Origin of the sequence: Nocardiopsis mangrovi, from assembly GCF_042653925.1 — a bacterium.
Classification (GTDB): Bacteria; Actinomycetota; Actinomycetes; order Streptosporangiales; family Streptosporangiaceae; genus Nocardiopsis_B; species Nocardiopsis_B mangrovi.
In genome coordinates, this window is record NZ_JBHSFQ010000003.1 from 1 (window position 1) to 230,686 (window position 230,686).

195 protein-coding genes, 3 tRNA genes and 1 pseudogene (1 of these 199 cut by a window edge) are annotated in these 230,686 nt (G+C 73.3%); 94 read left to right on the forward strand and 105 right to left on the reverse strand.

All coding sequences use genetic code 11. The features are described from left to right. The 8 genes from ACFO4E_RS03925 to ACFO4E_RS03960 form a co-directional block, all read right to left on the reverse strand. On the reverse strand, positions 1–1,828 hold a 1,828-nt coding region (locus ACFO4E_RS03925), incomplete at its 3' end, for a type I polyketide synthase (RefSeq protein ID WP_378571626.1). After that, positions 1,825–12,135: a type I polyketide synthase gene (locus ACFO4E_RS03930; RefSeq protein ID WP_378571627.1), complete on the reverse strand. Its 10,311-nt coding sequence runs from the start codon at positions 12,133–12,135 to the stop codon at positions 1,825–1,827. The genes ACFO4E_RS03925 and ACFO4E_RS03930, both read right to left, overlap by 4 nt. A gap of 660 nt (positions 12,136–12,795) precedes the next feature. After that, positions 12,796–14,055, reverse strand: a complete 1,260-nt coding sequence (locus ACFO4E_RS03935) for a styrene monooxygenase/indole monooxygenase family protein (RefSeq protein ID WP_378571628.1) — start codon at positions 14,053–14,055, stop codon at positions 12,796–12,798. A 79-nt stretch (positions 14,056–14,134) separates the two neighbouring features. Further along, a complete protein-coding gene (locus ACFO4E_RS03940; protein WP_378571955.1) occupies positions 14,135–14,692 on the reverse strand; it encodes a GTP-binding protein in 558 nt (185 codons plus the stop codon). Positions 14,693–14,705: 13 nt separating this feature from the next. Then, a complete protein-coding gene (locus ACFO4E_RS03945) occupies positions 14,706–15,065 on the reverse strand; it encodes a DUF742 domain-containing protein (protein ID WP_378571629.1) in 360 nt (119 codons plus the stop codon). 53 nt (positions 15,066–15,118) lie between these two features. Next, a complete protein-coding gene (locus tag ACFO4E_RS03950; protein ID WP_378571630.1) occupies positions 15,119–15,544 on the reverse strand; it encodes a roadblock/LC7 domain-containing protein in 426 nt (141 codons plus the stop codon). A 98-nt stretch (positions 15,545–15,642) separates the two neighbouring features. Continuing rightward, entirely contained in the window at positions 15,643–16,737 is a 1,095-nt protein-coding gene (locus tag ACFO4E_RS03955) for a sensor histidine kinase (protein ID WP_378571631.1), read from the reverse strand. 1,390 nt (positions 16,738–18,127) lie between these two features. After that, positions 18,128–19,174, reverse strand: coding sequence for a LacI family DNA-binding transcriptional regulator (locus tag ACFO4E_RS03960; RefSeq protein WP_378571632.1), 1,047 nt, complete (start codon positions 19,172–19,174; stop codon positions 18,128–18,130). Positions 19,175–19,515: 341 nt separating this feature from the next. Here ACFO4E_RS03960 and ACFO4E_RS03965 point away from each other — a divergent pair, with 341 nt between their 5' ends. The 8 genes from ACFO4E_RS03965 to ACFO4E_RS04000 all read left to right on the forward strand — a co-directional run bounded on the left by ACFO4E_RS03965 (position 19,516) and on the right by ACFO4E_RS04000 (position 30,270). Next, positions 19,516–20,970 (forward strand): sugar ABC transporter ATP-binding protein, encoded by a 1,455-nt coding sequence (locus ACFO4E_RS03965; RefSeq protein ID WP_378571956.1) that lies wholly within the window; start codon positions 19,516–19,518, stop codon positions 20,968–20,970. 277 nt (positions 20,971–21,247) lie between these two features. After that, the gene (locus tag ACFO4E_RS03970; protein ID WP_378571633.1) at positions 21,248–22,285 is read left to right on the forward strand and encodes an ABC transporter permease; all 1,038 of its coding nucleotides are present in this window, start codon (positions 21,248–21,250) and stop codon (positions 22,283–22,285) included. Then, on the forward strand, positions 22,275–23,327 hold the full coding sequence (locus ACFO4E_RS03975; protein WP_378571634.1) for an ABC transporter permease: 1,053 nt from the start codon (positions 22,275–22,277) through the stop codon (positions 23,325–23,327). The genes ACFO4E_RS03970 and ACFO4E_RS03975 overlap by 11 nt, the downstream gene beginning before the upstream one ends. Positions 23,328–23,408: 81 nt before the next feature. Further along, on the forward strand, positions 23,409–24,482 hold the full coding sequence (gene rhaS, locus ACFO4E_RS03980; protein WP_378571635.1) for a rhamnose ABC transporter substrate-binding protein: 1,074 nt from the start codon (positions 23,409–23,411) through the stop codon (positions 24,480–24,482). Positions 24,483–24,539: 57 nt separating this feature from the next. Next, positions 24,540–24,857 carry an L-rhamnose mutarotase gene (locus tag ACFO4E_RS03985; protein ID WP_378571636.1) on the forward strand — a complete coding sequence of 106 codons (318 nt, stop codon included), beginning with the start codon at positions 24,540–24,542 and terminating at the stop codon, positions 24,855–24,857. 190 nt (positions 24,858–25,047) lie between these two features. Then, a complete protein-coding gene (gene rhaI / locus ACFO4E_RS03990; RefSeq protein WP_378571637.1) occupies positions 25,048–26,214 on the forward strand; it encodes an L-rhamnose isomerase in 1,167 nt (388 codons plus the stop codon). 204 nt (positions 26,215–26,418) lie between these two features. Further along, the gene (locus ACFO4E_RS03995; RefSeq protein WP_378571638.1) at positions 26,419–28,470 is read left to right on the forward strand and encodes a bifunctional aldolase/short-chain dehydrogenase; all 2,052 of its coding nucleotides are present in this window, start codon (positions 26,419–26,421) and stop codon (positions 28,468–28,470) included. A gap of 345 nt (positions 28,471–28,815) precedes the next feature. Beyond that, positions 28,816–30,270, forward strand: coding sequence for a rhamnulokinase (locus ACFO4E_RS04000; protein ID WP_378571639.1), 1,455 nt, complete (start codon positions 28,816–28,818; stop codon positions 30,268–30,270). Positions 30,271–30,433: 163 nt separating this feature from the next. Here ACFO4E_RS04000 and ACFO4E_RS04005 read toward each other — a convergent pair whose 3' ends face one another. Beyond that, positions 30,434–31,612, reverse strand: coding sequence for an NAD(P)/FAD-dependent oxidoreductase (locus tag ACFO4E_RS04005; protein ID WP_378571640.1), 1,179 nt, complete (start codon positions 31,610–31,612; stop codon positions 30,434–30,436). A 172-nt stretch (positions 31,613–31,784) separates the two neighbouring features. Beyond that, the gene (locus ACFO4E_RS04010; protein ID WP_378571641.1) at positions 31,785–32,699 is read right to left on the reverse strand and encodes an RNA polymerase sigma-70 factor; all 915 of its coding nucleotides are present in this window, start codon (positions 32,697–32,699) and stop codon (positions 31,785–31,787) included. Between the two features lie 138 nt (positions 32,700–32,837). Between ACFO4E_RS04010 and ACFO4E_RS04015 the strand changes: the two genes are divergently transcribed. Beyond that, entirely contained in the window at positions 32,838–33,317 is a 480-nt protein-coding gene (locus ACFO4E_RS04015) for a hypothetical protein (RefSeq protein WP_378571642.1), read from the forward strand. Between the two features lie 2 nt (positions 33,318–33,319). Next, entirely contained in the window at positions 33,320–33,724 is a 405-nt protein-coding gene (locus tag ACFO4E_RS04020) for a hypothetical protein (RefSeq protein ID WP_378571643.1), read from the forward strand. Between the two features lie 86 nt (positions 33,725–33,810). On the opposite strand, the gene ACFO4E_RS04025 is transcribed toward ACFO4E_RS04020, so the two are convergent. The 3 genes from ACFO4E_RS04025 to manA form a co-directional block, all read right to left on the reverse strand. After that, on the reverse strand, positions 33,811–34,116 hold the full coding sequence (locus ACFO4E_RS04025) for a hypothetical protein (protein WP_378571644.1): 306 nt from the start codon (positions 34,114–34,116) through the stop codon (positions 33,811–33,813). Between the two features lie 300 nt (positions 34,117–34,416). Then, positions 34,417–34,791: an FKBP-type peptidyl-prolyl cis-trans isomerase gene (locus ACFO4E_RS04030; protein ID WP_378571645.1), complete on the reverse strand. Its 375-nt coding sequence runs from the start codon at positions 34,789–34,791 to the stop codon at positions 34,417–34,419. Between the two features lie 148 nt (positions 34,792–34,939). Further along, the gene (gene manA, locus ACFO4E_RS04035; RefSeq protein ID WP_378571646.1) at positions 34,940–36,118 is read right to left on the reverse strand and encodes a mannose-6-phosphate isomerase, class I; all 1,179 of its coding nucleotides are present in this window, start codon (positions 36,116–36,118) and stop codon (positions 34,940–34,942) included. Positions 36,119–36,358: 240 nt separating this feature from the next. Between manA and ACFO4E_RS04040 the strand changes: the two genes are divergently transcribed. Together ACFO4E_RS04040 and ACFO4E_RS04045 are read left to right on the forward strand one after the other, a co-directional pair. Further along, positions 36,359–39,427, forward strand: a complete 3,069-nt coding sequence (locus tag ACFO4E_RS04040) for an alpha-mannosidase (protein ID WP_378571647.1) — start codon at positions 36,359–36,361, stop codon at positions 39,425–39,427. Positions 39,428–39,677: 250 nt separating this feature from the next. Continuing rightward, positions 39,678–41,048, forward strand: coding sequence for a GntP family permease (locus ACFO4E_RS04045; protein ID WP_378571648.1), 1,371 nt, complete (start codon positions 39,678–39,680; stop codon positions 41,046–41,048). Here ACFO4E_RS04045 and ACFO4E_RS04050 read toward each other — a convergent pair. Then, positions 41,032–41,757 carry a FadR/GntR family transcriptional regulator gene (locus ACFO4E_RS04050; protein WP_378571649.1) on the reverse strand — a complete coding sequence of 242 codons (726 nt, stop codon included), beginning with the start codon at positions 41,755–41,757 and terminating at the stop codon, positions 41,032–41,034. The genes ACFO4E_RS04045 and ACFO4E_RS04050 overlap by 17 nt on opposite strands. 149 nt (positions 41,758–41,906) lie before the next feature. On the opposite strand from ACFO4E_RS04050, the gene ACFO4E_RS04055 reads away from it, so the two are divergent. Then, complete coding sequence (locus tag ACFO4E_RS04055; RefSeq protein ID WP_378571650.1) at positions 41,907–42,434, forward strand: gluconokinase; 528 nt, start codon at positions 41,907–41,909, stop codon at positions 42,432–42,434. Between the two features lie 54 nt (positions 42,435–42,488). Here ACFO4E_RS04055 and ACFO4E_RS04060 read toward each other — a convergent pair whose 3' ends face one another. Further along, the gene (locus ACFO4E_RS04060) at positions 42,489–43,238 is read right to left on the reverse strand and encodes an IclR family transcriptional regulator (protein ID WP_378571651.1); all 750 of its coding nucleotides are present in this window, start codon (positions 43,236–43,238) and stop codon (positions 42,489–42,491) included. Positions 43,239–43,586: 348 nt separating this feature from the next. On the opposite strand from ACFO4E_RS04060, the gene ACFO4E_RS04065 reads away from it, so the two are divergent. Further along, positions 43,587–44,087 (forward strand): GNAT family N-acetyltransferase, encoded by a 501-nt coding sequence (locus ACFO4E_RS04065; RefSeq protein ID WP_378571652.1) that lies wholly within the window; start codon positions 43,587–43,589, stop codon positions 44,085–44,087. Between the two features lie 12 nt (positions 44,088–44,099). Here ACFO4E_RS04065 and ACFO4E_RS04070 read toward each other — a convergent pair whose 3' ends face one another. Beyond that, complete coding sequence (locus ACFO4E_RS04070; RefSeq protein ID WP_378571653.1) at positions 44,100–44,660, reverse strand: TetR/AcrR family transcriptional regulator; 561 nt, start codon at positions 44,658–44,660, stop codon at positions 44,100–44,102. 143 nt (positions 44,661–44,803) lie between these two features. On the opposite strand from ACFO4E_RS04070, the gene ACFO4E_RS04075 reads away from it, so the two are divergent. Continuing rightward, positions 44,804–46,381, forward strand: a complete 1,578-nt coding sequence (locus tag ACFO4E_RS04075; RefSeq protein ID WP_378571654.1) for an MFS transporter — start codon at positions 44,804–44,806, stop codon at positions 46,379–46,381. Positions 46,382–46,391: 10 nt separating this feature from the next. On the opposite strand, the gene ACFO4E_RS04080 is transcribed toward ACFO4E_RS04075, so the two are convergent. Then, positions 46,392–47,357 (reverse strand): LysR family transcriptional regulator, encoded by a 966-nt coding sequence (locus ACFO4E_RS04080; protein WP_378571655.1) that lies wholly within the window; start codon positions 47,355–47,357, stop codon positions 46,392–46,394. A 481-nt stretch (positions 47,358–47,838) separates the two neighbouring features. Between ACFO4E_RS04080 and ACFO4E_RS04085 the strand changes: the two genes are divergently transcribed. Continuing rightward, positions 47,839–49,110 carry a pyroglutamyl peptidase gene (locus ACFO4E_RS04085; protein WP_378571656.1) on the forward strand — a complete coding sequence of 424 codons (1,272 nt, stop codon included), beginning with the start codon at positions 47,839–47,841 and terminating at the stop codon, positions 49,108–49,110. A 264-nt stretch (positions 49,111–49,374) separates the two neighbouring features. Here the strand turns inward: ACFO4E_RS04085 and ACFO4E_RS04090 are convergent, their stop codons facing one another. Then, on the reverse strand, positions 49,375–50,085 hold the full coding sequence (locus ACFO4E_RS04090; RefSeq protein WP_378571657.1) for a GntR family transcriptional regulator: 711 nt from the start codon (positions 50,083–50,085) through the stop codon (positions 49,375–49,377). Positions 50,086–50,262: 177 nt separating this feature from the next. Beyond that, complete coding sequence (locus ACFO4E_RS04095) at positions 50,263–50,991, reverse strand: helix-turn-helix domain-containing protein (RefSeq protein ID WP_378571658.1); 729 nt, start codon at positions 50,989–50,991, stop codon at positions 50,263–50,265. Positions 50,992–51,245: 254 nt separating this feature from the next. Here ACFO4E_RS04095 and ACFO4E_RS04100 point away from each other — a divergent pair, with 254 nt between their 5' ends. The 4 genes and pseudogenes from ACFO4E_RS04100 to ACFO4E_RS04115 all read left to right on the forward strand — a co-directional run bounded on the left by ACFO4E_RS04100 (position 51,246) and on the right by ACFO4E_RS04115 (position 52,825). Beyond that, on the forward strand, positions 51,246–51,437 hold the full coding sequence (locus ACFO4E_RS04100) for a DUF4177 domain-containing protein (RefSeq protein WP_378571659.1): 192 nt from the start codon (positions 51,246–51,248) through the stop codon (positions 51,435–51,437). Between the two features lie 37 nt (positions 51,438–51,474). Continuing rightward, entirely contained in the window at positions 51,475–52,455 is a 981-nt protein-coding gene (locus tag ACFO4E_RS04105; protein WP_378571660.1) for a CPBP family intramembrane glutamic endopeptidase, read from the forward strand. Then, positions 52,406–52,516: pseudogene (locus ACFO4E_RS04110) on the forward strand (IS481 family transposase); the annotation flags it as partial. The gene ACFO4E_RS04105 and the pseudogene ACFO4E_RS04110, both read left to right, overlap by 50 nt. Before the next feature lie 30 nt (positions 52,517–52,546). Beyond that, positions 52,547–52,825: a hypothetical protein gene (locus tag ACFO4E_RS04115; protein WP_378571661.1), complete on the forward strand. Its 279-nt coding sequence runs from the start codon at positions 52,547–52,549 to the stop codon at positions 52,823–52,825. A 133-nt stretch (positions 52,826–52,958) separates the two neighbouring features. Here the strand turns inward: ACFO4E_RS04115 and ACFO4E_RS04120 are convergent, their stop codons facing one another. After that, complete coding sequence (locus ACFO4E_RS04120) at positions 52,959–54,155, reverse strand: molybdopterin molybdotransferase MoeA (protein WP_378571662.1); 1,197 nt, start codon at positions 54,153–54,155, stop codon at positions 52,959–52,961. Positions 54,156–54,330: 175 nt separating this feature from the next. Here ACFO4E_RS04120 and ACFO4E_RS04125 point away from each other — a divergent pair. From ACFO4E_RS04125 to ACFO4E_RS04145, 5 genes are all read left to right on the forward strand, one after another. Beyond that, positions 54,331–54,403, forward strand: a tRNA-Gly gene (locus ACFO4E_RS04125). A 41-nt stretch (positions 54,404–54,444) separates the two neighbouring features. Continuing rightward, positions 54,445–54,518: transfer RNA gene (locus tag ACFO4E_RS04130), tRNA-Cys, on the forward strand. An 11-nt stretch (positions 54,519–54,529) separates the two neighbouring features. Next, positions 54,530–54,606: transfer RNA gene (locus ACFO4E_RS04135), tRNA-Val, on the forward strand. 448 nt (positions 54,607–55,054) lie between these two features. After that, the gene (locus ACFO4E_RS04140) at positions 55,055–55,426 is read left to right on the forward strand and encodes a hypothetical protein (protein ID WP_378571663.1); all 372 of its coding nucleotides are present in this window, start codon (positions 55,055–55,057) and stop codon (positions 55,424–55,426) included. Beyond that, the gene (locus ACFO4E_RS04145) at positions 55,426–55,881 is read left to right on the forward strand and encodes a hypothetical protein (RefSeq protein WP_378571664.1); all 456 of its coding nucleotides are present in this window, start codon (positions 55,426–55,428) and stop codon (positions 55,879–55,881) included. Before ACFO4E_RS04140 ends, ACFO4E_RS04145 begins: the two co-directional genes overlap by 1 nt. Before the next feature lie 14 nt (positions 55,882–55,895). Here the strand turns inward: ACFO4E_RS04145 and ACFO4E_RS04150 are convergent, their stop codons facing one another. Continuing rightward, positions 55,896–57,131 (reverse strand): hypothetical protein, encoded by a 1,236-nt coding sequence (locus ACFO4E_RS04150; RefSeq protein ID WP_378571665.1) that lies wholly within the window; start codon positions 57,129–57,131, stop codon positions 55,896–55,898. Positions 57,132–57,520: 389 nt separating this feature from the next. Between ACFO4E_RS04150 and ACFO4E_RS04155 the strand changes: the two genes are divergently transcribed. Both ACFO4E_RS04155 and ACFO4E_RS04160 read left to right on the forward strand, forming a co-directional pair. After that, complete coding sequence (locus ACFO4E_RS04155; RefSeq protein ID WP_378571666.1) at positions 57,521–58,894, forward strand: SWIM zinc finger family protein; 1,374 nt, start codon at positions 57,521–57,523, stop codon at positions 58,892–58,894. A gap of 311 nt (positions 58,895–59,205) precedes the next feature. Beyond that, positions 59,206–61,854, forward strand: coding sequence for a DUF7824 domain-containing protein (locus ACFO4E_RS04160; protein ID WP_378571667.1), 2,649 nt, complete (start codon positions 59,206–59,208; stop codon positions 61,852–61,854). A gap of 187 nt (positions 61,855–62,041) precedes the next feature. On the opposite strand, the gene ACFO4E_RS04165 is transcribed toward ACFO4E_RS04160, so the two are convergent. From ACFO4E_RS04165 to ACFO4E_RS04190, 6 genes are all read right to left on the reverse strand, one after another. After that, positions 62,042–63,595 carry an AMP-binding protein gene (locus ACFO4E_RS04165; protein ID WP_378571668.1) on the reverse strand — a complete coding sequence of 518 codons (1,554 nt, stop codon included), beginning with the start codon at positions 63,593–63,595 and terminating at the stop codon, positions 62,042–62,044. A 295-nt stretch (positions 63,596–63,890) separates the two neighbouring features. After that, a complete protein-coding gene (locus ACFO4E_RS04170; RefSeq protein ID WP_378571669.1) occupies positions 63,891–66,143 on the reverse strand; it encodes a carbohydrate-binding protein in 2,253 nt (750 codons plus the stop codon). Between the two features lie 516 nt (positions 66,144–66,659). Beyond that, positions 66,660–66,950: a hypothetical protein gene (locus tag ACFO4E_RS04175; protein ID WP_378571670.1), complete on the reverse strand. Its 291-nt coding sequence runs from the start codon at positions 66,948–66,950 to the stop codon at positions 66,660–66,662. 130 nt (positions 66,951–67,080) lie between these two features. After that, a complete protein-coding gene (locus ACFO4E_RS04180) occupies positions 67,081–67,818 on the reverse strand; it encodes a response regulator (protein ID WP_378571671.1) in 738 nt (245 codons plus the stop codon). A gap of 252 nt (positions 67,819–68,070) precedes the next feature. Continuing rightward, the gene (gene katG, locus ACFO4E_RS04185) at positions 68,071–70,302 is read right to left on the reverse strand and encodes a catalase/peroxidase HPI (RefSeq protein ID WP_378571672.1); all 2,232 of its coding nucleotides are present in this window, start codon (positions 70,300–70,302) and stop codon (positions 68,071–68,073) included. 35 nt (positions 70,303–70,337) lie between these two features. After that, positions 70,338–70,769, reverse strand: a complete 432-nt coding sequence (locus ACFO4E_RS04190) for a Fur family transcriptional regulator (RefSeq protein ID WP_378571673.1) — start codon at positions 70,767–70,769, stop codon at positions 70,338–70,340. Between the two features lie 142 nt (positions 70,770–70,911). On the opposite strand from ACFO4E_RS04190, the gene ACFO4E_RS04195 reads away from it, so the two are divergent. After that, a complete protein-coding gene (locus tag ACFO4E_RS04195; protein ID WP_378571674.1) occupies positions 70,912–71,385 on the forward strand; it encodes a hypothetical protein in 474 nt (157 codons plus the stop codon). Positions 71,386–71,389: 4 nt separating this feature from the next. Here ACFO4E_RS04195 and ACFO4E_RS04200 read toward each other — a convergent pair whose 3' ends face one another. Genes ACFO4E_RS04200 through ACFO4E_RS04210 form a run of 3 tightly spaced genes read right to left on the reverse strand, consistent with a single transcriptional unit; the run spans position 71,390 to position 74,215 of the window. Then, positions 71,390–72,388 carry a D-alanine--D-alanine ligase family protein gene (locus tag ACFO4E_RS04200; RefSeq protein ID WP_378571675.1) on the reverse strand — a complete coding sequence of 333 codons (999 nt, stop codon included), beginning with the start codon at positions 72,386–72,388 and terminating at the stop codon, positions 71,390–71,392. Continuing rightward, positions 72,375–73,568, reverse strand: coding sequence for an alanine racemase (gene alr / locus ACFO4E_RS04205; protein WP_378571676.1), 1,194 nt, complete (start codon positions 73,566–73,568; stop codon positions 72,375–72,377). Before alr ends, ACFO4E_RS04200 begins: the two co-directional genes overlap by 14 nt. Continuing rightward, positions 73,565–74,215, reverse strand: coding sequence for a M15 family metallopeptidase (locus ACFO4E_RS04210; RefSeq protein ID WP_378571677.1), 651 nt, complete (start codon positions 74,213–74,215; stop codon positions 73,565–73,567). The genes alr and ACFO4E_RS04210 overlap by 4 nt, the downstream gene beginning before the upstream one ends. Before the next feature lie 461 nt (positions 74,216–74,676). Between ACFO4E_RS04210 and ACFO4E_RS04215 the strand changes: the two genes are divergently transcribed. Further along, positions 74,677–75,435: a LuxR C-terminal-related transcriptional regulator gene (locus tag ACFO4E_RS04215; protein WP_378571678.1), complete on the forward strand. Its 759-nt coding sequence runs from the start codon at positions 74,677–74,679 to the stop codon at positions 75,433–75,435. A 53-nt stretch (positions 75,436–75,488) separates the two neighbouring features. On the opposite strand, the gene ACFO4E_RS04220 is transcribed toward ACFO4E_RS04215, so the two are convergent. After that, positions 75,489–76,613 (reverse strand): acyltransferase family protein, encoded by a 1,125-nt coding sequence (locus ACFO4E_RS04220; protein ID WP_378571679.1) that lies wholly within the window; start codon positions 76,611–76,613, stop codon positions 75,489–75,491. Positions 76,614–76,914: 301 nt separating this feature from the next. Next, positions 76,915–77,988 (reverse strand): ArsR/SmtB family transcription factor, encoded by a 1,074-nt coding sequence (locus ACFO4E_RS04225; protein WP_378571680.1) that lies wholly within the window; start codon positions 77,986–77,988, stop codon positions 76,915–76,917. Positions 77,989–78,181: 193 nt separating this feature from the next. Between ACFO4E_RS04225 and ACFO4E_RS04230 the strand changes: the two genes are divergently transcribed. The 8 genes from ACFO4E_RS04230 to ACFO4E_RS04265 all read left to right on the forward strand — a co-directional run bounded on the left by ACFO4E_RS04230 (position 78,182) and on the right by ACFO4E_RS04265 (position 87,093). After that, positions 78,182–79,060, forward strand: coding sequence for an alpha/beta hydrolase family protein (locus tag ACFO4E_RS04230; protein ID WP_378571681.1), 879 nt, complete (start codon positions 78,182–78,184; stop codon positions 79,058–79,060). Next, entirely contained in the window at positions 79,057–80,055 is a 999-nt protein-coding gene (locus ACFO4E_RS04235) for a Bug family tripartite tricarboxylate transporter substrate binding protein (protein ID WP_378571682.1), read from the forward strand. Before ACFO4E_RS04230 ends, ACFO4E_RS04235 begins: the two co-directional genes overlap by 4 nt. Next, the gene (locus ACFO4E_RS04240; RefSeq protein ID WP_378571683.1) at positions 80,052–80,570 is read left to right on the forward strand and encodes a tripartite tricarboxylate transporter TctB family protein; all 519 of its coding nucleotides are present in this window, start codon (positions 80,052–80,054) and stop codon (positions 80,568–80,570) included. The genes ACFO4E_RS04235 and ACFO4E_RS04240 overlap by 4 nt, the downstream gene beginning before the upstream one ends. A gap of 1 nt (position 80,571) precedes the next feature. Next, a complete protein-coding gene (locus tag ACFO4E_RS04245) occupies positions 80,572–82,086 on the forward strand; it encodes a tripartite tricarboxylate transporter permease (RefSeq protein ID WP_378571684.1) in 1,515 nt (504 codons plus the stop codon). A gap of 123 nt (positions 82,087–82,209) precedes the next feature. Then, positions 82,210–84,153, forward strand: a complete 1,944-nt coding sequence (locus tag ACFO4E_RS04250) for a CdaR family protein (RefSeq protein WP_378571685.1) — start codon at positions 82,210–82,212, stop codon at positions 84,151–84,153. A gap of 874 nt (positions 84,154–85,027) precedes the next feature. Continuing rightward, positions 85,028–85,672, forward strand: a complete 645-nt coding sequence (locus ACFO4E_RS04255; protein WP_378571686.1) for a hypothetical protein — start codon at positions 85,028–85,030, stop codon at positions 85,670–85,672. Continuing rightward, entirely contained in the window at positions 85,672–86,007 is a 336-nt protein-coding gene (locus ACFO4E_RS04260) for a transcriptional regulator (protein ID WP_378571687.1), read from the forward strand. The genes ACFO4E_RS04255 and ACFO4E_RS04260 overlap by 1 nt, the downstream gene beginning before the upstream one ends. A 186-nt stretch (positions 86,008–86,193) precedes the next feature. Continuing rightward, the gene (locus ACFO4E_RS04265; RefSeq protein WP_378571688.1) at positions 86,194–87,093 is read left to right on the forward strand and encodes a TIGR03619 family F420-dependent LLM class oxidoreductase; all 900 of its coding nucleotides are present in this window, start codon (positions 86,194–86,196) and stop codon (positions 87,091–87,093) included. Between the two features lie 46 nt (positions 87,094–87,139). On the opposite strand, the gene ACFO4E_RS04270 is transcribed toward ACFO4E_RS04265, so the two are convergent. From ACFO4E_RS04270 to ACFO4E_RS04280, 3 genes are all read right to left on the reverse strand, one after another. Then, on the reverse strand, positions 87,140–87,532 hold the full coding sequence (locus tag ACFO4E_RS04270) for a RidA family protein (RefSeq protein ID WP_378571689.1): 393 nt from the start codon (positions 87,530–87,532) through the stop codon (positions 87,140–87,142). A 97-nt stretch (positions 87,533–87,629) separates the two neighbouring features. Further along, a complete protein-coding gene (gene gcvH / locus ACFO4E_RS04275; RefSeq protein ID WP_378571690.1) occupies positions 87,630–88,022 on the reverse strand; it encodes a glycine cleavage system protein GcvH in 393 nt (130 codons plus the stop codon). Positions 88,023–88,240: 218 nt separating this feature from the next. Continuing rightward, positions 88,241–89,593 (reverse strand): xylulokinase, encoded by a 1,353-nt coding sequence (locus ACFO4E_RS04280; RefSeq protein ID WP_378571691.1) that lies wholly within the window; start codon positions 89,591–89,593, stop codon positions 88,241–88,243. Positions 89,594–90,035: 442 nt separating this feature from the next. Between ACFO4E_RS04280 and ACFO4E_RS04285 the strand changes: the two genes are divergently transcribed. The 6 genes from ACFO4E_RS04285 to ACFO4E_RS04310 all read left to right on the forward strand — a co-directional run bounded on the left by ACFO4E_RS04285 (position 90,036) and on the right by ACFO4E_RS04310 (position 95,555). Continuing rightward, positions 90,036–90,395 carry a hypothetical protein gene (locus ACFO4E_RS04285; protein ID WP_378571692.1) on the forward strand — a complete coding sequence of 120 codons (360 nt, stop codon included), beginning with the start codon at positions 90,036–90,038 and terminating at the stop codon, positions 90,393–90,395. A gap of 268 nt (positions 90,396–90,663) precedes the next feature. After that, positions 90,664–91,179, forward strand: a complete 516-nt coding sequence (locus ACFO4E_RS04290) for a hypothetical protein (RefSeq protein ID WP_378571693.1) — start codon at positions 90,664–90,666, stop codon at positions 91,177–91,179. 76 nt (positions 91,180–91,255) lie between these two features. Next, positions 91,256–92,278: a peptidoglycan-binding domain-containing protein gene (locus tag ACFO4E_RS04295; protein ID WP_378571694.1), complete on the forward strand. Its 1,023-nt coding sequence runs from the start codon at positions 91,256–91,258 to the stop codon at positions 92,276–92,278. After that, complete coding sequence (locus ACFO4E_RS04300) at positions 92,271–93,071, forward strand: ATP-binding cassette domain-containing protein (protein WP_378571695.1); 801 nt, start codon at positions 92,271–92,273, stop codon at positions 93,069–93,071. The genes ACFO4E_RS04295 and ACFO4E_RS04300 overlap by 8 nt, the downstream gene beginning before the upstream one ends. Next, entirely contained in the window at positions 93,071–94,138 is a 1,068-nt protein-coding gene (locus tag ACFO4E_RS04305) for a hypothetical protein (RefSeq protein WP_378571696.1), read from the forward strand. Before ACFO4E_RS04300 ends, ACFO4E_RS04305 begins: the two co-directional genes overlap by 1 nt. Before the next feature lie 379 nt (positions 94,139–94,517). Beyond that, on the forward strand, positions 94,518–95,555 hold the full coding sequence (locus ACFO4E_RS04310) for an aminoglycoside phosphotransferase/kinase family protein (protein ID WP_378571697.1): 1,038 nt from the start codon (positions 94,518–94,520) through the stop codon (positions 95,553–95,555). Between the two features lie 7 nt (positions 95,556–95,562). Here the strand turns inward: ACFO4E_RS04310 and ACFO4E_RS04315 are convergent, their stop codons facing one another. Further along, a complete protein-coding gene (locus ACFO4E_RS04315) occupies positions 95,563–95,862 on the reverse strand; it encodes a hypothetical protein (protein ID WP_378571698.1) in 300 nt (99 codons plus the stop codon). A gap of 705 nt (positions 95,863–96,567) precedes the next feature. Here ACFO4E_RS04315 and ACFO4E_RS04320 point away from each other — a divergent pair. The 4 genes from ACFO4E_RS04320 (at position 96,568) to ACFO4E_RS04335 (ending at position 99,993) form a co-directional block, all read left to right on the forward strand. Then, complete coding sequence (locus tag ACFO4E_RS04320; protein WP_378571699.1) at positions 96,568–97,494, forward strand: ABC transporter ATP-binding protein; 927 nt, start codon at positions 96,568–96,570, stop codon at positions 97,492–97,494. Beyond that, positions 97,491–99,173, forward strand: coding sequence for an ABC transporter permease (locus ACFO4E_RS04325; RefSeq protein WP_378571700.1), 1,683 nt, complete (start codon positions 97,491–97,493; stop codon positions 99,171–99,173). The genes ACFO4E_RS04320 and ACFO4E_RS04325 overlap by 4 nt, the downstream gene beginning before the upstream one ends. A gap of 182 nt (positions 99,174–99,355) precedes the next feature. After that, positions 99,356–99,595, forward strand: a complete 240-nt coding sequence (locus ACFO4E_RS04330; RefSeq protein ID WP_378571701.1) for a hypothetical protein — start codon at positions 99,356–99,358, stop codon at positions 99,593–99,595. Next, entirely contained in the window at positions 99,592–99,993 is a 402-nt protein-coding gene (locus ACFO4E_RS04335; RefSeq protein WP_378571702.1) for a DNA-binding protein, read from the forward strand. The genes ACFO4E_RS04330 and ACFO4E_RS04335 overlap by 4 nt, the downstream gene beginning before the upstream one ends. 311 nt (positions 99,994–100,304) lie before the next feature. Here ACFO4E_RS04335 and ACFO4E_RS04340 read toward each other — a convergent pair whose 3' ends face one another. The 12 genes from ACFO4E_RS04340 to ACFO4E_RS04395 all read right to left on the reverse strand — a co-directional run bounded on the left by ACFO4E_RS04340 (position 100,305) and on the right by ACFO4E_RS04395 (position 113,563). Then, on the reverse strand, positions 100,305–101,231 hold the full coding sequence (locus ACFO4E_RS04340; RefSeq protein WP_378571703.1) for a TIGR03619 family F420-dependent LLM class oxidoreductase: 927 nt from the start codon (positions 101,229–101,231) through the stop codon (positions 100,305–100,307). Between the two features lie 255 nt (positions 101,232–101,486). Beyond that, positions 101,487–102,914: an Nramp family divalent metal transporter gene (locus ACFO4E_RS04345; RefSeq protein WP_378571704.1), complete on the reverse strand. Its 1,428-nt coding sequence runs from the start codon at positions 102,912–102,914 to the stop codon at positions 101,487–101,489. 108 nt (positions 102,915–103,022) lie between these two features. After that, the gene (locus ACFO4E_RS04350) at positions 103,023–104,183 is read right to left on the reverse strand and encodes an enolase C-terminal domain-like protein (RefSeq protein ID WP_378571705.1); all 1,161 of its coding nucleotides are present in this window, start codon (positions 104,181–104,183) and stop codon (positions 103,023–103,025) included. Positions 104,184–104,253: 70 nt separating this feature from the next. Beyond that, entirely contained in the window at positions 104,254–105,204 is a 951-nt protein-coding gene (locus tag ACFO4E_RS04355) for a phosphoglycerate dehydrogenase (RefSeq protein ID WP_378571706.1), read from the reverse strand. Next, the gene (locus ACFO4E_RS04360) at positions 105,201–106,442 is read right to left on the reverse strand and encodes a sialidase family protein (RefSeq protein WP_378571707.1); all 1,242 of its coding nucleotides are present in this window, start codon (positions 106,440–106,442) and stop codon (positions 105,201–105,203) included. Before ACFO4E_RS04360 ends, ACFO4E_RS04355 begins: the two co-directional genes overlap by 4 nt. Then, complete coding sequence (locus tag ACFO4E_RS04365; RefSeq protein WP_378571708.1) at positions 106,439–107,212, reverse strand: HpcH/HpaI aldolase family protein; 774 nt, start codon at positions 107,210–107,212, stop codon at positions 106,439–106,441. The genes ACFO4E_RS04360 and ACFO4E_RS04365 overlap by 4 nt, the downstream gene beginning before the upstream one ends. A 94-nt stretch (positions 107,213–107,306) precedes the next feature. Next, on the reverse strand, positions 107,307–108,311 hold the full coding sequence (locus tag ACFO4E_RS04370; protein ID WP_378571709.1) for an aldo/keto reductase: 1,005 nt from the start codon (positions 108,309–108,311) through the stop codon (positions 107,307–107,309). Then, positions 108,308–109,183 (reverse strand): ATP-binding cassette domain-containing protein, encoded by an 876-nt coding sequence (locus ACFO4E_RS04375; protein WP_378571710.1) that lies wholly within the window; start codon positions 109,181–109,183, stop codon positions 108,308–108,310. The genes ACFO4E_RS04370 and ACFO4E_RS04375 overlap by 4 nt, the downstream gene beginning before the upstream one ends. Beyond that, positions 109,180–110,091 (reverse strand): ABC transporter ATP-binding protein, encoded by a 912-nt coding sequence (locus ACFO4E_RS04380; RefSeq protein WP_378571711.1) that lies wholly within the window; start codon positions 110,089–110,091, stop codon positions 109,180–109,182. Before ACFO4E_RS04380 ends, ACFO4E_RS04375 begins: the two co-directional genes overlap by 4 nt. Then, a complete protein-coding gene (locus tag ACFO4E_RS04385; protein WP_378571712.1) occupies positions 110,088–111,050 on the reverse strand; it encodes an ABC transporter permease in 963 nt (320 codons plus the stop codon). The genes ACFO4E_RS04380 and ACFO4E_RS04385 overlap by 4 nt, the downstream gene beginning before the upstream one ends. Continuing rightward, positions 111,047–111,982: an ABC transporter permease gene (locus ACFO4E_RS04390; RefSeq protein ID WP_378571713.1), complete on the reverse strand. Its 936-nt coding sequence runs from the start codon at positions 111,980–111,982 to the stop codon at positions 111,047–111,049. The genes ACFO4E_RS04385 and ACFO4E_RS04390 overlap by 4 nt, the downstream gene beginning before the upstream one ends. A gap of 3 nt (positions 111,983–111,985) precedes the next feature. Continuing rightward, entirely contained in the window at positions 111,986–113,563 is a 1,578-nt protein-coding gene (locus ACFO4E_RS04395; RefSeq protein WP_378571714.1) for an ABC transporter substrate-binding protein, read from the reverse strand. A 674-nt stretch (positions 113,564–114,237) separates the two neighbouring features. On the opposite strand from ACFO4E_RS04395, the gene ACFO4E_RS04400 reads away from it, so the two are divergent. Continuing rightward, a complete protein-coding gene (locus tag ACFO4E_RS04400) occupies positions 114,238–115,026 on the forward strand; it encodes a DeoR/GlpR family DNA-binding transcription regulator (RefSeq protein ID WP_378571715.1) in 789 nt (262 codons plus the stop codon). Positions 115,027–115,068: 42 nt separating this feature from the next. Here the strand turns inward: ACFO4E_RS04400 and ACFO4E_RS04405 are convergent, their stop codons facing one another. Genes ACFO4E_RS04405 through ACFO4E_RS04415 form a run of 3 tightly spaced genes read right to left on the reverse strand, consistent with a single transcriptional unit; the run spans position 115,069 to position 117,238 of the window. Beyond that, complete coding sequence (locus tag ACFO4E_RS04405; protein ID WP_378571716.1) at positions 115,069–115,866, reverse strand: ABC transporter permease; 798 nt, start codon at positions 115,864–115,866, stop codon at positions 115,069–115,071. Beyond that, positions 115,863–116,876 (reverse strand): ABC transporter ATP-binding protein, encoded by a 1,014-nt coding sequence (locus ACFO4E_RS04410; protein ID WP_378571717.1) that lies wholly within the window; start codon positions 116,874–116,876, stop codon positions 115,863–115,865. Before ACFO4E_RS04410 ends, ACFO4E_RS04405 begins: the two co-directional genes overlap by 4 nt. Beyond that, positions 116,873–117,238, reverse strand: coding sequence for a hypothetical protein (locus ACFO4E_RS04415; protein WP_378571718.1), 366 nt, complete (start codon positions 117,236–117,238; stop codon positions 116,873–116,875). The genes ACFO4E_RS04410 and ACFO4E_RS04415 overlap by 4 nt, the downstream gene beginning before the upstream one ends. 103 nt (positions 117,239–117,341) lie before the next feature. Here ACFO4E_RS04415 and ACFO4E_RS04420 point away from each other — a divergent pair, with 103 nt between their 5' ends. Together ACFO4E_RS04420 and ACFO4E_RS04425 are read left to right on the forward strand one after the other, a co-directional pair. Continuing rightward, entirely contained in the window at positions 117,342–117,743 is a 402-nt protein-coding gene (locus ACFO4E_RS04420) for a GntR family transcriptional regulator (protein WP_378571719.1), read from the forward strand. Between the two features lie 219 nt (positions 117,744–117,962). Then, positions 117,963–119,087 (forward strand): DUF1648 domain-containing protein, encoded by a 1,125-nt coding sequence (locus tag ACFO4E_RS04425; protein WP_378571720.1) that lies wholly within the window; start codon positions 117,963–117,965, stop codon positions 119,085–119,087. A 36-nt stretch (positions 119,088–119,123) separates the two neighbouring features. Here ACFO4E_RS04425 and ACFO4E_RS04430 read toward each other — a convergent pair whose 3' ends face one another. Further along, on the reverse strand, positions 119,124–119,843 hold the full coding sequence (locus tag ACFO4E_RS04430) for a haloacid dehalogenase type II (RefSeq protein ID WP_378571721.1): 720 nt from the start codon (positions 119,841–119,843) through the stop codon (positions 119,124–119,126). A gap of 82 nt (positions 119,844–119,925) precedes the next feature. On the opposite strand from ACFO4E_RS04430, the gene ACFO4E_RS04435 reads away from it, so the two are divergent. Then, positions 119,926–120,465, forward strand: a complete 540-nt coding sequence (locus tag ACFO4E_RS04435) for a CGNR zinc finger domain-containing protein (RefSeq protein ID WP_378571722.1) — start codon at positions 119,926–119,928, stop codon at positions 120,463–120,465. Positions 120,466–120,489: 24 nt separating this feature from the next. Next, positions 120,490–120,876: an NUDIX hydrolase gene (locus tag ACFO4E_RS04440; RefSeq protein ID WP_378571957.1), complete on the forward strand. Its 387-nt coding sequence runs from the start codon at positions 120,490–120,492 to the stop codon at positions 120,874–120,876. A gap of 97 nt (positions 120,877–120,973) precedes the next feature. On the opposite strand, the gene ACFO4E_RS04445 is transcribed toward ACFO4E_RS04440, so the two are convergent. The 3 genes from ACFO4E_RS04445 to ACFO4E_RS04455 form a co-directional block, all read right to left on the reverse strand. Then, positions 120,974–122,110 carry a hypothetical protein gene (locus tag ACFO4E_RS04445; protein WP_378571723.1) on the reverse strand — a complete coding sequence of 379 codons (1,137 nt, stop codon included), beginning with the start codon at positions 122,108–122,110 and terminating at the stop codon, positions 120,974–120,976. Positions 122,111–122,213: 103 nt separating this feature from the next. Then, the gene (locus tag ACFO4E_RS04450; protein WP_378571724.1) at positions 122,214–122,390 is read right to left on the reverse strand and encodes a DUF397 domain-containing protein; all 177 of its coding nucleotides are present in this window, start codon (positions 122,388–122,390) and stop codon (positions 122,214–122,216) included. Continuing rightward, the gene (locus ACFO4E_RS04455) at positions 122,387–123,193 is read right to left on the reverse strand and encodes a helix-turn-helix domain-containing protein (protein WP_378571725.1); all 807 of its coding nucleotides are present in this window, start codon (positions 123,191–123,193) and stop codon (positions 122,387–122,389) included. The genes ACFO4E_RS04450 and ACFO4E_RS04455 overlap by 4 nt, the downstream gene beginning before the upstream one ends. A gap of 300 nt (positions 123,194–123,493) precedes the next feature. Between ACFO4E_RS04455 and ACFO4E_RS04460 the strand changes: the two genes are divergently transcribed. Further along, complete coding sequence (locus ACFO4E_RS04460; protein ID WP_378571726.1) at positions 123,494–123,925, forward strand: ATP-binding protein; 432 nt, start codon at positions 123,494–123,496, stop codon at positions 123,923–123,925. Positions 123,926–124,147: 222 nt separating this feature from the next. Here ACFO4E_RS04460 and ACFO4E_RS04465 read toward each other — a convergent pair whose 3' ends face one another. Next, positions 124,148–124,765 carry an FMN reductase gene (locus tag ACFO4E_RS04465; RefSeq protein WP_378571727.1) on the reverse strand — a complete coding sequence of 206 codons (618 nt, stop codon included), beginning with the start codon at positions 124,763–124,765 and terminating at the stop codon, positions 124,148–124,150. Continuing rightward, on the reverse strand, positions 124,762–125,934 hold the full coding sequence (locus ACFO4E_RS04470; protein ID WP_378571728.1) for an LLM class flavin-dependent oxidoreductase: 1,173 nt from the start codon (positions 125,932–125,934) through the stop codon (positions 124,762–124,764). Before ACFO4E_RS04470 ends, ACFO4E_RS04465 begins: the two co-directional genes overlap by 4 nt. 283 nt (positions 125,935–126,217) lie before the next feature. Here ACFO4E_RS04470 and ACFO4E_RS04475 point away from each other — a divergent pair, with 283 nt between their 5' ends. Next, positions 126,218–126,754 carry an endonuclease/exonuclease/phosphatase family protein gene (locus tag ACFO4E_RS04475; protein ID WP_378571729.1) on the forward strand — a complete coding sequence of 179 codons (537 nt, stop codon included), beginning with the start codon at positions 126,218–126,220 and terminating at the stop codon, positions 126,752–126,754. 581 nt (positions 126,755–127,335) lie between these two features. After that, complete coding sequence (locus ACFO4E_RS04480) at positions 127,336–127,875, forward strand: hypothetical protein (protein ID WP_378571730.1); 540 nt, start codon at positions 127,336–127,338, stop codon at positions 127,873–127,875. Positions 127,876–127,930: 55 nt separating this feature from the next. Here the strand turns inward: ACFO4E_RS04480 and ACFO4E_RS04485 are convergent, their stop codons facing one another. From ACFO4E_RS04485 to ACFO4E_RS04495, 3 genes are all read right to left on the reverse strand, one after another. Continuing rightward, the gene (locus tag ACFO4E_RS04485) at positions 127,931–129,406 is read right to left on the reverse strand and encodes a CitMHS family transporter (protein ID WP_378571731.1); all 1,476 of its coding nucleotides are present in this window, start codon (positions 129,404–129,406) and stop codon (positions 127,931–127,933) included. 367 nt (positions 129,407–129,773) lie between these two features. Continuing rightward, entirely contained in the window at positions 129,774–130,739 is a 966-nt protein-coding gene (locus ACFO4E_RS04490) for an HpcH/HpaI aldolase/citrate lyase family protein (RefSeq protein ID WP_378571732.1), read from the reverse strand. Beyond that, positions 130,723–131,946, reverse strand: coding sequence for a CaiB/BaiF CoA transferase family protein (locus tag ACFO4E_RS04495; protein WP_378571733.1), 1,224 nt, complete (start codon positions 131,944–131,946; stop codon positions 130,723–130,725). Before ACFO4E_RS04495 ends, ACFO4E_RS04490 begins: the two co-directional genes overlap by 17 nt. A gap of 570 nt (positions 131,947–132,516) precedes the next feature. On the opposite strand from ACFO4E_RS04495, the gene ACFO4E_RS04500 reads away from it, so the two are divergent. Continuing rightward, on the forward strand, positions 132,517–133,002 hold the full coding sequence (locus tag ACFO4E_RS04500; RefSeq protein ID WP_378571734.1) for a hypothetical protein: 486 nt from the start codon (positions 132,517–132,519) through the stop codon (positions 133,000–133,002). Between the two features lie 337 nt (positions 133,003–133,339). On the opposite strand, the gene ACFO4E_RS04505 is transcribed toward ACFO4E_RS04500, so the two are convergent. The 6 genes from ACFO4E_RS04505 to ACFO4E_RS04530 all read right to left on the reverse strand — a co-directional run bounded on the left by ACFO4E_RS04505 (position 133,340) and on the right by ACFO4E_RS04530 (position 139,028). Then, positions 133,340–134,269, reverse strand: a complete 930-nt coding sequence (locus tag ACFO4E_RS04505; RefSeq protein ID WP_378571735.1) for a LysR family transcriptional regulator — start codon at positions 134,267–134,269, stop codon at positions 133,340–133,342. Between the two features lie 298 nt (positions 134,270–134,567). After that, on the reverse strand, positions 134,568–134,984 hold the full coding sequence (locus tag ACFO4E_RS04510) for an STAS domain-containing protein (protein WP_378571736.1): 417 nt from the start codon (positions 134,982–134,984) through the stop codon (positions 134,568–134,570). A 241-nt stretch (positions 134,985–135,225) separates the two neighbouring features. Then, positions 135,226–136,149 carry a universal stress protein gene (locus tag ACFO4E_RS04515; protein ID WP_378571737.1) on the reverse strand — a complete coding sequence of 308 codons (924 nt, stop codon included), beginning with the start codon at positions 136,147–136,149 and terminating at the stop codon, positions 135,226–135,228. 181 nt (positions 136,150–136,330) lie between these two features. After that, positions 136,331–137,506: an NAD-dependent formate dehydrogenase gene (locus ACFO4E_RS04520; protein ID WP_378571738.1), complete on the reverse strand. Its 1,176-nt coding sequence runs from the start codon at positions 137,504–137,506 to the stop codon at positions 136,331–136,333. A 151-nt stretch (positions 137,507–137,657) separates the two neighbouring features. Further along, a complete protein-coding gene (locus tag ACFO4E_RS04525) occupies positions 137,658–138,587 on the reverse strand; it encodes a LysR family transcriptional regulator (RefSeq protein ID WP_378571739.1) in 930 nt (309 codons plus the stop codon). A gap of 51 nt (positions 138,588–138,638) precedes the next feature. Beyond that, entirely contained in the window at positions 138,639–139,028 is a 390-nt protein-coding gene (locus tag ACFO4E_RS04530) for a MerR family transcriptional regulator (RefSeq protein ID WP_378571740.1), read from the reverse strand. Between the two features lie 59 nt (positions 139,029–139,087). Between ACFO4E_RS04530 and ACFO4E_RS04535 the strand changes: the two genes are divergently transcribed. Then, positions 139,088–140,071, forward strand: a complete 984-nt coding sequence (locus tag ACFO4E_RS04535) for an NAD(P)-dependent oxidoreductase (RefSeq protein WP_378571741.1) — start codon at positions 139,088–139,090, stop codon at positions 140,069–140,071. 92 nt (positions 140,072–140,163) lie between these two features. On the opposite strand, the gene ACFO4E_RS04540 is transcribed toward ACFO4E_RS04535, so the two are convergent. From ACFO4E_RS04540 to ACFO4E_RS04565, 6 genes are all read right to left on the reverse strand, one after another. Beyond that, the gene (locus ACFO4E_RS04540) at positions 140,164–141,045 is read right to left on the reverse strand and encodes an alpha/beta fold hydrolase (RefSeq protein ID WP_378571742.1); all 882 of its coding nucleotides are present in this window, start codon (positions 141,043–141,045) and stop codon (positions 140,164–140,166) included. After that, positions 141,042–141,719 carry a TetR/AcrR family transcriptional regulator gene (locus tag ACFO4E_RS04545; protein WP_378571743.1) on the reverse strand — a complete coding sequence of 226 codons (678 nt, stop codon included), beginning with the start codon at positions 141,717–141,719 and terminating at the stop codon, positions 141,042–141,044. Before ACFO4E_RS04545 ends, ACFO4E_RS04540 begins: the two co-directional genes overlap by 4 nt. Before the next feature lie 91 nt (positions 141,720–141,810). Next, positions 141,811–142,671, reverse strand: a complete 861-nt coding sequence (locus tag ACFO4E_RS04550) for an amidohydrolase family protein (RefSeq protein WP_378571744.1) — start codon at positions 142,669–142,671, stop codon at positions 141,811–141,813. Beyond that, positions 142,668–142,997, reverse strand: coding sequence for an L-rhamnose mutarotase (locus ACFO4E_RS04555; protein ID WP_378571745.1), 330 nt, complete (start codon positions 142,995–142,997; stop codon positions 142,668–142,670). Before ACFO4E_RS04555 ends, ACFO4E_RS04550 begins: the two co-directional genes overlap by 4 nt. Further along, positions 142,997–144,064: an aldo/keto reductase gene (locus tag ACFO4E_RS04560; protein WP_378571746.1), complete on the reverse strand. Its 1,068-nt coding sequence runs from the start codon at positions 144,062–144,064 to the stop codon at positions 142,997–142,999. The genes ACFO4E_RS04555 and ACFO4E_RS04560 overlap by 1 nt, the downstream gene beginning before the upstream one ends. 49 nt (positions 144,065–144,113) lie before the next feature. Then, on the reverse strand, positions 144,114–145,469 hold the full coding sequence (locus ACFO4E_RS04565; protein ID WP_378571747.1) for an alpha-L-fucosidase: 1,356 nt from the start codon (positions 145,467–145,469) through the stop codon (positions 144,114–144,116). Positions 145,470–145,758: 289 nt separating this feature from the next. Here ACFO4E_RS04565 and ACFO4E_RS04570 point away from each other — a divergent pair, with 289 nt between their 5' ends. From ACFO4E_RS04570 to ACFO4E_RS04595, 6 genes are all read left to right on the forward strand, one after another. Next, positions 145,759–146,625 carry a fumarylacetoacetate hydrolase family protein gene (locus ACFO4E_RS04570; RefSeq protein ID WP_378571748.1) on the forward strand — a complete coding sequence of 289 codons (867 nt, stop codon included), beginning with the start codon at positions 145,759–145,761 and terminating at the stop codon, positions 146,623–146,625. Beyond that, complete coding sequence (locus tag ACFO4E_RS04575) at positions 146,625–147,974, forward strand: L-fuconate dehydratase (RefSeq protein ID WP_378571958.1); 1,350 nt, start codon at positions 146,625–146,627, stop codon at positions 147,972–147,974. Before ACFO4E_RS04570 ends, ACFO4E_RS04575 begins: the two co-directional genes overlap by 1 nt. Continuing rightward, complete coding sequence (locus ACFO4E_RS04580; protein ID WP_378571749.1) at positions 147,974–148,726, forward strand: SDR family NAD(P)-dependent oxidoreductase; 753 nt, start codon at positions 147,974–147,976, stop codon at positions 148,724–148,726. Before ACFO4E_RS04575 ends, ACFO4E_RS04580 begins: the two co-directional genes overlap by 1 nt. 23 nt (positions 148,727–148,749) lie before the next feature. Beyond that, positions 148,750–150,009, forward strand: coding sequence for an ABC transporter substrate-binding protein (locus ACFO4E_RS04585; protein WP_378571750.1), 1,260 nt, complete (start codon positions 148,750–148,752; stop codon positions 150,007–150,009). A gap of 85 nt (positions 150,010–150,094) precedes the next feature. Then, positions 150,095–151,099 carry a carbohydrate ABC transporter permease gene (locus ACFO4E_RS04590; protein WP_378571751.1) on the forward strand — a complete coding sequence of 335 codons (1,005 nt, stop codon included), beginning with the start codon at positions 150,095–150,097 and terminating at the stop codon, positions 151,097–151,099. Then, positions 151,092–151,988, forward strand: a complete 897-nt coding sequence (locus ACFO4E_RS04595; protein WP_378571752.1) for a carbohydrate ABC transporter permease — start codon at positions 151,092–151,094, stop codon at positions 151,986–151,988. Before ACFO4E_RS04590 ends, ACFO4E_RS04595 begins: the two co-directional genes overlap by 8 nt. 11 nt (positions 151,989–151,999) lie before the next feature. Here the strand turns inward: ACFO4E_RS04595 and ACFO4E_RS04600 are convergent, their stop codons facing one another. Beyond that, entirely contained in the window at positions 152,000–152,734 is a 735-nt protein-coding gene (locus ACFO4E_RS04600) for a FadR/GntR family transcriptional regulator (protein ID WP_378571753.1), read from the reverse strand. 275 nt (positions 152,735–153,009) lie between these two features. Between ACFO4E_RS04600 and ACFO4E_RS04605 the strand changes: the two genes are divergently transcribed. Continuing rightward, positions 153,010–153,795, forward strand: coding sequence for a hypothetical protein (locus tag ACFO4E_RS04605; protein ID WP_378571754.1), 786 nt, complete (start codon positions 153,010–153,012; stop codon positions 153,793–153,795). Between the two features lie 248 nt (positions 153,796–154,043). After that, positions 154,044–154,832 carry a class I SAM-dependent methyltransferase gene (locus ACFO4E_RS04610; protein ID WP_378571755.1) on the forward strand — a complete coding sequence of 263 codons (789 nt, stop codon included), beginning with the start codon at positions 154,044–154,046 and terminating at the stop codon, positions 154,830–154,832. On the opposite strand, the gene ACFO4E_RS04615 is transcribed toward ACFO4E_RS04610, so the two are convergent. Beyond that, complete coding sequence (locus tag ACFO4E_RS04615) at positions 154,789–156,153, reverse strand: MFS transporter (protein WP_378571756.1); 1,365 nt, start codon at positions 156,151–156,153, stop codon at positions 154,789–154,791. The genes ACFO4E_RS04610 and ACFO4E_RS04615 overlap by 44 nt on opposite strands. Positions 156,154–156,208: 55 nt before the next feature. Between ACFO4E_RS04615 and ACFO4E_RS04620 the strand changes: the two genes are divergently transcribed. From ACFO4E_RS04620 to ACFO4E_RS04660, 9 genes are all read left to right on the forward strand, one after another. After that, positions 156,209–156,757, forward strand: coding sequence for a CGNR zinc finger domain-containing protein (locus tag ACFO4E_RS04620; RefSeq protein ID WP_378571757.1), 549 nt, complete (start codon positions 156,209–156,211; stop codon positions 156,755–156,757). Between the two features lie 133 nt (positions 156,758–156,890). Beyond that, complete coding sequence (locus ACFO4E_RS04625; RefSeq protein WP_378571758.1) at positions 156,891–157,610, forward strand: PIG-L deacetylase family protein; 720 nt, start codon at positions 156,891–156,893, stop codon at positions 157,608–157,610. Positions 157,611–157,704: 94 nt separating this feature from the next. Continuing rightward, positions 157,705–158,241, forward strand: a complete 537-nt coding sequence (locus ACFO4E_RS04630) for a YbhB/YbcL family Raf kinase inhibitor-like protein (RefSeq protein WP_378571759.1) — start codon at positions 157,705–157,707, stop codon at positions 158,239–158,241. Positions 158,242–158,377: 136 nt separating this feature from the next. Beyond that, positions 158,378–158,998, forward strand: a complete 621-nt coding sequence (locus tag ACFO4E_RS04635; protein ID WP_378571760.1) for an HAD family hydrolase — start codon at positions 158,378–158,380, stop codon at positions 158,996–158,998. Positions 158,999–159,295: 297 nt separating this feature from the next. Beyond that, the gene (locus ACFO4E_RS04640) at positions 159,296–160,297 is read left to right on the forward strand and encodes an ATP-grasp domain-containing protein (RefSeq protein WP_378571959.1); all 1,002 of its coding nucleotides are present in this window, start codon (positions 159,296–159,298) and stop codon (positions 160,295–160,297) included. Positions 160,298–160,347: 50 nt separating this feature from the next. Next, entirely contained in the window at positions 160,348–161,127 is a 780-nt protein-coding gene (locus tag ACFO4E_RS04645) for an inositol monophosphatase family protein (RefSeq protein WP_378571960.1), read from the forward strand. 174 nt (positions 161,128–161,301) lie between these two features. Then, entirely contained in the window at positions 161,302–161,769 is a 468-nt protein-coding gene (locus ACFO4E_RS04650) for a DUF1707 SHOCT-like domain-containing protein (protein ID WP_378571761.1), read from the forward strand. 123 nt (positions 161,770–161,892) lie between these two features. Next, complete coding sequence (locus ACFO4E_RS04655) at positions 161,893–162,315, forward strand: DUF1707 SHOCT-like domain-containing protein (RefSeq protein ID WP_378571961.1); 423 nt, start codon at positions 161,893–161,895, stop codon at positions 162,313–162,315. Positions 162,316–162,349: 34 nt separating this feature from the next. Further along, a complete protein-coding gene (locus tag ACFO4E_RS04660) occupies positions 162,350–162,832 on the forward strand; it encodes a DUF1707 SHOCT-like domain-containing protein (protein ID WP_378571762.1) in 483 nt (160 codons plus the stop codon). Positions 162,833–163,026: 194 nt separating this feature from the next. On the opposite strand, the gene ACFO4E_RS04665 is transcribed toward ACFO4E_RS04660, so the two are convergent. After that, positions 163,027–163,521 (reverse strand): DUF3145 domain-containing protein, encoded by a 495-nt coding sequence (locus ACFO4E_RS04665; protein WP_378571763.1) that lies wholly within the window; start codon positions 163,519–163,521, stop codon positions 163,027–163,029. A gap of 218 nt (positions 163,522–163,739) precedes the next feature. On the opposite strand from ACFO4E_RS04665, the gene ACFO4E_RS04670 reads away from it, so the two are divergent. The 5 genes from ACFO4E_RS04670 to ACFO4E_RS04690 all read left to right on the forward strand — a co-directional run bounded on the left by ACFO4E_RS04670 (position 163,740) and on the right by ACFO4E_RS04690 (position 170,744). After that, positions 163,740–164,315, forward strand: a complete 576-nt coding sequence (locus tag ACFO4E_RS04670) for an RNA polymerase sigma factor (protein ID WP_378571764.1) — start codon at positions 163,740–163,742, stop codon at positions 164,313–164,315. An 11-nt stretch (positions 164,316–164,326) separates the two neighbouring features. Next, the gene (locus ACFO4E_RS04675; protein ID WP_378571765.1) at positions 164,327–164,938 is read left to right on the forward strand and encodes a hypothetical protein; all 612 of its coding nucleotides are present in this window, start codon (positions 164,327–164,329) and stop codon (positions 164,936–164,938) included. A gap of 1,214 nt (positions 164,939–166,152) precedes the next feature. Beyond that, on the forward strand, positions 166,153–169,200 hold the full coding sequence (locus ACFO4E_RS04680) for a CHAT domain-containing protein (protein WP_378571766.1): 3,048 nt from the start codon (positions 166,153–166,155) through the stop codon (positions 169,198–169,200). 473 nt (positions 169,201–169,673) lie between these two features. Continuing rightward, positions 169,674–170,324, forward strand: coding sequence for a GNAT family N-acetyltransferase (locus tag ACFO4E_RS04685; protein ID WP_378571767.1), 651 nt, complete (start codon positions 169,674–169,676; stop codon positions 170,322–170,324). A 75-nt stretch (positions 170,325–170,399) separates the two neighbouring features. Next, on the forward strand, positions 170,400–170,744 hold the full coding sequence (locus ACFO4E_RS04690) for a hypothetical protein (RefSeq protein ID WP_378571768.1): 345 nt from the start codon (positions 170,400–170,402) through the stop codon (positions 170,742–170,744). A gap of 270 nt (positions 170,745–171,014) precedes the next feature. Here the strand turns inward: ACFO4E_RS04690 and ACFO4E_RS04695 are convergent, their stop codons facing one another. The 5 genes from ACFO4E_RS04695 to ACFO4E_RS04715 all read right to left on the reverse strand — a co-directional run bounded on the left by ACFO4E_RS04695 (position 171,015) and on the right by ACFO4E_RS04715 (position 174,917). Further along, a complete protein-coding gene (locus ACFO4E_RS04695) occupies positions 171,015–171,668 on the reverse strand; it encodes an MBL fold metallo-hydrolase (protein ID WP_378571769.1) in 654 nt (217 codons plus the stop codon). A gap of 8 nt (positions 171,669–171,676) precedes the next feature. Continuing rightward, positions 171,677–172,477 (reverse strand): enoyl-CoA hydratase-related protein, encoded by an 801-nt coding sequence (locus ACFO4E_RS04700; protein ID WP_378571770.1) that lies wholly within the window; start codon positions 172,475–172,477, stop codon positions 171,677–171,679. A gap of 85 nt (positions 172,478–172,562) precedes the next feature. Then, positions 172,563–173,027 (reverse strand): peroxiredoxin, encoded by a 465-nt coding sequence (locus ACFO4E_RS04705; protein ID WP_378571771.1) that lies wholly within the window; start codon positions 173,025–173,027, stop codon positions 172,563–172,565. A gap of 41 nt (positions 173,028–173,068) precedes the next feature. Further along, entirely contained in the window at positions 173,069–174,208 is a 1,140-nt protein-coding gene (locus ACFO4E_RS04710; RefSeq protein ID WP_378571772.1) for an alkaline phosphatase family protein, read from the reverse strand. A 133-nt stretch (positions 174,209–174,341) separates the two neighbouring features. Then, the gene (locus tag ACFO4E_RS04715; protein ID WP_378538200.1) at positions 174,342–174,917 is read right to left on the reverse strand and encodes a DUF5998 family protein; all 576 of its coding nucleotides are present in this window, start codon (positions 174,915–174,917) and stop codon (positions 174,342–174,344) included. 545 nt (positions 174,918–175,462) lie between these two features. On the opposite strand from ACFO4E_RS04715, the gene ACFO4E_RS04720 reads away from it, so the two are divergent. Next, a complete protein-coding gene (locus ACFO4E_RS04720) occupies positions 175,463–175,633 on the forward strand; it encodes a hypothetical protein (protein WP_378571773.1) in 171 nt (56 codons plus the stop codon). 46 nt (positions 175,634–175,679) lie between these two features. Here ACFO4E_RS04720 and ACFO4E_RS04725 read toward each other — a convergent pair whose 3' ends face one another. Beyond that, the gene (locus tag ACFO4E_RS04725; RefSeq protein ID WP_378571774.1) at positions 175,680–178,406 is read right to left on the reverse strand and encodes a bifunctional acetate--CoA ligase family protein/GNAT family N-acetyltransferase; all 2,727 of its coding nucleotides are present in this window, start codon (positions 178,404–178,406) and stop codon (positions 175,680–175,682) included. Positions 178,407–178,648: 242 nt separating this feature from the next. Between ACFO4E_RS04725 and ACFO4E_RS04730 the strand changes: the two genes are divergently transcribed. Beyond that, the gene (locus ACFO4E_RS04730; RefSeq protein WP_378571962.1) at positions 178,649–179,542 is read left to right on the forward strand and encodes a carbohydrate kinase family protein; all 894 of its coding nucleotides are present in this window, start codon (positions 178,649–178,651) and stop codon (positions 179,540–179,542) included. Between the two features lie 339 nt (positions 179,543–179,881). Here the strand turns inward: ACFO4E_RS04730 and ACFO4E_RS04735 are convergent, their stop codons facing one another. The 8 genes from ACFO4E_RS04735 to mbhE form a co-directional block, all read right to left on the reverse strand. Continuing rightward, positions 179,882–182,029 carry a RecQ family ATP-dependent DNA helicase gene (locus ACFO4E_RS04735; protein ID WP_378571775.1) on the reverse strand — a complete coding sequence of 716 codons (2,148 nt, stop codon included), beginning with the start codon at positions 182,027–182,029 and terminating at the stop codon, positions 179,882–179,884. Between the two features lie 199 nt (positions 182,030–182,228). Continuing rightward, positions 182,229–182,582, reverse strand: coding sequence for a monovalent cation/H(+) antiporter subunit G (gene mnhG, locus ACFO4E_RS04740; protein ID WP_378571776.1), 354 nt, complete (start codon positions 182,580–182,582; stop codon positions 182,229–182,231). Further along, positions 182,569–182,847, reverse strand: a complete 279-nt coding sequence (locus tag ACFO4E_RS04745; RefSeq protein WP_378571777.1) for an MrpF/PhaF family protein — start codon at positions 182,845–182,847, stop codon at positions 182,569–182,571. Before ACFO4E_RS04745 ends, mnhG begins: the two co-directional genes overlap by 14 nt. Then, on the reverse strand, positions 182,844–183,467 hold the full coding sequence (locus tag ACFO4E_RS04750; RefSeq protein ID WP_378571778.1) for a Na+/H+ antiporter subunit E: 624 nt from the start codon (positions 183,465–183,467) through the stop codon (positions 182,844–182,846). Before ACFO4E_RS04750 ends, ACFO4E_RS04745 begins: the two co-directional genes overlap by 4 nt. A gap of 39 nt (positions 183,468–183,506) precedes the next feature. Next, complete coding sequence (locus ACFO4E_RS04755) at positions 183,507–185,036, reverse strand: Na+/H+ antiporter subunit D (RefSeq protein WP_378571779.1); 1,530 nt, start codon at positions 185,034–185,036, stop codon at positions 183,507–183,509. After that, positions 185,033–185,407 (reverse strand): sodium:proton antiporter, encoded by a 375-nt coding sequence (locus ACFO4E_RS04760; protein WP_378571780.1) that lies wholly within the window; start codon positions 185,405–185,407, stop codon positions 185,033–185,035. The genes ACFO4E_RS04755 and ACFO4E_RS04760 overlap by 4 nt, the downstream gene beginning before the upstream one ends. Further along, positions 185,404–186,000, reverse strand: a complete 597-nt coding sequence (locus ACFO4E_RS04765) for an MnhB domain-containing protein (RefSeq protein ID WP_378571781.1) — start codon at positions 185,998–186,000, stop codon at positions 185,404–185,406. Before ACFO4E_RS04765 ends, ACFO4E_RS04760 begins: the two co-directional genes overlap by 4 nt. Next, positions 185,978–188,389, reverse strand: coding sequence for a hydrogen gas-evolving membrane-bound hydrogenase subunit E (gene mbhE, locus ACFO4E_RS04770; protein WP_378571782.1), 2,412 nt, complete (start codon positions 188,387–188,389; stop codon positions 185,978–185,980). Before mbhE ends, ACFO4E_RS04765 begins: the two co-directional genes overlap by 23 nt. A gap of 534 nt (positions 188,390–188,923) precedes the next feature. Here mbhE and ACFO4E_RS04775 point away from each other — a divergent pair. The 4 genes from ACFO4E_RS04775 to cds1 all read left to right on the forward strand — a co-directional run bounded on the left by ACFO4E_RS04775 (position 188,924) and on the right by cds1 (position 193,614). Continuing rightward, entirely contained in the window at positions 188,924–191,404 is a 2,481-nt protein-coding gene (locus ACFO4E_RS04775) for a DNA gyrase/topoisomerase IV subunit A (RefSeq protein ID WP_378571783.1), read from the forward strand. An 89-nt stretch (positions 191,405–191,493) separates the two neighbouring features. Continuing rightward, complete coding sequence (locus ACFO4E_RS04780; RefSeq protein WP_378571784.1) at positions 191,494–191,997, forward strand: beta-class carbonic anhydrase; 504 nt, start codon at positions 191,494–191,496, stop codon at positions 191,995–191,997. Positions 191,998–192,086: 89 nt separating this feature from the next. Further along, a complete protein-coding gene (locus tag ACFO4E_RS04785) occupies positions 192,087–192,413 on the forward strand; it encodes a tetratricopeptide repeat protein (protein ID WP_378571785.1) in 327 nt (108 codons plus the stop codon). A 70-nt stretch (positions 192,414–192,483) separates the two neighbouring features. Next, positions 192,484–193,614 carry an L-cysteine desulfhydrase Cds1 gene (gene cds1, locus ACFO4E_RS04790; protein ID WP_378571786.1) on the forward strand — a complete coding sequence of 377 codons (1,131 nt, stop codon included), beginning with the start codon at positions 192,484–192,486 and terminating at the stop codon, positions 193,612–193,614. Between the two features lie 21 nt (positions 193,615–193,635). On the opposite strand, the gene ACFO4E_RS04795 is transcribed toward cds1, so the two are convergent. Further along, positions 193,636–194,100, reverse strand: a complete 465-nt coding sequence (locus ACFO4E_RS04795) for an RDD family protein (protein WP_378571787.1) — start codon at positions 194,098–194,100, stop codon at positions 193,636–193,638. Between the two features lie 359 nt (positions 194,101–194,459). Further along, positions 194,460–196,565: a DNA gyrase/topoisomerase IV subunit B gene (locus ACFO4E_RS04800; protein ID WP_378571788.1), complete on the reverse strand. Its 2,106-nt coding sequence runs from the start codon at positions 196,563–196,565 to the stop codon at positions 194,460–194,462. A 574-nt stretch (positions 196,566–197,139) separates the two neighbouring features. Between ACFO4E_RS04800 and ACFO4E_RS04805 the strand changes: the two genes are divergently transcribed. After that, positions 197,140–197,370, forward strand: coding sequence for a DUF7455 domain-containing protein (locus tag ACFO4E_RS04805; RefSeq protein WP_378571789.1), 231 nt, complete (start codon positions 197,140–197,142; stop codon positions 197,368–197,370). 387 nt (positions 197,371–197,757) lie between these two features. Then, the gene (gene yaaA / locus ACFO4E_RS04810) at positions 197,758–198,549 is read left to right on the forward strand and encodes a peroxide stress protein YaaA (RefSeq protein WP_378571790.1); all 792 of its coding nucleotides are present in this window, start codon (positions 197,758–197,760) and stop codon (positions 198,547–198,549) included. Between the two features lie 351 nt (positions 198,550–198,900). Here the strand turns inward: yaaA and ACFO4E_RS04815 are convergent, their stop codons facing one another. Both ACFO4E_RS04815 and ACFO4E_RS04820 read right to left on the reverse strand, forming a co-directional pair. Further along, positions 198,901–200,550, reverse strand: coding sequence for an RNA polymerase sigma factor (locus ACFO4E_RS04815; protein WP_378571963.1), 1,650 nt, complete (start codon positions 200,548–200,550; stop codon positions 198,901–198,903). Positions 200,551–200,904: 354 nt separating this feature from the next. Next, entirely contained in the window at positions 200,905–202,956 is a 2,052-nt protein-coding gene (locus ACFO4E_RS04820) for a SpoIIE family protein phosphatase (protein WP_378571791.1), read from the reverse strand. A 1,018-nt stretch (positions 202,957–203,974) separates the two neighbouring features. On the opposite strand from ACFO4E_RS04820, the gene ACFO4E_RS04825 reads away from it, so the two are divergent. Then, entirely contained in the window at positions 203,975–205,648 is a 1,674-nt protein-coding gene (locus ACFO4E_RS04825) for a hypothetical protein (protein WP_378571964.1), read from the forward strand. Positions 205,649–205,744: 96 nt separating this feature from the next. Here ACFO4E_RS04825 and ACFO4E_RS04830 read toward each other — a convergent pair whose 3' ends face one another. The 3 genes from ACFO4E_RS04830 to ACFO4E_RS04840 form a co-directional block, all read right to left on the reverse strand. Continuing rightward, a complete protein-coding gene (locus ACFO4E_RS04830) occupies positions 205,745–206,473 on the reverse strand; it encodes a nucleotidyltransferase family protein (RefSeq protein WP_378571792.1) in 729 nt (242 codons plus the stop codon). 413 nt (positions 206,474–206,886) lie between these two features. After that, positions 206,887–209,328, reverse strand: a complete 2,442-nt coding sequence (locus ACFO4E_RS04835; protein WP_378571793.1) for an AAA family ATPase — start codon at positions 209,326–209,328, stop codon at positions 206,887–206,889. Between the two features lie 205 nt (positions 209,329–209,533). Beyond that, entirely contained in the window at positions 209,534–210,220 is a 687-nt protein-coding gene (locus ACFO4E_RS04840; protein ID WP_378571794.1) for a ribonuclease HII, read from the reverse strand. Positions 210,221–210,439: 219 nt separating this feature from the next. On the opposite strand from ACFO4E_RS04840, the gene ACFO4E_RS04845 reads away from it, so the two are divergent. The 3 genes from ACFO4E_RS04845 (at position 210,440) to ACFO4E_RS04855 (ending at position 212,020) form a co-directional block, all read left to right on the forward strand. Continuing rightward, positions 210,440–210,958 (forward strand): histidine kinase, encoded by a 519-nt coding sequence (locus ACFO4E_RS04845; protein ID WP_378571795.1) that lies wholly within the window; start codon positions 210,440–210,442, stop codon positions 210,956–210,958. 68 nt (positions 210,959–211,026) lie between these two features. Further along, positions 211,027–211,668, forward strand: coding sequence for a hypothetical protein (locus ACFO4E_RS04850; RefSeq protein WP_378571796.1), 642 nt, complete (start codon positions 211,027–211,029; stop codon positions 211,666–211,668). A 160-nt stretch (positions 211,669–211,828) separates the two neighbouring features. Then, on the forward strand, positions 211,829–212,020 hold the full coding sequence (locus ACFO4E_RS04855) for a hypothetical protein (RefSeq protein ID WP_378571797.1): 192 nt from the start codon (positions 211,829–211,831) through the stop codon (positions 212,018–212,020). A gap of 199 nt (positions 212,021–212,219) precedes the next feature. On the opposite strand, the gene ACFO4E_RS04860 is transcribed toward ACFO4E_RS04855, so the two are convergent. From ACFO4E_RS04860 to ACFO4E_RS04895, 8 genes are all read right to left on the reverse strand, one after another. Further along, positions 212,220–213,671: an SPFH domain-containing protein gene (locus ACFO4E_RS04860; protein WP_378571798.1), complete on the reverse strand. Its 1,452-nt coding sequence runs from the start codon at positions 213,669–213,671 to the stop codon at positions 212,220–212,222. Continuing rightward, the gene (locus ACFO4E_RS04865) at positions 213,668–215,386 is read right to left on the reverse strand and encodes an SPFH domain-containing protein (RefSeq protein ID WP_378571799.1); all 1,719 of its coding nucleotides are present in this window, start codon (positions 215,384–215,386) and stop codon (positions 213,668–213,670) included. The genes ACFO4E_RS04860 and ACFO4E_RS04865 overlap by 4 nt, the downstream gene beginning before the upstream one ends. 389 nt (positions 215,387–215,775) lie before the next feature. Further along, complete coding sequence (locus ACFO4E_RS04870; protein ID WP_378571800.1) at positions 215,776–216,075, reverse strand: hypothetical protein; 300 nt, start codon at positions 216,073–216,075, stop codon at positions 215,776–215,778. Positions 216,076–216,079: 4 nt separating this feature from the next. Next, positions 216,080–216,514 (reverse strand): type II toxin-antitoxin system VapC family toxin, encoded by a 435-nt coding sequence (locus ACFO4E_RS04875; protein WP_378571801.1) that lies wholly within the window; start codon positions 216,512–216,514, stop codon positions 216,080–216,082. Beyond that, positions 216,496–216,810: a hypothetical protein gene (locus ACFO4E_RS04880; RefSeq protein WP_378571802.1), complete on the reverse strand. Its 315-nt coding sequence runs from the start codon at positions 216,808–216,810 to the stop codon at positions 216,496–216,498. The genes ACFO4E_RS04875 and ACFO4E_RS04880 overlap by 19 nt, the downstream gene beginning before the upstream one ends. A gap of 271 nt (positions 216,811–217,081) precedes the next feature. Then, entirely contained in the window at positions 217,082–219,946 is a 2,865-nt protein-coding gene (locus ACFO4E_RS04885) for a vitamin B12-dependent ribonucleotide reductase (protein ID WP_378571803.1), read from the reverse strand. Between the two features lie 105 nt (positions 219,947–220,051). Next, entirely contained in the window at positions 220,052–220,531 is a 480-nt protein-coding gene (gene nrdR / locus ACFO4E_RS04890) for a transcriptional regulator NrdR (protein ID WP_378571804.1), read from the reverse strand. Positions 220,532–220,978: 447 nt separating this feature from the next. Beyond that, on the reverse strand, positions 220,979–221,494 hold the full coding sequence (locus ACFO4E_RS04895; protein ID WP_378571805.1) for a LysM peptidoglycan-binding domain-containing protein: 516 nt from the start codon (positions 221,492–221,494) through the stop codon (positions 220,979–220,981). Positions 221,495–221,756: 262 nt separating this feature from the next. On the opposite strand from ACFO4E_RS04895, the gene lexA reads away from it, so the two are divergent. Both lexA and ACFO4E_RS04905 read left to right on the forward strand, forming a co-directional pair. Further along, a complete protein-coding gene (gene lexA, locus ACFO4E_RS04900; protein WP_378571806.1) occupies positions 221,757–222,527 on the forward strand; it encodes a transcriptional repressor LexA in 771 nt (256 codons plus the stop codon). A gap of 218 nt (positions 222,528–222,745) precedes the next feature. Then, positions 222,746–223,819, forward strand: coding sequence for an alpha/beta hydrolase family protein (locus ACFO4E_RS04905; protein WP_378571807.1), 1,074 nt, complete (start codon positions 222,746–222,748; stop codon positions 223,817–223,819). 30 nt (positions 223,820–223,849) lie between these two features. Here ACFO4E_RS04905 and ACFO4E_RS04910 read toward each other — a convergent pair whose 3' ends face one another. After that, the gene (locus ACFO4E_RS04910) at positions 223,850–226,060 is read right to left on the reverse strand and encodes an MMPL family transporter (RefSeq protein ID WP_378571808.1); all 2,211 of its coding nucleotides are present in this window, start codon (positions 226,058–226,060) and stop codon (positions 223,850–223,852) included. Between the two features lie 304 nt (positions 226,061–226,364). Here ACFO4E_RS04910 and ACFO4E_RS04915 point away from each other — a divergent pair, with 304 nt between their 5' ends. Then, positions 226,365–230,686 carry the 5' portion of an SDR family NAD(P)-dependent oxidoreductase gene (locus ACFO4E_RS04915; RefSeq protein ID WP_378571809.1) on the forward strand. 3,157 nt of this gene lie beyond the right edge of the window, so the window shows 4,322 of its 7,479 coding nt (coding positions 1–4,322); it begins with the start codon at positions 226,365–226,367; its stop codon lies off the right edge, out of view.

A 230,686-nucleotide genomic window follows, 5' to 3' on the forward strand; every position in this document is an offset into this window, starting at 1 on the left:
CGGTATGCGGAGCCAACGCCTCCGCACACGCCTCGATCCCCTCACGAAAGACCGGCGACGCCTCCAACAGCCCCGACGCCATCCCCGCCCACTGCGCCCCCTGCCCCGGAAACACGAACACCGGCCCGCCGCCGGCCGCTTCTCCACGGATCACCCGCGGATGCTCCACACCACCCGCCACCGCACCCAACCCCGCAACAAGACCACCCCCACCCGGCAACACCGCGGCACGATGGGCGAAGTGCGAGCGCGTGGCGCCCAGCGCGCGGGCGATGTCCCGGGGATCCGCGGCGGCGGACCCGGTCTCCACGTGCGCGGCCAGCCGCCGCGCCTGGGCGCGCAGCGCTTCCGCGCTCCGGCCCGATACCGGCCATACGACGGGAGGCGCCGCGAACGCGGGCACGGCCTCCGGACCGCCTGCGGCGGGTGCGGGTGCGGGGCCGGGCGACTGTTCGACGATGACGTGGGCGTTGGTGCCGCTCATCCCGAACGACGAGACACCGGCCCTGCGGGGGCGGCCGGTGTCGGGCCAGGGCAGGGACTCGGTGAGCAGGCCGACCGCGCCCGCCGACCAGTCCACGTGCGGCGAGGGCCGGTCCACGTGCAGGCTGCGCGGCAACCGGCCGTCGTGGAGGGCCATGACCATCTTGATGACCCCGGCCACCCCGGCGGCGGCCTGCGTGTGGCCGATGTTCGACTTCACCGACCCGAGGCGTAATGGGCGGTCGGCCGGCCGGTCCTGCCCGTAGACGGTCAAGAGCGCGCGCGCCTCGATCGGGTCGCCGAGCGTGGTGCCCGTCCCGTGCGCCTCGACCGCGTCGACGTCGCCGGGCTCCAGCCCGGCGTCGGCCAGCGCTTGGCGGATCACCTGTTCCTGGGCCGGCCCGCTCGGCGCGGTCAGCCCGTTGGAGGCACCGTCCTGGTTGACCGCCGTGCCCCGGATCACCGCCAGGATCCGGCGCCCGTTGCGCCGGGCGTCCGACAGCCGCTCCAGCACCAGTACCCCCGCGCCTTCGGCGAACCCCGTGCCGTCGGCGGCGGCCGCGAAGGGCTTGCACCGGCCGTCGGGCGCCAGGCCCCTCAACTGCGCGAACTCGGTGAACACGCCCGGGGCGGTGATGATGGTGGCCCCGCCCGCCAAAGCCAGGCCGCAATCGCCGGCCCGCAGCGACCGGCAGGCCAGGTGGATCGCCACCAGCGACGACGAGCACGCGGTGTCGAGCGCTATGGCCGGACCCTCCAGTCCCAGCGTGTAGGCGACGCGTCCGGCCGCCACACTGGACATGCTCCCGGGCAGCACCGTCCCCTTGAGGTCACCGGTCGCCTCATGCATCCGCACGCCGTACTCCTGGGCGATCACGCCGGTGAACACCCCGGTCCGGCTGCCGCGCAGCGCGCCCGGCACGATCCCCGCCCGCTCCAGCGCCTCCCACGACACCTCCAGCAGCACCCGCTGCTGGGGGTCCATCGCCAGCGCCTCACGCGGACCGATCCCGAAGAAGCCCGCGTCGAACCCGCCCGCGTCGTCCAGGAAGTGGCCCCGCCGCACATACGTGCTCCCGGGGGTCTCGGGGTCGGGGTCGATCAGCCCGTCCAGGTCCCACCCGCGGTCGCCGGGGAAGTCGCCGACGGCGTCGGACTCGTCGGCGACCAGCCGCCAGAGCCCCTCCGGGGAGTCGGCGCCGCCGGGGAAGCGGCAGGCCATCCCCACGACGGCGATCGGCTCGTGCGCGCGGTCGGCGAGCCGCCGGTTGTAGCGGCGCAGCCGCTCGGCCTCCTTCAGCGCCGCGCGCAGCGCGGCCACGAGCCGGGGGTCCTCCGCGGTCATGCGTCTCCTCCGGAGGCTCCGATGTCCGTGGCGGCCACCGCGTCGGCGGGGCGGGCCGGATCGGCCGGGTCGGCACGTGCGTGCCGACCGGTGGGCCCGGCGACCTCGTGCGCGGCGGTTCCGTCCGCGCGGTCGAGCGCCAGGTGGACGAGGTCGTCGATGGTCATCGCGTCGATCGCCCCCGTATCGGTATCGTGCGGCCGGCGCGCCCGCTCCGGCGCGTCCTCCTTGGGCCGGGCGAGTTCCAGCAGTGCGTCCAGCAGTCCGGACGCCTTCAACCGGTCGAGGGGGATGGAGTCGAGCGCCCGCCGGGCGTCGGCCAGACCGGGCCCGGCTCCGCCGGCGGGCGCCGCGGAGCCGGCGCGGGCGCTCGTCGCCCCCGCGGGTGCCGGGGCTCCGCCGGCAGCGGTGCCGCCGGGCAGCAGACCCGCGAGGAGCTCGCGGCTCACCGCCGCGGGTGTCGGGTGGTCGAACAGCAGGGTCGGGGACAGCCGCAGCCCTGTGGCCGCGCTGAGCCTGTTGCGTAACTCGACCGAGGTCAGGGAGTCGAACCCGCCCGCGGAGAACGGCCGGTCCGGATGCACGTGGTCGGGCCCGCCGTGGCCCAGTACCCGTGCCGCCTGCTCGCGCACGAGGTCCAGCAGCATCCGCTCACGCTCGGGCCCGACGAGGGCCGCCAGCCGCCCCGGGAGATCCGTCCGCGCGACATCGGCGGCGGAGACGAGGGAGCGGGCGCGCGCGCCGCCCAGGAGTCCGCTGAGCACGGCCGGGACCTGGCCGGCGGCGGCCGCGGCGTCCAGCCGGAGCGGGACCAGGTGCGGGCGCTGGAGCAGGAGTGCGGTGTCCAGCAGGGCCAGCGCGCGTTCCGTGGACAGCAGGCCGATCCCGCCGCGCGCGAGCCGGTCGCGGTCGGCCGCGGTCATGGCCCCGGTCATGCCGCTGGCCTGTGCCCACAGTCCCCAGGAGAGCGAGGTCGCGGGCAGGCCGCGGGCGTGGCGGTGATGCGCGAGGGCGTCGAGCGCCGTGTTGGCGGCGGCGTAGCCGCCCTGCCCGGCACCGCCCAGGACCCCGACGGCCGAGGAGAACAGGACGAAGGCCGCGACGTCGCGCCCCGCGGTTTCATCGTGCAGGTGCAGTGCCGCATCGAGCTTGGGGCGCAGGACGCGGTCGAGGCGGTCGGTGCTGAGGGACGCGATGGTGGCGTCGTCGAGTACTCCGGCGGCGTGCACCACAGCGGTCAGCGGGTGTTCCGGCGGGACGGTGTCGAGCAGGGACGACAGCGCCTTCGGGTCGGCGATGTCGCACGCCGCCACCTCCACGCGCGCGCCCAGGCGGCCGAGGTCGGCGCGCAGCTCCGCCGCCCCCGGCGCTTCGGCCCCGCGCCGCCCGGTCAGCAGCAGGTGCCGGATGCCGTGCTCTTCGACGAGGTGGCGGGCGACCAGCGAGCCGAGCGTGCCGGTGCCGCCGGTGACCAGGACGGTCCCGGAGGGGTCGGGCGGGCGCGGCACCGTCAGCACGACCTTGCCGGTGTGGCGCGCCTGCTGGAGATGGTGGAACGCCTCGGGCGCGCGGCGGATGTCCCATGCCGTGATCCTGGGCGGTGTCAGCGCGCCCTGCTGGAACAGGGACATCACCGAGGCCAGGGCCGAGCGGATCCGATCGGGGGAGACGCGCGGCAGGTCGACCACCCGGTACCGCAGGCCCGGGTGGGCGGCCTCGACCGCCCCGGGGTCGCGGACGTCGGTCTTGCCCATCTCCACGAACCTCCCTCCGGGGGCCATCGACCGGAGGGACGCGTCGACGAAGGGGCCGGACAGCGCGTCGAGCAGGACGTCGACCCCGCGCCCGTCCGTCGCTCCGCGGAACAGCCGCTCGAAGTCGAGGGTGCGCGACGACGCGATATGGCGGTCGTCGATCCCCATGGCGCGCAGGGTGTCCCACTTGTCGGGGTGGGCGGTGGCGTAGACCTCGGCCCCCAGGTGCCGGGCGAGCTGAACGGCCGCGGTGCCCACGCCGCCGGCGGCGGCGTGGATGAGCACCGTCTCCCCCGGGCGCAGCCCGGCCATGTCCACGAGCGCGAGGTAGGCGGTCAGGAAGACGACGGGCACCGCGGCGGCCTCGGCGAACGTCCACCCCTCGGGGACGCGCACGATCGTCCGCCAATCGGCGACGGCCACCGGCCCGAAGGAGCGGTCGAAGAGCCCCATGACGTGGTCGCCGGGGGCCAGACCGGTCACCCCGGGGCCGGTCTCGATCACCACCCCCGCGCCCTCGCTGCCCATGTCCTTCTCACCCGGGCACATGTCGAGCGCGATCAGGACATCGCGGAAGTTGAGCCCGGCGGCCCGAACGGCGATCCTGACCTCGCCGAAGGCGAGCGGGGCCCCGGCCTCCGGGGCGGGGAGCAGCCTCAGCGCGTCCAGGGTGCCGGGTGCGGCGGTGTCGAGCCGCCACGGACCGCCGCCGTGGCCGGCGGGGACGAGCTCGTCCGCCACCACCCGGGCCAGCCGGGGGACGAGCGCCGATCCGCGGCGCAGCGCGACCTGCGGTTCGCCGCCGAAGGCCGCTCGCACCAGCGTCCGCCGGGATTCGGGGGTGGCATCGGTGTCGATGAGCACATACCGCCCGGGGTGTTCGATCTGCGCGGAGCGCAGGAGCCCCCACACCGGGGACTGGGCGAGTTCCGGGACGCTGTCGCCCGGGGCCGCGGCCACGGCCCCGCTGGTGAGGACCGCCAGCCGCGATTCCCCGAACCGGGGGTCGGCGGTCCACGACCGCACCAGCTCCAGCAGCCGGCCGAGGACCACATGGGCGGCGGCAGCGGTGTCATGGCTCGGCACGAGCGCCCCGCGGCAGTCGACCACCACGAGGCCGGGCGCCGGCGCCCCGGAGTCCACGGCGGAGCGGAGAGCGGACAGGTCGGCATGGACGGGCATGCCGGCGAGCGCGCCGGACGCGGACTCGGGCGGGTGCCGCCGCCCGGCGGCCGGACCGGGGCCGGCGGCCGGCGGGAACCACGTCCGCGCCACCTCCGGCACGGCTGCGGAGACCGGTGCCGCCGCGGGCGGCCGGCCCATGCGGATGGCGGCGCAGACAGGGGTATCGGGCGGGTCGGGCAGTGCGGCGGCGATCCAGTCGACCCCGAAGAGCGCGTCGCCCGTGCGCGCGCGCACGGCGAGGCGGTCCCGTGCGACGGGCTGCGCGACCATCGCGTCCACCGACAGGACCGGGGTCCCGGCGGGATCGGTGGCCTCCACCGCCGTGCCGGCGGCACCGGCCGGCGACCAGCGCACCCTCAGGGCGGTCGCGCCCTCCGCGTGCAGGCGCACCCCGCCCCAGGCGAACGGGAGCCGCACGGTCCCGTCGCGGCCCGCGTCGGAGGCCAGGAGCAGCGGGTGCAGGGCGGCATCGAGCAGGGCGGGGTGCAGGCCGAACGCCGGCGCCGCGGCGCGCTGCCCCTCGGGCAGGGCCACCTCGGCGAAGACCTCGGTCCCGCGCCGCCACGCGGCGCGCAGCCCGCGGAAGGCCGGGCCGTACCCGTATCCCCGGTCGGCGAGGGTGTCATAGGCCGCGTCGACGTCGATCGGCTCGGCGCCGGCCGGCGGCCACTCGGCCATGGGCCGCGCCGGTGGACGCGGTCCCCCGGCCAGGGTGCCCGACGCGTGCCGGAGCCACGGCTCGTGCTCGTCGCCGTCCGGGCGGGCGTGGACGGTGAAGGCGCGCCGCCCCGCGGTGCCGGGCGGCTCCACGACGGCTTGGATCTGCAGCGCTCCCTGCTCGGGCAGGATGAGCGGCGCCTCCACCACGAGTTCGTCGAGGTAGCCGGCGCCCACGCGGTCGCCGGCGCGGGTGGCGAGTTCGACGAGCGCGGTGGCGGGCAGTGTCGCGGTGCCCGCCACCCGGTGATCGGCCAGCCAGGGGTGGGTCCGGTGGGAGAGCCGGGCGGTGAAGACGGTGCCTCCGCCGTCGGCGAGGCGCAGCACGCCGCCCAGCAGCGGATGGTCGGCCGCCGCCACTCCCAGGGATCCGGGATCGCCGGGGGCCGCCGGCCCGGAGAGCCAGTAGTGCTCGTGCTGGAAGGGGTAGACGGGCAGGTCCACGCGTTGGACACCGCATCCGGCGAACGGAACGGCCCAGTCGACGTCCGCGCCCTGCGCGAACGCTTCGGCGGCCGACGCCAGCAGCCGTGCGCGGCCTCCCTCGCCGCGGCGCAGCGACGCCACGGCGGTCCCGGGGGCCCCCGCCTCCTCCAGCAGCCCCTCGATGGCGACCGTGAGCACCGGGTGCGGGCTGACCTCGATGAACAGGTCGTGCCCCGATGCCGCCAGGCAACGGACGCCGTCGGCGAACCGCACCGGGCGGCGCAGGTTGCCGAACCAGTACCCGGCGTCCAGATCCGGGCCGTCGACCGGCGCGCCGGTGACGGTGGAGACGAAGGGGACCGACGGTCGGGTCGGGGCGATGTGCGCGAGCGGGCCGACGATGTCGTCGCGCAGGTGCTCCATGTGCGGCGTGTGCGAGGCGTAGCCGACGTCGATGGCGCGCGCCGCGACCCCTTCGGCGGCGCACTTCGCCACCAGCGCGGCGACCGTGCCCGGGGCCCCCGCGACGACGGTGGCCGCGGGGCCGTTGTAGGCGGCGATGTGCAGGCCGCCGGGCAGGTCGCGCAGGAGCCGTTCGACGGCGCCGGCCGGCAGCGGTACCGATGCCATCGCCCCGGGCCCGGCACGGTCGCGGACCGCCCTGCTGCGCAGCGCCACCACGGCGGCGGCGTCCGCCACCGACAGCGCGCCGGCGACGACCGCCGCGGCGGCCTCGCCTTGGGAGTGGCCGATCACCGCGGCCGGCTCGACGCCGAGCGCGCGCCACTCGCGGGCCAGCGCGACCATGACCGCCCACAGCAGCGGCTGGACGACGTCCACCCGCTGCGCGGACGGAGCGTCGCCGCCGCCCCGGACCACGTCCATGAGCGACCAGCCGGTGTGGGGCTCCAGCGCATCGGCGCACTCCGCCATGGCCGCGCGGAACACCGGGGACGCGCCGGCCAGCTCGGCGGCCATTCCCGTCCACTGCGCGCCCTGGCCGGGGAAGACGAACACCGGGGCGCGGCGCGCCGGCGCGCGGGCGCCCTCCGGCCGGTCCGGCCGCGATGTGACGACCCCGGCCGCCGGAACCCCGCGCGCCAGGGCGTCGAGGCCGTCGAGGAACCCGGCGCGGTCGCGCGCCACGACGACGGCACGGTGCTCCAGAGCCGACCGCGACACCGCGAGCGCGTGGCCGATGTCGGCGTTCCCGACCGCGGGGCCGCGGCGGACCGCGTCGCGCAGCCGGGCGGCCTGTTCTCGCAGCGCGGCGGCGCTGCGCGCCGAGAGCGCCCAGGGCAGCACGCGATCTCCGCCCTCGGGGGCGGCGCCTTCCGCCGGGGCGGGGGCGGGCGCCCGCGGCGCGCCCGCCCGGGCCGGACCGGCCGCGCCCGGCACCGTCCGGTCCGCTGGGGGCGCCGCGCCGGATCGATCGGCCTCCGGTGCCTCCTCGATGACGACGTGGGCGTTGGTGCCGCTGATCCCGAACGACGACACCCCCGCGCGGCGCGGCCGGTCCCCCTTCGGCCAGGGCGTCCCCTCGCGCAGCAGCTCAACGGACCCGCCCGACCAGTCGACGTGGGGCGTGGGCTCATCGATGTGCAGGGTCGCCGGGAGCAGGTCGTGGCGCAGGGCCTGGACCATCTTGATGACCCCGCCCACGCCCGCCGCCGCCTGCGCGTGCCCGATGTTGGACTTCAGCGACCCCAGCCGGAGCGGGCGGCCCGCGTCGCGTCCGCGCCCGTAGGCGGCGATCAGAGCCGTGGCCTCGATCGGGTCCCCCAGCGCCGTGCCCGTGCCGTGCGCCTCGACCGCGTCGACGTCGGCCGCCGCGAGCCCCGCGCCGGCGAGCGCCTGGCGGATCACCTTCTCCTGGGAGGGGCCGTTGGGGGCGGTGAGGCCGTTCGACGCGCCGTCCTGGTTGACGGCACTGCCGCGGAGCACCGCCAGGACCCGGCGCCCGTTGCGCCGGGCGTCCGACAACCGCTCCAGCACGAGGACGCCCGCGCCCTCCGCCCACGCCGTGCCGTCGGCTCCGGCGGCGAAGGGCTTGCACCGGCCGTCGGGGGCCAGCCCGCGCTGCCGCGAGAACTCGGTGAACATGCCGGGATGGGCCATGACGGCGACGCCGCCGGCGAGGGCGAGCGCGCACTCGCCGCCGCGCAGCGCCTGAGCGGCCAGGTGCACCGCGACCAGCGATGACGAGCACGCGGTGTCGACCGTGACCGCGGGCCCCTCCAGCCCGAGCGTGTAGGCCACCCGGCCGGACAGCACCCCGCCGGTACCCCCGGTGAGCAGGAAGCCTTCGACCTCGCCGGTCGCCTCGTGCGGGCGGGGGCCGTAGCCGTGGTTCATGGCCCCGGTGTAGACCCCGGTGCGGCTGCCGCGCAGCGACGCCGGGCCGATCCCGGCCCGCTCGACCGCCTCCCAGGAGACCTCCAGGAGCTGGCGCTGCTGGGGGTCCATCGCCAGGGCCTCGCGCGGACTGATCCCGAAGAACGCCGCGTCGAACCCGCCCGCGTCGTCGAGGAAGCCCCCGAGGCGGACACGGCTGCGCCCCGGGCGGTCGGCGCCGGATCCCACGAGGTCGTCCAGGTTCCACCCCCGGTCCTCGGGGAACGCCGTGATGGCGTCGCCGCCCTCGGCGACCAGCCGCCACAGGTCCTCGGGGGACCGCACCCCGCCGGGGTAGCGGCAGGCCATGCCGACGATCGCGATGGGCTCGCCCGTCGGCGCGTGCGCCCCGGCGGGGGTGTCGGCGGGCCCGGCTCCCATGAGGAGTTCGCAGAGGTGCCGGGCGAGCGCGGCGGGCGTGGGGTGGTCGAAGACCACCGTCGGCGGCAGGTCGACGCCGCCCGATGCGCGGAGCCGCTCCCGCAGGTCGACCGCCGACAGCGAATCGAAGCCCAGGTCCTTGAAGGTGCGCTCGGGGTCGACGGCGTCGGCGGAGCCGTGCCCGGCGATGGCGGCGGCCTCGGCCCGCACCCACTGGGTGGCCCGGCGGATCCGGCTTCCCGCGTCGAGCGCGGCGAGGCCGGCGAGCGGTTCCGGCCGCTCGCCGCCGTCGCGGGCGGGGGCGGGGGCGCGGCCGGGGACCGGCACGGCTCCGACCGGGTCGGCCGATGCGGCCGGAGCCCCCGCGGGCCGCGCCGCGACGTGATCGGTGAACCAGTAGCGCCGCCGCTGCCAGGCGTAGGTGGGGAGCCGGACGCGCCGGGCGCCGCTTCCCGCGAAGAACGCCGGCCAGTCCACGGCCGCACCGGCCGCGTGCAGCCGGCCGAGGGCCCTGACCAGCGCTTCGGGCCCGCTTCGCCTGGTGTCCTGGGTGGCCACGGCCGTGGCGGCCGCCCCCGGGGGCAGCGCCCCGCGGACCATGGCGCTCAGCACGCCGTCGGGCGAGACCTCGACGAAGGCGCGTGCCCCTGCCGCGTGCAGCGCGTTCACCCCGCGCGCGAAGCGCACGGGCGCGCGCACGTGGCGCACCCAGTGGTCGGCGGTGAGAAGCCCGGTGGAGGCGGGGCCGCCGGTCACGTTCGACACGACGGGGATGGCGGGCGGGTGGAACGCGCACCGCTCGGCGGCGGCGCGGAACTCCGGGAGCATGGGGTCCATCAGCGGGGAGTGGCAGGCGGCTCCGACCCGCAGCCGCCGGACCCGCACGCCGCGCGCGGCGAAGTGCGCGGCCACCCGGTCGACGGCGCCGGCGGCGCCGGAGACCACCGTGGCCTCGGGCCCGTTCACCGCGGCAACGCCCAGCCGGTCCGTGTCGTCCCCGATCGCGGACACGACGTCGGCTTCCGGTGCGTTGACGGCGGCCATCGCCCCGCCCGCCGGAAGTCCGTCCATGAGCCGGGCGCGCGCGCAGACCAGGGCCGCGGCGTCCGGGAGTGAGAACGCCCCGGCGACGTGCGCGGCCGTCAGCTCCCCGATGGAGTGGCCCGCCACCGCCACCGGCCGGACTCCCCACGCGCCGAGCTGACGGGCCAGGGCGACACCGAAGGCGAACAGCGCGGGCTGGGTGAACAGCGTCCGGTCGAGCGCCTCGGCGTCGCCGAACATGGTGTCGCGCAGGGAGCGGCCCAGGTGCGGGTCGAGATGGGCGCATGCCTCGTCGAGCGCCTGCGCGAACACGGGGAAGGCGGCGTACAGGTCGCGGCCCATCCCCACGCGCTGCGCCCCCTGCCCGGCGAAGAGGAAGGCCGCGGGCACCGGGGGGTCGCCGGGAGCATGCGTACCGCGGACGACGCGGGGATCGGGGACGCCCGCGTCGACGGAGTCCAGGCCGCGCACCAGGCGGTCGCGCCCGGCGCCGATCACCACCGCGCGGTGACGCAGCGCGGACCGGCCGGTGGCCAGGGAGAAGGCGATGTCGGTACTCGCGTCCGCGGGGTGGGCCGCGGCGTGCTCCCGCAGGTGTCTGGCCTGGGCCCGCAGCGCCTCGTCGGTCTCCCCGGAGACGATCCACGGCACGGGGCAGGGGCCCGGCGGCGGCTCGGGGGCGGCGGGCCCGGCCGGTGACACGCCTTCGGCACGTTCCGGCCGGGCGCCGCCGGGCGCCGCCGGGGAACGGCCGGCCTCGTCTCCCGCGGGTGCCGGTCCCCTGTGCCGCAGCTCCGCCACGCGCGCCTGCTCGGACCCGGTGGAGGGGGCGGGCGGGCGGACCGCGGGCCGCGCGCCCGATGGCCGCGTGGGGGCGGCGCTCATCTCGGCCGCACCGGACGGGCGGTCCCCGGCCGCGCCCGCGTCCTTCGCGGGGGCCGCCGCCATGGGCACGGCGCCCGGCGCGTGCGGGTGGTGCCCGGTCCGGGGGGTGGGCACCGCCGGCGCCGCGGCTCCGGGCGGAGCCGGGTCCGCCCCGCGTTCCGGCGGCGCGCCGGCGGGCCCCGGTCCCCCATGGGCGGCGTCCGGCGGTCGGCGGGCGGTCCCGGGATGTTCGGGCGGAGGAGAGGGGCGGGTGCCGGCCGAGGGCGGTTCGCCCAGGACCATATGGCAGTTGGTCCCGCCCATCCCGAAGGCGCTCACCCCGGCGAGCAGCGGGCGGTCCGGAGCGGGCCAGGCGTCCAGTGAGGTCTGCACCCGCAGGCGCAGCCGCTCCAGGTCGATGCGGGGGTGGGCCGCCGCGAAGTTGAGGCTGGGCGGCAGGGCGCGGTTCCGGATGCTCAGCGCGGCCTTGATCAGCCCCGCGATCCCCGCGGCGCCTTCCAGGTGGCCGATGTTGGTCTTGGCCGAACCCACGGCCAGGGGGTGCTGGGCCCGGCGCGACGCGCCCAGCACCGCGCCCAGGGCGGCGGCCTCGACCGGGTCGCCCACAGGTGTGCCGGTGCCGTGCAGTTCGACGTACTGGGCGTCGGCCGGATCGGCGGCGGCGTTGCGCCAGGCGCGGCGCAGGACGGCCGCCTGCGCCACCGCGCTGGGGACGGTCAGTCCGTCGGTGGCGCCGTCGTTGTTCACCGCGCTGCCGCGTATGACGCAGAGCACGTCGTCGCCGTCGGCGACGGCCGCGTCCAGCGGCTTGAGCACGACCACGCCGCCGCCTTCGCCGCGCACGTAGCCGTTGGCGCGGGCGTCGAACGTATAGCAGCGACCGTCGGGGGACAGCGCACCGAACTCGGCCATGCCGATGCCGCTCTCGGCGGCCAGGATCAGGCTCACCGCGCCGGCCAGAGCGACGCGCGACTCCCCCGTGCGCAGGCTTTCGCACGCCATGTGCACGGCGACCAGGCCGGACGCCTGGCCGGCGTCAACGGCGACGCTGGGCCCGCACACCCCCAGCACGTAGGACAGGCGGTTGGCGATCGCCCCCCGGTGCAGCCCGGTGGCCGTGTGGCGGGTGATGGCCGCCGGGCCGCGCCGGTGGATCAGCGCGGCGTAGTCGTCGGCCATGGCCCCCACGAACACGCCGGTCGCGGTGCCGCTCAGCGCCGCGGGGACCGTTCCGGAGTCCTCCAGCGCCTCCCAGCCCAGCTCCAGCATGAGGCGCTGCTGGGGGTCCATCGCCGCCGCTTCGCGGGGGGCGATGCCGAAGAACCCGGCGTCGAACGCGTCGACGCGGTCGAGGAACCCGCCCCGGCGCGGCCCGCCGGCGGCCCGGCGGAGGTCGCCGCGGTCGTCCGGGACCTCGCCGACGGCGCTGGCGCCGTCGGCCAGCAGCCGCCAGAAGGCTCCGGGGCCGGCCGCGCCCGGGAAGCGGCAGGCCATCCCGATGACGGCGATCGCCGCCTCCATCGTGGAAACGTCGTCGTCAGCCGCCGAACACGGACCGCTCGGCACCGTTCCACCCCGTTTCACCATCACTGACCGCCCAATTCGCGGCGCGGCGGCGGGTGTCCCGCTCACCGGCCGCCCACGCTGTTCGCACGGTTCACCCCCATCGAAATGTCCGACACGCCGTTTTTGGTAGCGTTTCAGGAAAATCGACGGCCATATGTGCCACTGACTTCCGCACCGTAGGTCCGTTATGCCGCGAGACCGACCCCCGCGCCGAAGAAGGGGGTGATTGATGGTTTTCTACGGCCGGAAAGACGCTGACCGGCGAAAACCGGCCGGCGTGGTGATACGGACGGCCTGGGTCGGCCACCACGTGCTGCCCGCACGGCACACCTCCGAGGTCCGGGGAGGAGCAATCGTCCGGAAGAAATGCCGGGAACCGCGCGCGCCGCCAACCGCGGGGTGCCGCATACCCTCCGCTGTCCACCTGAAAAGTCCACGGGGCAGCCTAACGTCCGCGCATAAGCACCGGCAATATGCAAGCTCCCCTTTGGGAGTGCAGATAATAGTCCCCGTGGCCTTACCTGATATCACTGGTGCCCATGGGGCACGAGTGGCGAACGACCCGGAAGCCTCAAGGGCGGCATCCGGGTCGCACGACAAAGCGTTTATTTCTGGCTAGCCCGATCGTCGATTATGGGCCGCCGTAACTTCGGCAAGATAGGCGCGCGCTCCCTCGGGATCGAACAGCCAGTCGGCATATGCGGGAGGATTGTTCCAGCCCTGGATCCACCGGTCGCCGATCTCGGGATACGTCCCGGCCGCCCCCAGGATCTCGTTCATGTGCGGCGGCTGTTCGATCTCCCAATACGACGAGATCGCCTCCGCCCACTGCTCGGCGACCTGCCCGTAGCTCCAGAAGCGATCGAACATGCTGGTCATGAACTCTTCATCGAAGGGGCGGTCGCCCCGCTGGAGGATGGACTCCAGGTAGCTCTTGGCGCACCGCGTGGAGTTGTTCCAGCCCTGCCCGGCGAAGGGGTCCGACGTGATCACCACATCGGCGATGCCGAGCACCCGTCCGCCCGACGGCAGCACCCCGACGGGCTTGCGCACCTGCGGGTTCAGCGATTCGATGAGGCGGCTGTTGCCGTCGACCAGCTCGGCCTTGTGCACGCGCTCGTAGTAGTGCGGCACATGCTTGCGCAGCAGGTCCTGCATGCGCCGCCACTGCTCCGCGGGGCCGGGCCGGTCGCGCCAGCTGTCCATGGGGCCGTCGTGCTTGCCCACGAGGAACAGGGAGTGGCACGGACCCTCCGCGGTCAGGATCGGGAAGAACCAGATCATCCCCGCGTCCTCGACCGCCCCGACCCACCCGACTGATTCCGCCTCCCCCGGATCGGGTTCCACATCGTAGATGTGCGCCTGGGCCAGCACGCGGTGCCGGGCGCTGCTGAAGCGGCTCTGGTCGGTGTCGAAGAGGGCGCCCAGCTCGCCGTGCCCCACGGCGACGACGATGAGGTCGAACATCCTGGAGAAGTAGTCGAGGTCGCTGAGGGTCACGCCGTGGATGACGACCTTGCCGCCGCAGTCCTCGAAGTACTCCAGCCAGTCCGCCATCTTCACCCGCCGGTCGACGGAGACCGCGTAGCCGTCGAACCGGCCGCCGACCTCCACCGGATCGGGCATCCCCGACGGATAGACGTGCAGTTTGCACTTCTCGATCTGGGGAGCCTGCGCGCTCCAGAAGTCCAGGTGGAGCTCGCGCTCGTACTCCAGCACGGTCGGGTAGGTGAGCTGCGTGATCGACGGCCGGCCGGTACGGATCTCGGTCGAGGTCTGACCGGTGATCACGGTGACGTCGTACCCGTGGCCGAGGAGACCGTGGGCGAGGTGGAGCCCCGATTGGCCGGCGCCGACGATGAGGATCTTACGCATCCTGAATGTACTTTCCCGGGATCGGTCTGATGAGGAGGTGTCCCTCCGGTGCGGAAGGGGTGCCGGCCGGCATGGGGGCTCAGCCGACGGGGGTGGCGGCCGCGTTGGTGGCCAGCGCGTAGCGGAGCAGCGTCTTGAGCACCATCCCGCCCGAGGACCGGTCGCGGGCGTCGAAGTCGATGATGGGGACGTCGTCGCTGACCTCCAGCGCCTCGCGCACCTGGTCGACCGAGTACTCCAGCCGGCCGTCGAACTTGTTGAGCGCGACGATGTAGGGGATGCGGCGGTTCGTCTCGAAGTAGTCGACCGCGTCGAAGCTCTCGGCGAGGCGGCGGCAGTCGACCACCACGACCGCGCCCACGGCTCCGCGCACGAGGTCGTCCCACATGAACCAGAACCGGGCCTGGCCGGGCGTGCCGAACATGTACATGATCAGCTGCCGGTCGACGGTGATGCGCCCGAAGTCCATGGCGACCGTGGTCGTCACCTTCCGGGGCGTGGCCGAGGTGTCGTCGTAGTCCACGCTCGCCTCGGTCATCACCGCCTCGGTGGTCACGGCGGGGATCTCCGACACCGAACTGACGAGCGTGGTCTTCCCGGCGCCGAAGCCCCCCGCGATGACGATCTTGGTCGACATCTTGGTCTGGATGTCATTGGAAAAGTCGTTCGAGACCACGAAGCGCCCTTTCGAGAACCTGATTTTCCGACGGGCTGTTGCCCGTGATGGTGGGGTGGATGTAGACGAGGCCGAGTTCCGCGAGGTCGCTCAGGAGGACCTGGGCGACCCCGAGCGGGATCTTCAATTCGGCCGCGACCTCGGCGACGGAACGCGTCTCCCGGCACAGCAGATAGATGTTCTGCGATTCGGGCATGAGATTCGCCGGCGGATCATTGCTGGGATCCGCGGTCGAAACGAGCGTCTGCACCATGAGCGGATGACGCGACCTGGTCCTGCCCCCCGTGAAGGTGTAGGGGCGGATGCGCGTACTCCTTCGCCTGCGGTAGCTCATAACTGTGGCAACCTCTTCATGATTCAGGTCCAGCCGTTCCTGGCACCGCCGACTCAGTTTCCGATCACTTCGCGCAGCTCGGAACGCAGCTGCGGCGTGAGCGCGTGGCCGACGTTCTCCACGAGGCGCGTCATCTGGTAGGCGACGATCTTCATGTCCGCCGCCGGGGAGCTGAGCACCGCCAGGCAGGAGCCGTCACTGATCGACATCACGAACAGGTGCCCGCCCTGCATGCGGACGATGAGCTGCTCGCAGGTCCCCTTCGCGAACAGGTTCGCGCCGCCGACGGCGAGGCTGTGCAGCCCGCTGGCGATGGCCGCGAGTTGTTCGGCGTTCTCCTCCGGGAAGTCGCGCGATGAGGTGAGCAGCAGCCCGTCGGAGGAGACCACGATGGCGTGCTCGACCCCGTGCACCTCACCGACGAAATTGGAGATGAGCCAGGTGAAATTCTCCGCGTTGGCGCTCAACTGGTCGTTCATGGCTGTCCCTGCCTCTTGACTGCTGTTTAGGGGTCGTATGCGTGCGCGGCCGGCGGGCCGCGCGGTGGGGCGCGATCGTGCTGTGCGGGGCCATCGCGCTAGTCGTTCGTTTCGGTGGCGGCGCGCTCGCCCTCCATGAAGCCGCCGAGGTCGTCGCGGATCCGCTCGGCCCGCGCGCCGGGCGTCTCGGCGGGACGCGGCGTGAACCCGTGCTGGACCGGGGCCGCGGCCGCTCGCGCGGGGGCGTCGGAGCGGCCGGCGCTGCGGCGGGGCAGGCCCGCCGCCGTGAGTCCCGACCCGCCGCCGGTGCGCCCGGGGCCGCGGGAACCCGCGGGGGCGGGCGGCGCGATCTGCGCGCGCGGGTGCGGGGTGACCGTGGGCATGGAGCGGGTCGGCCGCTGCTCGGGGGCCTCGGGACGCGGACCGAACGCGGTGAGCAGGCGTTCGGGGATGACGCTGTAGGCGCTGGTCCCCCGGAAGGAGCGTCCTTCGAGCTGTACGCGCAGCCCGTGCCGGTGGGCGATGCGGCTGGCGACGTACAGGCCCATGTGCCGCATGACGCGCTCGTCGAGAACGGGGGTACCGCTGAGGCGGGTGTTGAGGTCGGCGAGCTGGTCGGCCGGGATGCCGATCCCCTCGTCCTCGACGGTGATCAGCAGGCCGCCCTCGGCGCGGGTCTGGCCGCTGATGACCACCTGGGCGTGGTCGGGCGAATGCGTGGTGGCGTTGTCGAGCAGTTCGGCCAGCAGGTGGCTGATGTCGTCGGCCGCGGCGCCCGCGACGAAGATCTCGGGCAGCCGGCCGATGTGCACCCGGCTGTAGTCGCGGATCTCGGAGGTGGCGGCGCGCGCGACGTCGAGCAGGGGGACCGGCTCGATGTTGGGGTCGCTGCCCTCCTGGTCGGCGAGGACCAGCAGGTTCTCTCCGTTGCGGCGCATCCGGGTGGCGAGGTTGTCGATCTCGAACAGCTTGTCGAGCAGTTCGGGGTCCTCGGCGATGTCCTCCAGCTTCTCCACGATCGCCAGGAGGGAGTCGACCAGGGCGAGGTCGCGCATGGCCAGCCCCGCCAGGGCGTCGGTGAGCAGCTTGGACTCGCGGGCCCGGGCGCCGGACGGCGGGGCGCCGGCGGGCGGCCCGGCGGGCACCGCCCCGGCCTGCCAGGACTGCGTCGGCGGCCGGTGGGCCGGGGGCATGGGTGTGGTGGGCGGGCCCGCGTACGGCCCGGTGGAGGGCGCGGCGGGTCGTGCCGGCGGGGCGGTCGGCTGTACCGGTACCTGTGCGCGCACGGCGGCCTGCGGCGGCCGGTGCGTCGGGGCAGGGGGCTGCTCCGGGCCCGGGGGCCGGGCCGACGGCGCGGGGGCCGGCGCGGGCGGCGCCCACGGCGACTCGCGCGGTGCCCGGCGCAGCCCGCACCAGGACAGGAACCTGCGGAACCGTCCGCCGCGCCCGGACTCCGGCGCGCCCGTCATCTGCGCGCGGGGATGGCCATCGCTACCTGGCGGTGAGGGCGCCTGTGCCACAACACGCCTCCTCGTTTCGGGTGGGGGTGGACAACGACAGTGGCCCTGGGGCGCACCGGTCGATCGGCACGCCGGTTCACACATGGGCCACACGGGACGCCCGCGTCCGATGCTCCGGGCGTCGCCGACATGACATGGAGAGCTTCCGGATTCGCCTTGCCGTGGGGTGTTCGCTGTCGTTTCACCGGATCATGCGGTTCATCCGGAAAATGCGGCACACCCCAAAGAAAGTGCTCCTCCGATCGCCTGAGATATTCGCACGGACAACGCACTGTTTTCAGTGGAACCGTTAATGATCGACCGATTCAACCGCGAGCCTAGCAAAGGAGGTCCGCGACATCAGGCGCTTCGAGAGATCCACCATCGAAACGCATGACCAGGTACGACGCGTTCGGATGCGAGGTAACGCAGACATCGACCGCTATGTCGGAATATGATCCATTGTCACTCGTCCGCGTTCGATGTGAGATTTGATGAAGGTGGTGAATTCGCCGGAGGAGGGAGAAAACCCCCGCGGCGGACGGCGACCGCCCGGACTCCATTTCCGCCGCGTTCTTCGAGGCAGGGACCGCCGCGCCCGGCCCCGCGGCGGGCGTCCGGCCCCGGGGCCCCGGGGCGCGCGCCGGCGGCGGGCCCGGCACAGGGGAAGTGGCCGCCGGGGGGACCCGGCGGCCCGGCGGCCGCGTCGCGCACGGGGCGCCCCGGCGGTGCGATCCGCCCGGTGGCGCATCGGGTTGCGCGGGAGAAATCGATGCAATTGCGCAAATGCACATGCATAAGATGCCTTTGCGGGACACCGCCGGCGGGACGGCGCTCCCGACCGCGTCCGCGCACCGCGGCCGGGCCTCCCCGGCGCTCCGACCTGGGCCGGAGTCGCCAGCGGTCGGCGCGGTCGCCGCAACCTCAGGAGAGGTCCGGAGTCCTGTGGGGTCGTCGCCCGCCGGAGTCCGAGCTCGCCATTCCGCGTGACCGCTCCCGATACGCCGGCTCGGAGAGGACCTGGGACACCGGCCGGCGCCGCCCGCCCGTCAGGCTCTCGGTGGCGTCCCGCCCGAGCGGGACGTCACTCGCGCAGGGCGGCGGTGGAACCGCGGACGATCAGTTCGGGCGCGAAGCGCATCTGCTCGTGGCGGTGGCCGGTGTCGTGGAGCTCCGAGAGCAGGAGCCGCATGGCGGCCCGGCCCAGCTCGTACTTGGGCTGGGCGACCGTGGTGAGGCCGGGGTGGACGAGCGCGGAGAACCCGACGTCGTCGTAGCCGACGACGGACAGGTCCGCGGGCGCGCCGAGCCCGCGCTCTCCCAGGCCCTTCAGCACGCCGAGCGCGAGTTGGTCGTTGGCGCAGAACACCGCCTGGGGGCGCCGGCGGGGTCCGCCCGCGAGGACCTCCTCGACCGCCTTCTCCCCCGCTTCGGCGGTGAGCTGCGGGGTCCGCACGACGCGCACGGCGTCGTCGGGGTCGATGCCGGACTCGGCCAGGGCGGCGCGCAGCCCGGCCAGGCGGGTGCGGCACTGCTCCAGCCCCTCGGGCCCGCTGAGGTAGGTGATCCGCTCATGCCCCAGGTTGATCAGGTGCCGGCCGGCGGCCGCCCCGCCGGCGTGGTTGTCGACCGCCACGCTGCACCCGGTCTCGGCGCCGACGTCGCCGCGGTCGAGCAGCACCCAGGGCACCCCCTGCTTGCGCAGCCACAGCAGGTCGGCGGTGTCGCCGTCGACCGGCATGACCACGGCCCCCGCGGCGCGCTGCTCGGCGAGCAGGCGCAGGGAGCGCTGCTGGCGCTGCTGCTGTTCGGCGGAGTTGAGCAGGACGACCGCCAGGCCCTCGCCGGCCGCCACGTCCTCGACGCCGCGGGCGACCTCCGTGAAGAAGGGGTTGGTGATGTCCAGGACGAGCAGGCCCACGGAGTCGCTGCGGCCCGAGCGCAGGCTGCGGCCGGAGGAGTTGCGCACGTAGTCGAGGTCGCGGATGGCGTCTTCGACCCGGGCCCGCGTGGCGTCGGCGACCCGCTCCGGGCGGTTGAGGACGTTGGAGACCGTCCCGGGGGAGACGCCGGCGCGGGCCGCGACGTCGTTGATGCCGACGGGCCGGCGGACGCCTTCTGTCGAGGACAACGCTGCTTCTCCGAGGGCTCGGTGGATCTGGGCGCTCATGTTCACAGGTCGATTAAAACGTGTCAACGGCCGGAACGCACGCCGGAGTCGCACGTCAGGCCGGAGGGACCCGAAGTACGACCATACGCGACGGTCGAGACACCCATGGTGACGAACGGGCGATATCGCCCCGACCCCCTTGACGCTCGTCGTGTGACCCACCTAACGTCCTCCTCAATTGAAACGTTTTTCCACCGCGTTCGCGACGTGCGTGGCACCCGAGCGAAGGAGGAGCCGTGACCGCCCACCCGCCGACGGCACCTCCGCCCCTCTCCCTGATCGGCGTGGCGAAATCCTTCGGGATGGTCGCCGCCCTCCAGGGCGTCTCACTGGAGCTGCGCGCGGGCGAGATCCACGCGCTCTGCGGTGAGAACGGGGCGGGGAAGTCCACGCTGGTGAAAACGATCGCCGGGGTGCACCGCCCCGACCAGGGGCACGTCGAGGTCGACGGGAGGCCCGCCGTCTTCACCGCCCCCGCCGATGCCCGGCGCGCGGGCGTCGCCGTCATCTACCAGGAGCCGACGCTCTTCCCCGATCTGACGGTGGCCGAGAACATCTTCATGGGCCGCCAGCCGCTGGCGCGGGGGCGGCGGATCGACCGCGCGGCCATGCACGCGGCCACCGACCGGATCTTCGCCCGGCTGGGCGTGCGCATCGCCCCCGACCGGCCCGCCCGCGGCCTGTCCATCGCCGATCAGCAGCTCGTGGAGATCGCCAAGGCGATGTCCCTCGACGCGCGCGTGCTGGTCATGGACGAGCCCACGGCGGCGCTGTCGGGGGTCGAGGTGGAGCGGCTGTTCTCCGTCTCACGCTCGCTGCGCGACGACGGAGCGGCGGTGCTGTTCATCTCGCACCGCTTCGACGAGGTGTTCGCCCTGTGCGACCGCGTCACGGTGATGCGGGACGGCCGGCACATCTCGACCGACCCGGTCGCCGGGCTGACCGTGAACGCCGTGGTCCGCCGGATGGTCGGCCGCGACGTCGGCACCCTCTACCCCAAGCAGGACACCGAGCGCGGCGCGCCCGTTCTGGAGGTGGCCGGGCTGACCCGGCGCGGGGTGTTCGCCGATGTCTCCTTCACCGTGCACGCCGGCGAGATCGTCGCGCTCGCCGGGCTGGTGGGCGCCGGGCGCAGCGAGGTGGTGCGCGCCGTATTCGGCGTCGACCGCTACGACTCCGGGGCGGTGCGCGTGGCCGGCCGCCCGTTGGCACCCGGGCGGCCCGCCGCCGCCATGGCCGCCGGCGTCGCGCTGGTGCCCGAGGACCGCCGCCAGCAGGGGCTCGTCATGGAGGCGTCGATCGAGCGCAACGCCACCCTGACCCGGCGGTGGCGGCTGAGCCGGTTCGGGCTGCTGCGCCGCGGCGCCGAGGAGCGGGCGACGCGGGTCTGGGCCGAGCGGCTGAGCCTGCGGTCGGGGCGGTTCACCGATCCCGTCTCCACGCTCTCGGGCGGCAACCAGCAGAAGGTGGTCCTGGCGAAGTGGCTGGCCACCGAGCCGCGGGTGCTCATCGTCGACGAGCCGACCCGGGGCATCGACGTCGGGACCAAGGCCGAGGTGCACCGGCTGCTGTCGGAGCTGGCCGGGCAGGGGCTGGCGGTCGTCATGGTCTCCAGCGAGCTGCCGGAGGTCCTGGGCATGGCCGATCGCGTCCTGGTCATGCACGAGGGGCGGATCACCGCCGGGCTCTCCCGGGCCGAGGCGACCGAGGAGTCCGTCATGTACGCGGCGACGGGACAGAAGGAGGCCGCTGTCTGATGCTCGGGCCAGACCACGGACCGGGGCGGTACCGCCCCCGGTTCCCGCAGTGGCCGGCGCCGCCGGCCCGCCACCGGCGCACCGGACCGCCCGCGTCCGCGAACGGCGGGCGGCGGCCTACGCGGCCCGCCGCCGGCACCCCCGCCGGCACGGAGCCGCGCGGCACCGGCACACCGCTGGAACGCGCACGGTGCCGGCCACAGGCGGGACCGCGAGCGGCGGGGCCCTCCGCGGCACACGTCCGCGGCCGCGCGGCGGGCCGGGACGGAGGCCGGCGATGAGCGCCCCCGCTGCGCCGCCCACCGGACGGCACGGTGCCGGCGCCCCCGCCGCCGGGCGGCGGTTCCGGCAGGTCCGCGAGCTGGGGATCCTGCTGGCCCTGGTGCTGCTGGTGGCGGCCACCACGGCGTACAACCCCAACTTCCTGTCCGGGCAGAACATCCGCGACCTCCTGCTGGGCGCGACCCTGCTGACCATCCTCGCGGTGGGCCAGTCGATGGTCCTCATCACCCGCAACGTCGACCTGTCGGTGGGGTCGGTCCTGGGGCTGTCGGCGTTCGCCGTGGGCACGCTGTTCGTGTCCTTCCCCGGGCTGCCGCTGCCGGTGGTCGCGCTCGCCGGGGTGCTCATCGGCACCGTGTGCGGCGTGGTCAACGGCGTACTGGTCGCCGCCGCCCGCGTCCCGGCGCTGGTGGTCACGCTGGGCACGCTCTACATGTTCCGCGGGATCGGCTACTGGTGGGCGTCGGGCCGGCAGGTCAACGCCGCCGACATGCCCGCCGCGTTCCTGGGACTGGGCCGGACGACGGTGCTCGGCATCCCCGTTCCGGCGCTGATCGCGCTGGCCGTCGTGCTGGCCGCGGGCTGGTACCTGGGCTCCTACCGCAGTGGGCGCGAACTCTACGCCGTCGGATCCGAGCCGAGCGCCGCCCGGCTCAGCGGCATCCCCGTGGACCGGCGGGTCTTCCTGCCCTTCGTCGTCAACGGCTCCCTCGCCGGGCTCGCCGGGGTGCTCTACGCCGCCCGGTTCGGCACGCTCGACGCCACCGTGGGCACGGGCCTGGAGCTGGAGGTCGTGGCCGCCGCCGTCGTGGGCGGGGTGGCCATCTTCGGCGGCAGCGGCACCGTGTACGGCGCGGCACTGGGCGCCCTGCTGCTCACCACCATCGGCGCTGCGCTGCCGATGCTGCGGATCGACTCGTTCTGGCAGCAGGCGGTGGTTGGCCTGCTCATCCTCGTCGCGATCGGACTGGACCGGCTCCTGGCGGTGCGCGCCGCCCGCCGGCTCCGGGGAGGTGGTTCCCATGGCGCCTGACATCGGCGCGCCCGCCGCCGGCACCGCTCCCTCCGGGCCGCGCCGGCCGGGCGCCCTGCCGGGCCTGCGCCGGGCCCTCGCCACCCGCGAGACCTCGGTCATCGGAGCACTGCTGGTGTCGGTGCTGGCCGCTTCCCTCGTCGTCGAGGGCTTCGCGAGCGGCCGCAACGGCGGCTTCCTCGTGCTGGACATCGCCTGCATCGCGCTGATCGCGCTGCCGATGACGCTGGTCGTCATCACCGGCGAGATCGACCTGAGCGTGGCCAGCACCCTCGGGCTGACCAGCGCGGTCATGGGGCAGCTGTGGGTGATGGGGCTGCCGCTGGAGACCATCGTGCCGCTGTGCCTGGTGCTGGGCGCCGTGCTGGGCGCCGTCAACGGGCTGCTGGTGACCGTGGTGGGGCTGCCCTCGCTGGCGGTCACCATCGGCACCATGGCGATGTACCGGGGGCTGGCCTACGTCGTCCTGGGCGACCGGGCGGTCGCCGATTTCCCGTTCTCCTGGACCGGCGGGGCCACGGCCCGGCTGCCCGGGACCGACATCCCGTGGGTCGCGCTGCTGATCGCGGGACTGGCCGTCGTGTTCGGCGTGGTGCTGCACGCCACCCCGGTGGGGCGCGCCCTGTACGCCATCGGCAGCAACGACGAGGCCAGCCGGTTCTCGGGGATCTCGGTGCGCGCCACCAAGATCTGGCTGTTCACCGCGTCGGGCACCGTCGCGGCGCTGGCCGGGGTGTTCTGGACGCTCCAGTACGGCAGCGCGCGGGCCGACAACGCCGCGGGCCTGGAGCTGTCGGTCGTGGCCGCGGTGCTGCTCGGCGGGGTGTCGATCTTCGGCGGCAGCGGCACGCTGCTCGGCGTGGTGGGGGGCGTGCTGCTGCTGGGCACGGTCCGCAACGCCCTCCAGCTGGCCGATGTGTCCTCCGATGTCCTGTCCATCGTCACCGGACTGCTGCTGGTGGTCTCGGTGGTCCTGCCCAATACCCTCGCGCGGATCCGCGAGCGGCGGCGCAGACCCGGCGCACCGCCGGGTCGGGGCTGAGAGGGCCCGCACCCCTCGGTCCGCACCCCTCCGATGCACCGCCCGTCCCCCGCCCCCTGCACGAACACGAGGTGAGCCCCCATGTTGCGAACCCGGATCAGATACGGCGTGACCGCCGCGGCCGTCGTCGGCGTGATGCTGGCGAGCGCCGCCTGCGGCGGCACCACCCGCGGCGACGCCGATGAGCCCGGCGGCCAGGGCGCCGCCGGCGAGGCCGACCCCGGCGCGGAGATCCCCGACGGCCTGGCCATCAGCTTCCTGCCCAAGCAGCTCAACAACCCCTACATGACCTACGCCAACAGCGGTGGCGAGGAGGCGGTGGCGGAGCTGGGCGGGGAGTACAAGGAGGTCGGCCCCTCCGAGGCGTCTGCGTCGTCGCAGGTCAGCTATGTCAACACGCTCAGCCAGCAGGGCAGCGACGTCATCGTGATCGCGGCCAACGACCCCAACGCGGTGTGCGGTGCCCTGAACCAGGCCCGCCAGGCGGGCGCGGCGGTCGTGGCCTACGACTCCGACACCGCCCCCGACTGCCGCGACATCTTCATCAACCAGGCGACGGCGGAGGACATCGCGGCCGTCCAGATCGAGATGATCGCCGAGCAGATCGGCGGCGAGGGCGAGATCGCGTTCCTGTCGGCCACCCCCAACGCCACCAACCAGAACACCTGGCTGGAGCTGATGGACGAGGAGCTCCAGAAGGAGGAGTACGCCGGCATCGAGGTCGTCGACACGGTCTACGGCAACGACGAGGACCAGAAGTCCTTCAACGAGATGCAGGCGCTGTTGCAGAGCCACCCGGATCTGGCGGGCGTGGTGTCGCCGACGACCGTCGGCATCGCCGCCGCGGCGCGCTACCTGAGCGCCTCGGACTACAAGGGCGAGGTGGCGCTCACGGGCCTGGGCACGCCCAACCAGATGAGCGAGTACGTCGAGGACGGCACGGTCGAGGAGTTCGCGCTGTGGGACCCCAAGGACCTGGGGTACCTGGCCGCCCACGCCGGTGCCGCGCTGGCGGCCGGGCGGATCACCGGGGCAGAAGGCGAGACCTTCGAGGCCGGGCGCCTGGGCGAGTACACGGTCGGGGCGGACGGCGAGGTCGTGCTCGGCCCGCCGACGGTGTTCGACGCCGACAATGTCGCGGACTACGACTTCTGACCCCTCCCGCGGGCGGCCGGAGGCCGCCCGCGGGGCGTTCACGAGAGGACGGGTGGCATGCAGCGCGTCTGCTTCCTGCTGAAGGTCCGCGAGGACCGGCTCGCGGAGTACCGCGAGCGGCACGCCGCGGTGTGGCCGGACATGCTGGCCGCGCTGAGCGGGGCCGGGTGGCGCAACTACTCGCTGTTCTGCCGCCCCGACGGCCTGCTGGTGGGCTACCTGGAGACCGACGACTTCGCCGCGGCGCAGGAGGCCATGGCGCGGACGGAGGCCAATGCCCGCTGGCAGGCCGAGATGGCTCCGTTCTTCGAGGGGCTGGACGGCCGGCCGGACGAGGGCATGGTGCCGCTCACCGAGGTCTTCCATCTGGCGTAGGGGCGCGTTCGCGATGAATCGATTCACCTGCCGCCCGCCCCCTGCGGTCCGGCCGCCGCTCCAGCGGGCGGCCGGCCCCGGACGGCCCGGGGCCCCTCCCGCGGCCCGCGGGACGCCGCTCCGGCACGCCCGGGCACCCTGACCGGCCCGTTCCTCCCCTCCGAGACCGCGATGTTCGAAGGAGTCCCCCATGACCGACCTCGGCGCCGTCGCTTCAGCGCTCCGCCAGCAGGCCATCGAGCTCCCGTCCTGGGCGTTCGGCAACAGCGGCACACGCTTCAAGGTGTTCGCCCGCGCCGGAGTCCCCCGCACGCCGCAGGAGAAGATCGCCGATGCCGCGCAGGTGCACCGCCACACCGGCATCGCGCCCAGCGTGGCGCTGCACATCCCGTGGGACACCGTGGACGACTACGCGGCGCTCGCCGCCCACGCCCGCGACCTGGGTGTGCGGGTGGGGGCGATCAACTCCAACGTCTTCCAGGACGACGACTACATGCTCGGGAGTGTCACCCATCCCGACGCCAAGGTGCGCCGCAAGGCCCTCGACCACCTGCTGGCCTGCGTGGACATCATGGACGCCACCGGTTCCACCGACCTCAAACTGTGGTTCTCCGACGGCACCAACTACCCCGGCCAGGACGACATCCGGGCCCGCCAGGACCGGCTGGCCGAGGCGCTCGCCGCGGTCCGCGACCGGTTGGGCGAGGGACAGCGGTTCCTGCTGGAGTACAAGCTGTTCGAGCCCGCGTTCTACACCACCGACGTGCCCGACTGGGGCACGGCCTACGCCCACTGCGTGAAGCTGGGCGACAAGGCGCAGGTGGTGGTCGACACCGGGCACCACGCGCCGGGCACGAACATCGAGTTCATCGTGGCGTTCCTGATGCGCGAGGGAAAGCTCGGCGGGTTCGACTTCAACTCGCGGTTCTACGCCGACGACGACCTGATGGTGGGGGCGGCGGACCCGTTCCAGCTCTTCCGGATCATGCACGAGGTGGTGCGGGGCGGCGGCCACCTGGCGTCGTCGGGGATCGCGTTCATGCTCGACCAGTGCCACAACATCGAGCCGAAGATCCCCGCGCAGATCCGCTCGGTGCTCAATGTCCAGGAGGCGACCGCCAAGGCCCTCCTGGTCGACACCGCCGCGCTGGAGGCGGCGCAGCTGACCGGTGACGTCCTGGGGGCCAACGGGGTGCTCATGGACGCCTACAACACCGATGTCCGGCCGTTCCTGGCCGACCTGCGGGCCGAGCAGGGGCTCGACCCCGACCCGATGGCGGCGTTCGCCCGATCCGGCTACCAGGACCGGATCGACGCCGAGCGCGTGGGCGGCCGGCAGGCCGGCTGGGGTGCCTGAGCGATGCCCCCGAACGCCCCCGCCCGGGCCGCGGCCGCCGAGCCGTCGGTCCCCTGCCAGGAGCCCGGCCGGGGCAACGGCGGGCCCCCGCTCGTCCGGGCGGCCGGCATCCGGCCGGGCTAGCCGCGCCCCGGCGAACACCACGGAGGCGCCCGGCGCCCCGGCGACCGACACCCGCACCGACCGACATCCCCAGGGGACGACATGACCGAGCAGACCCATCCCGAGGTCGCCGCGCTGCTGGAGCGCTCGCACCGGCTGGGTGCCGACCCGCGCAACACCAACTACGCCGGCGGCAACGCGTCGGCCAAGGGGGAGGCGACCGACCCGGTCACGGGCGAGCCCGTGGAGCTCATGTGGGTGAAGGGCTCCGGCGGCGACCTCGGGACGCTGACCGAGGCGGGGCTCGCCGTACTGCGCCTGGACCGGCTGCGCGCGCTCGCCGGGGTCTACCCGGGGGTGGATCGCGAGGACGAGATGGTCGCGGCGTTCGACTACTGCGCCCACGGCAAGGGCGGCGCGGCGCCGTCGATCGACACCGCGATGCACGGCCTGGTGGAGGCGGCGCACGTGGACCACCTGCACCCCGACTCCGGAATCGCGCTGGCGTGCGCGGCCGACGGCGAGCGGCTCACCGCCGAGTGCTTCGGCGGCCGGGTGGCCTGGGTGCCGTGGCGGCGGCCCGGCTTCCAGCTGGGGCTGGACATCGCCGCCATCAAGCGCGCCAACCCCGGGGCGATCGGGGTGATCCTCGGCGGGCACGGGATCACCGCGTGGGGCGACACCGGCGACGCGTGCGAGCGCAACGCGCTGGAGATCATCCGCACCGCCGAGGAGTTCATCGCCCGGCGCGGCGAAGGCCGGCCCCACCCGTTCGGCGCCGAGGTCGCGGCCCTGGCCCCGCTGCCCGTGGCGGAGCGGCACGCCCGGGCGGCGGCCCTGCTGCCCGTGGTGCGCGGGCTGGCCTCGACCGACCGGCCCCAGGTGGGGCACTACACCGACAATGACGCGGTGCTGGACTTCCTCTCGCGCGAGGGGCACCCGCGGCTGGCCGCGCTGGGCACCTCCTGCCCGGACCACTTCCTGCGCACCAAGGTGCGCCCGCTGGTGCTGGACACCGCCCCCGACGCCCCGCTGGAGGAGGCGGTGGCCCGCCTGCGCGAGCTGCACACCGGCTACCGCGAGGACTACCGCGCCTACTACGAGGGCCACGCCGCACCGGACTCCCCCGCCATGCGCGGCGCCGACCCCGCGATCGTCCTCGTGCCGGGGGTGGGCATGTTCTCGTTCGGCCCCGACAAGCAGACGGCGCGGGTGGCCGGCGAGTTCTACGTGAACGCGATCAACGTGATGCACGGCGCCGAGACGGTCTCGTCCTACGCGCCCATCCCGGAGTCGGAGAAGTTCCGGATCGAGTACTGGGCGCTGGAGGAGGCCAAGCTCCAGCGCCGGCCCAAGCCCAAGGCGCTGGCGTCGCGGGTGGCCCTGGTGACGGGCGGCGGATCGGGGATCGGCCGGGCCGTGGCGCTGCGGCTGGCCGCCGAGGGCGCGTGCGTGGTGGTGGCCGACCGCGACGCCGGCAGGGCGGCCGGGGTGGCCGCGGAGATCGGCGGGGCGGACGCCGCGATCGCGGTGGCGGCGGATGTCACCGACGCCGGGCAGGTCGCCGGCGCGGTGCGGGCCGCGGTGCTCGCGTTCGGCGGCGTGGACCTGGTGGTCAACAACGCGGGGCTGTCGATCTCCAAGCCGCTGCTGGAGACCACCGACGCCGACTGGGACGTCCAGCACGGGGTGATGGCGCGCGGCTCGTTCCTGGTGTCCAGGGAGACGGCCCGGGTCCTGATCGAGCAGGGGATGGGCGGTGACATCGTGTACATCTCCAGCAAGAACGGGGTGTTCGCGGGGCCCAACAACGTGGCCTACGGGGCGGCGAAGGCCGACCAGGCCCACCAGGTGCGGCTGCTCGCCGCCGAACTGGGCGGGCACGGGGTGCGGGTCAACGGGATCAACCCCGACGGAGTGGTGCGCGGATCGGGGATCTTCGCGGGCGGCTGGGGCGCCCGGCGCGCGGCGGTCTACGGGGTTCCCGAGGAGGAGCTGGGCGCGTTCTACGCCCAGCGGACCCTGCTCAAGAGGGAGGTCCTGCCCGACCACGTGGCCAACGCGGTCTACGCCCTGACCGGCGGCGAGCTCAGCCACACCACCGGCCTCCACATCCCCGTGGACGCCGGGGTCGCCGCGGCGTTCCTCCGCTGACCGCCGGTCTCCGCCCCGGCACGCTCCCTTGCGCGCACGGCCGGTGGGCCAGGGCCACCGGGGCGGGTCGCAGCAGGTCAGGACGGTTTGGAAGGGTGCCGCCGACCGCAGGTGGCGGTGCGTCCGGCGGCACCCCTGCGTCACGCCGGCGATCAGCCGGCCGATGATCCCCATCCCGGCCTCCTCTCCCCGCGCCGACCGCGGCGCGGTGTCGTCGCCCCATCCCGGCGTCACCCGACATCCCATCCGAGTCACCGCACCCCGCGCCACGTCGATCCGGGATCTGTGGAAAACCCTCCGCGGCCGACCGGTCGTCCGTCTCGATCACATCAGGAAGGCCCGAACGTGTCCTCTCCCGCCACCGTTGCCGCCGTCGACCTCGGTGCGTCCAGCGGACGCGTCGTCGTGGGGCGGGTCGGCTCCGGCACCCTGGACCTGACCGAGGTCCACCGGTTCGCCAACCGGCCGCTGCGGCTGCCCAGCGGCCTGCACTGGGACGTGACCGGCCTGTACCGCGGGGTGCTCGACGGCCTGCGCGCCGCCGCCCCGCACGCGCCCGGGTCCGTGGGCGTCGACGCGTGGGCGGTCGACTACGGCCTGCTGGACCGGACGGGCGCGCTGCTGGGGCTGCCCTTCTCCTACCGCGACGAGCGGACCGCGGAGGCGGCGCCCCGGGTGGTCGCCGAGATCGGGGCGGGCGCCCTCTACGCGCGCAACGGACTGCAGTTCCAGCCGTTCAACACGGTCTTCCAGCTCGCCGCCGCACGGGCGACGCCCCAGTTCCACGCCGCCGACCTGCTGCTCCTCATCCCCGACCTGATCACCTACTGGCTGACCGGCGCCCGCGGCGCCGAGATCACCAACGCCTCGACGACCGGCCTGCTGGACGTCACGGCGCTGGAGTGGTCCGACGAGCTGGCCGCCGCAGTGGGGGTGCCGGCGTCGCTGCTGCCCGGCCTGGTGCGCCCCGGGACGCGCGTCGGCCCCCTGCTGCCCGGGGCCGCCGCCGAAACGGGGCTGACGGACACGGTCGTCACGGCCGTGGCCTCGCACGACACGGCGTCGGCCGTCGCCGGGGTCCCGGCCCGCACCGACCGCTTCGGCTACATCTCCTGCGGCACCTGGTCGCTGGCCGGGCTGGAGCTGCCAAGCCCCGTGGTCACCGAGGAGGCGCGCGCGGCGAACTTCACCAACGAACTGGGGGTGGACGGCACCACCCGGTTCCTGCGCAACATCACGGGGCTGTGGCTCGTGCAGGAGAGCCTGCGCACCTGGGGGCTGGGCGCCGACGCCCTGCCGGGCCTGCTGGCGGACGCGGCCCGCGCCGCGCCGTTCGCGGCCCTGATCGACGCGGGCGACGCCCGCTTCGTCGCCCCCGGCGACGTGCCGGGCCGTATCGCCGAGGCGCTGCGGGAGAGCGGGCAGCCGGTCCCCGAGGGACGCGGTCCGCTGCTGCGCTGCGTGCTGGAGAGCCTGGCCCTGGCCCACCGCGACACCCTGCGCCGGGCCGCCGAGCTCGCCGGGCGCGACGTGGAGGTCGTGCACCTGGTCGGCGGCGGCGCCCGCAATGAGCTGCTGTGCCAGTGGACCGCCGACGCCTTGGGGGTACCGGTGGTGGCCGGACCGACGGAGGCCACGGCGGTCGGCAACATCATCGTCCAGGCCCGCGCGGCGGGCGTGGCCGACGACCTGGCGGCCCTGCGCGCACTCGTCCACGACACCCAGGACCTGCGCACCTACACCCCGGTCTCCCCCACCACCCCCTGGGACACCGCCGCCGCCCGCCTGGGCCTGCGCTGACCGGGACGGACGAGCGCGGCGGGGCGGGGCGGTCACCCGCCCCGTGGATGGCGGCCGGCGTTCCCGGTCCCGCCGGTCGCGGGAACGGCCATGGCCGGGCGCCCCTCCGGGCCGGCGCCCGGCTCCCGGGTCCGCGACGCCGTTTCCCGGAGTGCGGCCGGGGTCAGGCGACCGGGGACGGTTCCTCCGCCATGGGCGCGAGCGGGCGCGGGCGGCTGCCGAGGGGGACGGTCGCCCCGTAGGTGAACGCCGCGGCTCCGCGCACGACCGCCTCCTTCACCCGGGCCGCCGCGCGGCCGGTGATCACGGCCGGGTGCGGCGTGTCGTCCGGCGCCACGAACTGGATCAGGCCGTCGCGCCGGCCCAGGCTCACGCACCGGATGTAGAAGCGGAACCGCAGGTCGCGCGGTTCGCGCCCGGCGATGCGGGCGGTGATGGCACGGGCCGCCTCGGACGCCATCGGCAGCCCGGCGGCGCACGACATGCGCAGCTCGCCCCCGCCGGGACCGGCCGCGCGGGCGGCGTCGCCCACCGCGTACACATCGGGGTGGGAGACCGAGCGCTGCGTCCCGTCGACCACCACGCGTCCGGCCGCGTCCACCCGGATCCCGGCCGCACGCGCGAGCCCGGGGACCGTGTACCCCGTGCTCCAGACCACCGCGCCGGCGGGGATCGCGGACCCGTCGGCGAGCACGACGCCGTCGGCCCGGACTTCGGCGACCGCCGCGTTCTCCGCCACCGCGACACCGAGCCGCTCCAGGGTGCGCAGCAGGTGCCGCCGGCCCCGCGGGGAGAAGCGGGCGCCCAACCGCCCTCGGGTGACCAGGCGCACCCGGAGTCCCGGCCGTGCCTCGGCGAGTTCGGCGGCGGCCTCGATCCCCGTGAGGCCCCCGCCGACGATGGCCACCGTCGCCCGCTCGGCGGCCAGGCGCGGCAGCGCCTCCCCGAGGGCCCGGGCGGGACCGAACCCGGCCAGGGTGTAGGCGTACCGGCCGGCGCCGGGGACCGAGGAGGTGTCGGCCCCGCTGCCGGGGGCGTAGACGAGGGTGTCGTAGCCGATCTCGGCCGCACCGTCCGCGCCGGTCACGCGGATCCGGTGCCGCTCCGTGTCGATACCGGTGGCGCGGCCGACGGCCAGTGAGACGCCCGTGCCGTCGAGGACCCGGTCCAGCCGCCGGCCGGTGGATCGCCGCCCGGCGGCGGCCTCGTGCAGCCGGACCCGTTCGACGAAGTGCGCCCGCTCGTTGACGAGGGTCATACGGGCGGGCCCGCCCCGTGCCGCGCGTACCGCCGCCGCCAGCCCCGCGTACCCCGCGCCGATGACCACCACGTTGTGTTCCATGACCGCGCTCCTTCCTTCCGGTCGCCCGGTGTCCTGGCGCCCCGGGTCGGTGCGCCGGAACCTGAACCACCGGGCGGGCCCGGACGTGACGGGCCACCGGGTGAGGTGAATCACACCACGGATCAACGGCCGGCCGCCCCGAACCGGTGGCGGCCGCGGCACGCGCGGCCGGTCAGCCCGCGGATCGGAGCTGCCGCGCGAGGAAGGCGAGCTTGTCGGGGTTGACCGCGGCCCGGATCGCCGCCACGCGTCCGGCGACGACCTCGGGCGCCAGCACGGCGACCGGTTCCCCGTCGAGCAGGACCAGCACCGCCGGGGCACCGTTGACCTCGGCGATAACGATGGTGTACTCCTCGGCGACCCGGCCGGCGAACCCCACCAGCAGGCGGGCGACCCGGTCGCGGCCGTGGACGGGGCGCCGGCCGGCGCTGGCCTTGCCGCCGCCGTCGGACCAGGAGACGGCGTCCTCGGCCAGGAGCTGCTCCAGCGCGGCGATATCGCCTCCGCGCGCCGCGTCGAGGAACTTCTCGACGACGTCGTGCCACCGCCGCTCCGACGGCTCGAAGCGGCGCCGGTCCTGGGCGATCCGCTGCCGCGCCCGGCGGTAGAGCTGGCGCGACCCCTCTGGCGTGATGTCGAGGATCCCGGCGATGTCGGAGTGGGGGTAGGCGAACGCCTCGCGCAGCACGAACACGGCCCGTTCGACCGGGGTCAGCCGCTCCATGAGCGAGAGCAGGGCCAGCGAGACCGAATCGCGCTGCTCCGCCGTCTCCAGCGGCCCGACCCCGGAGCCGCCGCCCGCCGCCGCACCGGTGAGGACGGGCTCGGGCAGCCACGGGCCGACGTAGCGCTCACGCGTCGCCCGGGCCGAGGTGAGCCGGTTGAGGCACAGGCGGGTCAGCACGGTGGTGAGCCAGGCGGCGGGCACCTCGATCGCGGACGCGTCGGCGGCGCTCCACTTCAGGTACGCGTCCTGCACCGCGTCCTCGGCCTCGCTCGCCGACCCCAGCATCCGGTAGGCGATGGAGAAGAGGCGGGGCCGCAGCCCTTCGAACTCCACGGCCCGGTCTTCGGCGTCGCTCTCCATTCCCGCAGAATCCCATGCCCGCCCACCCCACCGCCCGCGCCCCCGTCTTCAGCGGGCGCCGGCACCCGGGCCGGCCGCTCACCCCGTGATCACCGTCCCTCGGGTGAGGGCACGGACCGACAGCACGGGGCGCCCGAGGTGCGGCGCGAGCGGAACGACTCCTCGGGCCTGGTGCGGCCGCGCGTCCTCATCCGGGTCTTCCTCGCCCCTGACACGCTGGATTCCGGAATCGCGTTCTACGAACGCCTTCAGGAGGTCGAAGCCGGTGCGCGGTTCTCCGTCCCCGCCGCGCGGCCGCACCTTGCCGTGGTGGGCGCGTTCCTGCTGATCGAGGGCGACGACGAGGCGCTGATCCCCTTCCGCGGCACCACGGGGACGCTTCTGGTGGACGACGTGCGGCCCTACTACGGCCGCTCGGTGGCCGAAGGCTCGGAGATCGTTTTCCCGTTGCAGGAGGTTCCGGCGGGCGCCGCGTTCAACGCGCGGCGCCCGGACGGCACGGTGGCGGAGTACGTCCACCACCGGCCGACGCCCGGCCGGCGCCGACCGGGAGGGCGGCACGCGGAATTCGCCGGGGTGCACGCTGTTGCGGGGCGGTCGGCGGATGATGCTGCTTGACCATGAACGAACAGCACCACGCGCCCCGCCTCCGGCGCACGCGCAGCGACCCGTCCGGCCCGGTCGAGCGCCGCCGTGCGCTCATCCGCGTGTTCGTGCCCCCCGGCGCGCTGGAATCGGGGATTACGCGCTACGAGAGACGCGAGGGCGTGCCGGCCGGTGAGCGCTCGGTGTTCCCCGCCGCGCGCGTGCGCTCGGCCGTGGTCGGGCGCTACCTGCTGATCGAGGGCGACGAGGAGTCGCTGCGCCCTTTCCGCGACACCGCGGAGGCCCGCCTGCTCGACCGCCTGCGCCCCTACTTCGACCGCATCGCCGCCGAAGGAGCGGAGGTCATCATCCCGCAGCGGCATCCGGACGGCACCGTGGCCGGGTACCTGTGCCACCGGCCGCCCGGCGACGGGCGCTGAGCGCCCGCCGCGCGGGCGCCCGCGCCGGTCCGTGACCGGACCGGCGCGGCCAGCGGCGTGCGGCCGGTCTACGGAGGAGGGCGGGGTCAGTCGGCGGTTTCGCCGGCGGCGTACCGACGGGCCGCGCGGCGGCCCGCGTAGCGCTCCCTGCGGTTGCCGGCCCTGGTGTAGCGCTGCCACTCCTTGATGTGGGAGCGCCTCTTGCATCCCGAGCAGCAGGTGTGGCCCATCACGACCGCGCCGAGGTCCGGCCAGCGGCAGCGCGTGCCAGCGGCCGCCCGGGCGGGCTCGCCGGGCAGGTCGCAGGGGCCGAAGCGGTGGTCGTGGACCGGCCGGGGGCCGTGTTCCGCGTAGCGCACCCGCAGCGGTTTGTCCTTGTCCGTACGGGACATCTCGTTCCTTCCGGAACCCGCCGCCCGGGCGCCCGGACCTTCCGGGCGGGCGGCTAGGGCAACCGCTGCACCGCTCCACGCTCCTTCCTCTGTCCTTCGTCCGCGACGTCCACCGGGTGGAATCCGGTGCGCGCGCTGGTGTGTCCCATCGGCCGGCACCGGGCGGCCCCGCCGGACGGGGTCCCGGTGCGGACCGCGGTGGAGAACGCGGTCCGCGGGGTGGAGAGCCTTCCGGTCCCCGGCGGCGGCCGGTCGCGGTGGAGGCGACCGGCATCGCCGCCGCGGCCCCGGGCGCGCCTCCTAGCCGACGCCGACCAGGTCCACGACGAACACGAGGGTCTCGTTGGGCTTGATCTTGCCCCCGGCGCCGCGTGAGCCGTAGGCCAGGTGCGGCGGGATGACCAGCCGGCGCCGGCCGCCGATCCGCATGCCGAGGACGCCCTGGTCCCAGCCGGGGATGACCTGGCCGGCACCGAGCTTGAAGCTCAGGGGCTCGCCGCGGTTCCACGAGGCGTCGAACTCCTCGCCGGTGGAGAAGGAGACGCCCACGTAGTGCACGTCGACCGTCGAGCCGTGGCCGGCCTGGGCGCCTTCGCCGATGGTGACGTCGGTGATCTCCAGGCCCGCGGGCGGCGGTCCGTCGATGTAGTCGATTTCGGGACGCTCAAGCGCCATCGGGTTTCCCCCACTGTCGTTCGGTTCGTCGGGCGGCACCCCAGCGTAGCGGCGCACGGGGCCTCCGTTGCGCGCGCGTGCCGGTGTGGCCCCCGTGCCGCCGGGGCGCCCCGGCGGGGCCGCGGCCCCCTCCGCCGTGCCTCCCGCCTCAGTCCCCGACCGTCGCGGCCACGAGGTGGCCGTCGCCGAGGATCTCCACCCGGCCGGCGGCCGCCGGAACGAACACCGATTGCCCGCGGCGCAGCGTGAGCGCCTCCCCGGTCTCGGCCTTGAGGTCGGCGCCGCCCTCCAGGGCCAGCACCACCGACGGCACGCCGCCCGGCAGGTGGGCGTCGACCGGACCGGGGCCGAGGGTCGCCAGGGCGAAGTCGGGCACACCGGGGCGGAACTCGCTGCGCCCGTCGACGCGGACGGGCTCGGTGAAGGGGATCGGCAGCACCGAGAAGTCCACGACGTTGAGCAGCTCACCGGTGTCGACGTGCTTTCCGGTGAGCCCTGCTCTGAGGACGTTGTCGGAGCTGGCCATGACCTCCACCGCTGTTCCCCGCAGGTAGGCGTGGACATTGCCGGCCGGCAGGAACAGCGCCTCGCCGGGGCGCAGGGTGACGCGGTTGAGCAGCAGCGCGGCGACGGCGCCGGGGTCGCCCGGGTAGCGTTCCGCCAGCTCGTTGACCGTCTCGTAGTGCGGACCGCGGCCCGCGACGGCCCACTCGGCGACGAAGTCGGCCAGCAGCGGCCCGCGCTCCGCGCACCCGAGCGTGAGCAGCCGGGTCATGGCGGCGCGCAGCGCGCGGTGGGGGTCGGGCTCGGCCAGGTCGCCGCGGAGGATGCCGGCGAGCTCGCCGCGCAGCGGTGCGAGGTCGGCGTGCGCGTTCGCCGGGTCGCGGAACCCGCACAGCGCTTCGAAGGTCTCCAGGGCGAACACGAGCTCGGGCTTCGCCTGCGGGTCGCGGTAGTTGCGGTCGGGGGCGTCGACCGGGATGCCCGCGGCCTCCTCGGCGTCGAACCCGGAGCGGGCGCGCGCGGCGTCGGGGTGCACCTGGAGCGACAGCGGCTCCTCGGCGGCCAGCACCTTCAGCAGGAACGGCAGGCGGGGGCCGAAGCGGTCCACGGTCCGCTCGCCGAGGACGTCGCCGGGCGCCGCGGCGATGACGTCCTCGAACGACGCCGTCCCGCCCCCGGTGACGAGGGAGCTGGGCGCGCCGGGGTGGGCGCCCAGCCACAGCTCCGCCTGGGGACGCCCGTCGGGCCGCGTGCCGAGCAGGCGGGGGATGGCGTCCTTGGCCCCCCACGCATACGGGCGTACCTGGTTGATCAGCCTGTGCATGCGCCCTGCTCTTCCATTCCGCGTCCGCCGAATCCGGGTTCCCAGTGTTGCCGACGGATGTCGCCGTGTCTGCAACGCCAGCGCTACGCGTACAGGTGGTGCGGGCCCCACCCGGTGCCGCACCGCCGTTCCCCACAGCGGCGTACCCATGAATTCACCGGCTGGTTCACCCGCATTCTTGACTTTCCCTCCAGCCACTTGGGAACGTACCCAAAGGCCGCCGATGTTACGGAGCGTTCCATGCACGACGACCATGAGTTGGTGGAACAACGCCTTGAGCGGGTCCTGGGCGAGCGGATCTGGACATCGGTCCATCCGGTCTCGGTGCCCCTCCAGGTCGCCCGATGGGACGTCCCCGAAGAGCCGGTACCCGTGGCGGAGGCGCTGCGGGCGTCCTACCGCTCCGCGGCGGTCGGCGACCCCTGGGGGCCGCCCTGGGGCACCACCTGGTTCCACTTCGCCGGCACCGTCCCCCACGCGTGGGCCGGCCGGACCGTCGAGGCCGTCGTCGACCTCGGCTTCGACCCCGACCGCCCCGGTTTCTCCGCCGAAGGGCTGGTCCACGACCCCTCCGGAACGGTCCTCAAGGGCCTCAACCCCCGCAACCACTGGGTGCGGGCGGCGTCCCCGGCGGTCGGCGGCGAGAAAATCGACTTCTACGTCGAGGCCGCCGCCAACCCGCTGATCCTCGGCCCGGCCGGGTTCCGCCCCACGTCGCTGGGCGACCCCGCCGCCATCAACGGCGCGCCGCAGTACCGGCTGGCCCGAGCCGACCTCGCCGTCTTCGACGAGGAGGTGTGGGGGCTCAGCCTCGACCTGGAGGTCCTGGGCGGGCTCATGCACCGGCTGCCGGCCCAGTCCGCGCGGCGGTGGGAGATCCTGCGAGCCGTCGCCGCCTGCCTGGACCGGCTCGACCCCGGCGACGTCCCGGGCACCGCCACCGCCGCCCGCGCCCCCCTCGCCCCCGTGCTGGCCGCGCCCGCCGAGCGCAGCGCGCACCGGCTGTCCGCGGTGGGCCACGCCCACATCGACTCCGCGTGGCTGTGGCCGCTGCGCGAGACCGTGCGCAAGGTCGCCCGCACGGCCGCCAACGTCACCGCCCTCATGGACGACCACCCCGGCCTGGTCTTCGCCATGTCGCAGGCCCAGCAGCTCGCCTGGCTGCGCGACCACCACCCCGGCGTCTTCGAGCGAGTGCGCTCCCGGGTCGCCGAGGGGCGGTTCGTCCCCGTGGGCGGGATGTGGGTGGAGTCCGACACCAACATGCCCGGCTCCGAGGCGCTGGCCCGGCAGTTCTCCTTCGGCAAGCGGTTCTTCCGCGAGGAGCTGGGCGTGGACACCCGCGAGGTGTGGCTGCCCGACTCCTTCGGCTACTCCGCCGCCCTGCCGCAGCTCGTGAAGCTGTCGGGGTCGCGCTGGTTCCTCACCCAGAAGATCTCCTGGAGCCAGACCAACACCTTCCCCCACCACACCTTCTGGTGGGAGGGCATCGACGGCACCCGCGTCTTCACGCACTTCCCGCCCATCGACACCTACAACGCGGAGCTGACCGGCCACGAGCTCGGCCACGCCGCCGACAACTTCCGGGAGAAGGGCCGGGCCACGCGCTCCCTCGCCCCGTTCGGGCACGGCGACGGCGGCGGGGGCCCCACCCGGGAGATGCTCGGCCGCGCCGACCGCCTGGCCGACCTCGAAGGCTCGCCGCGGGTGCGGCTGGAGCGCCCGCAGGACTTCTTCGCCGCCGCCGAGGAGGAATACCCCGACGCCCCCGTCTGGCTGGGCGAGCTCTACCTGGAGCTGCACCGCGGCACCTACACCAGCCAGGCCGCCACCAAGCAGGGCAACCGCCGCAGCGAGCACCTGCTGCGCGAGGCGGAGCTGTGGGCGGCCACCGCCGCCGTGGCGTCCCACGCGCAGTACGACTACCCCTACGACCGGCTCGACGACCTGTGGCGCAAGGTGCTGCTCAACCAGTTCCACGACATCCTCCCGGGGTCCTCCATCGCGTGGGTGCACCGCGAGGCCGCCCGCGCCTACTCCGAGATCGCCGGCGAACTGGACCTGATCATCGAGTCCGCCCAGACCGCCCTGGCCGGTTCGCCGGGCGCCGGGCCCGCCGGGGACCCGGGCCCGCCCGGCGAGGTGGTGTTCAACCCGTGCCCGCACGAGCGCGACGGCGTCCCGGCGCTGGGGGCCGCGATCCGGGCGGTGCCCACGACCGCCCCCGAGGTCACGGCCGTCCCCGACGGCGACGGCCACGTGCTCGACAACGGCCTGCTGAGGGTGGCCGTCGACGGCCGCGGGCTGGTCACCTCCGTGGTCGACCTCGGCACCGGGCGCGAGGCGATCGCCCCGGGCTCGGCCGCCAACCTGCTCCAGCTCCACCGCGACCTGCCCAACGCGTGGGACGCGTGGGACATCGACCCGTTCTACCGCGGCAACGTCACCGACCTGGTGGCGGCCGAGGAGATCGACGTCGTGTCGGCGGGCCCCGGCAACGCCTCGGTGTCGGTGCGGCGGACCTTCGGCTCCTCGTCGGTGCTCCAGGTGCTCACCCTGCACCGCGGCGCCCGGCGGCTCGACATCACCACCGAGGTCGACTGGCACGAGCGCGAACGCGTGCTCAAGGTCGCCTTCCCCCTGGACGTGCGGGCCGACACCGCGGCGTCGGAGATCCAGTTCGGCCATGTCCACCGGCCCACCCACACCAACACGTCATGGGACGCCGCCAAGTTCGAGACCTGTGCGCACCGCTGGATCCATGTCGCCGAGCCCGGCTACGGCCACGCCGTCGTCAACGACTCCACCTACGGCCACGACGTCACCCGTGACGTGCGGGCCGACGGCGGGACCACGACCACCGTCCGGCTGTCCCTGCTGCGCGCGCCGCGCTTCCCCGACCCCGAGACCGACCAGGGATCGCACCGGTTCGGCTACGCCCTGGTGCCCGGCGCCGCCATCGCCGACGCCGTGCGCGAGGGCTACCGGATCAACCTGCCCGAGCGGGGCCTGCTCGGCGGGGCGCCGGTGACCCCGCTGGTGGAGGTCGACGGCGCGGGGGTGGTGGTGGAGTCGGTGAAACTGGCCGACGACCGCTCGGGCGACGTCGTGGTGCGGCTCTACGAGGCGCTGGGCGCGCGGACGGAGGGCACCCTCACCGCGTCGTTCCCGGTGGGCCGGGCCGCGGCGGTCGATCTGCTGGAGGCGCCGCTGGACGACGCGCCGCCGGTCGACGCCGCGCACCTGCCGGCCGTCGCGTTCCGGCTCCGCCCGTTCCAGATCCTGACCCTGCGCCTCGCCCGCGCCTGACCCGCCGCGGCCGCGGGAGGCCGCTCTCGACAAGGGGCCCGGGGCCGCCGATCCGGCGGCCCCGGGCCCCTTGCGTGTCACGGAGGAACGGGCGCCGCCCCGGCCGTCCGGGGCGCGTCCCGGCGACCCCCGGATAACAATTCCCAACGCCGGGGATCACAGATGCTCACAAATGGTATTACGATTTGCGGCAGCGTCCTCCACGCACGCCGCCCGGCGTGCGTCCCCATCCGCCACAAGGAGGCACCCGTTGGAAGCCGCACAACCCGCCCTCTCGACGGGGCCGCTGCTGCTGATCGCCGCGGCGTCCATCGCCGTTCTGCTGTTCCTCGTCATGAAGGTCCGGCTGCACGCGTTCGTCGCCCTGACCCTGGTCAGCCTGCTGGTGGCCCTGGCCACGGGCATCGGGCTGGCCGATGTGGTGCCCACCCTGCTCGACGGGTTCGGCAGCACGCTCGCCAGCGTCGCGCTCCTAGTCGGCCTGGGCGTCATGATCGGCCGGATGCTGGAGGTGACCGGCGGCGCCGCGGTCCTGGCCAACGCCCTGATCCGCGCCTTCGGCGAGAAGCGCGCGCCGTTCGCGCTGGGCGTCGCCTCTCTGCTGTTCGGCTTCCCGATCTTCTTCGACGCCGGGCTCATCGTCATGCTGCCCATCGTGTTCGGCGTCGCCCGCCGCATGGGCGGATCGGTGCTGCTCTACGCGCTGCCCGCAGCGGGCGCCTTCGCGGTCATGCACGCCTTCGTGCCGCCGCACCCCGGACCGGTGGCCGCCAGCGACCTGCTCGGCGCCAACATGGGCCTCACCCTGCTCATCGGCACGGTCTTGGCCATCCCCACCTGGTACATCGCCTCCTACCTCTACAGCCGCTACGCCGGCGCGCGCTTCCAGATCCCCGTCCCCGACGACACGGGCGACACCGAGGACCAGCCCAACCCGCCGCACCTGGCGACCGTCATCGGCATCCTGCTGATGCCGATGGTGCTGATCTCCCTCAACACCGTCGTCACGACCCTGGGCACCACCGGCACCGTCGACACCGAGGCCGCCTGGGCGCAGGCCGCGGTGCTGGTCGGCCAGACCCCGGTGGCCCTGCTCATCACCGCGCTGTGCGCCATGGTCATGCTGGGCGCCGGACGCTACTCGCGCGACCGCGTGGAGCAGATCATCGAGGGCTCGCTCGGGCCGGTGTGCTCGATCATCCTGATCACCGGGGCCGGCGGCATGTTCGGCGGGGTGCTGCGCGCCAGCGGCATCGGCGAGGCGCTGTCGAGCAGCCTGGCCGCCACCGGGCTGCCGGTGATCGTGGCCGCGTTCATCATCGCCACGGCGCTGCGCGTCGCCCAGGGGTCGGCCACGGTCGCCCTGACGACGGCGGCCGCCCTCATCGCCCCGGCCGTCGAGGCCACCCCCGGTGTGACGACGATCGACCTGACGCTGATCGTGATCGCCATCGCCTGCGGTTCGACGGTGCTGTCCCACGTCAACGACTCGGGGTTCTGGCTGGTCGGGCGGTTCCTGCGCATGGACACCGCGACGACGCTGCGCACCTGGACGGTCATGGAGACCCTGATCGGCGTGGTGGGCTTCACCTTCGCGTTCCTGCTCAGCCTGGTTCTGTGAGTCCCGTCGGCCCCCGGTCCAGAGCGGTGACGACCTCGCCGACGATCGCCCGCATCGCGGCCTCCGCCACCTCGGGGAGGCCGTCGCGGACGGCCGAGGCCACGTGGGTGTGCAGGCGCAGCGCCTCGGGCCGGGGGTGCTGCGGCATCAGGTCGTACTCGGTGCGGCCGGTCAGGACCTCCGCCACGACACCCGAGAGGCCGGCGAACATGTCGTTGCCCGACAGCTCCAGGATGCGCCGGTGGTATTCGACGTCCAGGCGCAGGAACGCCTCCAGGTCACCGCTCTCGCCGGTGGCGACCATGCGGGCGTTCAGCTCGGCCAGCGCCGCTCCGTCCGCCGCCGAGGCGCGGCGCGCCGCCGACGCCGCGGCCGGCGGCTCCACCGCCGCGCGCAGCTCGGTGAGCGAGCGGAGCTGCTCCATGCGGCCCGGCCCGGCCAGGCGCCAGCGGATGAGCTGCGGGTCGTACACGCTCCACTCCTGCGGCGGGCGCACGCGGACGCCGGTGCGCGGGCGGCTGTGCACCAGGTGCATCGACTCCAGCACCCGCACGGCCTCGCGGGCGACCGTGCGCGAGACCCCGTAGTGGCGCTCCAGGCGCTCCAGCGTGAAGACGTGGCCGGGGGCGTACTCGCCGGCGGCGATGGCCGGGCCCAGCTCCGCCAGCACGCGGTTGTGCAGGGTGCGGTGGTCGGCGTCGGCGCTCATCGGGCTCCTCGTTCGCTGCGGTCCCACCGCCGTCCGGGGGCCGGGGCGGGTCGGCGGACACTATTGGTATCACTATTAATACACGGTGCGTTCGGCCGAACACGGCCGCACATCGGTACAACGCACCCCGTCCTGGGAGGGACCACCACATGCACGTCGTCTTCATGGGGGTGTCCGGCAGCGGCAAGAGCACCGTCGCCCTCAGTGTCGCCCAGAGCCTGGGCCTCCCCTACGCCGAGGCCGACGGATTCCACCCCGAGGCCAACATCGCCAAGATGTCGGCCGGAACGCCCCTCACCGACGAGGACCGCGGGCCGTGGCTGCACACCCTCGCCGACTGGATCCGCGGCCACGAGCTGCGCGGCGAGACCACGCTGATGGCGTGCTCGGCGCTCAAGCGCTCCTACCGCGACATCCTGCGCGGCGGCGCCCCAGGCGTGTACTTCGTCCACCTCGACGCCCCCACGGAGGTCATCGCCGAGCGGCTGCGGGCCCGCGCCGGGCACTTCATGCCGGCCGGGCTGCTGGCCTCCCAGCAGGCCACGCTGGAGCCCCTGGGCGACGACGAGGAAGGGGTCACGATCGACGTCTCGGTCCCGGCCCCGCAGGTCGCCGAGCGCGCCCTGGACGCGGTGGCGGCGGTCCTGGGCCGCCGGCCCGCCCCGCCGCAGGGGTGAGCACGGGCGCGGCCGGGCCGTCTCCGCTGTGCCCGGGCCCGGCCGCGGGCGCCCTCAAGGGACCCGCATGTGCCCCATGCGGGTGGAGATCTCCACGGCGGCCTTGCCGACCGCCTCACCGATCCCTTCGAGCTTGTCCTGCTCCATGCGGTAGGACGGACCCGACGCGCTGATCGCGGCGATCACCTCGCCGGTGATCCCCCGGATGGGGGCCGACACGGCGTTGAGCCCCACTTCGAGCTCTTCGACGGCGATGGCGTAGCCGCGTTCGCGGATGCCGCCGAACTGGGCGCGCAGCGCGTCGGGGTCGACCACGGTGCGCGGGGTCAGCTTCTCCAGCGGGCCGCGCAGGACCCGCCGCTGCTCGGCCTCGTTCATGTGCGCGAGCAGCACCTTGCCGCTGGACGTGGAGTGCAGCGGGTTCTGCCGGCCGATCCAGTTCTGGCTGACGACCGCCGAGGACCCCCGGACCTGGTCGATGTTGACCACCATGTTGCCGCTGGGGATGGCGATGTTGACGGTCTCGCCCAGCTCGGCCGCGAGGTCCTCGCACACCGGCCGGCTCTGCTGCGTGAGGTCGAGCCCGGCCGCCATCGTCCCGGCCAGCCGGATGATGCCGAATCCGAGCTGGTACTTGCCCCTGAGGCCCGGCTGCTCGACCAGGCCGCGCCGTTCCAACGCCCCTACCAGGCGGAAGGCGGTGGACTTGTGCACACCGAGTTCCACTGCGATCTCGGTGACCCCGGCCTCGCCGTGCTGGGCGAGGATCTCCAGCACCGTGATGGCCCGGTCCACCGATTGCACCGGCGCGGCCTCCTTCACCCTGGCTTCGGCGCGCGCCGGGATCATCTCCACACCCGACCCCCGCTCGAACCGATCGCCATCCGTCGTAATCGGACTCTTTTCCATGTCTGCGCGGTGGTCGTTGGAAGCCATACCTTCCACGATAGTGGTCGCCCCGTCGCATTCCCCGGCGCTGAGCGGCCACAATCGGGGCGACGGGGCCGGGCGCACCGCCCCGACCTGCGATGGCGCCACCCGCGGACCCGCCGCGTAACGGATCCGGACGCGCTGCGCGGATACCGCCGGTGGCATGATCGGCGGGGCGGCCGCCGATCCGCCGGCATCGGGGCGAGGGACAGGGGACGGCACATGCACATCCGCGCGGGCGGGCCGGAGGACACCGGGACACTGCTGGCGATGTTCGACGGCGCGGTCGAATGGCTGGTCGCCAACGGGCGGCGGGACCAGTGGGGGCCGGAGCCGTGGTCGGTCGTCCCCGCACGGGTGGAGCGGGTCCGCTCCATCGCCGCGGGCGGCGGACTGTGGATCGCGGAGGACGGCGGCGAGCCCGCGGGGGCGATGTCGCTGATCGACGGCGGCATCCACTACGTCCCGCCGGCCGACGGTCCCGGGCTCTATGTCGACCTGCTCATCACCGCGCGCGGCCACACCGGCGGCGGCGTGGGCGCCCGGCTGCTGAACTTCGCCCGCGAGCAGACGCGCGCGCGGGGCATCGGCCTGCTGCGGGTCGACTGCTGGGCGGGCGGCGACGGCGCGTTGATCCGCTACTACACCCGGCAGGGGTTCACGCCGGTGGAGCTGGTCCCGGTCGGCGACACCGCGGTCCAGCTCTTCGAGCAGCGCCTCTGAGGACCGAAGCCGTCAGCCTCCGCCGCCGCGCCCGGTGGCGGCGTCGGCCTGGGCGATGAGCCGGTCGGTCACCCGGCGTACGAGCTCCGGATCGGGGCGGGGCAGCCCGGCGATGGACGCCAGGTAGAGGCCGTCGCCGACCAGGCGGATGGTCTCCGCGAGGACGGGATCGTCCAGCTCCTCTTGGAGCAGCCGCGACCACTCCTCGAAGATGCGCCCGATCAGCCGGCCCGACTCCTCGGACATGGCGTCCTCGCTGCGCAGGGCGGCGATGAGGGACCAGTACAGCTCGGCCTCCTCCACCGACTCCGGCACCGACGTGCGCAGGAAGACCCGGACGACGCCTTCGTCGCCGGCGGCGGCCTCGCGGAACTCGTCCTCGGCGCGGTCGGACAGGCGGCGCACCAGTCCGTCCATCAGCGCCGCCTTCGAGGGGAAGTGGTAGAGCAGCCCGCCCTTGGAGACCCCGGCCGCCGACGCGACGGCTTCCAGGGTCACGGCGGAGGCGCCGCCCTCGATCAGGATGTCCTGCAGCGCATCAAGGATGCGATCACGGGTCGTGGAAGCACTCACGGTTGGACACTGTACCGGCTGGACGGTACTGTACCGTCCGGACGGTGCACTTCTTCGCACGCGTACCGGCGCCCGGAACGGCCGCCCGCGACCGCGGCGGCCGCCGCACGGCGCCACGACCATGAACACATGAGAGAGGACCCATGCACCCCGCAGCCCCCGGCCACGAGACACCCGCGTACGGAGGCCGGCCCAAGGCCGGCCCCCGCGAGTGGGCCGGGCTCGCCGTACTGACGCTGCCCGTCGTCCTGATCTCCGTGGACATGACGGTGCTCGGCTTCGCCGTGCCCCACCTCAGCGAGGACCTCGCGCCCACCGCCGGGCAGCTCCTTTGGATCATCGACGTCTACTCGTTCGTCCTCGCCGGCCTGCTCATCACCATGGGCACGCTGGGCGACCGCATCGGGCGGCGCCGGCTGCTGCTCATCGGGTCGGCCGGGTTCGGCGTCGCGTCCCTGGCCGCGGCCAACGCCCCCACGCCCGAGGTGCTCATCGCCGCCCGCGCCCTGCTGGGGCTGGCGGGCGCGACCCTGATGCCCTCCACGCTGTCGCTGCTCCGCAACATGTTCCGGGACCCGCGCCAGCGCCTGTTCGCGATCGCCGTATGGGCCTCGGGGTTCTCGGGGGGCGCGGCACTGGGCCCCATCGTCGGCGGCTGGCTGCTGGAGCACTTCCACTGGGGCTCGGTCTTCCTCATCAACCTGCCGGTCATGGCGCTCATCCTGGTGGCCGCCCCGCTCCTGGTGCGGGAGTCCCGCGACCCCCGCCCCGGACGCCTGGACCCGGTCAGCGTCGCGCTGTCGCTGGGCGCCATGCTGCCCGCGGTGTACGGGGTGAAGAAGCTCGCCGAGGACGGCCTCGCCATCATGCCCGTGGTCGCGATCGCGGCCGGCCTGGTGCTGGCGGCGGCCTTCGTCCGGCGCCAGCTGCTGCTGGAGGACCCGCTCCTCGACGTCCGGCTGTTCGCCGTCCGCGAGTTCGCCGTCGCGGTGGCCACCAACCTGATGATCGTGTTCGCCATGGTGGCGTCCCTGTTCTTCATCACCCAGTACCTCCAGCTCGTGCTGGGGATCAGCCCCCTCTACGCGGGGATCGCGCTGCTGCCCGGGCTGGTGCTGTCGGTGGCGGCGAGCTTCGTCGCCGTGGCGGTGGCGCGCCGGCTCAGCCTGGGCTCGGTGATCGTCATCGGCCTCGCGCTCGTCGCCGCCGGGTTCCTGGCGATCACCCGGGCCCCCACGGAGGGCGGCCTGTGGCTCATCGTCATCGCGTTCGCGCTGCTCAACATCGGCGTCGGCCTGACCGAGACCCTGACCAACGACGCCATCCTCACCGCCGCCCCGCCCGAGCGCGCGGGCTCCGCCTCGGCGATCTCCGAGACCGCCTACGAGCTCGGCGCCGCGCTGGGGGTCGCCCTGCTCGGCAGCGTGCTCACCGCCGCCTACCGCGTCCGGCTGGGCGAGGTCGAGGGCGTGCCGCCCGAGGCCATGGACGGCGCGCGGGAGACCCTGGGCGGCGCGGTGACGGCGGCGGAGGGCCTGCCCTCATCGGCGGCGGCGGCCCTGCTCGACGCGGCGCGCACCGCCTTCACCGACGGCATGCACCTGACCAGCGCGATCGCAGCGGTGATCGTCATCATCGCCGCCGTCCAGGCGGGCGTGCTGCTGCGCGGCCACCGCTCCCCCGCGTCCGCTCCCCCGGACGCCCGCCACGGCGCCGCGTGAGACGGCGGGGTCAGCCGGCGCCGGAGGCGCGGGGCAGCGCCGCGGGCGCGCCCGCGGCCGGCGCCGGCAGGACCCGGTCGACGATGCCCTGCACGGGAACCCCGCGCGCGTGGGCGAGGAGTTCGCGGGCCAGCAGCGGCTCGGGACGCCGTTCCGCGGCGACCATGCCCACCTCGATGTCGCTGACCGGCTCGACCATCGGCAGCACGCGCAGGCCGGGCGGCGGCTCGGCCCCGCACAGCCAGGCGTGCGGGAGCACCGCGCACCAGCCGCCCTCGCGGACGTGGGTGTAAAGAGCGGGCAGGGAGTCGGTCTCGATCTGCGCGGCCCACGGCGTGCCCGAGGCCGCCATGGCCTCGTCCAGCAGCCGCTGCCCCTCCGGATCGGCCGTGAAGCGGGCCATGGGGACGTGCGCGAGCTCCGCCCAGCGCACCGCCGCAACCCCCGAGAAGCGACCGTCCTCGCCGGCCACCAGGGCGTGCCGGGTGCGGAACAGGCGGACGGCGCGGTTGCGGTCCCGTGCGCTCGCCGCCGAGAGGCGGGTGACCCCGACGTCGAGGTCGAACCGGTCCAGCGCGGCGCGGATGTCGGCGGCGGGCATGGAGCGCACCACCAGCCGCACCCGGGGGTGGCGCACCCCGAACCCGGCGGTGATGTGCGCGAGCGGGGCCGCGGCCTCGGGCAGCGCTCCGATGCGCAGGGTGCCGGTGTGCCCCTCGCGCATCGGGCCGACCTCGCCGGTGAGGGCGTCGCGCTCGGCCAGCAGGCGGTAGGCCCACCGGAGGACCCGCTCCCCTTCGGGGGTGAAGCCCTCGAACCGGTGCGCGCGCCGCACGATCGGCACGTCGAGTTCGGCCTCCAGCTTGCGGATGCCGGCGGAGAGCGCGGGCTGGGTGACATGGCACGCCATGGCGGCGCGGGCGAAGTGCTGTTCGCGGGCCAGAGCGGTCAGGTACTCCAGTTGCCGCATCAGCATCCGCGCTCCAGGTCCGAGGTGGGGCCGGCCGGGGACGGGCCCAGGGCCCTGCCCCGGTGAGGGGCGGCGGCATGCCCCCGGAGACCGGCCGATCCCGGAGCGGCAGGCACCGCCCGGCCCCAACGAGAGGCCGATCACACATTCTGGTGTCTCGCACCACACACACGCCAGGGGCTGCCGGACTTTCTCCGGTTTTCCCCGTGCCGGGGCGGGCACCCGGACGGGTCCGGCCACCTGCCGGGACCGACCAGGCGAGCAGCGGGCGGGCCCGCCGCACGCCGTCGTCCGCCCCGCCCGCCCCTGCCGTTCGTCGGCCACGGCCGCCACCGATACCGACCTTCGTAGGTGCGCTCCTCGGCACCCGCGGCCGATGTCCTGAAACGCGGTGATCTCTAGCCTGGGTGACGCACCGGAGAACCGAACGCCTGGGAAAGAAAGGGACATCCCGTTGAGCACCTCGAATGGATGGAGCGGAGCCGGCGTGCGTATCCGGCGGACGGCCCCCCGCGCCGCGGCATCGGCGCTCATCGTCGCGCCCGTCATCGCCCTGGGCGGCCCGGCGCAGGCCGAGCAGGCGGCCGGCTGCCTCGGCGAAGAAGGCGCCACCGTCGAAGAGGCGCGGCTCGCCCAGGACGTCCCGCGGGAGATCCTGAGCAGGTCCGGATTCGACTCCGCCGTGGACCGCTTCACCCGGGAGCTGTGCGAGGCGTCCGACGCGGACGACGCGGGCGCGGTCGTCGAGCGGCACGCGGACGCGCTCTGGCAGGAGGCGGTGGATCGGGTCCAGGGGACCGGAGAGGCCGGCGGAGACCTGAGCGCCGGGGACGACCGGCCGCTCTACTGGGCGCGGCTCGGCATGACCTCGGCCCTCAACCGCTGGGAGCCGGACTTCGAGCTGGACGACGCCGAGCGCGCCGCGCTCGTGGCCGACATGGACCGCCGCTCCCGCGGCCAGAACGACGCGGACTTCCCCGAGGTCCCCGGGGAGTCCGAGGTGCGCCAGGTCGTCGTGACCGGGTTCGACCCCTTCGAACTCGACTTCGACATCCGCCAGGCCAACCCCTCCGGCGCGGCCGCCCTCGCGCTGGACGGAGCGGTGATCGAGACCGACGACGGCGTCGTGGCCGTCAAGGCCATGCTCTTCCCCGTGCGCTGGCGCGACTTCACCGACGGCATGGTCGAGCAGGCCCTCCTGCCGCACTACACCGGTGACCGGCCGGCCGACGCGGTCATCACCGTCAGCCAGGGCAGGCCGGACCAGTTCGACCTCGAGGCCCACAACGGCGCCTGGCGCGGCGGCTACGACGACAACGAGTCGGTCGGCACGGAGGAGATCGTCCCGGTCCCCGACGACGTCCCCACCGTCACCCCGCAGCCGCAGTGGTCGGACTCCTCCCTGGACCGCTCCGCCATCGTCGAGCAGACCACCGGGGAGCCGTTCCCCGTGATCGACAACACCGAGGTGACCGAGATCCCCGCGGGCGAGACCGAACCGGTGGTGAGCCCGGACGGGCCCACCCCGGGCTCCGAGGCGCGGGCCGGCGGCGGAGGCGACTACCTCTCCAACGAGATCGCCTACCGCAACACCCTGCTGCGCGACGCCACCGGCCGGGACATCCCCGCCGGCCACGTGCACACGCCGATCCTGGAATTCGGATCCGGCGGCGACGTGACCGACCCCGAGTTCGAGGAGAACCGCGCGACGATCGTCGGCCAGGTCGAGGACATCGTCGCGGCCGCCGTCCGGCCGTAGCGTCCGAAGAGGCGGGCGGCCGCGGGGTCGCCCGCCCCCGCACCACGGGGGCTCCCGGCTGCGGGACGACGGCCCTCCGCCGAAAAGCACACGCGGTGCTCCACGGCGACACCGATCGCGGCGCCGTCACGGCGGGTGACCCGGATCGCCCGGTCGCAGCGCACCCGGGCGGTCGTGGCCCGTTACGACGAACGCGGCTCAAGCCAAGGGGCCGGCGTCCTCATCGCGGTCATCGCCGAACGGCTCCGGCGTTGCGCACGCGCTTCAATCCGCCGCGATCTCCTCGGCGGCACCGTTGCCGGCCGCGCTCTCGTGGTAGACGCGGCGGGTGGTGTCGGTGTGCTCGCGCATCAGGCGGGCGGCCTCGTCCTGGTCGCCGGCCTCGATCGCGTCGATGATGCGGGCGTGCTCGTCCCATGCCTCGCGTCCGCGGCGGCGGACGACCAGCCCGTGGTACCAGCGCACGCGGCGCGCCACCTGGCCGGCCAGCCCGGCGAGCACCTCGTTGCCGGACAGCTCGGTGATCACGCGGTGCAGGTCGGCGTTGGCGTCGACCATGGCGTCGGTGTCGTCGCGCTCCAGGCCCTCCACGCCGACGCGCCACAGTTCACGCAGCCGCGCGGTGCCCTCGGCGCCGGCCTCGACCGCGGCCAGCCGAGCCGCCTCGGTCTCCAGCAGGGTGCGCATGGCCAGCAACTGCTCGGCCTCGTTCTCGCTGGGCCGGTGGACGAACGCGCCGTACCCGGGACGAAGGTCGACCCAGCCCTCGTTGCTGAGCCGTTGCAGCGCCTCGCGCACGGGCTGCCGGGACACCCCCAGCTGCTCGGCGAGTTCGTTCTCGACCAGGTGCCGGCCGGGCGGCAGGCGGCGGCGCGTGATGAGTTCGAGCAGGGTCTCGTACACGCTGTCGCGCAGCGGGGCCGGACGCTGCACCGGGGTGGGCAGCAGACCCTTGTCGAGCCGGGGAGGGGGCATGGATACATGGCTTTCGTGGTCGGCGCGGCGGGCACGCGGAAGGACACGGGACGCGGACCGGGTGACGGCGCCGTCGGGCGCGGGGATCCTCGTCCCGAGTTTAGGTGTGCCGTCTCATGAGGTTGGTTCCACCGGGCATCGGTGCATGGCTCTCTCGCTCAGCTCCGAGCGTCCGGCTTACCTCGGGTGATCTCCGAGTTCCAGGTGCAGCGCGGTCATCCTGCGGAGCACGTCGAACTGGGCGGGGTTGTAAATCTCCTGCGACACCTGCACCACCGTCCGGCTGAACCGTCGAGGGTCGGTCGAGCCCAGCGTGAACACGCCAGGGTGTTGTTCGCGTAGCGCCGGTAGCTCCGCGGCGATGCGAGCCGCCAAGTCCTGCCGCGCGGCCTCGTCGGCGTCCGGCGGGAGGTCGTCGAAGTCCTGCCCGGTCTGCACACATACGTCCGCCGCCAACAGCTCCGCGTAAGCCCCCCGCTCGTCCGAGTCGAGCAACCGGCCCATCACTGAGGTCATACGCCTGTCCGACTCGGACAACGACCCATTCGCGACGACCGCGAACTCGGCGGGTGAATCGGTCGCGAGCTTCTTCTCAAGGATCTGCGCGACCTCGGCTCGTGCCTCGCGTATCCGACCCATCCGCGCCTCGAGCTCGGCGTCGACGGCCCGCAACACGTCGAAAAGACGCTCGTCGTTGTTGCCGATCTCGGCGATCGCACCCAGACCGACTCCGAGGTCGGCCAAACGCTTGATTCGCAGCAACCGGACCAGGTGAGCCGCCCCGTACTGCTTGTAACCGTTGCTGCGCCGTTCCGGCTCCGGCAGCAGCCCCACCTCATGGTAGTGCCGCACACTACGAACACTGATCCCCGCTAGCTCGGCGATCTCCCGCGTGCTCCACGCCATGTCGACTCCTCCCTGCCTCCCATCAGCGGACGCCCCACACTCTCCCCATGACGACCGCGGACTCCATCACCACTATCGCCGCTGCGGGGGGCCGGACGCGAGCTGTGCCATGAACCCCGGGGCGTCTGTCCCAGATCGCCAGGGACCCGACCGTACGGCCACAGCACGACCGTGGTGTGCCTCAGATCACCGATGTCGCGTCTTGAGTGTGACGCGACGTCAACGTGTGCCCTGGATCCCGAAGGAGGCGATCCATGAGCGCATCATTCGAACACAAGGTGCTGAAGTGCAAGCAGACCTGGAAAGGGTTCGACTACGACCAGCTTGAGCGAGACCTCGAAGAACTCGGACGTCACGGCTGGCAGGCAGTGGGCACGATCGCTCCGGCGATCGGGGGCGGACAGACCCACGAGATCGTCGTCGTTCTCACACGGTCGCACGTCTGAAGGCCATCGAGTAAGGGCACGCCAGAGAAGAGGATCCGTGGGAACGAACCAGAACCACCCGACATCGATGCCGACGATGCGCTCGCCGACTGACAGCAGCGATACCCCCTTGTTCTTCACGCACCTGCGCCTCGGATGGCGACGCGCGATCGCGGTCATCGTGGCGTTGATGGCGGTATTCTTCGCATTGCAGTTCCTTCCCGGGTTGATCGTCGCCGGAGTGCTCGCGGCCAACGGTGCTACACAGCTCGGCGACGACCCGGCCCGACTGGTCGGCCACCCATTGATGATCATGGCCGCCAATATTTCGCTGGGGCTGATGATCCCCGCGACACTGCTGATCATGGCCTGGATGGGCGGAGTTCCGTGGCGCCGTGTCCTCGCTGTCGGCCGCCGCTTTTCCTGGCGCAGGCTGCTCACGACAACGGCGACGGCGTTCCCGGTGTTCGCGCTCGGGATCTGGGTGACCGCACTCCTGCTACCGGGCAGCTACGGTGCCTTCGCCCTGACCGGGGCGACCGCAGTCATGCTCGCTGTCATCGTGTTCACCCTGCCGCTCGCGGCCGCGGCCGAGGAAATCGTGTTCCGTGGCGGGATCGGGCCGGCGGTCGGCTCGGGGGCCGGGGGCGAGAAGCTTGCCGCGACCGTCGGCCTTCTCGTCTCGACCATGGTGTTCACCGTGGTGCACTTCTCGGCCGACCCGTGGCTGGTGCTGTACCAGCTGTGGATCGGCCTGACCGCAGGCCTGCTTGCGATCATCACACGCGGCCTCGAGGCCTCGATCGCCCTGCACGTCGCGCACAATGTCGTGCTGTTCGCCGCCAGTACTTTGTTCGCGAGCGACGGCCTCGTCATCGACCGCTCCGCGACCGGAGACGCCACGAACATGACGGTCACCCTGACCCTCATCCCGTGCCACATCGCCGTTCTCGCGATCGCGTACCTCATGGAACGGCGACGCCGGGCTGATCGACCGCTCCTCCCGGCCAGGGCGCAGCCCGACGACCACGCCCGATGAAGTCGCCGATCTCATCGAGGCCCTGCGGCGGGAGACCAAGCACGGACCGGTCCGGATCGCTGAATCTCTGGCCCGCCACCACGGGCTCGTCGTGGCGCCCGCGACCGTGCACCGCGTGCTGGTCCGCCGCGGACTGAACCGCCTACGGGACCTCGACCCGCCCACCGGGGAGCCGCTGCGTGCCGTGGACCGCTACGAGCACGAGCGTGCCGGGGACCTCGTGCACGTCGACGTCAAGAAGCTCGGCCGCATCCCGGCCGGTGGCAGCTGGCGCATGCACGGCATCGGCACCGACTCCGCCCCCGCGCGCCCGCCCCGGCCGCAGCGGTTCCGAACCGACGTCAGGCCCCGCACCCGCCTCCGGGTGTAGCGGTCCGGACGGGCGGCCCCCGGACCACGGAATCGACGGGCCCGGCCCTGGGACACGCCATCGGCCCCCGCGCCCGCCTCTCCGGACCGCCAACGGCGGGGCGCGGGGTCTCTGGGGAGTGTGGCTGCCGTCGTCAGCGGGGCAGCCACACCAGCGAGGCGTCGGGGCCGGTCCAGCCCGGCGGGACGACCGCGTAGGCGTCGGCCGCCGCGGCGCCGCGCAGGCTGCCGGGCCGGTCGTGGCCCACCGGCCGCGCCACGCCGTCGGCGACCCGGACGGCGACCAGCCGCGTGTCGCGGTCGTGCGGAGCGACCGTCCCCGCGAGGGGCAGCGCGCGCGGGAGCAGCGCCGCCGGGTCCGCACGCCCGGACATCGCGATCAGGACGGGAACCAGCAGCGTCACAGCGGCGGCGAGAGCGGCGTTGGGGTTACCCGGCAGGCCCACGACCACGGTGCCCGGCGACTCGCCCGTACCGAAGTGCGCGAGGAGCTGCGGATGACCGGGGCGGCAGGCGACCCCGTCGACCACCAGGGTGGCATCGAGCTCCGCGAGGGCGGCGCGCAAGTGGTCGGCGGGCCCTTTGGAGGAGGCCCCGCACACGACGACCACGTCGCTCTTGCGATCGGCCGCCTCGGCCACCGCCGTGACCATGTGGTCGAGGCCGTCGTCGAGCCGGACCTGCGCCTCCGGCGCCGCACCGGCCCACGCCGCGATGCCCGGCAGCATCGGTCCGATGGCGTCGCGCACCTGCCCGGGGCCGGGGCGTCCGGCCACGGCGATCTCGTCGCCGGTGATGAACGCGGCGACGCGCGGGCGGCGCACCGGCAGGGTGTCGTGCCCCAGGCTCGCGGCCAGCCCGGCGACGGCGGGGGTCACAACGGTGCCCTGGGGCAGCACGGTGGCGCCGGCCGGGGTGTCCTCGCCCGTCCGGCGCACGTGCCGGCCGCGTTCCGCGCCTCCGTGGACCCGGTCGCCCTCGCGGTGTGCCATCTCATAGGGCAGGACGGCGTCCGTTCCTTCGGGCACCCGCGCCCCGGTGGCGATCTCGACGGCCTCGCCGGGGTTCAGGGCCGCGGCGGGGGCGGCACCGGCCAGCACCCGGCCGCGCACGTTCCAGGGGCCCGGCCCGGCGACGGCGTAGCCGTCCATGGCCGATGCGTCATAGGGGGGCACGGCGACCAGCGCCGTCAGCTCGCGGGCCAGGGCCGCACCGACCGCGTCGGCGGGCGCGGCGTCCTCCTCGGTCGCCCAAGAACGGCGCCCGCCCAGCTCTCGCGCTGCTGCGCGCGCCTGCGCCCACGGCATCGTCGTCTTTCGGCACCCGGCCATCGCACTCCCCATGATCGAGCAGACGCCCCAGCCTGTCCAGTGTATCCTGTATACAATCCTTCCTCCCGTGCCCGGGCATCGCACCCGCGATTTGCCGTCTGCCGACTTTCCGCTAGAGTTCTGCATGCAGGAAGGCAACGGATCCAGGAACAACGGAGCCGGAGCCCGACAGCACGCGGACGTGGCTCAGCTGGTAGAGCATCACCTTGCCAAGGTGAGGGTCGCGGGTTCGAATCCCGTCGTCCGCTCGGAGACACACACGGGGGACGTCGACTCCCCCGAAGAGTCCGGTGGAGTGGCCGAGAGGCGAGGCAGCGGCCTGCAAAGCCGTCTACACGGGTTCGAATCCCGTCTCCACCTCCACGCACGATCCCGGGCGGTTAGCTCAGTTGGTTAGAGCGCTACCTTGACACGGTAGAGGTCACAGGTTCGAATCCTGTATCGCCCACCAGCATCACCGCAGGCCAGGGGTATCCTCTGGCGCGGCAGCCGAGAGACGGATCCGCCCCGGATGGGAGATATCCGGGAGATCATTTCCTGAGCGGGCTCCTCCGGGAGCCCGTTTTTCGTGTTGTCACGGTGACGCTCTTCGAGTATGGCGCCACGCGACGCCGCCGTGTGAGCAGGATCGCCATCCCAGGCCGGCCGCCACATCCGCGCCAGGGGAGTTCCCACGACAGAGCGGCTCGCCCTTGGGGCCGACGAACAGGTTGTCGTGCTCGCAGTTGCGGATCAGGCCCGTGTAGAACGCGTCCAGATTCGGCGTGGAACCCACGCGTATACCGCGGCGCCTCGCGAGGGGGATCGCCCTTGCCCGTACCGGGGACACGACGGGCGAAGTGCCAGCGCAGAATACGGGATCATGCCTCTAAGAATCGGGGCTAATGTACCATGACCGCATGAGCCAGCCAGAGCCGCTGCCATATCAGGTTTCCCGGAGTGAAATCTACAATGAAACCGCGGCGCGCACAGCTAGGATAACGATAGTTCCGGATGAGCAGGATCCAGAAGTGATCATCATTGAAAGCTCCTGCCCCTGCTGCACACATTACACATATTTCCGTGAACCGGTTGTAGTCTATCGGGACATGGATTTCTTCCCAACCATGAACAGTCTTTTCGATAAGGCTCTCAGGAGAGCTGCGCGCGACATCACCTCCAGAGATGTGGAGGTGATCTGTGATTGCTCGTGGTCCCACCCAGGGACACCTGAACTGAAAACGGGGTGTGGCGCGTCCTGGGTCCTACACATTGACTGGGGTAGCGAGTAATGGGAGTCCGGGTTGAACCAGGGTCGCAAGGCAGTCCATCCCAGCGTCACCTCGCTGAAGAACTTCAGCGTAGGCATACCGACGAGCTGAACTCCGTTCGGGAGCAGGCCGACAAGTGGAGGCAAGGTTTAAGCGGAATCATCGGGATCACGACCATCATTGCTGCTGCCGGAGGGCTCGGCCTTGCCGAAGGACTGGACACCATCCCTCGAATAGCAGCCGCCATCCTGCTGCTGCTTGCGATGGTCTTAAGTTCTTCAGGCGGCTTCTTCGCAATGCGGGCCGCCCATGGATTCCCCAGGCGACGACAGACGGAAGCGACACTGGAGGAGTTGGTCGACCGCGAGCAGAAAAGGCTTCGTAGGTCATGCGTCGATTTACGCAAAACCGTCCTGCTCACTTACCTGTCCCTGGCCTTCCTTGTGGCCGCTATCGGCGTCACTTGGTTCTCCTGACCTGGAATCCTTTCTCATGTCGCCCAGGTGACCGATGGCCGCATTCCTTCCTCGTGGTTCCACTCTAGAAACGGAACAGTGAAGGTCCATAGTTCCGATATTACATCGGACATGAGGTTGAGATTCTTAGAAATTCGACCCCAGCCACCAATGGGCACGTCGAATGAATCCGCCGCATTTCGGATTGATTTTACCAGTAGATCCATTCTGAATTCATAAAGATCATGCTGAAGCTTCTCTTTGTCATTCATGTGACCTTCGTCGCCACCTCGTAGAATTGCAATTGTTTTGAACATCAATTGACTGCAGTGCAGAAATATCACTGCCCCCCAGTAGGTGAACGTGGCATTGGGATATTTGTATTTCTCCATCGCCGATGCCGCCAGCCAGAAAGCCATCCCGTCTACGATCGACTCCTGAGCTATCGACCCGACAGTATGTACGTCACCGCCGGCTTTGGTGTGCGCTTGGTTTATATATTGCAGTGGACCGTCTGCAATGATGTGCATGTACTCATGAGCCAAGACGAACAGGATACCCGCGGTCATCAGCATTCCCGCCAACTCTTGGCTCTCAGTATCCTCCATCTGGCGCCGCGCGGTCGGGTGCCCCTGGAGGGCGTACTCGAGGGCCGTTATGCAGAATGCACTAAGATGACGCGGTTCCTTTTTAAGATGAGTGCGGATCCTGTCCGCACTCATATCGTAGCTCAGCCATCCATCTGGTTTTTCCATTTTTTTCCCCCGAGGCAGCGCCTTGACTACGGCCAGACTCCAGGTGTATAGGAATTCCATGAGATTCTGGTCGACCAGGATAAGGTAGTCATCCGAACCGGGCACACGAACCGTCCGCGCGTTCGCTCTTCCGGTCCGCACCTGTCCGAACACTACCGTTAACTGTTCGACCTTCTTGCCCCAACCGAACCGTACCGCCTCCTCCTCGATCCTGCTTCCGAACTCCTGCAATAGGACGTGTAAGCCAAAATCCTCGAAACGCGTTGGCGCGCGGACTCCGCTTCCCATTTCATTGACTACTTCCGATATCTGGTTGATCTTCTCCTCGGCCACACCTTCGCTACGCATCGCCTTCCCATGGAATCTGGAACTAGCAGCAGGGGACGGATGGTCATCCAATAGGGATTCCTGGAGCCGCTCCAGGAACGCGATGATCGCTACTGGGGGGTTCTGACGGCGCGTCCGCAGATTGCTGAGCACGAAGTCATATCGGGAGTCGGGTTTCGAGGAGGTCATGACCCAAGTGAACCATACGGACCCAGGCAAACTCCATCACAAATGTTCATGCTGACATTGAATTCTTCGGTTCAAGATCGTCAAAACCGTGATCTTTCTTGGAGGTCCATCATTCCACCGAGGGGTTGTTGCTGTTTGAGGAACCGTGTACTGAGGTTGAATTCTTAGCGTTACGCGGAACCCGGTCCTCATCGCTCCTACGAGGAACAGCAAGGTGACCGAGGTTCCCGCGCGTTGGTACAGGTTCGACGGGGCTCCTCCGGGAGCCCGGTTTTCGTGCCACGGTGGCGCTCTTCGGGCAGAACTCCCCCGGGCCGGTCGGCGGCGGCCCCGTAGCGGGGCCCCACGTCCGGCGCCTGTTGTCAGTGGGGCGGATTAGCGTTGCGCCCATGCCGCATGCCGCGCAGACCTACACCTATCTCCGTCCCTCCGCCGTGCACAGCACGGCCGCCGGCGACACGCTCAGCCTCCAGACCTCCGGCGGGGTCACCCCGGCCGGGGCGGCCGAACACCCGCGCATCTTCGAGGGCTTTCTGACCAGCCCCCGGATCGCCGCGTCCGGGCTGCTGTGCGTCGCCGACACCGCCGCCGCCCGCTATTACCGGCCGGAGCGCCCCGCCTCGCTCGACCCGGTGGTCACCGGGGACGGGGGGCGGCTCCGGTTCGAGTCGTTCTCGGGCTGCTGCGGGGTCTACGCGCGGCTCGACCTGCTGGAGGAGGCCCTCGACGGCGACGACGTCCGGCACGGCACGACCAACGTCGACGTCAACGCCCCCCTCGCCGACGCCCTGAACCGCATCGGCCCGGGCGACCCCCTCCATCTGGAGGTCGGCCCCGACGAGCTGACCGTCACCACCTTCGACGGGCCGGTGGTGGAGAAGAAGGTGCCGCTGCCCGACCGCTGGCTGCGCGGCTTCGCCGAAACGCAGGTCATCGCGTCGGGGTTCGACCTGCGCGCCGAACTCGCCGCTGCCGATGCCGTCCGCTTCCTCCGGTCGCTGCCGCGCCCCGGCGCAGCCCGGGGCGCGTCGCGCGGGGCGCTCTGGGTGGTACCGGCCGGGCGTACGCTGCGCACCACCGCCCGCCCGGTCCCGGGGGCCGTGTGCCTGGCCGGTCCGGAACGGCTCGCCGTACTGGCGCGGGTGCTGCGCCACGCCACGGGTTTGCGGATCTACGGACCCCCCGTCACGGCGGGAAGCGAGCCCGCGGCGAGCGCCTGGGAGGTCCTCCTTCCCGGGATGCGCCTCACGCTCACCCTGTCCCCGGACGCCGCACGCGGATTCTCCGGCGAGGGCGGCGTCCTCGACGCCCTGGCGTCGGAGGGGTCGGCCGACGACGCCGAGCTGGTGTCGGTGCTGCTCGCCTGGGAACCCACCGTCGACGTCGCGGATCTGGCCGCGCAGTCCGGGCTCACCGCCGGGCGTGTGCGGGCGGCGCTCACCCGTCTCGGCACGGCCGGGCGCATCGGCTACGACGCGGCGGAGGCGGCGTACTTCCACCGCGAACTGCCCTACGACACCGGTCGGGCCGAGCGCCACAACCCCCGGCTGCGTGCCGCACAGGCCCTGGTCGAGGCGGGCGCGGTCCGTCTCGGCGGCGACGGGCCGGCCACGGCCACGGTCACGGTCGACGGCCACGTCCACCGGGTCCGGTCCACTGAGGGGCGCCAGACGTGCACCTGCCGCTGGTGGGCCGAGCACCGCGGCGGACGCGGTCCCTGCAAGCACGCCCTCGCCGTCCGCATCGCCCGCCGGGCGGGCTAGACCTCACGGCCGCCCGCAGCGGAGCGGAGCAGAGGACGGTGCGGCCACCGCTTCGCCGTCCCCCACCGCCGCTGCCGCGAGCCGCCCCGCGACCGACACCGCCACCGCCCCGCCGCCTCACGACGCCGCCCCACCGCGATCGCCACCTCACGACACCCGGCACCTCCCCACCGCCTCCCAACACCCGACACCCGACACCCGGCAGCCGACAGCCGACAGCCGACAGCCGGCAGCCGGTGCATGATCGGCACCCCGCAGAGACCGTCCGCCCTCCCCTTCCCCACAACCGCCCCTTCCACCGGAGCCCTCCGATGAACGACACCCCCGCCTACGACATCCCCGACACCGCCACCGCGGGCGTGCGAGCCGTGCTCGGCGCCGTTCGCGCGGGACGCGGCGAGGACGTCCCCCGGCTGCTCGCCCCCCTGCCCGACGCCGAGCGCCGCACGTGCCTGCCGGTGCTCAAGACCTGGCGCGCGGCGGTGCGCAGTGCCTTCGACCCCGACAGCAGGAACGTGCGCGCGGCGCTGCTGTACGCGGGCGCGGGGTGCACCACCGGAGCGGCGGCGGCGGCCCAGTGGATCGCCAGTACCGAACTGCGCTGGGGCACCAGCGACGACGCGCTGGTCGTCGCCGTGGTGGCCCACCGCGGACCGGAATGGCTGGCCCAGGTCGTCCAGCGGCTCGCGGAGCGCCGGACCGTGGCCGAGGACGGGTACCCGCTGATAGCCGGGTTGGCGCGGGTCGCGGGCTGCGAGCCGCCCACGACCGACGGCCTCGTCCTCGGCTGGGAGCGGAGCATCGACGACTGGAGCCGGTCGGTCGAGGACGAACTGCGCAAGGACCCGCTGCTGACCGCCATGGTCCCGCGGCTGTTCGAGGTGCCCGGGACCGGATCGGCCTTCCAGTACCCCCGCCACGACGGGTCGAGCTGGCCCCGAGCGCTGGCGCGGCTCGCCGGGGAAGGGCTGCTCGACCGCGCCATGCTGCTCGACGGCTGTCTGTCGCGGTTGCTGCGCGAGCCCAGGCTCGGCACGGTACGGGGTTTCCTCGCCCTGCTGGCCGAGCTGGACCCGACCGAGGACGAGAGCGCCGCGCGCGTCACCGCCTGGGTCCGGATGTCGGCCGATGCGCACGTGCAGGCGGCGGCGCGCGCACAGCAGGCACTGGCCGCGCTGGACGAAGCGGGCCGCCTGGACGACGAGCACCTGGTCGAGGCGTCGCGCGCCGCCCTGGTCCGCCCGGAGAAGAAGATCGTGCGGGCCCAGCTGGCCCTCCTCGACAAGGCGATGAAGCGCGACCGGTCGCGCACCGGCGCCCTGCTCCCCGTCGTCGCCGAGACCTTCGCTCAGGAGGATCACAGCCTCCAGGAGCGCGCCCTCGCCCTGGCGGCGCGCCACCGCGAACACGCGGACGCCGCCGTGCTCGCCGAAGTCGCCGCCGACACCGATCGGCTCCGCCTCGACCTGCGCCAACGCGCCATGGAGGTGTTCGGGGACGCCGTGCCCGCCGGGTCGGCGGACGCGGCCCCGACCGGGGCGGTCCCGGATTCCCCCCTGCCGCCCGCACCGGAGCCCGAGCGGCTCGCACCGCCCCCGGCCACCGCCGCAGAACTCGCCGAAGAGATCGCGGCGCTGCTGCACCGCCCCGGCACCCCGGCCCAGGAAGAGCGGGCGCTGAACGGTCTCGTGGTGCACGCCCACACCGACCGCGCCGGCATGCGCGCGGCCCTCGAACCGGTCGTCGCACGCCGCCGCGAACGCGTACCGCACGGAGACCGCACCTACGACGGACTGTGGTTCGTCGTCTACACCGCCGCCTACGGCTTGCCGCCGCGGGATCTGGACTACATCCGGTACCGGGGCGAGGAGCACCAGTGCCCGCACTCGGCGACCGGTTCCATCCGCTTCCTGCGCACGACCGAGGCCGCGATACGGATGCAGGGCGCCCCCCTGCCGTTCCTGCTGGCCACGCCCACCTGGTCGACGGGGACGATCGACCCGGCCGACCTGGTGGTACGGATCGCCGGCTACGAGCGCTCCGGCACCGAACCCGGCCCGGTCGACCTCCGGCAGGCGCTGCTGCGGCTCGGCCGCGACGTTTCGCCGCAGACCCTCTCGGCCGCCGAACGCCTGACCTCCCCGGCGGGGCGGCGGCTCGCGGAATGGCTCGCCTCGGGCGGGCTGCCCGACCCCGCAGTCACCCGCACCGCCGAACCGCTGCGCCTGCGGTCGCCCCGCCCGGGGGTGCTCGTCCGCACCGAGGCCGTCCCCGGGCACGAGGCGTGGCCCGAGCCGTTCCGTTCCCTGCTCGCCGAGCACGACCCCGTCGGGAGCCCGTGCAAATGCCACAGCGGAGGCGAGTGCTCCGCGGACGCGCTGGCGATCCTGCCGCAGCACAGGGAGATCATCGCGGGGCGCATGCTGATGTCCGTCGCGATCTCCGCCGAGTTCGACCACCTCGACGAACACGCGCCGGTACTGCCCGCCCTCGCCGAGTCGGGCGGCGACGCCGGGCCCGCGACCCACCTCATCGTCGCCTACGGCCTCGGGGCGCGGCGCCTGGACTCGCAGATGCACGCCGTGGACGCGATCCTCACTCTGGCCGCCCGGGGGCAACTCGACGCGGAGCGCCTCGGCGGGGACATCGCCGAACTCACCGTCCTGCGCCGGCTCAAGGCGCAGCGCTACGTCACCGCCCTGCGCGAGGCTTCGCGCGGCGGGGCGCACGCCCTGGTGTGGTCGGTCCTGTCGGGGGCCCTGCCCGTCCTGCTGCGCGGCACGCCGCCCCACGGCACGTCGGCCGTCATCACCCTGGCGGCGGACTGCGCGGAGCTCTCCGGCGCCCGGGGCTCCGCTATCCCGTGTATCACCGAGCTGGCGTCCCGATCGGGCTCATCGCAGCTGGTCAAGCAGGCGCGGCGCATCAGGGACACGATCGCGGGGCCGGCCGGCCGGTAGGCCCGCGGGCGAAGGACGCCACCCGGCGCCGCCCGCGAGCACCGGCACCGCAGCGGTGGCCGCGCCTCGCGGCGCGGCCACCCGGAGGGCTCCGCCGAGATCGCCGCCCGCGATCGCGACAGGGGGACCTGCCGGTGCGCGATGCGCTCGGTCGGGGGCGCGGTGAAGGCGGCTGCGCCCGTGCGGGTCAGTTGACCTTGCGGTCGCGGCCCGCCCAGTAGGGTGCGCGGAGCTTGAACTTCTGCAGCTTGCCGGTCGCGGTCCGGGCCAGTTCGTCGCGGAACTCCACCGACGTCGGCGCCTTGTAGCCGGCCGCCCTGTCCTTGCACCACCTGATCAGGTCGGCCTCGGCGGCCTCGTGACCGGGAGCGAGGACGACGAGTGCCTTGACGGTCTCGCCCCATTTGTCGTCGGGGACGCCGATGACGGCGACCTCGGCGACGGCGGGGTGGGAGAACAGGACGTCCTCGACCTCGATGGAGGAGACGTTCTCCCCTCCGGTGATGATCACGTCCTTCTTGCGGTCGCTGATGGTGAGGTAGCCGTCGTCGCCGAGCTCGCCGCCGTCGCCGGTGTGGAACCACCCGTCGCGCAGCGCCGCCGCGCTCTCGTCGGGCCGGTCCCAGTAGCCCTCCAGGACGACGTTGGAGCGGGCGAGCACCTCGCCCGTGGTGTGCCCGTCCTCCTCGGGTGCCTCGACCTTCAGCGTCACGCCGATCGCGGGTGCGCCGGCGCGCACCAGCTTGGCGGCGCGGTCCTCGGGCGAGAGGGCGTCCCATTCCGCGCGGGTGCGGTTGACGGTCAGCAGCGGCGAGGTCTCGGTGAGACCGTAGATCTGGATGAACTCCCAGCCCAGCTCCTCCTGCACCCGCAGGACGGTCCGGGTCGGCGGGGGCGCTCCGGCGACGATGATCCGCACGCGGTCGCGGCCGGGGATCTCGCCCTCCCACGTCCGTGCGGCCTCCAGCACGGCGGCCACAACGGCGGGGGCCGCGCACATCACCGTGACGCCGTACCTCTCCACGCGCCGCAGGATCTCCGTGCCGTCGACCTTGCGCAGCATCACGTGCGGCACGCCCATGCCGGTCATGGCGAAGGGCATCCCCCAGCCGTTCGCGTGGAACTGCGGCAGGGTGTGCAGGTAGACGTCGCGGTCGGTCACGCCGACGTGCAGGGCGAACGTCATCGCGTTGGTCCAGATGTTGCGGTGGGTGATCTGGACGCCTTTGGGCCGCGCGGTGGTTCCGGAGGTGTAGTTGATGGTGGCGGTGGCGTTCTCGTCATGCGCCCACGGCCGCGGCTCGGCGCCTTCGGGTGCGAAGAGGTCGCCGTCGTCGCCCAGCACGAACCGGTGCTCGGCGGTCACGCCGCGCAGCGCGTCGTCGAGCTCGGGGTCGACGTAGAGCACCCGCGCGCCCGAGTGCTCCACGATGTAGCGGACCTCCTCGGACCGGAGGCGGAAGTTCACCGGCACCAGCACCCGCCCGAACCCCGACACCCCGAAGAACGACGTCAGCAGGCGGGCGCTGTTGTGGCTGACGATCGCGACCCGGTCGCCGGACCCCACTCCGAGGCCGTCGAGGAAGGCCGCCTGCCTGCGGGCCAGCGCGCCGAGTTCGCCGTAGGTGGGCGCGCCGAGGGAGGGCGCCGGCTGGTCCGGTTCGTCGATGACGCCGGTGCGGTCGCCGTACACCCGCACGGCCCGGTCGATGAAGTCGGAGACACTGAAGGGGACGATCACGGATCCTCCTGGTGTAGAGCGGGGGCCTTTCGCGCAGGGCTCCACCGGATCACCGCACCGGATCACCGGCACCTCGATGGTAGGCGGGCGCACCGTTTCGCGGTATACGCCGACCGCTCCCCCGCGTCGATGCCGGCGAAGCCGGTACCGTCCGCTCTCGTCGGCCCGCGGGCGGCGGGACCATGCGTCCGGTGGCCGGACCTGATCACCCGTGGTGCGGACGCCGCGGGGAACGCCCGCACGCGAAAGGGGGCGGGTCCCGGCCGATGGCCGGGGCCCCGCCCCCCATGGTGCGTTATTTGCAGCTGGTCCGGACCGCCGACGCCACCACATGGGCGTTGGTGTCCTGACCGTCCACCTGGTCGGTCCCGCGGTTGTTGAGCTTCACGCTGAGCGTGTCACCCGGCGGGGAGTACTCGCCCACGTGGACCCAGGACCCCTTGTCCTCCACCTGGTTGACCCGGAACGCGCCGAAGGGCTCGCTCGTCGCCGGGTCGGCGGAGGGGTGGACCTGGTAGTAGGCGGGGACGCCGCCCACCCACCGCGGACTCTCGGCCTCCGGGATGTGCACATAGATGTCGCACTTCGCACCCGTGAAGCCGATGTTGAACGTCCAGAAGGAGTACGGGCCGCTGGGTGCGGCCGGGTCCCCCGAGACGGGGATGGCGTGCCACCGTCCGTCGCAGTTCTGTTCGGTGAAACCGCCGTCGAACCCGAAGGCCCAGCTGTCGGTTCCGTCGCCCTCCCAGAACTCTCCGGACGTGCCGTAGGCGATGCGCTCATCAGGCGCACAGCCCACACCCGCGACCGCCTCGTAGCGCGGCTCGGGAGCCGGCGGGGGCGGCGGCTCCTCGGCGGGCGGCGGTTCCTCAGCGGGAGGCTGTTCCTCCGCGGGCCGGTCCTCTTCGGGCCGGTCCTCTTCGGGCTCCCGCTGCGGTTCCTGGGGCCGCTCCTCCTGGGGCCGCTGCTCCTCGGCAGGCTGCTCCTCGGCGGGTATCTGCGGCTCCAGGGGCCGCTCCTCCTGGGGCACCTGGTCCTCGGCCGGCTCCTGGGGAACCTGGGGAACGGTGCCGTCATCGTTCAACGACTCGCCCTTGACCGAACCGTCCGGAGAGGGCCCGCCCATGGGCTGGGCGAGGTCGCGGTCGTCGACCGGCTCGGACGGGGCGTCGTCCCCGCCTTCCCCCTCCTCTTCATCGGTCTCATCGGCCTGGTCGGAACCGCCATCGCCCGGGGCGGCCATCGGCACGGCCCCGTCGGTGTTGCGGTCGAACAGGCCGCCGGACTCCCCGTCGCCGCCCGTGCCCTCCTCGTCCTCCTCCTCAGCGGAGTCGGATCCGGAGTCCGAGCCGGAGCCGGAGCCGGAGTCGGAGTCGGAGTCACGGTTCTCGCTTCCCCGCCCGTTGCCGGACGCGGACGAGTCCCCTTCCTCCTCTTCCTCCTCGTCGTCTCCGCCGAAGAGGCCGAGACCGGAGAACCAGCCGTCACCGGACGCGTCCGATGACCCCGGCGATCCGGAGCCCTCACTGCCGGGCGAATCGCTCGATCCCTCGCTGGAGGAACCGCCCGATCCCGACCCCGATCCCGCGGAGTCCCCGGAATCCGGGGCCTCCTCGTTGCCGGCACCGCCCTGCGCAGGTGGGTCCTGCGGCAGCACCTCGGGGACATAGCCGGTCTCGGGAGCGGGGTCGTTCTCCAGAACGCTCGGCCCCGACGCCGACGAGCCCGACGGCGGACGCTCCTCGGTCACGGTGGCCGCGCCGCTCGCGTCGGCACCCGGCCGCATGAAGTAGCCGAGCATGCCCTCCTGATCGACGGGGTCGATCGGTGTGGAGACCAGCCGCTGCGAGGTCTCGTTCACCGCGAAGGGGGTGGCCATCAGCACCACGCCCGCGATCGCCGCGAACGCCAGCGCGGGGCGCCCAGGGCGCCCCAGCCGGTCCTGGGGGGCCGCCTCAGCGGCGGCCGCGCCCGCTGCGGCACCCGCAGCAGCGCCTTCCGCCGCCGCCTCGCGGTCGGCGGCGGTCGCCTCGGCTCCGGCCTCGGCCGTGGCGGCCTCGGTGGCCGCCCCCGGCGCAGCCGGGGTATCGGCCTGCGCGGCGGCCGGAGGCTGCTCCGGCTCCGGACGCAGGCTCGCCGGGACGACGGGGATCGGCTGGGAGATCGGCCCATTGGAGGCGGCCGACGCTTCCGACGCCGGACCCGTCCCGCCGGCCTGGCCGGACGGCGAGCCGGGGACGCCGGCGTCCGAACGCCCCAGCGTCCCATTGGTGAGAACCGACGGGGTGCGGTCCTCGGCGCCGGCGGCGCCGAAGTTCGCCGGAGCGCTGTCCGCTACCCCGTTGTCCGCTCCGCCTGCGGCGGCACCGGGGGCCGGGCCGTCGGCGGGAGCGGAGGCGCCGGACGCGGGCGCATCGTTGTCGGCCGCCGCAGCGTTCCCGGCCGCAGGGGCGGGATCGCGGGCGGCCTGTGCTGCGGTGGGATCAGCGTCGTCGCCATGCGCACGTGTCGGCGGCGACGCATCCCTTCCGGCAGCTTGCTCGGTCATATCTCACTGGTCCTTTCAGTCTTCCCTGGGGGGATAAGGACACCCAGGCCGACCCTTCGCACCCGGACGAGGGTGCGAATGAGACAGGGAAGGAAACCGGCACAGCCGAACCTCCATTCCCTGCCGTAACGGCGAAGCGCCGGGGACGCCCGGGATCACGCATCGCGATCATCCCCTCGGCTACTGCGATCGTCCCCGTAGTGCGTTTGTTCGGGGTTCTCGGATTCGCCGATGCGGGGACCGCCGGTGGCGGCTCGTGCAGCGCATCGGCGAAGATGTCCCGCAGGTCGCGGACCGGCGGCGGGTCCGTGGGATCCGCCCGGTCTCCGGTCCGTGGGGATTGATCACGAATGGCCGACGCTACAGCGTCCGTGTCCGCTTCGTCCATTACGTGCGGTGACGCTTCGATATCCATTGCGTTTCCGCAGGGTGCTCCCACCGCCGGGCCGGAACCGTGCAGCGTCGGCACCGGCCATGTCTGCTGTTTGCGCCGGTCCTGGGCAAAGAGCACGCGGGTCACCGGCTGCTCCCCGACAGCAGATCCGTGGTCCCCCGCGCCTTGCGGGCCGGCTTGTCGAAGCGCTCCATCATCTCGTCGAACCAGTCGCCCCGGCCCAGGCGCTCGAACTCGGGAAGCAGTCGGGCGAGCCGGGACTGCAGCCGCCGTACGTCGGATCGGGTCAGCGGGTTGACGATCAGGGGGAGACGCGCAGCGAACCCGGCGACCCGGCCCGTGCGCGTCCATTCCGTCGCGACGACCCTGCGGGTGTGCGGATATGCAACACCGTGCCGTCGCGGCACGGTCAAGCGGAATCGGCGATGACATACGACACTCCCTCGGCGAGGCCGCTCCCCGTGGAAACGTGGAAAGGGGACTGCCAAGGGAGCGGCCTCGCGCGATCGGGAATGCCGGCGTCGGCCGGCCGACGGGCACGGGCTATCCGGCGCGCTCCGTGCGGGCGGTCGGCTGCACGGCTCCGTCCGGCGGGCGCCGTCGCGGGCGGTGCTCGGCGGAGAGGCCGTTCTCGTAGGCGTAGACGACGATCTGGAGCCGGTCGCGCAGGCCCAGCCTGCGCAGGATCGTGCCGACGTGGGTCTTGACCGTCGACGTGCTCAGGTACAGCTCGTCGGCGATCTCGGCGTTGGAGGCGCCCCGGACCACGGCGGCGAAGACCCTGCGCTCCCGCTCGGTCAGCATCGCGTACTCCGGCGGGACCCGCCGTACGGGGTCGGCGGAGGCGTCGAGCAGCGCGGTGATGTCGCGCGCGGCGAGCACCGCGCCGCCCGCGTGCACGGTCCGCACCGCCTCGCACACGAACTCCGGCGCGCTGTCCTTGAGCAGGAACCCGCCGGCGCCGTAGCGGATCGCCTCCAGCACCCGCCGACCCGGTTCCGGGTCCGTGAGCATGACGACGCGGGGCCCGGGCGAAGGGCTCCCCCGCCGCACCACCGCGGACAGGCGCTTCATGGCGTCGAGGCCGTTCATCGGGGACATCCACATGTCCATCAGGACGATGTCGGGCCGGGTGGCGTCGATGACGGCGAGGGCCTCCCCGCCGTCCCGGGCCTCCCCGACCACGGTCATGTCCTCCTGGGAATCGACGATCAGGCCCAGACCCGATCGGAACAGTCGCTGCCCGTCCGCGAGCACGACCCGGATAGGCGCATCACTCACCTGGTGCTCATCTCACTGGGGTGGGCGACGCGCGCCCGGCGGTGTGCCTCGCCGGGGACACCCCGCCCCGGAACGCGGGGGAAACGCGGCCGGGGCAGGGGCGCGTTCCACCCTGCGGACATTTCAGCCCATGCCCTTGGGGCATGGTCAAATCCGGCCGTCGTCCCGCGCCCCCGGGAAGCACGAAAGCCGGCCCGGCCGTAATGGCCGAGCCGGCTTCCCCACACGGGTACCGGAGCCCCGTGGCGACGATCAGTCCAGGTCGAACCGGTCGAGGTTCATGACCTTGTCCCACGCCGCGACGAAGTCCGCCACGAACTTCTCCTTGGCGTCGTCGGCCGCGTAGACCTCGGCGACCGCGCGCAGCTCGGAGTTGGATCCGAACAGGAGGTCGGCGCGGCTGCCGGTCCACAGCAGCTCGCCCGTTGCGTCGCTGCGGCACTCGAAGGTCTCGGCGGTGCCGTCGGTCGGCTTCCACGTGTTGCCCAGGTCGAGCAGGTTCACGAAGAAGTCGTTCGTCAGCGTCCCCGGCGCCGTGGTGAGGACGCCCAGCTCCGAGCCCTCGAAGTTCGCGCCCAGCACCCGCAGGCCGCCGACCAGGACGGTCAGCTCCGGGGCGCTGAGGGTGAGCAGGTTCGCCCGGTCGATGAGCAGGTACTCCGTCGGGAGGACCTGCCCCTTGCCCAGGTAGTTGCGGAACCCGTCGGCGGACGGCTCCAGGTGGGAGAAGGACTCGACGTCCGTCTGCTCCTGGGTGGAGTCGCCGCGGCCCGGGGTGAAGGGCACCTCGACGTCGCGGCCGGCCGCCTTGGCGGCCTGCTCGACGCCGACGGCGCCGGCCAGGACCACCAGGTCGGCGAAGGAGATCCGCTTGCCGCCGGTCTGGGCGGCGTTGAAGGACTCCTGGATGCCCTCAAGGGTGCCCAGCACGGTCGCGAGCTTCTCGGGCTCGTTGACCTCCCAGGCGCTCTGCGGCTGGAGGCGGATGCGGCCGCCGTTGGCGCCGCCGCGCTTGTCGCTGCCGCGGAACGACGAGGCCGCCGCCCACGCGGTGGAGACCAGCTGCGCGACGGTCAGGCCGGAGTCGCGGACCCGGGCCTTGAGGTCGGCGATCTCCGCGGGCCCGACGAGCTCGTGGTCCGGCGCGGGGACCGGGTCCTGCCACAGCAGTTCCTCGGAGGGGACCTCCGAGCCCAGGTAGCGCGCCACCGGGCCCATGTCGCGGTGGGTCAGCTTGAACCACGCGCGGGCGAACGCGTCGGCGAACTGGTCGGGGTTCTCGTGGAACCGCCGCGAGATGGGCTCGTAGACCGGGTCGAACCGCAGCGCCAGGTCCGTGGTCAGCATGGTCGGGGCGTGCGTCTTCGCCGGGTCGTGGGCGTCGGGGACGGTGCCCGCGCCCGCGCCGTCCTTCGGCTGCCACTGGTGGGCGCCCGCGGGGCTCTGGGTGAGCTCCCACTCGTAGCCGAACAGGTTCTCGAAGAACCCGTTGCCCCACTGCGTCGGCGTGGTGGTCCAGGTGACCTCCAGACCGCTGGTGATGGAGTCGCCGGCCTTGCCGGTGCCGTGGGCGTTCTGCCAGCCCAGCCCCTGGGCTTCGAGCGGGGCGGCCTCGGGCTCCGGGCCGAGGTGGCTGTCGGGTGCCGCGCCGTGGGTCTTGCCGAAGGTGTGGCCGCCGGCGATGAGCGCGACCGTCTCCTCGTCGTTCATCGCCATCCGGCCGAAGGTCTCACGGATGTCGCGCGCGGCGGCCACGGGGTCCGGGTTGCCGTTGGGGCCCTGCGGGTTGACGTAGATGAGGCCCATCTGGACCGCTGCCAGCGGCTTCTCCAGGTCGCGGTCGCCCGAGTAGCGCTCGTCGTCGAGCCAGCCGGTCTCGGGGCCCCAGTAGACGTCCTCGTCGGGCTCCCAGACGTCGGCGCGTCCGCCGGCGAAGCCGAACGTCTTGAAGCCCATGGACTCCAGCGCCACGTTGCCGGCGAGGATCATGAGGTCGGCCCACGAGAGGTTGCGGCCGTACTTCTTCTTGACCGGCCACAGCAGGCGCCGGGCCTTGTCGAGGTTGCCGTTGTCCGGCCAGCTGTTGAGCGGCGCGAACCGCTGCTGGCCGGCGCCACCGCCGCCCCGGCCGTCGCTGACGCGGTAGGTGCCGGCGCTGTGCCAGGCCATCCGGACCATCAGCGGGCCGTAGTGCCCGAAGTCGGCCGGCCACCAGTCCTGCGATGTGGTCAGCACCTCGGCGATGTCCCGCTTCACCGCGGGGAGGTCGAGGGTCGCGAACGCCGCGGCGTAGTCGAACCCCTCGCCCATGGGGTCGGCCACGGCGGGGTTCTTGGCGAGGATCTTCAGGTTGAGCCGGTTCGGCCACCAGCCGCGGTTTCCGCCACCCTGCGTGGGGTGGGGGGCGCGGCCGTGCGCGACGGGGCAGCCGCCTCCGCTCTCCGCCTTGGCGGTGTCGGCGACTGCTTCGTAGCTTTCGGACATGGGCATCCTTCCGGACTCGGGAGGAACGGTGTGATTCAGGAACTGCCTGTGGTGGAACAGTCGGGGCACAGACCCCAGTAGACGACCTCGGCCTCGTCGATCGAGAAGCCGTGGCCACCGGACGCCGTGAGGCACGGTGCATGGCCGACAGCGCAGTCGATGTCGGCGATGGCCTCGCATGACCGGCACACGACGTGGTGGTGGTTGTCCCCCACCCGCGTCTCGTAGCGGGCCACGGATCCCCTCGGCTGGATGCGCCGCACCAGGCCGGCGACGGTCAGCGCCTTGAGCACGTCGTAGACCGCCTGGTGGGACACCGCGCCGAGATGCTCGCGCACGGCACCGATGATCGACTCGGTGTCGGCGTGCGGGTGGTCGTGCACAGCGGACAGCACCGCTATCCGGGGGGCCGTCACCCGCAGCGCGACCTCGCGCAGCATGCGCTCGTAGTCCGAGGGTGTTGGCATGTCCCGAAGTCTGACGCTTTTTCTTGAATAAGTCAAAACTAGCGCATGAGCATACGCCGACCAACGGGGGGCGACCGTCACCGGTCGCCCCCCGGAATCCGCTCGCCACCCGATGGTCGCCGAGCGTCGCTACCCTGCCCCCATGGGCACCGAAACGTGCTGGTTCTGCGACACCCCGGTCGGCCCCGGCGAATACCTGCGCTTCGGCATGCACCGGGACGTCGCGTACACACCCCTGGTCATCGCCCTCCACACGCGGTGGCACACCACGCAGGTGGCCGTGCCCCGATGCGAGCGGTGCGGTACGGGCCACGCGATCGAACGCGTGGCCCGCTGGACGTTCACCGGCTCCGCGCTGATCACCGGGCTGCCCAGCGTCCTCGCGCTCATGGGCTACGCGACCGGCGACCCGTGGGTCGACACCTGGCAGTTCGTCTTCCCCTGGGCCTGGACACTGGCCTGCCTGGCGCTATGGCTGGGGATACGGCAGCACGGGTTCGGCTGGCACCGGCTGGCACCGCGCCCGGAGCGCCACGCCCGCGCGCACCCCGGCGTCGCGGAGCTGGCCGGCGACGGCTGGAAATACGGCGACGGGCCGCCGGGCTCGGGATGGTGACCGCTCAGCCGGCCTCTCCGGCGCGCGTCAGCGCCGTCGTGATCAGGATGTCGAGCAGTTCGGAGTACTCGATGCCCTGGGCCTTGAACATGCGCGGCACCTGCGAGTGCGCGGTCAGCCCGGGGACCACGTTGACCTCGTTGAGGATCGGCTCGCCGAGGTCGTCCACGAAGTAGTCGAAGCGGGCCAGCCCCTCGCAGCCGAGCAGCCCGTAGAGCAGCAGGCTCACCTGGCCGATCCGCTCGGCGGTGGTGTCGGGGACCGGGGCCGGGACCAGGAACTCGGCGCCGCCCTCCGCGTACTTCGCATCGGTGTCGAAGAACGTGCCCGACCCGACCCGGATCTCCAGGGGCGCGCTCACGGCGAGGGTGCCGTCCGGGCGCTCGATCACGGCGATGTCGATCTCCCGCCCCGCGACCTCCTTCTCGACCAGGACGTAGCGGTCGAACTCGGCCGCGTGCGCGACCGCCTTCTCCAGTTCGTCCAGGTCGGTGACCCGCGAGACACCGAAGCTGGAACCCTCCTGGTTGGGCTTCACGAACACCGGCGCGTCCAGGCCGGCGGGGAAGGAGCCCAGGGCGTCGGGCTGCCGGGTGTCCAGCATGACGCCCGGGGCCACCCGCACGTCGGCGTCGCGCGCGAGCAGCTTGGTGAGGTGCTTGTCCATGCTGACCGCGCCCGCCCGCAGGCCCGGCCCGACGTAGGGGACCCCGCACAGGTCGAGCAGCGCGGCGAGGGTGCCGTCCTCCCCGCCGGTGCCGTGGATGATCGGGAACACCACGTCCGCGCCCTCCAGGAGCGCGACCGCCGCGGCCAGGCCGGGAAGGGCTTCGCCGTCCCGGAACCACCGGCCGTCGCGCCCGATGACGAGCCGGGTGGCCCGGTACGCGGTCGCGTCGAGGTGCTCGAGGATCGAGTCCGCCGAGGCGACGGAGACGTCGTGCTCGGCGCCACTCCCTCCGCAGACGACGATGACATGGACGCGTCCGTCAGTGCTGGGCACGGGAACCTGTCTCCTTGAGGTCGGGTGACGTTGTCGCATACGGGGTCCGCACCCCCGCCGGGGGGACCGCCGGAGTGGCCCGGAGGGGCGCCTGAACGCGCTCCACGCGCGGCCCCACCCCGGTCATCACTTCGTGCTCGTTGGTCCTGGACCACCGCGCCCAGTCGGCGGTGGTCGGCTCGCCGCCGTCGCCGGGCCCGAACACGGTCACCGGGTCGCCGGCGCGGACCGGCAGGTCGCCGACGTCGACCACGATCTGGTCCATGGAGACGGTCCCCATCACAGGGCGCCGGCGGCCGTGGACGGCGACCTCGGCCGCACCGCTCGCGATGCGGGGGATGCCGTCCGCGTAGCCAAGGGGCACCAGGGCCAGCCGGGTGCGGGCGGGGGTCCGGTGGGTGTGGCCGTAGCCGACCGGTGTCCCCGCCTCGGCGTCGCGCACCATGACCACGGGGGCGGTCAGTGTCAGGGCCCGGCGCAGCCCGTAGCCCTCGGTCGGGTCGATGCCGTAGAGCCCGGCGCCGATCCGGGTCATGTCGAACCTGGTCCGGGGGATGCCGAGGGCGCCGGCGCTGTTGGCCAGGTGCCGGACCTCGGGGGCCGCACCGGTGGCGTGCAGGACGTCCACCGCGGCTTCGAACGACCGCACGGCCTCCTCGTTGGCCGGGTTGGCGGGATCGTCCGCGCAGGCCAGGTGGCTCATGACGCCGACGATCCGCACGCGGCGCGCCTGCTCCAGCGAACGGGCGCGCTCGCACAGCTCCGCCCACCGGTCCGGCTGTGCCCCGTCGCGGGCCATCCCCGTGTCGACGAACAGGTGGATGCCCGGGACCCGGTCCGCGCGGCGCGGGGCGTCCGCGATCGCGTGGAGCTGTTCGAGGTCGGAGACCGCCAGTTCCACGTGCAGCGCGATGGCCTCGCTGTAGTCGGCGTTCGGCGGGTTCATCCAGCTCAGCACGGGCGCGGCCACTCCCTGTCCGCGCAGCCGGACGGCCTCGCGGATGCTGGTGACCCCGAGGCTGCGGGCCCCGTTGGCCAGGGCCGTACGGGCGACCTCCGCCGCGCCGTGGTTGAACGCGTCGGCCTTGACCACGGCCATGAACCCCGGGGACAGGCCGGCGAACAGCCGGGCGTTGTGGGCCACCGCCGCGAGGTCGACGGTGAGGGTCGGGGTCCTCATGCGGCCGCCTCGGCCGCCGGCCAGGGGCCGTAGAGGGCGTAGGGGGCGCTGGTGGCATAGGCCCAGTAGCGGTCCCCGTAGCTCCAGTGCCACCACTCCGTGGGGTAGTTCACCAGCCCCTGGGCGCCGAGCGCGTCGGCCATGATGGTGCGGTGGCGCCGGGCGTCCGGGTCGAGTCCGGGGGCGTCGAAATAGCACGCGCCGTCGCTCTGCTCCGGGGTCGCGTCGATCTCCGTGCCCATCCACAGCCGGTCGCCCTTGTCGTCGACCAGGGTGAGGTCGACCGCCGCGCCGGCGACGTGCGGGGCGACCGCGATCGGCGCCACGAAGCGGCTGGAGAGCCGCGCGATCTCCGCCTCGCCCTTCTCCGGGTGCAGGCGCCGCAGCGTGGCGGTGTAGTCGGCGATGATGGCGTTCTGGCTTTCGGGAGAACGGTGGCCCTGGGCGACACCGAACCGGATGCCGGAGGGGAGTGCGCGCTGCGCCTCGGACAGCCGCGCGCCCAGCGTGGAGCGCACCCGCATCCCCGCCACGTCGTCGGGGTTCATGCAGAGGATGCCGAGGTCCCGTAGATCGACCAGGGACTCCCCGCATTCTCGTACGGGAAGCTCGGATACCTCAGGGTCGGCGAGGAGCGGGTGGGTCACGGCTCTCCTGAACGCGCGTGCAGGTGCAGATCGGCGGCGGAAGGTTCGCGATGCGGATCGCGGATCGACGCCAGGCCGGGTCCAAGCATAGCGATCCTCACAAGTGCGACATATACGTCAAGGGTGCCGAAGCACTGAACTCAGGTGCCACCCTTGTCTCAGGAAGTTCTCACTCGCGGCGAATCGGCGCGAACTTCACGGAACCGTTCGGGTCCCGGTGGCCGATAACCGGAGGAGACGGCGAACGACGCGTTCGAGGGAGATCTGGTTTGCGACCTTTGGCGGAATTCCGTCCGCGCCGCCGCGCACGCGCGCACCCGGGCCGGCCGCGCCCGCCGGCGCCGGCGCCGCTCCGACCGGTGCGACCCGCACCACCTGCGCATTCCCAGGCGAACACGGGTGCCCCTTTCCCCGTACGCCGCCAGCCACACGTCGCCCCACCCCACTGAGATGAGCACCAGGTGAGTGATGCGCCTATCCGGGTCGTGCTCGCGGACGGCCAACGACTGTTCCGATCGGGTCTGGGCCTGATCGTCGATTCCCAGGAGGACATGACCGTGGTCGGGGAGGCCCGGGACGGCGGGGAGGCCCTCGCCGTCATCGACGCCACCCGGCCCGACATCGTCCTGATGGACATGTGGATGTCCCCGATGAACGGCCTCGACGCCATGAAAGCGCTGTCGGAGTCCGGCCACGACCAGCACAAGGACGACCGCAAGGGCCTGTCCAGGGCGTCGCCGCCCAAGGTCATCATGCTCACGGCCCTGGAGCTGGACCGCCGGTCGCTGGAGGCCATCCGCTACGGCGCCGGCGGGTTCCTGCTCAAGGACAGCACGCCGGAGTTCGTGATCGAGGCCGTGCGGACCGTCCACGCCGGCAACACCGTGCTTGCCTCCCACGACCTCACCGCGCTGCTGGACATCCCGGCCGAACCGGTCCGCCCGGTGCCGCCGGAGTACGCGACCCTGACCGAGCGGGAGCGCAGGGTCTTCGCCGCCGTGGTCCAGGGCGCCTCCAACGCCGAGATCGCCGACGAGCTGTGCCTGAGCGAGTCCACGGTCAAGACCCACATCGGCGCGATCCTGCGCAAGCTCGGCCTGCGCGACCGCCTCCAGGTCGTCACCTACTCCTACGAGAACGGCCTGGGCCCCCCGCGCCGGGACGCCAAGCGGCCGGTGAAGGGCCTGCGCGACCGGTCCTACATGCAGTCGGCGTCGTAACGGGGCCCGGGCGTGCCCGGGCCCCGCCAGGCCGGTCCGCAGGGGACCGCACCCTATGCGGACACCGATGAGCGGTGCTTGCCTCCGTGGTCGCCGCCCTTGGCGCCGGCCTTCGAGCGGGCGCCGCCGGGGAGCTCGAAGAGCCACGCGTTGGGCAGGATCCGGTTCAGGCCCAGGCAGATCGCCACGACGATCGCCGTCAGCACCACGGGCCAGACCGCCGCCATCACCAGCTGCAGGGTGGGGCCGGCCGCGGACATCGGGCCGACCAGGACCGCGTGGATCAGGGCCAGCAGCGGCATGTGGATGACATAGATCGGCAGCGTACGCCGGCCGAGTGCGGCCAGACCGTTGGACAGCGCCGTCCAGCGCGTGACCAGGCTGGCCGCCGTGACTCCGAGGAACACCGCGGCCAGGGAGACCAGCGGCCACAGCCCGAACCAGGTCTCGGCACCGAGGAAGGTGACCAGCCCGATGACCGCGACGTAGGGCACGGCCATGGCGAAGAACCGCAGCCAGCTGGCCGAGGCGGCGACCTTCATGATGGACGGCTTGGCGTACACGCCGACGAGGAAGAACAGCAGGTTCTCGAAGAGGTCGAGGCGGCCTCCGGGCGCGGGGATCAGCTCCGCGGTCGTCGCGGCGGCGAATAGGAACGCCGCCCCGAGCACGACCGGCGCGGGGATCCGGCGGACCAGCTTGGCCAGCACGAAGTAGACGGCCAGCGCGTAGAGGTACCACAGGTTCGTCGGCGAGATCGTGAGGTTCGCCAGTAGTTCGAGGAACGTGGTGGCGCGCGCGGTGTCGAAGTCCGGGACGAGCGCCAGCAGCGCGGTGTGGATCAGCACCCACAGCGCGTACAGGTAGAAGAAGTTGGCCACCTTGGAGCGGCCGACGACGCGCCACGGCCGGCTCAGGGCACTGGCCGCGAACAGGCCGGAGATCGCGAAGAACAACGGCATCCGCAGCGGGAGGAACACCTCGCCCGCCGCGCCCCACGCACCCGGGAACGGCAGGGAGATGTTCCAGCCGACCTGGAGGTAGTGCTTCATGATGACGTGCCACAGCACGACGAGCACGATGCAGGCGCCCTTGGCGACGTCCGGCCACACGAGCCGTTCCTTCGGGCCGCCGCCCTTGGCCGGGGAATCGGCGGTGGAGCTCTGCGCGCCGCCCATCAGCCCGCGCGGTTCTCTAGTGCGCGGACGGGGGCCGGCGTATCCGACAGGCGTCCATTCACTCTCATGAGCGACATGACGTCGATCTCCTCGCAAAGGGGGGTCTTCTCCCGGGCACAGAGGTGCCGCACCGCGTGGACCGCGGGCACGGGGCGTGACGGCCCGACCGTGCGCGCGTACGGCGCCGGGGCAACGCCGGGATCCCGGCCACCCTAGGAGGGGCGCGCCCGCCGCCGGTATCGACCGAAGGTCCCGATTCGATGGCCGCGGGTACCGCGATCGGCCCGCGGCGGAGGCGGGGTCAGCGGCTCAGCGCGGCGAGGAGATCGGGGCCGAGGGCGTGGAAGGCCCCGGTGTTGAGGCGGTAGCGCACCATCGCGCCGTGCCGCTCGCCCGTCACCAGGCCGACCTCGCGCAGCCGGCGCAGGTGGCGGGAGATCTGCGGGCGGGTCATGTGCATGCGCGCGGCGAGGTCGCTGGTCGTCTCCGGGCGGCGCAGCATGTAGCGGCACAGCCGGACGCGGGTGTCGTCGGCGAGCACGCCGAAACGGGCGCGCATCAGATCCAGGGAGGCGGTGCTCTGCGGCGGCGAGGGGGCCACCGGGTACTGGATCACGATGGGGAACGCGGGGTGGTGCTTGATGATCGTGTGCGGGTCGATGTGCGCCGAGGGAACCAGGACGCACGGCGCGTCCGCCAGCGACGCCGTGGCGTGGTAGAGCTTGTCGAACTCCACGCGCGGCGGGTCGTCGCGCAGGGTCGCGATCGGGAACCCGCCGATCACCGCCGCCCCCAGGGTGCGGCGCGACCGCGACCGCTCCACGGCGTCGGCGTCGAGCCGGGGGCGCAGCCGCGCCCATTCCGCGTCGAAGACCGATGAGCCCACGGTCTCCAGGAAGACGAGCAGCCGTGCGCGCACGTCCTCGGGGTCGGCGAGCAGCCGCCGCCCCAGGTCGAGATGGCCCTCGGAGATCACGTTGAGCCGGCCGAGGAACCGCGAGCGGGTCGCCCCGCCGTCGGCCGCCAGGTCCGGTGACCGGCGCTGGGACTGCCCGAGGAGCGCCTGCGCGGTCATGTCGACGAACGCGGCCAGGGGCAGCCCGTCGATGTCGGCCAGCTCCTGGTCGAGGCCGCGCTCCGGCCCGTCGACCAGCGGCAGCAGGTAGCGCGCCCGGAAAGCGCCCCACAGCGGCGACCACGCGCGCGCCTGCCCCGCCAGCTCGTCGCTGAGCGCCGAGCGCAGCCACTCGGCGCTGCCCGGATGGTGCCGGGGGTCGTCCACCGCGTGCAGGCACGCCGACAGCTCCGCCAGCGGAGAGCACCGCGCGGTGACCCGGTCGCCGGCGGACCCGTCCAGGCGAATGGTGACCACCATCCGGCAACCGTAGCGCCCGCCACCGGTTACCGCGTTGGAGGCAACAGTATTGCCCCAGCGCACGGCCCTGATCAGGATGTCCTGCAACCCGCCCGGCACCTCTCCCTCCGGCCGGCCCGGCGCCCGACGACGTGCGCGGACGCCGGCCCCTCCGGTTCCGGGCCCCCTGCCGCGACGACGACGAAGGACGCACATGACGGTAGACCGAGACATCGCGGAGCGCCCGAAGGATCCGCGGGGCTACTACTTCGCGGGCGCGACCCCGTTCTTCGCCTCGCGCTACGACCAGCGGCTCTCCTACGCCCTCTATGTCCCCTACCGCAACGCGGCACCGGGCGCGGCGCCGTGCCCGCTCGTCGTCATCCAGCACGGGACCGGCCGTACCGCGGCGGCCTACCGCGACGCGTTCGCCGGCTTCGCCGAGGAGCACGGCTGCGCGGTGCTGACCCCGCTGTTCCCCGCCGGGATCGGCGACCCCGAGGACCTGCACGCCTTCAAGTTCCTGCGGGCCGGCGACCTCCGCTACGACCTCGCGCTCCTCGACATCGTCGAGGAGGTGGGGGCCAGGTTCAACGTGTGGACCGGGCGCTTCCTGCTGCACGGCTTCTCCGGTGGCGGCCAGTTCACGCACCGCTTCTTCTACCTGCATCCCGACCGCCTGGCCGGCGTGTCCATCGGCGCGCCCGGCCGCGTGACCCTCATCGACCCCGCCCGCGAATGGTGGCTCGGCCTCGACGGGATCGAGGAGAAGGTCGGCGCCGCCCCGAAACCGGAGCTGCTGCCCGAGGTGCCGGTCCAGATGGTCGTCGGCGAGGACGACGTGGAGACCTGGGAGATCGACAACCCGGGCGGCGCCAACTGGATGGCCGGGCAGGAAGAGGCCGGCGACACGCGCGTCGAGCGGCTGACGACGCTGCGGCGCAACTTCGAGGCGCACGGCATCGGCGTCCGGTTCGACCTCGTACCGGGCGTCGCCCACAGCGGCCTGGGCGTCCTGGGGGCGGTCCGCGACTTCTTCGGCTCCATCCTCGCCGACCGCGGCGCCGACCCCTCGGTGTGGGGCCGGAGATGAGGGCGGCGCTGCCCGCGGCCGCCGCGGCGGTCGTCCTCCTGGCGTCGGGGTGCACCATCGGCGGCATCGAGGACACCGGCGCGGTCGCCGACTACCCCGCGCAGAACCTGACGATCCTGGCCCCCGGCAGCCCCGGCGGCGGCTGGGACACCCGGGCCCGGTCCATCGGCGACGCGCTCACGCAGTGCGGGGTGATCGACCGGTCGGTGACGGTCGAGAACACCCCGGGCGCCGGCGGGACCATCGGCCTCGCCCAGTTCTCCGCCAATTCCGGCGACCCCCACCGGCTGATGGTCATGGACACCGTCACCATGCTCGGCGGCATCGTGGGCAACCGCTCCCCGGTGGACCTGGACGACGTCACGCCCATCGCGGGGCTGACCCTGAGCACCAACGTCGTCGTGGTCCCGGAGCAGTCCCCGCACGAATCGCTGGAGGACCTGGTAGCGGCGTTCCGGGCGGACCCTCGCGGCACCTCCTGGGTCGGCGGCTCCCTTGGCGGGCCCGACCACATCCTCGTGGGCCTGCTGGCCCGGGAGTACGACATCCCGGTCGGGGACCTGAACTACGTGGCCACGGCCGGGGGCGGCGAGGTGATGAACCTGCTCAACAGCGGGACCGCCGACGCCGCGGTGTCGACGCTGGCGGAGCTGCGGCCGCAGATCGAGGCGGGCGCCCTGCGCCCGCTCGCCGCGGGCGGTGACGAGGCGTCGGCCGAGAGCATCGGCGCGCCCACGCTCGACGACCTCGGCCTGGCCGACCTGGACCAGGCGTCGGTCGGCGGGGTCATGGCCCCGGGCGACCTGTCGCCGGAACAGCGGGAGGCCGTCGTCGACATGGTCGCCGAGATGCGCGGCACCGGCTGCTGGCAGGAGGCGCTGGAGCGCAACGACTGGGCGGACGCGTGGCTGCCCGGCGACGAGTTCGGCGACCGGATCGCCGACCACAGGGAACAGGTGACGGCGTTGCTGGACGAACTGGGGCTGGCCTCATGAGCGGCACGACGGCAGGGCCGGAGGGTGCGCCCCCGGCCGCGGTCCCCTGGGGGCCGCGGGTCACCGCCCTGGTGGTGCTGGGCGTCGGGGTGGTCGTCCTGGCCGGATCGTTCCTGATCCCCGAGGGCAACACCTACCAGGCCGTGGGCGCGAGCACGTTCCCCCTGATGGTCGGGGTGGGGACGGTGCTGGTCGGGGCGGCGAACGCGGTCCGCTCCTGGCGCGGCGGTGACCGCGGCGGGGCGGAGCGGGCGGCCGAGGAGGCCGCGGCCACGCACTGGCCGACGGTCCTGATGCTCGGCGGGGCGGTGCTCGGGTACGCGGCACTGCTGCTGCCGCTCGGCTTCTGGCAGACGAGCAGCGCGTTCCTGGTGGTGGCCGCCCGTATCCTCGGCAGCCGCCGGCCGCTGCGCGACCTCGTGATCGGACTGGTGTTCTCGCTGGCCGTGTACTTCCTCTTCGACCGGCTGCTCGGTGTCACGCTGCCGCCCGGCATCGTCAGATTGGCGTTTTGACATGGACGTGCTCAACGACCTGCTGGCCGGGTTCGCCAACGCGCTGCTGCTGCGCAACCTGCTGCTCGCGCTGGCCGGCGTCACCATCGGCACGCTGGTGGGCGTGCTGCCCGGCCTCGGCCCGGCCACGACGGTGGCGCTGCTGCTGCCGCTGACCTTCGTCTTCGACCCGATCGGGGCGCTGGTCCTGTTCGCGGGGATCTACTACGGCGGCATGTACGGCGGATCGACCACGGCGATCCTGCTCAACGTGCCCGGTGAGTCCGCGTCGGTGCCCACGACGCTCGACGGCCATCCGATGGCCAAGAAGGGGCGTGGAGGCGCCGCCCTGGCCACGGCGGCCATCGGCTCGTTCGTGGCGGGCACGATCTCGACGGTGGCGATCACGTTCCTGGGCCCGGCGATGGCCGAGGTCGGCAAGGCGATCCAGCCCGCCGAGTACTTCGCGATCATGGTCCTGGCGTTCGTCACCGTGACCTCGCTCGTGGGCTCCTCCGTGCTGCGCGGCCTGGCGAGCCTGTTCCTGGGCCTGGCGGTGGGGCTGGTCGGGATCGACGCCCTGACCGGGCAGCCGCGCTACACCTTCGCCACGCCGCAGCTCTACGAGGGGATCGACCTGGTCCTCCTCGCGGTGGGCCTGTTCGCCATCGGCGAGGCGCTGTACACGTCGGGCCGGCTGCGCTCGGGCGCCGAGGAGGTCGTGCCGGTGCGCGGGCGCGTCTGGATGGACCGCTCGGAGTGGAAGCGCTCGTGGAAGCCGTGGCTGCGGGGCACCGCGATCGGGCTGCCGATCGGCTCGCTGCCGGCGGGCGGCGCGGAGATCCCCACCTTCCTCAGCTACGCGCTGGAGCGCCGGCTGAGCAGGCACAAGGACGAGTTCGGCAAGGGCGCGATCGAAGGCGTCGCCGGGCCGGAGGCCGCCAACAACGCGGCGTTCTCCGGGGTACTCGTCCCGCTGCTCACCCTGGGGATCCCCACCTCGGCCACCGCGGCGGTCCTGCTGATGGCGTTCCAGGTGTACAACGTGCAGCCCGGGCCGACGCTGTTCGAGGAGCAGTCGGCGCTGGTCTGGACGCTGATCGCCAGCCTCTACATCGGCAACGTGATGCTGCTCGTGCTGAACCTGCCGATGGTGAAACTGTGGGTCAAGCTGCTGAGCATCCCGCGGGAGATCCTGGCCCCGGCCATCCTCATCGTCGCCGTGCTCGGGATGTACGCGGCCGTGCAGAGCGTGTTCGGCGTCGTGCTCGGGTTCGCCTTCGGGGCCCTGGGGTTCCTGATGCGCCGCACCGGCTACCCGCTGGGGCCGATGGTCCTGGGCGCGATCCTCGGCCCGCTGCTGGAGTCGCAGTTCCGGCTGGCCATGGCCTTCAGCGAGGGCGACCCGTCGATCTTCGTGACGCGGCCCGTCTCGGCGGCCATCCTGGCGGTCGCCCTGGTGATGCTCGTCCTGCCGACGCTGGTGCGCCGGCGGGCGAAAGGGGAAGCCCGGGCCCGGCACACCGTCGGCGATTAAGGTGCAGGGGTGGAGGAACCAGCGACCGAGACCCCGTGCTCCCGCGCCCTTGCGGTGTCCGCCGGCCGTGTGCCGTCCCGGCGGACACCGCCTTCGCGCGCGGCCGGGTAGGGAAGGTGCACCATGCCCACGCTGCGCGGGATGTGCGACGAGTCCGACTTCCGCCTCCGCTTCGCGTTCAGCGGTGATCCGCACGGTGAGCGGGCGGTGGACTCCGTGCGGGTGCTGCCGGCGAGCGCCTGGAAGGGCGACCACCCGGGCGACGTCCGCGACGCCCTCGTGGTGATCGGCCGGCCGGGGCTCGACGCGGAGCAGGACCTGCGGGGCGCGGCCGACCGGCTGCTCCGCGAGCTCTCCCGCCAGCGGGCCGCCGGCCTCGCGCTGGTGGTCGAGCGGCACGGGGCCCGGGCCGTCCCCCTCGCGGTCCGCAATTCGGCGGCCCGGTTGAACGTGGCGCTGCTGACGACGACCGCGACACCGGACGCCTGGACCACGACGCTGATCCCCCTCCTGCGCGAGGGCCGCTACCGGCACGCGGAATGGCACGCCGACCAGCTCACCGCGCTGTTCAACCGGCTCCCGGAGCGCCTGGACGACGCCGGCGAGGCCGCCACGCAGCGGGTCACCGACTGGCTCGCGGCGGCGGTGGACGCGGAGGTCATGGTCAGCGATCCGCAACGCGGTGTGCTGGCCGCGTCGCCGCAGACCGCCCCCGACACCCTCGCCCCGCTGCTGGTCACCCAGACCGTGCGCCTTGAGGTCCCCGAGGCGTCCGGGCCGGCTGCGGGCGGCGCCGCGCACACGCGCCTGATCCCCCTCGCCCCGGCCCGTTCGGCGTCGGTGCTGTCGGTGGCCGGGCGCCGCCCCTTCAACGAGGTCGACACCGACCTCATGCGGCACGCGGCCAAGGTGCTCGGGCTGATCGGCCAGGCGGAACACCGCCACCGCGTGGCCGGGGCCGAGCGCGAGGTCCACCTGAGCACCTTCCAGCTGCTGCTCCTCGGGGAGGAGATCGCCGCCCAGCGCGTGATGGCCGCGATCGCCCCCGGTCTGCTGGCGACCGATCAGGTGCGCGTGTACGTCATCGACTGCGCCGATGAGGACCGCGAGGTCACGGCCCGCCACGCCGAACACGCCATCGCCGACCGGGCGCTGCTGGCCCTGTGCCCCGCCTTCAACCACCTGCTCGTGGTGGATCCGCTGCACGAGGGCGATGCCGACGATCCGGGCGGGGTGCGCGACGCGCTGCGCGGGGTCGTGGCCGCGCGACCTCGGCACCGCATGGGCGGCAGCCGCGTGCGCCCCCTCGGCGGTGTCGCGGACGCCTACAACGAGGCCGCCAACGCCCTGCCGCTGGCACAGCGGCTCCCGGACCGGGTGGCGCTCTCCGACGAGCGCGCCAACCTCGTGGACGTCCTGCCCGTGGAGCCGGCGCGGCGCTGGGCGGGGGCCGTGCTGAGACCGCTGCTGACGCTGCCCATGATCCGGCGCGACCGGCTGCTCGGGACGCTCGATCTCGGCCTGGAGTTCACGCAGAAGGCGGCCGGCCGCATCCTCGGCATCCACCGCAACACCGTGACGCATCGGATCACCACGTGCTTCGACCTGCTCGACATCGATCGCGAGCGCGTGCTGAACCAGGTGGCCGTCTCGGCGGCCCTCAAGATCATCGGCGTCCACGGACACGACGACGGCGCCGCCGATCCCGCGGCCGACTTCGCCGCGATGGTGTCCGCGCCCGAGGTGCGGGCGTGGGCCGAGGCGTTCCTGGCGCCGTTGGCGGCCGACTCGCGCGACCTGCCGCGCACGCTGGGCGCGTGGCTGGACAACGACACCCATGCCGAACGGACGGCCGCGGCCCTGGGCACGTCGCCCGCGACGGTCCGGAGCCACCTGCGGGCGGCCGCGCCGCTGATCCGGCGCGAGCTGATGCCCGGCCTGGAGGCCGATGACGCGTTCGACGACGAACACGTCCTGAGCGGGGTGCGCCCGCTCGCCTTCGCGCTGCGCGTGGGCCTGGGCCGGCCGCGCATCCCCGACGACTGGCCGCGCCCGGACCGGGTCTGACCCCACACGGCGAAGGATCCGGCGACCGCGCCGACTGGCCGCGCGACCTGCCCGTCCGCCCGGCGGGCGGGACGCGGGCAGGGCGATGCGGCCGAGGGAACACCCCGTCCCCCGGCCTTCGTTCTCCGACCGAAGGGGCGAGCCCCCTTCCCCACCGGTCGGAGAACGCCCCCGATCCGCGGCCGAGGCCGCGTGGCTCGCCGGGAAGCGCGGGTTCGCAGGAGGCCGCGGCGTCGGCTGCACGCCGACCACCAGATGGTCGGCGCCCGTCCTCGAGCCGGCGCCCCGGCGCTTCGCGCCGATGCGAGTCCGCTTCGTGTGTGATTCCCGGCGGTTCCGGTATCCGGGACCGTCCCGGATACGCATCACGCTAAGGAGTCGGCCCCGTTCGCGCCACACCGCGGATGCACAATCCCCCCGGCGCAGGCGCCACCGGTGCATGGTGCGGACACCTGTGCCCGCCGCGGTGCACAACGGGGAGCGGACCCCGTGTCGCCGGTGCACAGACACGTGCGAGGCGCGCGGCCGGGCGCCACGCCGGACGATCCCGACCCGCCGGGCCGGCGGGTCGCACAGGGTCCCGGCCGTCAGGCCGGTGCCCGCCGGTACCCGTCCGCGCATCGGCCCGCGGACCTCGGACCCCCGCGCGCCCGGATCGCCGGGCCGTGCGCCGAGGCGCGCGGGGAGGCTCGCGCGATGGCCGCGCGCCGAACGGGCTCGCGCATCGCCGCGCCGGCCGGGGGACGCCGGCCGGGGGCCGGAGAACAAAAGGTCTGTGTTGCAAACCTGAGCATCGTGGCGTACCGTCGAACCCGAAAGGTTTGCAATACAGACCTTTGACGTGCCGGGCCGCCTAACAACTTACGGAGCCACCGTGACCGTTCCACCCGCCGCCGCCCGGATGCGGCGCATATCCTCTGTGACCGCCAACTTCAACGGGCTGCAGGGCCTGGCCCTGGTGCCGGTCGCCCTCTGGCTCCCCGCGTTCGGCGCCGTTCTCGTCGCCGCTCCGGACGCGACACAGTGGGCGACCCTGGCCCTCATACCGGTGTTCGGGACGATGGCGCTGATCACGCGGCACTATCACCACCGGTTCGGCCGCGTGCGCACGGGCGGCGCCGCCGTGCGGATCCTGGTCCCGGCGCTGGGGCTGGCGGTCTTCGTGGCCACCATGATCCCGGTCAACCTCCTGACCCTCTCGGGAAGCCCGATCTGGCCGCAGGGACTCCAGGCCGCCCTGGTCCTGGCGACCATGGTCCTCCTGCCGCCCCTGCTGCGCCGCCGCACCGCCGACTTCGCGATCAGCCGCCACTGGCAGGTCATGTGCGCGCTGTTCGTCCTCGCCGCACTGGTGCCCGTGGGCCTGCTCACCGGCGGGGCGCACCCCCTGAACGCCTCCCTCGAACTCGCCCAGGCCGCCCTGATGTGGTCGCTGGGCGCCTGCTTCCTCATCGGCGGGCTGCTCGACCACCGCCTCCTGGTGCGCAGCCTGGGATCGCCGCCCGCCGGGGACCGGTGATGGCCGCACCCGCGGAGGAGCTCGGCGACTTCGACCGGGTCATCCACGAACCCGCCCGCCTGGCCCTGACCACAGCGCTGCTGTCCGTCGAGGGCGCCGACTTCCTGTTCCTGCAGAACCTCACCGGGCTCACCAAGGGCAACCTCTCCAGCCACCTGTCGAAGCTGAACGGTGCCGGGTTCGTGGCCTTCACCAAGTCCGGCGCCGGCCGCACCGCCCGGACCTGGGTCGCCCTCACCCCCGAAGGACGCAAGGCGACGATCCGCCACTGGAAGCGGCTGGACCAGCTCAAACACCTCGCCGACGGCGAACTCGCCGACCCCGATCCCCCGTGAGCCGCCGGGCTCCGGCCCGTCCCGCGGCCCCCGCCGCACCGGCGGCCACCGCCATGGCGGCGCGGCGGTCGCGGGGGTCCGCGCGGCGGATACCGGAACCGCCCGGTACGCCGCCCGCCCGCTCCGCCGCACCCGTGGGTAGAGTCATCGTGTGGTCACGGTCGGTAGCCGGATGGAGCACGCCAGATGAAGATCGGATTCACCCTGCCGCAAATGGGCCCGCTCGCCCACGAGGCCGGAGAGGTCGCCCGGTTCGCCGACGAGGCCGAGCGACTGGGCGCGGACAGCCTGTGGGTCGGCGACCGGCTCCTGGCCCCGATCGAGCCCACCGTGGGCTACGCGGGCGGCGACTCCATCCCCGAGGCGTTCCACTCCGTCCTGGACCCCTTCGCGGTGCTGGCCGTCGCCGCCGCGGCCACGGAGAGCGCGCACATCGGTACCAACATCCTCAACGCGCCGTGGTACGCCCCGGCGATCCTGGCCCGCTCCCTGACAACGATCGACCTCGTCAGCGCCGGCCGACTGCTCCCCGGATTCGGCACGGGGTGGTCGCCCGAGGAGTACCGGGCGGCGGGGATCCCCATGGAACAGCGCGGCGCGCGGCTGGACGAGTGCCTCGACGCGCTGGACGAACTCTGGTCGGCCGGGCCCGCCCGCTACGAGGGCCGGTACTGGGAGGTCCCGCCCACCAACATCGACATCAAGCCGGCCCAGCGTCCGCGCCCGCCGGTCTACCTGGCCGGGTTCGCCCCCGCCGCCCTGCGCCGCGTGGCCCGGCGGGCCGACGGCTGGCTGCCCGTCTGCGCTCCCGGGGCCCGCGCGTTCGACCCGGCGAGCATCAACGGGCCGATGGCGACCATCCGCGACTTCGCCGAGGAGCTGGGCCGCGACCCCGTCGCCATCGACCTGGTCCTGCGGGTGTCCCCGTTCCCGGACGCGTCGGTGGACCTGATCGCGCAGACCATCGCCCGCGCGGGGGACGAGACCGGCGTCGACCACGTCTTCGTGGAGATGATGAACCTCGCCGGGACCGTCGACGAATCGCTCGACGGCGTCCAGCGGATCCTCTCCGCCACCCGCGGCTGACCCGGCCCACGCAGACGCGCCTGCCGGGCGCGTCTGTGTGGGCCGGTCAGTCGGCGGCGATGGCCTCCAGCTCGATCAGCAGTTCGGGGCGGGCCAGCCGGGTGACACCCGACAGCACGCCGGGCGGCCGGACGTCGAAGGCCGCCAGGCGTTCGGCCATCATGTCGCCCGCGCGCTCGAAGAAGGCGTCGATGTCGGTGACGTGGGTGTTCATCCGGACGATGGCGCCGAGGGTCATCCCCGCGCCGGCGAGCACGGTCTCGACGTTGTCCAGGGCCTGCGCGGTCTGTGCCCGCATGTCACCGGGGTACAGGGACGCCCCCGCGGGAGAGACCGAACACTGTCCGCTGAGGAAGAGGATGCGGCGGTGCCCTTCGATCAGCACCCCCTGATCGAACCCCTCGGGGTTGTTCCACGGGTTCACGACCGTGCGCTGCATTCCGCTACCTTTCCGATCCGCGCCGTCGACCCGCGGCGCGACCGTTGACGTTCGACATGACGGGAGGGGACGACGCCGGGCCGCCGCCCGTGGCGCGCTATCCGCCTTCGCCCTCCTTGAGGAGGTCGCGGTAGGCGTCGGGGGTCAGCAGCGTGTCGGATCCGCTCACGCCGGAGAGCTCGATGAACCAGCCGTCGCCGTAGGGGTCGTCGTTCACGTTCTCCGGCGAGTCGGCCATGGCCTCGTTGACGGCGTCGACCGTGCCGGCCAGCGGCGCGTACAGCTCGGAGACCGCCTTGACGGACTCGACGGTGCCGAACGGCTCGCCGGCCTCGAACGCGTCGCCGGTGTCGGGCGTGTCGACGAACACGATGTCGCCCAGCTGCCGCTGCGCGAAATCGGTGATCCCTACTCTGACCCGTCCCCCGCCCAGGTCCCGGACCCACTCGTGGTCGCTCGTGTACGCCAGGTCCTCCGGCACATCGGACATCCGGCCACCCCCATCCGTCGCTTACAGCGATGCTCCTGCGACAGCGAGTCAACCACGGCGCGGGCCGGGCGTCAGCGAAACGCGGCACGCGGCGGCACCGCCGCTCCCGACAGGCGCCACGGCCGCCCCTGTCACGGCTCCGTCCGGCGCCGCGGCCGCCCGTGCCGCCGGACGGCCGGTGCCCCAAGGGCGGTCCGCTCCCTGCGGCGGCCGGCGGGTCAGCCGGACGGCACGTCGGGGACCGCGGCCCCCATCCCCTCGGCGGCCAGGAGCGCCGCACCGCGGACCGATGCGGCGTCGGCGCCGGCGACGTGCTCCAGAGGGCGGTCGAGTACGCGTTCGAGCATGCGCCGCCAGCGCGGGTCGCGTGCGCCGCCGCCCGCTGTGCGGACCGGCGTCCCGCCGCGCTCCGCGAGCACGTCCACCGCTTCGGCGATGGCGTCGGCCACCCCGACGAGGACGGCGTGCAGCAGGTCGGTGCGGCCGTGGCCGACCTTGAGGTCGCTGAAGGAGCCGGCCGCGCCGGGCGCCCCGCGCTCGGGGGCCAGGTGCGGCTGGAAGGACGGGGTGTCGGCGCCGTGGTGGTCGGCGGCGGCGTACAGCTCGTCCCAGGTGGCGCCGAAGACCCGCACCGCCCACTCCAGGGCGAGGCCGGCGTTGACGATGGCCGCGAGCCGGTAGTGGCCGTCGGGGGTCGCCGTGCGGAACACGTTCGTACGCGGATCCGGTGCCGCGCCGATCCCGTCGGTCAATGCGACGACCTGGGCGCCGGTGCCGATGGTCAGCTGGATACCGCCCGGCGCGAGCCCGGTGCCGAGGATCGCGGCGGCGGTATCGGCCGCACCGGTGACGACCGGGGTGCCCGGTCGCAGGCCGAGCGCGTCGGCGGGGCCCGGCAGCAGGCCCCCGGCCTGGCGGGCCGAGGGCTGGACGGGGGCGAGCAGGTCCGGCCGGATCCCGAGCCGGGCGGCGATGTCGGACGCCCAGTCGTCGGCGTCGAAGTCGTACAGGAGCGTTCCCGCCGCGTCGCTCGGATCGGTCGCCGCCCGGCCGGTCAGCCGCAGCCGCAGCCAGTCCTTCGGTTGCAGCGCCCAGCGTGCGCGCGCGAGGGCCGGCGGCTCGAACTCGCCCAGCCAGGCGAGCATCGGACCGGCGGCACCCGGCATCGGCGGGTTGGCCAGCCGCCGGTGCGCGTCCACGCCGAGCGCGGCGTAGCGGTCGAGCTCGGTGACGGCTCGCGCGTCGGGCCACAGCATCGCGGGCCGGACCGGTTCGCCGTCGGCGCCGGTGAGGACCACCCCGTGCATCTGCCCGGACAGCCCGATGGCCGCCACCCGGTGCGCCTGATCGCCCGCGCAGCGGCGGACCGCGTGGACGACGGCGTCCCACCACAGGCGCGGGTCGATCTCCGACCACGACGCCTCCGGGCTGCTCAGCACGTAGCCGGACGTGGCCACCGACCCCAGGCGGCCGTCGGGCGCCAGGAGCGCGGCCTTCACGGAACCGGTCCCGAGGTCGATTCCAAGGAAAAAAGGAGCGGACGGCGGTGAATCACCCGGAATTGAATTCATCTCACCGAACCCCCCACTGCGCCGTGCATTCCCCGAACGACAATCCCCACCCCCATGATCGCACGCCGCGACCGCCGACAATTCGGACTTCCGGCCCTCTCGACCCCAGCGGGCGGCACATTCACCACACACCCTCACACCGTTCTCTTACTCGGCTTTAGTGTCCGCATTCGGACAGGGCCGCTAGTATACGAACCATCACTCCACGCGAGCTGGGAGATCAAAGCTCGCACTAACATATTGTAATGGCCGGATCACCTGACCACTCTTTCCTTTCACTCCACTACGCGGATAGATTCCGAGGCACTTCGGAAATACTCCGGACATCTCCGAAGTGGCATGGAGCCGATCCGGACGGCCCATGCCGCCCCGGCCGACCGGCCGGTCGGCCGGGGCGATTCAAGCGTCACACATCCCATCGCTGGAGTGAAAGAGAATGAGCGTGACGACCACTTCCGGGACGACTCCCGCCACCCTGTCCACCCGCGTCAAGGCGGGCCTGTTCACCGTGCTGGCCACGGCCGGGATGGGCCTGGCCCTCGCGGCCCCGGCCGCCGCCGCGGACGCCACCGCCGCCGGCGACGTGTCCACCCTCCGCTGCGACTACTACACCTACCACTCCAGCGCCTACTCCCAGGCGTGGGGCTACGTCGACACCTGCGGCAGCTACAACTACGTCCGCGCCTACGCCCAGCACGGCAACCTCGCCGCGCTCAGCGGCTGGTACAACGTCTACGCCAGCGCCTACGCCGACTCGGGCACCTCGTCCAGCCACAACGCCTGGGTGCAGTACAGCTCCTGACCAGGCGCTGACCACCTGAATTGAATTCACCGCCGGCCACCGCAGTCCGTGAATGAAATGAATTCCACGTGGAGCGGATCGCGGTGGCCGGCGCCGGGAATATCCCGGACCGATTCCACCAAGGATGGGAAAAATGCGGATCGTCTCGGCAACGAGCATGGCGGCCGTTCTCTCGACCGCCGGAATACTCCTTTTGACGGCATGCTCGTCTCTCCAGCCCGATTCCCCGGACGCCGCGGGTCCGAGCGGACCAACAATGGACCTCAGCTTGGTGGAGCAATTCGAGCAGGCTCGCGAAGACGCCACGTCGGATTTCGAGCGCGATGTCTTCGACCGCGCGATAGAGAATGGCGAGATCGCGGCTGAGGACTACGAGGACGCGTTCAACAGGTACCGGCAGTGCGCGCAGGACGCCGGGCTGGAGGAGACCTACGAACGGCGGCCCGACGGCATCTACTCCATCACCCCGCCGGTGCTGAACGGCGAATCCGACATCGACGAGTACATGGAGGTGAGCGGCGACTGCGCCGACGGGACCACCATGCGGATCGAGGCGCTCTACCAGACGCAGATCAACAACCCCGGCCTGATCGAGGACACGCGACTGCTCACGGTCGACTGCCTGGTCGCGGAGGGCCTCGTCCCCGACGACTACGACGCGGACCGACTGGATGCCGACGTGTCCGACGGCTTCGCCGAGGCGCCCTTCGACCCCGCGGACCCGGAGGCACGGGAATGCCTCCGGCAGGGCGGATACGGAATCGCCGTCGAGGACGGCTCCTGACACCGGGACGACCGCCGGGGCCGGCCGGCACCGCCCGCCGCCGGCCCCGCGACCACCACCACGTGAAAGGCCCGGTGTGAACCACAGGTCCTGGACGACCGCGCTGCTCGCCGCGGCGGCGCTGCTCAGCGCCGGCGCGGGCGCGGGCTACCTGCTGCGCCCGGCCGAGGTGCCCAGCGGGCTGGCGGCCTCCGGCGGCCAGGCCACGGCGCCGGTCACGGTCGAGGAGTTCGCCGACGAGCGCACGGTGCAGGTCGCCTTCCAGGTGACCCCGGCGTCCACGCTGGAGATCGGGCTGTCCGGCCGCGTCACGACCACCGACTGCGCGGCCGGGGCCGAGCTCGTGTCGGGCGAGGCGGTCGCCACGATCGGCGCCACCCCGCTCATCGCGCTGGCGACGGAGATCCCCCTGTACCGCGACCTGGAGGCGGGCGACCGCGGCGGCGACGTCCAGTCGCTCCAGCGCGAACTGGCCCGGCTCGGCTACGCGGTGGGCGACGACGGCGTCTTCGGCCGGCCGACGGCCGTCGCAGTACGCGACCTGCTGGAATCGGCCGGCGTGCGCGATCCCGAGGGCGAGATCGCGTCCGACCAGATCCTGTGGCTGCCCTCCCCCACCTCCGTTCTGGACGCGTGCGAGGCGCCCCTCGGCATGACGGTCGGCGGCGGGGCGCCGTTCGGCACGGTCCCCGGCGGGCTGGATCGGATCCGGGTCGACGCGATGCCCTCAGGCGCCGTGGCCGGCGACCGGACCATCGACGTCTTCGGGATACGCGGCCCGATGTCGGAGGAGGGCGAGGTCACCGACCGGGACTTCCTGGACGAGGTCGAGGACACCGCGGAATTCGCCGAGTTCATGTCGGCGGAGGAGGCGGTGACCGCCGAGATCTCCCTCGCCGAGCCGTTGCGGGCGCTCAAGGTGCCGCCCGGCGCCGTGTTCGGCATCGACGGCGACAGCGCGTGCGTGGAATCGGACGGCACCGCCCACCCGGTGCGGATCGTCGGCTCCAACCTCGGCGCCACCCTCGTCGTGCTCGACGGTCCGGTGCCGGCCGACGTGAGCCTCGGATCGGCCATCCGATCGGACTCCTGTGACTGAGCCGCCCGCCACCCCCGATCCCGTCCCCGGCCGCACCGGCCCCGCGGCTCCTCCCGCCGATCCGGGACCGGCCGGCGTGTCGGTCCGCGCCCGCGGGCTGGGCCACCGCTTCAGCGGGACCGCCGACCTGTTCACGGGGCTCGACTTCGACCTGCTGCCGGGCGAGGTCGTGGGCGTGTGCGGCCCGTCCGGGTGCGGGAAGTCCACCCTGCTGTCGATCCTCGCGGGCTGGCTGCCGCCCCACACCGGGACCCTGGAGACGACCGGGATCGAGCGGACCGGGTGGGTGTTCCAGAACCCGTTCGGCGTGCCGGGCCGGACGGCGCTGGACCACGTCGTCCTGCCGCTCCTGGCCAAGGGCCTGGACCGGGCCGGTGCCGAGACCCTGGCCGGCACGGCGATGGCGGACTTCCGCCTGGAGGCGGTGCGCGACCGCCCGTTCCGCGAGCTGTCCGGCGGCGAGGCGCAGCGGCTGATGCTCGCCCGCGCGGTGTGCTCCGCGCCGGACCTGCTGCTGGTCGACGAGCCCACCGCCCAGCTCGACCTGCGCACCGCCGGCACCGTCAACCGGACGCTCGGCGCGATCGCCCGCGCCGGGACGATCGTGGTGATCGCCACCCACGACCCGCACACCCGGGAGGCGTGCACCCGGGTCCTCGACCTGGCGGTGGCAGCGGGCGCGTCGAGCGGCGGGGAGGACGACGGCGAGGACGGCGGAGCCGCCGGAGCGGCGGCCGCCGGCGGCCGCACGCCCGCCCCGGGCGCTCCCCCCGACGGCGGGGCGGCCCCCTGATGCGCCCCGCGTCCATCCTCTCCGAGGCGCTGCGCAACCTGGTCACGGGCACGACCCGGGCGGCGGTCCTCGGCCTGGCCCTGTTCGCGGTCACGGCGGGGCTCGCGATCGTCGACACGCGCTACATCGTCGGGCTGGAACGCCAGGCGGCGGAGTTCGTCGCGTCAGGGGCGTCGGTGCGCACGCTGGTCGCCGAGGGGATGACCGACGGCGAATCCTGCGAACTGCTCACCGAATCGCCCGCGATCCGCTCCTCCGGCGCCCTGCGCGAGGCCGACGCGCTGGAACTGTCCGCCATGCCCGCCGACCCGCTGCCCGTCTACGAGGTGACGCCGGGGCTGGCCGCCCTGCTGGGGGTGGCGGGCACCGCGGCGGAGGGCGTGTGGCTGCCCGCGCCGCTCGCGGAGACGCTGGGCGTGCGCCCCGGCGAGCGCCTGGACACCGGATCGGGGCCGATGACGGTCGCGGGAACCTACGACCACCCCGATGACGGACGCGACCGCAGGCTGGGCCACGCCGTGCTGGTCCCCCGGATCCCCACCGCGACGTTCGACGAGTGCTGGGCGGAGGTCTGGCCGGTGTCGGAGGCCGCCGACGCGCTGGTCTACGCCGCCGCCGACGTGGTGCCCGATGCCACGACCACGATCACCATCGGCCAGCTCAACACCGCCCAGGGCACCGACTTCGACGCCACCGCGCAGTTCGCGGCCCGCCCCACGCGCCACGCCGCCGCCGGCTGCGCGGCGGCGGGGTTCGCGCTGGGGTTCGCGGCCGTCCGGCTGCGGCGGCTGGAGATCGCCGGCGCGCTGCACGTGGGGGTGGGGCGGGGCGCCCTGCTCGCCCAGACGGCGATCGAGACCGGGGCGTGGGCGCTGGGGGCGCTGGCCATGGCGGTCGGCGCCCTGGCCTGCGCCGCCGGGATCGGCAACCCGGCGGATACGGCCGAGGTGTTCGCCATCGGGCTGCGCGGCCCGGGGGCCGCGGCGCTCACCGCCGTCCTCGGAGCGGCCTGCGCGCTCCTGCTCATCCGGGAGAAGCACCTGTTCCGCTACTTCAAGGGCCGCTGACCCGGCCGGGCCGATCGGGCCGCCGCACCGGGTCCGGGGTGCGGGCCGGCTGCGCGCCCGGCCGGGCCGGAGGCGCGGACGCGCCCGATGGACGGCGCGCCGGCCGCGATCGCCTTCGGCGACGTGCTCGCCATGTGCCCCACCGCCACCCAACGCGCATCGTGCGGGATCCGGGGCGCCGGAAAGAGGCACGCGGGGAAGCGGGTTCCGCCGCGCGACCCGGAACAGCAGCCGGGCCGCCGGCCCGCACGAGGGAGCGGTAGACGTCGGTACGCCGCGGGTGCGCTCATGCGCATTCGTGCGGCGCGTGCGCCGGGCGGCGATCGCGCGGCGGAAAATCCGGATGCCCGGCCGACACGCGACCGGTAACGTGCGCGGCATGCTGTACCGACCCGCCGAACTCGACGACCGCGATCTGCTGGAGGCGCTCAAGGAGTGGGGGATCGACGCCGGAACGGCGGCCTATGCCGCGGTCGGCTTCGGCGACCACCACTGGACCGCGACCGGCGGCGACGGCCGCCGCTGGTTCATCACCGTCGCCGACCTCGAACAGAAGACCGCACCGGGTGTCCCGGTCGACGCCGCGCTGGAGGATCTGCGCCGGGCCATGGACACGGCCGCGGACCTGCGTGCGGGGGCCGCGCACGGCGGGACCCGTGGCGCGCGGCCGGGCGACGCCGACGGCCTGGACTTCGTCGTGGCGCCCTTGCGGACCGCCGGCGGAGCGACCGTCCGGCGGCTCGGCGAGCGCTTCGCCCTCAGCGCCTTCCCGTTCGCAACGGGTGAGGCGGGCGGCTTCGGCCGGGAATTCGACGCGGCCGAGCGCCGCGAGGTCGTCGACCTGCTCGCCGCGCTGCACGGCCGCCGTCCGCCGGCCTCGACCCCCGCCCGCCCGCCGCGGGTCCCGGGACGCGACGGGCTCGACCGGGTCCTCGCGGAGACGGACCGCCCCTGGACGGCCGGCCCGTTCTCCGAGGCCGCGCGGGCGCTGCTGGGCGGGCACGCCGAGGGGCTGCGCGCGGGACTGGCGCGGTTCGACCGGCTCGCCGAGCGGGTGGCCCGCCGGACGGGGGACCTCGTCGTGACCCACGGCGAGCCGCACCGCGCCAACCTCCTCCGGCGCGAGGGGGCGGCGGGCGGGTTCCTGCTGGTCGACTGGGACACGGTCGGCCTGGCGGTGCCCGAACGCGACCTGTGGCACGTCACCGCGGACCCCGGCGACCTCGCCCGCTACGAGGCGGCCACGGGATACGCCCCCGATCCCTCGGCGATGGAGCTGTACCGGCTCCGGTGGGACGTCGAGGAGCTGGTCATCTACGCCGGCTGGTTCCGCGCCCCGCACGAGCGCACCGCCGACATCGAACAGGCGTGGGCGGGGCTCATCGAGTCCGTCGAGCGCCTGGCGGGCCGGGCCTGATCCGCTCTCACACCCACACGTAGTCGTCATCGGTCACGGCCGCCAGGGCGGCATCGGCCACCACCGCACGCGGGGTGGGCAGGGCGGCCAGGGCGCGGCCGATCGGGGGGAACAGCGGCGGCCCGGCGCAGGCGCGGTGGTCCACCCACTCGATGGCGCCGACCTCGTGGCCGCCGCCGGGCCGCTCGTCGCACTCCTGTGTCGCCGGAGTGGCGCGGACGCCCGGGGTGGTGTGCAGCCGGTGGAGCAGGTGGAGCTTGCGCGGGGACGCGGTGGGGCCGGGGCGGGTGACGCGCTGGTCGACCACCCACAGCAGCTCCGGAGCGCCCGCCGCGCCCAGTAGCAGGTCCGACTCCTCCTGGAGTTTCCCGGTCGAGGGCCGCGAGCAGGTCCTCGCCGGGTTCGACGTTGTCCCCGGGCGGCGTGTAGTGGAGCGAGCCGGGGCGGTCGCGGCGGATGAGCGCGACCTCGTCGCCGCAGGACACCAGTGCGCCGACGCGGATCTCGATGCGGGAGAACGGAACTGCGGCCGGAAGCTCGGAAGACTCCATGGCCACCGGTATCGCCGCCGGGCCGGTCCCGCGTCCGCGCCCGGCCGCGCTTCGACGTCCCGCCTCCTTCACCGCGTTCGGCCGGTCCGCACCGGCGCCCGGTCGGGTGGGGCGCCGCCCCACGGCGTCTCGCCCGCGGCACGCGGCGACCGTCGTCTCGATCGCGCCTCCGCGGCATCGCGGTCGTCCCCCTCGACCGGTGAGGGACCGGCGGCCCCCGACGGCCGGTACGGACAGCGGATCCGCGCCGGTCGCGCGCTCGGCGACCCGCCGACGCAGGGCGGCGGCCGGACGGGTCGGGTGAGACGCGGAACGGCCCCGCACCCGTTCCACGGGTAGGGCGAGGGCCACCCCGGAACGGCGCGCAGGCGTAGTGCCCCGCCATGGGGCGGCGCGGTTGGCTGGCGGGGACCGCACCGGCCCGGTGCGGGTTCTTCCGCCGAACCGTCAGTGGGAAAACCATGCGACTGGAATTAGCCGATATCACCAAGACCCATCCCGGAGGCAAGCGGGCGGCCGACCGGGTGAGCATGGAGATCGGGCCCGGGGTCCTGGGCCTCCTCGGGCCCAATGGGGCGGGCAAGTCGACGCTGATGCGGGTGCTCGCCACCGTCACCCGCCCCACCAGCGGGCGCGTCACCTGGAACGGGACCGACATCGTGGCCCGGCCCGCCGCGCTGCGCCGCGTCCTGGGCTACCTGCCGCAGGACTTCGGCGTCTACCCCGACCTCAGCGCCCGCGAATTCCTGGGCTACCTCGCGGCCGTCAAGGGCCTGACCGGCCGCTCGGCGCGCGCCCGGGTGGAGGAGCTCATGCGGCTGGTCAACCTCCAGGAGGCGGGGAACCGCCCGCTGGGCGCCTACTCCGGGGGCATGCGGCAGCGGGTCGGCATCGCCCAGGCGCTGCTCAACGACCCCTGGCTGCTCATCGTCGACGAGCCCACCGTCGGCCTGGACCCCGAGGAGCGCATGCGCTTCCGGAACCTGCTGGGCGAGCTCGCGCACGACCGGATCGTGATCCTGTCCACGCACATCGTCTCCGACGTGGAGGCGGTCGCCGAGGACATCGCCGTCCTCGCCGACGGTCGGCTCGTGCGGCGCGGCGCTCCCGAGGAGCTGCTGCGCGCGGTCGACGGCCGGGTGTGGGAGGCCACGGTCCCGGCCCACGCGCTCGCCGGCCTGAGGTCGCGGCACCTGGTCGGCAGGGTCGCGCGCTCGGCCGAGGGGGTCCGCGCGCGGATCCTGTCCGATGCGCCTCCGGCACCCGACGCGGTCCGGATCCGACCCGACCTGGAGGACGCCTACCTGCACGCCGTCCGCTCCGCCGCGGCGTCCGCGGCGGGCCGGGACGGCGGCCGCGCCGCGCCGGCCGCGGGGACTCTGCGGTGAGCCCGCGCGCGCTCGCCGCTCTGGCGCTCGCCGACGTCCGCGACCGGGTCCGGCGCCCGGCGTTCCTCTTCATCCTGCTGGCCGCCGCCGCGCTGGGCTACCTGGCCGCTCCCCCGGCTTCGGCCGGCTACACGATGATGAAGTTCGGCGCGTTCCGCGGTGTCTACGACAGCGGGTACATCGGAGTGATGTTCGCGCTGGTCTCGGCCTTGTGGCTGTCCCTGTGCGGCTTCTACGCGGTGAAGAACGCGATCGGCCGGGACGCGGCGACGGGGGTGGGGGAGATCCTCGCGGCCACGCCGATGCGCACGTCCGGGTACCTGTTCGGCAAGTTCCTCAGCAACTTCCTGGTGCTGGCGGCCATGGCCGGGATCATGGCGCTCATGGGCCTGGGCATGCAGCTGCTGCGCGGGGAGTCCGCCGAGATCGACCCCGTCGCCCTGGTCCTGCCGTTCCTGCTGCTGTGCCTGCCGGTGCTGGCGATCAGCGGGGCCGCCGCGCTGCTGTTCGAGTCCGTCCCGCTCCTGCGCGGCGGCGTCGGCAACATCGTGTGGTTCTTCACCTTCCTCACCGGCTATGTGGCCTCCGGGCTGTCCGGCTTCGACGAGATCGGCGCCGACATGTCGGCCGACCTGCTGGCCCAGCACCCCGATGCGGGCAGCACCGAGTTCTCGCTCGGGATCACCGGCGAGGACGGCGGGCTCGGGGTGTTCCACTGGTCGGGGCTGGAGGTCGCCCCCGGACTGCTCACCACCCCGATCGTCCACCTGCTGGCCGCCGTGCTGCTGGCGCTGCTGCCCGTGCTCTGGTTCGGCCGGTTCGACCCGGCCCGGGGACCGTCCCCGGCCGCCCGCCGCACCATCGCCTTCCCGCGAGGCCCCTTCCCCGGCGGCGGTTCCCCGGGGGACGGATATCCGGGCGGCATCCTCCCTGGAGGTGCGGCGACGGGCGGCGCTCCGGCGGACGGTCTGTCCGGGACCGCCGCGGACGGCCCGGCACACTTCGACCCCCCGTCCGGGACGGCGGCCTTCGCCGGGAGCGGACCGCCGAGCGCCGGCGTCGTGCGCGGCGGCGCCTTCGGGCGGCTGTTGGCGGGCGAGCTGCGGCTCCTCCTCAAGGGGCGGTCGCCGTGGTGGTGGCTGGGCCTGGCGGGTCTCACCGCCGTCGCCCTGTTCGTCCCGGTCGGAGGCGGGCTGGGCGTCGTCCTGCTGCTCGCCTGGATCTGGCCGGTGCTCATCTGGTCGCGGCTGGGCACCCAGGCGCGCGAACACCGGGTCGACACCCTCCTGGACGCCGGACCGGCGCGCGGTCGGCGGCCGGTCGCGGAGTGGGCGGCCGGCGTCGCGGTCGCGGCCATCACCGGCGCGGGGCCGCTGGCGCGCATGGCCGTCGAGGCCGACGCCGCGGGCGTCGCCGCCTGGGCCGCCGGGGCCGCGTTCATCCCCGCGCTCGCGCTGCTGCTCGGATCGGCCACCCGCGGCGCGCGGCTGTTCCAGCTGGTCTACCTGGCGCTCTGGTACGCGATCCTCAACAGTGTGGCCGCCGCCGACGTCATGGGCGCGGTGCGCGACACCGCCCTCCGCCCGGCCGGACCGCACCCCCTCGCGGTCCTCGCGGCCGCCGCTGTCCTCCTCGGCGCCGCCCTCCTGGTCGACCGCCTCCGCCACGCCCGCCGCTGACTCCGAGCCTCGCTGTATTCGAGGCTGCCGGACCGCCCGGGGGTCATGGGGCGGTCCGGCGGGGAGGCGCGGCCCTGTCCCGCCTCCTCGGCGGCCGGTGACCCCGTGCGCCGACGCTCGCGGGACGAAGCGCGCCTGGTGAAAGCGCCCACCACGCGCGCATATCGCAGTATGCTTGCCTTATGGCGGACACGACGCGTATCACGGTGACGCTGCCGACCGAGCAGGTCGCCGAACTGAGGAAGCTCACCGACAACGTCTCCGGTTATGTCTCCGAGGCCGTGGCGCGTCAGCTGCGGCACCAGCTGCTCGGTGCCGACCTGGTGCGCCATCAGGAGGAACACGGGGCGTTCACCGAGGAGGAGCTGGCGGAGGCCCGCTCCAGGATCTCCGGCGCCGGCGGGTCGGCGAGCGCGGCGTGATCGAGCACGTCGAGACCGTCGTCCTGGATTCCCAGGGGCTTTCCGCTTGGATTGCGCGGGACCGCAAGATCCTGGCCATGTTCCAGGTGTTCCACGCTGCTGGTGCCGACTTCGTCATCGGTGCGCACACCATTGTGGAAGTCGGCCACGCACGGTTGGACATGCCTCGGCTGCAATGGTCGCTCTCCCGGGTCAAGGTCGAGCCGGTCACCGAGCGCGCCGCGAAAGCGTCCGTCGAACTGCTCAAAGCCGCGGGTCTGCACGGCCACAAGTACGCGATCGACGCAACGGTCGCCGAGGTGGCGCTGCGCCAACCGGGTCCCGTGGCCATGCTGACGTCCGACGTCGACGATATGGCCCGGCTGTGCGGCGACCGCATTCGGCTCATCGGCATCTGAGCGAGCGGCCGCGCTCACCGACCGAAATGGGTGTTCGCAGGTCAGGGCGCACTAAAGGGTAGCCGAACGGCCCGGGGGTCATGACCTTCGGGCGGCAGCCTGGTCAACTCCGAGCGCAGAGGTCGCGCAGGAACGGACGATTTTCATCCGGGACACGGGACATCGCGATTCCGCCACCCTGTCACTGTCCGCTCGTGAGTGGACCGTCTTTCCGGCAGGCATCGACGCGCTTCAGCCTCCTCCCCGACAACGCTGAGCCCCCCGCCGCGCGGTCGCCGTTGATGCGGATCGGCGCCGGGCGGCCGGATCGCTCAGCCGGACGTCGGGGACAGGGATTCGACGATCTCGGTGGCGCGGGCGGTGGCGGCGGCGGGGTCGGCGTCGGGGGAACCCACCTCCGGGTCCCAGTTGAGGTCGTAGAAGAGTTCGGTGACCCCCTGCTCGCCGAGCCAGGCGGCGTCCTCGCGGATCTGTGCGGCCGACCCCGACAGCGGCAGCCGGCGCCCGTCCTCGGCCGTCGCCTCGGCGCCGTAGCGGACCACGCCGCGGCACACCGCCCGCACCGCTCCGGGGTCGCGGCCGGCCTGCTCGGCGGCACCGCGCACCACGGCGATCTCCTCGGCGATCCGGGAGAGGTCGGTTGCGCTGCGGCTGAGCCACCCGGCGGCCAGCCGGCCCGCGCGCCGCAACGCGGTGGGCGCCACGCCGCCCAGGAGCACCGGGGGCCCGCCGGCCTGCGCCGGCTTGGGCGCCATGCGGCTGGGCGGAACCGTGTAGAAGTCGCCCTCGAACCCGCTCACCTCATCGGCCCACAGGGTGCGCAGCACGGCGAGGTACTCCTCGGCGCGGGCCCCGCGCCGGGCGGGTGTGGCGCCCGAAACGGCGAACTCCTCCGGTGACCAGCCCGTCCCCAGACCCAGGTCCAGCCGTCCGCCGGAGAGGACGTCGAGGGTCGCCGCCTGCTTGGCGAGGACCGCCGGCGGGACGAACGGCATGTTGACGATGGACACGCCCAGCCGGATGCGCGAGGTGGTGGCGGCGGCGAACCCCAGCGACACCATGGGGTCCAGGACGCTGCGGTAACCGGGCCCGACCTGGCTGTCGTCGGCCGGGGTGAGCAGCCGCTGGAAGGTCCACAGCGAGTGGTAGCCGAGTTCTTCGGCGCGGGCGGCGAACGCGCCGAGGTTGTGCGGGGTGGCCCACGCCCCGGACACCGGGGCTCCGAATCCGATCAGCATCCCCCAACCGTAGCCATCCGGGGCCGCCCGCGGGGCACCGGCACGGCGGCTCGTGCCGGGCGGCGGAATGCCGGACCCCGTCCGGGGCCGGGCCGCGGACGGCGCCTACCGGGCGCGGTCCGGTCCGCACGGCGCCCGCCGGGCGCGGCGCGGCGCGGCGCGGCGGAACGGATGCCGGACGCGGTCCGGCCCGTCCCCACCGGCGGGCCGGACCGCGGTCGCGGGGCCGCCCCGTCAGCGGGGCGGCGCGCGGCGTCACTCGGGGACGCCGAGCCCGAACACCTCGATGATGCTGTACACGCCCAGGACCCCGATGGCGATGCTGCTCAGGACGAGGGCCCCGGTCAGCCACGGGTTGGCGCGGAAGCGCCGGTCGACCTCGGTGGTGCGCAGGTGCCAGACGGCGATCACCACGGCGAGCAGGAAGATGCCGGTGGCGACACCGCCGATCTGGACCATGATCACCGGCGACTGGATGAACAGGAAGAAGGACGCCCACAGCGGAGGGAAGCACCAGGTCAGGATGCGGATCATCCGGCGCCGGGCCGCGACGTCGGTCCAGTCGATGACGCCGAGCAGGCCCAGGGTGTTGGTCCACAGCCGCGGCACGCTGGCGGTGGAGCCGATGTTGGTGGACCACAGCACGGCGATCGCGCCGATCAGGAACACGTACTGCGCCCAGGGGCCCATGGTGTCGGTGTACATGCGGGCGAGGGTGGTGATCATGTCGTTGCCCTCGGGCACCAGGTTCTGCGGGTGCAGGACCGAGGCGCCGATGACGTAGAACGCCAGTGTGCACAGCGTGCAGACCAGCCACGACACCAGCACGTCCAGCCGCATCACCCGCAGCCATCCCTCGGCGCGGCGGGCCCGATCCTCGGTGCCGTCGTCGGGGCCGGTCCAGCGGGCGTAGCCCTTCTCCATGCACCAGTAGGTGTAGGTCGTCATCTCGTCGGCGCCCACGCCCGTCATGCCGAACATGGCGACGGCGATACCGATCGTGCCGGCGGGGATGGCGAAGCTGAGCCCGGTGGCCAGGTCGGCCGAGCCGTAGCCGAACTCGGTCAGCGGCAGCCCGAGCGCCAGGCCCACGGTGGAGAAGGTGAAGATGCCCACCGAGATCGCCGCGGCGCGTTCGACGATGCTGTACTTGCTGCTCTGGAGCAGCAGGATCGTCGTGACGGTGATGATGACCGTCCACACCACCATCGACGGGAAGGACAGGGCCTCGCCGTAGATCGGCCACAGGATCGACAGCGCGGCCGCGGTCCCGCCGATGATGCCGCCGCGTTGCAGCATCTTCGCGAAGTCCATGCCGATCCACAGCCAGTTGATCCAGCCGACCCGGCCGATCTTCGGCCCCACCTGGCTGTAGCCCTCAAGGGCCGGCTTGCCGGTCAGGATGGTCCAGCGCGCCAGCTCCATCTGGATCCAGACCTTGACCGCGGTGCTCATGATGACCAGCCACAGCAGCACGAACCCGGCGCGGGCGCCCAGGGAGGTGGTGACGATCAGTTCGCCTGAGCCGACGACCGCCGCCGACAGGACCAGCCCCGGTCCCAGGTAGCGCAGCCGGCCGGCGAAGGTCGTCGGGGCCTCGCGCGCGTCCTCCGGACGCAGCGCGTAGGGGTCGGCGACGTCCGGCGGCGGCGCCGAGCCCGGGTCGGCGGTGGTGTTGGACATGGTGGGGCCCTTCGTGCGGGGCCCGGCGCCGCCGTGGGGCGCCGGGGTTCAACGGGATGGGGGCGACGCTGCGGGCCCGTCCAGGGGCGGCCCGCCCGCGCGCGGAGATCAGCCGAATTCGCGCGTCTCGACCGTGTGCGCCTCGATGACGTCCCAGTCGTAGGCCACGCCGATACCGGGCCCTTCCGGCACCGGCACGCAGCCGTCGGGGCCGATGGCGTCGAGGCCGTCGCGGTAGTCGTCGGCGTAGATGAGCTGGCTGCGGCCGATCTCCGACGACTTGGGGTGGACGAACGACATCTCGTAATAGTTGGTGTTGCGGATGGAGGCCATGAGCTGGCGCTGCGCCGGCCCGGGGGTGTGCAGCTCGACGTCGAGCCCCAGGCCCTCGGTCGCGTGGGCGATCTTGAGCGCGCCGGTGATGCCGCCGTCGTACTCGGCGTCGGCGCGCACGAAGTCGGTGCCGCCGCCGACCGCGAAGTCCACGTGCTGCTCGAGCCCGCGCACGTGCTCGGTCTGCAGCAGCGGGGTGCGGATCAGCTCGCGCAGCCGCTTGTGGCCCTGGATGGAGATACCGCTGTCCTTGTAGGGGTCCTCCAGCCACAGGTAGCCGGCCTCGTCGCAGGCCCGGCCGACCTGCACGGCGTGGGCGAAGGTCTCCAGCTTGCAGCCGGGGTCGAGCATGAGGTCCATGGCGGGGCCCACGGCGTCGCGCACCGCGGCGATGGTCTCGACGACCTCGGCGACCTCGTAGTCGTCCCACACGTGCAGCTTGTAGGCGCGGTAGCCCAGCTCCTTGCACTGCACCGCGAAGTCGGCGTAGGCCCGCGCGCAGTCGAGGCCGCCGGCGCGGTCGCCGGCGGCGGTCGAGGCGTAGGCGGGCACCCGGGTCTTCCACCCGCCCAGCAGGGTGCGGATGGAGACGCCGAAGGCCCGGCCGGCGAGGTCCCACAGCGGGATGTCGATCAGCCCCATGCCCATCTTGTCGAACTTGCGGAGCTGCCGCTTGACGTCGTTGTAGATCAGCTCCCGCTGGAACGGGTCCTTGCCGATCAGGTAGTCGCCGAACATGTTGACCTGGGCGGCGGCGATGGAGTTGCCGCCGACGTACTCGCCGGTGACGCCCTCGTCGGTGTAGATCCGCACGGCGTAGGCGCTGACCGGCTTGCTGCTGCCGGGCTCATAGACCAGGGAGAACCCGGTGGGGTGCTTGGCGAAGTCGCGCATCTCGAACTTCGCCTTGTCGATGCGGATGCGCTCGATCTTCATGGGGTCCGCTGCTCCAAGTCTCGGGAGGGCCGATGTCGGGTGTCGGGTGGGCCGCCGGCGCCGGCGTGTGTCAGGTGGCCTCGTGCCGGGGCTCCCGGCCCGCCAGCACCCGGACGACGTCCTCGGCGACCATGACGCCCATGGTCCGGTTGGCCTCGCGGCTGCACGCGCCGATGTGCGAGGTCAGGACCAGGTTGGGCGCGGTCCGCAGGGGGCTCTCCCCCAGCGGCTCGACGGCGAAGGCGTCCAGCGCCGCCGCCCCGAGGTGCCCGCTGTGCAGCAGGTCGGCGAGCGCGGCCTCGTCGACCAGGCCGCCGCGCGCCGCGTTGACCAGGCAGGATCCAGCGCGCATCGATTCCAGTCGCGCGCGGTCCAGCAGCGGTGCCGCCCGGGGCTCGGCGGGCAGGTGCAGGCTGAGGACGTCGGAGCCGGTCACGCAGGTGTCCAGGTCGACACCGCGTGCGCCGTGCTCGGCGAACGCCTCGGGGGCCAGGTAGGGGTCGTAGGCGACGACGTCCATCCCGAACGCCCGGCCGTAGCCGGCGAGCAGCCGGCCGATCCGGCCGAACCCGATGATGCCGAGGGTCGAGCCCGCCAGCTCGCGGCCGAACGGCTTCGGCCAGCCGCCGTCCAGGACCTCGGTGTGGGCGCGGCCGATCTTGCGGGTCGCGCTGAGGATCAGCCCGAACGTCAGCTCCGCGACGGCGCGGGAGTTGCTGCCGGGGGCGTAGACGACGCGGATGCCGCGCTCGCGGGCGGCGTCCAGGTCGATGTTGTCCACGCCCACGCCGTGCTTGGCGATGACCTTGAGCTTCGGCCCGGCGTCCATGGCCTCGGCGGTGATGCCGTCGAGCCCGACGATCAGCGCGTCCGCGCCGGCGGCCAGTTCCAGCAGCTCCGCGCCCGGCAGCGCCCGGTCGTCGTAGGGGCGCACCGCGGCGGCGCCGGCGCGTTCCAGGACCCGCCACGGCTCGTCGGAGAACCGGCCGAAGGTGGGCGTGGTGATCAGGGTGGTCGTCACGCGGGGACGCCCTCCTTGGGACGGCCGGCGGCCGCGGCCCAGTCCGGGGTGACGCGGACGTGCTTGATGGCCTGCCGGTGGTAGGTGAACGCGATGTGCAGGTCGCCGTCGGGGCCCTGGACGACGGAGGGGTAGGACAGCTCCCGGTTGAGCCCGTCGCGCGAGTTGTTGGTCATGCAGTAGCCGTCGCCGGTCTGCACGTCCCGCCGCAGGGGCCAGGTGCGGCCGCCGTCGGGCGAGATGGCCAGCGTCAGCGGGGCGCGCGGGGTCCCCCAGAACGCGGTCCGCGCGCCCTTGGCGCCGGGCGGCGGCGCGGGGGCGGGTGCGGGGGGCGCCTCGGCGAGTCCGTCGTCGCCGATCTCGTCGTAGAGGGACACGCGCCGCTCGGTGGTGCCGGTGGCGCGGGCGTCGTTGTAGACGAGCGCGATCCGTCCGTCGCCCAGCCCGGTGACCTGGATGGAGGAGTTGTTGTTGGGCAGTTCGGTGGGCACCGGGACCGTCCAGCTGCGGCCCTCGTCGGTGGAGCGGGACTCGTGGATCGCGTCGGCCCAGCGGCTGCGGAACAGCGCGAGCAGGGTGCCGTCGTCCAGCGGGACGATGTTCATGTGCACGCACCCGGTGCTGCCCGGGATCTCCTGGTGGCGCCAGGTGGCACCCGCGTCGTCGGAGACCAGGAGCCCGCTGGTGTCGAGGTCGCCGACCCACTTGCCCTCGGCGGGCCGCACGCAGTGGAAGACCGGCAGCAGCCACCGGCCGGAGTCCAGCACCACGATCGGCTGGCGGACGAACACCCCGCCGGTCGCCGAAGCGGGGACCAGGGTGCGCACGGGCCCCCAGGTGTGCCCGCTGTCGTCGGACACCCGCACACGGACCTCGGCGGTGTCCTGGTTCCCGGCGTGCTGGGCGGTGTAGAGCAGCCACAGCGCGCCGCCGGGCGCCGCGAAGAGCACGGGGTTCTGCTCGGAGCGGGTGGTGTCGTCGGACAGCCGGACCGGCCGCGACCAGGTATCGGAGCCGGCGGGCAGCCGGGAGAACCAGACGCTGATGTCGGCCACTCCCTCCTGGGTGCCGCCGAACCACACGCAGCCGAGGTCGCCGTCGGGCAGGACGGCCAGGTTGGCCGCGTGCGCCTGGACGGTGGGCGCGGGCAGGAACGCGTCGCCGCGTCCGGGGTCGCCCTGGGCGGGACGCAGCCGGCCGTCGGCCGGCAGCGCCCCGGGGGCGGGCCCGGCGCTCATCGCGCGCCGTCCCGGCGGGCCGCGGCGAGGTGGCCGGCCGCGGCCTGCTCCAGGTGGACGAGCTCGCTGGCGACGGAGGCGAAGGTGAAGCCCTCGTCCAGCCGCCGGGCGGCGACCTCGCCGCTGGGGGTGTGGATGCCCGCGGCGATGCCCGCGGCGGCGGCGGCCTCGCGCACCCGGACCACGGCGGCGTTGAACACGTCGTCGACGGCGGGGTCGGTGGACGTCGCGCCGCCGACGGCCAGGCGCAGGTCGGAGGGGCCGACGTAGATCCCGTCGAGGCCGGGGGTGGCGCAGATCGCCTCGACGTCCTCCAACCCCTGCGGGGTCTCGATCATCGCCAGGACCAGCGTGCTGTCGTTGGCCTCGGCTGGCACGGGGCCGATGCGCAGCATGGAGCGCATGGGCCCGTAGGAGCGGATGCCGTGGGGCGGGTAGCGCGTGGCGGCGACCGCGGCGGCGGCGTCGGCCGCGCTGTTGACCAGGGGCACGATCACCCCGGCGGCCCCGGCGTCGAGCGCCCGGCCGATCGGGGTGGGGTCGTTGGCCTCGACCCGGACCAGCCCGGCCGAGGTGCCGCCCGCGTCGATGGCGAGCAGCCCGTTGAGCATCCCGGAGTAGCCGAAGAGGCCGTGCTGGGCGTCGAGGGCCACGTAGTCGTAGCCGAGCCGGGCGAGGCGTTCGGTGGCCACCGGCGCGTCCAGCAGCGCCCAGTAGCCGATGGCCTTCTCACGGTTGCGGATCTTGCGGGCGAACTCGGCCGCGGTCATGGTGGGGACAGCTCCTTCGTGTCGGTCGGTCGAACGGGTCCGGCGGTGCAGCGGGGCCCGGGGGCCCGGTGTGCGGCGCTCGCGCGCGGCGCGGTCAGCGGTTGTAGGCGGGCATGGGGCCGTTGAGGGTCGCGCCGACCTCGTCGCAGGCCGCGACCACGTCGGCGGGCAGCGGGCCGGCCGCGGCGGCGGCCAGGTTGGCCGACAGGTGCTCGACCTTGGACCCGCCCAGCAGCAGCGACCCGACTACGGGGCGCGACAGCAGCCAGCGCAGGGACAGGTCGGTGAGCGCCAGCCCCGCACCGTCGGCGATCTCGGACAGGGAGGTCACGGCGGCGAAGAGCGCCGGGTCCCAGTAGCGCTGCCGGTACATGGCCGCGAGCCGCGAGTCGCCGAACCGCCCGCTCGCGGGGTCCTCGTCGAAGCGGTGCCGGCCGGTCAGCAGCCCGCCGCCGAGCGGGTTGTAGACCATGGTGTGCAGGCCGGTGGTCGCGGCGAACTCGACGTACTCGGTCTCGATGCGGCGGGCCAGCAGGTTGTAGAGCTGCTGGGCGACCACCGGGCGCGGGGCTCCGGCGGCGTCGGCGGCGTGGTTGAGCTCGCCGATCTGCCAGGCCGCGTAGTTGGAGACGCCCAGCGCCCCGATCTTGCCCTCGGCGACGAGCCCGGCCACCGCGCCCAGGGTCTCGGCCAGCGGGGTGGCACGGTCGGGCTGGTGCAGGTAGAAGAGGTCCACCCGGTCGGTGCCGAGGCGGCGCAGGCTGCCGTCGAGCGAGGCCCGCAGGCCCTGCGCTGACAGCGGCGCGTGGTCGCCGGCGTCGGGGTGCGGGATCCCGGCCTTGGTGGCCAGCACGATCCGGTCGCGCCGGGCCGGAAGCAGGTCGCGCAGGATCTCCTCGCTGGCGCCGCCCGCGTAGCCGTTGGCTGTGTCGACGCCGGTGACGCCCGCGTCCAGCGCGGTGTCGAGCATCCGGGCCGCGCCGTCGGCGTCCACGGTGTCCCCGAACGTCATGGTGCCGAGGACCAGCGGCGACAGCGGGACGTCGATGCCGGGCAGCCGGGCGGGGGCGGGGTGGGCGGCGGTGGGGCCGGAGGTCATCGGGCGGCTCCTTCGGTGGCGGTCGCGGTTGCGGTCGGGGCGAGGGCGGCGGCGAGGACCGCGCGCGGCTTGCGCCCCGTGATGGTGGCCGGGTCGAGGGCGGCGCCCCGGAGGGCGCGCGTGTAGGGGTGCTCGGGCGTGGCGAGCACGCGGTCGGTCGGGCCGCGCTCGACCACCCGGCCGTCGCGCATCACCAGGACGTCGTCGCTGATCTCGCGCACGACCCCGAGGTTGTGCGAGATGAACAGGTAGGTCAGGCCGCTCTCGCGCTGGATCTCGCGCAGCAGGTCGAGCACTTGGGCCTGCACCGACACGTCGAGCGCGCTGGTGGCCTCGTCGCACACCAGCACATCGGGACGGCTGGCCAGCGCGCGGGCGATGCCCACGCGCTGCCGCTGGCCGCCGGAGAACTCCGGCGGGCGGCGCTCGCCCGCTGAGGCGGGCAGGCCGACCCGGTCGAGCAGTTCGGCGGCGCGCGCGGCGCGTTCGGCCCGGGAGCGGACCCCGCTGAGGCGCAGCGGTTCGGCGACGATCTCGGCCGCGGTCAGGTGCGGGTCCAGGGAGCCGTAGGGGTCCTGGAAGACCATCTGGATGCGGCGGCGCAGCGGGCGCAGCCGCCGCTCGGGCATCCGGGCGATGTCCTGGCCGTCGAGCAGGATGGTCCCGGCCGTTGGGGTGAGCAGCCGGACCAGGGCGCGGGCGATGGTCGACTTCCCGCAGCCGGACTCGCCCACGACGGCCAGCGTGCGGCCGCGCCCGACGGAGAAGGAGACGCCGTCGACGGCGCGGAAGACCCCGGAGGGCACGGGGTACTCCACGACCAGGTCGCCGACCTGGAGGATCGGGGTTTCGGGTGCGGCGGTGCCGGTCATGCCGGGTCTCCCTTCGCGGCGGCGTGCGGGGCGGGGGATCCGCCCGCGGCGGGGGCGCCGTCCCAGGGGCCCAGGGACGGGACCGCGCTCAGGAGGGAGCGGGTGTAGTCCTCCACGGGGGCGCCGACGATCTGCTCGGCCGTGCCGCTCTCCACGAACCGGCCGTCGCGCATGACGTGGATGCGGTCGGAGACCACCCGGGCCACCCCCAGGTCGTGGGTGATCATCAGGATGCCCACCCCGGTGCCGGCCTGGAGCTCCAGCAGCAGGTCGAGGATCCCGGCCTGCACGGTGACGTCGAGGGCGCTGGTGGGCTCGTCGGCGACGATCAGCGACGGTTCGCCGGCCAGGGCCATGGCGATGAGGACGCGCTGGAGCATGCCGCCGGAGAGCTGGTGGGGGTAGGCGCGCAGCCGCCGCTCGGGCTCGGGGATGCGGACCTGGGTGAGCAGGTCGACCGCGCGGGACCGGGCCGCGGCCCGGTCCAGGCCGGGGCGGCGCAGCCGCACGACCTCCAGGAGTTGGGCGCCGACGCTGTGCACCGGGCTGAGCGCGGTCATGGGGTCCTGCGGGACGAGGGAGACCGCGCGGCCGCGCACTTTCGCTGCGGCGCGCGGGTCGGCGATCACGTCGTGGCCTTGGACGCGCACGCTCCCGGAGAGGACCGCGAGGTCGTCGGGGAGCAGCCGCAGCACGCCCATGGCGGTGGTGGACTTGCCCGACCCCGATTCGCCGATGATGGTGACGGTCTCGCCGCGGTGGATCTCGAAGGAGACGCCGTCGACGGCGCGGACCACCCCGTTGTCGGTGACCAGCTCGATCTGGAGGTCGGTGACGCTCAGCAGCGGCTGCGGGGCGGCGGGGGTCCCGGCCTCTGCCGCGACGGTGCCGGAGGCGGTGGCGCTCATGCCGTGGTCTCCTTCCGGGTGGCGAGGGCGCCGCGCGGGCGCCGGGAGCGGTCGCGCAGGCCGTCGCCGAGCAGGTTGACCCCGACCACGAGCAGCACGATGAACAGGCCGGGCAGGGTGACCAGCCACCACGAGGTGGTGATGTAGTCCTGGCCGTCGGAGATGATGCGCCCCCAGGTCGCGAACGGGCGCTCGGGGCCGGCGCCGAGGTAGCTCAGCGCGCTCTCCAGCAGGACCGCCTGGGCGAGCAGCAGCAGGATCACCAGGGTCGCCCGCCGCACGATGTTGGGCAGGACGTGGCGGACCAGCACCGACACCCGCCCCAGCCCCAGTACCCGGGCGGCGTCGACGTAGGGTTTCTCGCGTTCGACGATGACGAGCGATCTCGTGAGCCGGGCGACCTCGGGCCACTGGGCGATGGCGATGACGCCGGTGATGACCGGGACCGAGGGCCCGAACAGGGCCACCACCAGGAGCAGCATCATCAGCAGGGGCAGCGACATCTGCGCCTCCAGCACCCGGGAGACGACGGAGTCGACCCAGCCGCCGAAGTAGCCGGCCGCCGCGCCGGCGATGATGCCGATGATGCCCGAGACGACGATCGCGAGCAGGCCGATGGTCAGCGACACCTGGCCGCCGTGCAGCACGCGGGCGAGCAGGTCGCGGCCGAGCTGGTCGGTTCCGAACAGGTGGCCGTCGGTCAGCGGCGGGAGCCGCCGCGCGTCGAGCTGCTGCTCGTCGGCGCCGGGGATGGGCAGCACCCCGGCGAGGACCACCGGGACGACGACCAGGAGTGTGCAGATCGCGCCCGCCCACAGCCGGGCGGCGGCGCCCTTGCGGCGCCGGGTGGCGCCCGCGCGGGAGAGGTCGCGCGCCGTGACCCGGCTGGGGCGGGCCGCGGGGCCGGCGGCGCGCGCGGCCGGCACGGAGCCGGCGGGGGTGGTGGAGCCGGTGGTCATCGTCGGACCGCCTTCCCGATGCGGACCCGCGGATCGAGGAGCGGGTAGGCCAGGTCGATGAGGAGCTGGACGAGGATCGCCAGGGCGGCGGTCACGAGCACGGTGGCCTGGATCAGCGGGTAGTCGCGTGTCTCCAGGGCGCGCACCACGAGGGAGCCGACACCGGGCCAGGCGAACACGACCTCGACCACCACCACGCCGTTGAGCATGGCCGCGAAGCGCGTGCCCAGTGCGGTGAGCACCGGGATCGCCGCGTTGCTCATGGCGTAGCGCCAGGTGAGGGCGCGTTCGGAGACGCCGCGCGAGCGCGCGGCGGTGAGGTAGGGCGCGTTGAGGTTGGCGGTCATCTCGCGGCGCACGAGCCGCGAGACGAGCGCGATCTGCAGCAGCGCGACGGTCATGGTGGGCAGGACGATCCCGCCCCAGGTGGCGAACCCCGATGCCGGGAGCACCGGCACCAGCACCGCGAACACGGTCAGCAGCATGACGCCGGACCAGAACTCCGGCATCGACTGGGCGGCGACGGTGCCGACGTCGGCCCCGATCTCGCGGGCGGTGTTGGCGCGCCGCGCCATCCACACGCCGAGGGGCAGCGCCAGCAGGGTCGTGACGAGGATGGCGGAGGTGGCGAGGGTGGTGGTGTAGGGCAGGCGCTCCATGACGACGTCGAACGCGGGCGCCTGGAAGGAGTAGGAGGTGCCGAGGTCGCCGGTGAGCATGTCCCGGACGAAGATCAGGTACTGCACCATGAGCGGCTGGTCCAGGCCGAACTGCTCGCGGATGCGCTCCAGGTCCTCGGTCGTGGCGAGCGGGCCGGCGAAGGAGGTGGCGGGGTCGCCGGGGGCCAGCCGGATCAGCACGAACACGGCGGAGACGGTCAGGAAGACCGTCAGCGCGCTCTGGCCGAGGCGGCGCAGGAGGTAAAGGGCCATGGCTCAGCCGTCCAACCGGGTCGCTGCGAGGTCGTAGGAGTTGCTGGCCTCCAGGGCGAGGCCGGTGACGCGGCGCCGGCGCGCCAGCACGGAGTTGGGCACGAACGCCCACAGGCACGGCCAGGTGTTCCAGACCGCGTGCTGGACCTCTTCGGCGAGCGCCTGGCGGGCGTCGTCGTCGACTTCGCCGTAGGCCCGGTCGAGCAGGTCGGTGATCTCGGGGATCACGTAGCCCTGGTAGGTGTCGCGGGTCTCCTCCTTCTCGGCGGTGCCGCCGAACATCCCCTGGACGGTCGGCAGGGCCAGGCCGGTGGGACTGGCGAACCCGTTGCCCAGGACGTCCCAGTCGCCGGCGCGGCCCTGCCGCCACAGGGAGATGTCGCCGCCGGGCTCGAACTGCTGGAGGGTGACGTCGACGTCGATGGCCTTGAGCATCTGGAGGACGGCCTCCATGACGGTGGTGTCACTGGCGAACTCCCCGGTCTCCCAGATGAGCTTGAGGTGCAGGTCCGCGGGGTGGACCCCGGCCGCGTCCAACAGCTGGCGGGCCTTGCGGGGGTCGTAGGTGTAGGTGCCGGTGGGCACGGCGCCGGTCAGGGCGCTGGAGACGACGCCGTCGGCCTGGGTGACCGAGCCGACCAGGACGTCCTCGACCAGCCGCTCGCCGTCGATGGCGAAGGTCAGCGCCTCGCGGACGCGGGCGTCGGCCAAGGGGTGGTCGCCGGGCTTGCGGAAGTTGTAGAAGAGCTGGTTGATGCGGGTGCCCGGGACGCTCTCCATGGCGACGTCGGGCAGGCCCACGAGCTGTTCCTGGGAGTCGGGCGAGATCGTGTCGATGACGTCGACCTCCCCGCTGCGCAGCGACACCACGCGGCTGGACTCCTCCGGCAGGAACCGGACGCCGACCCTGGCGATGCCGGGGCGGTCGCCCCAGTAGTTCTCGTTGCGTTCGAGGGTGTAGGTGCCGGTGCCGCGGTTGGCGGCGGTGACGGTGTAGGGCCCCGTGCCGATGCCCGACTGGAGTTCTTCGGGGGCGTTGTCGGCGGCCGGGGTGATGAGGATGTTGGCCATCAGGTAGTCGAGGACCGGGAGCGGGCGCTCGGTGTGCAGGAGGAAGGTGCGGTCGTCGACCTCTTCGACCTCCGGCCACTCCGGGAAGAAGGAGGCCAGGAAGGAGCCGCTGACGTCCCGGTACATCTCCAGCGCGGTCGCGACGTCCTGGGGGGTGACGGGCGAGCCGTCGGAGTAGCGGATGCCCTCGCGCAGCCGCACCGTCCACTCGGTGGGGGCGGTCAGCTCGAACCGGTCGGCCAGGACCGGCTTGGGGGTCAGCTCGGGGCCGATGCGGGTGAGCGACTGCCGGACGGCGCGCTGCACGGTGACCGCGGCGTCGAACTGGTTGAGCTTGTTGTCGAGCGAGACCAGGGAGCGGTTCAGCGCCAGGGTGAGGGTGCCGGCGCCCTGGGCGCCGGTGGGCCCGGCGCACGCGCCGGTCGCCGAGAGTGCGGAGACACCGGCCACGGCGGCGCCGAGCCGCAGGAGACCGCGGCGGGAGAGCGCCGGCGATCCGGGTCGCGTCATGTTTCTGCCTCCCTGCCTGCGCGTCCGGGGTGTACGCACGGTCCGTCCGAAAGGCGCACGTGACCTGGTGTGACCCATGCCCGCAGCCTTGTTACCTGCGTCACCATGACACAACTGCGCATTTCGCGCAATGGGCGGTGGGTAATTTTGCGCGGTGAGGGCGATCGGTTTTCCGGCGGACCCCGCGCCCGGCCGCCGGGGGACCGTTGGCGCGGGGCCGCCGGACAGCCGCCCGCACACAGCGGAAAGGCGAGTTCACTCCATGTCCCGGCGGGGATGCCGGGCGGGTTCGCGACGCGGGGCTCGACAGGGGGTGGTCACCGGCCGGGCTCTCTGATTGAATGCGCGTTGTGCGCAGAACCGTCACGGCGGCCGTGCCTGCCCTGCCTCATGGGGGGTGGTCGCGGACACCGCGCGGCGACCGTGTCCCCCCGACCGTTCGGGTGTGGCCCGGGGGCGCCGCCCGGCGGTCCGGGTGTGGCCCGGGGCACCGCCCGGCGGTCGCGACCCGGCCCGCATCCCGAGTCGTCGGATCACCGGGCCGACGGCGTGGCCGACAGCGGACCGCGCCCGCCGCTCCGGTCCCGCAGTGCCGCCGCCGGTGGCATGATCGAGGCCGGTGCCGGCCGGCGGATCCGCCGCCGGTGCCGCCGAATTGATGTGAGAGGACGCCGATGCCCCGTGGTACCCGCGCCCGACGTGAGGCGATCGTCCGCCTCGCCACGACCTCCGGTCTGGCGAGCGTGGAGGAGCTGTCGGCGACCTTCGGCGTGACCCCCTCCACCATCCGCCGGGACCTGGCCCAGTTGGAGGCCGCCGGCGAACTGGCGCGGACCTACGGCGGCGCCATCGCGCTGGTCGCCCACCCCGAGGCGTCGCTGCGGCAACGGCTGGGCGAGGCGTTCGAGGCCAAGCGCTCCATCGCACGGTGGGCGGCGGCCCGGATCGGCGCTGGCGAGACCGTGCTCCTCGACGCGGGGTCCACCACGGGCGCGCTGGCGCACGAACTGCGCAACGCACGCGATCTGACCGTGGCCACGACCGGGATGACCGTGCTGGAGCAGCTGGCCAACGCCGAGTACGTGCACGTGGAATGCCTCGGCGGAACGCTGCGCCACCTCAGCGAGGGGTTCGTCGGCCCCCTCACCGAGGCCGCGCTCAGCCGGATGACGTTCGACCGGGTCTTCCTCGGCGCGGACGGCGTGACGGCGGAGGACGGGATCTGCGAGGCGAGCCTCCAGCAGACCCGCCTCAAGGAGCTGATGGCCCAGCGCTCGGAGAAGGTCTACGTCCTGGTCCACTCCGCGAAGCTGGGCCGCCGCCCCTTCCACGCCTGGGCCCGCCTGCCCGCCGGCTGGATCCTGGTCACCGACTCCAAGGCCGACCCGTCGTCCCTGGCCCCGTTTCACGCCCGGGGCGTGGAGGTCGTCGTCGCCCAGCCGGACGGAACCGTCCGCACCTAGGCGCGGCGACGGGCACCGCGGCCGGGGGCCGCTCCCCTGGTGTCAGTACACGTCCCGGCGCATGGGCACCAGCACCGCGGCGGCGGCCGCCGCGAGGGCGTAGCCGGTGAGGAGTGCGCCGCCGCCCGCGGGTGGCAGCAGGGACACCGGGGACGACGACAGCTGGTCGGCCAACGCGTCCGTCAGGTAGGTGAAGCCGGTCAGCGAGGCGGTGGCGCCGCCGGGCAGCAGCGGGTAGAGCAGGTTGACGCCGGGGATCATCATCAGGATGACCTCGCCCGTGTAGAGGTAGCCGACCACGACGGCCAGCGCCGCGATCTGATTGCGGATCAGCGCACCGGCGGCGACCCCCAGCAGGGTGTAGACCCCCATCGCCACCGCCAGCCGGGCGAGCAGGGCCAGGATGTCGGCGGCGGGCATGCCGGGGGTGATCCCCTGCGCCGCCACCGGGCCGAAGAACCCGGCCGCGGCGGTGCCGGCGAGCACCAGCCCGTAGACCAGGCCGGCGGCACCGTAGGTGACGAGCTTGGCGGTCAGCACCTGCCAGCGCCGCGGCGCGGACAGGAAGGTGTAGGTGGCCGTCCGGTGGCGGTATTCGGCGGTCATGGCGAGGGTGCCGAGCGCGGCGGGGACGAACACCGTGAAGCCCAGCATGCCGAGGATGGACCGGACGCCTTCGCGGGTGTCGATCCCGGGCATCGGCGGGTCGAAGTTCTGCGGCCCGACAGCGGTCAGCAGACCCACCAGGCCGCCGCCGAGGAGCGTCGCCGCCCCCAGCGCCCACAGCCACATGCGGGTGGCCGACAACCGCCGGAACTCCGCCTTGATCAGTGCGGTCATCGCCGGTTCCCTTCGGGGGTCGTGGCCTGCGGCGGGACCGCCGCCGGAGGTGGTCCGTGCGCGTGGAGGGCCGTCCGCGGCGCGGGGTCCCCGTCTCCGGTCAGCCGGAAGAACAGCCGCTCCAGGCCGGCCTCTTCGGCGGTGAGGCCGTACACGCGCAGGCCCTTGGATCCGGCGAGGTCGGCGATGTCCGCGTCCCGCATGCCGTAAACGCGCAGCCCGTCGTCGGACACCGTCTCGACCCGGGTCCGGCCGCCGCCGGCGCTCAGCAGGGCCGCACGCAGTTCCGCCGCGTCCGGCGACCGGACGAGCACGGTCGCGGGCAGGTCGCGCTCCATCTCCCGAAGCGGTCCCGCTGCCACCAGGCGGCCCTTGCTGATCATGACGATGTCATCGACGACCTGCTGCATCTCGCTCAGCACGTGGCTGGAGACGAGGACCGTGCGCCCCTCGTCGGCCAGGCCGCGCAGGAACCGGCGCAGCCAGGCGATGCCCTCCGGGTCGAGGCCGTTGCTCGGCTCGTCCAGGAGGAGCACCCGTGGGTCGCCCAGCAGCGCGGTGGCGAGGCTGAGGCGCTGGCGCATCCCCGTGGAGAACGTGCGGGTGCGGCGGTCGGCCGCGTGCGCGAGCCCCATCCGGTCGAGCAGCTCGTCCACGCGGGACTCCGGATGGCGGCCCATGGTGCGGTAGATGCGCAGATGGTCGCGGGCGGTGTGGTCGGGGTGGAAGGCCGACGCGTCCAGGACGGCGCCGACGGTCTGCGAGGGCCGGCGCAGCTCCGCGTAGCGCTTCCCGCCGATCGTGGCGGTTCCGGACGTGGGAGCGACCAGCCCCAGGATCATGCGCATGGCCGTTGTCTTGCCGGCGCCGTTCGGCCCGGCGAACCCCGTCACGACGCCCGGCTCCACGGTGAAGGAGAGGTCCTCGACGGCGCGGACGGAGCCGAACCGCTTGGTCAGGCCCGTGACGTCGATGCGAACGCCGGGTCCGCCGTCGTGCCGTGTGGTCATCTGTTCCTCCCCTGCCCGACGCGCCGGGCGAGCTGTTCGGCGTCGGCGAGGGAGAGGACGAGCTCGTCGAACTCGCCGCCGGCGGCGGCGCGGTCCAGTTCGATGTGCAGGCCCGGCTGACCGCGGTAGGCGGCCACGAGCTGGCGCGGCCCGCGGAACAGCCCCCAGACGCCGACCTTGGCGACCCCCGAAACATGGAGCCCCTTGCGGGCGCCGCGGGCCGCGCGCAGCGGATCGCCGACCCGGGCCGCCCGGCGGACCGCGCTCAAGGGGACCGTCAGCGAGGCGCGACGCGTCCAGGTCCGTTCGCCTCCGCTGAACTCGATCGCGAGCTCGGTGTCCGAGACCTTCATCAGTGCCATGGGATCCGCCCCTCTCTCGGGAGCCGGGCCCGTCCCTCGGATGGGACCGCACCCCCGGTGGTGTATCTGTTGTAGCATATGTAGAACAGATAGAGTCAAGGGTGTGCAGCTACTCCTCGACCTCGACAGCGAAGTGCCGATCTATCAGCAGATCCGGGACCGGGTGGTGGAAGCCATCGCGGAAGGGGCGCTGGCGCCCGGCGCCGGGCTGCCGTCCACCCGGCAGCTGGCCCTCGACCTGGCGATCAACTTCCACACCGTCAACAAGGCCTACGACCTGCTCCGGCGCGAGGGCTTCATCCGCATCAACCGCAAGAGCGGCGCCGCGGTCAGGCCCGACGTCAAACAGCCGTCGGACGAACTGCGCGCCGGGGTCGACTGGGAGGGGCGCATGCGCACGCTCCTCGCCGAGCTGGACGTGCGCGGCATCGCGAAGGAGGAGGTGATGGCATATGTCGAGGCGACTCTCGACCGTTTTCCCGCCCGGGACGACGAGCAGCGGTAGTCCGCGCCGAGGCGCGCCGGACCCCCACCGCTCCCGGCGGCCGGGGAGCCGCCACCGATCGACCGGACCGGGGTACGACGGACCGTCATCACCGGTCCCGGCCCACAGGCCCGGGAAGCCGCCACGCCGTCAGGCGTGCTGCGGGTTCTCTCTCCGAGACTCTTCCATCCAGGCATGCAGCGGGTTCTCTCCCCGAGACGCCTCCATCACAACGAACAGGTGAACACCGTGCCGGCCGTCAACGCAGCCCTCACCCTCGGCATCCTGGCCTGCCTCAGCGCCGTCTTCTACGTCGCACCCAGCCGGCTGTTGAACCCGCGGGCCGTGCCCTTCGGCGTCCGCGTCCCGCCGGACAAGGCGGACGCCCCCGAGGTCACGGCGGAGCGCACGCGCTACCGCAGGCACCTGCTCGCGTCGGCGGCGCTCGTCGCCGTCCCCACCGCCTCCCTCACCGCCGTCCTCGACGGCCCCGCCGTCGGGGCGACGGGCGGCGGCCTCCTGCTCTGCGCCGTCACCGCGGTCCTGTGGACCCGCGCCCACAACGGCATCGCCGACGCCAAGAAGCGCGGCGGCTGGTACGAGCAGGCGCGGCAGGGAGCCGTCACCGACACCTCTCTGCGCACCGATCCCGTGCGGATGCCCTGGCCGTGGGCGATCCCCTCCCTCGCCATCATCGGCGTGACGGCCACCGTCGGCGCCATCGTCTATCCGGGCCTGCCCGCCGAGATCGCCCTGCCCCAGCGCTCGCCCGGCGGAACCGTCTACCGGGTGTACCCGACCACGATCTGGAGCGCGTTCAGCCTCGTCTTCGCCCAGGTGATCGTCACGGCGACCATGATCGGCGTCATCGCCGGCGCGCTGCGCACCCGCGCCGACCTCGATGTGGCCCGCCCCAAGACCAGCGCCGCCCGGTACCGGCGCTACCTCGTCATCATGGCCCGCGCCCTGCTGGGCATCAGCGCCCTGGTCAATCTGATGATGCTCGGCCTGTCCGGGCTGATCTGGAGCGACGACCGCTCCCAGGAGCTCGTCCTGCTCGTGGCCGGCGTCCCCTCACTCCTCATCCTCGCCATCGTCGCCTACCTCGTCCTCCGTGTCGGCCCATCGGGGAGCAGGCTGCCCGCCGGCACGGCGGAGGCGGACTCCGGCCTGGTCCCCCGCGACGACGACCGCTTCTGGCACCTCGCGGGAACCGTCTACGTGAACGCCGACGACCCGGCGGCGCTGGTCCCCCGACGCGTGGGGATCGGCTGGACCGCCAACCTCGGCAACCTCCGCGTCGTCGCCGCCACCACCGTGGTCGTCGCCGTTGCGATGGGCGTGTCCGTGCTGATCTCCATGTGACGCCGCACCGGCCGCGCGCCGGCCGAACCGTCCCGGCTACCGCGCCGTCAGTGCCGCGGCCAGATCGTCGAGCCCGTCGAAGCTCCCGTCGAAGGAATCGGAGTCCGCCGGCGGATCCCCGACCGGTCGCCGGACATAGGCGGTCCGCATGCCGACCGCCTGGGCGGCGCGGAGGTCCCACGCGTGGGCTGCCACCATCAGCACGCGTTCCGGCGGGCACCCCGCGGTGTCGGCGGCGAGCCGGTAGACCTCCGGCGCGGGCTTGTAGGCCCGGACCGCCTCGCCGGACAGTGCTTGGTGCCAGCGCAGGCCGGCATAGGCGCTGAGCCGCAGCAGAGCGGTGCGACCGGCGTTGGAGAGCCCGATCACGGGACGCAGCCGCGCCATCCGCTCAAGCCCGGCGACGGAGTCGCCCCACGGAGGCAGGCGGCTGCCCGCCGCTGCCAGCCGGGCGACGGCCGCCGGATCGCCGATCCCGGCCTGGTCGGCCACACGCTGTGCGGCCTCCCGGTCCAGGACCTCGCTGCCGGCATACGGGCGCTGCCCGTGCGCGATGCGTCGCTGCTCATCCTCGATATGCCGCTGCCACAGCAGGAGCAGTTCATCGACGGACGTCTCGGCTGCCCCACCGGAGGCGTCGTCCGGCGCGGACACGGCGTCGCGGATCGCCGTCCGGAGCCCGCCGGGCTCGTCGACCAGCGTGCCCAAGACGTCGAAGACGACGACGTCAATGTCCATATCGCGGATCTCGGCCATGCGCTCTCCCGCTCGCGTCCTCGTCACCTGTTCAACAGGTGACGATGTTGCCATCGCCGTCGTCACCGGTCAAGATGGTGACGTGGCTTTCGCATTCGTGAGCGGCGACCCGGCCCTCGACCTGGCCGGCACCGTGGGCTCCCGCAGAGACGACCCCGCCGACCTCTTGGCCGCACCCGCCGACCTGGAGCGGTGGGTGGCCGAATGCGACGGCCTCCCGGACCGTGTCACCGCCAATGCCGCGGCCTTCACGGCCGCGCTGTCCCTCCGGGAGGCGGTCTACCGGCTCGCGCTCGACCGCGTGCTCGGCCGGCCCTTCGATCCGGACAGCCTGGCCATCATCAACAAAGCCGCGGCTGGACCGGTGCCCAGGGTCGAACTCAGCGACGCGGGGCTGCGCACATCGGGGGATCTGAGCGACGTACTCTCGCACCTGGCCAGAAGCGCGATCACCGTACTCGCCGACCCCGCCGCCCACCTCAAGGAGTGCAGCCGCCCGGGCTGCACCCGCATCTACCTCGACCGCTCCCGAGGCGCCAGACGCACCTGGTGCGGAATGGACGCCTGCGGAAACCGCATGAAGGCCGCCGCCTACCGGGCCCGCAAACGCACATCGCCCTGACCGACCGATCCGGCCCCGGCGCGAATCCGCGTCAACGACGTCCGGGCGCCTGTACCGCGGAGGGGACACCGGGCGCTCGACACCTGGTTGCTGCCCGGCGGGCACATCGAACGCGATGACACCCGGCTCATCGACGCCGCACTGCGCGAGCTGACGGAGGAGACCGGGATCTCCGCCTCGGCCATCTCCCCCACCGGGACACGGCCCTTGCACATCGATGTCCATCCGATCCCCGCCAATGACGCAAAAGGAGAGCCGGAGCACCGGCACATCGACTTCCGATTCCTCTTCCGAACGTCGGCTGATGTCGGGGAACTTCAAACCGAGGAGGTCCTCGACGCCGCGTGGCGCGCCACTGGCTCCATCGCCGATGAGACTCTGCGAAATCGCATCGCGCGCACACTGAACTGACCGAACCGGCCGCCCGGCGGGGACCACGTCCTTCGCCGACACGGCGTGCGGCCGGCCCGGCGACCGCTTCACAGCGGGGTCGGCTGCTGAACCTCGATCAGGACGGTGCGACGGCCACGTAGCGGACGTCGGTGTCGATTTCGGTGCGTTGGCTGTCGGTTTCGATGGAGAGGGTCCAGTCGTCGAGGACCGCCGTCGCTCCGGCTCTCAGTTGCCGCACTTCTTCTGCCGGGCCGGCGTCGGATTCGACCCACCTGTCGCCTTCGAGTCGGCGCTGGCCGTCCTCGGTGGCGGAATCGTCCTCGGCGGTGGAATCGTCCTCATCGGCCTGGAAGTACACGTTCAAAGCATCGTCCAGGTCCCACCACAGGCCGTCGATGTACACGTCGTGGTCGTCGCATTCGGTACCCGGCTCGGCGCTCACCGGGGCGGTCTCGCCCTCGCCTGATGCGACGTCGACGACGGTCACCGTGGCGCAGGCCCTCTCCTGGTTGCCCGTCAGCGCGACGTGAGAGCCGTCGGGGCTGAAGACGGCTTCTTCGACGGAGTCGGGTCGATCCGAGTCCAGCCGGCGGGGCTCGTCGTCGAGTGTCACGAGGTACGCCGGCATCAGGTCGTCGCCCGGCAGGCCGCCCGGATATGCGGCGAGCGCGGCACCGTCGGTGCCGGCGATCAGGTTCGGGCTCACCTGTTCGTCCAGGAAGCCGTCTTCGGTGGGCAGCGTCGTGTCCGTCTGCTGCGGTTCCGGCGATTCGGCGGCGAGATCCATGTGCACCACATGGTGGTCGTCATCCAGCCAGGCGATCCGGCTATCACCGAAGGGCACGACCGTCTGGCACTGGCATTCGAGCTGGCGGTCGCTGCACCCCTCGCAGGGCGCGGACACGACCTCACCGGTTTCAGCCGAGACCACGGAGAGCTCGTCGCCGAAGAGCAGGGTGTACGCATACTGGCCGTCGTCGGTGAACACCGGACGGGTGCCGAGGGCACTGAACGGGGCGCTGCCGATCTGCTCGGCGCCGTCCATGACGACCATCTCGCCCTGAGTGTCCAGCAGGTTCTGACCGAACTCGATCTTCATGTAGGCGTAGACGCCCGCCGCGACGGGAGGCTCCGACTCGCCCTCGGACGGAGCGGGCCCCTCCCTGGACGATCCGGTCAGCGCAACGACGACCGCCGCCACCCCCGCCACGACGAGGACGGCCACACCGATCGCCAACCAGCGTCTCGACATCTCGACCACCTTCGAAGCCGACCGTTCAGAGCCGTATGTCCGGCAATGAGCCCCAGACCGAGGAGGTTATCGCTCCGCACGCTCTTTGAGGGTCAAAAAACGGCTACAACCCGTCGATACCGCCGAGGAAGGCGACCCACTCACTGGCACCCAGGGAAAGAGTGGCGCCGTCACGGTCCTGGGTGTCGCGCACGTCGGCCCCGAATTCGTGTTCGCGAACCTCCACGCAGTTCGAGCCACCGTTACTGTACGTACTCTTGTGCCAATCCGGCTTGGTCATGGTTCCAACCTCTTCATCTCGTCCCGCAGCCTGCTCAGGCTCTCTTCCGGGCTCATCGCGACGCCTTGCAGCGACGCGAACTGCATCCGGTAGTTGGCGACGTCTACCGCGTCAGTGACCACCTGGCCCTCACGGATGGACTCAGCGATCAAGACATCAGCGACATGGTCCGTTGTGATGAGCTTAAACGCTCCCGAGTTTCCCGGATGCTTGGGCTCGGCCGCTGGAACCAGCTGCACGGTGATTCTCTCTCGCTCGGCCAGGTCTATCACGTGCGCGACTTGCTCCCGCATGATGCCCGCGGAGCCGTAACGCCGGAGGAGGATGGTCTCGTCCAGCACCAACCAGATCTTTGGCCTCGCGGACTCGGCTATGTACTCTGCCCTATTAGCGCGTTCCGCCGCCTGTTCCAGGACTTCTTCTTCGGTATTCCATTGCGCTCCGTACCGAATCAGAGCCTGTGCGTATGCCTCCTTCTGGAGATAGGCGGGAAACACCAAGACCTCGTACTCGTAGATCGCGCTCGCGCCATCGAGCATCTCGGCGATCTCGTACTTCCAGACCTCGCGACTGGAACCTGTCAGCTCCTTCCACAGGTGTGCTAGGCGGCCCCCGCCGAAGACCCCGTCGAGATCGGCCCTCAGTTTGGCGGAGGGTGTGGTCTTTCCGCGTTCGATGTCGGAGATCGTGCTTTTGCTGAGATTGACGCGTCGGGCCACTGATACCTGGGTGAGTCCGGCATCCTCTCGGAGGGTCCGCACTTCGCGCCCGTACCTGATGGCCACACGCTTGCTGGGTGGCATGCGGATATCCGATCACAGACGTCCAGGCCGGATCAGGGTTTTCCACAATTCTCCGGCGGAGTTGGGCCTCCGACGAATAACGACCAGCCCTCTTCACCTGCTGGTTTCCAAGCACGAAGCTGTTCTCCGTGGACGCGTCCGGACTTCCGTACCGCGTCCCCGACAAAAGGCCCCGCGACGGAGGCAACCGTCCGGGGTTCGGCCACAGCTGACTGAGGAGCTGGTGACGGTGTTCGACCCTATCCGCATGCGCCGATGCGCCCGCGTTCGCCCCTATCTGTTCCGTTTCGAGGGGCGGTGATGGCGGTGGTCTACTTCCAGCGATTCCCCGGGTGGGCGGACCAGGTCAAGCGGGCGCGGTCCTGGTGCGAGGGCCTGCTGACCGTCCACTGCGCGTTCGACATCCCCGGCGACACCGTCGCCTCCGCCGTCCTGCTGCTCAGCGAGGCGGCGACCAACGCCATCCGCCACACCGCCAGCGGACGCGGCGGGAAGTTCGACGTCACCCTCATGGTCGAACAGCGCCGGATCACCATCGAGGTCGAGGACGAAGGACGTCCCGCCGGCGGGACAACCCCCTTCATCCGCCCCATCACCCCCATGGCCCAGCACGGCCGCGGCATGACCCTCATCGACTACCTTGCCGACACCTGGGGCCCACTGCCCACACCCCGCCACGGCGTCGGATTCACCCTCACCTGGGGAAACCTACCCGGCACCGCCGCCGCCTGACCACGCGCGGCCCGGTCTCCACCTCTCCATCGGCGAGGGACGGGACCGGGTCGCCCCGTCGTGAGGGCTGCGCCCGCCGCCCCCGGGGCACAGCCCCCACGCACGCGGGACCGCCGATGCCGTCATCGAGCTCCGGCCTCGGCGGGTGTTCGGGGCGTCGGACACGCCCAGCGCCCCGAACGCGCCGGGCCGTCCGCGTGCGGGACGGTCCGGCACCTCCGGTCACTGGTCGCCGAGGAGGCGTTCGAACGGGGTGGGGTCCTCGTAGGGGTCGGGCTCCGGGGCCGCTGTGCGGCCCGCGATCAGGGTGGCGAGTTCCGTGCCGGCGCGGCGTGCGCGGTCGGTCAGGGCACCCGACGCGCCGCCGTCGCCGCCCCAGTCCTCTGATGCCGCGTAGACCGCGCTGGGTGCGACGACCGACCGCAGGTAGGCGAACATCGGGCGGATCGCGAACTCCAGCGCCAGGGAATGGCGTGCCGTGCCCCCGGTGGCGCCGATCAGCACCGGCGTGCCCTCCAGCGCGCCGTCCTCCAAGACGTCGAAGAACGACTTGAACAGGCCGCTGTAGGAGGCGTTGAACACCGGTGTGACCGCGATCAGCCCGTCGGCGCCGGTCACCTCCTCGATGACGCCGCGCAGGCCGCTCGGCGCGAACCCGGTGAGCATGGTGTTCATCAGGTCGTGGGCGTGGTCGCGCAGCTCCACCGTCTCCACGCGCGGGCTGTCGCCGTTCTCGCGCAGCGCCTCGGCGGTCGCCTCCGCGAGGCGGTCGGCCAGCAGCCGGGTGGACGACGGGCGCCCCAGCCCGGCGCTGACCACTGCCAGCGTGCGTTCGCTCATCGGGGGTCCTCCGTCGTCCGCGCGCTCTGCCCGGACCGGTCGTCCCGCTCCGTGTCCCGCGCGCCGTCCTCCTCCGCAGGGCGGTTCTCGGCGGCCCGCCGGGCGGCTTCCACGCGTGCGGCGTGGGTGGGCGCGTCCGGGACGTGCGCGGGGCGCGCGGCCTCGAACTCCTTGCGCAGCACCGGCACGACCTCCTCCCCCAGGATGTCCAGCTGCTCCAGGACGGTCTTCAGCGGCAGCCCCGCGTGGTCCACCAGGAACAACTGGCGCTGGTAGTCGCCGAAGTAGTCGCGGAAGGCCAGCGTGCGGTCGATGGCCTCCTGCGGGCTGCCCACGGTGAGCGGGGTCTCCCGGGTGAACTCCTCCAGAGAGGGCCCGTGGCCGTAGACGGGCGCGTTGTCGAAGTAGGGCCGGAACTCCTTCACCGCGTCCTGGGAGTTCTTGCGCAGGAACACCTGCCCGCCGAGGCCGACGATGGCCTGGTCGGCGGACCCGTGCCCGTAGTGCTCGAAACGGCGGCGGTACAGGCCGATCAGCTTCTGGTAGTGCTCCTTGGGCCAGAAGATGTTGTTGGCGAAGAACCCGTCGCCGTAGTACGCGGCCTGCTCGGCGATCTCGGGGCTGCGGATGGAGCCGTGCCACACGAACGGCGGGACGCCGTCCAGCGGGCGCGGGGTCGAGGTGAACCGCTGTAGCGGGGTGCGGTGCTTCCCCTGCCAGTCGACGATGTCCTCCCGCCACAGCCGGTGCAGCAGGTGGTAGTTCTCGACGGCCAGCGGGATCCCGTCGCGGATGTCCTTGCCGAACCACGGGTAGACGGGGCCGGTGTTGCCGCGCCCCATCACGAGGTCGACCCGGCCGTCGGCCAGGTGCTGGAGCATCGCGTAGTCCTCGGCGATCTTCACCGGGTCGTTGGTGGTGATCAGCGTCGTCGCCGTGGACAGGATGATCCGCTCGGTGCGGGCGGCGATGTGGCCCAGCATGGTGGTGGGCGAGGAGGGGATGAACGGCGGGTTGTGGTGCTCGCCGGTCGCGAAGACGTCCAGTCCGACCTCCTCGACCTTCTCGGCGATGGTCATGACGGCCTTGATGCGCTCGCCCTCGGTGGGGGTGCGCCCGGTGGTCGGGTCGGTGGTGACGTCGCCGACCGAGAAGATCCCGAACTGCATCTCCGAAGCCTTTCCCAGTAAGTAGTTTCAATTTCAACTATACTCGTAAACGAAGCCGCCGCGCGCTGTATTCCGCCGCCGGGCACCGTCGGCGGACGCACCGCGTATCGCCTGTCCGCACAGTGCACCACGGCCGCGACCGCGACCGGGACACCGCCCCGGCCGCTTCCACCCCTTCCCCGGCCGGACACCGGATCATCGGTCCCGCCCCCGACGCGAACCGTATCGGTGCCCGCACGCGTTGTGCGTTACAGATCCCTTTTGCGGAAGAATCGACCTGCCCATGATCGACCTCGCGAAGCCGCTGCCCTATGGCTTCACCCGTGCCGCTCCGGCGGCGGCCGGCGGCACCGTGTACTCCCGCCACCCGCTCGTCCCCGTCGGCGACCCCGGCGCCGAGGCGGGCTCGCTGCACACGCCGCAGGCGCTGGTGGAGATCCCCGGGGCCGTACCCGTGGAGGTCACCTCCGTGCATCCGCTGCCTCCCCTCGACCCCGCCAACACCCGGCCGTGGCACGACGCGCTGCGCGCGCTCCCCGCTGCCGATCCCGACGGTCCCGCGCGGATCCTCGCGGGCGACTTCAACGCCACGCTCGACCACGCGGCCCTCCGCGACGTCCTGGCGCGGGGCTATACCGACGCCGCCGCGGCGCTGGGCGAGGGCCTGCGCGGCACCTGGCCCGTGGGCCCACTGCCCAAGATCACCCTTGACCACGTCCTTGTGGACGCGCGGATCGGCGTCGGCGGCGTCGACACCCACGAGCCGGCGGGCGGCGACCACCGCGCCGTCTCCGCCGAGCTCACCCTCCCCGCCGCATGAACTCCGTGGCTCCCACGGGTACCCCGCTCACCTGCGGGAGCCACGGTCCCCACCTCCCCGGTCCCGCGCGCCCGACCGCGGGCGCGGGGCGGTGTCCGGCCCCCCGGCGACGGCCCGCCCCCGGACGCGGGCCGGGAGACCGCACGGCGGCGGCCTCGTCCCCCCAGGTCACTCTCGCCTCCTCACTCTGCTCCAACGGCCCCGCGAGTCGGGCCTCCGGCCGAGGGCGGCGCCGCCTCCACTCGCTCGTCGACTCGCCGCGACGCGTCCACAGGGCGGGACACGCGATGGCGGCGGCACGACCGACCGCACTAGCATCTGGACCAGGCGCCACACCCACGCTCCGTGTGCCGGCCGTCGACCGTCCCGACGCCCTCCCGGCACCGCTCTCACCGTCGCACCGCGCCGCGTCCCGTCACGTTTCGCGACCACGATCCCGCGACCGCACCCGAACCCCGGCCCAGCGACGTCGCGACTCCCCGGCCACCCGGTTCCGTCCGGCCCGTGTCCGCCATGAGCGGTGCGAGCCCCGCCCGGTCCCTGTTCTTCGCTGTCCGCCTCCACCGAAGGAGCCCATCCCCATGGCAGTCCCCGCAGCGACCCGCTGGATCGTCACGGCCCTCGCGGCACCGGCCCTGACCGCCTCTGCCCTCACCGCGTCCGCCATCGCCGACGACAACGGACAAGCGGGCGTCCACCCCGGCAGCCCGTTCCGGTTCGGCGACCCAGCGGCGATCGCCTTCCCCGTCGGCGCGTACCCGGAGGAATACGACTGGGACGACATGCGCGACGTCACGTTCACCGTCGACTCCGTCCAGCGCTCCGGGGCCGGCTCCGTGCGGTACCGGCTGGTCATCGAGACCCCGGAACTGGGCCGGGTGTTCGGGGTGAACGGCCTGCGCCCCCAGTGCTTCGCCGACGGCACCGCCTCCGACGATCCCGCCGATTTGCCGGGCAGCGGCGAATTGGAGGCCGGCACCCACACCTACCCCCTCGACTGCGCCGTCCCTGCCGACACCGCCGACCTGGAGATCGGGTTCGACCACCCCGGCCCCGATGGAGAGCCCGTCGCCATGGTGTTCACCGGAGCCGTCGACCCCGTCGACCCAGACGGCTCCTGATCGGCGCGCGCCACGGCCGCCGCCGGGGCACCCCGGCGGCGGCCCGGCATCGACGTCAGAGTGAGACCGAGATCGCGCCCGTGGCCACGGCCACGACGGTCATCACCAGGGTCGTCCCGAACGCCCACTTGAAGATGAACCGCTGGTGCTCCCCGAGCGACACCCCCGCCATCCCGATCAGGATGAAGGTGGCCGAGGTCAGCGGGCTCAGCGGGAAGCCGGTGGTCATCTGGCCGAGAACCGCGGCGCGGCCGATCTCCGCGGGGTCCACGCCGAACTGGCTCGCCCCCTCCGCGAGCACGGGCAGCACCCCGAAGTAGTACGCGTCGGGCGTGAACACCAGGCTGAGCGGCATGCTGGTCACGGCCACCAGCAGCGGCAGCAGGCCGCCGGCCGAATCCGGGATGACCGAGACCATCGCGGAGGCCATGGCCTCGATCATGCCCGACCCGGTGAGCACACCGGTGAACACCCCGGCCGCGAAGATCATCGTCGTCACCAGCACCACGCTCTTGCCGTGGCGCTCCAGGAACGCCTGCTGGTCGCTCCACTTGGGCAGGTTGACCACGAGCGCCAGCGCGGTGGCGACGATGAACAGCACGGGCAGGGGCATCACCTCGGCCACGAGGGAGACCACCAGGGTGATCGTCAGCACGAGGTTGAACACCAGCCGCGGGGTACCCACCGGCAGCCGCACCTGCTGTGCGATGAGGGCGGCGCCGGGGCCGTCGGCCGGCGACGCGCTCGTACCGGTCACGGCACCGGCCGCGTCGGCACCGGCCGCGTCGGTCCCGGGCGCTCCGGGGGTCCCGGGCGTCGCGGCCGCCTTCCCCCCGCCGGGGGCATCGGTGCCGGCCGCCGCACCGGCCGACCCGGCCGTCGCTCCGGGCGCCACCCCGACCCCTTCCGCGGTGAGCGCGCCGATCCGGGCGCGCTCGCGGCGGCCCAGCCACCACGCCGAGAACAGCACCCAGGCCAGGCCCGCGAGCATGGCGGGCAGCACCGGGGTGAAGATCTCTCCCGAGGTCGCGTCGAGCGTGGCCATCGCGCGGGCCGTCGGACCGCCCCAGGGGATCATGTTCATGACACCCGCCGCGAGTCCCACCACGCCGGCCAGCAGCAGCCGGCTCATGCCCAGCTTCAGGTAGACCGGGAGGAGGGCCGAGATCGTGATGAGGAAGGTCGAGGCCCCGTCACCGTCGAGCCCCACGACCATGGTGAGGATCGCGGAGCCCACCGTCACCCGCATCGGGTCGCCCTTGGCCACTGCCAGGATCCCGCGGATCACCGGGTTGAACAGCCCGGTCTCCAGCATCAGGCTGAAGTACAGCACCGCGAAGGCGATCATGATGCCGGTCGGCGCCACGGTGAGCAGGCCGTCCAGCACGAAGGTCCCCAGGTCGGGGCCGAACCCCCCGATCAGTGCGAAGGGGATGGGTACGAGCACCAGGGCGACGAGCACCGACACCCGGTTGCTCATCACCAGAGCCAGGAACAGCCCGATGGTGCACAGGCCCAATACGGCCGTCATCACTCGCCCGCCCTCCACGCGCCGACCAATACGGCGCACATGTCGCGTGGATCACATTCGTTTCGCACGAGTGTCCGGCCCATGACTGAGCTTTGTCCAACATCAAAAACGGATGAACCAATGCCCGGCGTGCATCAGTGCCGGAACGGACGATCTTCCCGCTCCGTGGCAGGGGTCGCACGGGCCCCTTCCGCCCCTCCACTCACGGGTCCTGGGCCGCTCCACCGCTCCACCGGTCACGGCCGCCACTGCTCCGGGTCGCCGGGTGAACGGAAGCACCAGCACCAGCGATGAGGGCATCCCCGGGTCCGAGACCCGGGGATGCCCTCGACGGAGGCGACGGCCGACCCGACCGGCCGGCGCCGCCTCACCCCGCCGGGCCGCCGCCTTCCGCGCCTGCGTGGCGGGCCAGGCGGGTGCGGGCCGAGGCGAGCATGGCCTCGTCGATCATCACGCCCTCGAACACCACGGCCCCCTCCCCCGCCGCTTGGGCACGCTCCATCTCGGCCACGAGTCGCCGGTCGCGGTCCAGGTCGGCCGCCGTCGGCGCGAACACCTCGTTGATCACCGGCACGTGCGCCGGGTGGATCGCCATCATCCCCGCATAGCCCAGCGAGCGGTTCTGCTCGGCGAAGCGCCGCAGCCCGTCGAGGTCGCGGATCGCGGTCCACAGTCCACTGACCGGGTTGGGGGTGCCGGCCGCGCGGGCGTCCAAGAGCACCCGCGCACGCAGTTCCAGGGTCTCCGCCCCCTCCGGGCTCCACTGGAACCCGACCGCGCGCTGGATGTCGCCGTCGCGGGCGCTCAGCGCCCCGAGGCACATGACCCGGTGCGACGCCGTCCCCACTTCATAGGCGCGGCGCAGTCCCGCCGCCGTCTCCAGCAGGGGGACGATCGCCAGCCCGCCGCGGGGCAGCCCCGCCTCCGCCTCGCTCCAGTCCAGCAGCCGGGCCGCGAACTCGACGTCGGCCGGGCCGTCCACCTTGGGCACGACCACCCCGGCCAGCCCGGGCGCGACGACGGCGCGCACGTCCTCGGCCCCCGCCCAGCCCTCCAGCGCGTTGACCCGCACGAACAGCGCGGGCCCGCCGGGGCCGGCCGCCGCCGCGGCGATCGCCGCCACGGTGTCGAGCCGCGCCGCCTTCTTCTCCCGCTCCGGAACGGCGTCCTCAAGGTCGATGATCACCGCGTCCGCGCCGGACGCCAGCGCCTTCGGGATCCGGTCGGGCCGGTTGCCCGGCACGAACAGCAGTGAGCGGATGGAGGCGGCCGCGGCGGCGGGGGCGGTCGCACCCGCCCCACCGCCCCACCGTGGTTCAGATCGCGCCGGCATCGCGCAGCCTCCCTATCCGGTCGTCGTCGAGGCCCAGCCAGTCCCGGTAGACCAGGTCGTTGTCGGCGCCCAAGGCGGGCCCCGTCCGCCAGACGTGCCCGGGCCGCTCGGCGAACCGCGGCACGACCCCCTGCATCCGGACCGGTCCCAGATCGGGGTCCTGCACGGTGACGATGTCGCCGCGCTCGGCGTAGATCGGGTCGTTGACGATGTCCTCGGCGGTGAAGATCCGCGAGGCCACCACCTCCGCCGCCGCCAGCCCGCGCAGGGCCTCCTCGGCGTCGCGCGCCCGGACCCACTCGCGCAGCGCCGCGCCGAGCCGTTCCCGCCCCTCCATCTGCCGCTCGACGGTGTCGAACTCCTCGGTGGGCAGCCCGACCAGGCGGACGACGTTGAGGACCGAGCGCAGCGTGGCGGAGGTGACGGTGATCCACTCGCCGTCGCGGCTGCGGTAGGTGTCGATGACCGCGGCGGGCGCCACCGGCAACCGGTTGCCCTGACGGGACGGTGCCACGCCCAGCTGGTCGTAGGCGATGACCTGCCACTCGACCAGGCGGAACAGGGGCTCGAACAGGGCGAGGTCGATCCACTCGCCGCGGAATCCGGGGTCGCGCTCCCGCCGGTAGAGGGCGGCGAGCACCGCCTGCGAGCCCATCAGCCCCGTGACGGCGTCGCCGTGGGAGAACCCGGTGTGCACGGGCGGGCCGTCGGGGGCCCCGGTGATGTGCACGACCCCGCTGCGCGCCTCGCCCATCTTGCCGAATCCGGGGGCGTCGGCCAGCGACGAGGTGGCGCCGAACCCGGAGATCTGGAGGACCACCGCGCGCGGGTTGCGGGCGCGGATGGCCTCGTGGTCCAGGCCCCACTTCTTCAGCCGCGAGGCGCGGAACGTCACGATCACCACGTCGGCCCAGGCCACCAGCTCGCCCGCGACCTCGCGCCCTTCGGGAGCGTGCAGGTCGAGCGTGACCGACCGCTTGTTGCGGCCCGAGACCTTGAACCACAGCCGGACCCCGTCGCGTTCGGGGCCCATGGACCGCGCCGCGTCACCGGCGCCGGGCGGCTCGACGTGCACGACGTCGGCGCCCATGTCGGCCAGCAGCGACCCTGCCAGCGGACCCGCGACGACGTGCGCGAACTCCACGACCTTGAGCCCCGCGAGCTGGCCCCAGCCCCCAGCACCGGGCTCCGGTGGACGGTCCTGCATGGGCGTCGGCCTCCTGTCCGCACCGCGGGCCGCCGCCCTGCCGCGCCGCCCGCTCCTGCCTGCCAGCATGCCGAGCCCCACCCATGAGCGTCCAACATCAAAAGAGCATCGTCATATGTGGCATTGGCATGAATGGAGAATTCCCCGACCACCTGCGGATTCCCGGCCCTCGCGCCCGCCGGCTCCCCGGACGGACACGGCCGGTGTCCGGCGGCCGCCGAACGCGGACAGGGAGGGCGCGCGCACGCCCCGATCAGGACCGGTGAATCCATGGCGTCGGACCGCAGTGGCACACGCATCCGCGGCCCACCCCATCGCACGAGCCCCCCGAACAACGCGACCGCGACGTTCGCATTCGGCTCACCTAGGTATTTCGGCCACGACCGAAGAACATTCACCGACCCTTGCCGCTGCTCCGTTGAATCGAAGAATAGGAACGAGCAGCCGGACCGAAGAATCGGGGGACATCCGGCCACCCGGAAAACGGGAACCGTTTCCGGCCACGCGGGCGCAGCGGCGCCACGCGTTTCCATTTTCTTTCTCGAAAACCGAGATCACACGGGGGATGACATGAAGATCAGAGGAGTCCACGCCTTCGCCGCGTGTGCCGTGACGTTCTCCGCGGTCGCGCTCGGCGCGCCCGCCGCCGTCGCCGGGACCGCGGCCGAACAGCCGGAGCACTGCGTGCTCGACCTCGGTTCCGGCGAACTGTCGTGCGCCGGCGACATGAGCGAGGCGCGCGAGATGGCCGACGTGGGCACCGCGGCCGTCGTCGCGGCGCGACTGTACGACGGGACGGGCTACAGCAATCTCATCGGGGAGATCTTCGCGACGTCTCCGTGCACGCCGTCCTACGACCGGGAGTGGGAGTTCGCCACCCTCGGCCCCATGAACAACCGCATCTCGTCATTGCGGACCTACAACCAGTGCGACATCAAGCTGTACAACGGTACGAACTTCACCGGCGCCGAGTCCACCTGGATCGACCAGTCGTCGAACCTCGGCAACATCGGCACCGGATGGAGCAACCGCGCCAGTTCCCTTGAAGTCTCCTGACACCCCTTCCCATTCACACGGCCGCCCCTGCCCGAGGCGGGGGTGGCCGCCATGAAATGCCCCCTCAGCCACCGGCCCCGAGGATTTCCGAACCACGAAACGGGGGATAGCACCATCGCCGCGGCTACCTGACGCGCCTACATTTCCACGGTGCCGAAATTCCCGCGGTTTCCCGCACTCATCCGCAATGCCCTTCGACCGCAGAGCGCGGCGCGCCTCGTCGCCATCGCGGGCGCGGCCGGCGTCGTTGTCGCCACCGCCGCGCCCCTTCATGGGGCCCGGCGCCGGAAAAGGGCTCGTCCGACGCGCCCCGACCCGCATACCCCCGCGGAAGCGGTCACGGCCGGGCCCACGCGACGTCGGGTGGGAGCTCGAAGCCGCCAAGGCGGAGGTCGTCGAGGGTGTCGAGGAAGCGGCGCGCCGCGGCGGGCACCGGTCGGTCGGTGGGGCGCAGGACATCGAGGCGGCGGGTCACCAGCGGGGCGACGAGCGGGCGGTGGGCGACGTCGGCGAAGCTCACCAGGACGCGGACCAGGGCCGGCAGGGCGGAGACCCCCAGGCCCGCCGCGACCAGGCCGCCCACCGTCGCCACGTTGCTCGCCTCGACCACCCCGCGCGCCGGGCCGCCGATCTGGGCGAACGCCGAGTCGGTGAGCGCGCGGACGCTGGTGTCGGCCGCCATCACGATGAACCGCTCGTCGCGCAGTTCCGACCAGCTCAGCTCCGCGCGGTCGGCGAACGGGTGCCGGGGCGGGACCACCCCCACGAACCTGTCGTGGGCCAGCGGCCGGCTCTCCAGCCACTCCGGAACGTCGGCGGCGACCGCGATCGCGAAATCGGCTTCGCCCCGTTCGACGGCCGTGACCATGCGCCGGGACAGGCCGTCGTGGATGCGCACGCTGATGTCGGGCCAGCGCTCGCGGAACACCGCGATCACCGGCGGGAGCAGGACCGCCGCCACGGACGGCAGCGCGGCGACCGTGACGGCCCCCGCGCCGCCCTCCACGTAGCGCCCGAGCTGGCGCATGCCCGCCCGGTGCACGGCCAGGACGTGTTCCGCCACCTCCAGCAGCTCCCGGCCCTCGTCGGTGAGGGTCACGTTGCGGGTGTCGCGGTGGAAGACGCGCGCGCCCAGCGTCCGCTCGATCTCGGCGACGGTCCGGCTCAGCGACGACTGCGAGACGAGCAGGTCACCCGCTGCCGCGGTGAAGCTCAACCGGCGCGCCACTGATACGAACACCGACAACTGGCGCAGAGACAGGTCCATGCCTCGCGAGCTTACGGGTGTGCTCGCGCCCGCCACCCGGTGCCGCGCGCGAGCGCGCCGGTGGCGGGGGAATGGCACCCGGGCGGATACGGGCGCCGCGGGGGGCGGCCGCCGTCCCGGTCGGTGTCTCCCGGGTGGCCCCGCGCCGCCGACGCGGGGCCACCCGGGAGACACCGGCCCGGGCCCCGGGAGGGCCGGCACCGCGCGCCGGCGAACCCGACGCCGCGCGGCGGCCGGAGCCTGTTCGGGGCTCCGGACGGAGGCCGCCGCGTGCTGTCGCTCCGCCGGCGCGCGGTGCTCACCCGCCCGGACGCGGGCCGGGCAGTGGAACGGGGCGCTCGACGGCACCGGGGGCGCCGAAACGGGCGGCCGTGTCCGTGATCGCCAGCAGCCGGTCCAGATCGGCGCCCACGCCGTGCAGGGTCAGCGCCCCGCCCGCGCGCTCCGCCCGGGCAGCGGCGCGCAGGAGCGCCGCGAGCCCGTAGGCGTCGCAGAAGGCGACGCGGGAGACGTCGGCTTCGATGCTCGGGCCGACGGTCAGGGCCGCGTGGGCGAGTTCGGCGGCCACCGCGTCGGCGGTCGCGAAATCGAGTTCGCCCGACACCGATACCAGCGCACGGCCCCGGGCCGCGTACACGACGTCGGCGTGCGCGCCGCGGGGGCGCCGGGTGCGTCCCGCCGTCCCGCCGGGCGTGTGGTCCTGACCGGTGGTCATCGTCGTATCCCCTTGTGTGGTCTCGTCTCCACCCTGACGGCATCGCGCCGCGCATTCGAGGGCCGAAGGTCCCGCGCAACACGATAGTTGCAACCCGATCCTCTAGCCGCCCCCCGTACCCGCCACCGGATCGGAACCCGTTACTGGGGATGTGCCGCCGATCCCCGCAATGGGACGCCCCCGCACCCAAGGGTTCGCCGATCCGGTCGCGGGGCCGCGGCGGATCGGGCGCGGCCTCGGGTCACGCCCGGGTGACGATCACCGGGATGCTCGTGTGGTGGAGCACCGCGTGGCTCACGGAGCCCAGCAGGAGGCCGCGGAACCCGCCCCGGCCCCGCGACCCGAGCACGACGAGCCCGGCGCCGGCGCTCTGGTCCAGCAGCGCCCGCGCCGCGTGGTCCACGACGGCCCGCACCTCCACCGGGACATCGGCGGTCGCGGCCGTGCGCGCCTCCGCCACCATCCGGTCGATGCGTTCGACCACGTGCCCCTCGGCCCGGTCGCGGGCCGGGCTGGGCACCTCGGTGTCGTACATCAGCAGGTCGACGGGCTCGGGGCTGTGCCAGGCGTCGAGCACCGTCACGCCGACGCCGCGCTGCGCCGCCTCCCGCAGGGCCACGTCCAGCGCCACAGCGGACGGCTCGGAGCCGTCGACGCCGACGACCACCCGCCGGTCCCGCAGCTCGCTGGGCGGCCCGTCCGGCGGAACGACCGCCGTGGGGCAGGCGGCGTGCGCGGAGACGCGGACGCTCACCGAGCCGAGGAAGATCGCGCCCACCGCGCCCAGGCCGCGGGAGCCCACGACGACCAGCCCGGCGTCCTTCGCGGCGGCGAGCAGCGCCTGCGCCGCGGGCTGGCTCGAGATCTGGGCGTGCACGGGCAGGTCCGGCCACCGGTCGCCGACCCGCTCGACGGAATAGGTCACGAGCGCCTTGGCCCGTTCGACGATCTCGGGGGTCTCCGGCAGGCGGACCGGGGCGGCCAGCGGTACCGCTATCAGCGGCATGCTGAGCGCGTGCATGATCCGCAGGGAGACCCCGCGGTCTACGGCCTCCTGAGCGGCCCAGTCGAGCGCGGCGAGCCCCGTTTCGGAGCCGTCGACGCCGACGACGACCTCCCCCGGCACCCCGTCGACATCCTCCGCTTCGATGTTCGCGCTGGTCATCGCGCCTCCTTCGCGTCACCGCCCACTACCCAGGACGGCGGCGGGCGAACCGCGCGAGGGTGCGGAGGCGGCGCCGCAACGCGGGGCGCACCCGGACCGGCGCTCGGCCGGACCCGAGGCGCCCCGCGGCGGCACGGGCGGCGGGCGTGGCGGACGCGCGCCGCCGGTGCCGCGGCGGGGGTCAGGCCGCGCCGCCCCCGGCGGTCGTGGAGTAGGAGTGCGCCCCGGCGCCGGCGAGCTTGCCACCGTCCACGATGAGGTAGTCGTCGCGGATCGCGGCCCCGGCCAGCCACGACTCCAGGATCTCGCGGGTGCCGGCCGCGTAGCGCGCCTGCGCCGACAGCGTGGAGCCGGAGATGTGCGGGGTCATCCCGTGGTGGGGCATGGTCCGCCACGGGTGGTCGGCGGGCGCCGGCTGCGGGAACCAGACGTCGCCCGCGTACCCGGCGAGCCGCCCGCTCTCCAGCGCGCGCACCACCGCGTCGCGGTCGGCGATGCGCGCGCGGGCCGTGTTGATGAGGTAGGCGCCGCGCTTCATGGTCGAGATGAGCGCGTCGTCGAACAGCCCCTCGGTCTCGGGGTGCAGCGGGGCGTTGACGGTCACCACGTCGCAGACCGGGGCCATCTCCCGGGCGCTGGGGTGGAAGGTGAGGTTCAGCTCCTCCTCCACCTCGCGCGGCAGGCGGTGCCGGTCGGTGTAGTGCAGGTGGACGTCGAACGGGGCGAGCCGGCGCAGGACGGCCAGGCCGATCCGGCCCGCCGCGACGGTGCCGACGTGCATTCCCTCCAGGTCGTAGGAGCGCGACACGGCGTCGGCGATGTTCCAGCCGCCGTCGCGCACCACCTGGTGGGCGGGCAGGTAGTTGCGCACCAGCGACAAGATCATCATCACAACGTGCTCGGCGACCGACACGGAGTTGGAGTAGGTCACCTCGGCGACGGTGACCCCGTGGGCGATGGCGGCGTCCAGGTCGACGTGGTCGGAGCCGATCCCGGCGGTCACGGCCAGCTTCAGCCGGGGCGCCCGGGCGATCCGCTCGGCGGTGAGGTAGGCGGGCCAGAACGGCTGGGAGATCACGACGTCGGCGTCGGCGAGCTCGCGGTCGAACTCCGAGTCCGGGCCCTCCTTGTCGGAGGTGACGACCAGGGTGTGCCCCTGGGCCTCCAGGAAGGAGCGCAGCCCCAGTTCGCCCGAGACGCTGCCGAGCAGGTGGCCGGGCGTGAAGTCGGTGCCTGAGGAGGTGGGGAGGGTCTGGCCGTTGGGGTAGTGGGCGATGTGGGGGAGATCGTCGCGTGCGTAGGAGGACGGGTATCCGCCGACCGGGTCGTCGTACAGCACACACAGCACCTTCGCCATTGCAGGGCTCCCAACTCGTGGCGAGTACGTACCACCGAGGCTCCCTTCCGCGCCCGCCGGGCGTCAAAATGAACCTCCCTATGGCGGGATAGCCCGTTTCTATGGCGCCGGCGTGCGCCTTCTCGACCTGCGGGGCGACGAGGGGGCGGGGTCACGGGCGCGCGAGGTAGCCGTGCAGCAGGCGTTCGAGGTCGCCCCGGACGTCGACCTCGCGGGCGGTCTCCAGCAGCGCCTCGGCGAGCAGCGACTCCGGATGGTGGTCGGCGACGACGAGGCCGATCTGCGGGAACGCCGCGGGGTCGGCCAGCCGCACCACGCGCATGCCCTCGGGGACCCCGAACATGTGCAGCCAGGCGTGGGCGATGACGCTCGACCACCGCTGCGTGGCCACGTGCGCGTAGAGCGCGGAGACGGTGTCGGTCTCGATGGCGGGCACGACGGTGGCCCCCGCTGCGGCGAAGAATCCGTCGAGGATGCGGCGGTTGCGCATGCGCGGGGAGAGCAGGCACAGCGGGAGGGCGGCCACCTCCGACCACCGGACGGACGCGCGCTCGGCCAGCTCGCCGCCGTTGGGGGTGAGCAGCACGTACCTCTCCTCGTAGAGCGGCAGCGCGCGGACCCCGGCCAGCTCCTCGTCGTCCACGTAGGTCATGGCGGCGTCGAGCTCGAACTCGGCGAGGCGGCGGGCGATCTCGCGCGACGACAGCGATTCCAGGGTCACGCGGGCGTGCGGGTGCCGCTCGCAGAACGGCGCGGTGAGCAGCGAGGCCGCCGTCAGAGCTGTGGGGATGGCGCCCACCCGCAGGACACCGGACAGGCCGGCGCGCATGGCCGAGAGGTCCTGGCGCAGGCCGTCGCATTCGGCGAGGATGCGGTGCGCCCACAGCAGGACCCGCTCCCCCTCGGGGGTGAGCCCGGCGAAGCGGTTGCCCCGGCGCACGATGGGCACGCCCAGCTCGCGTTCGAGCTTGCGGATCCCGGCCGACAGGGACGGCTGGGAGACGTGGCAGGCGTCGGCGGCCCGGGCGAAGTGGCGCTCGCGCGCGAGGGCCGCCAGGTACTCCAGTTGTCGAAGCAGCACGGTCCAGGATGGACCGGGCGGGCGGCCCGCGTCCAGGTGCGGGCGGCGCCGTCAGCAGGCCGGGGCGCGGTCCCCGCTGTAGGGCAGCGGGGAGACGGGGCGGGCGATGATGTCGTCGAGGATGGCGCGGGCCGCGAGCAGCTCCTCGACCTCCTCACTGATCCGTTCGCGTTCCCGGGCCAGCTCGACCGTCAGGTCCGCGCAGGCCGACACGATCTGCTCGCCGTCGGCGACCATGCACGGCAGCACCTCGGCGATCACGGCCGTGCCCAGGCCCGCGGCCAGCAGGGTGCGGATGTGGCGGACGGTCTCGGCGTCGGACTCCGCGAACTCCCGGTAGCCGCTCGGGCGCCGGGCCGGGCGCAGCAGCCCCTGCTCCTCGTAGTAGCGCAGCGCCCGCTCGCTGACGCCGGTCCTGCGGGCCAGTTCTCCGATGCGCATGTGACCTCCGACACGCGGCGTTGACTCTCACGTCGACGTGAGGCTTTACCTTAACCGGCATGACGAACGGACCACACTCCTCCACCCCTCCCACCGCCCCCGGCGACCCCGGCGACCTCGGCGAACACGCGAACGACGACCGCGACGGGGGCGCCGCCGACCGCCCGGTCACCGTCCTCGGCCTGGGCCCCATGGGCGCCGCGCTGGCCGGCGCCTTCCTGGCGGCGGGCCACCCCACGACCGTATGGAACCGCTCCCCCGCCAAGGCCGACCCGCTGGTCCAACGGGGAGCGCGGCGCGCGGCGACCGCCGCCGAGGCGGTGGCGGCGAGCCCGCTGGTGATCGTGTGCGTGATCGACTACGGCGCGGTCCACGCCATCGTGGACCCCGCCGCCGACGCCCTCGCGGGCCGCACCCTGGTCAGCCTGACCGCCGACTCCCCCGACAGCGCGCGGGAGATGGCGGCGTGGGCGGCCGAGCGGAGCATCGACTACGTCGACGGCTCGATCATGACGCCCACGACCACGATCGGCGGGCCCGGCGCCCAGGTGCTCTACAGCGGGGAGGAGAAGGTCTACGAGGCCCATCGGGAGACGCTGGCCGCCATCGGCGGGCGGCAGGACCACCTCGGGTCCGACCCCGGCCGGGCCGCGGCGTTCGACGTGGCCCTGCTCGACATGTTCTGGACGGCGGTGAGCGGCCTGACGCACGGCTTCGCGCTCGCGGCGGCCGAAGGCATCCCGGCGCGGGACCTGGCCCCCTTCGCCAAGGGGATCCATGAACTGCTCCCCGGGAGCATCGATGAGATCGCCGCCAACATCGACTCCGGCGAGCACCCCGACGACGTGTCGAGCCTGCGGTCCATCACCGCCGGGATGGAGCACGTCGTGCACGCCGCGCGCGCCCGCGGGCTCGACGACACGGTGATCGGTGCCGCGACCGCGGTGGCCCGGCGCGGGATCGCGGCGGGCTACGGCGCCGGCAGCGTGTCCCGGCTGACGGAGCTCCTCGTGCGAGAGGCGGCGGTCCCGGCCGCCGGCTGACGCCCGCCGCCGGTCGACGGGGGCCGCCGGCCCCGTCAATCGGGCGCGACCGCGCGGCCCGTACCTGCGGCTGGCCGCCATGGACGGCACCCTCAGCCGTGCACGTCGGCGAGGAACGCGGTGACCAGCTCCGCGAACGGGCCGGGCCGGTCGAGCGGGGCCAGGTGGCCCGCGTCCTCGATCGACACGAACCGGCCCCCGGGCGACGCGGCGGCGGCGCGGCGCACGACCTCGGCGGGCACGAGGGTGTCGTGGACGCCGTGCAGCCACAGCGACGGGGGAACCAGCTCCGGCAGCCGCGGGGACAGGTCGAACCGCATCCGCCGCGGCCCGTAGGCCGCGATCTGCCAGTCGTCCAGCGCCCGCTGGCGGTGCTCCCGCTGGCGCCGGGCCTCGGCTTCGGCGAGCGCCATGAGGGCGGCGAAATCCGGGGTCCCGGCTCCCGCGGCCAGGCTGCGCTCCATGGAGCGGCGCAGCAGCGCGGGCGACGCCGCCACCCACGCGGCGGTCCAGCGCCACAGGGCGTCGGACCGCGTCAGGAGCCAGGTGGCGAACTGCGCCGGGCGCCGCGCCTCGATCCCGCCCGGGGCCGAGGCCACGACGGAGCGCACCCGCCCGGGGTGGTCGAGCGCGTGGCCGACCGCGAGGCCCCCGCCCATGGACAGCCCGACGAGATCGGCCCGCTCCACCTCCAGGCGGTCCAGCAGCTCGGTCAGGACGGCGGACAGCCGCGCCTGGTCCAGCGTACCGCTCCAGGGGCGCGAGCCCCCGTGGCGGGGCAGGTCGGGCGCGATCACCCTGCGGTCGCGGGCCAGCACCGGCATCAGGTGCCGCCAGGTGAACGGGGCGGTGTCGAGCATCGCGCCGTGCAGCAGCACGACGGGCGGCCCGGTGGCGGGGCCCGCCTCGTAGACCCGCAGCGGGCCGCCCGGCAGGGCGAGGTCGCGGTGGTCGCGGAAGGCATCGGCGGTCATGGTGCTCCTTCGTCCGGTGGGGAGAGGCGGTCCAGCAGCAGGGCGTGCGCGTCGCGCGCGGCACGGGGATCGGCGGGTTCGCCGGGGGTCTCCCAGCCGTCGGCGACCAGAGCGGCGAGCAGGTCCACGGTGGCGCGCAACCGCTCGCGCGAGAGGGCGCCGAGTGCGGGCGAGGCGTTGATCAGGCCGACGGCGAAGACGGACAGCAGCGTGGCGGCGGCGGGCGGATCGAGGTCGGCGCGCACCAGCCCGGCCCGCTGGAGGCCGGCCAGGTACTCCGCCAGCCAGTCCATGCGCGGCCCGTAGCGCGCCGCACCCTTGTCACGGACGTATCCGCCGAGAACTCCGGTGTCGCTGAGGTAGAAGGCGAGCATGAGGTCGTCGCCGAGGAGCGCTTCGAGGCCGTAGCGGTAGGCCGTGGACAGCGCGACCGGGCCGGGGCCGTCCGCGACCCGGGCGCGCACGGCCGCCGCCAGTGCCCGCACCGACCGTGTGAGCAGGGCGTCGAGCAGCGCCTCCTTGGACGCGAAGTCCAGGTAGAGCGCGCCCTTGCCGACACCCGCGCGCCGGGCGACCTCGGCCATGGTGGCGCGGTCGTAGCCCTTCTCCAGGATCAGCGCCCGCGCGTGGTCGAGGACGATGTTGGCGCGGTCGGGGATGGACGGACGGGGCATGGCACCGGACTCCTCGGCTGGCGTAGTGACCAGATTAGCAGTACTGGTCACTACGCCTCCGCCGGGGGTGGAGCGCCCCGGGGAACAGGACCTACGCGGCCGGCCCCGGGAGGCCGGCCAGGCCGTAGACCTCCGTGGCGGTCCCGGAGAACAGGCGGTCGCGGTCGGCGGCGGGCCATCCGGCCGTGCAGGCGTCGACGGCGGCCAGGACCCGGCGGTAGCCGCCGGCGAGCTCGCAGACGGGCCAGTCGCCGCCGAACATCAGCCGCCCCGCGCCGAAGGCGCGCAGCGCGTGGTCGATGAAGGGCCGCAGGGAATCGGCGGTCCAGTCGGGGGTGCCGGTGAGCGTCCCCAGGCCCGAGACCTTGGCGACGACGTTGGGCCGGGCCGCCGCCTCGGCCAGGGCCGCCGCCCAGGGGGCGGGGTCGCCGCCGGCGATCGGCGGCGCGCCCAGGTGGTCGACGACCAGCGTGAGGCCGGGCAGCTCGTCGGCGAGGGCGGCCACATGGGCGAGGTCGCGCGCGCCGATGGCGACGACGTCGAAGGTCAGGCCGAGCGGCGCCAGCAGGCGCAGGCTCTCGACCACCTCCGGCCGCACGAGCCAGTCGGGATCGGGTTCGTTGTGGTTGAGGTGGCGGACGCCCACGAACCGGGGGTCGGCGGCCAGCCCCTCCAGCTCCGCCGCGGCCTCGGCCGGGCGCTCCAGGGGGACCCATCCGACGACCGCCGCGGCGGCCGGCCAGCGGTCGCACACCGCGAGCATGTCGTCGGTGTCGGCACGGGAGTTCTCCGCCTGGACCAGGACGGTGCGGGCCACCCCGGTGCCCTCCAGCAGCGGGGCGAGGTCGTGCTCGTCCCAGTTCCGGGCGATCGGGGCGTCGCCGGGCCCCAGCCAGGTGTAGCGCCCCGGGGACGGCCGCCAGAAGTGCTGGTGGGCGTCGATGGCGGTCATCGGACCTCCCCCCGCTGGCGGCGCAGCCGCCACACCTCGGGCCGGGCGGTACCGCCGTCCGGCCCGGTGACGAAGCGGTCGACGTAGCGGTTGATGAACGCCTGCCACCGGAGGTTGGCGGGGTCGGAGTCGAGGGCGTCCATGGCCGCGCCGAAGTCGTCGCAGTCGACCACGTGGAACAGGTGGCGGCCGCTGCGCCAGATGGTCCAGTCATGGATGCCCACCCGGCGGAACGCGGCGTCGAGGTCGTCGGGGATGCGCTGGTGGGCGTGCTCGTATCCGTCCTCCTGGCCTTCTCGCAGCAGGGAGTGCAGGGCGACGCGCATCAGGCGGGGTGTCCTTCCGTGGCGGCGGGGCCGGGAGCGCCGCCGGGACCGGCGTGCGGCACCGGGGCGTCGGCGCGCAGGAGCCCGGAGTCGGCGAGGTCGGCCCACAGGTCGCCCGGGACGGGCGCGCGGAAGAGCGCGGCGTTGCGGGCGGCCTGATCGGCGGAGTAGGAGCCCAGGCAGACCGTTGCGACGGCCGGGTGGCCCAGCGGGAACCGGGCCGCGGCGGCGGGCAGGGTGGTGCCGTGGCGCTCGCAGACGGCGGCGATGGCGCGGGCGCGCCGGAGCAGTTCGTCCGGTGCGGGCGCGTAGTTGTAGGCGGCGCCAGGGCGGGGGTGCTCGGTGGCCAGGAGGCCGGAGTTGAACGCGCCCCCGGCCACGACCGAGACGCCGCGGCGCGCGCATTCGGGCAGCAGGTCGTCGAGCGCCCCCTGTTCGAGCAGGGTGTAGCGGCCGGCGAGCAGGACGACGTCGAGGTCGGTGCCGCACACGAACCGGGTGAGCATCTCCGACTGGTTCATCCCCGCCCCGTAGGAGCGCACGACCCCCTGGGAGCGCAGTTCCGCCAATGCCGGGAACGCGCCCTCCATGGCCTCGCGGTAGTGGTGGTCGGGGTCGTGGACGTAGAGGATGTCGACGCTGTCGCGGCCCAGGCGCTCCAGGCTCGCTTCGAGGGAGCGCAGGACGCCGTCGCGGCTGTAGTCGGATACGCGCACGGAGGTGTCGGGGACGGCGAAGCCCTCGGGGTCGGTGCCCGTTCCGGGGCCGGGCGCGAGGAGCCGGCCGACCTTGGTCGAGACGATGGCGCCGTCGGCCGCCGGCAGCCCGGCCAGGGCGGCGCCCAGCCGGCGTTCGGCCAGCCCCAGGCCGTAGTGGGGGGCGACGTCGAAGTAGCGCGCCCCGCCGGCCCAGGCCGCCGGAACGGCGCCGGTCCACTCGTGGTCGGGCACCTCGCGGTCGAGGTTGCCGAGCTGGGCCCCGCCGAAGGAGTAGGGGCCCACCCGCAGCCCGCCGCGGCCCAGCGGGCGGGCCGGCGCGGGGTGCGGGTCGTGGCCTCGGCCGGTCACGCGGCGGCCTCCTCGGCCGCGCGCGGGCGCCGGCGGCCGCGGCCGGGGGTCACCGGCCGGCCAGCGGGATCACGACCACGGCGGGGCCGGGGACGGCGGCGGCCGCGGGCAGGTCGACGACGATGCGGCCGTCCTCGCCGCGCGCCGCGACCGGGGTGCCGTCGGGGGTCCGGGCGGCTGAGAGGTCGAGGGCGCCGGGGTCGCCCGCCACGGAGACGGTCCCGGCGGCGTCGATGAAGGCGTTGGCGTGGCCGCCGGTGCGGGTCCAGCGCACCCACGGCTCCCCGCCCGGCCCGGCGACGGCGGGGTCGAGCACGGTGCTGTCGAAGACCGCGCCGCCGTTGAGCCCGGTCCAGCCGGCGACGGCCTCCAGCGCCGCCTTCTGCTGGGCCGGCAGCCGCCCGGCGGAGTCGGGGCCGACGTTGAGCAGCAGGTTGCCGCCGCGGGAGACGACGTCGACCAGGTGCCGGATGACGCCGGGGCCGTCGAGGTAGTGGCGTTCGTCCTCGACCCGGTTGTAGCCGAAGGAGTAGCCGATGCCCCGGGTGTTCTCCCACATGGAGGAGTTCTCGGATTCGGTGCCCTGCTGGTACTCGCTGGTGCGGAAGTCCCAGTGGGTCAGCCCCCACCGGTCGTTGACGACGCCGTGCGGGACGGTGGCGTAGTAGTGGTCGAACAGCTCGACCAGTCCTTCGGGGCCTTCGCGCTTGCCGGAGTCGGGCCACTCGATGTCGTTCCACAGCACATCAGGGCGGTAGCGGTCGATGAGGTCCCTGACATGGGCGTAGGCGAAGGTGTTGTAGTCCTCGCCGAGGGGGCGCCGGTTGTGGAAGTCGTCGTCGGTGATCGGCGGGAGATCGGTGAAGTTCCAGTCCAGGCCGCCGGAGTAGTAGACCCCGAAGCGCAGGCCGGCCCGGCGCGACGCCTGCTCGAACTCGGCGATGAGGTCGCGGCGGGGGCCGCGGTGCACGGTGTTGCGGGTGCCGGTACCGGGGGCGTCCCACAGGGCGATGCCGTCGTGGTGCTTGGAGGTGGGCACGACGTAGCGGGCGCCGGTGCGGGCGAAGAGGCCGACCATGGCGTCGGCGTCGAACTCCTCGGCGCCCCACTGGTCGAGGAAGTCGTCGTAGGGGGCGCCGCCGTGCGCCTGCCGCTGGTGCTCCCGGGCGGGGGCGCCGTCGATGCGGACGGTGTTGGCGTACCACTCGGCGTAGGGGTTGTGCCGGAACCAGGTGGGGCGGTCGATCGTGCCGAGTTCGCCGATCGGCTCGGCCCACGCGGGTACGGAGTAGGCGCCCCAGTGCACGAAGATCCCGAACTTCGCGTCGCGGTACCACGAGGGGACCTCGCGTGCGAACCGCGCGAACTCCGCCTGGCGCGTGGGGTCGGTCGTGAACATCGCCATGGGGCCTCTTCCTCACGGTCGGGGGTGCCGCCGCCCGGTGACCACGGGGCGGCGGGACGTGCGCCGCGGGCCGGCACCGCGACCCGGAGTGACGCAGGACACCCCGAAACATACGATGTTCCATCCGCGCCGTCAATGACCGCGGAATCGCGGCCGACTCGGCCGCCGATCGGATAATCGCTGATCCACGGCCCATTGCAGGAGAATCAGTGCGTCCCGTCCACAGGTTCACCCTCCGCCATTGCGCTTTTCATCGGATGTCTGTTACCTTGCCCACGCTTAACATCGGATGTCTGGAGCATTCATGAAGCTGCTGCACGTCGGCCCCGCGGGGCACGAACGGCCCGCCGTCCGCACCGACGACGGAACCCTCCTCGACCTCGGCGGGGTCCTACCGTCCGTCCCCGTGACCCCCGAAGGAATCGGCCTCGCCCGGGCCGCGCTGGACCAGGGCCGGCTGCCCGAGCTGCCGGAGGCGCCCGGCGGCACCCGGATCGGCGCCCCGATCCCGCGCCCCGGCAAGATCGTCTGCATCGGGCTGAACTACCGCCGCCACGCCGCCGAGACCGGCGCGGCCGTGCCCGAGGAGCCCATCGTCTTCATGAAGGCGGCCTCCACCGTCGTGGGCCCCGACGACCCCGTGCTGGTCCCGCGCGGCAGCACCAAGACCGACTACGAAGTCGAACTGGGCGTGGTCATCGGCGCCACCGCCCGCTACACCGAAAGCCCCGAGGACGCCCTGTCCAAGGTCGCCGGCTACGTCGTCTGCCACGACGTCTCCGAACGCGCCTTCCAGCTCGAACGCGGCGGCCAGTGGGACAAGGGCAAGAACTGCGAGACCTTCAACCCCATGGGCCCCTGGCTGGTCACCGCCGACTCCGTGCCCGACCCCGACGACCTCGGCATCCGCCTGTGGGTCAACGGCGAGAAACGGCAGGACTCCACCACCGCCGACATGATCTTCGGGGTCGCCGAACTCGTGCACTACCTCAGCCGGTTCATGGTGCTGGAGCCCGGCGACGTCATCAACACCGGCACTCCCGAGGGCGTGGCGCTGGGGATGCCCGACCCCAAGCCCTACCTGCGCCCGGGCGACACCGTCGAATGCGAGATCGACGGCCTCGGCCGCCAACGGCAACAGATCGGCGCGGCGTGATGGCCCGCATCACCTCCTTCACCACCTCCGACGTCCGCTTCCCCACCTCGCGGACGCTCGACGGCTCCGACGCCATGAACCCCGACCCCGACTACTCCGCCGCCTACGTCGTGATCGGCACCGACGCCGGCGACGGCCACTGCGGACACGGCTTCGCGTTCACCATCGGCCGCGGCAACGACGTCCAGGTCGCCGCCATCGACGTCCTCGCCCCCTACCTCCTGGGCCGCGACCTCGACCCGGTGCTCGACGACATGGGCGCCACCTGGCGCTCGCTCGTGCACGACTCCCAGCTGCGCTGGCTGGGGCCCGAGAAAGGCGTCATGCACATGGCGGTCTCCGCCGTCGTCAACGCCTTATGGGACCTCAAGGCCAAACGCGCCGGCCTCCCCCTGTGGCGGCTGCTCGCCGGGATGAGCCCCGAGGAACTGGTCGCGCTGGTCGACTTCCGCTACCTCACCGACGCCCTCACCCCCGGCGAAGCCCTGGAGCTGCTGCGCCGCGCCGAACCCGGCCGCGCACGGCGCATCGACCGCCTGCTCGCCGAGGGCTACCCCGCCTACACCACCACCCCCGGCTGGCTGGGCTACTCCGACGACAAGCTCGTGCGCCTCGCCCGCGCGGCGGTCGCCGACGGCTTCACCCAGATCAAGCTGAAGGTCGGCGCCGACCTCGCCGACGACGTCCGGCGCATGCGCCTGGTGCGCGAGGCGGTCGGCCCGGAGGTCCGGGTCGCGGTCGACGCCAACCAGCGCTGGGACGTCGGCACCGCCGTCGAGTGGATCAACGCGCTCGCCCCGTTCGACCCGTGGTGGATCGAGGAGCCCACCAGCCCCGACGACGTCCTGGGCCACGCCGCCATCCGCCGCTCGGTCGCCCCGGTCAAGGTCGCCACCGGCGAGCACGTGCAGAACCGGGTCGTCTTCAAGCAGCTGCTCCAGGCGGAGGCGATCGACGTCCTCCAGATCGACGCCGCCCGCGTGGCCGGCGTCAACGAGAACATCGCGATCCTGCTGCTCGCCGCCAAGTTCGGCGTGCCGGTCTGCCCGCACGCCGGCGGCGTGGGGCTGTGCGAACTCGTCCGCCACCTGTCCATGTTCGACTACGCCGCGGTCTCCGCCGACATCGGCGACCGCGTCATCGAGTACGTCGACCACCTGCACGACCGCTTCCTCGACCCCGCCACCGTGCGCGGCGGCGCCTACACCGCACCCCGCCTGCCCGGCTTCTCCGCGCAGATGACCGACTCCACCCTGCGCGAATTCGCCTACCCGCACGGGCCGGCCTGGGCCCCCGTTCCCGGCGGCCCCACCCCCTCCACCACGGCCACCGCGAAGGAGCACCCCTGATGGGCGAATTCGACGGGCTCACCGCCCTCGTCACCGGCGGCGGGTCGGGCATCGGCGCCGCGACCGCCGACCTCCTCGCCGACCGCGGCGCGCGCACCGCGGTCCTGGACCGCGATGTCACCGGGGTGCCCGATCAGCACCTGGCGGTCGAGGCCGACGTCACCGACGACGCCTCGGTCGTCGCGGCGGTCACCCGCGTCGCCGACGCCTTCGGCGGCCTGGACATCCTGGTCAACAACGCCGGGATCGGCGCCCAGGGCACGGTCGCCGACAACCCCGATAGCGAGTGGCACCACGTGCTCGATGTCAACGTGGTGGGCATGGTCCGGGTCGCCCGGGCGGCGCTGCCGCACCTGGCCGCCTCCGACCACGCCGCCATAGTGAACACCTGCTCCATCGCGGGGTGGGCCGGGCTGCCCGCCCGCGCCCTCTACTCCGCCTCCAAGGGGGCCGTTCAGGCGCTCACCCTGGCCATGGCGGCCGACCACCTGCCCCAGGGCGTCCGGGTCAACTGCGTGAACCCCGGCACCGCCGACACCCCGTGGGTGGGGCGGCTGCTCGCCGCCGCCCCCGACCCCGGAGCCGAACGCGCCCGGCTCAACGCCCGCCAGCCCACCGGCCGCCTGGTGACCGCGGCCGAGGTCGCGCACGCGATCTGCCATCTCGCCAGTCCCTTGTCGGGCGCCACCACCGGCACCGTGCTCGCCGTCGACGGCGGCATGCACGGCCTGCGGGTCCCGCCCAGGAGCTGACCCGCGAGCGGGAGGAGACCACCATGACACCGACCGCGCGCCGCCCGGCGGCCGCCGCCCTGGGCCTGGCGCTCGCGCTGACCGCGGCGGCCGGGTGCGCCCCCGACGGCTCGGCGGGCGGCTCGACCGACGCCTCGGGCCGCACCACCCTGACCTGGATGATGTGGTCCGGGGGCACCGCCGAGCGCGACGCCTGGCAGCGGGCGGCCGACGCCGTCACCGACGCCCGCCCCGACATCACGGTGAACCTGGAGACCACGTCCTTCGACGACTACTTCACCAAGATCGGCACCCGCATGGCCGCCGAATCCGCGCCGTGCATCGTGAGCGCGCAGAGCCCGCGGCTGGGCGCGCTCCAAGAGGGGATGCGCCCCATCGGCGACCTCATCGAAACCCAGGGCACCGACCTCGGCGACTTCGACCCCGCCGCCCTCGCCGGCCTGGAGGCCGACGGCCGCCAGTACGCGCTGCCCTACGACAGCGGTCCGATGATCATGCTCTACAACAAGGACCGCTTCGCCGAGGCCGGCGTGCCCGAGCCCGAGCCCGGGTGGACCATCGAGGACTTCGAGGCCGCGGCCCGCGACCTCACCGGCGGCGGCGACCACGGCTTCAGCGCCTTCCCCTCCGACCTCCACATGTTCCCGCTCATCCTCACCTACAGCGGGGCCCAGCCCGTCACCCCCGAACGCACCCTGGACCTCGGCTCCGCACCGGTCGTCGACGGCGCCACCTGGTACACGGGCCTCGTCCACGAGCAGAAGGTGGCGCCGCCGCTGGCCGGCAACGACTCCCTGTTCCCCGTCAACCAGTTCATCGCCGGCAACACCGCCATGGTGGTCGACGGACCGTGGGACATCCTCAACGTCTCCAGCCAGTCCGATTTCGAGCTGGGCATGGTCCCCCTGCCGGCCGGCCCCGACGGCAGCCGCACCCTCTCCGCGGGCTCCGGGTTCGGGGTCTCGCGCAGCTGCCCGGTCCCCGAGGAGGCCTACGCCGCCATCGAGATCCTCACCGGCGACGACGTCCTCACCGACCTCGCCGCCTCCGGACGCGCCTTCCCGTCCCGCCCCGCCGCCCAGGAAGCGTGGCTCGACAACGCGCCACCCGGGGCCGGCGATGCGCTGAGCGCGGCGTCGGCCACCGCCGAACCGCTGCGCACCACGGCCAACTGGACCCAGGTCACCACCGACCTCATCCAGTACGGGGTGCCCGCCTTCAACGGCGCCACCCCCGCCGCCGACATCCTCCGCCAGGTCCAGTCCGAGCACGCGCGCGGCTGACCCCTCCCCGCGGACGCTCCGGCGCCCGCGGTCCCTGATCCCCGGCCCGCCCCATTGCGGGCCGACACCGACACGGGAGGCTCCGATGCCCGTCGGGAGTCACCTGCCGATGCGCGACCGCCCATCGGCACGGCACACGCCGGATGCCCCGGCCCGCAAGCGCACCGGCAGCGGCGCCGTACCGCCCCCGAGGCGGCCGATGTCGCCCGGAGCGCGGCGGCGCGCCCGCGGCGAGTTCGCCGCAGCGGGCATGTTCGTCGGCCCCGGCCTCATCGGGCTGACCCTGTTCACCCTCTTCCCCATCGCCATGTCGCTGTTCATCAGCTTCTACGACTGGCCGGGGTTCGGCGAGCGCTCACCGGTCGGCCCGGACAACTACATCGCCCTCGCCACGAGCCTGCGCTTCCAGCAGGTCATCCTCAACACGCTGCTGTTCACCGCGCTGTACGTGCCGCTGAACCTCGTCGTGTCCCTCGGACTGGCCGTGTGGATCGCCACGATGCGGCGCGGGCGGCAGACCCTGCGGGTCATCTTCTTCATACCGGTGATCACGCCCATCGTCGCCAACGTCCTGGTGTGGCGGATGATCTACCAGCCCGACGGCGCCATCGACGGCCTCTTCCAGGTCTTCGGCGCCACGGCGCCCAACTTCCTCGGCGACGAGAACTGGGCCATGGCCGCGCTGGTGGCCATGAGCGTCTGGCAGGGGTTCGGCTACAACATGCTGGTGTTCTCGGCGGCCATCGACAACATCCCCCGCTCGCTCACCGAGGCCGCGAGCCTCGACGGCGCCGGGGCGTGGGCGCGGTTCCGGCACATCACCCTGCCGATGATCTCGCCCGCCATGTTCTTCGCGTCCACGATGACCCTGATCACGACGTTCCAGGTCTTCGCCCAGCCCTACCTGCTCACCGGGGGCGGCCCGGGGCTGGCCACCGAGACCCTGGTGCTGTTCATCTACCGGCAGGGGTTCTCCGCCTACGCCCTGGGCGCCGCCGCGGCGGCGGGCTGGATCCTCTTCCTGCTCATCTTCATCGTCACCGCCGTCCAGTTCGCGGCCCAGCGCAAATGGGTGAACTACGATGTCTGACCAGCTCATCGCGCACCGTCCGGCCGCCCTCGCGCAGGGCGCCCCCCGCCGCACCGCACCCCGGCGCGGGCGCATCCGCCACGCGGTGTCGGCGACCCTGCTGTGGGCGGTGGCGGGGGTGTTCATGCTCCCGCTCGTCTACACGGTGGCCACCTCCCTCAAGCCGGCCGGCGAGGTCTTCACCAGCCCGCCCACGCTGTGGGGGTCGGAGATCCGGTGGGCCAACTACAGCGACGCCATGAACTACCTGCCGTTCCAGCGGTTCATCCTCAACGGCCTGCTGGTGGCGGGGCTGGGAACGGCGGTGGTGCTGGTGGCGTCGACCACGGCCGCCTACGCGTTCGCCCGGCTGCGCTGGCGGGGACGCGACTCCGTCTTCCTGACCTACCTGATGACGCTCATGCTCCCCCAGGAGGTCCTGGTGGTGCCGATGTTCCTGCTCATGCTGAACTTCGGGTGGGTCGACAGCTACCAGGCGCTCGTCCTGCCGTGGGCGTTCACCGCGTTCGGCACCTTCATGCTGCGCCAGTTCCTGCTGACCGTTCCGCGCGAGCTGGACCAGGCGGCCACGATCGACGGCGCCGGGCGGCTGCGGATCTTCTGGTCCGTGTTGCTGCCCCTGGCCCGCCCCTCGATCGCGGTGCTGGCGGTGTTCACCTTCATCACCTACTGGAACAGCTTCCTGTGGCCGCTGGTGATCACCACGAGCGTGGAGGAGAAGGGGACGGTCCCCCTGGGGCTGAGCCTGTTCTTCAGCCAGCAGGGCAGCCAGTGGAGCCTGGTCATGGCGGCGTCGGTGGTGTCGATGCTGCCCACGGTGGCGCTGGTGCTGCTGCTGCGCCGGCACCTGGTGAGCGGGATCGCCACCGCCGGGCTCGGCGGCCGCTGAACGGCGTGCGGTCAGTGTCCCGCCGGCGGGACAGCTGGACGGTGGCCACCGGCGGGGTCGGCGGCGCGGTCGTCGTGCAGGGACTGCCGCAGCCACTGCTCGACACCGGCGATGTGAACGGTGGCCCAGGAACGGGCCACCTCGGGCTGGTGCTGCACGATCGCCTGGCAGATCGCGCGGTGCTCGGCGAGCGTGCGCTCCACCGCCGACCCCTGGGTGACCCCGCGCCAGATCCGCGCCCGGTGGGTGCGGCTCGACAGGCTCTCGACCAGCGACGACAGCACGGGGTTGCCCGATCCCTCGACGATACGCCGGTGGAACTCCTGGTCGTTGGCCACGAGCTCCTCGACCGAGGGGTCGGGCGGCAGGGCGTCGAGGACCTTCGTGAGTTCGGCGGCGGCGTCGTCGGTCATGTGCGTGGCGGCCATGGCGGTCGCGGCGGGTTCGAGGATCCGCCGCACCTCCAGGAAGTGCAGCACGGAGTCGTCGTGGTGGAAGTCGACCACGAAGGCCATGGCGTCGACGAGCAGCCGGGGGTGCAGGCTCGTGACGTAGGTGCCGTCGCCCTGGCGGACATCGAGCACGTTGATCAGGCTGAGTGCCTTGACGGCCTCGCGCAGGGAGTTGCGGGACAGGCTGAGCATGGCGGCGAGTTCGGGCTCGCGCGGGAGCCGGTCGCCGGGGCGCAGCTGACCGCTGTTGATCATCTGCTTCAGCTTCTGGATGGCTTCGTCGGTGACGGCCACGGGTCCCCTCCGTCTCACCGGGCGATCTCCGGTTCGCGCACCAATCTAACAGCAGTCATCGGATGAATTCGCCCCGATTTCGGTGAAACTCGGCACTATACCCACCTGGCGGTCCGGAAGATCCGAGGTGTGCGCAGCGGTTGTGTCGATGCCCGTCGAATTCACCCGGCCGCCGGAACCGCACGGCCGGAGCGGACATCGTAGGGGCGACGGAACGGCGGCGCGGCCGCCCACGCGAAGAGACGGAGGACTCGACGGTGACACGGGTGTGGAGCATGGCGGACGTGATCGCGGCAGGCGACCCGGCCGACGACGTGACGGCCAACGGCGGCGCGGCCGTACTCGCCTACATCCGGGCCCTCGCCGAACACGGCGCCGAGGTGCGCGATGTGGCCCGCGTACCCGGCTCCGAAGGCGACGGGCACGTGGCCTTCGCGCTGGAACTCGCGGGCGGGTGGTCGCTCGCCCTGCGGTTCGCGGGCGTGCCGCTGGAGCGGCTGCGCAACGGCGACGACAACGGCGAGCCCGTCGAGATCTCCGTCAACGGCAACGGGCACCCGGGCTGGAACGCGGCGGTCAAGGCCGGGCTCGACAAAGTGGCCGCGCGCCGCAGGGAGCACCCGACCGCCGCTCCGGACGCCACCGCGCCGAGGGGCGGCACGGGCTCGGCGGGCGTGTGGCGCGTCCCGGACGTGATCGGGTCCCTCGACATCAACGAGGACGTGGACGTCAACGGCGGCGAGACGCTGATCGCCTACATGGCGGAACTCGCGGAGCGCGGCGTCCTCGCCCACGACGTGGAGCGCGAGATCGACGCCGAGGGCGCCGGGATGCTCGCGTTCCTGCTCGACCTCGACGGCGGCGGCGAGCTGTACGTCCACGTCCCCGGAGTACCGCCGGCCTGGCTCCGCGACCCCTCCGCGTTCCACGACGAGTGGGCCGCCTGGGACGACGAGGGCTACATCTGTGAGATCTTCATCCAACACGAGGGCTATCTGACCTGGGAAGACGCGGTGGAGGCGGGGGTCGCCGCCGCCCGCGGCGCCACCGGCGAGCGGTAGGGGCGTTTCGCCGATCGCGACGGCCGGCCCGCGCCGCGGGCCGGCCGGGCCCCGGGAAGCGAGCGCCGTCCGTACCGCTCCCCGCTCCCCGATCGTCGGGACCGGGCTCGGGGCCGGCCCCTTGCCCTCGTCCGCCTCCGTCCCGTCACCGGGCGCACGCCCCGACGTGTGGCGGGTCCGGTACAGTGCGGTGCCACCGGTGCCGGGGAGGACCGGGCCGCAGGGGCGGTGGACGGGAAGGACGGGCGATGCCGGTGTCGGATGCGGGGGCCATGCGCGAGGCCGCGGAGCGGGAGTTCACGCGGCAGGCCGCGTCGTTCGAGGACGCCCGGCTCAACACCGCCTTCACCGTCCACCTGGACCGCCTGGCCGACTTCGCCGCGCCCCGGGCCGACGACGTCTGCCTCGACTCCGCCTGCGGCACCGGCCTGGTCGCCCGGCGCCTTGCCCTGCGCGCACGGCAGGTGACGGCGCTCGACACCACCCCGGAGATGCTGCGCACCGGCAAGGCCGCGGCCGACGCCGAGGGCATCGGCAACGTCGTCTTCCAGCGCGGTGACGCCGCCCGCCTGCCCTTCCTGGACGACTCCTTCTCGCTCGCCGTCTCCCGGTTCTCGCTGCACCACGTCGCGTCGCCCGCCGCGGTCGTGGCCGAACTGGTGCGCGTCTGCCGCCCGGGCGGCCGGGTGGTGCTCGCCGACATGGTCGTGCCCGACGGGCTCACCGGCGCCCCCGACCGCTTCGAGCGGCTGCGCGACCCCTCGCACGGCGCGATGCTGCGCGTCGACGCGATCCGCGACCTGCTGCGCGAGGCGGGCGCCGACGCCGGGCCCTCCGAGGTGTTCGACGTCCCGCGCCCGGTGCGGCCGTGGCTGCGGCAGGCGGGGACACCGGAGGACACGGCCCGGCGGATCGAGCGCATCCTCGCCCGCGAACTGGTCGGCGGCGCCCCCACGGGCCTGCGCCCGCACAGCGTCGACGGCGACCTCTGGTTCACCCAGACCTGGGCCCACATCGCCGCCAGCCCCCTCCAGTGAGCGGTCGGCGCCCGCACCGGGCGCCCTCGCGGCGCCCCCGGGCGCCGAGGAGGGCGTGCAGGACTCCCGCCGCCGCATGGACGGCCGCGGCGGTCGCCAGGCACAGCACCGGGGAGGCGTCGGCGAGGGGGCCCGCGAGAGCGGAGCCGACCGCGAACGCGGTGATCTTCAGGCTGGCTCCCGTCGCGAAGACCTGGGCGCGCAGGTGGTCCGGCGCCTCGCGGTGGCGGATCGCGAACAGCGCCGTGAGCTGAGGCCCCTCCGCCGCGCCGATCACCGCCACCGCGACGACCAGCACCGCAGCCCCGGGGGCCACCGCGGCGACCGCCGTCCCCGCCGCCTGCGCGAGGACGCACGCGACGAGGACCGCCTCGGGGCGCAGCGCCGTGGGACGGCCCGCGAGCACGGCGTTGGCGCACAACGCGAACACGGCCATGAGCGACAGCAGCACCACCCCGTTCTCCGGGCCGCCCAGCAGCCGGGCCCCCAATAAGGGGGTGCTCACCACGAACATCCCGCTGGCGGCCAGGGACACCGACGAGACCGCGGTCGCGCGCAGGAGTGGCCGGTTCCCGGCGATCGCCCGGACCCCCGCAACGACGTCCGCGCCCCGCAGCCTCCGGCCGGCCCCCGGACCGCCGACCGCGGCGCGGGCGCTCCCCTGCGGGCGGGGCGCGCGCGGCGCGGAGCGGTCCGCGGTGGCGGCCGGCAGCGCCGGCGCCGCGGTGGCCGCGAGGGCGATCAGTGCCGCGGCCGCGGCGACGCCCGCGCCCGCCCCGGCCGCCGACGCCAAGAGCCCGGCCAGAGCGGGGCCCACCAGGCCGGCGGCGCTGAAGGTCATGGCGTCCAGGGCGGTGCCGCGCGCCGACACCTCCGGCCCGAAGACCCGCGGCAGCTGTGCCGTCCATCCCGCCGACAGCACGGGCCCCAGCACACCCGTGGCCATGGCCACCGCGACGACCACCGGGAGGGGTACGCGGCCCAGCAACACCGCGCAGGCCGCGATCCCGGCCGCATAGGCCGCGAGGGCACCGGCCAGCAGGCGTCCCGGCCGGGCGCCGCGGTCGAGCAGCACGCCGACGACCGGCCCGCCGATCGCCGCCGATACCGTCAGCCCCGCCAGCAGGGCCGCCCCGGTGGTCGCGGACCCGGTGGCCGCGGCCCCCAGGAGCAGCAGCGCCGGCCCCGACATCTCGTCCCCGGTCCGCGCCGCTACGGCGCCCGCCAGGTACCCCGCCTCCCCCGGCCGTAGCCGCCGGCCGCGCCGCCCCGCTCGGCGTTCCCGTCCGCCTCCCCGCCACAGCCCGCGTCGTCGGTGCACGGCATGACGCTAGCGAGGTAACGCCATCGGTCGCTACAGGCGTTACATTGACGGGATGCCGACGCCCAACGCGATCATCGGGCGCGCGGTGCGCGGGCTCGCCCAGCGCACCACCGACCTGGTCAACCTGCTGAGCGGCGATGACCCCGGCCCCGAGGCGGTCGACGCCCTCCTGCGCGCCCATGGGGAGACCGATCCGCTGGTCGTCTCCCCGGCCGACGTGACCGCGATGCGCGCCGCCGCGCAGCGCCTGCGCGCCGTGTTCACGGCCCCCGATGCCGGCACCGCCGCCGCCACCCTCAACGCCCTGCTGGCCCACAGCGCCCACCCACCGCGGCTGACCAGCCACGGCGGCACCACCCACTGGCACGTGCACGTGGACGGCCACGACGACGCGCCGTTGGGCGAGTGGTTCCTCACCTCCTCGTGCCTGACCCTCGCGCTGGTCCTGACCGACCGCCAGCGGGTGCCGGGCGGGGTGTGCGCGGCCGCGGGCTGCGACCGCGTGTTCGTCGACACCGGCAGCGGCAGCCCCCGCCGGTACTGCTCGCGCCGGTGCGCGACGCGGTCGCGGGTCGCCGCGCATCGGAGAGCGCGCGGCTGAACGCCGCCGCGGGCCCGGGTATTCCGCCGCCACGCGGCCGGGAGCGGCCGGAATCTCCGGGGTTCGCGGCACGCTGGAGATGTCAGGAGGGCTCCGCCGCACGGGTCCCCCGCGAGTGGAAAGGACGCCGCATATGCCGGACGACGACGGTATCGAGCGCGCGCTGGTGGTCATGGCCCACCCCGACGACATCGACTTCGCGTGTTCGGGGACGGTCGCGCTATGGACCGGCTCCGGGATCGAGGTCACCTATCTGCTGGTCACCGATGGCGAGGCCGGCGGTGACGACCGCACGCTGAACACCGAGGAGATGGCCGCGCTGCGGCGCGAGGAGCAGCGCAAGGCCGCCGCGGCGGTGGGGGTGGACGACGTCCGGTTCCTGGGCCACCCCGACGGCTCGGTCGTGCCCGACCTGGCACTGCGGTGCGACATCGCCCGGGTCATCCGCCAGGTGCGCCCCGACCGGGTGGTCATCCCCAGCCCCGAGCGCGACTGGTCGGCGCTCGCCGCGAGCCACCCCGACCACCTGGCCACGGGCGAGGCGGGGATCAACGCCGTCTACCCCGACGCGCGCAACCCGCACGCGCACACCGCTCTGCTCGCCAACGAGGGGCTGCGGCCCTGGAGCGTCCCCGAGGTGTGGGTCGCGCACCCGCCGGCAGCGGACCGCTTCAGCGACGTCACCGACGTGATCGACCGCAAGTTCGCCGCGCTGGCCGCGCACGCCAGCCAGATCCCCGACATCAGGGAAGTGGAGCCGGCCGTGCGCGGCTGGCTCGCCGGCAACGCCGCACGCGGCGGTCTGCCCGAGGGGCGGCTGGCGGAGGCGTTCCGGGTCGTCGACACCCGCTGACATCCGGTGGCCCCGCTGTCCACGCCCCTGCGATGATCCCGGGGTAGAAAGGGTCAGGGACGCCTGACCGCACCACCGAGCCTGGAGGATCCGCGTGGCCCAGTCGCCATCTCCCTACGATTTCCTGCCCGACGTCGCGCCGTTCGCGGTGACCAGCGACGACGTCGCCGACGGCCGGACCCTCGCGCCCGCCCAGGTGAGCGGCGTCATGGGCGCCGGCGGCGAGGACGTCTCGCCGCACCTGGCGTGGAGCGGCTTCCCCGAGGGCACCCGCAGCTTCGCCGTCACCTGCTTCGACCCCGACGCCCCCACGGCCAGCGGCTTCTGGCACTGGGCGGTCTTCGACATCCCGGTGTCGGTGACCGAACTGCCGGCCGGCGCCGGCGACGGATCGGGGAAGGGCCTGCCCGAGGGGGCGGTCACCCTGCGCAACGACGCCGGGGACAAGCGCTATGTCGGAGCCGCCCCGCCGCCCGGCCACGGGCCGCACCGCTACATGTTCGCGGTGCACGCGGTGGACGTCGGCACGCTGGGGATCGGCGACTCCGCGAGCCCGGCGTTCCTCGGGTTCAACCTCTTCTCCCACTCCATCGGCCGGGCGGTCGTCACGCCGGTGTACGAGGAGAAGTAGGCTCCCCGCAGCAGGGCAGGGCCCGCCCCGCGACGGGGCGGGCCCCTCCGCCGGTTCGGCGGAGCCCCGGCAGGAGGACGCGCCGGCGCGAGCCGGACGAGCGGGACCACGACTACGCGAGAGGGACCGAAGCCTCATGGGTCGAAGCTCCAGCCTCCCCACGATCCTCTTCGACTACGGCGAGGTCATCTCGCTGCCGCAGCCCGCGGAGTCGCGGGCGGCGCTGGAGCGGCTGGCGGGCGTGGACCCGGCAGATTTCTGGGCGGCCTACTGGGCGGGGCGCCGCGCCTACGACCAGGGCGACACCGCGGCCGTGTACTGGGACGGCATCGCCCGGAGCACCGGCGCCGACTGGGACACCGTCCGGCGCCAGCAGCTATGGGCGGCGGACGTCGCCTCGTGGCTGCACCTGCGCGACCGCAGCGTCCGGCTCCTGGAGCGGCTGGCCGCCCGGGGCGCGCGGCTCGCCCTGCTGTCCAACGCCTCCGCCGACATGGCCCACGCCCTGCGCCGCTCGCCCGCTCTCGCCGGCTTCGACTCGCTATTCTTCAGCTCCGACCTCGCCCTGTGCAAGCCCGACCCGGAGATCTACACCCGCGTGCTGGGCGAACTGGGCGCCGAACCAGAGCACACCGTCTTCATCGACGACCGCGAGGAGAACATCCTCGCGGCCAAGGCCCTGGGCATCGACGCGCACCACTACACCGGCCCCGAGGGCGTCGAAGCCTTCCTCGCCGAGCGCATCGGCCCGCTCTGACCCCTCTGGGGCCGGTCCGGGGCCGCGGTCGCCGGGCGCGCCGCGGCGGCGGCGCCCGCGAGCACGCGCCGCACCCCCGTCCGGTTGTCCCGGAATCCGGAAGCGGCCATCATCGCGTCAGGCGCTGATCTGCGGTTTACCCTCGAGATGTCCGCGCCGCCGCCCCGAGGAAGGAGCCGTCACCGCCGTCCGGGCCCGCTGGCACGCACGCAGACCCGCGCCTGTCTCCGTACCAACCACAGCAAGCGGAAAGGTCCACCGGTGACCGCCCAACAGCTCACTGATCCGCCCACCGTCGTGATCACCACCGCCGGCTCGGCCCCGACCTCCGGGACGATCATGCGGCTGCGCGGCCAGGGCTACCGGGTCGTCGCGACCGACATCGACCCGTCGGCCCCCGGCCTCTACCTCGCCGACCGCAGCCACCTGGTCCCGCCCGGCGACAGCGACGACTACCTCCCCGAGATCCGCGGCATCTGCCTGAAGGAGAACGCCGCGGCGCTGGTCCCCCTGGTCGACGAGGAGCTGCTGCCCGCCGGCCGGCTCGCCGACGAGGGGATCGCGGTGCTGCTGCCGCGGCCCGCGTTCGTCGCCACGTGCCTGGACAAGTACGTGCTCATGCGCCGGCTCGCCGAGGCGGGGATCCCCGTTCCGGTCACCCGGACCGCCGCCGAGTGGGCGGGCGATCCCGGGTTCCCGGTGGTCGTCAAGCCCCGCCGGGGCCGCGGCGGCCGCGGGGTCGCGGTCGCGGAGTCGGCCGCGGAGCTGTCCCGGCTCATCGCCGAATCGCCCTACGCGGCCGACGACCTGCTGGTCCAGGAACGGGTCACGGGAACGGAGTACACCGTGTCGGTCGTCGTGTGGCGCGACGGCGTGGTCCAATCGGTGGTGCCCAAGGAGGTCATCCTGAAGCACGGTGTGACCCGGTTCGCCGTCACCCGCCGCCACGCCCGCGTGGCCGAGGTGTGCCGGGCCGTACAGCGCGAACTGCGCGCCGACGGCCCGTTCAACGTGCAGCTCGCCCTCGACGCCGAAGGCGAGCCGCGCATCTTCGAGATCAACCCGCGCTTCTCCTCCACCGCGCCCCTCACCGTCGCGGCCGGGGTCGACGAGGTCTCCGGACTGCTGCGACAGGCCATCGGGGGCGGCCCGCGGCTGGCCGACGAATGGCGGGAAGGGGTAGTGATGGTCCGCCACTGGGCCGACGAGTTCATCGACGAGGCCGGCTTCGCCGGATACGGGATCACCCCCGGCCGGCCGCACGCCGCCGCGGCCCCCGTCGCACGGGCCGCCCGGTGACCGCCCGCCGCGGTCCGCACCCGCCGCCCCCGGCCTCCCTCGTCGACGCCATGGCGGGCGCCGTGGCCGAGGTGGGCGCGCTGCTGCGCGAGTGGCGCGGCGACCCCGCCGCCATCGCGGGCCGCTGGCACAACGGCCAGTTCACCGCCGCGGCCGATGCCCGGGCGCACGACGCCCTGTCCGCCCGGCTGCGCCGCATCTCCCCCGAGGTTCCCGTGATCAGCGAGGAGGACCCCGGATCGGCCGCCGGGCCGCGACCCGACCGGTACTGGCTGATCGACCCCATCGACGGCACCGCCAGCTACGCGCACGGGTTCCCCGGCTACGTGACCCAAGCGGCGCTGATGGTCGACGCCCGCCCCATGGCGTGCGCGATCCACGCCCCCGAAACCGACGTGCTCTACACCGCGGCGCACGGCATGGGCGCCGCCGCCAACGGCCGGATGCTGCCGCGCGCCGCCCCGGCACCGCCCGGCACCGGCGTGCTCACCGACAACACCCCGCAGCCGCACGGGATCGCGCGCGCGGCCTACGACCACTTCGGCTACGGCCGCTACCTGGAATGCGGCGGCATCTCCCTCAAGCTGTGCCGGATCGCCGAGGGCGCCGCCCACCTGTTCGTCAAGGACGTCCCGGTGCGCGACTGGGACGTGGCAGCGCCCGACCTGCTCCTGCGCGAGACGGGGTGCCGCCTCTCGCGGCTGGACGGCGCCCCGTTCGACTACCTGGGCGATCCCGAGGGCACCGGGCTGATCGGCGCCGCCGACGCCGGAACCCACACCGCCGTGGCGGACTGGCACCGCGCCCGGGCGGGCCACCCGATCGGCTGACGCGCCGCCCGCGTCCGGGTCCGGCCACCCCGGCCCGGACGGAACGGGAACCGGAACGCACCGGCGGTCGTCCGAAAGAACGACGGCGATCCCACCCCCCGGGAGGAGGCCGTCCGGCGGCGCCTCGCCTAGCGTCGACGATCGCACCGCGGCATGACGAAGGAGGATGGCCCGATGACCGCTCATCCGAGCCCTCGGGAGGGCCTGCGCGCTTCGGACGCCGACCGCGACACCGTCGCCGCGCGGCTGTCCACGGCCCTGTCGGAGGGGCGCCTGGACCTGGCCGAGTACAACCTGCGGCTCGACGCCGCGATGTCGGCCAAGACCATGGGCGAGCTCGTCCCGCTCACCACCGACCTCCCGGCCGCCTCCTCTTCCGCCTCCGCGCCCGATCCCACGGCACCGGTCGACCTCGCCGAGGTCGGCGCCGGCAAGGCGCCGTCGAAGTGGCGGGAGTGGATCAACGAGTGGCGCTACTGGCTGGGCGGCGCCGTGATCATGATCGGCATCTGGGCCGTCACCTCGGTGTCCAACGGGGAGCCGCAGGACTTCTGGCCGCTGATCCCGCTCGGGATCTGGGCGGCCGTCCTGATCGCCGGCCTCTTCTTCCCCGATGACGACGATGACGATGACGACGACTGACCGGCCACAGGACAGTACCCGGAAGGTGCCTTTTGCGGCAGGCCGCGGACGCGTATCGTAGGTCACCCATCATCGTGCGGTAGGGGGTGGGCGTTGGACGACGAACGCGTCCCGGAGAGCCGTATGCGCGCCTCGGACGCGGACCGGGACGCCTGCGCCGAACGACTCGCGACCGCGCTGTCCGAGGGACGGCTCGACCTCGTCGAATACGAACGCCGCCTCGACGCCGCCATGCACTCCGTCGTCCTCGGCGACCTCCGGATCCTCACCGCCGACCTCCCCGAACCTCCCCCGCCCGCCCCGGTCCCCGACCCCTCCCTCGCGGCCGTTGGCCGCACCGCGCTGGTGTCGCCGTGGAAGGACTGGGTAGACGAATGGCGATGGTGGCTGGGCGGTGCCGTGATCATGACCGGGATCTGGGGCGTCACCAGCATCATGGGCAACGACGCGCTGCCGTTCTGGCCGCTGGTCCCCTTGGGGATCTGGGCCGCGATCCTGATCGCCGCCGCCATCTGGCCGGACGACAACGCCGGCACGCGAAGATGACCGTCCCCCGCCACCGCGGGAGGGAGCGACGACCATGGACGGCGAACGGGTACCACCGGAGCAGATGCGCGCGTCCGACGCCGACCGCGACGCCTGCGCCGAACGACTCGCCCGCGCCTTCCAGGAGGGTCGGCTCAAGCTCGACGAGTACCACGAGCGCCTGGACCTCGCGGTGCGCGCAACGACCATGGGCGACCTCGCGGCCCTGACCCGCGACCTCCCGATCCCGCCGCCGGTGCCCGTCCCGGTCGCGGTCCCCGAGACCGCCGACACCGACGCCGATCCCGAGTGGCGCGACCGCCTCGAACCCTGGCGCGGGCTGGCCGCGGTGTCGGTCATCCTCATCGCGATCTGGGCGGTGACCAGCCTGATCTCGCAGACCTACCTGCCGTTCTGGCCACTGATCCCGCTCGGCTTCATGTTCCTGTTCACGCTGGCCAGCACCATCGCCACGCCGCCCAACAGCCCCACCCGGCGCGACCGCCGACTGGGCCACGGCGACCCCGACGGCCTGTGAGCCGCACGGCCGGGCACCGAGAGGCCGGGTCCTGAGCGCCCGCCGCCGCGCGCCGGCTTCCGCGACCCGCTGGGCCGGACACGCGAAAGGGCCGGCACGGAACTCGGGTTCCAGCGGTCCTCGCAACACCTACGACGTGTGGGAGTCGCGAGGACCATGGCGTTCGATGGTGACCGCGCCGGGGTGTGCCGCCGTCAGCCGGCCGCGTGCAGCCAGCGGACCGGGGCGCCGTCGCCGGCGTAGCGGAACGGTTCGAGCTCCTCGTCCCAGACGCGGCCGGTGAGACGGTCGAGCTCTTCGGCGAGGTCGGCCTCCTGGGCGGCCGCCCGTTCCATGGCATTGCGCAGCCGCGCCTCGGGGACCAGGACCTCGCCCGACGCGCTGGTGACCGCGGTGAAGATACCGAGTGTGGGTGTGTAGCTGTAGCGGACGCCGTCGCAGCCCGGGGTGGCCTCCTCGGTCACCTCGAAGCGCAGGCGCTGCCAGCCGTTGAGCGCCGAGGCGATGGCGCCGGAGGTACCCGGCGCCCCTTGCCAGTTGAGCTCGGCGCGATGGTTTCCAGGGGCGGCCGGCTGGGCCTCCCAGTCGAGTTTCACAGGCACGCCAACTACACCCGCGACCGCCCACTCGACGTGTGGGCACAGCGCCGCGGGCGCGGAGTGGACGTACAAGACGCCACGTGCGGACACCGAACCTCCTGATACGAACGAGTGCGCTTCCCCGACGCCCTCGTACCCGCAGAGGAGCTGTCCGTCCTGGTCTTCTCCTCGACCTATTGTGCCCCATGGGCACCATCGGCACCAGGTCTCCGGTGGCCGGATCCGGCGTTCTCCCTGTGTCCGCCCGTGCTCGCGGCTAGCGTGGTGCCACGCGCGAGGCGGGAGCTGAGAGTCTAACGGGGGTGCGGGTGGGTGACCAGCCCTGCGGGGAGACCGCGACGGCCGATCTGGTAAAGCAGGCGCTCTGCCGCGACGGCCGGGCGTGGGAGGCCCTGATCGGACGCTTCTCGCTGCGGGTGCGGGCGGTGGTCCGCTCCTACGGCCTTTCGCGGCACGACGCCGAGGACGTCGAGCAGACCGTATGGTGTGTGCTGGCCGACCACCTGCCGCGTATCCGCGACCCCGGCCACGTGGGCGCCTGGCTGGCCGCCACCACCCACAACGAGTGCAGGCGCCAGCTCCGGCTGAGCCGCCGGACCGCCCCCGAGGACCCCGCTCTGCTCGACTCCGCCGACCCCCGCAGCCCGGAGGCCCTGCACCTGGCGGCCGAACGCGACCGCGGGGTGCGCCGCGCGATCTCCGGACTGGACGAACCGGAGAGGACCCTGGCGGCGATCGACCTGTACTCCCCCCGCACCCGCGTCGCCGAGGTGGCCGAGTTCACCGGGCTGCCGCCCGGCTTGATCCGCGTCGCCCGGCGGCGCATGCGGCGCCGGCTGCGCCGCATCCTCACCGAGGACCACCGGCAGGACGATCAGCGATGAAGGGCCGTGACATGACCCACGACGACCCGCCCGCCCCCGGCCCCACCCCGGCCTCCCCCCGCACACCCGCCACACCGGACGGAACGGGCCCGTTCTCCAAGGGCGGCGCCGGAGCGCCGTACAGGGACGGCTCCGACACGTCGGACGCCGCCGACTCGCGGGACGACGCCGATGACGAGGCGTTCATGGCGGTCCTGCGATCGGACACCGCACCGGTGGGCGCGATGCCCGCGGCGGTGCGCCGCGCCGCCCGCGCCGCGTTCGCCATGCGCCGCGATGACGCGGTCTTCGCCGATCTGCGCGACGACTCGCTGGGGACGACCCCCGTGGGCCTGCGCGACGCGGGCGCCCTTGCCGACGCACCGCGCTATGTACGGTTCGAGGGCCCGGGGGTCGCGGTTAGCATGGAGGTCACCTCCGTGGACGACGACCGCGACCTGGTGGGCCGGGTCGCACCGGCCGGGGCGCACTCCGTGGAGGTCCGCAGCCCTCGCGGCACCTCGTGCCACGACGTGGACCCCGACGGCACCTTCCTCGCCCGCGGAGTCCCGCGGGGACCGGTCAGCCTCCTCGTCCACCGCTCCGGAACGGCCCCGGCCACCACCCGCTGGCTCACCCTCTGACCTCCCCGGCCGACTCGCCCCCGCACCGCCCGGTGGCACCCAGGCCCTCGCCGACCGCCGCGCCACGGATACTGCGCCCCCGAACGGAGCCGGAGCCCCGCACCCGTGTCCCCGCCGGATCATCGCGCCGCCCGGAGGCCACCTCCCGACCCCGTGCCCCGAACCCCCGGACCCGGCCACCAGGTCACCCACCTAGGGCACCCGGTCCCCTGGCCGCGCCCCGTCCCGATGGGGACACCGAGACGTCCCGCCACGAAAGGGCCGTCCACCGCCACAACCGGGCCACCAGGTCCCTCCGGCCGTGACCACGTCCTCGCGCCGCCTCCAGGGTCGGCCTCGCGGGCGCATACGTCTCGGCCGGCGCAGCGGTTCCCGGACCGAAGGCGCCGCCACGGCGCCCCGCCAGCTCCCCTGCCGTGCGACGCCGGATCCCGGCGCCACGGATGCGAGCGCGGCCGTGCCCGCATCCGCCAGGGTCCAGAAAGGACGCGATAGCCCGGAATCACCCCGCGATCGATACCGGAGGCGGGCGGTCGATTTGCGAACGCCGGGTTCCCCGACGGGCAGCGTCCCGAAGGCGACAGGCCATAGCCATGAAACGCCCTGGCGGCTTCCCGCGACCGCGGGCATCGCCGCTCAGGCCCGGCATACGGGTGGAACCCGTGGGGCGGGCTGGGTCTGCCGTGGTGACGGGCGGATCTCGCGCCGTCCTCGCCGTTGTGATGGCGGGGTGTCGCGGAGGAGGTCCGCGGTGCATCTGGTCACCAGGTTGTTCGGTGCGGGGGCCTGGGGACATCGCACCGGTGGAATTCTTCGGCTGCGGCGCCGAGATCCGGAGTCGAACCCGCCGTTCTCATGGTTCGCCCGGCCGACCGGGGCGCGGCGCTCCCGTGGACGGGGCCACGCGGGCGGTCTTCGGCGTTGTGACGCGGATCGACGCAGGTCCGGGGCTCGCGAGGCTCCTGGTGCTGAAGGTGGCGCCGGCACGGCGAAAGCGCGACTTACGGGCGGGCCGAACGGTCGTGTTCGGGACGGCCCGAGAACCGGGAACCCCGGATCCGCACGCATCGCGCGTCGCGGACGCGCCGCCGACCGGCGACGGGACCGCCCCACCGGGACGAGGACGTGTTATCACTTGCGGCGACCGCACGAGCGCGGTGTGTACGAACGCGGTCGTTCCCTCCCCTGAGCGTCGAACACGGAAGGCGCCGCATATGACGGTGACCCACGACGTCGTGCATCCTCTGACCCTGATCGCCCGTGATCCGCGGGCGGCACGGGAGCACGCGGAGCGGTGGCTGGACGAGCGGCCCGGCCCGGCCGCCCGGTCCGCCGCGCTGCGGCTGCTCGGGATGGCGCGGCGCGAGCTCGGCGACCCCCGGGGCGCGCACCGGCTCCTGCGCCAGGCCGCCGCTGTCGCCTCCCGGGCCGGGCTCGACGAATCGGCGGCGCACGCGCGCGCCTCCCACCTGGGCCTCCTGGCGCTGCGGGGCGGCGGAGGCATCGCCGGGACGTCGCTGGACCGCATGGCCGCGGCCACTCCGTCGGCCCGGACCCTGGTCCACCTGCACCGCGGGGTGTCGGCCGCGCAGCGCGGCAGATTCGGCGCGGCCATCGACGATTTCGACACCGCGCTGGAGCACGTCGACCGCCTCGACCCCGGCACCCGCGAACGGCTGCTTCCGGGCGTGCTGAGCAACCGGGGTCTCGCCCTGATGTACTCCGGGCGGCTCGCGGAGTCCGCCGACGACCTCGAACGCGCCCTGCACCACACCGAGCAGCGGTCGCTCGACTACCTGCGCGGCGTGACCCTGCAGAACCTGGGGTGCCTGGCGGTGCGGTGTGGCGACATCGCGAGCGCCGTGGCGCGGTTCACCGACGCCGACCTCCTCGTCCCGCCCAGTCGGCGGGCCGCACTGCGCCTGGACCACGCCGACGCCCTGCTGGCCGCCGGGATGTTCCGCGATGCCGCCCGGCTGATCACCGACCTGCCCGGCGGCGGCCACACGAGCGATGACGCCACGAGCCGGCTCCTCCGGGCCAAGATCCACCTCACGCGGGGCGACCGCGACGCCGCGCGGGTCGAGGCGCGGCGGGTGCGATCCGGATTCACGGCGGATTCGCTGTGGTCGCAACTCGCCGGCCTGGTCGAATGGTCGGCCCGGCACGTCCCCGATCACCGGCGCGGCTTTCCGCGCTCCCACGGTGTCCGGCCGCGTTACCTTGTCCGGGGCGACGGGCCATACCCGGCCGCGGCACCGCTCACGCCGACACGTCCGGAGCCGGCACCGGCAGTACCCCCTTCCAGCGATCCGTCCGCACCGCACCCGGTCACCCTGCCGTCCGGATCCCCGACCCAGCAGCCCGTATCGACCACACCCCCGCCCACCGACCCACCAGCACCACACCCCACCACCCCGCCGTCCGCACCTCCCTGCGCCGCCCAGCGGTCGGCGCAGGTTTCTCCCCCACCGGGCCGAGGCACGAACGCCCCTTCGCGGGCCGCGACGCCGGTGCCATCCACGCGCTTAGGAGCCCCTGCCCCCTCGACCGCACTCGACCGGGTCCCGGACACCACCGCACCGAAGCCGGCATCGTCCCCGGGCGTCGATGCCTCCCCTCTGGGCCCACTCGCGCCCGGCCCCGACCAGGAGACTCCCGCACACGCCACTTCACCGAGTCCGTCCGCACCACTCGGCGCCGACGCATTCCCGTCGGCCGTGTGGCCGATCGCGCCGCGATCAGGTTCCGGCGCGGGTCCGCGTGTCGTCCCGGGCGCGGCAACGCCTGGCGTGGCCCGCCGTGAGGAGGCCGAGCGCGCCCTCGCAAGGTGCGTTCCCAGCGCTCCGCTGGGGCCGCTGTCGATGGCGGTGCCCGCCGCCCACCACACCGCCGCGCTGCGGGCCCTTGCCGAGGGCGACCACCGGCGGGCCCGCGACGCTCTGCTGGCCCCCTCCCCCGACGCCCCGCCGGAAGCGGGCCTGCGCCACCTCGAACTCCTCGCCCATGCCCGGGCGCACCAGCGCGAGGTCGCCGCGGCCGGAGCTGGGATCGCCCTGCGCGACGGCGACGCCGCGACCGCCCTGGAATGGGTGGAGCACGGGCGCGCCCTCGCCCCCGTTCCCGGCCCCTGCCGCGATCCCGGATGGGCGCGGCTGCTCGACCGCTACCGCGCCGCGCACGCCCGCGCACGCGGCGGTGACGACTCCGACCGCGACGACCTCGCCCGGGTCGGCTCACTCCTGGCGCCTGCCCAATGGCACGCCGGGTGCACCGGGCACGCCGCACCGGCGGAGGCACCGGCCCCGGTCGTGCCCGCGCTCGCCGAGCGGCTGGGATCCCGCGTCTTCCTCTGCCATGTCGACGTCCCCGGCACGCACGTGGCCGTCACCGTTGTCGACGGCCGGGCACGCGTCCACCCCCTGCCCGCCGCGGCTCCGGCCGAGGACGCGGTGGCCAAGCTGCTGTACGCGGCGCGCACGGACATCCTCGCCCCCGGTCCCACGGCCGGCCGCGCCACGGCGGGCGCCGCGGCGCGGGTCGACCGGCTCCTGCTGGACCCTGTGCGGGCGGCGGTGGGTCGTGACCGTCCCCTGGTGGTGGCCCCCTCCTCCTTCACCCAGGGGCTCCCCTGGGGCCTGTTGCCGTCGCTGCGCGGCCGGGCCGTGAGTGTCGTGCCCTCGGCGCGGGTCTGGCTCGCCCGCGAGCATCGGCGGGCCGAGCGTGCCGCGGCGGCGGTGCCCCAACGCACCCTGCTGACCGCGGGCGGCGGCCTGGACGGCGCGCCGGCCGAGGTCCGGGCGCTGGGCGGCCTCTGGCCGGACGCGACCGTCCTCACCGGCGACGACGCCCGGGTCTCCACCGTCCTCGACGCGTTGGGCGGCGCCGATCTCGCGCACATCGCGGCGCACGGTTCGACCCGTCCCGACGCCCCGATGCTGTCGGGGGTGGAGCTGGCCGACGGCCCCCTGCTCGCCTACGACCTGGAACGGCTGCCCCGGCTGCCCGAGCTCACCGTGCTGTCCTCCTGCTGGGTCGGCGGATCCGCCCCTGCCGCCTCGGGCATCCCCCTCGGACTCGGCTCCACCCTGCTGGCGCTCGGAGGCACGACCGTCGTGGCCGGCGTCCTGCCGATCCGCGACCGCGACACCGGCCCCGCGATGGCCGCCTTCCACACCGCCGTCGCCTCGGGAGACCAGCCCGCGCAAGCGGTCGCCGACCATCTCGGCGATGCCGGATTCGTCTGCTTCGGGGCAGGCTGACCCGTGTTCACCGCGTGTCCCGCCGACCCGCGGATGCTCCGCCGGTCCGCGGTGCCCTGCCGCCCCGTCCGGTCATGGAACCCTCCCGGCGACGGGGCGGGCCCGTCGTCCCCGCCCGCGCGCTCCGGAGCACCGGCGCCCACGGCCGTTCGGACCGCGCGCCGCGCGACCGATACCGGTCGACCGGCGCGCTGTTTGGCGCGTGCCCAGGAGACGAGCAGGAACGCGCGAACACCCTGCCCCACCCGGCTGCCCGAGCAAGCCACCCGCGCCGTCGCCTGGCCCGGGACCGCCTGGCAATGTCGCGGGCCCCAAGCCGTACCACGGATACTGACCCCTTCCCGCGCCTCCCAGCGGCGCGCCCGCGCCGCTCTCATGGCTCTGACCGGGTGGTGTGCAGCCCGCTCGACGCCCGGGCCGGCCGGCCGAAAACCGCTCGCTCCGTGCGGGGGAACGGCGGATAATCCGGATGCATGAGGCACTGGCCCCTCTACGACCTTGTGATCCGCACGCCGCGGCTGGAGCTGCGGCTGCCCACCCCGGACGAACTCGACGCTCTCGGCGACCTCGCGATCGAGGGCGTGCACGACCCCCGCGAAATGCCCTTCCTCGTTGCCTGGACCGATGCCCCGCCCGAGGAGCGGGCGCGGGGCGTGTGCCAGCACCACTGGCGCACGTTGGGGGCGATCACCCCCGATGACTGGACACTGCCGCTCGCCGTGTTCACCGAGTCCGGCGCCGCCGGGTTCCAGGACATCGGCGCCCGCGACTTCGCGGCGACCCGGCAGGTCGGCACGGGTTCTTGGCTGGGCCTGCGCTACCAGGGCCAGGGGATCGGAACGGAGATGCGCGCCGCGGTGCTCCACCTGGCGTTCGCCGCATTGGGCGCCGAAGTCGCGGTCAGCTCGGTCCTCGCGGGCAATACGCGTTCGCTGGGGGTGTCCCGCAAACTCGGCTACCGCGACAACGGCATGACCCGGCTGAAGGTGCGCGGACGCGGAGTCGACGATCTGCGACTGCGGCTGGACCGGGCCGACTGGCGGAGCAGCCTGGTCGACGGGATCGAGGTGCGGGGCGTGGAACGGTGCCTCCCGCTGCTGGGCGCCGGGGTCCCGCCGGCCTGAGTGTCCTCCGTGGTCCCGCCGCGGTACGGCGGGGCGCGGTGAATAGAGTGCGCGGGCGCGGTTAGCAGGCGCGGCATGAGTGAGACACCCGACCATCCCGCGGATCCCATCAACGCCGACGCCTTCGACTGGGAGGACGACGGTCTGCCCGCGCAGGAGGACACCACCGAGGACGAGGTGCTGCCCGCCGACCATCCCATCGCCATGAGCGAGTACGGGACCACCGGCACCGAGCGGGAGTCGGGGGAGCCGCTCGACGAGGCACTGGCCCGCGAACTCCCCGATGTGCAGGACTCCGACATCGACCGGGGGCCGGAGAACGAGGCCATCACCTACCCCGAGGACTTCCCTGAGGACCCGTTGGGCCACAGCGCCGAGGAGCAGGCCATGCACCAGGAGGAGGAGCCCGGCCTGCCCTGACGGAGACGTCCGAGGCCGGGGCGCGGCAGCGCCCCGGCCTGATGCGCGATGGCGGGGGCCGGCCCCCGCCATCGGATCGGCCGGTATCCGGCTCCGGCCATCCCGATCGGCCGCCGTCGCGGGCGGACGCCCCCGCCCCGACCCTGCCTGCGGTCCAGGCGGCCGTCCCGGCCGGGACCGCTCGGCGCCCCCGCCGTATGGGGACCCCGCCGTTCGGGGACCCGGTGCCGCGACCGCCGGCCGACAGCGGTGGGCACCGGCCGACCGGTGTCACCAGCCGCGTTCGCGCCATTCGCCCAGGTGCGGCCGCTCCGCCCCCAGGGTGGTGTCCTTGCCGTGGCCCGGGTACACCCACGTGTCGTCACCGAGTTCCGCGAAGACCCGCTCCTCGACGTCGCCCAGGAGCGAGCCGAAGTCCTCAGGCGAGGTCGTGCGGCCGACCCCGCCCGGGAAGAGGCTGTCGCCGGTGAACAGGTGCGTGCGCCCGCCGGGCTCGTCATAGCGCAGGGCGATCGACCCCGGCGTGTGCCCGCGCAGGTGGATGACGCGCAGCTCGGACTCCCCCACCGGGATGCGCGCGCCGTGCTCCACCGGCTCGTCGACCGACACCGGGAGTTCCCCGCCGTCGTCGGGGTGCGCCACGGTGCTCGCGCCCGTGGCACCCACCACCTCGGCCAGCGCCTGCCAGTGGTCACCGTGGCGGTGCGTGGTCACGACGCGCGCGAGCCCGTTGTCGCCGATGAGGTCGAAGATGCGGTCCGCCTCGTTGGCCGCGTCGATGAGCACGGCCTCGCCGCTGCGCCGGCAGCGCAGCAGGTAGGCGTTGTTGTCCATCGGGCCCACCGCCAGCTTGCTGATGGTGAGCCCGGCCAGTTCGCGTGTGTCCGCGGGGCCGCCGACCCGCGTGTCTCCGGTGTAGGTCACGCCCCCCATTACAGCACCCACGCGGGGGAGCGCTTCTCGAAGAACGCCGCGCGCCCTTCGGCCGCGTCCGCGCCGGCGAAGAAGTCGCGCGACAGCTCCGCCATCCGCTCCAGGGCGGCCGCGCGGCCCGACGCCGGCATCGACGAGGCCGCGCCGACCACGGACTTGGTGCGCACCAGCGCCGCGGGCGCCGCGGCCCGGAGCCCGTCGAGGACCCCCTCGACGACGGCGTCGATCCGGTCGGCCGGCTCCGCCGAGGTGATCAGCCCGGAGGCGGCCGCGGCGGTGGCGTCGAAGGTCTCGCCGGTGAGGAAGTAGCGGGTGAGCTGCCGGTCGTGCATCCGGGCGCCGACGGGCACCGAGATGATCGCCGGGACGACCCCGATCCGCACCTCGGTGAAGGCGAACGTCGTGGTGTCGGGGGCGATGGCGATGTCGGCCGCCGCGACCAGGCCGATCCCGCCCGCCCGTACGCCCCCGTTGACCTTGACGACGACCGGCTTCGGCGCGTCCATGATCGCGCCGAACAGCTCGGCCATGCCGGGGGCCGAGAGGTCGGGGTGGCGCCCCTCTCGCTCCGCCGCCAGCTCCTTGAGGTCGGCCCCGGCGCAGAACGCCGGTCCGGCCCCGGTGAGCAGCACCGCGCGGACGGTGTCGTCGTCCATCGCCGCGGACAGCGCGCCGGCCAGGTCGGTGCGCAGCCGCGCCGAGAGCGCGTTGCGGTTGGCCGGGGAGTCCAGGGTCAGGGTCGCGATGCCCCGTTCGGTCTCCCGGCGCACCAGCGCCCCTGTCCCTGTGGTGTCCGCCATCGTCGGCCGCCCCTTCCGTGGTCGGTGTCGCACTCGGCACCGATCCTGCCGCAGCGGACTCCGAGGCGGAAGCTCCGGCCGGTGTTCAGGCGCGTTGCCCGCGCAGGAACTCCAGGGCGCCGTCGGCGTGCGCCTCCATGCGGACCTCGCTCTTGACCATGTGGAGCACCCGCCGGTCGGTGCCGATCACGAAGGTCCGGCGGCGGGTGGGGGCCATGGCCGACAGCAGCCCGCCGCGCCGCACACCGAACTCCCGGGCGACGCGGCCGTCGGGGTCGGACAGCAGCGGGTAGTCGAAGCCGTTCTCGTCGGCGAAGGCCGCCTGGCGCTCGACGGAGTCGCCGCTGATGCCGACGCGCTGGGCGCCGAGTTCGGCGAACTCCGCGGCGAGGTCGCGGAAGTGGCAGCTCTCCGCGGTACAGCCGGAGGTCATCGCCGCCGGGTAGAAGAACAGCACCACGGGGCCTGCGGAGAGGAGCTCGCCGAGGCGGCGGGGGGCACCGTCCTGGTCGGGGAGTTCGAAGTCGGATACCTGCTCACCGATGTCCACACACCCAGCCTATCCCGCGCCCCCGCATCCGGAACGCGCGTTCACGCTCCGGTGGTCGCCCGCAGCAGCGGCACGTACAGCTCGGCGGCGGTCAGGGAGCCGTGCATCCCGACCATCGTGCTCTCAGCGGGGTCGGTGCAGGGCGCGACGAGGGCGGTGGCGTCGCGGGCCAGCGCCAGGACGTCGCCGATCCGGGCGCGCAGGTGGTCGTCGACCGGTCCGAACAGCCCGGCGTCGACGGCGGCGTCGCGGCTGAGCACCTCGGCGGCGGTGCCCAGCCGCTCCGACCAGGCGGCCAGCACGTCCGGAGCGGCGCCGGCGCGGGCGTAGACGTGACGGGCCCTGGCCTCGCCGGCGAGGACGCGCACGCCCTCGGTCAGGGCGGGCTCGGAACCGACGTCGATGCGGGTGCCGGGAGGGACGTCGACCATTCCGTGGTCGCCGGTCACGTAGAGGGCGGATCCGGGCGGCAGCGCCCCGGCGATCCGCTCGGCGAGCCGGTCCACCCGGGCCAGCTCGGCCCGCCAGTCGTCGGAGTCGATGCCCGACTGGTGGCCGCAGGAGTCGAGGCCGGGGTGGTAGGCGAACAGCAGAGCGCGGTCGTGGGCGGCGAGCCGGCCGGCGACGGCCGCCGCGACCTCGTCGACGCCCTCGGCTGGCACGTAGCGGCTGCCGCGCGCCGAGGCCCGGCTCAGCCCGCTGCCGTCGAAGGCTCCCGAGGCGATGTAGGCGGTGGCCACCCCGGCGCGCTCGGCGCGCTCGTAGACGGTGGCGTGCGGCTGCCACTCCTCGGGGTCGATGTCGGAATACCAGCGCAGCTGGTTGAGGATGTGGTCGCCGCCCGGGATCGCGACCTGGTAGCCGAAGATCCCGTGGCCGCCCGGCGGCAGACCGGTGCCGACGCTCGTCAGGCTGGTGGCGGTGGTCGTGGGGAACCCCACGGTGATCGGGGCGGCGCCATCGGCCAGGGAGGACAGGAACGGGGCGAGGGCGCGGTGGGCGGTGAGCTGCGCCCAACCCAGGCCGTCGATCAGCAGGACACAGGCGCGGCGCACGGGTGGCAGGGCCAGCGGGGCACGCTCGTCCGCCACTCCGAGCGAGGCGAGCACGGAGGGGAGCACGTCGGCCAGGGAGCGGCCGCCGTAGAGCGGGGCCGCGAGGCCGGCGGACGCGATGGTCATGGGCGCACCGCCGTTCCGGGCCGTTCGCCGGGACAGGCCGCCGGCCGGGGCGGCCGGGGGCGCGGGGACCGGCAGCCGCAGGGCTCCGGCGCGGGCCTCATGGGTGGCATCTCGCTGTCCGCTCCCTCGGCGCTCAACGGGTGGTGGCCTCGGACAGGACGTTGGCGAAGTTCACCATGGTGGCCACCGGCTCGGGGCCGTCGGCGGTCTGGCTGACGCGCAGGGTGAGCGGCTCGGCGGTGATGGCGCCCGTGTAGCCGTGGTCGAGGTCGCAGGACTCGTCGGCGCAGGACGCCGGCTCCAGGTCGATGTGGGCGATGGCGCCCCAGTTGACGTTGAGGCTGATGCTCAGCACGACCTCGCTGGGCATGGTCCCCGCGACGTAGTTGGCGGGGTCGGAGACCACCCGGGTCAGCGCCACCGACTGGATGTTGCCGATCTGGATGGCGTCGGTCGTGGTGGAGGCGTGCGGCCGGCCACCGTCCTCGGCGGGCGCGTGCTCGTCGGTGTGGCAGACGATCAGCCGGGTGGGGGTCAGCAGCAGCACGGTGATGTGCCGGCGCATCTCCATCGCCGGGTCGAAGGTGGCCTCGTGGTGGACGACGAAGGCGTCGGCGGTCTCACCGCCGAGGGCGGTGGCGACGGCGTCGATCACGAGACCGGGGTAGTAACCACTGCGCTCGATCTCCGAGCGCCAGTCGGTGGACACGGCACGGGTTTTCCTCATACCTCCATCCTGCCCCCTTCCGGCGACAGATCGCACCTGCGGGGGCGGTCGTAGCGGGCGCAGGGAATCGTCACGGCGAGCCGACGAGCGAGCGGAGGCGGCGCTGCCAACGGCCGAAGGCCCCACCCGCAGCGCCGTCGAAGCAGAGCGAGAAGGCGAGCGTGACCCACGGACACCGTCACGGCGAGCCGACGAGCGAGCGGAGGCGGCGCCGCCAACGGCCCAAGGCCCCACCCGCAGCGCCGTCGAAGCAGAGCGAGAAGGCGAGCGTGACCCACGGACACCGTCACGGCGAGCCGACGAGCGAGCGGAGGCGGCGCCGCCAACGGCCCAAGGCCCCACCCGCAGCGCCGTCGAAGCAGAGCGAGAAGGCGAGCGTGACCCACGGACACCGTCACGGCGAGCCGACGAACAAACGCAGCCGACGCCGCCAACGGCCCAAGGCCCCCGCAGCGCCCTTGCAGCAGAGCAAGGAGGCGAGCGTGACCCCATGGATAACGCAGGCGCGTACGGGTAGGGCCCCGGGCATGATCGAAGCCACCGTTCCACCAGCTCCCGTTCCGCCGACGCCCACCCCGGGACCGCTGCCCCCCGATCCGATGCCGGTCCCGCCCGAGCCCCCGATGCCCGAACCCGAGCCCGAGCGCAGACCGGGGCCCTTCCCGCCCGAGCGCGAGCCCGAACCCGAGCCCGCCTGAAGCCGTCCGCAAGACCGCCCGCCCGCGCGCGCCCGCGGGGTGTCCTTCAGAAGGTCACGCCGCGCAGGCGCCGCGGGCCGGAGTCGGGGCGGACGTCGGACGCCCGGCGCAGCCACAGGCGCGCCCCCAGGACATACGCGCCCTCCGCGTTGACGATGACCGGGTCCAGGTCGACGTGGGCGACCTCCGGGAAGGAGTCGACGAGCCGCGAGACGCGGATGAGCAGCACCTCCAGCGCCTCCACATCGGGCTGCTCGGCCAGCGAGGTCGCACCGGCGGGCAGGCCGAACAGCAGAGGGGCCGCGCGCACGGCGTGCACCAGGTCCGAGGCGTCGGTGTCGGTCAGCGGGGCGAGCCGGAACGCGCGGTCGTCGAGCAGTTCGGCGGTCACATCGCCCAGCCCGAACCCCACGACCGACCCGAACGACGGGTTCTCACCGGCCCTGACCACCGTGGGCACCCCGGGCACCACCATGCGCTGCACGACGAGCATCGCGTCGTCGCCCAGCCGGTCGTAGAGCGCGGTGAACCCGCTGCGTACGTCGGCGGGCGAGCGCAGGTCGGCCCGGATCCCGCTGCCGCCGGAGCGCAGCCGCAGGTCGGGGGCGTTGGCCTTGACGACGACCGGGTAGCCCAGCTCCTCGGCGGCGGCGACCGCCGCTTCGGGCGACGACACCGGGATGTCGCGCCATACGTCGATCCCGTAGCAGCGCAGCAGGTCGTGGGCGGTGTCGGTGGAGACCGCGGTCTCCTCGTTGTGCACCGGCTCGCTGGTGAACCAGACGCCGTGGGAGGGCTCGGCGGCGTCATCGCCCTTCTCCAGGGTGCGGTCGATGATCTCGCGGGCCCGCGCGCCATCGATGTCGGGCAGCTCCGGGTGGCGGCCGGGGTCGCGGCGGCGCCACATCGCATAGCGGGTGGCGTGCGCGAGCGCCCGCACGGCGTCCTCGGGGGCGGGGTAGGACGGCACCGAGCCGCGGGCGGTCTCGCCGTTGGGCCCGGTCCGCCGCAGCTCCTCTGGCAACCCCTGATAGCCCAGGTAGGTGGTGATGATGGGCTTGTCGGCGGTTGCCGCCTTGGCCCGCATGACCTCGGCGACGTCGCCTGAGATCGGGGTCAGGGCGGGGATGAACACCACGACCACCGAGTGCACGGAGTCGTCGGCGAGCGCGGCGGTCAGCGCGGCGTCGAAGTCGGCCGCGGCGGCCTTGGGGCCCAGGTCGACGGGGTCGTGCGGCTTGAGCCCGGAACGCACGCAGGCGTCCTTGACCAGCAGCCCCAGGGAATCGGAGTTGCCCAGGATGCCCACCCGCGGCCCATTGGGCAGGGGCTGGTAGGCGAAGAGCTGGGCGACGTCGAAGAGCTGGGTGATGTCGTCCACACGCACGACGCCGGCCTGCTGGAACAGGGAGGTCACGGCGTAGTCGGGCAGAGCGAGGGCACCCGCGGCGTGCCCGGTGGGCACGCCCTGGGTAGAGCCGCCGCTGCGCACCGCGACGACCGGCTTCTGCTGGGCCAGGCGCCGGGCCAGCCGGGTGAACTTGCGCGGGTTGCCGAGCGATTCGAGGTACTGGAGCACCACCTCGGTGGCCGGGTCCTCCTGCCAGTACTGCACGAGGTCGTTGCCCGAGACGTCGGCGCGGTTGCCGGCGGAGACGAACGTGGACAGCCCCATGCCGCGTTCGGCGACCCGCTGCAGGATCGCCCGGCCCAGCGCGCCCGACTGGGAGAAGAACCCGATCGGCCCGCGCGGTGGCACGTACGGCGACAGGGTGGCGTTCAGGGACACCGAGGGGTCGGTGTTGGCGATCCCGAGGCAGTTGGGGCCGACGACCCGCATACCTGCCGCACGGGCCATGTTGACCAGCGCGTCCTGGCGCTCGCGGCCCTCGGGCCCCGATTCGCCGAACCCGGAGCTGACGACCACCAGGCCGTGCACGCCCTTCTGCGCGCACTCCTCGACCACATCGGGCACCATGTCGGCGCGCACCGCGACCACCGCGAGGTCGACCTCGTCGGGGATGTCGAGCACGCTGGGGTAGGCGCGCACCCCCGCGACCGCGGCGGCCTCGGGGTGCACCGGGTAGACCGGGCCCTGGAAGTCGCCGGCCAGCAGGTTGCGCAGCGCGGTCTGGCCGATCGTGTGCGCCGTGCGGCTGGCGCCGATGACCGCCACGGACCCGGGGAACAGCAACCGGGCGATGGAGCGCGATTCGGCGCGCTGTTCCCGGGCGCGCATGACCTCTTGGGCGCTGTCGGTGGGGGCGAGGTCCAGCGTGAGGCGGATGACGCCCTCGTCGAAGGTCTGCTGGGCGGTGTACCCGGCCTCGCGGAACACGTTGATCATCCGGCGGTTCTCCGGCAGGACGTCGGCGCTGAACTTGCGCACCCCGCGCTCGCGCGCGGCCGCCCCGATGTGCTCCAGCAGCACCGACGCCAGTCCGCGGCCCTGGTGGGCGTCCTCGACCACGAAGGCGACCTCCGCCTCCTCCGGGGTGACCTTGTCGTAGCGCACGACGGCGACCATGACCCCCGAGATGGTCGCCACCAGCGCCACCCGGTCCTCGTAGTCGACCGTGGTGAACCTCTTGACGTCGCGCGCCGACAGCTTGGGGTAGGGCGCGAAGAACCGGTAGTAGATCGTCTCGGGCGACAGCCGGGAATGGAAATCCCGCAGCAGATCGGCGTCTTCCGGGGAGATGGGCCGCAGGTGAGCGGTTCCGCCGTCGGTCAGAACGACGTCGGCTTCCCAGTGGTTCGGGTATGACTGCACGGTTTTGAGAGTAAACGAGATCGGCCCGATGGTGGCGTAGCCCACTCCCCGTGAGCGCGTACCCGTGGACGGCGCAACCGCGCAGGCCCTGCCGCCCAGGGCGAGCGGGCTGTGCCACTTCGTTACCCGCCGTCTCCCCTGGACCTGTTAACGTCTCTTGACGACGGAGGCTTCAGGGTGAAATCGCAGGCGGGGCCCCCGGTTCCCGGTGCGGCAAGGTGGTGGATGAGGTAATGGCACGAGTGGTCGTGATCGGCGATCTCATGACCGACGCCGTGGCACGGGCGTACTACCCGCTCGCGCGCGGGAGCGATACCCCCGCCTCGGTCATCACCTACGGCGGCGGCAGCGGCGCCAACGTCGCCGCGTGGCTGGCCATGGAGGGCACCGACACCACGTTCGTCGGCCGCCGCGGCTCCGACATCACCGGCCGGACCCGTGAGATGGAGCTCATGGGCTACGGCATGGACTCCCGCGTGGTCATGGACCCCGAGCGCCCCACCGGCACCTGCGTGGTGATGATCACCCACCGCGGCGACCGCACCATGCTCAGCGACCCCGGCGCCAACGCCCGCCTCCAGCCCGAGGACCTGCCGCGCGACGTGTTCGGCCCCGATGGCCACCTGCACGTGTCGGGCTACACCCTGATCAACGAGCACTCCCGCCGGGCGGCGCGCGTGGCACTGCGCATGGCCCGCGAGACCGGCATGTCGATCTCGGTCGACGGCGGATCGCACGCCCCGCTCGAACGCGCCGGCGCCGAGAACTTCCTCGACTGGACCAACGGCGCCCGCCTGCTGTTCGCCAACGTCGACCAGGCCACCGTGCTGACCGGGCGCGAGGAGGCCGAGGCCGCGGCCAAGGTGCTCACCGCCTGGTACCCCAACGTCGTGATCAAGCTCGGCGACGCCGGCGCCCTGTGGGCGTCCAAGACGCGCGACGACATCGTGGTGGTGCCGGCCGAGCCCGTGGAGCCCTCTCCGGGTTCGATCGGCGCGGGCGACGCGTTCATGGCCGGGTTCCTGCCGTCGTGGCTGACCGGCAAGCACCCCAAGGACGCCCTGGCGGCGGCGCAGCACTTGGCCGCACGCGCCCTCCACCAGCCCGGCGCCCGCCCCGACCTCGGCGACGCCTGACCCCTCGCCACCTTCCACGGGCCGCGGTGGCCTCCGCCGCGGCCGGGCCCGCTCCGTGCACGCTCCCCCGCGACCGTGTGTGAGGTCGGCCGAGTGAGTCTGTGAAGGCACGGCGCCGAGCAGGTGGACCGAGGGACGGGCACGACCCGGGAACGCCGGAGTGCTGTGCGGCGGGGCGGTTCGGCCCCGCCGACCGGTCGGCGGACGCGAGCGGGCTGGAGCGGCTGTGCCCAGGCCGGTCGACGAGCGCGCGACCGGGAACGAGGACGCGTGCCGCTGTGTGGGGGCCGTCGTCCCACGGCCCCCACAGGCGCCCCGCGATCCGCGCGGGAACGACCCTCACCCCCGGCTCGCCAGCACCAGGGGCAGCACCCCCGATGCGCCGGCCTCGCGCAGCAGGCGGGCGGCCACCGCGAGGGTCCACCCGGTGTCGGTGTGGTCGTCGACGAGCAGCACCGGGCCGTCGAGCTCCCGCAGGCGCGACGCGACGGGCTCATCCAGGTCCAATGCCCGCCAGACCGATTCGAGCCGCTGAGCGCTGTTGTGGCGCCGTACACCGGGCCCCTCGGGCCGGGTGTAGGACAGGGCGCCCACGGGCGCCAGCCGGCCGACCCGGGCGAGCCGTTCGGCGAGGTCGGCGATCATGACGGGCCGGGTCCGCGAGGGCATGGCCACCACCCCGACGGGCCGCCGCTCCCACGGCCACGCCGCCAGGACCTCGACGACGCCCTGGAAGACGCGGTCGCTCACGGGTGAGTCGGGGGCGTCGTCGGCCAAGAGCGCCCGCAGCGGGGTGCCCCACCCGACATCGGTGAGGCGGGCCAGTGCCCGGCCCTCCTCGGCGCGCGACGCGGGCCGGATGTTGCCGGAGGCGGTGATCCCGAGGTCGGCCATTCCCGTGGGCCACTGCTTGCGCGGGGATATCGCCGTGCCGGGCCGGTCGAGGTGCTGTGCGGCGGCGTCGCGGTGGGCGGGGTCGATGTCGGTGGACCAGGTGCGGCCGGTGCAGCGGTCGCAGCGCCCGCACGGCGCGGCGCCGGGGTCGTCGAGCTGGCTGCGGAGGAACTCCATGCGGCAGCGGTCGGTGGCGATGTAGTCGAGCATGGCGCGCTGCTCGCGCTCGCGCGCGGCCGCCACCGCGGCGTAGCGTTCGGCGTCGTAGTGCCACGGCACGCCGGTGGCGGTCCAGCCGCCGCGCACCCGGCGCACCGCGCCGTCGACGTCGAGCACCTTGAGCATCTGCTCCAGGCGGCTGCGCCCGAGGTCGACCCGGGTCTCCAGGCGGGGCAGCGACACGGGCTCGCCCGCCGCCGACAGGACATCGAGCGTCCGGCGGACGGTGTCCTCGGGCGGGAAGGCCAGCCGCGCGAAGTACGCCCAGATCTCGCGGTCCTCGCGCCCGGGCAGCAGCACGACCTCGGCGCGGTCGACGCCGCGGCCGGCGCGGCCCACCTGCTGGTAGTAGGAGATGGGCGACTGCGGGGCGCCCAAGTGCAGCACGAACCCGAGGTCGGGCTTGTCGAAGCCCATGCCGAGCGCGCTGGTGGCGACGAGCGCCTTGACGCGGTTGTGCAGGAGGTCGTCCTCGGCCCGCTGGCGGTCCTCGGGGTCGGTCTGGCCGCTGTAGGAGGCGACGCTGAAGCCGCGCGACTCCAGGAACGCCGCGGTCTCGGTGGCGGCGGCCACGGTGAGGGTGTAGATGATGCCCGAACCGGGCAGGGAGGCGAGGTTCTGCGCCAGCCAGCTCCAGCGGGCGGCGCTGTCGGGCAGGTCGACGACGCCCAGGTGCAGGCTCTCGCGGTCGAGCGGACCGCGCAGGACGAGGGTCGAGGAATCATCGCCGATCTCCAGCTGCTCGGCGACGTCGCGGGTGACGCGCTCGTTGGCGGTGGCGGTGGTGGCCAGCACGGGCACGGCCGCGGGCAGCTCTTGGAGCAGGGTGCGGATGCGGCGGTAGTCGGGGCGGAAGTCGTGGCCCCAGTCGGAGACGCAGTGCGCTTCGTCGATGACCACCAGCCCGGCGCCGGCGGCGAGTTCGGGCAGTACGCGGTCGCGGAAGTCGGGGTTGTTCAGGCGTTCGGGGCTGACCAGGAGGACGTCGACCGCGCCGCCCGCGATGTCGGCGTAGGTGCGTTCCCAGTCGGTGAGGTTGGCGCTGTTGATGGTGCGGGCGCGGATGCCCGCGCGCTCGGCCGCGGCGATCTGGTTGCGCATGAGCGCGAGCAGCGGCGAGATGATGACGGTCGGGCCGGCCCCCTGCGCCCGGCGCAGCGCGGTGGCGACGAAGTAGACGGCCGACTTGCCCCACCCGGTGCGCTGTACCACCAGCGCCCGCCGGTGCTCGGCGACGAGGGCGTGGATGGCGGTCCACTGGTCGTCGCGCAGCCGGGCGGATTCGTCGGCGAGCGCACGCAGATGGCGTTCCGCGTCCTCACGCAGTTCAGCGGAGGTCGAGAGCGCGGAGTCGGGGGGCACGGAGGTAGCCATGCCTCCTTGCTACCAGAAACCCCGCCCGCCCCCGGCCCGTCATCCACAGTGCCTCCCGCCCGGCGTTCCCCGCTCAGCCCGCGGAGCGCCCTCAAGGCGGAGGCTTCCCTCGTCGCCGGGCGCTCCCTCGTACCTCGGTCGCACCCGCCTCCTCAGTCCAGCCACCACCGGCCCCGCAGGCACGCTCTGTGCTCCGCGCTCAGGGGGAGGGGCGGCGGGTGGTGCGGACGGCCTCCTCCAGTTCGTCGGTGACCAGGCGCTCGGAGTCGACCATGCCGCGGCTGTGGGCGACGCGGCCGAGGGTCTGGGCGAGCACCGGGACCGTGACCGCCTGGAACAGCGCGGCCAGGGCCAGGGGCACCGCCGAGCGCACATCCGGCAGCTGGAACGCGGCGGCGGTGAGGATCAGGAACAGCCCCACGGTGTCGGGCTTGGTGGCGGCGTGCATCCGGCCCAGCAGGGTCGGGAACCGCACCAGCCCGATGGTGCCGATGAGCGTGAACAGGGCGCCCAGGGGCAGCATGACGGCGGTGATCCAGTCAGTCGCGGTCATGGGCCCTCCTCTCGGCGAAGCGGGTGGCGGTGATCGTGCCGACGAAGCCCAGGAGGGCGATCGCCACCATGAGCCCGATGTAGGCGGTGTCGCCGCGCAGGGCGACCTCCACCGCGATGAAGCTGACCAGCAGCACCGACAGGGCGTTGAGGCAGACGATGCGGTCGAGCACCGACGGCCCCCGCACCAGCCGGTAGAGCGTGAACAGGACGGCCAGCCCCAGCATCACGAATGCCGCGGTGTAGGCGTGGTCCAGGATGGTCATCGGTCCTCCTCACGGGTGTCGCCGTCCGCCGCCGACTCCTGCTCGGCGGCGTCGCGCTCGAACTCGGCGATGTCGGCGGGCGTCCCGAACGCGCGCACGATCAGCTCCTCCGTGCGGCGCACCTGGCGCCGGAGCCGGTCCACCGCGGCCTCGGAGTCGATGGGGGTGCCGTGGACGTAGACCATCCCCTGATCGCGGTTGAGCTCGATGACCAGGCTGCCGGTGATCAGTGACAGCCCCGCGCTGACCGCGGCGACCAGGAAGTCGGAGTCGGTGCGCAGCGGGACCGCGACGATCGCGCCGCGCATCCGGCGCGGACGCCAGAGCACGTGCACCGCGACGCGCGTGCTCGACACGAACAGCTCGGTGAGGAAGAACCCGGCCAGCTTCAGCGCGTAGACGGGGTGGAAGCCCAGCCGCACCGGGATGTGCGGCAGCTTGGCGACCGCGTAGCACATCGAGCCCACGGCGGCGCCGGCGATCACCGTTCCCGGGCTGGGGTCGCCCCACAGGATGACCCACATGAGGGTGAGCCAGATGACGGTGGGCAGCCGGCCGGCCAGGCGCCTGAGCGTCGAACGGGTCTGGGGAAGCGGGACGGTGCCCGTCGCCTCACTCATGTCGCCCTCCCTCCGGCCGCACCGCGGCTAGCGCCGTTGTCATGACGTCCCTCCCCCGCCGAGCACGGCCTCGACATAGGCGCCGCCTTCGAGCAGGTCGTGGGCCGCGGTGAACGCGACCTCGGCCAGCGGGCCCGCTGCGAGGGCCACGAACAGCCCGACCCCGACCATGACCCCGGTCATGGCCGTCATCATCCGCAGGCCCCCGCGGTTGGCGCCGCGTTGCAGCTGCTCCCGGGCCTCGACCATGTCCGGCATCGGGGTGCCCCAGAACCCGCGGACCCAGATGCGGAAGATGGCCATCATGGTGAGCAGGCTGGTGGCGACGCCCGCGGCGATACCGGCCCACACCAGGCCGCCGCCGGCCTCCACGCCGGCCTCGAACAGCGCGACCTTGGCGATGAAGCCGGACATCGGCGGCAGCCCCGCCAGGCTCATCGCGGGCAGGAAGAAGAACAGCGCCAGAGCGGGCGACACCGTGGTCAGGCCGCGCACGGCGCGCAGCGAGGTGTGCCCGACGTACTGCCGGATCAGGCCGTTGACCAGGAACAGCGTGGCCTGGACGACGATGTGGTGCACCAGGTAGATCACCACCCCGGCGATGCCCGCGACCGAGTTCAGCCCGAGCCCGAAGATCATGAACCCGATGTGGCTGACCAGGGCGAAGGACATCACCCGGTTGATGTCGTCCTGGACCAGTGCGCCGAGGATGCCGACGATCATGGTCGCGATGGCGATCCACAGCAGGACCGAGGAGATGTCGTCGCCGCCGAACAGCAGCGTCTGCGTGCGGATGATCGCGTAGACCGCGACCTTGGTCAGCAGCGCCGCGAAGATCGCCGAGATCCGGGTGATGGCCACCGGGTAGCTGTCGGGCAGCCAGAAGTGCATCGGCACGATGGCGGCCTTGATCCCGAAGACCACCAGGAACATCAGCGCCAGGACCATGCGCAGTGCCGGGGGCGCGGCGTCGAGCTTGCCGGCGATGTCGGCGAGGTTGACCGTGCCGGTCAGGGCGTAGACCAGGGCGATCCCGGTGAGGAAGAGGATCGACGAGGTCAGGCTGACGACCGTGTAGATCATGCTGGCCCGCACCCGCTCGCGCGTGGGCGCCTGCGTGATCAGCGCGTAGCTGGCGGTCAGCATGATCTCGAAGCCGACGAAGAGGTTGAAGAGGTCGCCGGCGAGGAAGCTCAGGCACACGCCCGCGGTGAGCACCAGGTAGATGGGGTGGAAGACCTGGGGCATCGCGCGGCTGAGCCCGCCGATGTCCTGCCCGATGGCGTAGAGCAGCACGACGAGCAGCACCACCGAGGACACCAGCAGCAGCAGCGCCGCAAGGGGGTCGGCCACGATGGTGATGCCGAGTGGCGCCTCCCAGCCGCCGGCCTGGCTGGTGACCACGGAGCCGTCGGAGGTGCGGCGCAGCAGCAGCGCGGCGTCGGCCACCACGGCCGCCAGCGTCAGGACGCTGGTCACCTGCTGGGCGCGGGGGCTGCGGCGCATCAGCAGGGTCGCCGCCGCCCCCAGGAGCGGGATGAGGAAGGGCCCCGCGAGGAGTGCGTTCACGAGGAGTCCTCCGGCTCGGTCAGGCGGCTGATGCGCGCGTCCTCCAGGTCGGCGGGGACTTCATCGTTGTCATCGCCCAGCCAGACGCGGTAGGCGAGGGCGAGCAGGAACGTCGTCACACCGAAGGTGATGACGATGGCGGTGAGCGCCATGGCCTGCGGCAGAGGGTCGGACATCTGTCCTTCCTGGCCGGTCAGCAGCGGCGGCAGGGTGATGGCGGTGTCGGTCAGCATGAGCGACAGGTTCGCCGCGTGCCCCAGGATGAGGATGCCGAAGACCACGCGCATCAGCGACCGCTGCAACAGCAGGTAGAAGCCGCTGGAGTAGAGCACCGCGACGGTGACGACGAGGAGGAGGCCGGGCGGGGTCATGCGCCGCCCCCTCCGGTGAAGCGCGGGCGCCGGACGCGCTCGCGCGCCTTCTCGGCCCGTGCCTCCTCTTCCTCCGCCTCCATGCGGGCACCCAGTGAGGCCACCACGGACAGGACCAGACCGACGACGATGAGGAACACCCCCGATTCGAAGACGAGATAGCTGGCGAATTTGACCTCGCCGAAGACCGGAAGCACGGCGTAGAAGCTGTGGACCTCCAGGATGGGACCGCCGAGCAGCAGCGGGAACACCGCTGTGGCGCAGGCCAGGAACAGCCCCAGGGCGAGCAGGCCGTTGGGGCGCATGGGCAGCCCCGCGGCCAGCTCGTGGCGCCCCCCGGCGATGTAGCGCAGCACGTAGGCCATGCTCGCCACGAGGCCGCCGGCGAACCCGCCGCCGGGGCGGTCGTGCCCCGAGACCAGCAGGAAGACCGAGAAGGTCAGGATCGCGGGGATCAGCAGCCGGGCCACGACCTCCAGCAGCACCGAGCGGGGGCCGAAGGCCGGCCGGACCGCGGTGCTCAGCCAGCGTTCGCGCGGTGCCTCCCAGTCTTCGGGGGGTGCGGCCTCGTCACGGCTGTCCCTGGTGCTCACGGGCGCTCCCCTCCTCATTGACGGTGTCGCGGTCGCCGGGCTCCTCGACGTCCTCCGGCTCCTCCACGACCCGGTCGCGGCGGTTGAGCAGGACCAGGGAGGCCACCGCGACCGCCGAGGTCGCCAGCACGACGATCTCGCCGAAGGTGTCCATGGCCCGGAAGTCGGCGAGGATGATGTTGACGAGGTTGTGGCCGCCGGTCTGCTCGGCGAGGTCGGTGAAGCCGGTGGAGATCGTGGGGGCGGTGCGGGCGCCGGTCATGAGCCACAGCGAGACCGCGATGAAGGTGCCCGCGGCCGAGCACAGCAGCAGGGTCAGGCGCTTGGACCAGCCGTTGGGCCGCACGCTGAACGTCGCCGGCAGCCGCCGCAGCACGAAGACCAGGATGATGGTGGTCAGGGTCTCGACCAGGACCAGGGTCAGGGCGAGGTCGGGCGCCCCGTGCAGGACGAACAGCCCGGCGATCCCGAACCCCAGCGCGCTGATGAGGATCAGCGCGGCGAAGCGCCGGTGCTCGCGCACCGTGGCGATCGCGGTCACCACGACGACCGCGGCGATCACCACTTCCAGCGGGCTGTCCCACGCCCGGAGGTCGCCCCCCTGCGGCACCGGGACGTCTCCGCCGATCAGCGCCGCCACCAGGCGGGTACCGGGCAGTGCCAGCAGCGTGGCCAGGATGATGCCCAGGTAGACCGGGAGCGAACCGGTCTGCGTGCGCCGGGTGATGCTCAGGGCGGTGCTGTAGACGGCGTGGACGAACAGGTGGTAGCCGAGTTCGGCGTCGGGCCAGCGGGGCATGGCGTTCTGGAGCCGCGCCATGGCGCGCCGCTTGGCGAACATGGCGGTCCCGGCCGCGACGACCAGCAGCGTCAGCCCCAGCGCGGGGGTGAACCCGTGCCACAGGGCCAGGTGGTAGCCGCCGACGTCGCCCACCAGGGCGGCGTAGCTCTGCGCCACGGGGTCGACCACGGCGGGCGCCAGGCCCAGCAGCACGCTGACCGAGGCGAGGAGCACCGGTGCGGCGACGAACGCCGCCGAGGGCTTCTTGAACCGGCGCTCGGAGACGGTGGCCTTGTCGGCGAACGCCCCCCACACGAAGCGCGCGCTGTAGGCGAAGGTCAGGACGGAGCCGATGACCAGGCCGGACAGCACGGCGAGGGCGGCGGCGTCGGGCAGGTCGCCGGCGTGGCCCGGGACGAACGCCTCCAGCGCCGCCTCCTTGCCGACGAAGCCGATCAGCGGCGGCAGGCCGGCCATCGAGGCGGCGGCCAGCGTGGCCGCCACCGCCAAGGCCGGCATCCGGCGGCCGATACCGGTCAGCCGGCCGATGCTGCGCGTGCCGGTCTGGTGGTCGATCACGCCGACGGTGAGGAACAGGGTCGACTTGAAGAAGCCGTGCGCGATCAGGACACCGATCATCGCGGTGGCGGCGATCGGGATGCCGGCGCCGCCGAGGACGATGAGGAAGCCGAGCTGGCTCACGGTCCCGTGCGCCAGGAGCAGCTTCAGGTCGTCCTGGCGCAGCGCCCGCCAGCCGCCGACGACCATGGTGGCCACGCCGAACCCGAGGACCAGCGCGCGCCAGGGGTCGACGTCGGCGAACCCCGGAGCCAACCGCGCCACGAGGTAGACGCCGCCCTTGACCATGGCCGCCGCGTGCAGGTAGCCGCTCACCGGTGTGGGGGCGACCATGGCGCCGGGCAGCCAGTAGTGCAGCGGGATCTGGGCGGACTTCGCGAACGCGCCCGCCAGGATGAGGACCAGCGCCAGGGGCAGCCACGGGCTGTCCACGGGCGGGGCGGCCACCAGCTCGGAGATCCGGTAGGTGCCGCCGATGGAGCCGAGGATCACGAACCCGATGAGCATCAGCAGGCCGAACCCGGCCGTGGTGACGAGGGCCTGGGTGGCGGCCCGCCGCGCGGTCTCCTTGCGGTCGTCGTGCCCGACCAGCAGGAAGGAGGTGACCGAGGTCAGCTCCCAGAACACGTAGAGGGCGAAGAGGTTGTCGGTGGTGACCACGCCGAGCATCGCCCCGGCGAACAGGACGAGGATGGCCGACAGCCGACCGAGGCCCCGCTCTGAGGCGTGGAAGTACGCGGCGCTGTAGCAGAAGATGATCGACCCGACGCCGCTGACCAGCACCACCATGGCCAGGCTCAGGGCGTCCACCCGGAAGTCGAAGGTGATGCCCAGGGACGGGACCCACGCGAACGAGGCGGTGGCCGGGGTTCCGGAGACGATGGACGGGGCCTGGGTGAGGACCCAGGCGGCGGACAGCGCAGGAGGGACACCGGCCACGAGGAACGCCCGCGGTCCCAGGATGCGCACCAGGGACGGCAGGAGCACGGCGACGGCGGCGTGCAGCGCGAGGACGAAAGGCAGCAGCATATACACGTCGTTATCGGCGATCGGACCGGAAGTGTGCTTCAGTCACCACCGGGCGGTGTACAGGCGGGACGGGGCGTAGGTGTGCAGACGGGACACGACAAAGGTTATCCGCCGTGGCGCCGAGCACCTTGACTAAGCCGTGATCGGGTGTACCATCTGCCGCCCTCTCAACGGCCTCCAGGATATTCACTCTGTGTAGTTCCCTCTCCCTACCAGGGGAGACGGGGTCAGCGGGCACGCACGCCGGATCGAGAATTCCCGATATCACCGTGTTTGATCTCACCGGATGCCAGCACCGGCCCGGCACGGCGCGCCACGCCGAAGCGCTGCGGTCGCCGGGCGTGTCCCGATCACGATCACTCACGGTAGGCACCCTCCCGTTCTGAACGGCGCGATCCGCCTGCTGGAGCGGTCTCTTCGCGCATTTTGACGGGATCTTAACGCCCTCTCTTGCGGCGGCTTCCGGCCGCCCCGCGCCCCGCGGACCGCGCGCTCGGTTCGCGATGGTCACCCGGTCGGGTCAGAATTACCGGCATGGCCCGTACTACGTCTCCTCCACCTCCCGAGGACCTCGCCGAGAAGATCATCGACATCGACGTATCCGAGGAAATGCGCGGGAGCTTCCTCGAATACGCCTACTCGGTCATCTACTCGCGGGCGCTGCCCGATGCGCGCGACGGGATGAAGCCCGTCCAGCGGCGCATCCTCTACCAGATGAACGAGATGGGCCTGCGCCCCGACCGCGGCCACGTCAAGTGCGCCCGCGTCGTCGGCGAGGTCATGGGCAAGCTGCACCCGCACGGCGACGGCGCCATCTACGACGCCATGGTGCGGCTGAGCCAGTCCTTCGCCATGCGCGTGCCCCTGGTCGACGGCCACGGCAACTTCGGCTCCCTCGGCGGCGACGACGCGCCCGCGGCCATGCGCTACACCGAGGCCCGCCTCGGCCGCGCCGCGGAACTGCTGGTCGCGTCCATCGACGAGGACGTCGTGGACTTCCGGCCGAACTACGACGGCCAGGAGACCGAGCCGGAGGTCCTGCCGGCCGCCTTCCCCAACCTCCTCGTCAACGGGGCGTCCGGGATCGCGGTCGGCATGGCCACCAACATGGCGCCGCACAACCTCGGCGAGGTCATCGCTGCGGCGCGGCACCTGATCGCCCACCCCGAGGCCACCCTCGACGACCTCATGGAGTTCGTCCCCGGCCCCGACCTGCCCACGGGCGGCAGCATCACGGGCCTCGACGGCATCCGCGACGCCTACACCAAGGGCCGCGGCACCTTCCGCACCCGGGCGACCGTCGCGATCGAGCGCGTCTCACCGCGGCGCACGGGGCTGATCATCACCGAGCTGCCCTACGGCGTCGGCCCGGAGAAGGTCGTCAGCCGCATCAAGGAGCTGGTGCAGTCCAAGAAGCTCCAGGGGATCTCCGACCTCAAGGACCTCACCGACCGCAACCAGGGCCTGCGGCTGGTCATCGAGCTGAAGAACGGCTTCAACCCCGAGGCCGTCCTGGAGGAGCTGTACCGCCTCACGCCGATGGAGGAGTCCTTCGGCATCAACAACGTCGCGCTGGTCGACGGCCAGCCCAAGACGCTGGGGCTGCTCGAACTCCTCCAGGTGTTCGTGGGCCACCGGCTCGACGTGGTGCGGCGCCGCAGCGAGTTCCGCCGCGCCAAGCGCCAGGAGCGCCTGCACCTGGTCGCCGGGCTGCTCGTCGCCCTGCTCAACATCGACGAGGTCATCGCGCTCATCCGCGACTCCGAGGACACCGCGCAGGCCCGCCAGCGCCTCATGACCACCTTCGAGCTGTCGGACACCCAGTCGCGCTACATCCTCGACACCCCGCTGCGCCGGCTCACCAAGTACGACCGGCTGGAGCTGGAGACCGAGCGCGACAAGCTCGAATCCGAGATCGCCGAATTGACCGCCATCCTGGAGTCCGACACCAAGCTGCGCAAGCTCGTCTCCAAGGAACTCGCCGCCGTGGCCAAGGAGTACGCCACCCCGCGGCGCACGGTCCTGCGTGAGAGCGACGGCGCCGCGCGCAGCGCCGTGATCCCCCTGGAGATGGGCGACGTGCCCTGCCACGTGCTGCTCAGCTCCAGCGGCATGCTCGGCCGCAGCACCGGCGCCACCGTACCCCGCATGTTCGAGGGGCTGCGCACCCAGCACGACGCCGTCGCCGTCTCGCTGCCGGCCAGCTCGCGCGCCGACATCGGGATCATCACCGATCTCGGCCGGGCCATCCGGGTCCCCGTGGTGGAGCTGCCGGAGATCCCCGACGAGGGCGCCGACTCCCCGCCGTTGGCCTCCGGGCTGCCGGTCACCGAGTTCGTCGCCCTGGACGATGACGAGCAGGTGGTCTCGGTGGCGGTGCTCGACACCGACGCCGGGATCGCGGTCGGCACCGCCCAGGGGGTGGTCAAGCGGGTCGCCGGGGACACCCCGCCCAACAAGGACGACTTCGAGATCATCAACCTCAAGGAGGGCGACCGCGTCGTCGGCGCCGCCCAGCTCGCCACCGGCGAGGAGGACCTCGCGTTCATCACCTCCGAGGCGCAGCTGCTGCGCTTCCCCGCCTCCGCCGTGCGTCCGCAGGGGCGCCCGGCCGGCGGTGTGGCGGGCGTCCGGCTGCCCGACGACGCGCGCGTCCTGTGGTTCGGGGCGGTGCCCCTCCCCGAGGACTCCGTCGTCGTCACCGTGTCAGGGAGCACATCGGCCCTGCCCGGAACCGGCGGGGGCTCCGCCAAGGTGACACCGTTCGAGGTCTACCCTGCTAAGGGGCGGGCCACCAGCGGCGTCCGCTGCCACCGCTTCCTCAAGGGCGAGGACGTGCTCGTGTTCGCCTGGATCGGCCGCGCGCCGGCCCGCGCCAACCGGGCCGACGGCAAGCCGGTCCGCCTCCCCGACCTCGACCAGCGCCGCGACGGCTCCGGTGAGCCGATCCGGGCCATCACCACCGTCGGCAGCGGGCGGACCGACACCGGCGTCATCCCGCCCGCCGGCGGCTGACCACCACGACCGGCGGCGGAGCCGGGCGGCACAGGCCGCACGGCTCCGCCGCGCCACCCGCGCCCCACCGTGCGCCCAAGGAGCCCGACGTGACCAGTGCCTTCACCGACGTCTACACCGCCAACGCCGACTACGTCCGCGACTTCCGCCTCGCCGGGCTGCAACCGGTCGCGGCCCGCGGAATCGCCCTGGTGACCTGCATGGACTCCCGCATCGAGCCGCTGGCGACGCTGGGCCTGCAGCCCGGCGACGCCAAGATCCTGCGCAACGCCGGTGCGCGCGTCACCGATGACACCCTGCGCACGCTGGTGCTGGCGGTCTACATGCTCGGCGTCGAGCGAGTCCTGGTCCTGCCGCACACCCGCTGCAAGATGGCATCGGTCGCCGGCGACGCCGAAGTACACGACGCCATCTACTCCACCTATGGCGTCGACACCCGCAGCCTGGAGTTCCACACCGACAACGACCAGATCGGCGCACTCCGCCACGACCTCGGACGCATCCGCCACCACCCGCTGCTGCCGGACGGCCTCGCGGTCGAGGGGGCCGTCTACGACGTCGACACCGGCGCGGTGACCCCGGTCGACGCCTGATCCGGGCCCGCTCCGGGCCGTCGCGGCGGCAGGGCAGGGGAATACGGCACCCCTGCTCACGGTTGTGATGCGCGACGAAGGGAGTACCCGTGAAGGAGACGACCTACGAGACGTTCGCCGTCGGCCGCATGTACTTCGAGCTCGGAGACCCCATCGGTGCCGCCAAGGTGCTGGCGCCGCTGGCCGAGGACGAGCCCGACAGCCGTTCGGTCCTCGAACTGCTGGGCCGCGCCTACTTCCACTCCGCGCAGCTGACGAAGGCCGAGGACACCTTCCGCAGGATCATCGCGATCGACCCGTGCGACAGCTGGGCGCACATCGCCCTGGCCCGCTCCCTGGAGCGGCAGAGCCGAGACGACGAGGCCGCCCCCCATCGGCGCATGCACGCGGCCATGTCCGGCGGATCCCTGGACTGACCCCTCCACCAGCGCGCGGCGGGCCCGCCCCCATCCGGGGGCGGGCCCGCCGACGTATACGCTGCTGGTCATGGCACCATCGGCGGACGAGCCCCGCGACCCCTGCGTCGACCGCTCCAGCGATACGCGCCGGGCGTGGGTGGACGACGCCGTCCGCAAGGTCGTCGCCGACGCCAACCGGTCGGCCGACACCCACCTGCACGCGTTCCCGCTGCCCGACGACTGGGGCGTCGACCTCTACCTCAAGGACGAGTCGGTGCACCCCACGGGCAGCCTCAAGCACCGGCTCGCCCGGTCGCTGTTCCTCTACGGGCTGGCCAACGGCTGGATCACCGAGGGCACCACGATCGTCGAGGCGAGTTCGGGGTCGACCGCCGTCTCCGAGGCGTACTTCGCGCGGCTCCTCGGGCTCGACTTCATCACCGTGGTCCCCCGCAAGACGAGCCCCGAGAAGATCGCGCTGATCGAGCGCTACGGCGGCACCTGCCACTACGTCGACGTCCCCATCGAGATGTACGCCGAGGCGGAGCGGCTGGCCGCCGAGACCGGCGGCCACTACATGGACCAGTTCACCTACGCCGAGCGGGCCACCGACTGGCGGGGCAACAACAACATCGCGGAGTCGGTGTTCGAGCAGCTCGCCATGGAGCGCCATCCGATTCCGGACTGGATCGTGGTCGGCGCCGGCACCGGCGGCACCTCCGCCACCATCGGCCGCTACATCCGCTACCGCCGGCACCACACGCGCCTCGCGGTGGTCGACCCGGAGAACTCCGCGTTCTTCCCCGGCTGGGTCACCGACACCCCCGACTACGCGACCGGCATGCCCTCGCGCATCGAGGGCATCGGGCGCCCGCGGATGGAGCCGAGCTTCGTCCCGTCGGTCATCGACCTGATGATCCCGGTCCCCGATGCCGCGAGCATCGCCGCCATGCGCCACCTCAACGACGTCACCGGGCTGTGCGCCGGGGGCTCCACCGGAACCAACCTGTGGGGGGTGTGGCACCTCATCGCGCGGATGCGCGCCGAGGGCCGGCGCGGCAGCGTCGTCACGCTCATCTGCGACGGCGGTGAGCGCTACCGGCACAGCTACTACGACGACGCGTGGGTGGCGGCCAAGGGCATGGACCTCGCCCCGTTCACCGAGGCGCTGGAACGCTTCCTGGGCACCGGGGTGTGGGCGCCGCCGCCCGGGACCTGACCGCGGCCGGCCGTCCGTGGATCAGGCCCGGATGACCAGGGTGCGCGCGGCCATGTCGCCCAGCCGCTGGTGGCGGTCGGTCACCAGCATCGCGACCAGCCCCACCAGCCCGGCGACCAGCCCGTCGACGACCAGCAGGATCCAGCGCACCAGCATCTGCACCATGTCGGCCTCGCCGCCGTCTGCGTTGACGACCCGCACGCCCATCACCTTCATGCCGACCGTCTGCCCGTTCCACTTGGCGGGGACCACCACCCAGTAGCCGACGTAGATGACGATCGCCAGCACCACCACGGACAGCGACACGGCCGCGGTGAGGCCGGGGTCGTCGACCGACCCGTCGTAGCGGGTCGGCAGCAGCAGGAACAGCAGGGCGGACAGCCACGGCAGGATCGAGGACAGCACCGCGTCGATGACGTACTGGACCACTCTGCGGGCCACCACGTCGGTATCGCGGTCACCGTAGCCCGGTTCCACGTAGGTCATCGCCCACCCTCCGATCCCGCGTCGGCACCACCCACCGACTTGATCACTCCGGGTGATTGAAACACGGCGAAATCGTTACGGCCGGTGAACGCGCCGGAGTCACGCAAAGGCGCCCGGCCGGAACGAACCCGGCCGGGCGCCCGCGAACCCGCGAGGACGGGGACGGCTCAGGTGTCGATCCGCGCCACATCCAAGTCCCGCGCCCCCTGTGAGATCCCCACCACCCAGGGGGCCACCCCCTTCGACCCCCGCACCCCCAGGGCTCAGGTGTCGATCCGCGCCACATCCAAGTCCCGCGCCCCCTGTGAGATCCCCACCACCCAGGGGGCCACCCCCTTCGACCCCCGCACCCCCAGGACTCAGGTGTCGATCCGCGCCACATCCAGGTCCCGCGCCCCCTGTGAGATGAACTCGCGGCGCGGTGCGACCTCGTTGCCCATGAGCAGGTCGAAGACCTTCGCGGCGTCCTCGGCGTGCTCGACGCGGATGCGGCGCAGGGTCCGGAAGCGGGGGTCCATGGTGGTCTCGGACAGCTGGTCGGCGTCCATCTCGCCCAGGCCCTTGTACCGCTGGATGGGCTCCTTCCAGCTGATGCCCTTGTTCTCCAGCTCCAGCAGCTTCCGCTGGAGCTCGGCGTCGCTGTAGGTGTAGATGTAGCGGTCCTCGGGCTTGGCCCCGCGCTTCTTGCGGACGTTGGTCAGCTCGATCCGGTGCAGCGGGGGCACCGCGGCGAAGACGCGTCCGGCCTCCAGCATCGGCCGCATGTAGCGGTAGAAGAGGGTGAGCAGCAGACAGCGGATGTGCGCGCCGTCGACATCGGCGTCGGCCATCAGGATGACGCGGCCGTAGCGCGCCGCCTCCAGGTCGAAGGTCCGTCCCGACCCCGCGCCGATGACCTGGAGGATCGCGGCACACTCGGCGTTCTTGAGCATGTCGGCGACCGACGACTTCTGCACGTTGAGGATCTTGCCGCGGATGGGCAGGAGCGCCTGGAACTCGGAGTCGCGCGCGAGCTTGGCGGTGCCCAGGGCGGAGTCGCCCTCGACGATGAACAGCTCGCTGCGGTCGAGCCCTTCGCTCCGGCAGTCGACCAGCTTGGCTGGCAGGGCCGAACTCTCCAGAGCGTTCTTGCGGCGCTGGGTCTCGCGCTGCTGCCGGGCCGCCAGGCGCGCCTTGGCCGCGTTGACGACCTTCTCCAGCACCGCGCGGGCCTGCTGCTTCTCCACCCGCTTGGTCGAGGTGAGGAAGGTCCGCAGCTCCTTGCCCACCACCGACGAGACGATGCGGGAGGCGGCCGAGGTGCCCAGGATCTCCTTGGTCTGGCCCTCGAACTGCGGCTCGGGCAGCCGGACGGTCACCACGGCGGACAGGCCCTCGAGGACGTCCTCCTTGGTGACGGGGTCGTCGTTGGTCTTCAGCAGCTTGGTGGTGCGCAACTGGTCGTTGATGACGCGCACGAGGGCGCGTTCGAACCCCGTCATGTGCGTGCCGCCCTTGGGGGTGGCGATCACGTTGACGAAGGAGCGCACCGTGGACTCGTAGCCCGTGCCCCAGCGCAGCGCGACGTCGACCTCCAGCTGGCGCTCGACGTCGCTCGGGGTCATGTGGCCCTGGTCGTCGAGGACCGGGACGGTCTCGGTGAAGTGGCCCGTGCCCTGGATCCGCAGCACGTCGTTGAGCTGCTCGTCGGGGGCCAGGAAGGAGCAGAACTCGCCGATCCCGCCGTCGAAGCGGAATTCCTCCTCGTAGGGCGCCCCGCCCTCGACGCGCTCATCGCGGACCGAGATGGTCAGCCCGGGGATGAGGAACGCGGTCTGGCGCGCGCGGTCGAGCAGGGACTCCCGGGTGATGTCGGCTTCCTTCAGGAAGATCTGCCGGTCGGCCCAGAAGCGGATGCGGGTCCCGGTGACCTTCTTGGCCACCCGGCGGACCTCGTCGAGACCCGAACGCGGGGTGAACTCAGCATCGGGGCCGGCGTCGGCGAACCGGCCCGGGATGCCGCGCTTGAAGCTCATGGCGTGGGTGTGGCCCTGCCGGTCGACCTCGACGTCCAGGCGCGCCGACAGGGCGTTGACGACCGACGCGCCTACGCCGTGCAGGCCGCCCGAAGCGGTGTAGGACCCGGTCCCGAACTTGCCGCCGGCGTGCAGCTTGGTCATGACCAGTTCGACACCGGACATGCCCGACTTGGGCTCGGCGTCGACGGGGATACCGCGGCCGTTGTCGCGGACCTCGACGGAGCCATCGGCGTGCAGCAGGACGTCGATGCGCGTGCAGAACCCGCCCAGCGCCTCGTCGACCGAGTTGTCGATGATCTCCCACATGCAGTGGGTGAGCCCGCGGCTGTCCGTGGACCCGATGTACATACCGGGACGCTTGCGGACCGCCTCTAGTCCTTCCAGAACCGAAAGATGCCGCGCGGAGTATTCCTCGGGCTCGTTGACGGCGGCGGTGAGGGCGGTCACGTGGAGATCTCCTGCTTCAAGGGACGAGGCGCACCCACGCCTCGCGGCTGCGGAGCGTGCGGTTGGCGCGGAGTGGACAGGGGCGGGCACGACGCTGGCTGATCTGGCTCACGAGTGTGACAGGAAAGTGTGACAGGAGCGGGCATCCTTCCTGGCCGACGCCGGTGTCATCCGGGCGGGCCGGGGTGGCCCGCGCCCTCCGGCCTCGCCTCGGAGCGAAGCGTCCGGGGTGGCGGCGCGTGCCGCGCGTCGCCCGACCGGTCACGTTCGCGGGCCGCGTGGTTGCCGGGCCTGCGCGGATCGGGCCATCGTACGCACCACGCGCGACACTACCACCTCTACCCCGACCCTCCCGGCAGATCCCCATTGGCCCGCAAACCCGGCGTGTCGGGGGGTCTCGCCTGTCGGGGGGTCCCCGGGGCCGGGGGCGGCCGCGGGGTCGACCGCCGGGTTGATGACCCACGTCACAAACACGCGGATTCCGCTGTCGGCGTACACAGGAGCTGGTTGGGAAGCTCTCGGTCCGGTTAGATGTTGTGCAGAGTGACTAACGCCGAGCATTGAGGAAGGCGAAGTGACTGGAACCCTTGCCCCCACCCAGCCGCTCACGGCTGCAGACCGCTGCGACCGCTGCGGTGCGCAGGCGTACGTCCGAGTGGTTCTGAACTCAGGTGGCGAACTTCTGTTCTGCGCGCACCACATGCGCAAGCACGACGACTCCATCCGCCGGATCGCAGCGGAGATCCAGGACGAGACGAACCGGCTCCAGGCGACCCCGGCCGCGTCCGACGATGAGGAGCGTTAGGTCATCTAGCGAAAGGCGTCCGGCGGCGGCCTCCCCACGGGAGGCCGCCGCCGATGTGCGTTCCGGACCCGATGCCTCCCCGTGTACGGGACCACCGGCCCCCTTCCAGTGGCCGATGGCCCTGGACGTCCAGGGCCGATGACGCAGGGCGTCCGGTCCGATCGGCAGCGGCGTTTGGTCCCGTCCGCGGCGGCGTTCGGCCGCGCGCACCGGGGCGCCCGGTCCGTTGGCACAGGGTGCTCGGGCAGGTGACGTGGGCGTCCGGACCGATGGCACGCCGCGGTCCGGACGGCTGCGGCCAGCCGCCGCGGCTACCATCGGGCTGCACCGATCGCGCCGCGTCCGCACGGATCCGGCACCGCACCCCTTGCTCCCGGGAGACGACCCATGCTCATTCTGCTGCCGCCCTCCGAAGGCAAGGCCACCGGGGTCGACGGCCCGCCCCTGGAGCTCGGGGCGCTGTCCCTGCCCGAGGTCACGTCGGCGCGCCAGGCGGTACTCGACGCGCTGGACGCCCTCTGTACGGGGCCCGATGCAACGGCGCGCGAGGTCCTGGGACTGCCGCCCGGCGACCGGGACGCCCTGGAGCGCGACCGCGCCCTGTCCGACGCGCCCACCCTGCGCGCAGCGGACCTCTACACCGGGGTGCTCTACGACCACCTGAAGCTGCCGGCGCTGCTGGACGGCGCCACGGCGGCGGCCGCGGCGTCGTCGGTGCTGATCTTCTCCGGGCTGTGGGGGGTCGTCGGCCCCGCCGACCGGATCCCGCCCTACCGGCTGTCCATGGGGGTGCGGCTGCCTCCGCTGGGCCCGCTCGGCGCGTTCTGGCGCGGCCGGCTGACCGACCTGCTCACCAAGCGCGCCGACGGCGAACTCCTGGTCGACTGCCGTTCGGCGACCTACGCCGCCGCGTTCAAGCCGGCGCACCCCGTGTCCGAGCGAACGGTGGCGGTCCGCGTCGTGCGCGAGACCGCCGACGGCACGACGGTGCGGCGCACCGTGGTCAGCCACATGGCGAAGGCCACCCGGGGGGCCATAGCCCACTCCCTCCTCACCGCGGGCGCGTCCCCCACCACCCCCGCCGAGCTGGCCGACGCCCTCAACGACCTCGGCCACCGGTCCGAACTCACTCCGCCCGCCGCCCGGAACCGGCCGCACACGCTGACCGTCGTCGAATGACCCGGAAAGGCGGGAACCGGACGCCCATCCGCTGATCGGAGCGAGGACGACGAACCCGGACACCTGGGATAGAACCCGGACACCTGGGATAACAGACCGGTCTCGGTGCTTTATCTCGGTCATACACCGGCACCGGCATCATCGGTCCTGTCGGATGAACGATGTACGGAGCGGCACACCTCCGCGGTGTCCCTCACGGGCTTCGCCACACCCGTGGGGCGGCCGCGGCGGCCGGTGCCGCTGGAACAGGCCGGGCCGGCCTCCCCTGCGCATCGGTGGGATACGCGGGGAGACCGGCCCGGATGCCCGGCCCGCACGGGCGATGCCGTGCCGGACCGGATGGGTCGGGTGTCAGTCCAGGTAGTCCCGGAGCACCTGGGAACGCGACGGATGCCGGAGTTTCGACATCGTCTTGCTCTCTATTTGGCGGATCCGTTCGCGGGTCACACCGTAGACCTTGCCGATCTCGTCCAGGGTCTTGGGCTGGCCGTCGGTGAGGCCGAACCGCATCGACACCACGCCGGCCTCGCGCTCGGACAGGGTGTCGAGCACCGAGTGCAGCTGCTCCTGGAGCAGGGTGAAGCTGACCGCCTCGCCCGGCTGGATCGCCTCGGAGTCCTCGATGAGGTCGCCGAACTCGCTGTCCCCGTCCTCGCCGAGCGGGGTGTGCAGGGAGATCGGCTCGCGGCCGTACTTCTGCACCTCGACGACCTTCTCCGGGGTCATGTCGAGTTCCCGGGCCAGCTCCTCGGGGGTCGGCTCGCGGCCGAGGTCCTGGAGCATCTGCCGCTGGACCCGCGCGAGCTTGTTGATCACCTCGACCATGTGGACCGGGATGCGGATGGTCCGCGCCTGGTCGGCCATGGCCCGGGTGATCGCCTGCCGGATCCACCAGGTGGCGTAGGTGGAGAACTTGAAGCCCTTGGTGTAGTCGAACTTCTCGACCGCGCGGATCAGACCGAGGTTGCCCTCCTGGATCAGGTCCAGGAACAGCATGCCGCGGCCGGTGTAGCGCTTGGCCAGCGAGACCACCAGGCGCAGGTTCGCTTCGAGCAGGTGCTTCTTGGCGCGCCCGCCGTCTTCGGCGATCCACTCCAGCTCGTCGCGGAACTCCAGGGTGAGGGTGTCGCCGTCGTCGGCCAGCTTCTCCTCGGCGAACAGGCCGGCCTCGATCCGCTTGGCGAGTTCGACCTCCTGTTCGGCGTTGAGCAGCGCGACGTTGCCGATCTGCTTGAGGTAGTCCTTGACCGGGTCGGCGGTGGCGCCGGCCGCGACGACCTGGGCGGCCGGGGCGTCGTCGTCATCGTCGTAGAGGACGAACGCCTCGTCCTCGGAGGTGTTGGCGGTGGCCTTCTCCGGGACCCCCACGACCTCGGGCTTCACGCCGGAACCGGCGATCGGCCCCTCGGGGACGGCCGGCTTGTCGTCGGTGTCCTCGACCAGCTCCAGCTCGACACCGGGGTCTTCGAGGTCGTCGGGCGCCTCGACGAGGTCGAGGTCGGGCTCGTCGGCGGCCTCGAGACCGGGGCCGTCCTGGTCCGAAACCTTCTCAACGGCCTTGCCGGCCTTCTTCTTGGCGGTGGCGGCGGCCTTCTTGGCCGCCTTGCGGGGGGCGGCGGGCTCCGCGGGAGCGTCGCCGGCGCGCCGCTGAGCGGTGGTGCCGCGCTTCTTCGCGGCACCGCCGGAGGAGACGGCGGCCGGCGCAGAGGCGACGACCGCGGTCACGGTGTCGGGCTGCTCCTGCGCCGCTGCGGCGCGCTTGACCCGGGTCGTGGTGGTGGCGGCGGCCTTCTTGGGGGCGGCCGTCTTGCGGCGCGCGGACTTGCGGCGCGCGGGAGCGGACTCCTCGGCCCCCACCACAAGGGTCACGCCTTCCTTGGTCAGGCTGCGGAGCACTGCCTGGGCCTGCGACATCGGGATGTCGGCCTCTTCGAAGGCACGGCGCACGTCCTCGGGCTCAAGGTACCCCTGGGACCGCCCACGCTCGATCAGCTGCTGGATGACAGGCTCTTGCAGCGATTCCGGCTGCTTAGAGCGGGTCGAACTGGCAGGTGACACAAACACCTCTCGAACGGACGTGTGGCGAGATTGCTGGACCCGGCGGCCCGAAGAGCCACGAGGGAGAGCACCGCGCTCTCCTCGCTCCTGCCCGGGGCCATCCCCACCTGGACGGGGAAGCCGTTTTTTTCTCAGCGTATGCGCCCTCTCTAGCGTGTGGGCACATCCGCCCAGTAAGATTTTCTCCGCGGGCCGTGCGGATCCAACCTCACCGTCGGGTCCTCGAATCCACCCCCCGCGTGCGCGGGGTTGATGGCTCCTCCACCTTAGGCAAAGTGTCGGACTTCTTCGTACGGGCTACTGCTCCGGTGCGGCCTCGGTCACCGGAAGATGGACGGCGAGCAGTGTGACATCGTCATCCTGCTCATACCCCTTGAGCATGCTCCCAACAAGGTACTTGAGCATGTGCTGTGGATCGCCCACCACCTCCGGCGACGCCTGTGACGCTACGGTGACCAACTCGTCGAGACCCGAGGCGACGGCGCGCTTCCGGTTCTCAACCAGTCCATCGGAATACAGCACGACGGTGTTACCGGGTTGCACGAAAAATTTGTGGTGGCCCCGCTCCGACCGCACGCCCAGGGGCGTGTCGGGGTCGGTCTCCAGCAGCCAGGGCGAGGCGTTCTCCGAGACCACCAGGGGCGGCAGGTGCCCGGCGTTGCTCAGGTCGACCTGCCCGGTCTCGGGGTCGAGCACGAAGTAGACGAGGGTGGTCACCTGGTCGGCGCCCTCGGTGGCGTCGAACATGCGGTCGAGGCCGGTGAGGACGTCGGCGGGCTCGGGCATGCTGAACGCGAGGGCGCGCAGGGCGTTGCGCACGCGGCTCATGCCGGTGGCGGCCTTGATGCCCTTGCCCATGACGTCGCCGAGCACCCCGGCCACGCGGCCGTCGGGCAGCGGGAACGCGTCGTACCAGTCGCCGCCCACCTGCACGTTCTGGGTGCCCGAGCGGTAGAACGCGCGCATCCGGATGCCCTTGACCTCGGGCAGGTCCTCGGGGAGCAGGCTCTTCTGGAGTGATTCGGCGGTGCGGTGCTCGCGCTCGAAGAGCTTGGCGCGTTCGAGCGCGAGTGCGCACTGGCCGGCGAGGGCCTCCAGGAAGACCTTCTCCTCGTCGGAGATGTCGCGCTGGGAGGCGAAGGAGAAGCACAGTGCGCCGATCGGCAACCCGGCGCTCAGCAGCGGCAGCGCCACCCACGCCTGTTCGTCGGTGTGCTTGAGGAACGTGACGACCTGCGGGTCGTCGTCGAGGAGGGCGCGCAGCTCGAAAGGGCTGCCGGCGATGAAGGGCTTGCGCTCGCGCACCGCCATGGACATGGAGCAGGGGAAGTCCAGCCCGGACTCGACCGGCTGCGCGCCGGGGACGCCGGACCCGCCGTGGTCGCCGAGCAGGCGCAGGCGCAGGCGTTCGCGGTCGAGTTCGCCCAGCGCGGTGCGGTCGGCCCCGACCGCGGACTGGCCGATCTCCCACATGGCCTGCACGACCTCGTCGACGGTCAGCGCCTCGGCGAGGTCGGAGGTGGCCTTCTGCAACCGCACGGTGCGCAGCGCGGCCTCGCCCAGCTGCTGGGTGAGGCGCTGGCGCATGTCGTCGGCCTCGTGCTGGGTGGTGACGTCGGTGTGCGCGCCCACCCATTCGACGAGCTCGTCGCCGCGCATGATGGGGACGGCGCGCGACCGGTAGTAGCGGAAGTCACCGGACTGGGTGCGCACCCGGAAGACTTCGTCGAAAGCGGTCCGGTCGGCGACGGCGTCGGTCCAGGACCGGGTGACCAGCTCTTGGTCGTCGGGGTGGGCGGCGGCCAGCCAGCCCAGGCCGAGGTACTGCTCGGTGGTCTGGCCCGTGATGGAGCGCCACTCGGGGCAGTCCTCGGAGACCGAGCCGTCGGCGCCGGCCGCCCACACGATCTGGTTGGTGGCTGCGAGCAAGGACCGGTAGCGCTCTTCACTGCGCCGCAACGCCACCTCCGCCGTGTGTCTGTCGCTGAGATCGATCGCGATGAGGGCCACGCCCTCGGCTCCGTCGCCCCGGCAAGGGAACCACGAGACGACCCAGTGGGCCGACTGCGGGCGGGCGGTGGGAAGGCTGACCAAGCGGCCGCCGGACACGACGGTCTCGCCCCCGAGAACGGCCGCGATCGCCGCCTCGTGCGCCGCGGCGTCGGCGTCCCCCAGCAGCTCGGATGGGGTGCGCCCCCGGCATTCGTCCTCGGTGCGCCCGTAAACCGCGGCCAGGGTGCGGTTGATGCGCTGGAAGCGCGAGTGGGAATCGAGGAACGCGAACCCGATCGGTGCTTCCTTGAGGAGGGTCTCCAGCAGTGCGGAGTCCATGGAACCGAGTCCGGACATGCGAGGGAGCGGAACGGACGTCTCGGTGCTCAACAATGACACCTCCGGGGTCCTTTCCCCCGTTCGAGGGGGCTCGCTCACGCGAGCGCCTGAAGCTTAACCAGCATGGACCAGGGGGAATGGGAACCCGGGTCCCCCTTCCTGGCCCACCGTCGGCGATCGCACCAGTCGACTCCCTCGTGCCCGCGACGCGCTCGCCGCGTTCGGAGCCGGCGGAGGGCCTATGTGGCAACAGGGTCGGCCGTCGCCACCGCATCAGCATAGGCCACAACCGATCGGTCACGCCGAGTCGGTCGCAGCAGAAAGTCAGCGGCCATAGCGGAAGGTAAATACTACGACTTCACCCGCCTCCAGGGGGATACCCGGGCGCATTTCGGTCGCCCCTTTACCAAGATGTTGGACACGGCTCCGCCGAAATCCCGCGAGACGGTCAAATCAGACCCGTTACGGCCAATGTCCGGAAATGCGCGTACGCGCGGGACGCTCGGTATTTCCGCTGTTCATAGAGGTACGGCGCGGTTTTCCGGCGGAGTTACGGTCCGGTCCGGAGGGCGGTCCGCCGGCACCGGGGCCGCCCGCCGCCCCCCGCTGCGGCGGTCCCAACGGACGGCGGACATCGGAAACACGCCGCATCCGCCGGCCGCGCGGCGCGTCCGGCGTGTCGCGCCGCCGGGACACGGCCCGGCCGCGCCGGCGGGTGTTCGGCGGCGGCCGGCGGTGGCCGCCGTCCGGCCCGACAACGCCATCCGCCGGTCATTCTCCCAGGTCAGGGGCGTTCCCGTGCGTACGGCCGCGCCGGGTCCGCAGCGGCGGGGCCGTCGTGCGGGGCGGCCGGGTGCCGTTCGGCCGCCCCGCACGACGCCGCGTGCGGCACCGTCCGGCCTGCGCCACGATGACCGGGATGGCCGCGATCCGCCCTGGTTCGGGGGGCGGGTGCCTTAGGCTCTGTCGGGTGTCGGAACCTCCCCTTTCCCGGCGGCCGGACCCCACAGCCCTGCCGGACGCCGTGTTCACCGAGATGCTCCGCGCCACCCGCGCGCTGCTCGCCACGCGCAACCCCCTCGACGCCGAGCTCGGCGTCAGCGAAATGCTGGGGTCGTGGTGGGGGCGGCGCATGCCGGGCATGGACATCGAGCACCGCCTCGCCGAAGGGCTCATCGCCCGCGCGGCCGGCGCGGGCACCCCCGCCGGCCTGGCCCTGCTCGCCGGCATCCGGGTTCTGGGCATCTCGGAGCGCCACCGCGAACTCGCCGAAACCGGGGTCCAGGAGCTGACGTCGCGCGACGTGCGCCGCCCGGCGTGGGCCGACTCCCTGGGCCGGGTCCAGCCGGTCGCCGCCTATGTGTCCGGCAGCGGGTTCGCCGACACCGACGACATCATCTGCGTCTTCCGCTACACCGATGGCGAGCGGGACGACGAGGCCGAGCGGCCCGCCGCGGCCGACACCGCCGGCTCCGGCCACGGCGACCGGGGCGCCGCCGCCCCGGCGGGCGGCGCCACCGAGCACGCCCTCATCGCGGTGGTCGACCACAACAGCGGCGGGATCCTGCGCGACGCCTGGGTCACCACCAAGGTCGACCGGCTCCTGGCGCACTGCCGCAGCGCGGCCGAAGGCGGCGACCCCATGGCCACGTTCACCCCGTTGCGCCCGGACCGCGCCCGCAGGCTGCTGGAGGACGCGCTGCGCCGCACCGATCTGGCGCTGGAGGGAGCCGGCGAGCGCCCCTCGGCCGCCGGGCCCGACAGCCCCGGCCTGATCGGTGCGTCCCTCGCCGCCCACCACGCGCTGCTGCGCGCCCGGGTGCGGGCCCTGCCGCGCCGGCCCGAGTCCGCCCGCGCCCCGCTCCGCCCGGTGTGGCGCCGCGACCGGCGGGCCACGCTCGCCGCCAGGTTCCTGGCCTCCGACGCCGCCGCGGAGCTGTCGGACTCCTACGCCGCGAGCCGCTGCGTGGACCACATCATCGCCTACGGGTGCGACGTCGACGGCGGCCGCCCGATGCGGGTCAGCCCGCGCAAGGTCGAGGCGTTCCTGCTGACGTGGCTCCCGCGCCGGCTGATCCTGCTGCCCGAGGAGCAGGAGGCCATGCCGCACGTCCTGGCCGCCTGGATCCGCTGGGCCGGTCCGCGGACGGGGCTGCCGGAGGTCGCGGTGGGCGCCACTCTGGACGCGCTGTGGGAGGCCACCTCGGCCTTCACCACCTCCTATCTCGACCTCGCCGCGTCGTTCGGGCTGCGCCAGGAGGTGATCCGGCGGCTGCTGCCCGACGGCGACCTGTCGGCGCTGCCGCGGCGCATGTTCGCCTTCCCGCTGCTCACCAGCGACCTGTTGGAGGAGTCGGCCGCCGAGTTCGACCCCGGCACCCCCGAGGGCCGGCGCGCTCTGCTGCGGCTGGACCACTTCGGCGAGTACGACGCCCCGGTGACCCACCGCGGCAAGCACTCCGCCCAGGGCGCCCCCGGCCCCGCTCCGGACGCCCGCGCCGACGGCCCGGGCGCCGAGGAGGAACTGGCCGCCCACGAGCGCCTGGCCGAGCGGCTGTGGCGCGGCGACCCGCCGGCGCTGTGGAGCGCGGCCGAGAGGCTGCTCGACCGCGGCCACAGCCGCCCCGAGGTGCTGCGGATCCTGCTCGACACGGTCGCCGCCGCCGAAGCCGGGGGCGACGAACCCGAGAAGCGCCTCGAAGGACTGTGACCCTGCGGGCCCCGGCCCCGCTCCCCCGCTCCCCGCCGTTGGGCAACGGGCGGCGGAGCGGGCCGCCGGGGGCCGTATCGGCCCCCGGCGCCTCCGTCAGGAGGTGAACGCGCCGCCGCGCAGGGCCGGGATCTGCTCGCCGGCCTCCTTGACGTCCTTGACGGTGTCGACCCCGCGCCAGAAGCCGTCGATGCGGTAGCCGAACAGCCGACCCTCGGCAGCGAGGTCGGGGAAGGTGCTGGACTCGTGGTCGCCCTTGACGGGCAGCAGTTCGGTGGCGGCCCGTTCGAAGATGTAGACGCCGGCGTTGATCCAGAACGGGAGCAGGGGACTCTGCGTGAACCCCTCGATCGTGCCGTCGTCGGTGACGTCGACGATCCCCCAGCTGGTCTGGTACTGGGCCAGCGCCAGGGTGGCCAGGCCGCCCTTCTCGCGGTGGTAGGCGGTGAACTCGTCCAGCGGGAACCAGGTGAGCACGTCGCCGTTGAGGGCGAAGTAGGGGGCGTCGGACGGGCGCAGGCCCGATGCCGCGTAGCGCAGCGCGCCGCCCCGCCCCAGGGGCTCGTCCTCGACCAGCAGGCTGATCTCGGGCCCGCCGTCGCGGGCCGACAAGTGGTCGCGCAGCACCTCGGCCTTGTACCCGCAGGAGACCACGATGTGCTCGACCCCGTGGCCGGCGAGCCATTCGAGCTGGTAGTCGATGATCGGCCGGTCGGCGACCTCGACCATCGCCTTGGGCCGGGTGTCGGTGTAGGGCCGCAGCCGGGTCGCCTGGCCTCCGGCCAGGATGACGGCCTGGCGGATGGGGGCGTTGGATCCACTCATGCGCCGGACATTAGCAGGGCGCGCGGGAGGCACGAAGGCCCGCGCGGGGCCGGTGTGCGGCGGGGAACCGAACGGCGAGCCGACGAGCGAGCGCAGGCGGCCCCGTCCCAGCCGAAGGCCCCCCCACGGGACCGCCGGAGCAGAGCGAGGAGGAGAGCGTGACCGTACAACACCAACGGCGAGCCGACGAGCGAGCGCAGGCGGCCCCGTCCCAGCCGAAGGCCCCTCCACGGGACCGCCGGAGCCGAGCGAGGAGGAGAGCGTGACCGTACAACACCAACGGCGAGCCGACGAGCGAGCGCAGGCGGCCCCGCCCCAGCCGAAGGCCCCCCACGAGACCGCCGGAGCCGAGCGAGGAGGAGAGCGCGTCCCGGGGAACGGCGTCCGCGCGGTGGCCGCGGGCGCTGCCCGGCTCAGCGCTGGGTGACCTCGGAGTACGCCTGGCGGACGTCGTCGCTGGTGACCACGGTCAGCTCGGCGGCGGTGGCGGCCTCGCCCAGTTCCTCCGCCACCCGCAGGTCGCGGTAGGAGCACGCCTTCTCGAAGAGCGACCGGGCGAACCGGCCGTTGCCCAGCTCGTCGATCCAGCCCGCTTCGCACACGTAGCCGAAGATGCGGGTGAGGTCCTCGCGGGCGGTCGGGTCGAACGCGTCGCCCGTACGCTCGGCGACCGCCTCGGCGATCTCGGTCAGCTGGTCGGGGGTGTAGCTGGGGAACCCCACGCGGACGTTGAAGCGCGATGACAGCCCGGCGTTGCTCGACAGGAAGCGCTCCATCTCGGCCGGGTAGCCAGCGAGCACGATCACCAGCCGGGAGCGGTCGTCCTCGGCGCGCTTGAGCAGGGTCTGGATGGCCTCGGCCCCGAACGCGTCGCCGCCGCTGTAGCCGGGGTTGGCCAGCGCGTAGGCCTCGTCGACGAAGAGCACCCCGCCCAGGGCGCGGTCGACCAGCTTGCCGGTCTTGATCGCGGTCGCCCCCAGGTGCTCGCCCACGAGGTCCGAGCGCTGCGCCTCGACGACCTCGGCGCGGTTGAGCAGCCCGAGGGCGGCGAAGACCCGGCCCAGGATCCGCGCCACCGAGGTCTTGCCCGTTCCGGGCGGACCGGAGAAGACGAAGTGGCGCATCGGGGGCTGGTTGCGCAGCCCTTGCTCCTCGCGCAGCTTGGCGACCTGCAATTGGGCCACGATCGAGCGCACGTGGCGTTTGACGGGCTCCAGCCCGATCAGCGCGTCGAGCTCGGCCAGGGCCTCGTCGACGTCGGGTGTCTCGCCGAAGCCCGGCAGGCGCGCGGTGAGGCCGTCGTAGGCGGTGGCGATGTCGTCGGGGCGGATCGTGATCAGGTCCTCGGCGCCGGGGGGCCGCCCCGCCTCGCCGGTGGTCACCACGCGCACGTCGCGGGCCTCGGCCCCCTTCTCGACCAGCGAGCGCACGAAGCGGCCGTTGCCCAGGTCGTCGATCACCCCCCGCTGGACGGTCTGGTCCAGGCGGCGGCGCAGCGCGGGCCGCGCGTCGGGGGCGAGGATGTCGCCGCGCTGCTCGAAGAGGGATTCCGCGATGCGCAGCAGCTCGTCGGCGGTGTAGCTGGGGAACGTGACCCGGGTGGCGAACCGCGAGGCCAGCCCCGGGTTGGAGGCGAGGAAGCGGTCCATCTCGCTTTCGTAGCCCGCCAGGATGACCACCAGCCGGTCGCGGTCGTCCTCGGCGCGCTTGAGCAGCGTCTGCACGGCTTCGTTGCCGAACCGGTCGGGCTGGCCGTCGCCCTCGTTGACCAGGGAGTACGCCTCGTCGATGAAGAGCACCCCGCCCAGGGCGCGGTCGACCAGCTCGTTGGTCTTGATCGCGGTCGCCCCCAGGTACTCGCCGACGAGGTCGGCGCGCTGGGCCTCGACAACGCGCGGGGTCGGAAGCAGGCCGAAGGAGTGGAAGATGGTCGCCAGGGTGCGGGCCACGCTGGTCTTGCCGGTCCCGGGCGGGCCGGAGAAGACCAGGTGGCGCAGCGGCTTGTCGACCGAGTAGCCGGCGTCGGCCCGCAGCCGGGCCGCCTCGATCGACGCCGCGATCGCGCGGACCTGCTGCTTGACCGGGTCGAGCCCGATCATGTCCTCCAGCCCCGCCAGCGCCTCGTGGACCGGGATGGGCGGGGTGTCGTCGGTCTCCGCGGCGGCCGCCGGGCGCGGCCGGGCCGCGCCCTCGGTCGCCCTCCGCCCGGTCCCCGGGCCGCCGGGGGCGGCGGCGGGGCGGCCGGAGTACCCGGAGCGGCCGGGCGGGGGCGCCCCGATCTCCTGGAGGCTGCGGCGCAGCCGGTAGCCGGCGGCCGACCGCCAGCCCAGCGCCGCGGCGGCGGCCAGCGCGCAGCAGGTGATGCCCAGCGCGGGCGGGGCCGACCCGGTGAGCATCCCGGCGAGCGCGACGGCGAGTCCGACGATGAGCCCGACCAGCAGGGCGAGCAGCGTGGTGTGCCAGACGGGGAAGTCGGGGATCCGCGACGCGGCCAGCGCGACGAGCAGCGGCACCAGCGGCAGGAACAGCAGGACGGAGAAGTCGGCCACCGACAGCGGGATCTGGAACAGGGTGTAGGCCAGGATCAGCCAGGCGATGCCGATCAGGGTGGTGGCCACGGCGTCGGAGGAGCGCATGAGCGCGGCGAAGACCGCGATCACCGCGACCGTGACGGCCACCGCGGACAGCACGGGGGTGCCGGCGATCCACGCGCCCGCGGCCACGAGGGTGACGGCGCCGACCCCGGCCAGCAGGCGCGTACGCGCCGACTGGGCGTGGTATACGGCGCGTACCCGGGCGAGCGCCGGCGCGCCCTCGGGTCTGCCGGTGATCCGGGACCGGTCGTCGCGCGGCATCCCAGCCCCTTCCGTGTCGTCCCCAGCCGTCCGGCTCCGATGGTCGTGCGGCGGAGATCGCCCGCACTCCTTTGTACCGCCGGGGGCCGCGACCTAAGCGGGCCGCGGCGGAGATCCCATACTGCCGCCGATCCGGCGGCTTTCCTACGCGGTCGTGCCCGCCGGAGGGCGCGCGTGTCGCCGCCCGGCGGGGGCGGGCCGCGGCCTACAGCAGGGGCAGCTGCCCGCCCGGGTACGGCCGAGGCCGCCGCAGGTGCCGCCATTTGGGCAGGTCGTCCAGGTAGGACCAGGACATCCGGTGGTGGGGTGTCGGCCCGTGTTCCGCGAGTGCCGCACGGTGCGCGGGGGACGGATAGCCGGCTCCGGTGGCGAAACCGTAATCCGGGAAGTCCGGGTCGAGCCCGGCCATGTAGGCGTCGCGGTGCACCTTCGCCAGGACCGACGCCGCGGCGACGGTCACACAGGACAGGTCGGCCTGGACCGCCGTGCGCACCCGCCAGGGGCGGCCGAGATAGTCGTGCTTTCCGTCGAGGATGACGGCGTCGGGGCGGGTCCGCAGGCCGGCCAGAGCGCGCCCGGCCGCCCTGCGCAGGGCCTCGGTCATGCCGTGCTCGTCGATCTCCGCCGGGTCGGCCGCGCCGATGGCGTGGTCGCGCACCCAGGGCCGGAGCAGGTCGCCCATCGACACCCGGCGCGCGGGGGTGAGCTTCTTGGAGTCGGTGAGGCCCTCGGGGGGTTCGGAGCCGTCGGTGACGGCGGCGCAGACCACGACCGGTCCGGCCCAGGCGCCCCGGCCGACCTCGTCGACCCCCGCGATGAGGGCGGCGCCGGCCGCGGACAGCTCATGCTCCAGCTCGTAGCTGGGCGGTGTGATGGAGGGGGAGACGGCCACGCCCACAGCTTAGGGCGTCGGCACCGCCGCACCGGCGCCCGCCCGTACCGGCGGCGTGCGGCGCGCCGCGAAAGGGCGGTACCGTGCCTCCCCACCAGCGCTTTTCCGGACATCCGGACCGTGTTTTCCGGCCCTGCCGCGTGTGGCGCACCGATCCGCCATGTGACATTCGGTAGTTTCCGCATGACTCATCGGCGCGGCGGCGGAGGGTGATCAGGGGTGAAGCGGCGCTGGGACACCGCTCGCGCGGGACTGTACGACGCGGCGGCGCTCGCGGTACGGCTCGGCGTGGGCTGGCTGTTCACCGAGCACGCCTGGCGGACCCTGCGGGGCGGGGCTCCCGGGCCGCCCGCCGCGGACGTCCTCCCACCGGACACCGTGGCCTGCGCGGAGGCGGCGGCGGCCGCGGCCTTCGCCCTCGGGTTCCTCGGCCCCGCAGCGGGGGCGCTGCTGGCGGTCCTGGCCCTGGGCGGCGGCCCGGCCGCCGCCGAGGCGCTCACGGGCGGGTCCACCGCCGCCCTGGCCGTGGTGGCCGCGGCGTGCCTGGCGGCCGCCCTGCGCCCGGGCCGCCTGGCGCTGGACCGGATGGTGTGGCGGCGCCGCGCCGCGGCACGCCGGGGGCGCGCCCGCGGACGCGTTGCGGAAAGGCCCGACACTTCCCCGCGACGGCCCGAAGAAGCGCCGCCACTCCCCTATCCTGAAGGCCGGGCCGCGTTCGGGCGGCCGTCACGTACTTGACGCCGGCACCGGACCGCGTTCCGCCGTCGGCTGCGCATTTCATCTCAATAAGTGGGGGAGACGCTGGCATGTCCGCCGCCGAGGACAATTCGGTCGCGAAGCTGATCGAGATCGCGCACCGGCCCACGCTGGGGCAGCGGATGATCTCCTGGGCGTCGCGGCCACCGGGGCGCCTCTACATCCCGGCCTGCGTGGTCGTGGGCCTGGTCCTGCTCTATGAGGACAGCGTCCCCGGCGGCCACCTGCCCAGCCTGCTGCTGGGCGTGGGCGGCGGCGGGCTGCTTGCGGCCATGGGCGCGCTGCGGCTGGGGATCGCGCTGTCGATCGCCCGGCCGATGATCCGCCACTACTGGGTGCGCTGGATCTCGGCCCCCCTCATCGCCCTCACCGCGATCGTCCTGTCGATCGCCGACGCCCCGCTCCAGACCCGGGTCGACGCCTCCACCGACGCCCTGCTGGCGGCCGGCGACACCGCCGAACGGTCCGCCACCGTGCAGATGAACGGCGCGTGGGCGGGGCTGTACCCGCTGGAGGCGGTGTCGGTGTCGGAGGGCATCACGCGCTACACGGTGCGGGGGGCGGGGATGATCAACCACTCGGGGCTGGCCTTCAGCGCCGACCCGCTGCCCACCGACGAGTTCCTGGCCGGACACGGCGGCGTGGTCTACGAGCACATCTCCGGCCACTGGTACTCCTGGAGCGAGTACTAGGGGCGCCGGGGATCCGCGGTTCCCGGACCGCCGGTGGGATTCACCACCGGCGGTTCTCCCGTCCACGGCGCTTTTCGCTAACCCGGCCTTTATACGGTGCGGGTAGACATGTCCCGTGGCGGCATTCCACGACGTCTCCCTCGATGAACGGGAACCGAATATGAGCGAGTTCATGACGACCCTGCACCTGCGCATCTACGATGCCGTGCGCGCGCTGCGCCGCGCGCACGCGCGCGGGGACGAGGACCTCTGCCTGGTGCAGGCCGGCGAGATCGAGGACCTGGTGGAGATCGCCGCACGGCACGGGGTCGATATCGACAGCGGATACCGCGAGCTCGTGCACGCCGCGTGAACGCGCACGCGCGCGCCGGCGGCGGCCCCCGCCCTTTCCCCGGGTTCACCGGGTGGGGCCCGGGCCGTTTTCCCGCCGCTTGACCATTTACCGGGCCGCATTCGGGACAAAACCGGATGGCCGTCGCGGAAACGGCGACCGCCGGCGGGAAAAAGAAGGGGAGGCCGACCGGCCTCCCCTTCGTCGTCTCCGCCGTGCGTCAGCGGCGGCCGTAGCCCTCGCCCTGCTGGAACTGGCGGCGCATGGCCTCCTGCTGGTCCTGTGTGAACTGCTCGGCCATCTGCTGCTGGCGGCCGGCCGCCGCCGCGACCGACCCCTGGGCCTGCTGGAACGCGTCCCCGACGGCCTCCGCGACCTGCTCCCCCGCCGCGGCCGCCCCGAGTGGGGCCCGGGCGCCCCCGGAGCGCCGCCCGATCTCGGGCAGCATCTGGGCGAGCAGCAGCGTCGACAGCGCCGAGGAGTCGCCGCCGCCCTCGGCGCGCACGACCACCGGCTGCGGGGCGCGCTCGGCGAGCGTGGCGCCCACGTCCAGCCGCCGCCGGGCCAGCTCGTACTGGAGCACGGCCCGGTTGTCGCGGTAGGAGGTGGCCAGCCGGCGCTGCGCCTTGGCCTCGTTCTGCGCCGCCACCAGGTCGGCCCGGCCCCGGGTCTCGATCTCGTAGCGCACGCGCTGGGCCTCGGTCTCCTGCTCCTCCAGCATCTGCGCGACGTCCTTGCGGGCCTTGTTCAGCGCCGCGTTGACCTCGACGATCTTGGCGTCGCGGGTCTTCTTCGACCGCTCGATGTCCATGAGCAGGGTGTCGATGCGCCGCTTGCGGGTCAGCTCCCACTCCTGCTCGTAGGCGACGAGCTCCTTGGCGACCCGCTCGCGGGTGGCCAGGTGCTGCTGGTACTGGTTGGGCAGCTGGACATCGGGGATGTTGCAGCCCATGATCCGCACGCCGTACCGGCTGAGCTGGCGGTTGAGGAGGTCCTGCATGTCGGCGACGTCGGAGCCGCGCAGGTCGTAGGCGCTCTCGGTGCGCACCCGCCGGCTGCGCTGGCGGATGGCGTCCTGCACCGCGTTGGACAGCACCAGGTCGAAGTTGCTGGCGCCGATCGTGCGGACGAACGCCACCGCGTCGATGATCCGGAACTTCAGGAAGAACTCGATCGACTTCAGCGGCACGTTCTCGTGCGTGGGGCAGGCCAGGACGGGGGCGGTGTAGGGGATCTCGGTCGAGATGTCGACCACGAAGTCCACCCGCGACCACGGGTGCCACAGGTAGTGGCGGCCGGGGTCGAGCTGGCCGACGACCGCGCCGTACTTGGTGAGCACGCCGACCGTGCCCTGCTCGATCTCCACGATGGAGGAGCGCCACCACCACAGCAGGCCCGAGAGCAGGGACACCAGCGCGACGAGGAAGAACGGCAGGGCGGCCCAGCCCAGGAACACCGCGTCGCCCACGGTGGCCAGGAGCAGCGCGGCGGTGAGGCAGTAGACGGCGAGCCAGACGGGGAACGTCCACTTCAGCCCGCGGCTGTCGCGCGGGATCACCACGGGGACCAGGGCCCCCTGGTCGCCGCCGCGCAGAAGGCGCGCGATGTCGTTCCAGGAGGACACCGCCTCCTTGATGCTGGACCCGCTGCGGCCCTGCTCGGGTGTGCTCACTGCCGGCCTCCCTCGAACGGAGCGGACGAGCCGGCGCCACCGGGGGAACCCCAGGGCGGCGCGGGCGGTGCGGGTGCGGCGGCCGGGGGCTCGTCCCCCGCGGCCTCCATGCGCTGGCCGACGGCCTCGTCGGCGACCGACCGGCGGATCTCCTCGACGCGGTCGGCGCCGGGCACCTCCTGGGCGTCGGGGTCCGGGGCCTCGACGGTGCTCTGCTCCGCGGTGAGCAGGTCGCTGATCTCGGCCTCGCGCTCGGCGATGCGGGCGGAGATGTCGTGGAGCCGGGTGCGGATGGCGGCCATGTCGTCGTCGGAGAACAGCGCGGCGTCGGTCTCGCCGATGATGCCCTGGGCGATGCGCAGGAAGTTCACGCTGCTCTCGTCGGCGCCGCCGATGTGCAGCACCTGCGGCAGGCTCTCGGCCACACTCTCCAGCTTGTCCAGCAGGTCCTGCTGGTAGCGGTAGTTGAGGATCTCGGGGGCCTCGGCCGCGCTGACCGCGCGGATGTCGAGCGCCTGGGCCTCCAGCAGCGCCGCGTTGGCGTTGGCGGTGCTCTCCGCCTCGACGAACCGCTGCCGGGCCAGGGCGCGGGCGCGGTTGGTCTCGCGCTCCAGCGCGGTGTCCATCTGCGCCTGGTACTGGGCGATGTCGGCCTGGATCGCCGACAGCGTCTCGTTGAGCGAGGCGAGCTCCTTGTTCAGGTCGCCCTCGTTCTGCTCCTTGCGGAGCTGGAGCTCGTACTCGTAGGTGTAGGCCTCCTTGGCGACCCGCACCATCTCCGGCGCCGCCAGGTCCATCCGGTACTCCTGGCTGGAGGGCTCGGCGTGCGTGATGTTGGCGTTGGTCAGCCGCACCGCCGGCAGGAACTGCTGGTTGAGCTGTTCGAGCAGGCGGGCGGTGTTCTCGCCCACCATGTCGTAGATCTCCGACGCCTGCTGGTCGTAGATGAGGCTGCGGGTGGTCTCGCTGATGGCGTTGTTCAGCTTCTCCTGGAAGCCCTGGACGGCGCCGAGGACGAAGATGAACTGCTCGGGGTCCTCGATCTTGAACTGCACGAACAGGTCGATGGACGCCTTGACCCCGCTCTTGGTCGGCGCCTCGCGGATGGGCGCGTTGAACGGGTACTCGCGCTGGGTGTTGACGATGTAGGAGACCCGCTTCCACGGGTTGAAGAGCGTCACCCGGCCGGGGCCGACGATCTGCTCCAGCTTGCCGAACTTGGTGATCAGGGCGGCGCAGCCGTCGGGCACCATCACCAGGCCCTGGCGCCACCACATGAAGGCGGCGACGGCGATGACGATGAGCCAGTAGTGCACGCCGAAGAACGGGTTGAGCAGCGCGCCGGTGAAGGCCGAGAGCGGCAGGGTCACCAGCTGCCCGATCACGCCGACGACCACGAGGGCGATCACGGGGAGCATCGCCCCGAACGTGCGGCCCCGGGGGATCACCATCGGGGTGATGACGTGGACCGGTCCGCCCTTGCCCCGCTCGAACGAGCTGCTGTTCAGCGCCTCGCCGGCGTTGCCGAGCGACGACGTCTTCTGCTCGATGCGGGTACCGACCGAGGAGCCCTGGTCGCGGGCTGCCAGGAAGTCGCCGGGATCGAGGCCGACACCTTCCGCTGCCTCGCCGAGCGCGTTGGACACCGCCTCCCGTGGATCGCCCCCTTGGGCGATGGTGCCGGCGGCCCCGCGCACCGTCTGCGCGAAGGACATGAGAATCGACTCCCTTGGTGGTCGCGGTGATCGCGGAATCGACAGCTACGACGCGGACGCCTCACGCGCGGTTCCGCCGATCCTGGTCAGGGGTGGTCGCATCCTCCCACATCAGGACACATGCGGAGGGAACGGAAGGTGGCGCCGACCTGTCGGAGCGAGCGTCCCGACCGCCTCGGGACAGCGCGGGACGCAGCGCCCACCCGTCCGGTCGACGACCCCTCCGACCTGCGGATCCACGTCCTGCGGCACGCACCCGCCCCGCCCCGCGACCGCGGGGCGGAGGACCCACAGAGCGGACGATGGCCGGATCGTGCCAGGACCCGCCACCACCCACCGCGCCCCGCCCGCGCACCACGCGAGGGTCCGCGCAGTTCCGGGTAGCGCCCTCAGCCGAATCGCGGCGCCCGGCCGTCCGCCGCGGCACCGAGCAGCCAGCGCCGCAACTCCTCGTCGCCGCTGCGTTCGATCAGCTGGACGAGCGCGCTGTTGTCTCGATGGTTCGGGGCGTCGAAGAGGTGGTCGTGCCAGTCCTCCGCGTATTCACGGAACGCATCGACCATCTCCGACAGCGCCGCCTCGAACGTCGCGCCGTCCGCGGCGAGAGGCAAATCGGTGATGAAGATGGACCACCCTCCGGCTTCGGGGACCACCCGCACGCCGCCGTTCTCGTCCCGATGGGACGACACACGATCACACATGCACGACCTCTATCCGATCCTCCTTGGCGCACCCGTGCTCCTCCACGAGCCGGCTCATGTCATCGGGATCGCTCGTCAGCAGAACGGTTGGACGCTCTTGCCCGAGTGCGGTGGCCGCCACAACGGAGTCGATCGCGCAGCGATGCCCGGACAACCCGGTCCGGCCCAGCAGCTCACCGGCAGAACAGGAGATCTCGCGGGTCACTGGGAGGATCAGGATGTGGGACAGTACACGGTGCACCGGAGCATCCCGGGGGGTACCGCGGATGACCTCGGTCAGCGTGATCGCGCTGACGACCACTCGGGTACGCCTCCGGTACGCGGTCTTGGCGAAGGCGAGGGCGCGGCCATCGCCCTCCGCGAGCTTGCACAGCCCCTCGCTGTCCAGAATCAGCGTTCCGCCGATGGTCACTCTGCGTCGGGCCATGCCGCTTCCGCCTCCGCGATCATCTCCTCCGGAGGAACACCGTGCTCGGCTTCGAGCGTCTCGACGAGTTCGCCCAGCAGATCCAATTCCAGCTGGCGGGCCACAGCGTCGGACACATACCGGCTGAACTCGCCACGTCCGACGCGCTCACGGACGGCGTAACTCAAGTCCTCCGGCATCGACACACTGACCTTGCGGGCCCGGCCGACGAAATCGGGGACGGCCGTCCATCCTCGGGGACTCTCGTCACTTCCGGGCTCATCGCCATGCTGCGGCTTCGTCATCGTCGCCTTCATATCGAGGATGCTACCGACGGTGGTAAGTCCATGCCCGGGTTTCGCTCCATCACACCTCGGGAATCGACGGACTCTCCCGTACGGGCAAATGTCTCCCTCTCCCCGTAGGTTGCGCACACACCAGGTCGGTGGTGGTGCGAGTCGAGGGGGTGTCATGGCGTCGGGTGGCAACGGATCCCATGGCAACAATGCGGCGGCGGGCCCGCTCTTCGCGGGGCCCCCGCCGTATCGTCTCGCCTTCCGCCCGGGCGGGTCGCCCCGCCCTACGGTGCTAGCTGCATCCGCTGGTGGCGCCGCAGCCCTCGCAGGCGTAGCAGCTGCCGGACGGGCGCATCTTGGTGCCGCAGGTGACGCAGAGCGGGGCATCGGCGACGAAGCCCTGCTTCATCTCGATCAGCTCGGTCGTGGTGTGCGGCTGGGCCCGGTCGGCCTCGGCGCGCGCGGGCACGTCGGCCTTGGCGGCCTTCTCGGCCTTCTGCTCGGCGGGGGTCAGCGGGGCCGACTGGGCGTAGGACTCCACCTGGGCCGCGTAGTGCGCCGGGTCCTCGCCGGCGACCTGGGCGCGGCGCTCCTCCGCCGAGAGCACGCCGAGCGCGGCGCGCTCGTCGTAGGGCAGGTAGTCCAGCGCCAGGCGGCGGAAGATGTAGTCCACCACCGACTGCGCCATGCGGATGTCGGGGTCGTCGGTCATGCCGGCGGGCTCGAACCGCATGTTGGTGAACTTCTCGACGTAGGTCTCCAGCGGGACCCCGTACTGGAGCGCGATGGAGATCGCGATGGAGAAGGCGTCCATGACCCCGGCCAGGGTGGAACCCTGCTTGCCGAGCTTCATGAAGACCTCGCCCAGGCCGTCGTCGGGGTAGGAGCCGGCGGTGATGTACCCCTCGGCGCCGCCGACCGAGAACGACACGGTCTGGCTGGGGCGCTTCTTGGGCAGCCGGCGCCGGATCGGCCGGTTGACCTCGATGACCTCGGGCTCAGGGGCCTCCGCGGCCGTGTCCGCGGCGGTGTCCTTGCCCCCGGACCCCGAGGTCGACAGCGGCTGGCCGACCTTGCAGTTGTCGCGGTAGACCGCGAGCGCCTTCAGGCCGAGCTTCCAGCCCTGGTAGTAGATGTGCTCGAAGTCCTCGACGGTGGCCTCCTCGGGCACGTTCACCGTCTTGGAGATCGCGCCGGAGAGGAACGGCTGCACGGCCGCCATCATCTCGACGTGGCCCATGGGCTTGATGTAGCGCTTGCCCATGGCGCAGTCGAACACCTCGTAGTGCTCCTGGCGCAGCCCGGGCGCGTCCACGATGTGGCCGTTCTCGCCGATGTACTCGACGATCGCCTCGACCTGCTCCTCCTGGTAGCCGAGGTTGCGCAGGGCCCGCGGGATCGCCTGGTTGACGATCTGCATGGACCCGCCGCCGACCAGCTTCTTGAACTTGACCAGCGAGAAGTCCGGCTCGATGCCGGTGGTGTCGCAGTCCATCATGAAGCCGATGGTGCCGGTGGGCGCCAGCAGGCTGGCCTGCGCGTTGCGCCAGCCGTTCTTGTCGCCGGCTTTGAGGCACTCCTGCCAGGCCGCGGTGGCCGCGGAGGCGATCTCGGCGTCCATCGAGCCGATCGTGCGCAGGTCGTCGTTCGCGGCGGCGTGCTTGCGCATGACGCGCTTGTGGGCGTCGGCGTTCTTCGCGTAGCCGTCGTAGGCGCCGACGATCCCGGCCAGCTCGGCGCTGCGCTTGTAGGCGGTGCCGGTCATCAGCGAGGTGATCGCGCCGGCCACGGCCCGGCCTCCGGGGGAGTCGTAGGCGTGGCCGGTCGCCATGAGCAGGGCGCCCAGGTTGGCGTAGCCGATGCCGAGCTGGCGGAACGCCCGCGTGGTCTCGCCGATCTTCTCGGTCGGGAAGTCGGCGAAGGTGATGGAGATGTCCATCGCCGTGATGATCAGCTCGGTGAGCCGGGCGAAGCGCTCGACGTCGAAGGTGTCGTCCTCGCGCAGGAACTTCAGGAGGTTGATCGACGCCAGGTTGCAGGAGGAGTTGTCCAGGTGGACGTACTCCGAGCAGGGGTTGCTGGCGCTGATCCGGCCGCTCTCGGGCGCGGTGTGCCAGTCGTTGATGGTGTCGTCGTATTGCAGGCCGGGGTCGGCGCACTCCCAGGCGGCCTTGGCCATCTTGCGGAAGAGGTCCTGGGCGTCGACGGTGCCGATGACCTCGCCGGTGGTGCGCGAGGTCAGGCCGAAGGAGGAGCCGGTGTCGACCGCGCGCATGAAGGCGTCGGAGACGCGCACCGAGTTGTTGGCGTTCTGGTACTGGACGCTGACGATGTCGGAGCCGCCGAGGTCGACGTCGAAGCCGGCGTCGCGCAGCGCGCGGATCTTGTCCTCCTCGCGCGCCTTGGTCTGGACGAACTCCTCGATGTCGGGGTGGTCCACGTCGAGGACGACCATCTTGGCCGCGCGGCGGGTGGCGCCCCCGGACTTGATGGTTCCCGCCGACGCGTCGGCGCCGCGCATGAACGACACCGGGCCCGACGCGGTGCCGCCGGAGGAGAGCAGCTCCTTGCTGGAGCGGATGCGCGACAGGTTGACCCCCGCGCCGGATCCGCCCTTGAAGATGATCCCCTCTTCCTTGTACCAGTCGAGGATCGACTCCATGGTGTCGTCGACCGACAGGATGAAGCAGGCCGAGACCTGCTGGCGCGAGGTGGTGCCGACGTTGAACCAGACCGGGGAGTTGAAGCTGAAGAGCTGGTTGACCAGCGCGTGCTTCAGCTCGTGGTCGAAGACCTCGGCGTCCTCGTCGGAGGCGAAGTAGCCGTTGGCCCGGCCGGTCTCGGTGTACATGCCGGCCACGCGGTCGACGAGCTGCTTGAGGCTCCACTCCCGCGCGGGGGTGCCCTGCGCCCCGCGGAAGTACTTGCTGGCGACGATCTGGGTGGCGTTCATCGACCACGATGCCGGAAACTCGACGCCCCGCTGCTCGAAGTTGACCGAGCCGTCGCGCCAGTTCGTCATGACCACGTCGCGGCGCTCCCATTCGAGCGCGTCGTACGGGTGCACGCCCGGAGTGGTGAAGATCCGCGCCATTTTCAGGCCCTTGCGTCGGCCCTTGCCCTTGCGCTGATCCGACGCCCCGGTTGTTTCCGTCATGTCGCTCCCCCTGTACTCGTCACATACCCAACACACGCCCCCGCTGTCACACGCAACGGGTGGCGGTTCATTCCTCATCGCCCCTCCGGGCCGATCGGCCCGGTGCTACCCCTGTGGCGCGTCCTCCCGGGCGGCCGTGGCCCGGTCGGCCCGGAGGGTGGCGATCTCGTTCTCGAAGTCCGTGAGCGACTCGAATCCGCGGTAGACCGAGGCGAAGTGGAGATAGGCCACTTCGTCGAGGTCGCGCAGCGGCCCCAGGATCGCCAGCCCGATCTCGTGGGCGGGGATCTCGGCCATGCCGCGGCACCGGATCTCCTCCTCGACCCGCTGGCCGAGCTTGGCGAGCGCGTCCTCGGTGACCGGACGCCCCTGGCAGGCGCGCCGCACGCCGGCGACGATCTTGGTGCGGGAGAACGGCTCGGTCACCCCGGAACGCTTGGCGACCATGAGCAGCACGGTCTCCTGAGTGGTGAACCGGCGGCCGCATTCGGCGCAGGTCCGGCGGCGGCGGATCGCGGCGCCGTCCTCGGTCGACCGGCTGTCGATGACACGGGTGTCAGGATGACGGCAGAACGGACAGTGCATGTCGGCGTGCCCTCCCCAAGATCAGCATCAACGGCATCGGTCGCCATCCCCGCGCAGCGGTCGCGGGCATGCCCGTGGTCGCCCGGGCAGCCCTGGTCATGTCGTCCCACACCCCCACCGGACCGGAGGTTCCGGAGGGAGCGGAAAGTTCGGACACCTACTAAAGCACAAGTTCTAGGCTGCTTGTTCCGGGTGAGCACTAGATGTTGTGGTCAACTTATGACCGTCGCGATGGGGTGCGCAAGTCGCGCCACACGTGACCCGCGACTCCACCCAGGTCACACGGGCCAAACCCGGATCAGGACCGGGCGTGTCGCGCGGGGGCGCCCCGCCGGCACGCCGGAGACCACCGGCCCCCGGCCATGCGACACGCCGGGCGCGACGGATCGCGGTCCCGGCGTGAACAGGAGTGACCTGCGTGAATGCGCGCCTCAGCGCAGCGTCGGATCAGGGGAGGACGAGCTCCTGACCGGGCTCCAGCTCGGAACTCGGCAGCTCGTTGATCCGCACGATCTCGTGCACGGTCCGGCGGGGATCGTCACCGGGCCGGACCCGCTCGGCGATCCCCCACAGCGTATCGCCATCGCGGACGACGACGGTCGAGGACGAGGCGGGCAGGAAGGCCGATGCGGCGGGCGCGCCGGAGGCGGATGCCCCGGCCGCGACGGCTGTCAGGAAGAAGACCGAGAGAACGCCGGTGGCGGTGGCGGATGCGGTGGAGACGAGGACCACACGGCCGCGGCGGGTCAGGCGGGTCCACCCGCGCCTGACGACCGGGGGCACGATCCCCGGCGCGATGGCGCAGTTGAGGTCCGGCAGATCGGGCGGGCCGACGGCCGAGTGCGCGCCGGCGACCGCCGGACGGGCGGCGAACTTCACGGGTGCGGTGCGCCACTCGGGAATCTCCTGCGCCCAGTCGAACAGGACGGGACCCCGGGGCCGCAGCACGGACGGTTCGGACATGACCCCCACTTTCGAACGCCAGTTCGTTCGAACCAACGTTCGACTATTACCGCATCTCGGCGATTTTTTCATCACCGGCTCGAACGTTTGTTTGATATTGCCCAGCGCAGGCACTACCGTTGGACATGTTTCACTGCGGTATCGGCGATGGCGCCGCTACCGCTGTCAGACGGTCGACGGGGCGACCCCGCGGGCGCGGGGATCATCCTGACGATGCTTCGACATCCCACGCCCAGAACACCGACCGCCGAGGAGGCCGGCCGTGCCGGAGGAGAATCACGGAACGCAGGAACCTCACGCGGGCGGAACGTCCGTCGCCGCACTCCGGTCCGCCACCGCGAAATCTCCAGGTGCGGGGGATCCCGCGGCCGGTACGGACAATGGTGCGCCGAAACTGACGGCCCGCCAGCAGAGTGTGCTGAACTGCATCCACCGTTACGTGCGGCAACGCGGGTACCCACCGTCCATCCGGGAAATCGGCGACGCGGTGGGCCTGTCGAGCCCCTCCAGTGTCGCGCACCAACTGAAGGTGTTGCAACGCAAGGGCTATCTTCACCGCGATCCGAATCGCCCACGAGCGGTCGAAATTCGCATTCCCGGACAGCCCACCGTGCGCTCCTGGGACCATCTCGACGACGAGCCGCGGGCCGACGGCTCGCGCGCGACCGACGTCCCGGTCGTGGGCCGCATCGCGGCGGGCGGCCCGATCCTCGCCGAGGAGGCCATCGAGGACGTCCTGACCCTGCCCAAGCAGCTCGTCGGCGAGGGCCGGCTGTTCATGCTGAACGTTGTCGGCGACTCCATGATCGACGCCGCCATCACCGACGGTGACCTGGTCGTCGTCCGCCAGCAGCCCGAGGCCAACAACGGCGACATCGTCGCCGCGCTGCTCGACGACGAGGCCACGGTGAAGGCGTTCAAACGCGACGGCGACCATGTGTGGCTGCTGCCGCGCAACGACGCCTACGAGCCGATCAACGGCGATCACGCCACCATTCTGGGCAAGGTCGTCGCCGTTCTCCGGCGCATCTGAGATCTAACACGCGCCGGAATAACGACTCCGCCACGCTTTGGCACGGGCCCGTGATCTTCACTGAAGGTCACGGGCCTTTTCCCGTTTCGACGCCGAACGGTTATCCCCGGCGCGACGCGGGAGTACGACCGGGCCGGGGAGGCGCCGCGCACGGCGTCCCCCCGGCCGGCGGGAGCACCGCGTCCCCCGGCGGCAGGGGCGGCAATACGGTAGGGGGCATGCCCTTCGCCTCCGCCGCTGTGCGCACCGCCGCCCTGTCCGCCGCCGTGCTCCTGGCCGCCTCGGCGTGCTCCGGGCAGGAGGACCCCGCCGGCCCTCCGGAGCCGCCGGGCGCCGCGCCTGTGGAGCGGGACGTGAGCTTCGACAGCGGCCCCGACACCGTGTACGGGACGTTCGCCCTGCCGCCCGACGCCCGGGGCCGGGTGCCGGCGGCCCTGATCATCTCCGGCAGCGGTCCCACCGACCGCGACGGCGACAACCCCATGCGCCCCGACGCCGGCACCAACGAGAACTTCGCCCGCCTGCTCGCGGACGCCGGCGTCGCCTCATTGCGCTACGACAAGCTCGGCAGCGGCGAGACCGGCATGGGCGCACGGGACGAGGACGACTCCGTGGGCTACGACGTCTTCGAGCAGGAGATGGCCGACGCCTACGCCCAGCTCGCCGCCCAGCCGGAGGTCGACCCCGACCGGCTGCTGGTGCTGGGCCACAGCGAAGGCGCCCTGTTCGCCCTGCGCGCCCCGGAGGCCGTTCGCGACCACCCGCCCGCGGCGCTGGTGCTCGCCGCCCCGCCCGGCGGACGCTACCTCGACACGGTCGACCGGCAGCTCACCGATCAGATCCGGCTCCAGGAGGGCGCGGGCGCGCTGGAACCGGCCGATGCCGCGCGGGTCCTCTCCGACACCCGCGCCGCGATCGCCCTGATCCGGTCCGGCGAACGGCCCGAACAGGACCCCGTCCCCGAACTGGGCGGCCTGTTCGACCCCTCCGTCGCCCCGTTCCTGCACCGGATCGACGCCATGGACCCGGTCGACCTGGCCGGCGACCTCCCCGGCGATGTCGACACGCTCGTGCTCTGGGGCACGGCCGACTCCCAGATCGCCCGCGGCGACGTGGACCGGCTCATGACCGGGCTGCTCGACGCCGAGCGGGTCGACGTCGAAGGCGCCGACCACGTGTTCCGCGTCTACGACGACGCCCCCGGCGCCGCCGTCCTGGACGCCCAGCGCGCCTTCTCCCCCGACGTGGCCCCGGCCCTCTCCGCGTTCCTGGACTCCGCGGTGCGCCCCTGACCCGCGGGCCGCACGGCGCGGGCCCGGTGTTCACGCCGGCGTGGGCGTCCGGCCGGCCTCGTCGGGGGCGCGGGGATGCTCCGGGCCCGCCGCGGGTTCCACGACGCCGATCCTGCGGTGCAGGGCCGCGAGCGGGCGGGGCAGCCACCAGTTGGCCGCGCCCATGAGCCGCATCGCCGCCGGGACGAGCACGGCGCGCACCAGGGTCGCGTCGATCACGACGGCCGCCACGAGGCCGATCCCCACGGTGGCGACCAGCAGCACGTCGGCCGTCGCCATGGCGCCGAGGACGACCACGAGCAGGAGCGCCGCCCGCGTGATCAGGCCGGAGGTGCGCTGCATCCCCGCGGCGACGGCCGCGGTGCCGTCCCCCGTGCGCAGCCACTCCTCGCGGACCCGCCCCAGCAGGAACACCTCGTAGTCCATCGACAGCCCGAAGGCGATGGCCGCGATGAGGATCATGACGGCGGGATCGGTCCCGGGCGGCGTGGTGAAGCCCAGGACCCCGGCGAGGTGGCCGTCCTGGACGGCCCACACCACCACCCCGAAACAGGCCGTCAGCGACGCCGCCCCGACCACCAGCGCCTTGAGGGGCAGCACGATGGAGCCGAACGCGGCGAAGAGCAGGACCACCGTCACAGCGGCGACGACGGCGGCCATCGCGGGCAGGTCGGCGCGCAGCGAGGCCAGGGTGTCGATGAGCTCGGCCGTCTCCCCGCCGACGAGGGTGCGGGCGCCGTCGGGCGGGGGCAGGGCGCGCAGCCGCAGGACGAGGTCGCGCGCCTCCTCGGACTTGGGCGCGGCATCGGACTCGACGAGGACGGCCGCCTGGTGGCGGTCGCGCCCCAGCGGTTCGGCCCCCGCCACGCCCGGGACCGCGCGGACCCGGGCGGCGAAGTCCGCCACGGCGGTGTCGGCGCCCGGCCCGGGCTCCAGGCCGGTCACGACGACGGTCGCCATCGGCCGCCGGGCCCCCGGGAAGTCCCGGTCCAGCGATTCGGCGACCCCGCGCGCCTCCGAGTGCTCCGGCAGCACCTCTGGCCCCGAGGTGCTGAAGTGCACGTGCAGGAACGGCGCTCCGAGCAGGGCCAGCACCGCGGCGCTCGCGGTCAGGCAGCGCGCCGGGCGGGCCATGACCGCACCCGCCAGCCGCGCCCAGGGGCCGGCGGCCCGCGTGGCGGCGGCCCGCCCCCCGCGCCGCCCCACGGCCAGGCGGTCGACGCCCGTGCCGAGGACCGCCAGCAGCGCCGGCAGCACCGTCAGGGCCGCGGCCATGGCGAGGAAGGTGGCGGCGATGCCGCCGACCCCGATCGAGCGCAGCGCTCCCAGGTCGAAGACGAGGAGCCCGCTGAAGGAGATCCCGATGATGAGCCCCGAGACCGCGACGGTGCGGCCCGCGGTGCGCAGGGTGGCGGTCAGAGCGGCGGGCACGGCCCGCCCGGCGCCGAGTTCCTCGCGGAAGCGGCTCACCATGAACAGCGCGTAGTCGACCGCGAGGCCGAGTCCGATCATGGTGACCACGTTGAGCGCGAACGTGGACACCTCGGTGGACAGCGCGATCAGGCGCAGCCCCGCGACGGAGCCGGCCACCGCGACCGCGCCGACTGCCAGCGGCAGCACCGCCGCGGTGACGCTGCCGAACACCCACACCAGCACGGCCAGCAGCAGCGGGAAGGCGATGAGCTCGGCGCGCGCCAGGTCGTGCATCGCCTGTTCCCGGAACTCGGCGCGCAGGGTGGTCTCGCCGCTGATGGCCAGGTCGACCCCTGCCTCCTCCAGTTCGGCGACGCCGGCGGCGGCGCGGACGGCCGCCAGTGACGCCGACTTCTCGTCCTCGGTGGCGCCGTCGAGCCGCACGGGCACCAGGACGGCGTCGCGGTCGCGCGACACCAGTGCCTCGGCGGAGCGCCGGTCGGCGGCGGCGCTCCACGGGTCCATCGAGGTGCGCACGGCGTCGCCGGGCAGCGCCCGCAGGCTGGCCCGAACGGCGTCGTCGAAGGTGGGGTCGCCGTACCCGCCGCCGCCCCGGTAGAGCAGGACGACGTCGCGGACCCCCGCCAGGTGCTGGGCGGTCAGGTCGGCCACCTGCGCGGACTCGGTTCCCGAAGGGCTCAGGCCGCCGTCGGAGAGTTCGCCGGCCACGCCGGCGCCCCACATCCCCGCCGGCACCGCGACCGCCAGGGTGACGGCGATGACGGCCCAGCGGAGACGGTGGACGAGCACGCTCCACGCGGTGAACATCAGACGGCCCTTCCTTCGTGAGTGCGTCCGGAGGCGGAGGCCACGAAGGCGACCGCGGGACGCGACCGGGGTTCGCGCCCGGCGGCGGACGCGTCGCTCCGGCAGGGACGCCCCCGTGCCCGGAACGGCGTTCCGGGACGCGGGCGGGACCCGCGCGGTCCGGTCCCGGCCCCCGCCGCGCCACGCCCGGCCGGAGGCGGACATGACCGACCCGAAGGCGTGACCCGCGAAAAACGCGTCCGCGCCATGCGGTCGGTGCGTAACCTCATCATCACACAAAGTAATCGTATGGAGTGGGGCTGACATGGAAGCGGCGGCGAACAGGTTCGGCGACCGGGCGGTGGCGGTGGTCGGGGTGGGCTGCCGGCTCCCCGGCGGCATCGGCGACCTGGACGGGCTGTGGTCGGCGTTGGACGAGGGCCGCGACCTCGTCGGAGAGGTGCCGGCCGACCGGTTCGACCCGGAGCGGTTCGTCGACCGGACAGGGCCGCGTCCGGGCAAGAGCTACACCTCCGCCGGCGGCTTCCTCGACGACATCGCCTCCTTCGACGCCGACTACTTCGGCATCTCGCCGAAGGAGGCGGCGCAGACCGACCCGCAGCACCGCCTGCTCCTGGAGCTCACCGCCGAGGCGCTGGACGACGCCGGCATCGTCCCCGCGCGCCTGGCGGGCACGCCCGCCGGCGTGTTCGTCGGCATCTCCGACGCCTCCTACGGCGGACTGCAGATGATGTCGCCCGCCACGGTGAACGCCTACACCGCGTCGGGGGCGGCGTCCTCCATCGCCGCCAACCGCCTCTCCCACGCCTTCGACCTGCGCGGCCCCAGCGTCGCCATGGACACCGCCTGCTCGTCGTCGCTGGTGGCCCTGGAACGGGCGTGCGAACAGGTCGCCGCGCACGGCGGGGTGATGCTCGCGGGCGGGGTGAACGTGCTCGTCGGCCCCTACGTGTACGTCGCGTTCTCCCAGGCGTCGATGCTGTCCGCCACGGGCCGGTGCGCGGCGTTCTCCGCCGGCGCCGACGGCTTCGTCCGGGCGGAAGGGGGCGGCATGGTGGTCCTCAAGCGCCTGCCCGACGCTCTGGCCGACGGCGACCGGATCCACTGCGTCCTCGCCGGGTGGGGGTCCAACAGCGATGGGCGCACCGCCGGGCTGGCCCTGCCCAGCGCCGCGGCCCAGGAGCGCCTGCTGCGCGACGTCTACGGGGCGGCGGGGGTGGATCCCGACGAGCTCGTGTACGTGGAGGCGCACGGCACCGGCACCCCGGTGGGCGACCCCGCCGAGTGCACCGCCATCGGCCGCGCGCTGGCGCAGCGGCGGTCCCGGGCGCTGCCGGTCGGCTCGGTGAAGTCCAACCTGGGCCACCTGGAACCCGCCTCCGGGATGGCCGGGCTGTTCAAGGCGCTGCTGGTGCTGCGCCACGGCCGCATCCCGGCGTCGCTGCACGCCGCCCCGCTCAACCCCGGCATCGACTTCGCCGGGCTGAACCTGGCCCCGGCCGTCGACGCCGCCGCCGTGGCGCCGGCCGCCCGGGGCCGGCGGCTGGCGGGCGTGAACTCCTTCGGGTTCGGCGGCACCAACGCGCACGTCATCGTGGCCGCGCCACCCGACCCCGCGGCGCCGGCCGCCGTCCCGCTGACCGCGCCCTCCGCCCTGCCGGTGGTGGTGTCGGCGCGCACTCCCGAGGCCCTGGAATCGGCCGCCGAACGCCTCGCGCACCGGCTCTCCTCCGCCGATGCGGAGGAGTTCCGCGACATCGCGTTCACCACCTGCGCGCGCCGCGGAGCGCACCCCTACCGCCGCGCGGTGCTGGCGGCCGACCCCCAGGACGCGGCGCGCCGGCTGTCCGACGCCCCCGGACAGCCGGCCGCACCCGCCGCCTCCGACGGCCGGGTCGCGTTCGTCTACTGCGGCAACGGCGCGCAATGGGCCGGGATGGGCGCCGATCTGCTGGCCACGGACCCGGTGTTCGCGGGCGCGGTGGCCGAAGCCGACGCCGCCCTCGAACCGTACCTGGGGTGGTCGGTGGTGCGGGAGATGGCGCTGCCGCCGGAGCAGTGGCGCCTGGAGCTCACCGAGGTCGCCCAGCCGCTGCTGTTCGCCGTGCAGGTCGGCCTGACCCGGATCCTCCGGGCGCGCGGCATCGCCCCGGCGGCGGTGGCCGGGCACAGCGTGGGCGAGGCCGCGGCGGCGTGGGCCGCCGGCGCGGTGTCGCTGGACCAGGCCGCGCGCATCGTGGCCGCCCGGGGCCGCGCCCAGGCCCCCACGGCCGGCAGCGGGCGGATGGCCGCCGCCGGCCTCTCCCCCGACGAGGCCGAGAAGCTGCTGGCGCGCCATCCCGGCGTCGAGATCGCCGGGGTCAACAGCGACCACGACGTCACCCTCGCCGGCTCCCAGCTCCAGCTCGAAGCCGTCGCCGCGGAGCTGGGGCAGCGGGGGGTGTTCTTCCGCCTCCTCGACCTCGACCACGCCTTCCACAGCTCGGCCATGGACGCCGTCCGCGGCCCGCTGCTGCGGGCGCTGGACGGCCTCGCCCCCTCGCCCGGGCACATCCCCCTGGCCTCCACCGCCACCGGCGGGCTGATCGACGGCACGCGACTCGATGCCGAGCACTGGTGGCAGGGCATACGCCGCCCGGTCCTGTTCGCCCCGGCCGTCGCCGCACTGCGCGACTCCGGCATCGGGGTGTTCGCCGAGATCGGCCCGCACCCGGTCCTGCGCACCTACCTCCGGCGCATCTTGGCGGCCGCCCCCGAGCGCCGCTGCACCACCACCGCGACCCTGCGCCGCGACGCCGGCGGCCGCACGGCCATGGACACCGCCGTCACCTCGCTGATCGGCGCCGGCGCCGACATCGACTGGGCCGCCTCCTTCCCCGCTCCGGGCAGGGTGGCAACCCTGCCCGCCTACCCGTGGCAGCGCGAACGCCACTGGCAGGGCCACCCCGACGACTGGGCGCGCTCCCCGGCCGGCCCCGTCGTCCACCCCCTGCTCGGTGAGCGCCTGCCCGCCGCCATCCCGTCCTGGCAGGGGGCCGTCGAGCCCGCCATGGCACCCTGGCTGGCCGACCACCGGCTGGCGGGCTCGGTGGTCTTCCCCGCGACCGGGTACGTGGAGATGGGCTTGGCTGCCGGCCGGGAGGTGCTGGACGGCCCGGTCGAGACCGACTCCTGGGAGTTCGTCCGCCCCCTGGTCATCCCCTGGGACGACGCGGGCAGCGTGCGCGTCCAGGCGTCGCTCTCGCCCCGCGACGGCTTCCTCGACATCACGGGCACGGACCGCCCGGGGGCCGCGCCGCGCCCCCACGCGCGGGGCCGGGTCAGGAGGCTCCTCGGCACCGCGCCCCCGGCGCTGGACGTGGCCGCGGCGCGGGAACGCTGCCCGCGCCACCTCGGCCGTACGCAGTGCTACGACCTGTTCGACCGCGCGGGGCTGGGGTACGGGCCGTCCTTCCGGCAGATCCGCGACCTGTGGGCCGGCGACGGCGAGACCATCACCGCCTACCGCGGCGACGCCGCCGACGACCGGCTGAGCGTCCACCCCGCGCTGCTCGACGGCGCGCTCCAGAGCGGCCTGCCGCTCGTACCGGGCGTCGCCGCCGGGGACCACGTCCACCTGCCGGCGGCCATCGGATCGGTGAAGGTCTGGCGCGCTCCCGCGGCCGCGGGCTGGTTCCATGTGCGCGACCGATCCCGCGTGGCCGGCGAGCTGTGCTGGGACGTCACCGTGACCGACGCGGACGGCGCCGTCTGCGTCGAGCTGCGCGGGGTCCGGATGCGGCGCCTGGCCGGGCAGGAGAAGGGCCCCGTCGAACTCCAGCACACCGTGCTGCGCGCCGCTCCCCTTCCGCTGGAACCGGCCGCCCCGTCCCCGCTGCCGGAACCGGAGCACATCGCCGCCGGGGCCGCCGACCGGATCGCGCGGCTGCGCGACACGGCGCAGAGCCGGGACTACGAGCGGTTCGCACGGCGGCTGCGCCGGATCACCGCCCACTACGTGGCCGCGGCGATCGCCGGCACCCTGCCGCACGCCTGCACGCGCTTCACCCTGGCGGACCTGGAGGGCCTCGGCGGCCCCGGCCACCAGCGGCGGACCGTCGGGCTGCTGCTGCCCTGGTGCGAGGCCGAGGGCCTGGTCCGGGCCACCCCCGACGGCGGGCTGAGGCTGACCACCTCCGACTTCCGCGGGCCCGAGCTGGTCCGCGGGATGCTGCACACCCTGCCCGCCTACGGCAACGACGTGGTGCTGCTCAACTACCTGATGCGGCGCCTGCCCGCGTTCCTGCGCGGTGAGGTCCCCCCTCAGGAGCTGGTCCTCGACGACGGCCCGGCGGAGCTGCTGCGCTGCTTCTACGGCGCCTCGGCCCAGCTGCGCCCGGTCCACCGGGTGGCGCAGGCACTGCTGGCGGAGATCGTTTCCGCCTGGCCGCCGAGCCGCCCGCTGCGCGTCCTGGAGCTGGGGGCCGGCACCGCCGGCCTCACCCGGGCGCTGCTGCCACTGCTGCCGCCGGAACGGACCCACTACACCTTCACCGACGTCTCGCCCTCCTTCTTCGCCACCGCGCAGAAGCGCCTGGCCGACTTCGACGTCGTCGACTACCGCGTCCTCGACCTCGACGACGACCC

Coding starts and splice junctions, on each gene's coding strand:
- ACFO4E_RS03930 (WP_378571627.1), bottom strand. CDS start 12,135: ATGGAGGCGGCGATCGCCGTCATCGGGATGGCCTGCCGCTTCCCGGGC.
- ACFO4E_RS03935 (WP_378571628.1), bottom strand. CDS start 14,055: ATGCGTAAGATCCTCATCGTCGGCGCCGGCCAATCGGGGCTCCACCTC.
- ACFO4E_RS03940 (WP_378571955.1), bottom strand. CDS start 14,692: ATGTCGACCAAGATCGTCATCGCGGGGGGCTTCGGCGCCGGGAAGACC.
- ACFO4E_RS03945 (WP_378571629.1), bottom strand. CDS start 15,065: ATGAGCTACCGCAGGCGAAGGAGTACGCGCATCCGCCCCTACACCTTC.
- ACFO4E_RS03950 (WP_378571630.1), bottom strand. CDS start 15,544: ATGAACGACCAGTTGAGCGCCAACGCGGAGAATTTCACCTGGCTCATC.
- ACFO4E_RS03955 (WP_378571631.1), bottom strand. CDS start 16,737: ATGCCCCCGGCCCACCGGCCGCCGACGCAGTCCTGGCAGGCCGGGGCG.
- ACFO4E_RS03965 (WP_378571956.1), top strand. CDS start 19,516: ATGGTCGCCGCCCTCCAGGGCGTCTCACTGGAGCTGCGCGCGGGCGAG.
- ACFO4E_RS03970 (WP_378571633.1), top strand. CDS start 21,248: ATGAGCGCCCCCGCTGCGCCGCCCACCGGACGGCACGGTGCCGGCGCC.
- ACFO4E_RS03975 (WP_378571634.1), top strand. CDS start 22,275: ATGGCGCCTGACATCGGCGCGCCCGCCGCCGGCACCGCTCCCTCCGGG.
- rhaS (WP_378571635.1), top strand. CDS start 23,409: ATGTTGCGAACCCGGATCAGATACGGCGTGACCGCCGCGGCCGTCGTC.
- ACFO4E_RS03985 (WP_378571636.1), top strand. CDS start 24,540: ATGCAGCGCGTCTGCTTCCTGCTGAAGGTCCGCGAGGACCGGCTCGCG.
- rhaI (WP_378571637.1), top strand. CDS start 25,048: ATGACCGACCTCGGCGCCGTCGCTTCAGCGCTCCGCCAGCAGGCCATC.
- ACFO4E_RS03995 (WP_378571638.1), top strand. CDS start 26,419: ATGACCGAGCAGACCCATCCCGAGGTCGCCGCGCTGCTGGAGCGCTCG.
- ACFO4E_RS04005 (WP_378571640.1), bottom strand. CDS start 31,612: ATGGAACACAACGTGGTGGTCATCGGCGCGGGGTACGCGGGGCTGGCG.
- ACFO4E_RS04010 (WP_378571641.1), bottom strand. CDS start 32,699: ATGGAGAGCGACGCCGAAGACCGGGCCGTGGAGTTCGAAGGGCTGCGG.
- ACFO4E_RS04020 (WP_378571643.1), top strand. CDS start 33,320: ATGAACGAACAGCACCACGCGCCCCGCCTCCGGCGCACGCGCAGCGAC.
- ACFO4E_RS04025 (WP_378571644.1), bottom strand. CDS start 34,116: ATGTCCCGTACGGACAAGGACAAACCGCTGCGGGTGCGCTACGCGGAA.
- ACFO4E_RS04030 (WP_378571645.1), bottom strand. CDS start 34,791: ATGGCGCTTGAGCGTCCCGAAATCGACTACATCGACGGACCGCCGCCC.
- manA (WP_378571646.1), bottom strand. CDS start 36,118: ATGCACAGGCTGATCAACCAGGTACGCCCGTATGCGTGGGGGGCCAAG.
- ACFO4E_RS04040 (WP_378571647.1), top strand. CDS start 36,359: ATGCACGACGACCATGAGTTGGTGGAACAACGCCTTGAGCGGGTCCTG.
- ACFO4E_RS04050 (WP_378571649.1), bottom strand. CDS start 41,757: ATGAGCGCCGACGCCGACCACCGCACCCTGCACAACCGCGTGCTGGCG.
- ACFO4E_RS04055 (WP_378571650.1), top strand. CDS start 41,907: ATGCACGTCGTCTTCATGGGGGTGTCCGGCAGCGGCAAGAGCACCGTC.
- ACFO4E_RS04065 (WP_378571652.1), top strand. CDS start 43,587: ATGCACATCCGCGCGGGCGGGCCGGAGGACACCGGGACACTGCTGGCG.
- ACFO4E_RS04075 (WP_378571654.1), top strand. CDS start 44,804: ATGCACCCCGCAGCCCCCGGCCACGAGACACCCGCGTACGGAGGCCGG.
- ACFO4E_RS04080 (WP_378571655.1), bottom strand. CDS start 47,357: ATGCTGATGCGGCAACTGGAGTACCTGACCGCTCTGGCCCGCGAACAG.
- ACFO4E_RS04090 (WP_378571657.1), bottom strand. CDS start 50,085: ATGCCCCCTCCCCGGCTCGACAAGGGTCTGCTGCCCACCCCGGTGCAG.
- ACFO4E_RS04095 (WP_378571658.1), bottom strand. CDS start 50,991: ATGGCGTGGAGCACGCGGGAGATCGCCGAGCTAGCGGGGATCAGTGTT.
- ACFO4E_RS04100 (WP_378571659.1), top strand. CDS start 51,246: ATGAGCGCATCATTCGAACACAAGGTGCTGAAGTGCAAGCAGACCTGG.
- ACFO4E_RS04120 (WP_378571662.1), bottom strand. CDS start 54,155: ATGGCCGGGTGCCGAAAGACGACGATGCCGTGGGCGCAGGCGCGCGCA.
- ACFO4E_RS04140 (WP_378571663.1), top strand. CDS start 55,055: ATGAGCCAGCCAGAGCCGCTGCCATATCAGGTTTCCCGGAGTGAAATC.
- ACFO4E_RS04145 (WP_378571664.1), top strand. CDS start 55,426: ATGGGAGTCCGGGTTGAACCAGGGTCGCAAGGCAGTCCATCCCAGCGT.
- ACFO4E_RS04150 (WP_378571665.1), bottom strand. CDS start 57,131: ATGACCTCCTCGAAACCCGACTCCCGATATGACTTCGTGCTCAGCAAT.
- ACFO4E_RS04155 (WP_378571666.1), top strand. CDS start 57,521: ATGCCGCATGCCGCGCAGACCTACACCTATCTCCGTCCCTCCGCCGTG.
- ACFO4E_RS04160 (WP_378571667.1), top strand. CDS start 59,206: ATGAACGACACCCCCGCCTACGACATCCCCGACACCGCCACCGCGGGC.
- ACFO4E_RS04170 (WP_378571669.1), bottom strand. CDS start 66,143: ATGACCGAGCAAGCTGCCGGAAGGGATGCGTCGCCGCCGACACGTGCG.
- katG (WP_378571672.1), bottom strand. CDS start 70,302: ATGTCCGAAAGCTACGAAGCAGTCGCCGACACCGCCAAGGCGGAGAGC.
- ACFO4E_RS04190 (WP_378571673.1), bottom strand. CDS start 70,769: ATGCCAACACCCTCGGACTACGAGCGCATGCTGCGCGAGGTCGCGCTG.
- ACFO4E_RS04195 (WP_378571674.1), top strand. CDS start 70,912: ATGGGCACCGAAACGTGCTGGTTCTGCGACACCCCGGTCGGCCCCGGC.
- alr (WP_378571676.1), bottom strand. CDS start 73,568: ATGAGGACCCCGACCCTCACCGTCGACCTCGCGGCGGTGGCCCACAAC.
- ACFO4E_RS04220 (WP_378571679.1), bottom strand. CDS start 76,613: ATGGGCGGCGCGCAGAGCTCCACCGCCGATTCCCCGGCCAAGGGCGGC.
- ACFO4E_RS04225 (WP_378571680.1), bottom strand. CDS start 77,988: ATGGTGGTCACCATTCGCCTGGACGGGTCCGCCGGCGACCGGGTCACC.
- ACFO4E_RS04230 (WP_378571681.1), top strand. CDS start 78,182: ATGACGGTAGACCGAGACATCGCGGAGCGCCCGAAGGATCCGCGGGGC.
- ACFO4E_RS04235 (WP_378571682.1), top strand. CDS start 79,057: ATGAGGGCGGCGCTGCCCGCGGCCGCCGCGGCGGTCGTCCTCCTGGCG.
- ACFO4E_RS04240 (WP_378571683.1), top strand. CDS start 80,052: ATGAGCGGCACGACGGCAGGGCCGGAGGGTGCGCCCCCGGCCGCGGTC.
- ACFO4E_RS04245 (WP_378571684.1), top strand. CDS start 80,572: ATGGACGTGCTCAACGACCTGCTGGCCGGGTTCGCCAACGCGCTGCTG.
- ACFO4E_RS04250 (WP_378571685.1), top strand. CDS start 82,210: ATGCCCACGCTGCGCGGGATGTGCGACGAGTCCGACTTCCGCCTCCGC.
- ACFO4E_RS04260 (WP_378571687.1), top strand. CDS start 85,672: ATGGCCGCACCCGCGGAGGAGCTCGGCGACTTCGACCGGGTCATCCAC.
- ACFO4E_RS04265 (WP_378571688.1), top strand. CDS start 86,194: ATGAAGATCGGATTCACCCTGCCGCAAATGGGCCCGCTCGCCCACGAG.
- ACFO4E_RS04270 (WP_378571689.1), bottom strand. CDS start 87,532: ATGCAGCGCACGGTCGTGAACCCGTGGAACAACCCCGAGGGGTTCGAT.
- gcvH (WP_378571690.1), bottom strand. CDS start 88,022: ATGTCCGATGTGCCGGAGGACCTGGCGTACACGAGCGACCACGAGTGG.
- ACFO4E_RS04280 (WP_378571691.1), bottom strand. CDS start 89,593: ATGAATTCAATTCCGGGTGATTCACCGCCGTCCGCTCCTTTTTTCCTT.
- ACFO4E_RS04305 (WP_378571696.1), top strand. CDS start 93,071: ATGCGCCCCGCGTCCATCCTCTCCGAGGCGCTGCGCAACCTGGTCACG.
- ACFO4E_RS04310 (WP_378571697.1), top strand. CDS start 94,518: ATGCTGTACCGACCCGCCGAACTCGACGACCGCGATCTGCTGGAGGCG.
- ACFO4E_RS04320 (WP_378571699.1), top strand. CDS start 96,568: ATGCGACTGGAATTAGCCGATATCACCAAGACCCATCCCGGAGGCAAG.
- ACFO4E_RS04330 (WP_378571701.1), top strand. CDS start 99,356: ATGGCGGACACGACGCGTATCACGGTGACGCTGCCGACCGAGCAGGTC.
- ACFO4E_RS04340 (WP_378571703.1), bottom strand. CDS start 101,231: ATGCTGATCGGATTCGGAGCCCCGGTGTCCGGGGCGTGGGCCACCCCG.
- ACFO4E_RS04345 (WP_378571704.1), bottom strand. CDS start 102,914: ATGTCCAACACCACCGCCGACCCGGGCTCGGCGCCGCCGCCGGACGTC.
- ACFO4E_RS04350 (WP_378571705.1), bottom strand. CDS start 104,183: ATGAAGATCGAGCGCATCCGCATCGACAAGGCGAAGTTCGAGATGCGC.
- ACFO4E_RS04360 (WP_378571707.1), bottom strand. CDS start 106,442: ATGAGCGCCGGGCCCGCCCCCGGGGCGCTGCCGGCCGACGGCCGGCTG.
- ACFO4E_RS04365 (WP_378571708.1), bottom strand. CDS start 107,212: ATGACCGCGGCCGAGTTCGCCCGCAAGATCCGCAACCGTGAGAAGGCC.
- ACFO4E_RS04370 (WP_378571709.1), bottom strand. CDS start 108,311: ATGACCTCCGGCCCCACCGCCGCCCACCCCGCCCCCGCCCGGCTGCCC.
- ACFO4E_RS04375 (WP_378571710.1), bottom strand. CDS start 109,183: ATGACCGGCACCGCCGCACCCGAAACCCCGATCCTCCAGGTCGGCGAC.
- ACFO4E_RS04380 (WP_378571711.1), bottom strand. CDS start 110,091: ATGAGCGCCACCGCCTCCGGCACCGTCGCGGCAGAGGCCGGGACCCCC.
- ACFO4E_RS04385 (WP_378571712.1), bottom strand. CDS start 111,050: ATGACCACCGGCTCCACCACCCCCGCCGGCTCCGTGCCGGCCGCGCGC.
- ACFO4E_RS04390 (WP_378571713.1), bottom strand. CDS start 111,982: ATGGCCCTTTACCTCCTGCGCCGCCTCGGCCAGAGCGCGCTGACGGTC.
- ACFO4E_RS04395 (WP_378571714.1), bottom strand. CDS start 113,563: ATGACGCGACCCGGATCGCCGGCGCTCTCCCGCCGCGGTCTCCTGCGG.
- ACFO4E_RS04400 (WP_378571715.1), top strand. CDS start 114,238: ATGCCCCGTGGTACCCGCGCCCGACGTGAGGCGATCGTCCGCCTCGCC.
- ACFO4E_RS04405 (WP_378571716.1), bottom strand. CDS start 115,866: ATGACCGCACTGATCAAGGCGGAGTTCCGGCGGTTGTCGGCCACCCGC.
- ACFO4E_RS04410 (WP_378571717.1), bottom strand. CDS start 116,876: ATGACCACACGGCACGACGGCGGACCCGGCGTTCGCATCGACGTCACG.
- ACFO4E_RS04415 (WP_378571718.1), bottom strand. CDS start 117,238: ATGGCACTGATGAAGGTCTCGGACACCGAGCTCGCGATCGAGTTCAGC.
- ACFO4E_RS04430 (WP_378571721.1), bottom strand. CDS start 119,843: ATGGCCGAGATCCGCGATATGGACATTGACGTCGTCGTCTTCGACGTC.
- ACFO4E_RS04445 (WP_378571723.1), bottom strand. CDS start 122,110: ATGTCGAGACGCTGGTTGGCGATCGGTGTGGCCGTCCTCGTCGTGGCG.
- ACFO4E_RS04450 (WP_378571724.1), bottom strand. CDS start 122,390: ATGACCAAGCCGGATTGGCACAAGAGTACGTACAGTAACGGTGGCTCG.
- ACFO4E_RS04455 (WP_378571725.1), bottom strand. CDS start 123,193: ATGCCACCCAGCAAGCGTGTGGCCATCAGGTACGGGCGCGAAGTGCGG.
- ACFO4E_RS04460 (WP_378571726.1), top strand. CDS start 123,494: ATGGCGGTGGTCTACTTCCAGCGATTCCCCGGGTGGGCGGACCAGGTC.
- ACFO4E_RS04465 (WP_378571727.1), bottom strand. CDS start 124,765: ATGAGCGAACGCACGCTGGCAGTGGTCAGCGCCGGGCTGGGGCGCCCG.
- ACFO4E_RS04470 (WP_378571728.1), bottom strand. CDS start 125,934: ATGCAGTTCGGGATCTTCTCGGTCGGCGACGTCACCACCGACCCGACC.
- ACFO4E_RS04475 (WP_378571729.1), top strand. CDS start 126,218: ATGATCGACCTCGCGAAGCCGCTGCCCTATGGCTTCACCCGTGCCGCT.
- ACFO4E_RS04480 (WP_378571730.1), top strand. CDS start 127,336: ATGGCAGTCCCCGCAGCGACCCGCTGGATCGTCACGGCCCTCGCGGCA.
- ACFO4E_RS04485 (WP_378571731.1), bottom strand. CDS start 129,406: ATGACGGCCGTATTGGGCCTGTGCACCATCGGGCTGTTCCTGGCTCTG.
- ACFO4E_RS04490 (WP_378571732.1), bottom strand. CDS start 130,739: ATGCCGGCGCGATCTGAACCACGGTGGGGCGGTGGGGCGGGTGCGACC.
- ACFO4E_RS04495 (WP_378571733.1), bottom strand. CDS start 131,946: ATGCAGGACCGTCCACCGGAGCCCGGTGCTGGGGGCTGGGGCCAGCTC.
- ACFO4E_RS04500 (WP_378571734.1), top strand. CDS start 132,517: ATGAAGATCAGAGGAGTCCACGCCTTCGCCGCGTGTGCCGTGACGTTC.
- ACFO4E_RS04505 (WP_378571735.1), bottom strand. CDS start 134,269: ATGGACCTGTCTCTGCGCCAGTTGTCGGTGTTCGTATCAGTGGCGCGC.
- ACFO4E_RS04510 (WP_378571736.1), bottom strand. CDS start 134,984: ATGACCACCGGTCAGGACCACACGCCCGGCGGGACGGCGGGACGCACC.
- ACFO4E_RS04515 (WP_378571737.1), bottom strand. CDS start 136,149: ATGACCAGCGCGAACATCGAAGCGGAGGATGTCGACGGGGTGCCGGGG.
- ACFO4E_RS04520 (WP_378571738.1), bottom strand. CDS start 137,506: ATGGCGAAGGTGCTGTGTGTGCTGTACGACGACCCGGTCGGCGGATAC.
- ACFO4E_RS04530 (WP_378571740.1), bottom strand. CDS start 139,028: ATGCGCATCGGAGAACTGGCCCGCAGGACCGGCGTCAGCGAGCGGGCG.
- ACFO4E_RS04535 (WP_378571741.1), top strand. CDS start 139,088: ATGACGAACGGACCACACTCCTCCACCCCTCCCACCGCCCCCGGCGAC.
- ACFO4E_RS04540 (WP_378571742.1), bottom strand. CDS start 141,045: ATGACCGCCGATGCCTTCCGCGACCACCGCGACCTCGCCCTGCCGGGC.
- ACFO4E_RS04545 (WP_378571743.1), bottom strand. CDS start 141,719: ATGCCCCGTCCGTCCATCCCCGACCGCGCCAACATCGTCCTCGACCAC.
- ACFO4E_RS04550 (WP_378571744.1), bottom strand. CDS start 142,671: ATGACCGCCATCGACGCCCACCAGCACTTCTGGCGGCCGTCCCCGGGG.
- ACFO4E_RS04555 (WP_378571745.1), bottom strand. CDS start 142,997: ATGCGCGTCGCCCTGCACTCCCTGCTGCGAGAAGGCCAGGAGGACGGA.
- ACFO4E_RS04565 (WP_378571747.1), bottom strand. CDS start 145,469: ATGGCGATGTTCACGACCGACCCCACGCGCCAGGCGGAGTTCGCGCGG.
- ACFO4E_RS04570 (WP_378571748.1), top strand. CDS start 145,759: ATGTCTGGAGCATTCATGAAGCTGCTGCACGTCGGCCCCGCGGGGCAC.
- ACFO4E_RS04575 (WP_378571958.1), top strand. CDS start 146,625: ATGGCCCGCATCACCTCCTTCACCACCTCCGACGTCCGCTTCCCCACC.
- ACFO4E_RS04580 (WP_378571749.1), top strand. CDS start 147,974: ATGGGCGAATTCGACGGGCTCACCGCCCTCGTCACCGGCGGCGGGTCG.
- ACFO4E_RS04585 (WP_378571750.1), top strand. CDS start 148,750: ATGACACCGACCGCGCGCCGCCCGGCGGCCGCCGCCCTGGGCCTGGCG.
- ACFO4E_RS04590 (WP_378571751.1), top strand. CDS start 150,095: ATGCCCGTCGGGAGTCACCTGCCGATGCGCGACCGCCCATCGGCACGG.
- ACFO4E_RS04595 (WP_378571752.1), top strand. CDS start 151,092: ATGTCTGACCAGCTCATCGCGCACCGTCCGGCCGCCCTCGCGCAGGGC.
- ACFO4E_RS04605 (WP_378571754.1), top strand. CDS start 153,010: ATGGCGGACGTGATCGCGGCAGGCGACCCGGCCGACGACGTGACGGCC.
- ACFO4E_RS04610 (WP_378571755.1), top strand. CDS start 154,044: ATGCCGGTGTCGGATGCGGGGGCCATGCGCGAGGCCGCGGAGCGGGAG.
- ACFO4E_RS04620 (WP_378571757.1), top strand. CDS start 156,209: ATGCCGACGCCCAACGCGATCATCGGGCGCGCGGTGCGCGGGCTCGCC.
- ACFO4E_RS04625 (WP_378571758.1), top strand. CDS start 156,891: ATGCCGGACGACGACGGTATCGAGCGCGCGCTGGTGGTCATGGCCCAC.
- ACFO4E_RS04635 (WP_378571760.1), top strand. CDS start 158,378: ATGGGTCGAAGCTCCAGCCTCCCCACGATCCTCTTCGACTACGGCGAG.
- ACFO4E_RS04645 (WP_378571960.1), top strand. CDS start 160,348: ATGGCGGGCGCCGTGGCCGAGGTGGGCGCGCTGCTGCGCGAGTGGCGC.
- ACFO4E_RS04650 (WP_378571761.1), top strand. CDS start 161,302: ATGACCGCTCATCCGAGCCCTCGGGAGGGCCTGCGCGCTTCGGACGCC.
- ACFO4E_RS04655 (WP_378571961.1), top strand. CDS start 161,893: ATGCGCGCCTCGGACGCGGACCGGGACGCCTGCGCCGAACGACTCGCG.
- ACFO4E_RS04660 (WP_378571762.1), top strand. CDS start 162,350: ATGGACGGCGAACGGGTACCACCGGAGCAGATGCGCGCGTCCGACGCC.
- ACFO4E_RS04675 (WP_378571765.1), top strand. CDS start 164,327: ATGACCCACGACGACCCGCCCGCCCCCGGCCCCACCCCGGCCTCCCCC.
- ACFO4E_RS04680 (WP_378571766.1), top strand. CDS start 166,153: ATGACGGTGACCCACGACGTCGTGCATCCTCTGACCCTGATCGCCCGT.
- ACFO4E_RS04685 (WP_378571767.1), top strand. CDS start 169,674: ATGAGGCACTGGCCCCTCTACGACCTTGTGATCCGCACGCCGCGGCTG.
- ACFO4E_RS04690 (WP_378571768.1), top strand. CDS start 170,400: ATGAGTGAGACACCCGACCATCCCGCGGATCCCATCAACGCCGACGCC.
- ACFO4E_RS04700 (WP_378571770.1), bottom strand. CDS start 172,477: ATGGCGGACACCACAGGGACAGGGGCGCTGGTGCGCCGGGAGACCGAA.
- ACFO4E_RS04710 (WP_378571772.1), bottom strand. CDS start 174,208: ATGACCATCGCGTCCGCCGGCCTCGCGGCCCCGCTCTACGGCGGCCGC.
- ACFO4E_RS04720 (WP_378571773.1), top strand. CDS start 175,463: ATGATCGAAGCCACCGTTCCACCAGCTCCCGTTCCGCCGACGCCCACC.
- ACFO4E_RS04735 (WP_378571775.1), bottom strand. CDS start 182,029: ATGGCTACCTCCGTGCCCCCCGACTCCGCGCTCTCGACCTCCGCTGAA.
- mnhG (WP_378571776.1), bottom strand. CDS start 182,582: ATGACCGCGACTGACTGGATCACCGCCGTCATGCTGCCCCTGGGCGCC.
- ACFO4E_RS04745 (WP_378571777.1), bottom strand. CDS start 182,847: ATGACCATCCTGGACCACGCCTACACCGCGGCATTCGTGATGCTGGGG.
- ACFO4E_RS04750 (WP_378571778.1), bottom strand. CDS start 183,467: ATGAGTGAGGCGACGGGCACCGTCCCGCTTCCCCAGACCCGTTCGACG.
- ACFO4E_RS04760 (WP_378571780.1), bottom strand. CDS start 185,407: ATGACCCCGCCCGGCCTCCTCCTCGTCGTCACCGTCGCGGTGCTCTAC.
- mbhE (WP_378571782.1), bottom strand. CDS start 188,389: ATGCTGCTGCCTTTCGTCCTCGCGCTGCACGCCGCCGTCGCCGTGCTC.
- ACFO4E_RS04775 (WP_378571783.1), top strand. CDS start 188,924: ATGGCCCGTACTACGTCTCCTCCACCTCCCGAGGACCTCGCCGAGAAG.
- cds1 (WP_378571786.1), top strand. CDS start 192,484: ATGGCACCATCGGCGGACGAGCCCCGCGACCCCTGCGTCGACCGCTCC.
- ACFO4E_RS04795 (WP_378571787.1), bottom strand. CDS start 194,100: ATGACCTACGTGGAACCGGGCTACGGTGACCGCGATACCGACGTGGTG.
- yaaA (WP_378571790.1), top strand. CDS start 197,758: ATGCTCATTCTGCTGCCGCCCTCCGAAGGCAAGGCCACCGGGGTCGAC.
- ACFO4E_RS04820 (WP_378571791.1), bottom strand. CDS start 202,956: ATGTCCGGACTCGGTTCCATGGACTCCGCACTGCTGGAGACCCTCCTC.
- ACFO4E_RS04825 (WP_378571964.1), top strand. CDS start 203,975: ATGCTCCGCGCCACCCGCGCGCTGCTCGCCACGCGCAACCCCCTCGAC.
- ACFO4E_RS04830 (WP_378571792.1), bottom strand. CDS start 206,473: ATGAGTGGATCCAACGCCCCCATCCGCCAGGCCGTCATCCTGGCCGGA.
- ACFO4E_RS04835 (WP_378571793.1), bottom strand. CDS start 209,328: ATGCCGCGCGACGACCGGTCCCGGATCACCGGCAGACCCGAGGGCGCG.
- ACFO4E_RS04850 (WP_378571796.1), top strand. CDS start 211,027: ATGTCCGCCGCCGAGGACAATTCGGTCGCGAAGCTGATCGAGATCGCG.
- ACFO4E_RS04855 (WP_378571797.1), top strand. CDS start 211,829: ATGAGCGAGTTCATGACGACCCTGCACCTGCGCATCTACGATGCCGTG.
- ACFO4E_RS04865 (WP_378571799.1), bottom strand. CDS start 215,386: ATGTCCTTCGCGCAGACGGTGCGCGGGGCCGCCGGCACCATCGCCCAA.
- ACFO4E_RS04875 (WP_378571801.1), bottom strand. CDS start 216,514: ATGGCCCGACGCAGAGTGACCATCGGCGGAACGCTGATTCTGGACAGC.
- ACFO4E_RS04880 (WP_378571802.1), bottom strand. CDS start 216,810: ATGAAGGCGACGATGACGAAGCCGCAGCATGGCGATGAGCCCGGAAGT.
- ACFO4E_RS04885 (WP_378571803.1), bottom strand. CDS start 219,946: ATGACGGAAACAACCGGGGCGTCGGATCAGCGCAAGGGCAAGGGCCGA.
- nrdR (WP_378571804.1), bottom strand. CDS start 220,531: ATGCACTGTCCGTTCTGCCGTCATCCTGACACCCGTGTCATCGACAGC.
- ACFO4E_RS04895 (WP_378571805.1), bottom strand. CDS start 221,494: ATGTCCGAACCGTCCGTGCTGCGGCCCCGGGGTCCCGTCCTGTTCGAC.
- ACFO4E_RS04905 (WP_378571807.1), top strand. CDS start 222,746: ATGCCCTTCGCCTCCGCCGCTGTGCGCACCGCCGCCCTGTCCGCCGCC.
- ACFO4E_RS04910 (WP_378571808.1), bottom strand. CDS start 226,060: ATGTTCACCGCGTGGAGCGTGCTCGTCCACCGTCTCCGCTGGGCCGTC.